Annotated in this window: 211 protein-coding genes, 3 tRNA genes, 3 rRNA genes, 1 pseudogene and 3 riboswitches (2 of these 221 only partly in view); of the genes and pseudogenes, 91 read left to right on the forward strand and 127 right to left on the reverse strand. The window is 31.0% G+C overall.

Features of this window, described 5'->3' with window-relative positions:
• The 4 genes from AC2I98_RS04570 to AC2I98_RS04585 form a co-directional block, all read left to right on the forward strand.
• A protein-coding gene (locus tag AC2I98_RS04570; protein ID WP_486413449.1) for a hypothetical protein crosses the window boundary here: on the forward strand, nucleotides 1-100 show its end. Its footprint begins 221 nt before the window's first position; 100 of the gene's 321 nt are visible here — the last part of the coding sequence; the start codon falls outside the window, past its left edge; its stop codon occupies nucleotides 98-100.
• Between the two features lie 48 nt (nucleotides 101-148).
• Nucleotides 149-598 carry a DUF4625 domain-containing protein gene (locus tag AC2I98_RS04575; RefSeq protein ID WP_486413450.1) on the forward strand — a complete coding sequence of 150 codons (450 nt, stop codon included), beginning with the start codon at nucleotides 149-151 and terminating at the stop codon, nucleotides 596-598.
• Between the two features lie 102 nt (nucleotides 599-700).
• Nucleotides 701-1,558, forward strand: a complete 858-nt coding sequence (locus AC2I98_RS04580; protein ID WP_486413451.1) for a BadF/BadG/BcrA/BcrD ATPase family protein — start codon at nucleotides 701-703, stop codon at nucleotides 1,556-1,558.
• 3 nt (nucleotides 1,559-1,561) lie between these two features.
• On the forward strand, nucleotides 1,562-2,263 hold the full coding sequence (locus AC2I98_RS04585) for a formyltransferase family protein (RefSeq protein ID WP_486413452.1): 702 nt from the start codon (nucleotides 1,562-1,564) through the stop codon (nucleotides 2,261-2,263).
• 70 nt (nucleotides 2,264-2,333) lie between these two features.
• Here AC2I98_RS04585 and AC2I98_RS04590 read toward each other — a convergent pair whose 3' ends face one another.
• The gene (locus tag AC2I98_RS04590; RefSeq protein WP_486413453.1) at nucleotides 2,334-2,939 is read right to left on the reverse strand and encodes a DUF4126 domain-containing protein; all 606 of its coding nucleotides are present in this window, start codon (nucleotides 2,937-2,939) and stop codon (nucleotides 2,334-2,336) included.
• 382 nt (nucleotides 2,940-3,321) lie between these two features.
• Here AC2I98_RS04590 and udk point away from each other — a divergent pair, with 382 nt between their 5' ends.
• The 12 genes from udk to AC2I98_RS04650 all read left to right on the forward strand — a co-directional run bounded on the left by udk (nucleotide 3,322) and on the right by AC2I98_RS04650 (nucleotide 17,767).
• The gene (gene udk / locus AC2I98_RS04595; RefSeq protein WP_486413454.1) at nucleotides 3,322-3,948 is read left to right on the forward strand and encodes a uridine kinase; all 627 of its coding nucleotides are present in this window, start codon (nucleotides 3,322-3,324) and stop codon (nucleotides 3,946-3,948) included.
• A complete protein-coding gene (locus AC2I98_RS04600) occupies nucleotides 3,948-4,337 on the forward strand; it encodes an FtsB family cell division protein (protein WP_486413455.1) in 390 nt (129 codons plus the stop codon). Before udk ends, AC2I98_RS04600 begins: the two co-directional genes overlap by 1 nt.
• Nucleotides 4,330-5,604 (forward strand): methylmalonyl-CoA mutase family protein, encoded by a 1,275-nt coding sequence (locus AC2I98_RS04605; RefSeq protein ID WP_486413456.1) that lies wholly within the window; start codon nucleotides 4,330-4,332, stop codon nucleotides 5,602-5,604. Before AC2I98_RS04600 ends, AC2I98_RS04605 begins: the two co-directional genes overlap by 8 nt.
• A 125-nt stretch (nucleotides 5,605-5,729) precedes the next feature.
• On the forward strand, nucleotides 5,730-6,896 hold the full coding sequence (locus AC2I98_RS04610; protein WP_486413457.1) for a hypothetical protein: 1,167 nt from the start codon (nucleotides 5,730-5,732) through the stop codon (nucleotides 6,894-6,896).
• 63 nt (nucleotides 6,897-6,959) lie between these two features.
• Nucleotides 6,960-9,140 (forward strand): FUSC family membrane protein, encoded by a 2,181-nt coding sequence (locus AC2I98_RS04615; protein ID WP_486413458.1) that lies wholly within the window; start codon nucleotides 6,960-6,962, stop codon nucleotides 9,138-9,140.
• Nucleotides 9,141-10,940 carry an ABC transporter ATP-binding protein gene (locus AC2I98_RS04620; RefSeq protein WP_486413459.1) on the forward strand — a complete coding sequence of 600 codons (1,800 nt, stop codon included), beginning with the start codon at nucleotides 9,141-9,143 and terminating at the stop codon, nucleotides 10,938-10,940.
• Nucleotides 10,941-10,999: 59 nt separating this feature from the next.
• Nucleotides 11,000-11,674: a hypothetical protein gene (locus AC2I98_RS04625; protein ID WP_486413460.1), complete on the forward strand. Its 675-nt coding sequence runs from the start codon at nucleotides 11,000-11,002 to the stop codon at nucleotides 11,672-11,674.
• A 147-nt stretch (nucleotides 11,675-11,821) separates the two neighbouring features.
• Nucleotides 11,822-13,201, forward strand: a complete 1,380-nt coding sequence (locus AC2I98_RS04630; RefSeq protein WP_486413461.1) for a TolC family protein — start codon at nucleotides 11,822-11,824, stop codon at nucleotides 13,199-13,201.
• A gap of 5 nt (nucleotides 13,202-13,206) precedes the next feature.
• On the forward strand, nucleotides 13,207-14,199 hold the full coding sequence (locus AC2I98_RS04635) for an HlyD family secretion protein (RefSeq protein ID WP_486413462.1): 993 nt from the start codon (nucleotides 13,207-13,209) through the stop codon (nucleotides 14,197-14,199).
• Nucleotides 14,200-14,205: 6 nt separating this feature from the next.
• The gene (locus tag AC2I98_RS04640) at nucleotides 14,206-15,387 is read left to right on the forward strand and encodes an ABC transporter permease (protein WP_486413463.1); all 1,182 of its coding nucleotides are present in this window, start codon (nucleotides 14,206-14,208) and stop codon (nucleotides 15,385-15,387) included.
• Between the two features lie 34 nt (nucleotides 15,388-15,421).
• The gene (locus AC2I98_RS04645) at nucleotides 15,422-17,311 is read left to right on the forward strand and encodes an ABC-F family ATP-binding cassette domain-containing protein (RefSeq protein ID WP_486413464.1); all 1,890 of its coding nucleotides are present in this window, start codon (nucleotides 15,422-15,424) and stop codon (nucleotides 17,309-17,311) included.
• 68 nt (nucleotides 17,312-17,379) lie between these two features.
• A riboswitch (SAM-I-IV-variant riboswitch) is annotated at nucleotides 17,380-17,479 on the forward strand.
• Between the two features lie 42 nt (nucleotides 17,480-17,521).
• A complete protein-coding gene (locus AC2I98_RS04650; protein ID WP_486413465.1) occupies nucleotides 17,522-17,767 on the forward strand; it encodes a hypothetical protein in 246 nt (81 codons plus the stop codon).
• Nucleotides 17,768-18,009: 242 nt separating this feature from the next.
• Here the strand turns inward: AC2I98_RS04650 and AC2I98_RS04655 are convergent, their stop codons facing one another.
• From AC2I98_RS04655 to AC2I98_RS04665, 3 genes are all read right to left on the reverse strand, one after another.
• A complete protein-coding gene (locus tag AC2I98_RS04655) occupies nucleotides 18,010-18,795 on the reverse strand; it encodes an alpha/beta fold hydrolase (RefSeq protein ID WP_486413466.1) in 786 nt (261 codons plus the stop codon).
• Between the two features lie 77 nt (nucleotides 18,796-18,872).
• The gene (gene def, locus AC2I98_RS04660) at nucleotides 18,873-19,571 is read right to left on the reverse strand and encodes a peptide deformylase (protein WP_486413467.1); all 699 of its coding nucleotides are present in this window, start codon (nucleotides 19,569-19,571) and stop codon (nucleotides 18,873-18,875) included.
• Complete coding sequence (locus tag AC2I98_RS04665; RefSeq protein WP_486413468.1) at nucleotides 19,568-19,981, reverse strand: DoxX family protein; 414 nt, start codon at nucleotides 19,979-19,981, stop codon at nucleotides 19,568-19,570. The genes def (AC2I98_RS04660) and AC2I98_RS04665 overlap by 4 nt, the downstream gene beginning before the upstream one ends.
• 124 nt (nucleotides 19,982-20,105) lie before the next feature.
• Here AC2I98_RS04665 and AC2I98_RS04670 point away from each other — a divergent pair, with 124 nt between their 5' ends.
• The 4 genes from AC2I98_RS04670 (at nucleotide 20,106) to AC2I98_RS04685 (ending at nucleotide 23,548) form a co-directional block, all read left to right on the forward strand.
• Nucleotides 20,106-20,921: a hypothetical protein gene (locus AC2I98_RS04670; RefSeq protein WP_486413469.1), complete on the forward strand. Its 816-nt coding sequence runs from the start codon at nucleotides 20,106-20,108 to the stop codon at nucleotides 20,919-20,921.
• Nucleotides 20,922-21,017: 96 nt separating this feature from the next.
• Nucleotides 21,018-21,446, forward strand: coding sequence for a hypothetical protein (locus AC2I98_RS04675; RefSeq protein WP_486413470.1), 429 nt, complete (start codon nucleotides 21,018-21,020; stop codon nucleotides 21,444-21,446).
• A 75-nt stretch (nucleotides 21,447-21,521) separates the two neighbouring features.
• Nucleotides 21,522-22,787, forward strand: coding sequence for a putative DNA modification/repair radical SAM protein (locus AC2I98_RS04680; protein WP_486413471.1), 1,266 nt, complete (start codon nucleotides 21,522-21,524; stop codon nucleotides 22,785-22,787).
• On the forward strand, nucleotides 22,787-23,548 hold the full coding sequence (locus AC2I98_RS04685; RefSeq protein ID WP_486413472.1) for a TIGR03915 family putative DNA repair protein: 762 nt from the start codon (nucleotides 22,787-22,789) through the stop codon (nucleotides 23,546-23,548). The genes AC2I98_RS04680 and AC2I98_RS04685 overlap by 1 nt, the downstream gene beginning before the upstream one ends.
• A 51-nt stretch (nucleotides 23,549-23,599) precedes the next feature.
• Here AC2I98_RS04685 and yiaA read toward each other — a convergent pair whose 3' ends face one another.
• Nucleotides 23,600-24,064 carry an inner membrane protein YiaA gene (yiaA, locus tag AC2I98_RS04690; protein ID WP_486413473.1) on the reverse strand — a complete coding sequence of 155 codons (465 nt, stop codon included), beginning with the start codon at nucleotides 24,062-24,064 and terminating at the stop codon, nucleotides 23,600-23,602.
• 120 nt (nucleotides 24,065-24,184) lie between these two features.
• On the opposite strand from yiaA, the gene AC2I98_RS04695 reads away from it, so the two are divergent.
• Nucleotides 24,185-25,681, forward strand: coding sequence for a hypothetical protein (locus tag AC2I98_RS04695; protein ID WP_486413474.1), 1,497 nt, complete (start codon nucleotides 24,185-24,187; stop codon nucleotides 25,679-25,681).
• A 31-nt stretch (nucleotides 25,682-25,712) separates the two neighbouring features.
• Here AC2I98_RS04695 and ctlX read toward each other — a convergent pair whose 3' ends face one another.
• The 4 genes from ctlX to AC2I98_RS04715 form a co-directional block, all read right to left on the reverse strand.
• Nucleotides 25,713-26,651: a citrulline utilization hydrolase CtlX gene (gene ctlX, locus AC2I98_RS04700; protein WP_486413475.1), complete on the reverse strand. Its 939-nt coding sequence runs from the start codon at nucleotides 26,649-26,651 to the stop codon at nucleotides 25,713-25,715.
• A 1-nt stretch (nucleotide 26,652) separates the two neighbouring features.
• On the reverse strand, nucleotides 26,653-27,567 hold the full coding sequence (locus tag AC2I98_RS04705) for a dimethylarginine dimethylaminohydrolase family protein (protein WP_486413476.1): 915 nt from the start codon (nucleotides 27,565-27,567) through the stop codon (nucleotides 26,653-26,655).
• Nucleotides 27,568-27,646: 79 nt separating this feature from the next.
• Nucleotides 27,647-28,624: an amidohydrolase family protein gene (locus AC2I98_RS04710; RefSeq protein WP_486413477.1), complete on the reverse strand. Its 978-nt coding sequence runs from the start codon at nucleotides 28,622-28,624 to the stop codon at nucleotides 27,647-27,649.
• A gap of 138 nt (nucleotides 28,625-28,762) precedes the next feature.
• A complete protein-coding gene (locus AC2I98_RS04715) occupies nucleotides 28,763-30,250 on the reverse strand; it encodes a helix-turn-helix domain-containing protein (RefSeq protein ID WP_486413478.1) in 1,488 nt (495 codons plus the stop codon).
• Between the two features lie 192 nt (nucleotides 30,251-30,442).
• On the opposite strand from AC2I98_RS04715, the gene AC2I98_RS04720 reads away from it, so the two are divergent.
• On the forward strand, nucleotides 30,443-30,574 hold the full coding sequence (locus tag AC2I98_RS04720) for a hypothetical protein (protein ID WP_486414060.1): 132 nt from the start codon (nucleotides 30,443-30,445) through the stop codon (nucleotides 30,572-30,574).
• A gap of 101 nt (nucleotides 30,575-30,675) precedes the next feature.
• Here AC2I98_RS04720 and AC2I98_RS04725 read toward each other — a convergent pair whose 3' ends face one another.
• The 8 genes from AC2I98_RS04725 to AC2I98_RS04760 form a co-directional block, all read right to left on the reverse strand.
• Nucleotides 30,676-31,113, reverse strand: coding sequence for a hypothetical protein (locus AC2I98_RS04725; RefSeq protein WP_486413479.1), 438 nt, complete (start codon nucleotides 31,111-31,113; stop codon nucleotides 30,676-30,678).
• Nucleotides 31,114-31,122: 9 nt separating this feature from the next.
• Complete coding sequence (locus AC2I98_RS04730; protein ID WP_486413480.1) at nucleotides 31,123-32,313, reverse strand: MFS transporter; 1,191 nt, start codon at nucleotides 32,311-32,313, stop codon at nucleotides 31,123-31,125.
• A 165-nt stretch (nucleotides 32,314-32,478) separates the two neighbouring features.
• Entirely contained in the window at nucleotides 32,479-33,312 is an 834-nt protein-coding gene (locus tag AC2I98_RS04735) for a hypothetical protein (RefSeq protein WP_486413481.1), read from the reverse strand.
• Between the two features lie 95 nt (nucleotides 33,313-33,407).
• Complete coding sequence (locus AC2I98_RS04740) at nucleotides 33,408-33,821, reverse strand: hypothetical protein (protein WP_486413482.1); 414 nt, start codon at nucleotides 33,819-33,821, stop codon at nucleotides 33,408-33,410.
• A 15-nt stretch (nucleotides 33,822-33,836) separates the two neighbouring features.
• Entirely contained in the window at nucleotides 33,837-34,721 is an 885-nt protein-coding gene (locus AC2I98_RS04745; RefSeq protein ID WP_486413483.1) for an alpha/beta hydrolase, read from the reverse strand.
• Between the two features lie 185 nt (nucleotides 34,722-34,906).
• Complete coding sequence (locus tag AC2I98_RS04750; RefSeq protein WP_486413484.1) at nucleotides 34,907-35,164, reverse strand: helix-turn-helix domain-containing protein; 258 nt, start codon at nucleotides 35,162-35,164, stop codon at nucleotides 34,907-34,909.
• A 357-nt stretch (nucleotides 35,165-35,521) separates the two neighbouring features.
• Nucleotides 35,522-36,163 carry a DUF6266 family protein gene (locus AC2I98_RS04755; RefSeq protein ID WP_486413485.1) on the reverse strand — a complete coding sequence of 214 codons (642 nt, stop codon included), beginning with the start codon at nucleotides 36,161-36,163 and terminating at the stop codon, nucleotides 35,522-35,524.
• A gap of 11 nt (nucleotides 36,164-36,174) precedes the next feature.
• Entirely contained in the window at nucleotides 36,175-36,348 is a 174-nt protein-coding gene (locus tag AC2I98_RS04760) for a hypothetical protein (protein ID WP_486413486.1), read from the reverse strand.
• Between the two features lie 258 nt (nucleotides 36,349-36,606).
• On the opposite strand from AC2I98_RS04760, the gene AC2I98_RS04765 reads away from it, so the two are divergent.
• Together AC2I98_RS04765 and AC2I98_RS04770 are read left to right on the forward strand one after the other, a co-directional pair.
• Entirely contained in the window at nucleotides 36,607-37,431 is an 825-nt protein-coding gene (locus tag AC2I98_RS04765) for a hypothetical protein (protein ID WP_486413487.1), read from the forward strand.
• Between the two features lie 117 nt (nucleotides 37,432-37,548).
• A complete protein-coding gene (locus tag AC2I98_RS04770) occupies nucleotides 37,549-38,199 on the forward strand; it encodes a hypothetical protein (protein ID WP_486413488.1) in 651 nt (216 codons plus the stop codon).
• A 23-nt stretch (nucleotides 38,200-38,222) separates the two neighbouring features.
• Here the strand turns inward: AC2I98_RS04770 and AC2I98_RS04775 are convergent, their stop codons facing one another.
• Complete coding sequence (locus tag AC2I98_RS04775; RefSeq protein ID WP_486412431.1) at nucleotides 38,223-39,425, reverse strand: IS256 family transposase; 1,203 nt, start codon at nucleotides 39,423-39,425, stop codon at nucleotides 38,223-38,225.
• A 155-nt stretch (nucleotides 39,426-39,580) separates the two neighbouring features.
• A complete protein-coding gene (locus AC2I98_RS04780) occupies nucleotides 39,581-40,375 on the reverse strand; it encodes an alpha/beta fold hydrolase (RefSeq protein WP_486413489.1) in 795 nt (264 codons plus the stop codon).
• 293 nt (nucleotides 40,376-40,668) lie between these two features.
• Nucleotides 40,669-40,763, forward strand: a riboswitch (SAM-I-IV-variant riboswitch).
• Nucleotides 40,764-40,811: 48 nt separating this feature from the next.
• Here AC2I98_RS04780 and AC2I98_RS04785 point away from each other — a divergent pair.
• From AC2I98_RS04785 to AC2I98_RS04805, 5 genes are all read left to right on the forward strand, one after another.
• Complete coding sequence (locus tag AC2I98_RS04785) at nucleotides 40,812-41,417, forward strand: hypothetical protein (RefSeq protein ID WP_486413490.1); 606 nt, start codon at nucleotides 40,812-40,814, stop codon at nucleotides 41,415-41,417.
• Between the two features lie 30 nt (nucleotides 41,418-41,447).
• A complete protein-coding gene (locus tag AC2I98_RS04790; RefSeq protein WP_486413491.1) occupies nucleotides 41,448-41,888 on the forward strand; it encodes a PaaI family thioesterase in 441 nt (146 codons plus the stop codon).
• Entirely contained in the window at nucleotides 41,888-42,415 is a 528-nt protein-coding gene (locus tag AC2I98_RS04795; RefSeq protein WP_486413492.1) for a DUF4269 domain-containing protein, read from the forward strand. Before AC2I98_RS04790 ends, AC2I98_RS04795 begins: the two co-directional genes overlap by 1 nt.
• A gap of 88 nt (nucleotides 42,416-42,503) precedes the next feature.
• Complete coding sequence (locus AC2I98_RS04800; RefSeq protein ID WP_486413493.1) at nucleotides 42,504-43,190, forward strand: VOC family protein; 687 nt, start codon at nucleotides 42,504-42,506, stop codon at nucleotides 43,188-43,190.
• Nucleotides 43,191-43,261: 71 nt separating this feature from the next.
• Nucleotides 43,262-44,173, forward strand: a complete 912-nt coding sequence (locus AC2I98_RS04805) for an AEC family transporter (protein ID WP_486413494.1) — start codon at nucleotides 43,262-43,264, stop codon at nucleotides 44,171-44,173.
• Here the strand turns inward: AC2I98_RS04805 and AC2I98_RS04810 are convergent, their stop codons facing one another.
• Entirely contained in the window at nucleotides 44,174-44,920 is a 747-nt protein-coding gene (locus tag AC2I98_RS04810) for a dienelactone hydrolase family protein (protein ID WP_486413495.1), read from the reverse strand.
• 80 nt (nucleotides 44,921-45,000) lie between these two features.
• Here AC2I98_RS04810 and AC2I98_RS04815 point away from each other — a divergent pair, with 80 nt between their 5' ends.
• Nucleotides 45,001-45,417: a putative signal transducing protein gene (locus AC2I98_RS04815; protein ID WP_486413496.1), complete on the forward strand. Its 417-nt coding sequence runs from the start codon at nucleotides 45,001-45,003 to the stop codon at nucleotides 45,415-45,417.
• A 58-nt stretch (nucleotides 45,418-45,475) separates the two neighbouring features.
• Here the strand turns inward: AC2I98_RS04815 and AC2I98_RS04820 are convergent, their stop codons facing one another.
• The 3 genes from AC2I98_RS04820 to AC2I98_RS04830 form a co-directional block, all read right to left on the reverse strand.
• Nucleotides 45,476-46,474 (reverse strand): beta-ketoacyl-ACP synthase III, encoded by a 999-nt coding sequence (locus AC2I98_RS04820; protein ID WP_486413497.1) that lies wholly within the window; start codon nucleotides 46,472-46,474, stop codon nucleotides 45,476-45,478.
• A gap of 176 nt (nucleotides 46,475-46,650) precedes the next feature.
• Entirely contained in the window at nucleotides 46,651-47,544 is an 894-nt protein-coding gene (locus AC2I98_RS04825; protein ID WP_486413498.1) for a helix-turn-helix domain-containing protein, read from the reverse strand.
• A gap of 101 nt (nucleotides 47,545-47,645) precedes the next feature.
• Nucleotides 47,646-48,572 carry a 2-hydroxyacid dehydrogenase gene (locus AC2I98_RS04830; RefSeq protein WP_486413499.1) on the reverse strand — a complete coding sequence of 309 codons (927 nt, stop codon included), beginning with the start codon at nucleotides 48,570-48,572 and terminating at the stop codon, nucleotides 47,646-47,648.
• 141 nt (nucleotides 48,573-48,713) lie between these two features.
• On the opposite strand from AC2I98_RS04830, the gene AC2I98_RS04835 reads away from it, so the two are divergent.
• Nucleotides 48,714-50,741, forward strand: coding sequence for a M3 family metallopeptidase (locus AC2I98_RS04835; RefSeq protein WP_486413500.1), 2,028 nt, complete (start codon nucleotides 48,714-48,716; stop codon nucleotides 50,739-50,741).
• A gap of 54 nt (nucleotides 50,742-50,795) precedes the next feature.
• On the opposite strand, the gene AC2I98_RS04840 is transcribed toward AC2I98_RS04835, so the two are convergent.
• From AC2I98_RS04840 to AC2I98_RS04875, 8 genes are all read right to left on the reverse strand, one after another.
• Nucleotides 50,796-52,064, reverse strand: a complete 1,269-nt coding sequence (locus tag AC2I98_RS04840) for an alkaline phosphatase family protein (protein WP_486413501.1) — start codon at nucleotides 52,062-52,064, stop codon at nucleotides 50,796-50,798.
• Between the two features lie 69 nt (nucleotides 52,065-52,133).
• Nucleotides 52,134-53,231 (reverse strand): serine hydrolase domain-containing protein, encoded by a 1,098-nt coding sequence (locus AC2I98_RS04845; RefSeq protein WP_486413502.1) that lies wholly within the window; start codon nucleotides 53,229-53,231, stop codon nucleotides 52,134-52,136.
• 590 nt (nucleotides 53,232-53,821) lie between these two features.
• A complete protein-coding gene (locus tag AC2I98_RS04850) occupies nucleotides 53,822-59,875 on the reverse strand; it encodes an alpha-2-macroglobulin family protein (protein WP_486413503.1) in 6,054 nt (2,017 codons plus the stop codon).
• A gap of 199 nt (nucleotides 59,876-60,074) precedes the next feature.
• The gene (locus AC2I98_RS04855) at nucleotides 60,075-60,587 is read right to left on the reverse strand and encodes an IS1096 element passenger TnpR family protein (protein ID WP_486413504.1); all 513 of its coding nucleotides are present in this window, start codon (nucleotides 60,585-60,587) and stop codon (nucleotides 60,075-60,077) included.
• Nucleotides 60,588-60,590: 3 nt separating this feature from the next.
• A complete protein-coding gene (locus tag AC2I98_RS04860; protein ID WP_486413505.1) occupies nucleotides 60,591-62,012 on the reverse strand; it encodes a CCA tRNA nucleotidyltransferase in 1,422 nt (473 codons plus the stop codon).
• Nucleotides 62,013-62,043: 31 nt separating this feature from the next.
• Nucleotides 62,044-62,592: an L-threonylcarbamoyladenylate synthase gene (locus tag AC2I98_RS04865; RefSeq protein ID WP_486414061.1), complete on the reverse strand. Its 549-nt coding sequence runs from the start codon at nucleotides 62,590-62,592 to the stop codon at nucleotides 62,044-62,046.
• A gap of 69 nt (nucleotides 62,593-62,661) precedes the next feature.
• Nucleotides 62,662-63,384 carry a glycosyltransferase gene (locus AC2I98_RS04870; RefSeq protein WP_486413506.1) on the reverse strand — a complete coding sequence of 241 codons (723 nt, stop codon included), beginning with the start codon at nucleotides 63,382-63,384 and terminating at the stop codon, nucleotides 62,662-62,664.
• 23 nt (nucleotides 63,385-63,407) lie between these two features.
• Nucleotides 63,408-64,202 (reverse strand): DUF5672 family protein, encoded by a 795-nt coding sequence (locus tag AC2I98_RS04875; protein ID WP_486413507.1) that lies wholly within the window; start codon nucleotides 64,200-64,202, stop codon nucleotides 63,408-63,410.
• 95 nt (nucleotides 64,203-64,297) lie between these two features.
• On the opposite strand from AC2I98_RS04875, the gene AC2I98_RS04880 reads away from it, so the two are divergent.
• Nucleotides 64,298-65,077 (forward strand): lipopolysaccharide kinase InaA family protein, encoded by a 780-nt coding sequence (locus AC2I98_RS04880; protein WP_486413508.1) that lies wholly within the window; start codon nucleotides 64,298-64,300, stop codon nucleotides 65,075-65,077.
• Nucleotides 65,078-65,110: 33 nt separating this feature from the next.
• On the opposite strand, the gene AC2I98_RS04885 is transcribed toward AC2I98_RS04880, so the two are convergent.
• From AC2I98_RS04885 to AC2I98_RS04900, 4 genes are all read right to left on the reverse strand, one after another.
• Nucleotides 65,111-66,019: a GYDIA family GHMP kinase gene (locus AC2I98_RS04885; RefSeq protein ID WP_486413509.1), complete on the reverse strand. Its 909-nt coding sequence runs from the start codon at nucleotides 66,017-66,019 to the stop codon at nucleotides 65,111-65,113.
• A 5-nt stretch (nucleotides 66,020-66,024) separates the two neighbouring features.
• Nucleotides 66,025-66,903: an ACP S-malonyltransferase gene (gene fabD / locus AC2I98_RS04890; RefSeq protein ID WP_486413510.1), complete on the reverse strand. Its 879-nt coding sequence runs from the start codon at nucleotides 66,901-66,903 to the stop codon at nucleotides 66,025-66,027.
• A 65-nt stretch (nucleotides 66,904-66,968) separates the two neighbouring features.
• The gene (locus tag AC2I98_RS04895; protein ID WP_486413511.1) at nucleotides 66,969-68,861 is read right to left on the reverse strand and encodes a glycosyltransferase; all 1,893 of its coding nucleotides are present in this window, start codon (nucleotides 68,859-68,861) and stop codon (nucleotides 66,969-66,971) included.
• 105 nt (nucleotides 68,862-68,966) lie between these two features.
• Nucleotides 68,967-69,782, reverse strand: a complete 816-nt coding sequence (locus AC2I98_RS04900) for a 2,3,4,5-tetrahydropyridine-2,6-dicarboxylate N-succinyltransferase (RefSeq protein WP_486413512.1) — start codon at nucleotides 69,780-69,782, stop codon at nucleotides 68,967-68,969.
• Between the two features lie 91 nt (nucleotides 69,783-69,873).
• Between AC2I98_RS04900 and ruvX the strand changes: the two genes are divergently transcribed.
• The 13 genes from ruvX to AC2I98_RS04965 all read left to right on the forward strand — a co-directional run bounded on the left by ruvX (nucleotide 69,874) and on the right by AC2I98_RS04965 (nucleotide 83,118).
• The gene (gene ruvX / locus AC2I98_RS04905) at nucleotides 69,874-70,287 is read left to right on the forward strand and encodes a Holliday junction resolvase RuvX (protein WP_486413513.1); all 414 of its coding nucleotides are present in this window, start codon (nucleotides 69,874-69,876) and stop codon (nucleotides 70,285-70,287) included.
• 44 nt (nucleotides 70,288-70,331) lie between these two features.
• Entirely contained in the window at nucleotides 70,332-70,907 is a 576-nt protein-coding gene (def, locus tag AC2I98_RS04910) for a peptide deformylase (RefSeq protein WP_486413514.1), read from the forward strand.
• A 20-nt stretch (nucleotides 70,908-70,927) separates the two neighbouring features.
• The gene (locus AC2I98_RS04915) at nucleotides 70,928-71,530 is read left to right on the forward strand and encodes a DUF5606 family protein (RefSeq protein WP_486413515.1); all 603 of its coding nucleotides are present in this window, start codon (nucleotides 70,928-70,930) and stop codon (nucleotides 71,528-71,530) included.
• Nucleotides 71,531-71,537: 7 nt separating this feature from the next.
• Entirely contained in the window at nucleotides 71,538-72,302 is a 765-nt protein-coding gene (gene mazG / locus AC2I98_RS04920) for a nucleoside triphosphate pyrophosphohydrolase (RefSeq protein WP_486413516.1), read from the forward strand.
• A gap of 340 nt (nucleotides 72,303-72,642) precedes the next feature.
• Nucleotides 72,643-74,634, forward strand: a complete 1,992-nt coding sequence (gene uvrB, locus AC2I98_RS04925) for an excinuclease ABC subunit UvrB (RefSeq protein WP_486413517.1) — start codon at nucleotides 72,643-72,645, stop codon at nucleotides 74,632-74,634.
• A gap of 21 nt (nucleotides 74,635-74,655) precedes the next feature.
• On the forward strand, nucleotides 74,656-75,465 hold the full coding sequence (locus AC2I98_RS04930; RefSeq protein WP_486413518.1) for a DUF4846 domain-containing protein: 810 nt from the start codon (nucleotides 74,656-74,658) through the stop codon (nucleotides 75,463-75,465).
• Between the two features lie 89 nt (nucleotides 75,466-75,554).
• Nucleotides 75,555-76,715, forward strand: coding sequence for a cysteine desulfurase family protein (locus AC2I98_RS04935; RefSeq protein ID WP_486413519.1), 1,161 nt, complete (start codon nucleotides 75,555-75,557; stop codon nucleotides 76,713-76,715).
• On the forward strand, nucleotides 76,715-77,236 hold the full coding sequence (locus AC2I98_RS04940; protein WP_486413520.1) for a CvpA family protein: 522 nt from the start codon (nucleotides 76,715-76,717) through the stop codon (nucleotides 77,234-77,236). Before AC2I98_RS04935 ends, AC2I98_RS04940 begins: the two co-directional genes overlap by 1 nt.
• A 185-nt stretch (nucleotides 77,237-77,421) precedes the next feature.
• Nucleotides 77,422-78,798 (forward strand): DNA recombination protein RmuC, encoded by a 1,377-nt coding sequence (locus AC2I98_RS04945; RefSeq protein WP_486413521.1) that lies wholly within the window; start codon nucleotides 77,422-77,424, stop codon nucleotides 78,796-78,798.
• Between the two features lie 31 nt (nucleotides 78,799-78,829).
• Nucleotides 78,830-79,768: a hypothetical protein gene (locus AC2I98_RS04950; RefSeq protein ID WP_486413522.1), complete on the forward strand. Its 939-nt coding sequence runs from the start codon at nucleotides 78,830-78,832 to the stop codon at nucleotides 79,766-79,768.
• A 76-nt stretch (nucleotides 79,769-79,844) separates the two neighbouring features.
• Nucleotides 79,845-80,825, forward strand: a complete 981-nt coding sequence (locus AC2I98_RS04955; RefSeq protein ID WP_486413523.1) for a hypothetical protein — start codon at nucleotides 79,845-79,847, stop codon at nucleotides 80,823-80,825.
• A gap of 107 nt (nucleotides 80,826-80,932) precedes the next feature.
• Nucleotides 80,933-82,636 carry a lysine--tRNA ligase gene (gene lysS / locus AC2I98_RS04960; RefSeq protein ID WP_486413524.1) on the forward strand — a complete coding sequence of 568 codons (1,704 nt, stop codon included), beginning with the start codon at nucleotides 80,933-80,935 and terminating at the stop codon, nucleotides 82,634-82,636.
• Between the two features lie 89 nt (nucleotides 82,637-82,725).
• Nucleotides 82,726-83,118, forward strand: a complete 393-nt coding sequence (locus AC2I98_RS04965; RefSeq protein ID WP_486413525.1) for a hypothetical protein — start codon at nucleotides 82,726-82,728, stop codon at nucleotides 83,116-83,118.
• A 417-nt stretch (nucleotides 83,119-83,535) separates the two neighbouring features.
• Here AC2I98_RS04965 and rrf read toward each other — a convergent pair.
• From rrf to AC2I98_RS04990, 5 genes are all read right to left on the reverse strand, one after another.
• A 5S ribosomal RNA gene (rrf, locus tag AC2I98_RS04970) occupies nucleotides 83,536-83,644 on the reverse strand.
• A 189-nt stretch (nucleotides 83,645-83,833) separates the two neighbouring features.
• A 23S ribosomal RNA gene (locus tag AC2I98_RS04975) occupies nucleotides 83,834-86,620 on the reverse strand.
• Between the two features lie 231 nt (nucleotides 86,621-86,851).
• Nucleotides 86,852-86,925: transfer RNA gene (locus AC2I98_RS04980), tRNA-Ala, on the reverse strand.
• Nucleotides 86,926-86,941: 16 nt separating this feature from the next.
• A tRNA-Ile gene (locus AC2I98_RS04985) sits at nucleotides 86,942-87,015 on the reverse strand.
• A 107-nt stretch (nucleotides 87,016-87,122) separates the two neighbouring features.
• Nucleotides 87,123-88,641 (reverse strand): 16S ribosomal RNA (locus AC2I98_RS04990).
• Together the 16S, 23S and 5S rRNA genes with 2 tRNA genes alongside form the textbook arrangement of a ribosomal RNA operon.
• A gap of 1,061 nt (nucleotides 88,642-89,702) precedes the next feature.
• Here AC2I98_RS04990 and AC2I98_RS04995 point away from each other — a divergent pair.
• The 7 genes from AC2I98_RS04995 to AC2I98_RS05025 all read left to right on the forward strand — a co-directional run bounded on the left by AC2I98_RS04995 (nucleotide 89,703) and on the right by AC2I98_RS05025 (nucleotide 95,691).
• Nucleotides 89,703-90,275 carry a phage tail protein gene (locus AC2I98_RS04995; RefSeq protein WP_486413526.1) on the forward strand — a complete coding sequence of 191 codons (573 nt, stop codon included), beginning with the start codon at nucleotides 89,703-89,705 and terminating at the stop codon, nucleotides 90,273-90,275.
• Nucleotides 90,276-90,278: 3 nt separating this feature from the next.
• Nucleotides 90,279-90,866 (forward strand): phage tail protein, encoded by a 588-nt coding sequence (locus AC2I98_RS05000; RefSeq protein ID WP_486413527.1) that lies wholly within the window; start codon nucleotides 90,279-90,281, stop codon nucleotides 90,864-90,866.
• A 5-nt stretch (nucleotides 90,867-90,871) separates the two neighbouring features.
• Entirely contained in the window at nucleotides 90,872-91,456 is a 585-nt protein-coding gene (locus tag AC2I98_RS05005; RefSeq protein ID WP_486413528.1) for a phage tail protein, read from the forward strand.
• A gap of 13 nt (nucleotides 91,457-91,469) precedes the next feature.
• A complete protein-coding gene (locus tag AC2I98_RS05010; RefSeq protein ID WP_486413529.1) occupies nucleotides 91,470-92,384 on the forward strand; it encodes a bifunctional UDP-sugar hydrolase/5'-nucleotidase in 915 nt (304 codons plus the stop codon).
• 11 nt (nucleotides 92,385-92,395) lie between these two features.
• Nucleotides 92,396-94,579, forward strand: coding sequence for a hypothetical protein (locus AC2I98_RS05015; RefSeq protein ID WP_486413530.1), 2,184 nt, complete (start codon nucleotides 92,396-92,398; stop codon nucleotides 94,577-94,579).
• 6 nt (nucleotides 94,580-94,585) lie between these two features.
• The gene (locus AC2I98_RS05020; RefSeq protein ID WP_486413531.1) at nucleotides 94,586-94,849 is read left to right on the forward strand and encodes a hypothetical protein; all 264 of its coding nucleotides are present in this window, start codon (nucleotides 94,586-94,588) and stop codon (nucleotides 94,847-94,849) included.
• Nucleotides 94,850-95,508: 659 nt separating this feature from the next.
• Entirely contained in the window at nucleotides 95,509-95,691 is a 183-nt protein-coding gene (locus tag AC2I98_RS05025; protein ID WP_486413532.1) for a hypothetical protein, read from the forward strand.
• Nucleotides 95,692-95,766: 75 nt separating this feature from the next.
• Here the strand turns inward: AC2I98_RS05025 and AC2I98_RS05030 are convergent, their stop codons facing one another.
• The 6 genes from AC2I98_RS05030 to AC2I98_RS05055 form a co-directional block, all read right to left on the reverse strand.
• Entirely contained in the window at nucleotides 95,767-96,327 is a 561-nt protein-coding gene (locus AC2I98_RS05030; RefSeq protein ID WP_486413533.1) for a hypothetical protein, read from the reverse strand.
• Nucleotides 96,328-96,331: 4 nt separating this feature from the next.
• Nucleotides 96,332-99,907 carry a DUF6443 domain-containing protein gene (locus tag AC2I98_RS05035; protein WP_486413534.1) on the reverse strand — a complete coding sequence of 1,192 codons (3,576 nt, stop codon included), beginning with the start codon at nucleotides 99,905-99,907 and terminating at the stop codon, nucleotides 96,332-96,334.
• Between the two features lie 12 nt (nucleotides 99,908-99,919).
• Nucleotides 99,920-103,174 carry an RHS repeat domain-containing protein gene (locus AC2I98_RS05040; RefSeq protein WP_486413535.1) on the reverse strand — a complete coding sequence of 1,085 codons (3,255 nt, stop codon included), beginning with the start codon at nucleotides 103,172-103,174 and terminating at the stop codon, nucleotides 99,920-99,922.
• Nucleotides 103,175-103,177: 3 nt separating this feature from the next.
• Nucleotides 103,178-104,101, reverse strand: a complete 924-nt coding sequence (locus tag AC2I98_RS05045; protein ID WP_486413536.1) for a T9SS type A sorting domain-containing protein — start codon at nucleotides 104,099-104,101, stop codon at nucleotides 103,178-103,180.
• Between the two features lie 54 nt (nucleotides 104,102-104,155).
• Nucleotides 104,156-104,689 carry a hypothetical protein gene (locus AC2I98_RS05050; RefSeq protein ID WP_486413537.1) on the reverse strand — a complete coding sequence of 178 codons (534 nt, stop codon included), beginning with the start codon at nucleotides 104,687-104,689 and terminating at the stop codon, nucleotides 104,156-104,158.
• A gap of 513 nt (nucleotides 104,690-105,202) precedes the next feature.
• Nucleotides 105,203-105,700, reverse strand: coding sequence for a helix-turn-helix transcriptional regulator (locus AC2I98_RS05055; protein WP_486413538.1), 498 nt, complete (start codon nucleotides 105,698-105,700; stop codon nucleotides 105,203-105,205).
• 2,253 nt (nucleotides 105,701-107,953) lie between these two features.
• Here AC2I98_RS05055 and AC2I98_RS05060 point away from each other — a divergent pair.
• From AC2I98_RS05060 to AC2I98_RS05070, 3 genes are all read left to right on the forward strand, one after another.
• The gene (locus AC2I98_RS05060) at nucleotides 107,954-108,736 is read left to right on the forward strand and encodes an RNA polymerase sigma factor (protein ID WP_486413539.1); all 783 of its coding nucleotides are present in this window, start codon (nucleotides 107,954-107,956) and stop codon (nucleotides 108,734-108,736) included.
• A gap of 2 nt (nucleotides 108,737-108,738) precedes the next feature.
• Nucleotides 108,739-109,836: a nuclease/transposase family protein gene (locus AC2I98_RS05065; RefSeq protein WP_486413540.1), complete on the forward strand. Its 1,098-nt coding sequence runs from the start codon at nucleotides 108,739-108,741 to the stop codon at nucleotides 109,834-109,836.
• A 490-nt stretch (nucleotides 109,837-110,326) separates the two neighbouring features.
• Nucleotides 110,327-111,631, forward strand: a complete 1,305-nt coding sequence (locus AC2I98_RS05070; protein WP_486413541.1) for a serine hydrolase domain-containing protein — start codon at nucleotides 110,327-110,329, stop codon at nucleotides 111,629-111,631.
• Between the two features lie 29 nt (nucleotides 111,632-111,660).
• On the opposite strand, the gene AC2I98_RS05075 is transcribed toward AC2I98_RS05070, so the two are convergent.
• From AC2I98_RS05075 to AC2I98_RS05100, 6 genes are all read right to left on the reverse strand, one after another.
• On the reverse strand, nucleotides 111,661-111,993 hold the full coding sequence (locus tag AC2I98_RS05075) for a hypothetical protein (RefSeq protein WP_486413542.1): 333 nt from the start codon (nucleotides 111,991-111,993) through the stop codon (nucleotides 111,661-111,663).
• Between the two features lie 59 nt (nucleotides 111,994-112,052).
• A complete protein-coding gene (locus AC2I98_RS05080) occupies nucleotides 112,053-112,877 on the reverse strand; it encodes a hypothetical protein (RefSeq protein WP_486413543.1) in 825 nt (274 codons plus the stop codon).
• A gap of 139 nt (nucleotides 112,878-113,016) precedes the next feature.
• Entirely contained in the window at nucleotides 113,017-116,193 is a 3,177-nt protein-coding gene (locus AC2I98_RS05085; protein ID WP_486413544.1) for an efflux RND transporter permease subunit, read from the reverse strand.
• A 12-nt stretch (nucleotides 116,194-116,205) separates the two neighbouring features.
• Nucleotides 116,206-117,276 (reverse strand): efflux RND transporter periplasmic adaptor subunit, encoded by a 1,071-nt coding sequence (locus tag AC2I98_RS05090; protein ID WP_486413545.1) that lies wholly within the window; start codon nucleotides 117,274-117,276, stop codon nucleotides 116,206-116,208.
• A 12-nt stretch (nucleotides 117,277-117,288) separates the two neighbouring features.
• Nucleotides 117,289-118,602 (reverse strand): TolC family protein, encoded by a 1,314-nt coding sequence (locus tag AC2I98_RS05095; protein WP_486413546.1) that lies wholly within the window; start codon nucleotides 118,600-118,602, stop codon nucleotides 117,289-117,291.
• 4 nt (nucleotides 118,603-118,606) lie between these two features.
• Entirely contained in the window at nucleotides 118,607-119,200 is a 594-nt protein-coding gene (locus tag AC2I98_RS05100; protein ID WP_486413547.1) for a TetR/AcrR family transcriptional regulator, read from the reverse strand.
• 145 nt (nucleotides 119,201-119,345) lie between these two features.
• On the opposite strand from AC2I98_RS05100, the gene AC2I98_RS05105 reads away from it, so the two are divergent.
• From AC2I98_RS05105 to dinB, 4 genes are all read left to right on the forward strand, one after another.
• The gene (locus tag AC2I98_RS05105; protein ID WP_486413548.1) at nucleotides 119,346-120,323 is read left to right on the forward strand and encodes a YpdA family putative bacillithiol disulfide reductase; all 978 of its coding nucleotides are present in this window, start codon (nucleotides 119,346-119,348) and stop codon (nucleotides 120,321-120,323) included.
• A 39-nt stretch (nucleotides 120,324-120,362) separates the two neighbouring features.
• On the forward strand, nucleotides 120,363-121,067 hold the full coding sequence (locus AC2I98_RS05110; protein ID WP_486413549.1) for a class I SAM-dependent methyltransferase: 705 nt from the start codon (nucleotides 120,363-120,365) through the stop codon (nucleotides 121,065-121,067).
• Nucleotides 121,068-121,226: 159 nt separating this feature from the next.
• Nucleotides 121,227-123,494, forward strand: a complete 2,268-nt coding sequence (locus tag AC2I98_RS05115; protein ID WP_486413550.1) for a cation:proton antiporter domain-containing protein — start codon at nucleotides 121,227-121,229, stop codon at nucleotides 123,492-123,494.
• Nucleotides 123,495-123,512: 18 nt separating this feature from the next.
• Nucleotides 123,513-124,592, forward strand: coding sequence for a DNA polymerase IV (gene dinB, locus AC2I98_RS05120; RefSeq protein ID WP_486413551.1), 1,080 nt, complete (start codon nucleotides 123,513-123,515; stop codon nucleotides 124,590-124,592).
• Between the two features lie 370 nt (nucleotides 124,593-124,962).
• Here dinB and AC2I98_RS05125 read toward each other — a convergent pair whose 3' ends face one another.
• The 4 genes from AC2I98_RS05125 to AC2I98_RS05140 all read right to left on the reverse strand — a co-directional run bounded on the left by AC2I98_RS05125 (nucleotide 124,963) and on the right by AC2I98_RS05140 (nucleotide 128,829).
• Nucleotides 124,963-126,024, reverse strand: a complete 1,062-nt coding sequence (locus AC2I98_RS05125; protein ID WP_486413552.1) for an agmatine deiminase family protein — start codon at nucleotides 126,022-126,024, stop codon at nucleotides 124,963-124,965.
• 1 nt (nucleotide 126,025) lies between these two features.
• The gene (gene blaEBR, locus AC2I98_RS05130) at nucleotides 126,026-126,733 is read right to left on the reverse strand and encodes an EBR family subclass B1 metallo-beta-lactamase (protein ID WP_486413553.1); all 708 of its coding nucleotides are present in this window, start codon (nucleotides 126,731-126,733) and stop codon (nucleotides 126,026-126,028) included.
• 9 nt (nucleotides 126,734-126,742) lie between these two features.
• Nucleotides 126,743-127,618: a carbon-nitrogen hydrolase gene (locus tag AC2I98_RS05135; protein WP_486413554.1), complete on the reverse strand. Its 876-nt coding sequence runs from the start codon at nucleotides 127,616-127,618 to the stop codon at nucleotides 126,743-126,745.
• 116 nt (nucleotides 127,619-127,734) lie between these two features.
• Nucleotides 127,735-128,829 (reverse strand): hypothetical protein, encoded by a 1,095-nt coding sequence (locus AC2I98_RS05140; RefSeq protein WP_486413555.1) that lies wholly within the window; start codon nucleotides 128,827-128,829, stop codon nucleotides 127,735-127,737.
• Between the two features lie 257 nt (nucleotides 128,830-129,086).
• On the opposite strand from AC2I98_RS05140, the gene AC2I98_RS05145 reads away from it, so the two are divergent.
• Together AC2I98_RS05145 and AC2I98_RS05150 are read left to right on the forward strand one after the other, a co-directional pair.
• A complete protein-coding gene (locus AC2I98_RS05145; RefSeq protein WP_486413556.1) occupies nucleotides 129,087-129,731 on the forward strand; it encodes a DUF5715 family protein in 645 nt (214 codons plus the stop codon).
• Nucleotides 129,732-129,774: 43 nt separating this feature from the next.
• Nucleotides 129,775-130,356 (forward strand): DUF5715 family protein, encoded by a 582-nt coding sequence (locus AC2I98_RS05150; protein ID WP_486413557.1) that lies wholly within the window; start codon nucleotides 129,775-129,777, stop codon nucleotides 130,354-130,356.
• Here the strand turns inward: AC2I98_RS05150 and AC2I98_RS05155 are convergent.
• Nucleotides 130,337-131,527: an MFS transporter gene (locus AC2I98_RS05155; protein WP_486413558.1), complete on the reverse strand. Its 1,191-nt coding sequence runs from the start codon at nucleotides 131,525-131,527 to the stop codon at nucleotides 130,337-130,339. The genes AC2I98_RS05150 and AC2I98_RS05155 overlap by 20 nt on opposite strands.
• Nucleotides 131,528-131,750: 223 nt before the next feature.
• Between AC2I98_RS05155 and AC2I98_RS05160 the strand changes: the two genes are divergently transcribed.
• From AC2I98_RS05160 to AC2I98_RS05215, 12 genes are all read left to right on the forward strand, one after another.
• A complete protein-coding gene (locus tag AC2I98_RS05160; protein ID WP_486413559.1) occupies nucleotides 131,751-133,304 on the forward strand; it encodes a calcineurin-like phosphoesterase C-terminal domain-containing protein in 1,554 nt (517 codons plus the stop codon).
• A 244-nt stretch (nucleotides 133,305-133,548) separates the two neighbouring features.
• Nucleotides 133,549-136,752 carry a SusC/RagA family TonB-linked outer membrane protein gene (locus tag AC2I98_RS05165; protein ID WP_486413560.1) on the forward strand — a complete coding sequence of 1,068 codons (3,204 nt, stop codon included), beginning with the start codon at nucleotides 133,549-133,551 and terminating at the stop codon, nucleotides 136,750-136,752.
• Between the two features lie 23 nt (nucleotides 136,753-136,775).
• Complete coding sequence (locus tag AC2I98_RS05170) at nucleotides 136,776-138,227, forward strand: SusD/RagB family nutrient-binding outer membrane lipoprotein (RefSeq protein WP_486413561.1); 1,452 nt, start codon at nucleotides 136,776-136,778, stop codon at nucleotides 138,225-138,227.
• Between the two features lie 85 nt (nucleotides 138,228-138,312).
• A complete protein-coding gene (locus AC2I98_RS05175; RefSeq protein ID WP_486413562.1) occupies nucleotides 138,313-138,666 on the forward strand; it encodes an MmcQ/YjbR family DNA-binding protein in 354 nt (117 codons plus the stop codon).
• 186 nt (nucleotides 138,667-138,852) lie between these two features.
• Nucleotides 138,853-139,440, forward strand: a complete 588-nt coding sequence (pnuC, locus tag AC2I98_RS05180; RefSeq protein WP_486413563.1) for a nicotinamide riboside transporter PnuC — start codon at nucleotides 138,853-138,855, stop codon at nucleotides 139,438-139,440.
• Entirely contained in the window at nucleotides 139,433-140,437 is a 1,005-nt protein-coding gene (locus AC2I98_RS05185) for an acyl-CoA dehydrogenase family protein (protein ID WP_486413564.1), read from the forward strand. Before pnuC ends, AC2I98_RS05185 begins: the two co-directional genes overlap by 8 nt.
• Nucleotides 140,438-140,476: 39 nt before the next feature.
• Nucleotides 140,477-140,548, forward strand: a tRNA-Arg gene (locus AC2I98_RS05190).
• Nucleotides 140,549-140,605: 57 nt separating this feature from the next.
• A complete protein-coding gene (locus tag AC2I98_RS05195) occupies nucleotides 140,606-141,922 on the forward strand; it encodes a T9SS type A sorting domain-containing protein (RefSeq protein WP_486413565.1) in 1,317 nt (438 codons plus the stop codon).
• An 82-nt stretch (nucleotides 141,923-142,004) separates the two neighbouring features.
• Nucleotides 142,005-142,772: a sulfite exporter TauE/SafE family protein gene (locus AC2I98_RS05200; RefSeq protein ID WP_486413566.1), complete on the forward strand. Its 768-nt coding sequence runs from the start codon at nucleotides 142,005-142,007 to the stop codon at nucleotides 142,770-142,772.
• Nucleotides 142,773-143,555 (forward strand): hypothetical protein, encoded by a 783-nt coding sequence (locus AC2I98_RS05205; protein ID WP_486413567.1) that lies wholly within the window; start codon nucleotides 142,773-142,775, stop codon nucleotides 143,553-143,555.
• Between the two features lie 197 nt (nucleotides 143,556-143,752).
• Nucleotides 143,753-144,367 carry a deoxynucleoside kinase gene (locus AC2I98_RS05210; RefSeq protein ID WP_486413568.1) on the forward strand — a complete coding sequence of 205 codons (615 nt, stop codon included), beginning with the start codon at nucleotides 143,753-143,755 and terminating at the stop codon, nucleotides 144,365-144,367.
• A gap of 71 nt (nucleotides 144,368-144,438) precedes the next feature.
• Entirely contained in the window at nucleotides 144,439-145,395 is a 957-nt protein-coding gene (locus AC2I98_RS05215; protein ID WP_486413569.1) for a DMT family transporter, read from the forward strand.
• Nucleotides 145,396-145,428: 33 nt separating this feature from the next.
• Here AC2I98_RS05215 and AC2I98_RS05220 read toward each other — a convergent pair whose 3' ends face one another.
• Nucleotides 145,429-146,142, reverse strand: coding sequence for a tetratricopeptide repeat protein (locus tag AC2I98_RS05220; RefSeq protein WP_486413570.1), 714 nt, complete (start codon nucleotides 146,140-146,142; stop codon nucleotides 145,429-145,431).
• Nucleotides 146,143-146,297: 155 nt separating this feature from the next.
• On the opposite strand from AC2I98_RS05220, the gene AC2I98_RS05225 reads away from it, so the two are divergent.
• Nucleotides 146,298-147,944, forward strand: a complete 1,647-nt coding sequence (locus tag AC2I98_RS05225) for a dipeptidyl-peptidase 3 family protein (RefSeq protein WP_486413571.1) — start codon at nucleotides 146,298-146,300, stop codon at nucleotides 147,942-147,944.
• 47 nt (nucleotides 147,945-147,991) lie between these two features.
• Here the strand turns inward: AC2I98_RS05225 and AC2I98_RS05230 are convergent, their stop codons facing one another.
• From AC2I98_RS05230 to AC2I98_RS05245, 4 genes are all read right to left on the reverse strand, one after another.
• Entirely contained in the window at nucleotides 147,992-148,513 is a 522-nt protein-coding gene (locus AC2I98_RS05230; protein ID WP_486413572.1) for a hypothetical protein, read from the reverse strand.
• Between the two features lie 3 nt (nucleotides 148,514-148,516).
• Nucleotides 148,517-149,017 (reverse strand): YqiA/YcfP family alpha/beta fold hydrolase, encoded by a 501-nt coding sequence (locus AC2I98_RS05235; RefSeq protein ID WP_486413573.1) that lies wholly within the window; start codon nucleotides 149,015-149,017, stop codon nucleotides 148,517-148,519.
• Nucleotides 149,018-149,138: 121 nt separating this feature from the next.
• Nucleotides 149,139-152,261: a preprotein translocase subunit SecA gene (gene secA / locus AC2I98_RS05240; protein WP_486413574.1), complete on the reverse strand. Its 3,123-nt coding sequence runs from the start codon at nucleotides 152,259-152,261 to the stop codon at nucleotides 149,139-149,141.
• Between the two features lie 127 nt (nucleotides 152,262-152,388).
• Nucleotides 152,389-152,610 (reverse strand): DUF2795 domain-containing protein, encoded by a 222-nt coding sequence (locus AC2I98_RS05245; protein ID WP_019976296.1) that lies wholly within the window; start codon nucleotides 152,608-152,610, stop codon nucleotides 152,389-152,391.
• A gap of 170 nt (nucleotides 152,611-152,780) precedes the next feature.
• Here AC2I98_RS05245 and AC2I98_RS05250 point away from each other — a divergent pair, with 170 nt between their 5' ends.
• Both AC2I98_RS05250 and AC2I98_RS05255 read left to right on the forward strand, forming a co-directional pair.
• Nucleotides 152,781-153,722 carry an NAD(P)H-dependent flavin oxidoreductase gene (locus AC2I98_RS05250; protein WP_486413575.1) on the forward strand — a complete coding sequence of 314 codons (942 nt, stop codon included), beginning with the start codon at nucleotides 152,781-152,783 and terminating at the stop codon, nucleotides 153,720-153,722.
• 59 nt (nucleotides 153,723-153,781) lie between these two features.
• Nucleotides 153,782-154,552, forward strand: coding sequence for a GH12 family glycosyl hydrolase domain-containing protein (locus AC2I98_RS05255; protein WP_486413576.1), 771 nt, complete (start codon nucleotides 153,782-153,784; stop codon nucleotides 154,550-154,552).
• Nucleotides 154,553-154,589: 37 nt separating this feature from the next.
• On the opposite strand, the gene AC2I98_RS05260 is transcribed toward AC2I98_RS05255, so the two are convergent.
• From AC2I98_RS05260 to AC2I98_RS05270, 3 genes are all read right to left on the reverse strand, one after another.
• Complete coding sequence (locus tag AC2I98_RS05260) at nucleotides 154,590-155,489, reverse strand: MBL fold metallo-hydrolase (protein WP_486413577.1); 900 nt, start codon at nucleotides 155,487-155,489, stop codon at nucleotides 154,590-154,592.
• Between the two features lies 1 nt (nucleotide 155,490).
• Entirely contained in the window at nucleotides 155,491-155,946 is a 456-nt protein-coding gene (locus AC2I98_RS05265; RefSeq protein ID WP_486413578.1) for a hypothetical protein, read from the reverse strand.
• Between the two features lie 72 nt (nucleotides 155,947-156,018).
• Entirely contained in the window at nucleotides 156,019-156,504 is a 486-nt protein-coding gene (locus tag AC2I98_RS05270; RefSeq protein ID WP_486413579.1) for a TlpA family protein disulfide reductase, read from the reverse strand.
• 116 nt (nucleotides 156,505-156,620) lie between these two features.
• Here AC2I98_RS05270 and AC2I98_RS05275 point away from each other — a divergent pair, with 116 nt between their 5' ends.
• Nucleotides 156,621-157,088, forward strand: a complete 468-nt coding sequence (locus AC2I98_RS05275; RefSeq protein WP_486413580.1) for a DUF4268 domain-containing protein — start codon at nucleotides 156,621-156,623, stop codon at nucleotides 157,086-157,088.
• 41 nt (nucleotides 157,089-157,129) lie between these two features.
• Here AC2I98_RS05275 and AC2I98_RS05280 read toward each other — a convergent pair whose 3' ends face one another.
• A complete protein-coding gene (locus tag AC2I98_RS05280; RefSeq protein WP_486413581.1) occupies nucleotides 157,130-157,981 on the reverse strand; it encodes an ATP cone domain-containing protein in 852 nt (283 codons plus the stop codon).
• A 107-nt stretch (nucleotides 157,982-158,088) separates the two neighbouring features.
• On the opposite strand from AC2I98_RS05280, the gene AC2I98_RS05285 reads away from it, so the two are divergent.
• On the forward strand, nucleotides 158,089-158,667 hold the full coding sequence (locus AC2I98_RS05285) for a PhnA domain-containing protein (RefSeq protein WP_486413582.1): 579 nt from the start codon (nucleotides 158,089-158,091) through the stop codon (nucleotides 158,665-158,667).
• A 38-nt stretch (nucleotides 158,668-158,705) separates the two neighbouring features.
• On the opposite strand, the pseudogene AC2I98_RS05290 reads toward AC2I98_RS05285, so the two are convergent.
• A pseudogene (locus tag AC2I98_RS05290) lies at nucleotides 158,706-160,337 on the reverse strand (ABC-F family ATP-binding cassette domain-containing protein).
• A gap of 133 nt (nucleotides 160,338-160,470) precedes the next feature.
• Between AC2I98_RS05290 and AC2I98_RS05295 the strand changes: the two are divergent.
• A complete protein-coding gene (locus AC2I98_RS05295) occupies nucleotides 160,471-161,442 on the forward strand; it encodes a tetratricopeptide repeat protein (protein WP_486413583.1) in 972 nt (323 codons plus the stop codon).
• Between the two features lie 74 nt (nucleotides 161,443-161,516).
• On the opposite strand, the gene AC2I98_RS05300 is transcribed toward AC2I98_RS05295, so the two are convergent.
• Entirely contained in the window at nucleotides 161,517-162,197 is a 681-nt protein-coding gene (locus AC2I98_RS05300) for a metal-dependent hydrolase (RefSeq protein WP_486413584.1), read from the reverse strand.
• Between the two features lie 17 nt (nucleotides 162,198-162,214).
• Complete coding sequence (gene menA / locus AC2I98_RS05305; protein WP_486413585.1) at nucleotides 162,215-163,180, reverse strand: 1,4-dihydroxy-2-naphthoate octaprenyltransferase; 966 nt, start codon at nucleotides 163,178-163,180, stop codon at nucleotides 162,215-162,217.
• A 49-nt stretch (nucleotides 163,181-163,229) separates the two neighbouring features.
• Here menA and AC2I98_RS05310 point away from each other — a divergent pair, with 49 nt between their 5' ends.
• Nucleotides 163,230-164,075, forward strand: coding sequence for a glycoside hydrolase family 25 protein (locus tag AC2I98_RS05310; protein ID WP_486413586.1), 846 nt, complete (start codon nucleotides 163,230-163,232; stop codon nucleotides 164,073-164,075).
• On the opposite strand, the gene AC2I98_RS05315 is transcribed toward AC2I98_RS05310, so the two are convergent.
• The 12 genes from AC2I98_RS05315 to AC2I98_RS05370 form a co-directional block, all read right to left on the reverse strand.
• The gene (locus AC2I98_RS05315) at nucleotides 164,072-164,752 is read right to left on the reverse strand and encodes a hypothetical protein (protein WP_486413587.1); all 681 of its coding nucleotides are present in this window, start codon (nucleotides 164,750-164,752) and stop codon (nucleotides 164,072-164,074) included. The two genes, AC2I98_RS05310 and AC2I98_RS05315, sit on opposite strands and share 4 nt — an antisense overlap.
• Nucleotides 164,753-164,830: 78 nt before the next feature.
• Nucleotides 164,831-165,526, reverse strand: coding sequence for a hypothetical protein (locus tag AC2I98_RS05320; RefSeq protein ID WP_486413588.1), 696 nt, complete (start codon nucleotides 165,524-165,526; stop codon nucleotides 164,831-164,833).
• Nucleotides 165,527-165,599: 73 nt separating this feature from the next.
• On the reverse strand, nucleotides 165,600-166,262 hold the full coding sequence (locus AC2I98_RS05325; RefSeq protein ID WP_486413589.1) for a hypothetical protein: 663 nt from the start codon (nucleotides 166,260-166,262) through the stop codon (nucleotides 165,600-165,602).
• Between the two features lie 57 nt (nucleotides 166,263-166,319).
• The gene (locus tag AC2I98_RS05330; protein WP_486413590.1) at nucleotides 166,320-167,573 is read right to left on the reverse strand and encodes an MFS transporter; all 1,254 of its coding nucleotides are present in this window, start codon (nucleotides 167,571-167,573) and stop codon (nucleotides 166,320-166,322) included.
• Between the two features lie 150 nt (nucleotides 167,574-167,723).
• Complete coding sequence (gene ribB, locus AC2I98_RS05335) at nucleotides 167,724-168,386, reverse strand: 3,4-dihydroxy-2-butanone-4-phosphate synthase (protein ID WP_486413591.1); 663 nt, start codon at nucleotides 168,384-168,386, stop codon at nucleotides 167,724-167,726.
• A gap of 131 nt (nucleotides 168,387-168,517) precedes the next feature.
• Nucleotides 168,518-168,646, reverse strand: a riboswitch (FMN riboswitch).
• Nucleotides 168,647-168,749: 103 nt separating this feature from the next.
• Complete coding sequence (locus AC2I98_RS05340; RefSeq protein ID WP_486413592.1) at nucleotides 168,750-169,370, reverse strand: SGNH/GDSL hydrolase family protein; 621 nt, start codon at nucleotides 169,368-169,370, stop codon at nucleotides 168,750-168,752.
• Between the two features lie 4 nt (nucleotides 169,371-169,374).
• Entirely contained in the window at nucleotides 169,375-169,950 is a 576-nt protein-coding gene (locus AC2I98_RS05345; protein ID WP_486413593.1) for a hypothetical protein, read from the reverse strand.
• Complete coding sequence (locus AC2I98_RS05350) at nucleotides 169,950-171,362, reverse strand: radical SAM protein (protein ID WP_486413594.1); 1,413 nt, start codon at nucleotides 171,360-171,362, stop codon at nucleotides 169,950-169,952. Before AC2I98_RS05350 ends, AC2I98_RS05345 begins: the two co-directional genes overlap by 1 nt.
• A 273-nt stretch (nucleotides 171,363-171,635) precedes the next feature.
• Nucleotides 171,636-171,800: a hypothetical protein gene (locus tag AC2I98_RS05355; RefSeq protein ID WP_486413595.1), complete on the reverse strand. Its 165-nt coding sequence runs from the start codon at nucleotides 171,798-171,800 to the stop codon at nucleotides 171,636-171,638.
• A gap of 66 nt (nucleotides 171,801-171,866) precedes the next feature.
• Entirely contained in the window at nucleotides 171,867-172,067 is a 201-nt protein-coding gene (locus tag AC2I98_RS05360; protein WP_486413596.1) for a hypothetical protein, read from the reverse strand.
• Nucleotides 172,067-172,819, reverse strand: coding sequence for a prolipoprotein diacylglyceryl transferase (locus AC2I98_RS05365; protein ID WP_486413597.1), 753 nt, complete (start codon nucleotides 172,817-172,819; stop codon nucleotides 172,067-172,069). The genes AC2I98_RS05360 and AC2I98_RS05365 overlap by 1 nt, the downstream gene beginning before the upstream one ends.
• Before the next feature lie 98 nt (nucleotides 172,820-172,917).
• Complete coding sequence (locus AC2I98_RS05370; protein WP_486413598.1) at nucleotides 172,918-173,751, reverse strand: 1,4-dihydroxy-2-naphthoyl-CoA synthase; 834 nt, start codon at nucleotides 173,749-173,751, stop codon at nucleotides 172,918-172,920.
• A gap of 98 nt (nucleotides 173,752-173,849) precedes the next feature.
• On the opposite strand from AC2I98_RS05370, the gene AC2I98_RS05375 reads away from it, so the two are divergent.
• Nucleotides 173,850-174,629 carry a M48 family metallopeptidase gene (locus AC2I98_RS05375; RefSeq protein ID WP_486413599.1) on the forward strand — a complete coding sequence of 260 codons (780 nt, stop codon included), beginning with the start codon at nucleotides 173,850-173,852 and terminating at the stop codon, nucleotides 174,627-174,629.
• 672 nt (nucleotides 174,630-175,301) lie between these two features.
• On the opposite strand, the gene AC2I98_RS05380 is transcribed toward AC2I98_RS05375, so the two are convergent.
• The 5 genes from AC2I98_RS05380 to AC2I98_RS05400 all read right to left on the reverse strand — a co-directional run bounded on the left by AC2I98_RS05380 (nucleotide 175,302) and on the right by AC2I98_RS05400 (nucleotide 179,564).
• Nucleotides 175,302-176,324, reverse strand: a complete 1,023-nt coding sequence (locus tag AC2I98_RS05380) for an isochorismate synthase (RefSeq protein ID WP_486413600.1) — start codon at nucleotides 176,322-176,324, stop codon at nucleotides 175,302-175,304.
• A complete protein-coding gene (locus AC2I98_RS05385) occupies nucleotides 176,317-176,739 on the reverse strand; it encodes a PaaI family thioesterase (RefSeq protein WP_486413601.1) in 423 nt (140 codons plus the stop codon). The genes AC2I98_RS05380 and AC2I98_RS05385 overlap by 8 nt, the downstream gene beginning before the upstream one ends.
• A 3-nt stretch (nucleotides 176,740-176,742) precedes the next feature.
• On the reverse strand, nucleotides 176,743-177,303 hold the full coding sequence (locus tag AC2I98_RS05390) for a 1-acyl-sn-glycerol-3-phosphate acyltransferase (RefSeq protein WP_486413602.1): 561 nt from the start codon (nucleotides 177,301-177,303) through the stop codon (nucleotides 176,743-176,745).
• Between the two features lie 148 nt (nucleotides 177,304-177,451).
• Nucleotides 177,452-179,230 (reverse strand): PspC domain-containing protein, encoded by a 1,779-nt coding sequence (locus AC2I98_RS05395; protein ID WP_486413603.1) that lies wholly within the window; start codon nucleotides 179,228-179,230, stop codon nucleotides 177,452-177,454.
• Nucleotides 179,223-179,564: a PadR family transcriptional regulator gene (locus tag AC2I98_RS05400; protein WP_038332243.1), complete on the reverse strand. Its 342-nt coding sequence runs from the start codon at nucleotides 179,562-179,564 to the stop codon at nucleotides 179,223-179,225. The genes AC2I98_RS05395 and AC2I98_RS05400 overlap by 8 nt, the downstream gene beginning before the upstream one ends.
• Before the next feature lie 308 nt (nucleotides 179,565-179,872).
• Between AC2I98_RS05400 and AC2I98_RS05405 the strand changes: the two genes are divergently transcribed.
• The 4 genes from AC2I98_RS05405 (at nucleotide 179,873) to AC2I98_RS05420 (ending at nucleotide 184,265) form a co-directional block, all read left to right on the forward strand.
• The gene (locus AC2I98_RS05405; RefSeq protein ID WP_486413604.1) at nucleotides 179,873-180,664 is read left to right on the forward strand and encodes a S1/P1 nuclease; all 792 of its coding nucleotides are present in this window, start codon (nucleotides 179,873-179,875) and stop codon (nucleotides 180,662-180,664) included.
• A 205-nt stretch (nucleotides 180,665-180,869) separates the two neighbouring features.
• On the forward strand, nucleotides 180,870-181,295 hold the full coding sequence (locus tag AC2I98_RS05410; RefSeq protein ID WP_486413605.1) for an Hsp20/alpha crystallin family protein: 426 nt from the start codon (nucleotides 180,870-180,872) through the stop codon (nucleotides 181,293-181,295).
• Nucleotides 181,296-181,551: 256 nt separating this feature from the next.
• On the forward strand, nucleotides 181,552-182,580 hold the full coding sequence (locus AC2I98_RS05415) for a hypothetical protein (protein WP_486413606.1): 1,029 nt from the start codon (nucleotides 181,552-181,554) through the stop codon (nucleotides 182,578-182,580).
• 128 nt (nucleotides 182,581-182,708) lie between these two features.
• A complete protein-coding gene (locus tag AC2I98_RS05420; protein ID WP_486413607.1) occupies nucleotides 182,709-184,265 on the forward strand; it encodes a M20/M25/M40 family metallo-hydrolase in 1,557 nt (518 codons plus the stop codon).
• Between the two features lie 60 nt (nucleotides 184,266-184,325).
• Here the strand turns inward: AC2I98_RS05420 and AC2I98_RS05425 are convergent, their stop codons facing one another.
• Genes AC2I98_RS05425 through flxA form a run of 30 tightly spaced genes read right to left on the reverse strand, consistent with a single transcriptional unit; the run spans nucleotide 184,326 to nucleotide 213,419 of the window.
• Nucleotides 184,326-185,612, reverse strand: coding sequence for a DUF2268 domain-containing putative Zn-dependent protease (locus AC2I98_RS05425; protein ID WP_486413608.1), 1,287 nt, complete (start codon nucleotides 185,610-185,612; stop codon nucleotides 184,326-184,328).
• Nucleotides 185,613-185,658: 46 nt separating this feature from the next.
• Entirely contained in the window at nucleotides 185,659-186,972 is a 1,314-nt protein-coding gene (gene flxY / locus AC2I98_RS05430) for a flexirubin biosynthesis putative acyl-CoA ligase FlxY (protein ID WP_486413609.1), read from the reverse strand.
• The gene (locus AC2I98_RS05435) at nucleotides 186,939-188,606 is read right to left on the reverse strand and encodes a C45 family autoproteolytic acyltransferase/hydrolase (protein WP_486413610.1); all 1,668 of its coding nucleotides are present in this window, start codon (nucleotides 188,604-188,606) and stop codon (nucleotides 186,939-186,941) included. Before AC2I98_RS05435 ends, flxY begins: the two co-directional genes overlap by 34 nt.
• Nucleotides 188,599-190,170, reverse strand: coding sequence for a phytoene desaturase family protein (locus AC2I98_RS05440; RefSeq protein WP_486413611.1), 1,572 nt, complete (start codon nucleotides 190,168-190,170; stop codon nucleotides 188,599-188,601). Before AC2I98_RS05440 ends, AC2I98_RS05435 begins: the two co-directional genes overlap by 8 nt.
• On the reverse strand, nucleotides 190,145-193,804 hold the full coding sequence (locus AC2I98_RS05445) for an MMPL family transporter (RefSeq protein WP_486413612.1): 3,660 nt from the start codon (nucleotides 193,802-193,804) through the stop codon (nucleotides 190,145-190,147). The genes AC2I98_RS05440 and AC2I98_RS05445 overlap by 26 nt, the downstream gene beginning before the upstream one ends.
• Nucleotides 193,797-194,981 carry a DUF2062 domain-containing protein gene (locus AC2I98_RS05450; RefSeq protein ID WP_486413613.1) on the reverse strand — a complete coding sequence of 395 codons (1,185 nt, stop codon included), beginning with the start codon at nucleotides 194,979-194,981 and terminating at the stop codon, nucleotides 193,797-193,799. Before AC2I98_RS05450 ends, AC2I98_RS05445 begins: the two co-directional genes overlap by 8 nt.
• Nucleotides 194,981-195,463, reverse strand: coding sequence for a hypothetical protein (locus AC2I98_RS05455; protein ID WP_486413614.1), 483 nt, complete (start codon nucleotides 195,461-195,463; stop codon nucleotides 194,981-194,983). Before AC2I98_RS05455 ends, AC2I98_RS05450 begins: the two co-directional genes overlap by 1 nt.
• A complete protein-coding gene (locus AC2I98_RS05460; RefSeq protein ID WP_486413615.1) occupies nucleotides 195,463-195,834 on the reverse strand; it encodes an ApeI family dehydratase in 372 nt (123 codons plus the stop codon). Before AC2I98_RS05460 ends, AC2I98_RS05455 begins: the two co-directional genes overlap by 1 nt.
• Nucleotides 195,835-195,891: 57 nt before the next feature.
• Nucleotides 195,892-196,515 (reverse strand): flexirubin biosynthesis protein LolB2, encoded by a 624-nt coding sequence (gene lolB2, locus AC2I98_RS05465; protein ID WP_486413616.1) that lies wholly within the window; start codon nucleotides 196,513-196,515, stop codon nucleotides 195,892-195,894.
• A complete protein-coding gene (gene lolA2 / locus AC2I98_RS05470; RefSeq protein ID WP_486413617.1) occupies nucleotides 196,493-197,119 on the reverse strand; it encodes a flexirubin biosynthesis/transport protein LolA2 in 627 nt (208 codons plus the stop codon). Before lolA2 ends, lolB2 begins: the two co-directional genes overlap by 23 nt.
• The gene (locus AC2I98_RS05475; RefSeq protein WP_486413618.1) at nucleotides 197,109-197,879 is read right to left on the reverse strand and encodes a polysaccharide deacetylase family protein; all 771 of its coding nucleotides are present in this window, start codon (nucleotides 197,877-197,879) and stop codon (nucleotides 197,109-197,111) included. The genes lolA2 and AC2I98_RS05475 overlap by 11 nt, the downstream gene beginning before the upstream one ends.
• A complete protein-coding gene (locus AC2I98_RS05480; protein WP_486413619.1) occupies nucleotides 197,876-198,865 on the reverse strand; it encodes a beta-ketoacyl synthase chain length factor in 990 nt (329 codons plus the stop codon). Before AC2I98_RS05480 ends, AC2I98_RS05475 begins: the two co-directional genes overlap by 4 nt.
• On the reverse strand, nucleotides 198,862-200,058 hold the full coding sequence (locus AC2I98_RS05485; protein WP_486413620.1) for a beta-ketoacyl-[acyl-carrier-protein] synthase family protein: 1,197 nt from the start codon (nucleotides 200,056-200,058) through the stop codon (nucleotides 198,862-198,864). The genes AC2I98_RS05480 and AC2I98_RS05485 overlap by 4 nt, the downstream gene beginning before the upstream one ends.
• Nucleotides 200,058-200,315 carry a phosphopantetheine-binding protein gene (locus tag AC2I98_RS05490; RefSeq protein WP_019975316.1) on the reverse strand — a complete coding sequence of 86 codons (258 nt, stop codon included), beginning with the start codon at nucleotides 200,313-200,315 and terminating at the stop codon, nucleotides 200,058-200,060. The genes AC2I98_RS05485 and AC2I98_RS05490 overlap by 1 nt, the downstream gene beginning before the upstream one ends.
• Before the next feature lie 30 nt (nucleotides 200,316-200,345).
• Entirely contained in the window at nucleotides 200,346-200,885 is a 540-nt protein-coding gene (locus AC2I98_RS05495; RefSeq protein WP_486413621.1) for a 3-oxoacyl-ACP synthase, read from the reverse strand.
• Nucleotides 200,878-201,999, reverse strand: a complete 1,122-nt coding sequence (locus AC2I98_RS05500; protein ID WP_486413622.1) for a beta-ketoacyl synthase N-terminal-like domain-containing protein — start codon at nucleotides 201,997-201,999, stop codon at nucleotides 200,878-200,880. Before AC2I98_RS05500 ends, AC2I98_RS05495 begins: the two co-directional genes overlap by 8 nt.
• Entirely contained in the window at nucleotides 201,999-202,436 is a 438-nt protein-coding gene (locus AC2I98_RS05505; RefSeq protein ID WP_486413623.1) for an acyl-CoA thioesterase, read from the reverse strand. Before AC2I98_RS05505 ends, AC2I98_RS05500 begins: the two co-directional genes overlap by 1 nt.
• Nucleotides 202,411-203,688, reverse strand: a complete 1,278-nt coding sequence (locus AC2I98_RS05510) for an ABC transporter permease (protein WP_486413624.1) — start codon at nucleotides 203,686-203,688, stop codon at nucleotides 202,411-202,413. Before AC2I98_RS05510 ends, AC2I98_RS05505 begins: the two co-directional genes overlap by 26 nt.
• Nucleotide 203,689: 1 nt before the next feature.
• On the reverse strand, nucleotides 203,690-204,415 hold the full coding sequence (locus AC2I98_RS05515) for an ABC transporter ATP-binding protein (RefSeq protein WP_486413625.1): 726 nt from the start codon (nucleotides 204,413-204,415) through the stop codon (nucleotides 203,690-203,692).
• Nucleotides 204,416-204,417: 2 nt separating this feature from the next.
• On the reverse strand, nucleotides 204,418-205,419 hold the full coding sequence (darH, locus tag AC2I98_RS05520; protein WP_486413626.1) for a BtrH-related acyltransferase DarH: 1,002 nt from the start codon (nucleotides 205,417-205,419) through the stop codon (nucleotides 204,418-204,420).
• Nucleotides 205,403-205,807 carry a flexirubin biosynthesis protein DarG gene (DarG, locus tag AC2I98_RS05525; RefSeq protein WP_486413627.1) on the reverse strand — a complete coding sequence of 135 codons (405 nt, stop codon included), beginning with the start codon at nucleotides 205,805-205,807 and terminating at the stop codon, nucleotides 205,403-205,405. Before DarG ends, darH begins: the two co-directional genes overlap by 17 nt.
• A complete protein-coding gene (locus AC2I98_RS05530) occupies nucleotides 205,804-206,259 on the reverse strand; it encodes a hotdog family protein (protein WP_486413628.1) in 456 nt (151 codons plus the stop codon). Before AC2I98_RS05530 ends, DarG begins: the two co-directional genes overlap by 4 nt.
• Nucleotides 206,260-206,263: 4 nt before the next feature.
• Nucleotides 206,264-206,704 (reverse strand): hotdog family protein, encoded by a 441-nt coding sequence (locus tag AC2I98_RS05535; protein WP_486413629.1) that lies wholly within the window; start codon nucleotides 206,702-206,704, stop codon nucleotides 206,264-206,266.
• A gap of 5 nt (nucleotides 206,705-206,709) precedes the next feature.
• Complete coding sequence (gene darB / locus AC2I98_RS05540; protein WP_486413630.1) at nucleotides 206,710-207,849, reverse strand: dialkylresorcinol biosynthesis protein DarB; 1,140 nt, start codon at nucleotides 207,847-207,849, stop codon at nucleotides 206,710-206,712.
• A gap of 1 nt (nucleotide 207,850) precedes the next feature.
• Nucleotides 207,851-208,762: a dialkylresorcinol condensing enzyme DarA gene (locus tag AC2I98_RS05545; RefSeq protein ID WP_486413631.1), complete on the reverse strand. Its 912-nt coding sequence runs from the start codon at nucleotides 208,760-208,762 to the stop codon at nucleotides 207,851-207,853.
• A 50-nt stretch (nucleotides 208,763-208,812) separates the two neighbouring features.
• On the reverse strand, nucleotides 208,813-209,682 hold the full coding sequence (locus AC2I98_RS05550) for a lysophospholipid acyltransferase family protein (protein WP_486413632.1): 870 nt from the start codon (nucleotides 209,680-209,682) through the stop codon (nucleotides 208,813-208,815).
• A 5-nt stretch (nucleotides 209,683-209,687) separates the two neighbouring features.
• Entirely contained in the window at nucleotides 209,688-209,936 is a 249-nt protein-coding gene (locus AC2I98_RS05555; protein ID WP_486413633.1) for an acyl carrier protein, read from the reverse strand.
• Between the two features lies 1 nt (nucleotide 209,937).
• Entirely contained in the window at nucleotides 209,938-211,164 is a 1,227-nt protein-coding gene (locus AC2I98_RS05560; protein ID WP_486413634.1) for a beta-ketoacyl-[acyl-carrier-protein] synthase family protein, read from the reverse strand.
• Nucleotides 211,165-211,169: 5 nt separating this feature from the next.
• A complete protein-coding gene (flxB, locus tag AC2I98_RS05565) occupies nucleotides 211,170-211,901 on the reverse strand; it encodes a flexirubin biosynthesis SDR family reductase FlxB (RefSeq protein WP_486413635.1) in 732 nt (243 codons plus the stop codon).
• Between the two features lie 3 nt (nucleotides 211,902-211,904).
• Complete coding sequence (gene flxA, locus AC2I98_RS05570; RefSeq protein ID WP_486413636.1) at nucleotides 211,905-213,419, reverse strand: flexirubin biosynthesis tyrosine ammonia-lyase FlxA; 1,515 nt, start codon at nucleotides 213,417-213,419, stop codon at nucleotides 211,905-211,907.
• Nucleotides 213,420-213,508: 89 nt separating this feature from the next.
• On the opposite strand from flxA, the gene AC2I98_RS05575 reads away from it, so the two are divergent.
• Complete coding sequence (locus AC2I98_RS05575; RefSeq protein ID WP_486413637.1) at nucleotides 213,509-214,747, forward strand: NAD(P)/FAD-dependent oxidoreductase; 1,239 nt, start codon at nucleotides 213,509-213,511, stop codon at nucleotides 214,745-214,747.
• Between the two features lie 87 nt (nucleotides 214,748-214,834).
• Nucleotides 214,835-215,695 (forward strand): cupin-like domain-containing protein, encoded by an 861-nt coding sequence (locus tag AC2I98_RS05580; RefSeq protein ID WP_486413638.1) that lies wholly within the window; start codon nucleotides 214,835-214,837, stop codon nucleotides 215,693-215,695.
• Nucleotides 215,696-215,749: 54 nt separating this feature from the next.
• Here AC2I98_RS05580 and AC2I98_RS05585 read toward each other — a convergent pair whose 3' ends face one another.
• The 6 genes from AC2I98_RS05585 to ppk2 (AC2I98_RS05610) all read right to left on the reverse strand — a co-directional run bounded on the left by AC2I98_RS05585 (nucleotide 215,750) and on the right by ppk2 (AC2I98_RS05610) (nucleotide 223,595).
• Nucleotides 215,750-217,390, reverse strand: coding sequence for a RagB/SusD family nutrient uptake outer membrane protein (locus AC2I98_RS05585; RefSeq protein ID WP_486413639.1), 1,641 nt, complete (start codon nucleotides 217,388-217,390; stop codon nucleotides 215,750-215,752).
• Nucleotides 217,391-217,399: 9 nt separating this feature from the next.
• Nucleotides 217,400-220,351: a SusC/RagA family TonB-linked outer membrane protein gene (locus AC2I98_RS05590; RefSeq protein WP_486413640.1), complete on the reverse strand. Its 2,952-nt coding sequence runs from the start codon at nucleotides 220,349-220,351 to the stop codon at nucleotides 217,400-217,402.
• 272 nt (nucleotides 220,352-220,623) lie between these two features.
• Nucleotides 220,624-220,974 (reverse strand): 50S ribosomal protein L19, encoded by a 351-nt coding sequence (gene rplS / locus AC2I98_RS05595; protein WP_486413641.1) that lies wholly within the window; start codon nucleotides 220,972-220,974, stop codon nucleotides 220,624-220,626.
• A gap of 115 nt (nucleotides 220,975-221,089) precedes the next feature.
• The gene (locus AC2I98_RS05600; RefSeq protein WP_486413642.1) at nucleotides 221,090-221,767 is read right to left on the reverse strand and encodes a polyphosphate kinase 2 family protein; all 678 of its coding nucleotides are present in this window, start codon (nucleotides 221,765-221,767) and stop codon (nucleotides 221,090-221,092) included.
• A gap of 143 nt (nucleotides 221,768-221,910) precedes the next feature.
• Complete coding sequence (gene ppk2 / locus AC2I98_RS05605; protein WP_486413643.1) at nucleotides 221,911-222,726, reverse strand: polyphosphate kinase 2; 816 nt, start codon at nucleotides 222,724-222,726, stop codon at nucleotides 221,911-221,913.
• A gap of 17 nt (nucleotides 222,727-222,743) precedes the next feature.
• Nucleotides 222,744-223,595 carry a polyphosphate kinase 2 gene (gene ppk2, locus AC2I98_RS05610; protein WP_486413644.1) on the reverse strand — a complete coding sequence of 284 codons (852 nt, stop codon included), beginning with the start codon at nucleotides 223,593-223,595 and terminating at the stop codon, nucleotides 222,744-222,746.
• A 179-nt stretch (nucleotides 223,596-223,774) separates the two neighbouring features.
• Here ppk2 (AC2I98_RS05610) and AC2I98_RS05615 point away from each other — a divergent pair, with 179 nt between their 5' ends.
• The 3 genes from AC2I98_RS05615 to AC2I98_RS05625 are packed head-to-tail and all read left to right on the forward strand — an operon-like array spanning nucleotide 223,775 to nucleotide 225,113.
• A complete protein-coding gene (locus AC2I98_RS05615; protein ID WP_486413645.1) occupies nucleotides 223,775-224,110 on the forward strand; it encodes a hypothetical protein in 336 nt (111 codons plus the stop codon).
• A 57-nt stretch (nucleotides 224,111-224,167) separates the two neighbouring features.
• The gene (locus tag AC2I98_RS05620) at nucleotides 224,168-224,464 is read left to right on the forward strand and encodes a YHS domain-containing protein (protein ID WP_486413646.1); all 297 of its coding nucleotides are present in this window, start codon (nucleotides 224,168-224,170) and stop codon (nucleotides 224,462-224,464) included.
• Nucleotides 224,457-225,113 carry an SCO family protein gene (locus AC2I98_RS05625; protein ID WP_486413647.1) on the forward strand — a complete coding sequence of 219 codons (657 nt, stop codon included), beginning with the start codon at nucleotides 224,457-224,459 and terminating at the stop codon, nucleotides 225,111-225,113. Before AC2I98_RS05620 ends, AC2I98_RS05625 begins: the two co-directional genes overlap by 8 nt.
• A 39-nt stretch (nucleotides 225,114-225,152) precedes the next feature.
• On the opposite strand, the gene AC2I98_RS05630 is transcribed toward AC2I98_RS05625, so the two are convergent.
• The 3 genes from AC2I98_RS05630 to AC2I98_RS05640 form a co-directional block, all read right to left on the reverse strand.
• A complete protein-coding gene (locus AC2I98_RS05630; RefSeq protein ID WP_486413648.1) occupies nucleotides 225,153-225,818 on the reverse strand; it encodes a response regulator in 666 nt (221 codons plus the stop codon).
• Between the two features lie 14 nt (nucleotides 225,819-225,832).
• Complete coding sequence (locus AC2I98_RS05635) at nucleotides 225,833-227,536, reverse strand: tetratricopeptide repeat-containing sensor histidine kinase (RefSeq protein WP_486413649.1); 1,704 nt, start codon at nucleotides 227,534-227,536, stop codon at nucleotides 225,833-225,835.
• Nucleotides 227,537-227,599: 63 nt separating this feature from the next.
• Nucleotides 227,600-227,755: a hypothetical protein gene (locus AC2I98_RS05640; protein ID WP_486413650.1), complete on the reverse strand. Its 156-nt coding sequence runs from the start codon at nucleotides 227,753-227,755 to the stop codon at nucleotides 227,600-227,602.
• A gap of 355 nt (nucleotides 227,756-228,110) precedes the next feature.
• Here AC2I98_RS05640 and AC2I98_RS05645 point away from each other — a divergent pair, with 355 nt between their 5' ends.
• Nucleotides 228,111-228,887, forward strand: a complete 777-nt coding sequence (locus tag AC2I98_RS05645) for a hypothetical protein (protein ID WP_486413651.1) — start codon at nucleotides 228,111-228,113, stop codon at nucleotides 228,885-228,887.
• A gap of 58 nt (nucleotides 228,888-228,945) precedes the next feature.
• Here the strand turns inward: AC2I98_RS05645 and AC2I98_RS05650 are convergent, their stop codons facing one another.
• The gene (locus AC2I98_RS05650; RefSeq protein WP_486413652.1) at nucleotides 228,946-230,388 is read right to left on the reverse strand and encodes a TSUP family transporter; all 1,443 of its coding nucleotides are present in this window, start codon (nucleotides 230,386-230,388) and stop codon (nucleotides 228,946-228,948) included.
• Nucleotides 230,389-230,409: 21 nt separating this feature from the next.
• Nucleotides 230,410-230,686: the final stretch of an NADPH-dependent assimilatory sulfite reductase hemoprotein subunit gene (locus AC2I98_RS05655; RefSeq protein ID WP_486413653.1), read on the reverse strand. It continues 1,376 nt past the right edge of the window; the window shows 277 of its 1,653 coding nt (coding positions 1,377-1,653); its start codon lies beyond the right edge, outside the window — the gene reads right to left on this strand; it ends in the stop codon at nucleotides 230,410-230,412.

A 230,686-nucleotide genomic window follows, 5' to 3' on the forward strand; every position in this document is an offset into this window, starting at 1 on the left:
TTACAAAGAAATAAGTTTTGAACCTGTAGAAAAATTATACTTTTCTACGATTGAATATCGTTTTACTCGTGGACCACCACAAGATTTTGAACATAATTAATTCAACCAAAATCTTAAAATCAATATTCAATTCAAAAAAATTAAAACAATGAAAAATTCAATTTTAAACTATACATTTATTTCAATCGTTGCATTATTCACAGTTTCTTGCGCAGAAGATTCGATGGAATTAGATACGACAAAACCAGAAATCAATTTAATATCTCCAAAAGATGACGCTCATATTCATTTAGGAGATGTTATCAATATTGAAGCTATTTTGAAAGACAATATTGAACTTGGTTCTGTAAAAGTAGATATTCATTATGCTGGAGATGGACATGAGCACAAATCGGCTGCTGTAAATTGGGAATATAGTAAAGAAGAAAGTATACCATCTGGGAAAAAAGAGTATGCTTTTTCGCATAAAGTACAGATTCCTGCAGAAGGAATAACAGCTGGACATTATCATCTTGGATTATATTTGATAGACAAAGCTGGAAATCAATCTCAAACATTTATCGAAATCGATGTAGTAGATCATGACCACGATCATTAATCGTTAAAATAAGAAAAAACGTCTGAAATTTCAGGCGTTTTTTTATGTTCATTGTTAAAAGAATGTTATTTTAGCACTCTTCAAATATATCAAAACAAAAAAATGATTGCAATAGCTGATAGCGGTTCTACTAAAACAGATTGGGTGATTTTAGATAGTGACCTAAATGAAGTTTTTAGAACAAATACAATTGGATTTAATCCATATTTTGTAACGGCAGAAGATATTACTGCTGAATTACAAAAAAACGAAGATTTTGCGCCAGTAGCATCAGAGTTTACAAAAATCTTTTTTTATGGTGCAGGAACATCAAGTGAAGCCATGCACGAGGTTATAAAAAATGGTTTAAATAAATTCTTTACAAATGCAGAACTTGTCGTAGACCATGATTTATTGGCAGCATGTTATGCAACATATATGGGAAAACCAGCAATGGTTTGTATCTTGGGAACAGGATCTAATTCTTGTTATTTTGACGGAACAACAATGCGTGAAGAAACAAAATCTTTGGCTTACATTTTAGGAGATGAGGGTTCTGGAAATGACTTAGGAAAACGTGTTTTACGTGCATTCTACACAAAAAAGATGCCTCCACATTTAGCAAAAGCTTTTGATGATTATTACAAATTATCTGTAGATGAGTTAAATAAAAATGTGTACCAAAATAAATTTGCAAACACGTATTTAGCTTCATTTAATAAGTTTGTCGTTGAGCATAAAAATGATCCATTTATTCAGAAAATTATTTATGACGCAATGTCTTCTTTTATCGAATATCAAATTATGCCTTACGAAGAAGCTCGTCATTCTGAATTAAATTTCATTGGTTCTATTGCTCACATTTACGAAGATGTAATTCGTTCTGTTGCTGCTGAATATCACTTAACAGTTGGACATATTATTAGAAAACCAATTGATAATGTAGTTGATTACCATAAAAAATATTTAATTAATAAATAGAAAATGAATCAACCAAAAATTGCAGTAATCTCTTATAACACACCTCATCGTAAAACACAAGATGTTTTGAATGGATTTAAAGCGAAAGGTTACAAAAATATAAAAGTATTTGCATTGCCTTTTGTACAAAGAGAAAATCCTTTCAAACCTATTTATCAACATCGTCCAAGTAAAGCAATTCAAGTTGAATTGAATGATTTTTGTCAAAACTTTAATTACGATTTTGAGTTAACAACTGCTGATACATTGAATAATCAATTAAATGATTTTAAAGCAGATTATGTGATTATTGCAGGTGCAGGATTATTACCTGATGAATTGGTTGAAAATCATAAAATCATTAATACTCACCCAGGTTTTTTACCTTTAACAAGAGGATTAGATTCTCTAAAATGGGCAATTACAAAAGGAGTAGAAATTGGTGTAACAACTCATTTTGTAGATATGGAAGCTGACGCTGGTTTTTTGATTGAACAGCAATATATTCCAATTTTTGCAAATGATACGTTTCATGCAGTCGCTTATCGTCAATATGAAACAGAAATTGAAATGTTGGTAAATTCGATTGAATTAATTCCAACACTTTCAGAATTCAAATCACTTTCATCAAACGAATTCGATGCTACACGCAGAATGCCAAAAGCCATTGAAGAAAACTTGATGCAAGCATTTGAAGCTTATAAAGAAAAATATAAAAGGGAATAAATATTTTTAAAAGCACAAAATAAATAAATTAGGCTAACCAATTGGTTAGCCTGTTTTTTATTTATATTATTTACAATTCTTTCGCTAATAACTCGTCACCTTTTTTTCGGACACTTTTATAAGCTCTATAGCAGACATATAAAATAATCAATACAAAAATAAACGCTAATGGAGCTAAAACAATTGCTGTAATACTCAAAACTATCGAACTAAATGTTTCACCAGTATTGACTAAAAAATTACCTGCTCCAGCTGTTGTCGTAGTTGAAACGGCTCGTGCGGCGGCAGTAGTTCCACTAATTGCAGCAGCTGTTCCTCCACCTGCTATTATTGCTAATGCCCAAGTTGCAACTTCATTCATTTCTGGCATAGTAATTCCAACTGCTATAGTTCCTGCAATCCCTGCTAATGGTACTGCAATCGTGTCCAAAAGATTATCAATAACTGGAATATAATAAGCGCCTATTTCTACTAACATTGCTACACCAAGTGTGATTAAAGCTGGAGTACTTCCAACCCACATCCAACTTTCGTCTAGATTGATAAAGCTTCCACCAAATTTTACGGCTAAACTTAATACGAATAATGGTAAAAAAATTCTGAATCCTGCGGCAGCTGCTAATCCAATTCCGAGAAATAGAGAGAAAATGGTTGACATTGATAATAAATCGTTCATAGTTTTAGTATTTTATATTATTTCTGATTATATAAATATAATGATAAAAAATATAAAGTTTTTATTATTTTTTCTTTCCTTTGCATCCGATTAAGAGAAACCAAGTACTGCAAAGTACTTTTTTTGTGTAAATAAACCTAAATGTTTGAACTACATCTAAATAATCGAGTAATAACTCAATCTACTTTAAAATGGATTGACTGTTATTTCTTTTCTCAAAATCGATCAACCAAAACTTCTTCACGACAACATTTAATATTTTGCAAGAATCAATTTCTTTTTATTTTAATTTCTGAAAGGAAAATTTTATCTTTAAGGAAATTTTACGAGAACTCTTGCAATGGAAACATCAAACGAAATTAAAAAAAATAATAAAACAAAAATGCTGGTAATAGGAATTGCAGGAGGTACAGGTTCAGGTAAAACAACCGTTGTAAATAATATTTTGAGAGATCTTAACGCAGAAAGTGTTATCGTTATTTCTCAAGATAATTATTATAAAGATCATCCCGAATTATCATTTGACGAACGTTCTAAAATAAACTTTGATCACCCAAGATCAATTGATTTTGAGTTATTGAAAGAACATGTTGCTTTACTAAAAAGTGGAGTATCAATCGAGCAACCTGTATATTCGTTTATTACACATAGTCGCAAAGAGGAAACAATTTTGACACATCCTCAATCTGTTATTATCGTAGAAGGTATTTTAGTCCTTACAGATGCAGATTTACGTGATTTATTTGATGTAAAAATCTTTGTTCATGCAGATTCTGACGAGCGTTTAATTCGTCGTGTACGCCGTGATATACAAGAACGCGGACGTGATTTGGATGAAGTTTTAACACGTTATCAAAAAACGTTAAAACCAATGCATCAACAATTTATAGAACCCTCTAAAAATTATGCTGACATTATTATTCCAAATATGAAAAAGAAGAATTCTGTCGCAATTAAAGTTTTATCAACTGTAATTAAAGAAAAACTCAACTCTAAAACTACTGTATAATGAAAGAAAAATCGGAAGAAATCTTTGACGAAGAACTTACACCGGAAGTACCGAAAAGAAAAATTAAAGATACATTTGTCTTCAAATTTATTTGGAATCGTTACTTTATTTTAACGGTTGCGTTTGCTGTTTGGATGATTTTTTTCGACCAAAATTCTTTTTTTGTACACCGTGAATTAGATAAACAAGTTAGATTATTAGAAGTTGACGAACAATATTACCAAGACCATTTGGATAAGGAAACTGAAAAATTAAATCAACTAAATAGTAATCCTGCTGAAATAGAACGCATCGCAAGAGAAAAACATTTCTTGAAAAAAGATGACGAGGATATTTTTATCATTCAGCAAGAAAAAGTTGCGAAGCCACAAAACCAAGAAAATGAGTAAATTATTTGAAGATTTCGACACGATTTCTGAAAAAGAATGGAAAAACAAAGTTCAGGTTGAACTAAAAGGATTAGAATATAACGAAACGTTGGTTTGGGGAACAAATGACCAAATTAATGTAAAACCATTATATACAAAAGATGATGTTGATTATTCTAACATTCAGCCTTTACCAAAATCATCAAAAGATTGGAAAATTATTTCGAAATATACAGGAAATAAAAACCAAGATTACAGCTTTTTATATGGTTATTTAATTAATCAAAATGAAGCTAATTCATCTTTAGAACTTCCAGATTATTTAGATTTATTCATCAAATACGATGGAACTTCTGATTTGAAATCCCTTGAAACCCTTCCAAATCTTAAATATTTAGATTTAGATATTTTTGGTTATTTAGCTCAAAACGGATTATGGCAAAATGACACAGAAAAAGCCTCAAAAGAATTGATTAAAGAAGCTTTGAATTTGAAAAATTTTGAAAAAGTTATTTCTATTCAAGCAGATGTTTATCAAAATGCTGGTGCTAATCATGTACAACAAATTGCAATAACACTTGCGCATGCAGTAGAATATTTAGAGAATTTTGGTGCAGATATCGCAGACAAAATGTACTTTAAATTCGCTGTAGGAAGTAATTATTTCTTCGAAATTGCTAAACTAAGAGCTTTCCGTTTTTTATGGAAAATGATTTTAGAGCAATATAACAAAGAAAGTGAAGCATTTATTTTTACATCAACTTCTGATCGAAACAAATCTAAATTAGACATTTACAATAACGTTATTCGTTCTACAGTAGAAGCTTCTTCGGCTATTTTTGGTTCGAGTGATGCTGTTTTTGTAGGCTCGTATGATGAAATAAATAATGAATCAGATTTTGGATTAGAATTAGCTGCAAAACAGCAATTATTGTTACAAAAAGAGTCCTATCTAAATCAATTTGCAGATCCTGCTGCTGGTTCTTTTTACATCGAAAGCTTAACAAATCAAATGGCTGAAAATGCATTAGAATTATTCAAAACTATTCAAAATGCGGGTGGTTTTGTAAATGCTTTACAAAACGAAACTATTCAGGATTTTATTTACACAAGTGCTAAAAAAGAGCAAAAAGAGTTTGATGAGCAAATCATTAAATTAATTGGTGTAAATAAATTTAGAAATCCAGCTGATGTAATCGAAAAACCACGCAAGGAAAAGATTGTAAAACAAGCACTTTTTATTCCTATTGTTCCGACAAGATTAGCTGAAAAAGAAGAGAAAAAATAAGTACTTCTAATGAATTTGGACATCAATTTCATTAAATAACTCAATAATATAACTGAAACTTCAGTATCCACATCGGTTACTGAAGTTTTATTTTTAGTAAATTAAATATTTCAACATATAATATTTTGAATCCAACTATTTTAACAAAAGAATTTCAAGATTATCTAAAAACAATCGAACACGAAGATTTTAAATCCATTGGTTTGAAAAAGTCGTTATTTGATGAAATATCTTCTGCCGAAATTGCGCAACAATTAAAAGGAATACAAGTTTCTAAACATAAATTTCCAACATTATATTCGACCGAAAATATTTACTTTCCTCCTTCTATAAATTTAGAACAAGCAAGTTCTGAGGCTACTGCAACATACAAATCTACGTTAGTTAAGGGGAAATCTTTGATTGATTTAACAGCTGGTTTTGGGATTGACATCATGGTTTTTGCGAAGAGTTTTGAAAAAGTATATCACATCGAACAAAATTCTGAATTAAGTGAAATTGTAGAACATAATGCACAAATTTTAGCTCCTAATTTAGAAACATACACAGGAACTTTTCAGGCTTTTTTTGAAGAAAATCCAAATCTAAAATTTGATGTAATTTATTTAGATCCTGCAAGAAGAAATTCGAGTGGAAGAAAATTTATTTTAGAAGATTTAGAACCTAATATATTAGAATGGATTCCAACTTTTTTCGAAAAGTCAGAAAAAGTAATGATTAAACTTTCTCCTTTATTAGACATCACTTCTACTCTACAGCAAATTGATTCTATTTCGGAAATACATATTATCGCACTAAAAAATGAAGTAAAAGATTTTCTAATCATTTTAGACAAAGATTCTTCTACTAAAAATCCATTGATTAAAGCTATTAATTTAGAAAGCAATCAATCAGCATTTTCGTTTAATTTTGAAGACGAGCATTATGCAAATGCAAGTTTTGGTTCTGTTCAAAGTTATATTTACGAACCAAATACTGCTATTCTTAAAACAGGTGCATTCAAATTATTAAGCGAAAAATTAAATCTTCACAAACTACATCAAAATACACATTTATATTCGTCAGACGAACTTTTAGAAGATTTTCCAGGAAAGATTTATTTCGTTGAACAACATATTAACAATCCTAAAAAAGAAATCCTTAAAAGCAAAGCAAATCTGTTGGTCAAAAATTACAATCAATCTATTGACATCATAAAAAAGAAATTCAAAATTACAGATGGTGGCGAAACAACACTTATTTTTACCCAAAGTATAAATGGATTTCATATTCTAAAAACTTCTCGTGTTTAGTTGGGTTTCGAGAAAAGTTGTGCTAATTTTATACAACAATTTTTCAACCCTAAAATTTCTCACTTGGAACTCAAAAATAAAATCGAAAACTTTATCTATGGCGAAGCTCTTGCAGATGGTTTAAAAACCTCTTTGGCAATTGTTATTCCCCCTATTGTAGCTAGTTTTTTTGGTGAATTATATGTAGGTGTTACGATTAGCCTTGGAGCGGTTTTAGCGCATATGACAGATACACCTGGGCCATTTAAAGAGCGTCGAAATTTGATGTGGCTATCAGTTATTTTAATTTTTCTTGTCACTTTTTTTACAAAATCAATTAATAGTTTTCCGATATTTTTAGGATTTTGCTTAACCATTACTGTTTTCTTTTCTAACATGTTAACCGTTTGGGGACAACGTATGAGTGCACTTGGAATGGTGATTATGATGTCGATGGTTATGAACATGAATGATTTGCGACAGGATTTATCTCCACTTCATATTGCGCTATATATTACGGCCGGTGCAACATGGTATACCATTTTTAGTTTAGCAATTAGTACATTTCGTCCTTATCGAATGGCACAACAAAATCTTGCTGATGCTATGATTCACATTTCAGAATATATACGAATAAAAGCTTCGATGTTTGATAAAGACTCTAATTACGATGATATTATCAAAAAATTGATTGATGAACATGTGGTAATTAATGAAAAGCAAAATTTAGTTCGTGAATTAGTTTTTACAAACAAAAAATTGGTAAAAGACCAGACGCCAATTGGTCGCTCTATTGTATTTATTTTTTCTGATTTAATCGATATTTTCGAACATATTACTGCAACACAATACGATTACCAAAAAATTAGAGAGCAATATGGTGATACAAAAGCTATGCGCAAAATTTATAATATGATGAATAAATTAGCGCATGAGTTAAAAATGATTGCTTATCATATCAATTCTAATAAACGTCCCAAAAAACCTTCTTTTGATTTTGATGCCGAATTAAAAAAAATTGATGATGCGATTAAAGAATTATACGCAGAAGGCAAAAAACCAATTGTTTTAACTAAAATTTACATCAATTTAAAACAAGTTGTTTACAAAATTGAATTTATTCATAAATTTTTTTATGACGATTCATTCACAGAAAAAAAGAAAAATCCATTAGACCACGTAGAGCATTTTCAACCCACTGTTGATTATTCATTCGAAAAATTAAAAGAGCATTTAAACCTAAAATCATCCATTTTTAGACATGCCATTCGTTCGTCTATTGTTATTCTGTTGGCTTATGGTGTAACTTTTATTATCCCTATGACCTATCACAGTTATTGGATTTTAATGACCGTTCTTGTAATCTTAAAACCTGGTTTTAGTGTTACAAAGAAGAGAAATTTTCAAAGATTAAAAGGAACAATAGCAGGTGGTTTAGTTGGTGTTTTGGTTCTTCTTATCGTGCCACAAGAAGCAATTCGTTTCGTTTTAATGCTATTTTTTATGTTAATGGCCTATACTTTTATTCGTCATAAATATGCAGTTGGAACATTTTATTTAACCGCATATATTTTAATTTCCTTTAGCTTTTATTCACATAAAGATTCGTTGTACATTATTCAAGAACGAACAATAGATACATTAGTTGGAGGATTTATGGCCTTTATTTCCTGTTATTTAATTTTGCCTACATGGGAAAAAAATAGCATGAACGAATATATTCAGAAAGCCTTGATTGCGAATTATGAGTTTATATTTTTAATTTTTAAAAAATTAGCTGATAACGAAGTTTCAACGACAGATTATAAATTGGCACGGAAAGATGTTTTTATTGCAATGGCAAATATCAATTCGGTTTTTCAACGTGTTATTTCAGAACCCAAAGGAAAACAAGAAAACGCAGATCAATTGAACAAGTTTACTATTTTCAATCAATCATTTGTTTCCTATTCAGTTGGTCTAGTAAAAATTATCAAAAAGAATAATTCAGTAATTCTGACTTCTGAACATATTAGATTAATGAAGAAAATTTTACAATTATTGCTTCAAAATATTCGACTTTATGGTGAGTATGAAACAGAAAATTTACCAAAAACAATTGAGTTTAAAGAGAAAACAATAGCGTACACTGATATTGAAACTGAAGCTTTACAGAATGATTCTGAATTGATTGAAGATCTTTTAGAGTATTTATATGAAATTGCGTATGATTTTACAAAAGTTGGACATGTTTTTGTGAAAGAACAACCTATAAAAGAAGAATAAATGACCATAATCCAACTATTTAAAAATCTACGCCCGTTTGTAAAACCCTATCGATCATTAGTTGTTGCAACACTATTATTAACATTGGTTGGTTCGTTTACTTCTCAAGTAAATGCCTTGATTTTACAATATACAGTAGATTCTATAAACGGATTGGTTGAAGCGGGAAAAGGACTCAAAGAAGGCCTAAAAATCATTTCATTCATCACAATTGTTTTGATGACGAAAGAAATTTTAAATGCTTTTATAACATTTGGACAAAAATATTATGGTGAAAAACTTCGAATTTTAGTTTCTCAAGATTTGGCACAAGCTATAATTGAAAAAATTCTAACTTATAGAATGGCTTTTTATACCAATCAAGATAATCAAGCAGGAAAACTTCAAACTCGTATAGATAGAGGGATTGAAAGTTTAACGCGTTTGGTTCAAAACTTTTTCATCGATATTTTACCTCTTTTTGCTAACTCAATTGTTGCATTGATTCTAATGTTTAACGCCAATTTTTATGTCGGTCTAGTTGGACTTTGCATTGTTCCTATTTATTTTATTATCACACAACAACAAGCTAAGAAATTAAGTGGTTGGCGTCGTAATTTAAGAGGTTACCGCGAACAAAAATCACAAGGAATTATCAGTATAATTGATTCTATTACAGTGATAAAATCATTTAACCGAGAAGATATAGAAGGAAAAAAACAACTTGCGCTTCAAAAAGAATTGACGAATAATCAGATGCAAACCCGAAAAACAAGTTTCTTTTTTGATGGATTGAAATCGTTTATCGAACAATTTGGTGTAGTGATTATCATTATTTTAACCGCTTATTTAGTACTTGATGGACAAATGACAATTGGAGCAATTATGTTTCATATTTTATTGTTCAATAACGTTTCGGCACCAATTCGTCAATTGCATCGAATTTATGATGAAATGAATGATGCCATGATTTATTCTGAAAGTTTCTTTGGGATTTTGAAAGCAGATAACGAAAAAGAATCTTCAGGAAATTATATCCCAAAAACTTTGAAAGGAAAATTTGAAATCCAAAACGTTGATTTCTCCTATCCAAATGGCTACAAAGCTTTAAAAAACATCAATATGATCATCCAACCCAATAAAATTACAGCTTTGGTTGGCTTATCTGGAGCAGGAAAAAGTACTGTAATTAATTTATTAGACAAATTTTATCAACCAGATTCGGGAAAAATTCTATTAGATGGAATCGATTTAGAAGAATATGACACACAATATTTACGCAATAATATTGGTTTGGTGCTGCAAAAAAATCACATTTTTAATGGAACTATTGAGGAAAATATTCGATACGGAAATGTAAATGCAACTTTTGAAGAAATAGAAGATGCTGCAAAGCGAGCTTATATTCATGAACAAATTATGGATTTGCCCGAAGGTTATCAATCAAAAGCGTTATTACTTTCAGGTGGTCAACAACAACGTATAGCAATAGCGCGTATGTTTCTTAAAAATCCGCCGATTATTTTCTTAGACGAACCAACTGCAAGTTTAGATGCAATTGCAACAGAACAAATCAAAAATAGTTTAGATGCGATTAAAAAAGACCGAACTGTGATCATTATTTCGCATAGTATTTCTCAAATTATCGATGCAGATTATACCTATGTCATGAAACAAGGTGAAGTTGTAGAAAATGGTATTCACGAAGATGTTTATAAAATGAATGGTACGTATAAAGAAATTTTTGATGCAATGGCAAAGAGTTTAAACATCGAAAAAATAGCAAAAACATTTGATGATGACGAGGAAGAAAATTATTAAAAAAAAGTATTATAAAACATTATTAATCACTACCTTTAAAACAATTAATAGGTTGGCACATGAAAAATTTAATTTATTTAATAATAGGATTGTTGTTCGTCGCACAATCTTGTGAGCAAAAAAAGGAAGCTCCAAAAGATTTAGCCATCAATACATTAACTTACGAAAGTGCTTTAGATATTCCTGTGAGTAAAGTTGGTGTAGTAATTAATATTGATTCAATTGGTTTTTTTGATCATAATTCTCAAGAATTAGATAATAATATAGATTCAAAATCAATTGAGAATCAACTAAAACAATTAAACTCAAAATTTGATCTTGTAAAAATAATTCATGATAAATCTGTCAAAATTTTAAATGACAATCATTATGATTATCAAATGATTGAAAAATTTGATAAAAAAAATATTCCAAACGAATTAATTACAAAAGAAAATGTAAATCAAGTAAATTTTAATGATCTTAAAAACATAATCAAATTAGATGATTTAGTTGTGATTAATGTAAAATCTGGCTTAGATTTTGACCCAGCAAATAAGCTGAAATATATTGCAAAAACATATGTTTATATCAATATTTTAGATCTTAAAAACAATTCATTAAAATATAGTGAAACTATTGGAGGAACAAAGTATATTAATGAACCAATCACAAAATCTTCAACAGATTATTTAGAAAAAATGATGAAAGAATCTGTAAATGAAACGCTAGACATTATTGATAAAAAATATTAAATACATTGAACTATGCGCCATCTTATTGGCAATTTTTGGAAGTCCTGAACCCTTAAACAGTTTCAGGATTTTTAATTTTAATTCTTTTCTAATATTGCATTTCTATTCATGGTATATTTTTTGTTAAATTTATGATAAAACAAAGCCATGCTAAGCGTCCGTTATTTTTCTTTAATCTCTTTCCTCTCTTACTTTTCTTTTGGTCAACAATTAATAGATCCTCAATTGAAATTACCTATCGAAAAAGCTATAGAATCTAGTTATGAATTGAAAAATAAACAACTTGAAATCGAAAAAAACAATTATCAATACGATGAAGTAAAAGGTAAAAGACAACCAAACTTATCTGCAATCGCCTTGGGAGGTTATCTTAACTCAAATGGAATAATAGACATTCCTACCAAATCAATTGATTTATTATCTACTGAATTGTTTGCTGGAAATCAAAAATTTAATACTTCAGCAGGTTTGTTTACGATTGGTATAAATGCTACGCAAGTTATTTTTTCGGGATTACAAATTCCAAATGCATTAAATGCTATTCAAGAAAAAAGCACAGCGTTAGACTATTTAAAAGAAGCAGAAAAAGAAACGATAACAAAAGATATTCTTCAAACCTATGATCAATTAATGTTATTAGGTAAAGTTGAAGAATTAATTACAAACTCAGCAAAACGTTTAGATAAAGAACATTTAAAAGTTCAAAATGCAATTCAAAATGGTTTAGCAATTCCTTATGATCGTGAAAAAATAAAATTAGCGATGCTAGAATTAGAAGCCAGAAAAGTTGAGCTAAATGGAAATCGACAGTTACTCTTCAAAAAATTGGAGACGCTTACACATATGTCTACTGAAGATTTACAGCAAATACAATATGAACTTGTTCCAATTGATATTCTTTCGTCAAGCTATAGCTTAGAAAATAAAAAAGAATTAAAAGCGCTCGAACATTCGGTAAAAGCATACGAATTTTTATATCAAAAAGAAAAAGGTTCACATTTACCCCAAGTTTTTGCTTTTGCAAATACCAATTATACTTCGATTTTTGCAAGTAGATTCAAACTTAAAGATGTTGATTTATTAGGTGATGTGAACTTAAAAATGAATCAATTTTCTTTATTCCCTAATATTCTAATTGGAGTTGGTGCAAAATGGGAATTATTAGATGGTGGTCAACATAAAAATAAATTAGCGCAAGCTAAAACTGATATCATGATTAATGAAAATAAATTGAAAGATTCTCAAGAAAAACTCAATTTATTATTAAGTAAAAACAAAATTGATTACGAAACATCTTCTGAAAAACTGAAAGTAAATCTTCAACAAAATATCATTGCAACAAATAATTTAGAAATTGCTTCTAAACGTTTTCAGGAAGGATTGATTGATGTAACCGAACGTTTAGCTGCAGAAAATGATTTTTACAAAGTTAATTTAGGTTATTATTCACAAATCTTAGATCAACGTTCCAAAACTTACGAATTACTCCAAACTTCTGGAGAATTGTTTAATCAATTAACAAATTAAAAACCATGAAAAATACACTATACTATATTTTTGCTCTAACCGGAATATTACTTTACACCAATTGTAAGTCATCTGAAAAAGAAAATAAAAAAGACGAACAAACTATTTTTCAAGGAAAAATTGAGCGTGATCAAATTAGTGTTGTTACCAAAATACCTGGAAAAATAGATCAGATTTTGGTTCACGAAGGTGATGAAGTAAAAAAAGGTGAAACACTTTTTGTTTTACAATTACCTGAAGTTGATGCAAAGAAAAGTCAAGCAGAAGGTGCTGTAAATTCAGCAGAAGCACAATATAAAATGGCTAAAAAAGGGGCTACAGAAAATCAATTGAAACAATTGCGCGCTAAAGTTTCAGGTTTAAAAGAACAATTAGATTTTGCAGAAAAATCTAATCGACGTTTAAAAAACATGTTACGAGATAGTCTTGTTCCGCAACAAAGTTATGATGAAGTTTATGCAAAATATCAAGGCGCTAAAAATCAGTATTTGGCTGCAACAGCTGAACTTGCTGACGCCGAAAATGGGGCACGCATAGAACAGCAAGAAATGGCGTTGGGGCAAAAAGAGCGTGCTTTAGGTGCGTTACAAGAAGTAGATGTTGCTGAAGCTGAAAGATACATCAAGGCGCCTCAGAATATGACAGTAGAAACAATCAATCTCAAAGTTGGTGAATTAGCTTTGGCTGGATATTCTATTGCAAACGGAATTCTAGAAGAATCTACTTTTTTTCGATTTACAATTCCAGAAAATAAAATCGGTCAATTGCAAAAGAATCAAGAAGTAATACTAAAAGTTCCTTATAAAAATAATATGACATTGAAGGGAAAAATTGTTTCGATAAAAGCACTCAATTCTTATGCTAATATCTCAACAGCTTATCCAGATATTGATCAACAACAATCACAATACGAAGTAAAAATTGTTCCTGTTAATTCTAAACAAGCTTCTCAACTACTTACAAAAGCCAATATAATTTTGGATCTTAACGCTAAATAAATTGTGATGAAAACTATTTTTCATTTAATCATACGAGAATTTAAACTCTTTTTCAAGAATCCAGTTTTACCCATTTTATTCTTGGGAGCACCTATTATGTATGGTATTTTGATCGGAAATGTATATAAAAAAGGGAATGTAACCGATTTGCCAATAATTGTTGTAGACGAAGATCATACTACAACAAGTCAGAAAATTATTCAGATGTTAGATGAAAATGAATCAGTGAAAGTTGCTGAAATTTTACCTTCAACATTTGATTCTAAGAATAAAGCTTTAGCAATCGGAGCTGAAGTTGTAATTATAATTCCTCGAAATTTTCAAGCAGATTTACAACAAAAGAAATTACCCGAAATAGCCTATTTTGTGGACGGATCAAATACGTTAACATCTAATACCGCAGCTATTGCAGTTACTACTGTTTTAACAACAATGAAAGCTGGAATTTCAATCGAAACTGCTCGCAAGCAAGGTGTTCCTGAATATGTTGCTACACAAAGTTACGAACCGTTCAAATCAACAATGATTCGACAAAATATCAGAAGTGGAAATTATCTTTATTTTATGCTTCCAGGTGTTTTATTAACTGTTTTACAACAAGTTTTATTATTAGGTTTAGCGCTTTCATTTGCTTCAGAATTTGAGAATAAAACTTTTAATGAATTGGTTTCAAAATCTTCTAATCCATTTACTATTTTATTTGTCAAAACATTTCCTTACTTATTCATGTCAATTTTTATTTTTCTACTTTATTATTGGTTTGGCATGTTTTACAACATGAAATTAGAAACAGAATTTTGGCCATTTTTCACTTCTTCACTTGCATTTATTTTAGCTGTTTGTTTTTTAGGATTTTTGGTTAGTATTATACTACCAAGTCAACTAAAAGCTACAGAAGTTTTAATGGTTGTTGCAACACCAAGTTTTATATTAAGTGGTTTCACTTGGCCATTAAGTCAAATGCCAAAATGGATTCAAGTGATTGCAGATTGTATTCCATTAACACATTATCTGAAAATATTTCGAATTCTTTTTATCGAAAAAGGTGATCCAGCACTAATTCAACCACATTTAAATAATCTAATTGTAATAGGAAGTATTTGCTTTGTCTTATCTTTGGCTCTTTTAATCGTTAAAATAAGAAAAGCTAAACAATCGATCAAGCAAATCGAAACAGAAAAGATTTAATTTCTTTTTTAACTTACAAAACAGATAATAAGCCATGAATTTTCTTACAGTTGAAAATCTAACCAAATCATACGGAATCCGAACTTTATTTGAAGATGTCAATTTTCATGTAAATGAAGGTGATCAAATCGCTTTCGTAGCAAAAAATGGAAGTGGAAAATCTACTTTACTTAAAATTTTAGCAGGATTAGAAACTGCCGACTCAGGTGTTGTTCGTCCAAATAAAGGTGTTAAAATCCTAATGTTAGATCAAAGTGATGATTTTGACGAAAATTTAAAGGGTGAAGAATATATTTTCAATCATTCGAACGAAGTTCTAGATGTTGTTCGTCAATACGACAATATGATTGAGAATGATCCGACAAACCCTGAATTAGTTGAGTTAATGGGGCAAATGGACGTTTTGGATGCTTGGAAAGTTGAGCCTACAATCAAAGAAATTTTATCGAAACTAAAGATTGATTTCTTAGATCAAAAAATTGGAAAACTTTCTGGTGGTCAACGTAAGCGTATTTCATTAGCGAAGTTTTTAATCGATTTGAGTTTCGAAACTGGATATGTTCTTCTAATTTTAGATGAGCCTACCAATCATTTGGATATCGAAATGGTAGAATGGCTTGAATATTTCTTAAATAAAGAAAATAAAACCTTGATTCTAGTAACGCACGATCGTTATTTCTTAGATGCAATTTGTACCAAAATTTTAGAAATGGAGGACAAAACATTGTATGTGCATTCAGGAAATTACGAAACGTATATTACGAATAAAGCGTTACGAATCGAAAATCAAAATGCAACAATTGATAAAGCAAAAAATCTTTACCGTAAAGAAATAGAATGGATGCGTCGTCAACCACAGGCACGTACAACAAAATCTAAATCTCGTATCGATGCATTTTATGATACAGAAAAAGTTGCTAAGCATAAAATTGTAGATCAACAAGTGAAATTAGAGATGGTGATGACACGTTTGGGTCAGAAAATTATCGAGATGGAGCATGTATCGAAAGCATTTGGACAAAAGAAAATTTTAGACGATTTCTCTTACATTTTTGCACGCGGAGGAAAGATTGGTTTAGTAGGAAAAAATGGCGTAGGTAAAACAACTTTCTTAAAAATGCTTGAAGGAATTGAACCTGCTGATAGTGGAGTTATTGAACGTGGAGATACATTAAATATTGGACATTTTAAACAAGATGGAATCGAGTTTAAAGAAGATGAACGTGTTATAGAATTTGTAAAAGATATAGCAGATTTTTTTCCTCTTGCAAGTGGAAAAGAAATGCGTGCAGAGCAGTTCTTAGAAATGTTTTTGTTTACACCAGAACAGCAACATACTTTTATTTCTAAATTAAGTGGTGGTGAGAAAAAACGACTTCAATTATTAGCCATTTTATATAAAAATCCAAACTTTTTGATTCTTGATGAGCCTACAAACGATTTGGACTTGCCTACTTTAACAGTTTTAGAAAGTTTCTTAGAAGAATATCAAGGTTGTTTATTAGTTGTTTCTCACGATCGTTATTTTATGGATAAAGTGGTAGATGAATTGATGATATTTGAGGGAGAAGGTAAAGTTTCTCGTTATATGGGAACGTACACAGAATATCATATCGAGGATAAAAATAAACCAGAAGCTGACGATAAAAAGATTGAAAAGGAAATTGTAGTTCAAGAAAAAGTAGAATCTAAAGAAAAAATAAAGGAAGCAAAACCAAGAAAATTATCGTTCAAAGAGCAACGAGAATTAGACGAAATAAATCAATCTTTACCAATTCTTGAAGCTAAAAAAGAAGAATTAACAAATTTACTTTCCGACCCAAATTTAGGTTATGACAAAATCGCAACTATTGGAGATGAACTACAAAAAATTGTAGACGAATTAGAAGAAAAAGAATTTCGTTGGTTAGAATTAAGCGAATAAAAATATTGAAAAGGAACTTTTTTTGAGTTCCTTTTTTTGTTTTAAAAAATTATTTCTATATTTACTCTATCAATCATCAGGAGTTTCTGAAAAATCAGAACACCAACCGAGCCAAAACCGCGCTACGGTGGTATAGAATGAGGGCAAACGCCAAAATAAAAGGTTATTCTCCACTCTATCCTGTTGTTTTTATCATTAAAAATTGAAACAATGGAAAATCTAAAAAATGAATTTGTCGTATTATTCCGTGAATTAACGGACAATGAATTAATCGAACGCTTTAATCAAACAGTTGGTAACAGCTCGTGGAATTCTGCAAGAAGATGTTACGTAAAAACATTGTTCTGCGAATTGCAATCACGAAATTTTGATTGCACAATTTTAATAAGAGGAAATACCTTTTCGTTACAACACCATGTAAGGTTAAATAAAAATAAATTAGAATATTTAGAATAAATTTCTAAATGACTAATCCAAAAGAATACACCAGAACTACATTTTTCAAGAAGACGCCCTAATTTGTATAAGGATTTTAACGTAAATATAATTAGTTACAGATCCATAAAGTAGTAAAATAATAGAATATTGTATAAGTTAAATCACAATGTAGAGAATAATTCTTTGTTGAATAAAAACTCTAGATTTTTATGAATAAACTCTGTACAACAAAAAAGCTTCAGAACATCTGAAGCTTTTTGTTAATTTATTGTATTGATATAAGCTATTACTTTATCATTAAAAACTTGTGGTTGATCAACATTGACAACATGTCCGCAATCATCTATCACAATTAATTCCGAATTATTTTTATGATTCTTTATTAATTCTTGTATAGAAGGCAAAAACATATGGTCTTCTGCTCCCATTACATAAAGTGTTGGAATATTTAACTCAACTTTTCTAAACCATTTTAATAATGGATTGACATCTGCAGTTAGTTTGAACCATTTCAAAAATTCTTTTTGATACAATTTTTTTGCTTCATTAATGAATAATATTCTCGATTCTTTATGTGTATTTCTTGGCATTATGGCAAAAGCAAATATTCTGTATAGAATAAGATAGGGCAACATATGCTTAAACGTATTTCCAACATTTATCAAAAATTGACATTGAAAATTGATTTTCATAATTGCACCACCCATTACCATAGATCTAAATCTATCTGAATAATCTTCTGCTAATTGTCGAATAACAATAGTACCCAAAGACATACCAACAAAATGAGTTTGCTTGATTTTTAAATGATCTAAAACTTCAATCACATCTTTTGCAACAGATTTGAATGTATAACGTTTTTCGAAAAGTGATTTCAAATTATTTTTAGATCGTCCATGCCCTCTTAAATCCAATAAAAGAATATTAAAATGTTTACGAAATTCACGAATTTGTTTGAACCAAATTGTAGAACTTCCACCGGCTCCATGAACAAAAGTTACCCATTCTGTACTTGTTGGATGAATGTATGTTGTATGTGCTAACAATTTATAGATAATTAGATGTACAAAAATAGACTAAAAACTATGCCAAGCATAATACTTTTGATAATTTTAAGATATATTTAATCTTCATCATCATCGTCAAAGTCAATTGATGTTTTCTTTAAATAAAAAACATCATTCATAACTTCTGCTTTCACATAATTTAATTTTTCTTGTTCTTTTATTCGATCTGTAAATAATGTTCCGATCAAATGATCATATTCATGCTGAAAAATAACAGCTGTAAATCCTTCAACAGTTTCATCATGAAAATTTCCATTTAAATCATAATACTCTAATCGAAGAACTAAACTTCTATACACTTTTCCAAAAATATCTGGAATAGACAAGCAACCTTCTCTTCCGTGACGAACAATGTCTGAATACCACGAAATTCTAGGATTTATGATAAACTCAAAAGGCTCACCTTCTTTATCAAAACGCTGTACCCAAACAGCATTTCTATTGATACCAATTTGCGGAGCAGCAATCCCAACTCCTTTACTTGCTTCATCTTGTACGGTCGCATACATACGATCTGCCAATAATTTTATATTAGGATCTTTTGGATCTATATCAATAGATTGTGCTTTCAAAATTTTAAGGTCAGCCTCCGAAGTAGTCAATAAAACACGAAATGTGTCGTACGATTTTTTTTCTTTTACTAAACTTATTTCAGCTTTAGATAAAGGTTTATAGGTTTTGTTATTCATATTTTTAGATTGAGCAAACAATGCGGTTGAACAAATCAATACTCCGAATGTTATTCTTTTTATCATTTTTTTAAGATTAATCGATCCAGAGAATATTTTCCTGCACCTGATAAAAATAGAACGAAATAATTAATTAAATAGAATAATCCTAATTCTTTTTTACCAAAATCATCTCCAGCATGTACAATAAAAACGGCTACAAACATGGTAATAATTAAAGGAATAGTTGCTAAACGAGTAAAAATTCCAACTAAAACTAAAAATGCACACAAAATCTCAGCAAAAACTGTTAACCCTAATGAAATTTCTGGACCAACTCCAATTGGATCTCCAAATTCGAAATTTCCATTCACTAATTTTTGCAATTTCCCAAAACCATGTGTAAACATGAATCCACCAGCAGCTAAACGAATTAATAACAATGACAGATCTACAAATGCAGGTTGACTTCCTAATAGTTTAAATTTTGTGCTCATTTTTTTAAAATTTTGTCAAATATAAGTTCTTGTTTTTACGTTGACATTTAAATAAGTTAAGAAATCAATATTTTTCAATTAATTTTGATTAATATTTCAATAAACGAATTAAAAAACACAACATATGTTAAAAAACATTGCTTTAATTACCTTATTTATTTCTGGTTTAGCATTTGCACAAAAATCAGAATTAGATCAAAATGATATTCTTGGACACCCAAATTATATAGAAGAATCGATGCAAAAAGCGCGTATTCGAGTGATGCAAATTGAAGGTTATGATTTAGAATATTATACTAAATCAACTTATAATAAAGATGGAAATCCGATAAAAAGAGAATATTTTGATGAAGCTGGAAATAAAACTTTTTCAGAATCATTTAATTATAACGAATCAAACAAATTAATTTCTCGTGAATTGAAGAGTAATGATGAGAGTTTAATCTTTAATTTCGATTATGAATATAATTCAGAAGGTTATATCGTAACTAAAAGTGAAAATGATGTAAATGTTTTAAAAACGGAATATAAATTAAATCAAAATCAACAAATTACATACGAAAGAGAAACAAATTTACTGGAAGATGCAGATGTTTTTATTGAAAAAAATTATCAATTTCAAAATGGTTTTTTAGTTAAAACACAAGTAAAATACAACCAAGGATCATATACTTTAAATTATAAAAATGATACAAACGGTAATCCAGTCGAGGAAATTTATATAGGAAAAGACAATAAACAAGTCAATAAATATCTAAGAAAATTTGATGCTAATAATAATATTATAGAAGAAACTACACTTGATGAAACTGGAAAAGTGAAGAATATCTCAACGATTAAATATCAATACGATGATCATAAAAATTGGATCAAAAGAACACAATATGTGAAAAATTTTGACCAACCAATTTCAAATACAACAAGAACAATTCGTTACTAATCTATAGAAGAGCCATATAATTTGGCTCTTTTTTATTTGATTATTTAACTAAATGTTATTAAATTTAGTCAAATCAATCATTTATCTAAATCGATTATGATAAAAAATGTACAAGAATTTAACCGACTTTTTCAATTATATCAAAAAGATAATCGTTTCAATTTGTACATAAACGATTATCCAAAAAATGAATTTGCCCTTCAGTTTTGTACAGATGAAATTGAAGAATTGAATCTCGAATATGTAGATTCTTCTACTAATTCAATCAAAAAAATTCATGATTATCGTACTAAATTAAGTGAATACTTTCCAGCAGAAGAATTATCTACATTAGAAATTAAGTCTATTTCAGGTTATTTTAGTCGTTATGATTTTTATTTTTTAACAAAGGAAAATACATTTATTTTTAATTTTATACAACGCGATTTTTTATCTCAATTGATTGATATTCTTTTAGCAGAACTAGATTGTAATTTTATTAGCCGTCTTAAAACTGAACTATTGATCAATTTGGAATACGATTGATAAATTTCTGTTAATTTATTTTAAACGTCATCTTATGGCAGTTTATTTTTTTTGCTTTGTAAAAAGCAATGATAGATGAATTTTGATAGAATTAACGAAAAACTAAGCATTTTAGCTGATGCAGCAAAGTATGATGTTTCTTGTTCTTCGAGTGGAAGTAAACGAAAAAACACAAATAACGGGCTAGGAAATGCATCGCAATCTGGAATTTGCCATTCATTTACAGAAGATGGTCGCTGTGTTTCATTACTAAAAATTCTTTTAACCAATCATTGTATTTACGATTGTGCTTTTTGTGTTTCCAGAAAAAGCAACGATGTAAAACGTGCCGCATTTACGGTACAAGAAGTAGTTGATTTGACCATTAATTTTTATCGACGAAATTACATAGAAGGATTATTCTTGAGTTCTGGAATCTTTAAAAATGCTGATTTTACAATGGAACGTTTGCTTTTGATTGCGAAAAAGTTACGTTTAGAAGAGAATTTCAATGGCTATATTCATCTTAAAACTATTCCTGGAGCAAGTCCAGAATTATTAAGAGAAGCAGGTTTATATGCTGATCGTATGTCGATTAATATGGAGATGCCAACTGAACAAGGATTAAAATTAGTTGCCCCAGAAAAATCGCACGAAGATGTAAAAAAACCATTAGGTTTTATTCAACAACAAATGACTGAATTTAATTCCGAGAGAAAATTAATAAAGTCTACTCCTACTTTTGTTCCTGCAGGACAATCTACACAAATGGTGATTGGTGCAACGCCCGAAAATGACATGGAAATTATGTATACAGCAAATCAATATTACAATGATTTTAAGTTGAAACGTGTATATTATTCAGGGTTTATTCCAATTAATCATAATGATAAAATGTTACCTTCTATAGGTTCACAACCACCTTTGTTAAGAGAAAATAGATTGTATCAAACAGATTGGTTATTGCGCTTTTATCAATTTGATGTCAAAGAAATTTTGAATCAACAGAATCCACATTTGGATACTGATATTGATCCAAAATTAAGTTATGCTTTAAGAAATTTACATCTTTATCCGATTGATATTAATACTGCAGATTATCATTTAATTCTTCGAATTCCAGGAATTGGTGTGCAATCGGCGAAGAAAATTATTACAGCTCGAAAGTTTGGAAAAATTTATTCTTATCAACTGAAACGATTGGGAATTGCATATAATCGAGCAAAATTTTTTATGACTTGTGCTGATGATCAATACCAACAAAAAGATTTGCTTGGATCGCAGATTAAACATCGTATTTTGAGTACGAGCAAAAGTAAATATTTAAAAAATCAGCCCAATCAATTAAATCTTTTCGACTAATGGAAATCTATGTTTTTGATAATACTTTCGAAGGATTTTTGACCTTAATTTTTGATTATTACGTCAGAAAACCTAAACAAATACAAGTAGTTTCGGAAAGAGATTTTTTACCTTCAATGTTTGATGAAATTTATACTGTAATTACTGATGAGCAAAAGGCTAAAAGAGTTTATAAAAGCTTAAAAAGTAAATTAAATTCAACAAGTTATAAAGCCGTTCAAGCTGTTTTCTTGTCCGAAGAAAAAGAAGCGTACGAAAAGCTCTTTTATTATTGTTGTTTAATTATTAATGAATCATCTGCGATACAATTAAATTATGGGAACGAGTTTGTTTTATATGTGATGAAAATGTATCGTTCTGTTCATCGTGAAAAACATCATCACGAAGCGTTTATCCGTTTTGAAAAGATTAATCAAGATCTATTTTTTGCTAAGACAGAACCTAAATACAATGTTTTGCCTTTAATTATCAATCATTTTAGAAGAAGATATGCGGATCAAAATTGGATTATTTTCGATAACATTCGAAAATATGGAATTTATTATGAAAAGAACTCAAGACAAGTTCAGCAAATACAATTAAATTTTACTCCTAAAACATCTACTACTCCAGCTGAATATATTGATGTAAACGAAAATTTGTACCAAGAATTATGGAAATCTTATTTTAATTCAACAACAATTGAAGCAAGAAAAAATTCGAGATTGCAAATTCAATTGATGCCAAAACGATTTTGGAAAAATTTGACTGAATACAAATAAAAAAAGGTTACTTATCGTAACCTTTTAAAAGAAAAAGTAAATGTTTTTGTATTATTGTCTTGTATCAGCTAATTTAGAATCTCGTGTATTTTTTTGTACAGCAATCGCAGAAAAAACGCTTAATGCAAAGGACATTCCATAGAAACCTTTCTCACTTAGAAGTAAATCAGCGTTCCATAATCCGATTACCAATAATACAATAGCAGCTATAGTGGCAAACCAGCTCAATCCATAATACAGTTCGGTTACAGCTAATCCTTCTGCTTTGTCTCTTACGCTTTTTTGGACAGAAATTACTGCAAACAAACCAAATAAGAGAATCACAAAATAATATCCTTTTTCGTTTAGCTCCATTGTTGCATTCCACAAACCAACACAATATCCTATAGTTCCAGCTAATAATGCAGTCCAAGAAGCACCTATAAATGCAGCCGTCGGTTTGTATGGATTAGTTATTGATTTTGTTCTTTTCGAAGATTTTTCATTTACTTGATTGTTGTTTTCAATTGTTTCCATTTCTATTAGGTTTTTATTAATTATGAAACAAAATTCTAAGAAAATAGATTCAAAAACAATTCAATATTATGCAAATACTGACGAAATATTTCTATATTTAAAAATATAAATCAAATAGAAATGGATAATTTAAGTGAATTAATTTCTTTGCTAAATAATGAAGATATCAATGAATTTATTAAACATTTAAAGCAAAACAATAAACGAAATGACACCAAAAACCTACAACTACTTAAACTAATAAAAACTGACGATATAAATAGTATCAAAAAAATTTATAAGGATAAAAAGAATAATGACGCTTACCACGCATTGAGAAAAAGACTGCAAGACAGCTTACTACTATTTTTATCAAATAAAACATTTAGGAATAATGCAAACGAAACTAATGAAGCGCTAAAGTTATTGGTTGTTGGAAAATTTTTATACGAAAATAATCTTGAAAAAATTGCTTATAAATGTTTGATAAAAGCTGAAACCAAAGCTATAAAACTTGAACAATTTAGCTTATTGAACGAAATTTATTCTACACGATTACTTTATAATCATCTTCATCCAAAAGAGAATTTTGAAGAATTATCAGCTAAATTTATTTTCAATCAAGAACAATTAAACAATGAAGCAAAACTTACAATTGCTTATGCACAACTCAGAAAAGAATTAGAAAAAATCATTTACAAAGGAGAAATTATTGACTTAAAAACTTTGCTTCAATCTACTATGAATCAATATAATATTTCACATGATTCTATTGTAACATACAAATCTTTGGTGCAAATTTTAGACATTGCAAATGAATATGCAGCTATTCATCAAAACTATAAATTAGTAGAATCTTACATTGAGTCAACGTATAATTTTTTAGAAAATCAATCACAAAATTCTGAGCATCATTTGTATTATCACATTCAAATACTTTATTATTTAGCTAATTTTAGTTTTAGGAATTTAAATTTTGAGCAAAGTTTTTCATACTTAAATGATATGCACAATTTAATGGAAAAGCAAAATAAACTATATTATTCGGCTTTCTATCAGAAACATCAATTAATTCTTGCTTTGAATTTTCATTTTACAAATCATTCTGAAAAAGCTTTAGAGATAATTGAAAACGCAATTAAAACATCTTCAAAAAAAGTTGATTTATCTATTATAAATGATTTGCAAGCCGCTTGTGCAATGTTTTTGGGTCAAAAAAAAGATAAAAATGCATTAAAAATTATAAGCAAATTATTACATACAGATGGCTGGTACGAGAAAAGGATCGGGATGCTTTGGACAATCAGAAAAAATGTAATGGAAATTCTCATTCATGCACAATTTGAGAATGTTGATTTCGCTTTAACAAGAATAAAAAGTTTTAAAAGAAGATACAAGACTTATTTAGAAAATGTTAATGAAAAAAAAGTAATAGACTATGTTGTTTTGGTCGAAAAATATTTATTGAAACCTTCAATTTTGATAAATAAATCTTTTGAAGAAATACTAGATAAATTAGAAAAAGAAAGCAATCGAGATGTATTTGTATTAAGTTATATTAGTTGGTTAAAATCTTTGAATTCATCAAAATCACCTTACGAAATAACATTAGAAATGATAAAAAATAAATCCGAGTAAAAACTCGGATTTATAATTGTATTCGACCTATTTATTTTTTTGGTAAGAAAACTTCTGCCATCATGCAGCGAGCGCTTCCTCCTCCTAATTTTTCTATCAAATCTATCTTAACAGGTAAAATTGGATTATAATTTTCAATTTTAGAAATTTGATCTTCTGTTAAAGAATTGTAAGCTGTTTGAGACATTACCAAATATGATTGTCCTAAACCACCAACTTGCAACATATTACCAGCAAATTGATGCATTTGCGCTTCTGTAATTGCAATAATCTCTTTACCAGCTTCTAAAATATACTCGCAAACTGCTTTCTTTTCTTTTTTATCATCAATAGAATCCAAACAAATAATCGCATACTTATCTGCAATACACATTATTACATTGGTATGATAAATAGGTTTACGCTCTCCATTTACTGTTTGATTTGCATGAAAAATAACTGGTGTATATTCTAATTCTTCACAAAATTCGATCAATAAATCTTCGTCAGTTCGTTGAGAAATACAAGCATAAGCCAATTCATTTTCACGATCAAGAATAATACTTCCAGTTCCTTCTAAGAAAACCTCATCTTCTTCTGCAGAAGTAAAATCAATCACATCTTCTATATGAAATCCTTTTTCTTCTAATAAGCTTAATACATCTTCTTCACGACGTTCTTCTCTTCTATTTTTTGCAAACATTGGAAATAACACAACATTTCCATTATCATGAAAAGAAATCCAATTATTTGGGAAAATTGAATCTGGTGTATGCGGTGAAACTGTATCTTTTATTGTGATAACATTTACTCCTTTCGAACGCAAAGCCGAAACCATTCCTTGAAATTCTGCCAAAGCTTCTTTCTGAATATCTTCTTTAGATTCTGTTGTTTCGGTTTGAAAATAATTGTTAACAGCTGTTTCTGGATTGTAGTAAAACGCTGCTGGCTCAACCATTAAAATAGTTGATGTATATTGTTTCTGTTTCATCTTATTTTCTAATTAAAGGCATTGTAGAACATCTTAATAAGCCTCCCATTTTAGAGACTTCTCTATAATTAATTCTTTCAACTTTTATATTCCAAACATTTTCTAAATGATCATTTAAACGAGTGAAATTTTTCTCTGAAACGACAACTTCAGGAGAAATAGAAAATACATTCGGATTCATCCAATACATTTCTTCTTTTGTAACTTCGAATAAATTTTCTTTCCCAAAAATATCTACGATTTGCTGATATTCATGTTCAAACAAAAATCCATCTTTATATATAATTGCTTTGTCTCTCCCTACTGGATTAAATGTACAATCTAAATGTAAAATTCCTTCGTAAGGATCTTGATCATTCTTTTTCAATTCAAAATCTAATACTTTCTTATTTGGAAATTTAGCTTTGATATACTCTACAAATTCAACATTTGTACGACCTGTTTTGAATTGTTTAAAATCTGGTTGTTTGTATGTTCCTACAAAAATATAATCATTGTACAAAATCACATCACCACCTTCAACATAAACTTCTTCTGGTAATGCATTGATTTTATTTCCTTTAAACATACGCTTTATTTCACGATATGCTTGCAATTCTTCTAAACGATCAGGAATAATATTCGCGATAAAAAACTCATCATCAATAACAAATCCAACATCACGAGAAAAAACTTGATTACAATCTTGTAATAAAGTTGGTCGTAAGACTTCTACATTATATTTCTTAAGAACTTGTTCAAATTCTGACATCTCAGCAATTAAATCTTCCTCTTTTGGGTAATCATTATTTTTTACAGATTCATAAGATTTTGCATCGTAAGTCTGATCAAGTGTAGGATTTGCTCCATTAGATTCTGCTCTTCCCAAGACTACTGTTTGTAATTGAGCGGTTTCGTTCTGTACATTTAATCGCATAAATTATTGTGGTTTTTAATTTTGTGTTCAAAAAAAATCCCGCAATTGCGAGATTTTAATTACTGTATAAATATACATTTTATTTTTGAATTCCTAAAGCTTTCAAACCATTTACTGTTGCAATATTCGAAAGTTGTTCCACATCATAAAAGTGACAAGATTCTAACATTACACGTAATTCTGTTAAGAGATGTCCGTCTGAAAAAGGTTTATAAATATCATTAATATTATCTGTACCAAAGGCTACATTAATTCCTCTTGGAATCATTTCATCAACTGGTGTAATTGAATTATGAGAAGGTGCTAAACGCTCTGTACGATTGTGATCTATCCATGCTGTTGGACAAGAAACAATGTGCATATCTGCTTTTTTAATTAAATCATACAATTCATAACGATATTTACGAGGATGAGCAGCAACTGAAATTGAGTGTACCGCAGAAACTTTCCCTTGCATTCCATGCTCAATCGTTTTAAGCGCTAATTGCTCTGTTTCAACCTCTTCATCAGTATTAAACTGATCAACATGAACATGAACTAATTTGTTTTTTGCTTTTGCTGTAGATAATAAAATATCTAAATGCTCTTCTTCTCTACCGAAATCTTTTGCAGGTAAGCCACCGATAATGTCAACAAAATCAGATGACATATCAAACCATTCGCGTGCTTTTGGATCAATAACTCCTTTTAAGACTTGATTTGCAAAACGCATTTCAATATCTTTTCCATAATTATCTTTTAAGCGTTGAGCTGCTTGTATACTACGATCTTCAATCACCTCATCTGCATCAATAAACGACCCGATTGCTTGACAACCTTGCTCTAACATAAAGTTAATTGCTTTTTCCATACGGAAATAAATGTCGTCAACTGAAGAATTACGTTTCATATCATCTACTAAATGCCATTTTTCTTTAAGATAAGAATTTGATAATGAGAAAGTATCCGAAGTCAATGAATAAGCTCTATCTAAGTGTGAATGTGTGTTAACCCAACCTCCTTTTTCTTTGATTTTTTCAAGTACTTCTTCGATTGGATTGTAGTTTTGTTTGTTCATCGTGAGTTTGTTTTCGGGATGTAAAATTAACAAGATTATTCAACAGAAATGAAGCGATATTATCAAAAAGATTTCTGTAACTTTGTACCTTTGTTAGTAACCTCAACAAAAAAATCCAGCTAAATAAGCTGGATTTTTTTATTTACTTTGTGCTCTTATAAAATCATTAATTGTTACATTCAAACGTTTATTTCGAATATCTTTTTCGAAACGAATTGGTTCTGCAGCTCTTTCCAAACAATCTTTCATTCCACAATTTTCACATGTTACAGCAACTTCTCTTACAGGAATCGAAGGATCATTCATAAATTTCACTTTACGTTGAGCCGATTTATATAAAACGCCTATCGTAACACTTCTCAAATAATTTGGATTGAATGGATCTTTTGTCGCAGACGAAATCACATAATACTTTTGATTATTATTAAATGGATACAACGAAATTTGCGCAGAAATTTCATGATGATCTTCTTGGTGATTTTCTAATTCTTTCAGAACATTCAACGAAACCCAACGACGACAATAATGCTCATCTGTTTCATTTGCCTGTGGAGATTGTTGCTGATTGAGATGCAATTCTTTTGTGAGTTTGAATGAGTTTGAACCTACTTTTGTAGATAATCGCAAGAAAAATAAATCGCGAATATTAAAATGTTTTGGTAACAAATTCGTCATACGCTGATATACTGTTTCTGGCGATTCTGTGTATTTTCCTAAAATCTCTTGAAATTTAGACAAGTCATGATGCTCTAACGAGAACAGATCTTGCATATCTTTCAATAATTTTTCTTCTGGTAATAACAATGCTCCCGCAAAATAGGACGCATAAAAATTATTTAATAATTGATCAAAATTATCAAAACTCGCCCAAGAAAATGTATACAAACGTTCTTTTAAATCAAGGTAATTGTACCCTAATTCTTTTGCTAAAATAAATCGTTTTTGATCATTATCTGAAGAAGTATTAATATAAAGTAATTTTTTCTCTTTGATAAAAATAGAACGTAATTTAACTAAATCTTTTGGTCCAAAAACACTGAAATCTTCATATATAATAGTGTAATTATATTCTTCTTTCAGAATTTCTTCCATTGCTTCATTCGAAACTAAACCTTCAGAATGTACTAAGTATTCTTTCAAGAAATTTTTTGCAGATGTCTCTATTTCTGGAAAATAATTATCATTCGCTTCTTGAAAAGAACGTAAAGATGCCAAATAAAAGCTTTCGCGCGTTAAATTGTAGTTATTTCCAATCTCAATCAAGGTAGAAATAAATGCATTTACCTTCATTGGTGCATTCGAAATAATCTCGATTAGATCTCTTTCTTCAATCCCGAAAAGTTCTAAAGGAATTTCTTGTAATAAATTAGATTGTAAAATTTCAGCCACTGGTGCCAAATTTTTATCCAATTTTAGTGAAACAATTTCATCATAAGGAATCTCAAGTGCTTCAGCAAGTGCAACAATTTTATCAGTTTTTGGATATTTTTTACCTTTTTCTATTTCATTTAAATATGATTTCGAAAGGCCAGTTAATTTAGATAACTTAAACAATGATAAATCTTTAGCCGTTCTAACTTGTTTTAGTTTTAATCCAAAAATTAATTTAATGTATTCTTCTTGCATAATTTTTTCAAAAATATTAGGTAAATGTAAACGAATTTTTATAATTTAGCGAACGTTCGCTGGAAGTAAAATTCCGCTTGAAATACCGATACCAAAATTACAACAAAACGCAAAGGATAGCAACTATAGAATATGAATTAATATTTTCATTATAGAAACTATATTTTGTGATGAAGTAAAAAGATTATCGTAATAGATACAGAAGAAATATCAGGCTCACTATTTGACTTTGGTTTATATTTTTTCCATAATGCACACACGTTACTTTCCAAGCAAAGTGGGCCTTATTTCTATTTTCTATTACAACACAAATACATGCGTTAATAAGGATATATATTATTGTTATCGCACAATTCTAATACATACTTTTCAATACAAAAAAGGACGTACCGCAACTACGTCCTTTTTTATTTTATTTTTTGGATCTATTCCACTACATTCACTTTAAACAACTTTCCATTCATCTCGAATGTTTCATTTTCTGTCTTTCCCATTAGTATTTTTGCCAATGGCGTTTGAGTAGATAACACAAAAATCTTCTTGTTACCGAATATTATTTCTCCAAAACTACACGCTATACAAAAGTTACCCATTGTCGTTTCAACATAAGTTCCTAATCCAATCGTATTATTCTCAACAATTTTAATTTTAGAAAATACTTCTTGCTGTACCAAAACTTCGTTTAGTTGATTTTGAATTCGTGTGATTTCTTGTTGCATCATTTCACGTGATGTTTCGTACTTATCGCCCATACTACTTTTGGTATCATTGTTCGAAGCACGTAAATCATCAATTAAACCGTTCAAATACTTAATTTTTTCTTCAATCTGTTGTGCTATAAATTCGTGTAAATCTGCTTTCATTGTACTACATTAAATTGTTTGTGGCTTATTTTTAAATTTAAGCATATAAATGGTACCTAAAAGACAAATCGCTGCCGAAACATAAATCACCATCGGAATGCGGTCTAAATAATCCTGAAAATACCAACCTGCGCACAAAGCACCAAGTCCTATTCCGGCTTCCATTGCAATATACATAGTCGCCATTGCTTTTCCACGTTCTTCGGGTTTACTAAAATCTATTGTCCATGCATTTAAAGCTGGCGAAAGAATTCCCGTCGATATTCCATACATCAATCCACCTAAAACTAAACCTATTTTTGCATCTATCGAAGCTAAAATAACCAATGCAGCAATCAGTAAAACTAAACCTAATTTTATGACCAAAACACGTCCTTTTTGATCTGATATCTTTCCTGCAAAGAAACGTACCTTCATAGATGATATGGTAAAAACAATAAAGAAAACACCTTTGTTCTGAAAGCCTAAATGTTCGGTCCAATCTGGAATTAAGGTTAAAATAGAACCATAAGCAATATAAGATAAAAACGTAATTAATGCTGCTGGTAGTGCCTCTTTTGCAAAGATATCTTGTTTTGAAATCTTTAATAATCCGAAAGAAAACTTTTGTCTATTTTTCAATGTTTCTTTCATATTAAATAATATCACAATCGATAAAAGTGCAAAAAAAGAAGAGGTGAAAAACATCACATTTATCGATGAATATAAGGTAATGGTACTTCCCAATGCTGGTCCAATTGCCATTCCAATACTAAAACAAATACCATGTAAGCCCAGTGCTTCGCCCCAACGTTCTCTGGGTATAATGTCGGCAATGTAAGCTGCTGTTGCCGTTGGTTTGAAACCTGTCGAAAAACCATGTATCAATCTCAAAAATAGAAAACCAGAAACGGTAGTCAAAATAGGATATAAAATTCCGCACACAAAACAAACGATAGATCCGACTGCCATAATAGGAACACGTCCCACTTTATCTGTTAACTTTCCACTAAAAGGTCTCGAAATTCCCGCTGTTAAAGTAAACAATGCAATAATAAATCCTTTGTATTCTGCTCCTCCCATACTGCTTAAATAGGCTGGCAATTCTGGAATCATCATGTTAAAACTCGCTGAAAATAACAACGAACTGAGACACATTAAGATAAAATGAAGATTATAAACAGGATCTGAATGGAGTTTTTTCTTGATGGCAGAAAACATAATATCGGATTTTGTTGCAAAGGTAATTTATCTCAACGGAAACCTCCTATTCTATTGTAAAAGTAAATGAAGAAAAATATTATAAGAACTAACTCACAAAAGAAACTCTTAATCAAGAGCTTTTCGTGATATTACCATTTATAATTTGTAAAATTATCACGAATGTTATCGGTTCAATATTGTTTTCTTACTTCGACCACGATATAAAATCAGTAATTTGTTCAAACTTCTTATATCCGTATCATAATCGTCAATTTGCAAATGTTCAGAACCTTCTGGGTGATTATAATTTAAATAATAACGAATATGTTTACCAGATCCCTCACTAACAACCTCCTCATTCCTAATATCATCCCAAGTATAAAAATCTGTTGATATTGTTTTTATTCCTCTTTCATTAATTATGATTTGAGGCTCTGTATTAGTCGCCTCTTTATACTCTTTATAACCAAAAAACACACCGATAATAGAAAGAGCTGAACCAATGATATAATTATCTGTTTTTAGAAGCAAATAAATACCAACACCTAAACAGCCAAGCATAATTGCCAATTCAATAAAATTTTTCACTTTAGAATAATAAATAACCGTTTCATTTGCAACAGTTATGTCATCCAGAAAAACATCTTCTTGATTGAATTTATTGGACAGCTTATTCAATTTTTCTACGTCTTTTGTCGTACGAATTTCGGTCTTTTCAAAAATACTACTGTCTGCCCATATTAATTTTTCTTGAATTGCTCGTTTCTGTAGTTCATGTACATTTCTAACATTCTCAAAAGCCCAAAGCCTCCATCTCGTAATCATAAAACTCCACCATAACCAAGCAAAAACAAATGCAACAAGAAAACCTGCGATAAAACCCCAAACCGGAATAAGCTTTTGACTACCTAAATAAAATGTAACTCCAAAAACCCCAACGATAATTAATAGCACAGGATAAGTAACCATTCTATGTCCTTTAGCAATTGCATCGTCAACGCTTATAGTTTCTTTCATAATTTTATCTATGTTTTATCTTCAAAACTAATATACAACAAACCAATACACAAAAAAACTAATGCACAAAAAAAGCTACATGCTAATTATACACATTACACAATACCTATTCTAGCTACCTGTAAATCAACACTAATATGATCATGATGATTTACAAACACAGCATCAACCTTTAATCCCTGTTCTTCTTTTTCATAATGATAAGATAATTTGCCATGCAAAAATCCTTCTATACGATATACCTGTTGAAAGAAAATAAACTCATCATCATCATTTCTTATACACCAAACTCCAGTTGGTTCATTTTTCAAATTCTTCTCTAAATCAGTTCCAATACTTTTTAAAATGCGAAAAATCTCTAAATCTATTTTCAATACTACATCAACAAAATAAGCACAATCATCACAAGGGCAATCCTCTTTTATACTTATTTCATTCACATAAGCTTCAGTAGTTTTTTGCTTATCGTATTCAATATTTATATCATTAAGTTTTGCAGATACAGTCATCTATAAAGTATTTTACTAATCCTCATTTATATGATCGATTAGTTGATTAAGAGCAACCTTAGCCTCTTTCATTACCGGTAATAAAGGCCAAATATGCGGCATCTCTTTTCCAATTATCATTTCATGATCTATTTTTTCTTTGTTTAGTTCTGATGAAAAAATAAGTTGATCGGGATAAGTAATATCATTTTCAGCTATATATAAATATGTTTTTGGGAAAAGTCTAAAAGCTCCATTTATTGGCGAAATTCTAACGTCATTCAAATTATCCGAACACATACTTTTAGCACTCAAAACTCCTGCTTTAGATAACATGATATCTTTTTTATCTACCTCATTTATTTTTTTATTTTTTAGCGTAGCATCCAAAACAGGTGAAATAAGTATCAATTTAGAAGGAAGGTGTCTATTATTTGCAATCAATCTTTGTGTAAGTGAAATAGCTAGAGTACCACCTGCCGAATCTCCCATCAATATAATGTTACTACTTTTATAATTAATTAATGCTTTTTGATATATTTCATCAATATTTATTGATATTTTATCTATTTTATATTCAGGTGCTTTCGGATATACACACATCCAAATAGTATAATCTGTTTTTTTTGATATAGTTTCTATCGTATCCCAATGGTGTTGCATAGGCCCTGATACAAATGCACCGCCATGAAGATAAATCAACAACTTATCCGTTTTATTACTTTTTTCTATTTGAGTAATTTTTGTATCTAATACCGAAAAGTTCAAAATCTTATCCCTCTTATAAAATCTACCATTAGGAGAATAAACATCATCTTTTCTCAATCTCAAATAATCAATAGGAGATGTTGAAAAGGCACTCTTAATCCCTTTTAATTTAATAACAAATGTTGTTAAATAGTAAGTAAAGCTTTTATTCATAACCTAATTTTTAAAATACTTAAAACAAATTATCTATAATACTAATTATCAAATGGATAAACCAGTATGGCTAATATAACAAAAAAGCCTATACCACGTAATTTTTCATTAAATATCAAAAAACATAGAAGTAAAAACCATTAATAAAACATTTGAACACGAACCCTACCGCACAAAAAAAGCCCTTAATTAAGAGCTTGTTTATTAAAAAATTCTTTCGGATAATAATATTTATTACCCAACTTAAAAAAAGGAATCTTATTCATTTTCCTCAACCTATACAACGTTCTGTCACTCACGTTAAGCAAACTTCTTAAATCTGCATTGTCATAGAATTTCTGATTTTCTACAATAAACAGTTGCGTTTTTTGCAGTTCCAATAACAGGAGTCTCATTTCCTTCAATGTCTCTCCATCTTTGCGTAAAAATGAATCATCATTCATTGAACTTTTAAATTAATATGACTCACTAATCTACAATACAATAACCTAAATACCAAATATTTACAACAAAAACCTACATATCATAAAAAGAAATCTTTTCTCTATATGAATTAAAATTCGTCAATTCGAGTTATTTTCGATTCTATAACAAAAGAAAATTGCATCGAGAATAAAACTTTATCATCAAAAACTTTATTCTCGATACAATATTTTTGGTGAATTTACTCATGCATCATTTCAAAAATCACTCGAATTAGCGGCTACTAACATTATTCTGAACTCGTTTCAGAATCACACACAATAATTTATTAACTGAATGAGAAGCTGAAATAAATTCAGCTTAACAAAAAACACCACCTATACCACCGTATGCTCGCCAAGATAAATACTCGTACTCGCCATTGCACCGCCCTCTTTATTTAAGAATGCCCAAAAGTCAACCTTTTTACCCGTGTAAATATTCGACAACAAAATATCCACAATCATCGCGCCGCGTGTTTCTATATTTTGATACACCTCAAACGAATTCAATTCCTCGCAATAACAAATAACATTTACAACATCTGCAGCATTCGCATTCCCTTGACCAGAATTATCTGCCCAATTTATACTAAAAATATTTGTACCAGAAGATTCTATCGATGGCTGTAAAAAACCAACCAAATCGCCCTTAGATACCAACACGCGCTCCATTACAAGTACAGGTAAATCGTCTACCACATCCAATGCATTGTTTATCGTGTACGACATCGCCACATTATAGCGCGATAACAAGCCAGTTTTGTTCCCAAAATACAGATTAAGAATAGGACGAATAGGTTGCAAAAAGCTAATCACCTTCTTAAATTTGAATCGTTGTAAAAGCTGCCGATCACTCGGCACTCTTTTAGCTACCTTTGGTAAACTGCGTATAATGTCCTTTCCACGCCAGTTTACGCCCACTACTGTCCCTACTTTACCTGAGAATCCGCCAAGGATTCCTTTTTTAATTTGTGCCATAATTACTTGTTTTAAATATTAATAATCATAAAGTTAGCACGTAAAAGCATAGGTTTTACAAAATCACCTTTTTGTATCCGAAATTGTCCACGTTTGTCCACATTTGTCCACGTTTGTCCAGTTGCTTTTTGAACAATACTACTTTTGAGTAAAAACAAAAACCTCGCTAACTCCCTATTCATCATAGTTAAAAAGAAAACACATTTTTAGTCGATTTTGGTCTTGTTCGACCATCGTTCGAGGATGCTTCGAGGATTGTTCGACAAAGTATGGGAAAACAGCAACTTTTCTCGAACAATTGTCGAACAAAACACGAAGATGAGTCGAAGGAAATTTGGAAGATTGTAGTTTTACAATAAAGGGTTTGATAAGAAATTTTTGATATCTTTGGGAAAGAAATAAACTCAATATTCATTTTGAATAAACTGAACTAAAATAACACGATGAAAAAATTCCTTTACTTATTACCACTTATTTTATTATGGTCGTGCAATAATGAAGATGATGTCATAATACCTGTTGAAAATAGTGCTTTTACTGCCTATCCGAAAGGTTATTTTATAGCTACTATTGATGGATATGATACAATAAAATTTGAATATCAAAACAATAAAGTAACCAAACGAATTGGTGAGTGGATACAAACTGGCATAGCGACTGGTTATAGAACCTTCTTCTCTAAATCATTTGAAACTAATGTAAGTTATACTAATAAAACTGCAAGCCTAACTAAGTTTTCTAAATTAGATTGGTATCAATATCCGAATGATACACACGTTTATAAGTTGAAAGGTCAACAAATTTCTGAGGCTACTTTAACTTACAAGGCAAGACCAAACTATACAGAAAAATATGTCTATGTTTATGAAAACAACCAGATAAAATACATCGATTTTCTGGTGACCGATCATTATTTTACAAATGATTTGAGAAGTCGTAGAGATTTTTACTTTAATGCAAAAGGAAATTTAGATAGTTTGGTTTACAGAGATGCTGACTATGATTTTTATGATGAAAGTGTCCCTCCTTACATTGATTACAAGAAGAAAGAGCGCAAAGTAACCACTTTCTCTAATTATGATCAATCGCAAAACCCATTTCAAAACTTAGGTGTTTTTACAGACTTGTATTATAAATCTTTGTCTAAAAATAACTTTCGTAAAATACAAACAAGTGAATATGACCAAGATGGGAAACCTACTCTTAGTCTTTCAGAATCTAGTTGGGATTATGAATATGTAGATGGAGAGGTAAAAGTGCTGAAATAGTACAACCGAAAGTGGGAGGATTGTAGTTTTTCAATAAAGGGTTTTGTAAAGAGATTTTGGTATCTTTGGGGGATATATAAAACATCAACTAACATTACCATTATAAAAATTATTAATATGAATAATAAAATCACAATAAAAACTGAAAGTGAAGAACATAACTTTTCAAAAGGGTTTCTTACCATTCCGTATGAAGGTCCTGAATTTACTGAATTCATCAAAAGTTTATTGGGCAAGCCTCAATCGTTAAGTAAAAAAATTTACGGAAATTTTGAGTTACACATATCTGATTTACAAAATTTTCATAATTTAATTACACAACGAATCACCCAACAAAATAATGGAAGATTAATTCAATTTTTAGCTAACATTTATTATGATGACAACTCTGAAGTTACTTTAAATTCAATAACAGAACTAGAAACTTATAATGAAATAAAACCCGTAATCTCCGAAGCTGTGAAGCTTAATTGGACATACCTAATTAAATTCCAAGATAAAGATCATTGGGAAAAGCAAGAAATAGAATTAGTAATAATATCTAATATTGAAACTATAAAAGATATTAATGTAGATATACCTTCATTTTTATTACCTAATCAAGGTCGTATAAGATTTACAATTAATCACACAGCAAGAACTTTTGCTTACGATATAGAAAATATATTATCCGCGCAAATTAATTCGCAATTAAAAAAGGATAACTATTATAAAAATGTAATTAGAAAAAATAGTGGAAAAATAGACACTATCCCATCAAGTGTGTAAGTAGAAAAGTTAGGGCTTAGATTTTATAATCTGAGCCTATTTTCAAAAATAAGCATAAATTGGTTTAAAACAATTCCCCAATTATGGATTGGCATAGTCCATTTTTTAGTGGACTCTTTGAGTGCCAGATAAACAGACTTTAAGACAGCATCATCGGTAGGAAATGACATTTTATTTTTAGTGTATTTTCTAATTTTTCCGTTTAGATTTTCAATTAAATTAGTGGTGTAAATGATTTTACGGATTTCTAGCGGAAATTCAAAAAATACGGTTAATTCATCCCAATTATTTCTCCAGGATTGAATGGCGTACAAATATTTACTTTCCCATTTTGTTGCAAAATCGTCCAAAGCAGCTTTTGCGGCGTCTTTGTTGGGTGCTGTATAAATGTGTTTCATATCGGCAGAAAACTCTTTTCTGTCTTTCCAAACCACATATTTGCAAGCGTTTCTAATCTGATGAACTACACAAATTTGAGTTTGCGATTCTGGAAAAACAGAGCGAATAGTCTGGGTAAATCCGTTCAAATTATCGGTTGCTGTAATGAGAATATCTTCAACACCACGAGCTTTTAAATCGGTCAAAACACTCATCCAAAAACTGGAACTCTCATTCTTTCCAAGCCACATGCCTAACACTTCTTTTCTTCCCTCTCGGTTTAAACCAACGGCTAAATAAATGGTTTTATTGATGACTTTTGAATTTTCTCGAACTTTAAAAACAATTCCATCCATCCAAACAATCAAGTATAAATCGTCTAACGGTCGGTTTTGCCAAGCAACAACTTCACTAGCAACAGCGTTAGTAATTCGTGATATTGTTGATGTTGAAATATCAAAATCGTACATCTCGCGAATCTGTTCTTCGATGTCCGAAACACTCATTCCTTTGGCATAAAATGAAATAATAATATTTTCTAAACCATCGATAATATTGTGTCTTTTAGGAACTAAAGCAGGTTCAAAACTGCCTTTTCTATCACGAGGAACCTTAATTTCTGATTCACCAAAAGCGGATTTTATTTTCTTGGAGTCATGTCCGTTTCGATAATTTCCATCTTTGCTTCTGGCATGTTTTTCATTGTCTAGATGACTATCTAGTTCAGCATCCAACATATGTTCAACTGCTTTCTTGTGCAGCTCCTTGAAGAAAGATGTTAAATCCTCTCCATTCTTAAAGGACTTGTAAAAATCCTTACTGTTTAATAAATCTTCTTTGTCGATCATAACTATGTAACGTTTAAAAATAATAAAAAGTTATCTCCGAAAAATTATTTGAGCTGTAAGGCTCATAATTTTTCAGAATAACTTTTCTTCTTACACAGTTTGTGTGATACTACCTAAAAATATCAAAAAAAGCTCCTTCATAGGAGCTTTAGTTTTTATGCGACATTATTAATAAACTCTTTTTCGAGGATACCGTCTACTATTTTTTCAACCTTATCGATGTTTGCTTTTAGTAATTCGTTGTCTTCTATTTGTTCTATTTCATGAAACTGCACATGTTTGTTAAACTCTTGCAGTTTGGCGTAATAACGTTTCAATTCGGCTTTATTGAACAAATTTCCGTTCTTCACATAAATCACATGTATTTTTGATTTGATGTATTGCGAAACTTCTAAAATATCGCCTCTGTTACGTGAAATATCTATTGAATAGAAAATAGATTTTAGGTACTCACTTTTTGCAGTAGGCTCTTTTACCAACCAATCTGTTGTCTTAGGACTTGCTGCTATCGGAATAATATTGAGCACCTTATTTGGGAACAAACATGCCATTTCCCACGCTAATCCTCCACCTAAATCTGCACCAATAATGGCAAAAATTTCTTGTACTTCCAACTCAAATAACGTTAACCAAAACAACACCGCCACATCGCGTGCTGTGATATGATCGCGTGGAATATAATCGTACTTGATGGTTTCTGAAACACCATTTCCAGGAATATCTATACTAATTACCGTATACTCATTCAAATCAATCGCTTTGTTTTTTCCCATGACACCATCCCAATGAAAGGTACAATCTGAATCTCCGTGTAAGGAATGATTAATCAAAATAACTGGTGCTGTTCCTAATGGAAGCCCAAATAGTTGAAATGTTACCGAAACATTGTTTAAAATTGTATTGTCCTCTAAGGGCCAAACTGGGATTGTTACTTGTTGTAAACTTTGCATTGTTTTTAATTTTATATGGGTAATTGTTGTTTTCTTTTAGTCAAAAAAAATTCCCCATCGACACTCGACAGGGAATTATAAAATATATTAAAAAATAAAATCTCTTTTTAGTATACATGACATTCCCACGTCTGGATATTCCAAACCTGTTTGCGAATCGACATATATAAGCACGTAAACTTCATTTTTTAATTACTTTGTTATTCAAATGTATAAAATAATTTTCGGCAAACAATTAAAATTTTCTTAATTATTTGTAAAATTTTCTATTTCTCGATTTTTTGTGTACTTTTACCTTGTATTTCGAATCGTAGAAAACGATACCAACCGAGAGAAGTCTCCACGGTGGTAAAATAATACGGGAGTTCATCCAAAAACAACGAAAAATCCCCTATTCTCGAAATACAATAATTGTTTTATTTTAACTATTTATTGTATGTCTCAAAACATTTCTGAGCTTAATTTAGCTCCTATTTCTGACGAAAAATTGGTTGAGTTTATTAACCAACAATTACCTATTAACAATGCTGATTTAAAAGCGCATATTGTAGAAGAGTTTAAGAAAAGAGGATTAGATTATCGTCATCTTTATAATGCGAAAACAGATGAATTAACGATAAAATTACCACTTAGCTTAATTGATGGTTGTTTGTTTGAGCGTAATATTCCGAAACCGCCTTTGGTTGGTAATTTTTATGCGATTGTGCATCGTTTGCGTAACTTCTTACAACATAGCAAAGAGCTGAACGGAAAGCGTCTTAAAACATTTCATTATATCTATGATCAGCTTTATTTGCCTTATGACGTGGTAGAAATTATTTCGGAAGATGAGATTAAAAATTTAACAGAGCAAGATGTTTTTATCACGTTTAAAAATAGCAAACAGCATTTTCCGAATGAAAAAATTATTCAACAAATTCCGCAAAACAATTTAGTGATTACAGTAGACAAAGGTAACTTTTATCGTGGTTTAGATAAAGTTATTCTGTCTCATCAAAATAAAATTATCAGAGAAGAAAACTTGAATAACGTAACTGCTTAACCTAATTTTACTTTCAACAAATCTTTATATTTGTTGAAAGTATTTTTTATGACGTCTGAAAAAAGACAACTTATCGAAGCAAGTTTTAATCGTTCAGAAACTTTAAAGTTTTATAACGCATCGCTTATCGAATGTGAAACGGATTTTGTATCAATCAAAATTCCAAAACAAGACATGATGACGCGCAAACATGGTATGTTTAACGGTGCGATGATTGCTTCTTTGGTTGATGTTTCGTCTGGTTATGCGGCAGTTTCTCATTATGAGGATGATTGTTATGTGGTAACCGTTGAGCTAAAGGTTAACTATTTGAGACCAGCTTTGGGCGATTATTTGTTATCGAAAGCGTATGTGATAAAAGGTGGTAAAAAAATTAGTACCATACGAACTGAGATTTATGTAATAAACGAAGAAACAGGTAAAGAAACACACGCTGCTACTTCTTTGGTCACGATGATGAGGATAAAATAATGCACAATTTTCTCGACATCACCTATTTAAAAAACGGAAATGAGCTGCAACAAAACGTTTATCATCTACTTAAAACGCATCGTGTTTTAGAGATACTGAATGAATATCAACCGATTGTTGTAGGAACAATTCCAATTGAAATAAATATCGAAAATAGTGATATTGATATTGTTGGTGAAGCAATAGATTTTGACAAGGCTGAAAGTTATTTAATTGAGCAGTTTTCTACCTATACTGATTTTAAAATCAATCAACAAATTAGTAATAATAAAGCGTGTTTGACGTGTAATTTCTTTATTGAATCATTCGAAATTGAGATCTATTTAGAGCATAAAAAACCTACTGAACAAAATGCTTATCGTCATATGTTGATCGAAGCGCAGGTATTAGAAAAGTTCGGAAAGGAGTTCAAAAATAACATCATACAACTCAAGAAAAATGGATACAAAACAGAACCTGCTTTTGCTAAACTTCTCCATTTACAAGGAGATCCATATGCTGCTTTGTTGGAATATAAAATAAATTAGCTATTTTATTTATCATACAATTGATTCTATCAATCTTACTTTATATTTTCTTTCGTTAAGTTAAATTATTTTTATCTAAAATCAACTCATGAAAATAAGAGAATTACAACTGTTTATAACTGATTTAGAATCTACAAAATCATTTTATACCAACACCTTATATTTTCGTTTGATTGAAGAAAATAAAACTCAATTTAGTCTACAAATCGGTTGGACGAAACTAACTTTTATTCAATCAGATCAATCTTATACTTATCATTTTAGTTTTCTTGTAGATAAAAATCAATTTGAATATACATACGAACAAATGAAAAATAAAGTGGAGATTTTAGAAATAGAGTCGAATAATCAATTTGCTTTCTTCGAAAATTGGAATGCCAAATCATTCTATTTTTATGACGGGAATGGTAATCTTGCTGAGATTATTACACATCTTGATTTAGAGTTTAATCACCGCGAAAGTCGCAGCAACTTACCTGTTTTAGGTATTTCTGAAATTGGTTTACCAACAACAGATATCAAAGAAGTTAATCAAATTTTAGAAGAAAAAACAACTTCGAAATTTTGGAAAGGAGATTTCGAACGATTTGGAACAAATGGTTCTGATGAAGGAAAAATATTGTTGCCTAACTATTTAATAAAAGAAACATGGTTTCCTACGAATATTAAAATCGTTCCTGCTCCATTTATAGCTATTTTGGAAAATAATTATCATTATGCTAAAGTTATTTTTGATAATAATAAATTAAATATATCTAATCTTGCCACTGTATAAAAAATAAACATCGTTTTAAAAAACGATCTTATCAATCCAATTGTAAATTTGCATCTTAATTCTTCACCAAAATGGTCAATTTTATCTTAATCGCAGTGTGCATAATTGCTGGAATGGTTTTTAAAGCCACAAAATCTATAAATCCCGATGCACATAAAGGTATTAATACATGGATTTTGTATTTGGCTTTACCTGCAGTTTCATTTAAGTATTTACCAAAAGTAGAATGGTCGCAAGAAATGCTTTTTCCTATACTTTCCACAGTCATTATAGCAGTTGGAAGTTTGTTTTACATGAAATTCTACAGCAAAGCAAAAGGATATTCGGAACGTTCGCGACGCTCATTAGAATTAGCAAGTGGATACAGCAACACCTCTTTTATTGGCTTTCCTTTGATTGCGGCATTTTATGGTGAACAATATTTGAGCATTGCAATTATTTGTGATCAAACCATGTTCTTGTGCTTATCTACTATCGGAATCGTATCGGCATTAAAAGGCGGAAGCAATGGTTCTGGAGCAATAGACAGCAAATTTATATTGAAACGTCTATTTACCTTCCCTCCATTTTTGGGTTGTATAAGCGCATTGATTTTATCTCAGTTTATCGATTTATCTCCAGCCGAACCTTTCTTTGATAAATTAGCCGCAACTGTTGGTCCCTTGGCTTTGTTCTCGGTTGGATTACAATTAAAATTTAATGGTTGGAGAAAACTATGGTCTCAAATTTCAATGTCTATGGTGTATAAATTGATGATTGCCCCAGCTGTTGTTATGCTTTTAGCACTTGTAATTGGCATAAAAGGTGATGTGGCTAAAATCTCTATTTTCGAGGCTGCAATGCCAACTCTTGTCACATCAAGTATTATTGCAGAACAATTTAAACTAAACACCAAGTTGACCAATTTGATTATCGGAATTAGTATTATTGTTGGCTTTTTTACTTCTGCTTTTTGGTATGAGATGATTGAATTGTTTATATAATTATTTCAAAATCTCTTTTAAGAACAGCAAAGTATGTTGCCAAGCTCTATCTGCCATTACTTTATTGTAATCTGGTGATTCTGGATTTGTAAATGTATGTTTAGAATTAGCATAGGTTATCATTTGCCAATCTGTTTTTCCTTCGTTCATTTCAAGCACCAAATTTGTAATATCTTCTGGTTTTACAGATTCGTCATCAGCTGGATGTTCTACTAAAACTTTCGTTTTAAGAGAAATATTTTTACGAGCCGGATCTTTTGCTAATCCACCATGAATAGATACAACACCAACAACCGGCAACTGACCACGAGCAGCTTCTAAAGCTCCTGTCCCACCAAAACAATAACCAATTACAGCAATTTTACTTGGATCTGCACCTGCTTTTATCAATTCTTTCAACGCCAAATCTATTCGTTTTTGATACGCGATATAATCTGTTTTGTATTTTCCAGCTATCATAGCCGCTTCTGCATTATCTTTAGGATTATTTCCTTCGCCATAAATATCTGCAATAAATGCAATATATCCTTCTTTAGATAAATCTATAGCTGCTTGTTTAGCTTCGTTATCTGCCCCTTTCCACGCAGGTAAAATCAGAACTCCAGGTAATTTTTTTGTTGTATTATCTGTTACTAAACCATTCAATTTTTGTGAACCATCTTTATAAGCAACTTGTTTCAGATTCTGTGCATTTGTATTTGACATCATTAAGAGTATTAAAACGAAACATCGAACTATATTTTTCATCTTCAAGAAAATTTAAAACATTAAGATAAAAAGAACTAATTTTATAACTGATATACATCTCAACATTTAACACTATTGTTATGGAACTAATTACATTAAAAACATTTGAAAGCCCTATCGAAGCACATATTCTACGTTCTAAATTAGAAAGTGAAAATATAGATGCATTTGTTTTTGACGAGCATTCTGTTGGTATGAATCAGTTTTTATCTAATGCAATTGGTGGTGTTAAAGTAAAAATTAATAAAGAGGATTCTGACAAAGCGATGAAAGTTTTAAAGGAAATTGATGCTTCAAATTACACAAACGATTTGGACGAAGTAATTGTTTGCCCAACATGTGGAAGTAATGAGTATTACAGCAATTACAAGTCGATGAAAGGTGGAAAAGGCTTACTTTCGTTATTATCTTCTATCATATTTTGGGTTTATCCTATTTATTACAAAAATGTGTTCAAATGCAAGAAATGTGGTGAAGAATTTAATGGCTTAGAATAAAAAAAGAACGACAATTTCTTGCCGTTCTTTATGAACAAAAATATATGATTTTTATTGATTAAATTGTCCAACGCAATAAACTTGCTCCCCAAGAGAAACCAGCTCCAAATGCTGTCAACATCAATAAATCTCCTTTCTTTAATTTTGATGTATTTTCCCAAATACATAACGGAATAGTAGCTGCAATTGTATTTCCGTAATTCTCGATATTGATTAATGTTTTACCTTCCTCAATATTAATTTCGTTTCCTACGGCGTCAATGATTCGTTTATTTGCTTGATGTGGTACCAACCAATTTACATCTGAAACTGTAAAATCGTTGCGTTTCAAAACATTTAAACATGTATCACTCATGGATTGAATGGCATTTTTGAAAACAATTTTACCATCTTGTTTGATATATCGCTTCTCATCAACCAATAATTGAGAACTTGCTGGATACAAAGATCCTCCACCTTCAATATTTAAGAACTCTTTACCAGTTCCATTGCTTAACAACAATGCATCTAAAATTCCCTCTTCGTTTGTAGGCTCTAACCAAACCACTCCAGCTCCATCACCAAATAAGATATTTGTTGAACGATCTTTAATATCAACATACGCACTGATTTTATCAGCACCAATTACCAATACATTTTTGTAACGATTACTTTCTATTAAAGAAGCTCCCATATCCAAAGCATACAAGAAACCTGAACAAGCAGCATTCATATCAAATGCCCAAACATTCTCTATTCCTAACTTTTCACATACAATATTTGCCGTAGCAGGCATCAACATATCTGGTGTAGAAGTAGCAACAATCAATGCATCAACATCTTTGATGTCTTTATTGTAGGTATCAAGTAAATTGTGAATCGCACGAACAGCCATATCAGAAGTTGCTAAACCTTCCTCTAAAATACGACGTTCTTTAATTCCAGTTCTTTTTACTATCCATTCATCAGAAGTATCTGTAATTTTTTCTAAATCAGAATTAGTTCGTTTATTCTCTGGCACATAACCACCAATTGCAGAAATATGTGCAAATATTTTTTTTGTAAAGTCTACCTCCATAAAATTCTTTTCAACCAAATTTTACGAATTAACAGTCTACCAAAAGACGCATCAACTAAAATTTGAGCAACAAAGGTCTGTCCATTTTAACAAATTTGTTAGCGAAATAAACGTAATAATTTGTCAAAAAGACGTTTTTAGAAAAGTTTCACATTTACATTGATTTAGGTTAATTTTTATGTTGAAGCCACGAAAGTTGTAGGCGAAACACCTGCATAGTTTTTGAAAAATTTACTAAAAACTGAGGTATCTATAAAATTTAATTCCGTTACAACATCCGAAACACTATATTTAGGGTTTTTAAGCAATACTTTTGCTTCTAATACGATGGCTTCAGCAATAATTTGTTTAGGTGATTTATTAAAGACTTCAACAATAATTTTAGTTAAATGCTTGCGACTAATAAACATTTCATCTGCATAAAACTGAACATTACGTTGACGACGAAAATGTGTTGAAACTAAATACAAGAACTGCTTCGCTAACTCTTCTTTTCTCACTTCTTTCGTTGTACTTTTAGCCATTACAGCTTGGTTGTAGTAATTTCCCATTTCGTACATCAACACCGAAAAATGATGTAACACCAAATCTTTTGCAAAGATATTATCGTTTTTAATGGTGTATTTACTGATTTTATTCAAATTGTAACGCATGTCTCGTACAATCTTTTTATCTAATGAAATAATTTTAGGATACTTGGACGACAAAAACTCAACTAAATTATTCGATTTTACATGAAAACCAGCTTCAATAATCAAATCCGAATCAATAAAAATAGCTTGCACAGCAAAATCGACTGAATGCTCTATAATTTCAAACAATTGCCCTGGTAGAACAACGATAATATCATCACGCTTAATCAGAGTTGGTTCTAAATTTACCGTGATTTCACAAGTACCTGCTGTAATTAAAATCAATCCAAGCGACGTAAACTTATATGGTTTTCTTTTGACAAAATAATAATTATTTTCAGGACCAACATCAAAGATTGCTAATCGACGATCTGCTGCCTCTTCTTTGTAAGTTCTTAGAATATTATCAATTGAATATAGTTGAATATAATCACTCATTTTTAGCTGTTATTATTTCGTATACAATGTTAAAAGATTTTTTTGACAAGTAAAAAATAAAATGCGTCTTTTTAACAAAATATTACGTCATTTTGATAAAATCAATATCCTTTATCCAACGAAACTTCATTTAATAAAGTTTCTTTATTTTTCATTCTTTTATAGTTATCTGCCACTTGTTGTAACGCTGTAGTCGCATTGGTAACACTCGCAATATGAGGAGTTATATAAATATTTTCATTCTTCCAAAATGGATGGTTTTCAGGTAATGGCTCTTCTCTAAAAACATCTAAATATGCTTCTTTTATAAACTTTTCATCAATTGCACTCAATAAATCCTTTTCGACCAAATGACCTCCACGACCTACATTGATTAAGACAGTTTGTTTAGAACATTGATTAAAAAAAACTTTGTTCAAAATTCCTTCTGTTTCATTTGTAAGCGGTAGAATATTTACAATAAAATCTGTTTCAGAAATAGCAGAATTCAAACCTTTTTTTCCAGCAAAAGCCTCTACTCCATTTATATTTTTTGCAGAATTTGACCAACCTTTCACTTTAAAACCTAATGCTACAAATCTTTCTGCGACCAATTTTCCTATTTCTCCTAATCCTAAAATTGTAATCGTTGTTTCTCCAATACTTTTATAATTTTTAGGTTTCCACTCATTTTTAAGTTGATCTTTATAATACGTCAACAAATTTTTCATTGAAGTCATAACACAAACCAAAACATGTTCAAACATTTCTTGTTTCAAAGCAGGATCAACAATACGTGACACCTTTATTGAATCTGGAATTTTGGTATGCAATAAATGATCTATTCCTGCACCAACCGATTGTACAACTTTTAAATTAGGAAATTCAGCAACATAATTTTCATGTGGTTTCCAAGTTGCAATAAATTCTACATCTTCAGGATTTGAAATAGTTGGGTAAACTTCAACTTTTGTATCTGGCAATAATTTCTGCAAATTTCTTTGCCATTCTTCTGTCGGCTTTTGATTAAATATTAATGCTACGCTCATAATTGATTACTTTTAAAACAAATTTACTCTTCTCGGAATTAATCACACATTTAATTTGACGATTTGTCAGATTCTTTACGTTTGGATTAGATTTTGAAAGAGCTAAAACAATTATATTTTAACTAAAAAAATACACTATAAATGGCAAATCCTTTATTAGAAAAATTTGAAACACCTTTTGAAAGTGCTCCATTTTCTAAAATCAAAAATGATGATTACAAACCAGCATTTATCCAAGCAATTGAAGAAGCAAAAGCAGAAATAGATTCGATAACAAATAATCCTGAAGCACCTAATTTTGCAAATACAATAGAAGCAATGGAACTTTCGGGAGAAAAATTAGGACGTATTTCGTCTATTTTCTTCAATATAAATTCAGCTGAAACAAATGATGAAATTCAACAAATTGCACAAGAAATTTCACCGTTATTATCAGAATTTGGAAATGATGTTCGCTTAAATCAAGATTTATTTAAACGTGTTAAAGTCGTTTATAATCAAAAAGATTCATTGAATTTAACCGAAGAGCAAGCTTATTTATTAGAAAAAAAATACAAAGGTTTTTCGAGAAACGGAGCTAATTTAAACAAAGAAGATAAAAATAAATTACGCGAAATTGATAAGCAATTGGCAATGCTTTCTTTACAATTTGGACAAAATGTATTGGCTGAAACGAATGCATATGAATTGATTATTACAGATGAAAATCACTTGAAAGGTTTACCTCAATATGCTATCGATCAAGCAAAAGCAGACGCAGATCAAAAAAATAACGAAGGTTGGTTAATTACACTACAAGCGCCAAGTTATATTCCGTTTATGCAATATGCTGAAAACCGTGAATTGAGAGAAAAATTATTTAGAGCGAATGGTGTAAAAGCCTATCAAAATAACGAATATAACAACGAAGAAAATGTCAAAAACATTGTAAAACTTCGTCACGAACGTGCTAAAATATTAGGTTATAAAACACATGCAGATTATGTTTTAGAAGAACGAATGGCGAAAGAACCTAAAACTGTTTTAGACTTTTTAAATCATTTATTGACAAAAGCTAAACCTTTTGCTGATAAAGAAATTAAAGAATTAGCCGATTTTGCGAAAGAAATTGATGGAATTGAAACTTTGCAACGTTGGGATCATGCCTACTATGCTGAAAAATTAAAACAAAAAAAATTCAGTCTTTCTGATGAAGAATTAAAACCATATTTTCAGTTAGAAAATGTAATTCAAGGAGCTTTTGATGTTGCAACAAAATTATACGGAATAACATTTAAGGAGATTCACAACATTGATAAATACAATGAAGAAATAACAACTTACGAGGTTTTAGATAAAAATGGTGAATTCTTAAGTTTATTGTACGCCGACTTTTTCCCACGTGCAGGAAAACGTCCTGGAGCTTGGATGACGAGTTACAGAGAAGCTTCGAACGTAAATGGACATAACAAACGTCCACATATTTCTATTGTATGTAATTTTACAAAACCTTCGAAAGATACCCCATCATTATTGACTTTTCAGGAAGTAACAACGTTGTTCCACGAATTCGGTCACGCTTTACATGGAATGTTGCCAAATACAACTTACGAAAGTCTTTCTGGAACAAATGTGTATTGGGATTTTGTTGAATTACCGTCTCAATTTTATGAAAACTTTTGTTACGAACCAGAAGCTTTAAAATTATTTGCAAAGCATTACAAAACTAGAGAAATTATTCCACAAGAGTTGATTGAAAAAGTACGCGAATCTTCAAGTTTTATGGAAGGATATCAAACTGTTCGTCAATTGAGTTTTGGACTATTGGATATGGCCTATCACGCAAATGATTTAGCAGAAATCAATGATCTACAAAAATTTGAAAAAGAAACCTTTAAACAAACAGAATTATACCCTGAAGTTGATAAAAATATGATGAGTACTTCATTCTCTCACATTTTCCAAGGAGGTTATTCATCTGGTTATTATTCATATAAATGGGCAGAAGTTTTGGATGCAGATGCATTCGATTTTTTCAAAGAAACTGGTATTTTCAATCCAGATACTGCAAAAAAATTCTATAAATTATTATCATCTGGAGGAACTGTAGAACCGATGAAATTATATGAAGAATTCAGAGGTCACAAACCAACAGCCGATGCTTTACTGAAGCGAGCTGGATTAGTATAAAATAGAAAAGCCGACTACAATTAGTCGGCTTTTTGTTATTTCTGAAATTTGATCTTACTTCACCAAAATTTTATTCGCTAATTGATTTGTTCCATCAATTTTTTCTTCAATTGGTAATCCTAATAATTTTGCAATCATTGGGTAAACTTGTGTATTAGGAAAAACTTTAATCTCTTTTCCATTCTTAATATTTGGTCCCCAAGCCATAAAAGTTGCTTTCATTTCTAGCGTTTCTTTTACATAAAAACCATGCGAACCTTTAGACGAAATTTTATTCGAAAAATAATTCGGTGCGTGCGCAATCAAAATAATGTCTCCAATTCTATTGTGAACATCATTTTTCTTATCAAAATGATATTTAGAAGGTACATTTGTTGTCTTATAAACTTCGAATTTTTCGTTTTGTTTAGCTTTTATTTCTTTATAAATTGACTCGATATCATTTTTGTCTTTTACAAATAAACTCACATAAGAACCATTAACAGCCGCTTGCATTTTTGATTCGTCTATTGTAATTGGTAATTTTAAAGGATTTTCGTTATCAATTTTTGTCATTCCATGATCCGAAACAAATACAAAATTCACTTTAAGACCTGTTTTTGCCACCTCATCATTTAATTTCTTAATTGATTGATCAACAAAATGTACAGCTTCTTTAGTTTCTGGAGCATCTGGACCAAAAGTATGTCCCGCATGATCTACTTCTGGAAAATAAAACGTAATCAAATGAGGACGTTTTTCTTCTGGTAATTCTAACCAATTTACAACTTGCTGAATACGGTAATCAATTGGTGATTTTTCTGAATATTTGTACGAATAAGTTGGAAACATTCCATTTATATGAGCTTCAGAACCTGGCCAATAATAACAAGCTGCTAACATTTTATTTTGCTCTGCAAGATTCCAAATTGGAGTTCCGCCATACCATTTCGGGTTAATAACCGCGTTTCTATTTCCCAAAGAATAACGATCGCCAACCTCTCTATCTAACATATTATTCCCTACCAAACCATGATGAATAGGTGTTAAACCTGTTACAATTGTGTAATGATTAGGAAATGTAACTGAAGGAAAAGACGGATACATTGCATCTGCTTTTACTCCATTTTTTGCTAATTCTAATAAATTTTTTGCCCCATGTTTTTGAGCATAATCATAACGAAAACCATCTGCCGAAATTAAGATAACATAAGGTTTGTCTTGTTGCTTCAGATCATTAACACGATTTTCAATTACAATTTGTTCTTCGATTTCTTGCGCATTTGCTGTAACTGAAAAAGTTAAAACAATTGCAGAAAATATACTAAGTATTGATTTTTTCATGCTTCAAATTTAGAAAGTTTTATTCTTAGAATGAATTAAAAAATTGTGAAATCTTATGAGCTAACTCGTCTAATTCTTAAGCAACAACTTCTGAAATTCTTTTCCGATAAATGGATTGATAAGATGTTGAAATCCTTTTTGCAATGTAAAAACTGTAATTGTTGCGTCTGTTTCTGGTGAATATAATACATCCGTTCCCCACCAACCACCATGATAATAAGCGTTAAAGCCCATATCAAAATGATAAATTCCTAAACAATATTTAGATTGATCTGCAGGTAAAACATACGTATGCATCTCCTCTAAAATCTTTTTATCGTGAATGATTTTGCCATCAAATAAATACTGAAAAAACAAAGCAGATTCCTTTGCTGTAGACGCTATTCCACCACCTCCATACAAATCCCAAGACGGATTAATATTATAAGAATCCCATTTATATTTATCCGCATATTGATGCGCTAAAGCCAATGTTTCAGTAGGATATTTCTCAAAATCTATGAACCATGTTTTTGTTAATCCTAATTCTTTGTATTTTAACAAATCTCGCATTGCTTTATAAAATGGTTGATATGTTTTTTGTTCAATAATTTCGGTTAGAAGCAAATAATTAATATCACCATAACTAAACTTTTCTCCTACTTTTTTCGGGCTTCCAATTTCGATTGCTCTTTTGATTTGTTCTTCTTTTTTCCATTTATATTGCGGACGATGATTCACTAATTCAAAATATGCATCATCAACATAATCCTGAATTCCAGAAGTATGAGAAAGCAAATGTTTTACTGTAATCGCATTCAAATCATACCCATCTTTGTCTAATAATTGACGTGTTTTCTTCGATAATAAATTCTTAATTGGCTGATTAATTGTAAGCTTTCCTTTTTCCACTAAACGTAAAATCGCTGCAGCAACATAGGGTTTCGTATTACTTGCAATTAAAACGGGTTGTTGATGATTTAAAACTTCATTGGTTTTGATATCCGAAACTCCTTTTGCATAACTCCAAGAAATGTTTTGTTTAGATGCTTCTACATGAACAATAATTCCAATTGCTTCTTTATTTTTCTCATAAATCGAATCAATTTTAGATTGAAAAATAGTTTGCAATTGTGCAAAACCATATAAAGGAAATAATGCAAGAGTCAATAAAAGGAATTTCTTCATTTCGTGTTATTTGATTTTAAAGATAAATAAAATCAATATAAACTATTTGAAAACCCCTTGTGTATTTTGAATAAAAATTCGTCAATTCGAGTGGTTTTTAGAAATGAAATGAATAAAAATTATATCGAGAATAGAATTTTATCTTCTAAAACCTTATTCTCGATACAAAATTCTAAGAATTTCACTCGAATTGACGGTTTTCATTGATAAAATTAACAAAATGCACAACGGGTGTTTGAAAATATAAAGAGAATTTCATTACAAACAGATTGTTTGAATTCTCCTATTAAAAAATTTTATTTAAAACAGATTGTTTCAACTCTCCTATTATAAAAATTCATTTAAAACAGATTGTTTGAATTCTCCTATTAAAAAATTTTATTTAAAACAGATTGTTTGGACTCTCCTACTAAAAAATTTCAATTCAAACAGATTGTTTGAACTATCCTATTAAAAAATTTCATTGCAAACAGATTGTTTCAACTCTCCTATTAAAAAATTTCATTGCAAACAGATTGTTTTGACTTTCTGACGAAAACAAAAAGAGCTGAGGAAAACCTCAGCTCTTTTAAAATTATTGATTGAATTGATTATTTAATCTCTACACGAATTCCTTCGCTTTGTGCACTCAATTCTGGTGCATACATATTTTGCATTGATGTAATTCCATTTGAGAAATTACCCGCATTATTTGCTTTCAAATCATACTCAAAAATATAGGTTCCTTTGCGCATATAATCCGAAAAGAAGTTGGTTGCAGCATCACGCGTACTTTCGTAATACCCAAATTCTCCTTTCCACTTGTAACCAGAAAGTACATTCACCGGCTCGAAACCACTTGCACGCATATCTTTGATATGAACAAATTGCATTGCACGATCAACCGAAATTTCTAAACGAACTGTTACGATATCACCTACTTTTATTGATGTTGACGTTGTAATTTCTTTTAAAACTGGACCATTAGCTGAATTTTGTTTGATGAATAATTTCTTGTTGAACTTGATTCCAGTTTCAGCCGATTTTATTTTATCTAAATCTTCAAAATATTGCCAATACATCGCTCCCCAAGCTACACCTGGAGATGTTTTAACAACTTCAACTTTACCCATTTCAGGTTTGATCTCTTCTTTGTTCCAAGAAGTTTTCACATAACCAGAACCAGCTTGCGCATTTTTATCTAAATCAAAATTTTGATTCCCAATTTTTACAGCAATTCCTTTGTCAGCATCTATCCACGATTTTCCGAAATTCATTAACGCATAAACCGCTTTTGTAGTCGCTTTTGTTGAATTCCACTGATTTGTTTGACGATTTTTCAATAACCAAACTTTCATTTCTTCGACAGATTTTTCATCTTGCGAAACTTCATCAAAAGCTTCAATCAAAAATGCTTGCGTTTCTACAGGCGCTTGATACCAAAACCAACCCGGTTGATTTTCTTTCCAATACATACCCATTTCATCTGATTCTACCGCTTTTCCTTTGATTGAATTGACCACAATTTTAGCCGCAGATTGCATTTCAAAACGATTCATCACAATTGCAGCCATTGCTTTTTGTTGCAACGATAAATCCAATTTTGTATCGTTCAAATTCTTTAACATTGCTGTTTTCATTTCATTCAATTCTTTCGACATCGGATAATCTTCTAAGAAAAACGAACGCGCATATAAATAATGCAAACCGTCTGAATATACCACATCCTTGAATGATTTTTGATCTTTCTTGAATTCTTTGAAACGATTTAAATTCTCGTTATCAATATACTGAATTGCTTTTTTGATTAACGGATTTACATCAATTTCAAATGCTTTGAAGTTTACCTCCATTTTCTTCATATTTCCAAAACCAGAAACGATATGCGTTGTAATATATTCGTTTGGGTGACCACCATCAAACCAAGCAAAACCTCCATTTGATTGTTGTTTATCTGATAATTTTTGGAAAGCTGATTTCATTTCAGTTTGCATTTGATTCAATTGGAATAAAACTGCAATTTGTTTCATTTGCTCTTCTTCGCTTTCCGCATTTTTTACCCAAGGTGTTTCTTCTAAAATGATATTTTTCAATTCTTGGTTCAACTGTAATTTCGATTTCAATTCACCTTTTTTGTTCCAATCATCAAAAACAGCTTTAATTTTTGGGTTCGAATTAATCACTTTTTCCGAAATCATATTTCCATATAAACGCGAGAATACTTGTTCTGCACATTCATATGGATACTCGCGTAAATAAGGCAACGAGAAAACTGCATACCAAATTGGATTGGTTGTCATCTCGAACGTTAATTTGAAATTATCCAAAGAAGTTGATTTATTATTGATCATGTTATCGAATTGGAACGATTTCTTTTGACCTTCTTTTACATAAATTGGCAACGTTTCTGTGACCATCATACGATTTGTCAAGATTGGTAAAGCCGATTCTTCTCCATCAGAAAAATCTCCAGCCGAAGCCACCACACGATAAACAACCGCTTGTACATTTTTCGGAACATCAATTGTCCACGTCACTTGATCTGAACTTCCTTTTGCTACAGAGAAATTCTGAACTGCATTTGTTAACTTAAATAGCGCATCAATTGGTTGATTGGTAAACGCATCAAATAACATCAATTTCGCAGAACCGTTTAATACCTTATCTGATAAGTTGTTGATTTTTGACGAAACCGAAATTTGATCTCCTTCTCGTAAAAAACGAGGCATATTTGGCACCACCATCAAGTCTTTTTGCGTACGAACATTCTGTTCTAAATAACCTGTTTTAAGGTCTGGCGTATGTGCAATTGCCATAAACTTCCATTCTGTTAAACTTTCTGGCGTTGTAAATTCTACAATTATATTTCCTTTTGCATCCGTTTTTAAGTTTGGATAAAAGAAAGCTGTTTCATTAAGATTTGTACGTGCTTTTACATTTTCTAAAGCTGTATTTGTTCCTTTTTTTGTTGTAATCACCACTACTCCATTAGCACCTCTTGCGCCATATAACGCTGTCGCTTGTTCACCTTTCAACACATTTACGGATTGAATATCATCAGGATTAAGCTCTGGAGCTTTATCATAAACAACTCCATCTACAACATAAAGAGCGTTAGAGTTTGCGTCTACAGAACCAACACCGCGGATTGCAATATTTTCTGTAGCATATCCCAAAGATTTTTTATCTCTTGTAATTCCTAAAGCGGTTACAACAGAACCTTCTAAACTTACATCAGCAGCAGCACCCATTTGTACCTCAACTTGAATTTCATTTTCTGATACTTCTTTCATTCTAACACCTGGCGCAACAGATTTCATCATCATTCGATTCATTCGATATTGGTTGAATCCGAAATCGAATAAATTAAAATCTAAACCTGCATATCCTCTCGCATAAAAATCATAATTCGTACGGTAATAAATTGGTCGAGATTGATTTGTTATATAAAATTGATATAGATTAAATGGATTATTTTTTCTTGAATTTGTAAAATCATACACATTAAAATCTAACGAATTTGACGCAAACTGATCCAAAGAAGCATCATACATACTTGCTAAAACCTCAGCCGAAACTTTATCTTTGTTTGGACCTTCAATTTTTAACTGCCATTTTTCTTTTGCTCCTGGTGTTAATTTATCACGTAAAACTTCAGCCGTAACTTTTAATTGTTTATTGGTAAATGGAACAGCTAAATTAAGACTTCCTGTTTGCACATCATTGAATTTCGTCATCGCATAATTCAGATAAATTCCACCACGATATTCTTCTTTGATTGGAATTTCGACAACTGATTTTTTACTCAAATCCAAGAAACCTTTCTCAATAATTGTTTGATTTGCCTCCACTTCATAATACACATACGTATCTTTTGAACCAGATTTAAATTCAATTTTAGCAACATCTTTTGGTCCGAAAGTCGATTTATTAGGCGAAACAGCTAAAAGTGTTTTAATTGCATTTGCTTTCTTTTCATTCGAAACATAAATCAATTTATCTACCTCAACTTTTTGCGTTCCATCCATCACAAAACCTTTTACAACATAATAACCTTCTTCTAAATTTGATGCTTGATTAAATTTAATATCATCTGAAATTTTTGTATCAAAATCACTTTCGAAAACTTTTTGGTTCGTTGTCCAAGTTTTTGGATTCATTTCATCACCGTAAGGTTCATTCGGAAAGATTTTTTTGAATTCTTCTTTCGAATAAAAATTGTAATCTGTTGTAAATTTTTGACGACGAACTATTTCTTTTGGTGCGTTTAATGAATAAATTTCGATATGTCCTTTACCGTCTAATTTTTCATCATTCAGATTCTTCACTTCAACTTTGAACGATTTTAAATCTTCTACTTTCGTTTTCTCTGAAATAGCAATATTTAACGACATTCTTGTATCTCCAACTTTAACAGAAGAAGATTCTGATTGCGTTTCTCCATTGATATCCGTCGCATTAACTTCGATAAAATAATTGTAGGTTCTTACCTCATCTTTCTTTTTCTCCGAAGCTGGCTTTGCTACAAACTCAAAGTTAAATTTCCCTTCCGCATCTGTTGTTGTTTCTCCAAACGTAATTTCTTCGCGTTGTCCACGACCTACTGGAATTGAACGATACCAAGGCCAAAACGTAAAAATTTCTTGACGATAAACGCGGTACGAAACTTTTGCATTATCGATAGTTGCTCCCGAAAAAGCAATCGCTTTTCCTTCTACTTTTACCTTATCATTTAAACTATAAACGCCTTTATTTTTCTCAATTTCAACCTTAAATTTTGGACGTTTATATTCTTCAACCTTGAATGAATGAGAACCAAGTTCATCTACATCATCATTTTCTACATAAATTCTGAAATCTCCTGTTAATCCATTATTTGGTAAAACAAAATTTCCATTTACAGAACCAAATTCGTTAGTTGTTAATTCAATTTCTTTAATCTCTTTTCCATTAACGTCTTCTAAGAAAAATGTTACTTTTCTCTTTGGTAAAACTTGACGCTCTTTTCCTTTATTTGTAAAGTAAATTCCTTTGAAATAAACTGTTTGTCCAGGACGATATATCGCACGATCTGTAAAAATTTTAACCGAAGAATCTTCATCATCCTCATCATAACTATCGTAATCGTAATAATAAGTCGAATAGATAGTATGTTCATCTTTTATGCGATACTGAAAATTTCTCCATCCCGAAGGTGTTTGAATGATTCCATCTTTAGCAGAAGTCAGAATTTTAGTTTCCTTTTTATTGTAATTTGTCAAATTAGAAAACTCTACAGAAATATTACTTTCTGGTTTTCCAGTTTCGCGATTGACAACTGATAATTTATCATTCAACGAATTAATCGCAAATTTAGAAACCATGATATCTAAATAGTCGATGTCATCTTTTGTATTAATTTTGAAATCAGTAGTATTCGAAAACAACACAATATAACGACCAACTTTTAACGGATTTAATTTTACAATTGTTGAATGATTTTGATAATCATCAAACGATTTAACATCTATTGCATATTGATCGACAACGTTTAAGCTATTCAGAAAATTTTGAGCTTCTGTAATTCGATTTTCATTGTAAACATTTAAAACTTGCATTTTTTCATTTCCGTCAAAACCTTCGTTATAAGCAAAGACTTTTACATAAACCTTATTCAAATTTTTATGCATTAATTGAATTGGTGTATTTTGATTTTCGTTGATATATTTCTCTGCTTGAACATTTAATTCTTGCGATTTTATCTTCGAAACCAAATTGTCTACCACTCTTTTTTCATCAGAATTTGGATATTGTTTTGTAAGTTTTTCTTGAATATCAAAAATCTTATTAATGTTTGCTAACTTTTCTTCTTCCAAACCATAATAATCTGTCGCTAAAGTTGCGTACACATAAGATGAATACCACGCTTTTGGATATTTTATTGCTAAAGTTTCTTTTTGTTTAATAAAATCTTGAATTGAAATTGAATTTCGTTTACTCTCTAATAAAATCAATTCATTATACAAAACTGCATTTTCATTATTCTTTTGTTTATTGATTTCAACTAAATCAGAAAGCAATTGATTTGCTTTATCTCTTTCATCATTCTGATTCAGATAATTGATATAATTTCTTGCTAAAATATCATACAATGTTGGTGTTAAATCAAGCTGTTCTTGCGCATTTTTCTTATCAGAAGCAAGATTCAAAATCATTTTATAATCTTGCGATTTTGCATTGATTAATTCATTTTTTGGTTGAATTGATTTTGAAAAATAATCATTTATCGTTTTCTTGAATGTTTCCTCTGTCCAAAATCTCATATCAGTTGTTGATTGATTTTCGACATTTGTACGACTATTGATTTTCCAACGATTTTCGTCGTAATACAACTGGTACAATTGTGCCAAATATGAATTGGTAATGGCATTATTTACATTCGATTTTTGATCTAATTCTTTCTTAAATAAATCAAATACAAAATTAACATCATCTTTTTCATCAGAAGTTGCCACTTTTATTTTTGATTCGTAAAACAAAGCCTTCAGATAACTTTGTTGATTATTTTCCTTTTTTGATAACGCTTTAAGTTCATCAATTTTTGGTTGGATTGATTTGAATTGACCATTTTGCATTTGTTGATCAATTTCTTTCCACTTTTGATCAATCGTTGGTGATTGAGCCATAAGCATAGAATTGGTTAAAATTAGTATAAAAAACAGGAGCTGTTTCATAGAGTTTATCTTTTATGAGTAGATGCAAGTTACGCAAAAATGGTTGGTTGAGGAAGTAAAATAATCATCAATTGATTGATATATAGCACAAAAAAAAATCTGAATGTTGCCATTCAGATTTTTTGATATATAAGTTGATTAGTTGTAGTTTTTATAAATCGTCTACGTCTAAATCTTCGTCGATTTGTAAATCATTCAATTCAGCATCTTCTGCAAAATCAATATCATCTTCATCTTCTAAATCAACAAGCATGTCCTTTTTAGGTGCTTTAAGAGGCATTGATCCGAAACGATAAACAGTTAATGGGTAATTAAGAACTGCTGGTTTATCTTCTACAGAAATTAATTCTGCAACAAACGTCCACATTTCCATAAAATCATATACAAAAGCCATACGATCACCTTGGTTAACAAAAGCTTCTTTAATGTAGAAATCTGCCATTGTTTCGTCAGTTCCGTCATCAGACATATCCTCTAAAGGAATCTCTTTTGTTTGGTTTCCATCTTCATCTACTTCATAGAATGATGCCAACTCCTCACCTTGTAAACTAAAAGCACTAATGATACCTTTGTACAATGTGAATAATGTTTGCTTCTCTTTAATTTCTATGTCTCTAAAAACATCCTCTTTTGCATCAAGGAATACACGAATTTTATATATCACTTTCTAAATATTTTTCGGTTCCAAATTTAAATCTTTTCCCATATTAATTACAAATTCTAATGCAGAATTATAATTATTTTCTACTTCTCCTTCTAAAATTGCCTCTTTTATGGCATTTTTAAGAATTCCGATTTCTTTTCCAGGTTGAATATCAAATATTTCCATTATTTGTTCCCCTGTAATTGGTGGTTGAAAATTACGCACTTTATCACGTTCTTCAACATCTTTTATTTTTTGTTCTACAACTTCAAAATTTTGTTTGAAACGTTTTTGTTTACGTTCGTTTTTTGTTGTAATATCTGCTTTACAAAGCGTAATTAAATCTTCAAAATCTTCTCCAGCATCAAACAATAATCTGCGCAATGCCGAATCTGTAGCGTCATCTGTTACAACAGCAATTGGTCGAGAACTCATCATGACCAATTTTTGGACATATTTCACTTGAGGTCCTAATGGTAATTTTAATCGTCTAAACAATTTTAATACCATTTTTGATCCTACAAATTCATGTGAATGAAATGTCCAACCTACATTTTTGTCAAAGCGTTTTGTAACAGCTTTTCCAATATCATGCAACAACGCTGCCCAACGCAACCAAACATTATCAGTATTGACAGAAATATTGTCAACCACTTCTAAGGTATGATAAAAATTATCTTTATGTTTCTGACCTTCAACCTCTTCTATACCTTTTAACGCAACTAATTCTGGTAAAATATGTTGTAATAATCCTGATTGTTCCAATAACAATAATCCGACCGAAGGTTTTTCCGTCATCATAATTTTTTGAAACTCATCCATTACACGTTCAAAAGATACGATATTAATACGTTCAGCATTATCAATTATTGCCTGAAAAGATTTTTTTTCTATTTCGAATCCTAACTGCGCAGCAAAACGAATAGCACGCATCATACGCAACGGATCATCAGAATAGGTAACATTAGGTTCTAAAGGAGTTTTGATGATTTTATTGTTCAAATCTTCAACACCATTAAAAGGATCAATTAACTCTCCAAAGTTTTCTTTATTCATTGAAATCGCCAACGTATTAATCGTAAAATCACGACGCTTTTGATCGTCTTCTAACGTTCCGTCTTCCACATGAGGTTTTCGACTATCTTCGGAATAACTTTCTTTACGTGCACCTACAAATTCCAGATCTGTGTCTTTGTATTTGAACATTGCAGTTCCAAAACGTTTAAAAACTGAAACCTGTGAAGTATGTCCTAATTTTGAAGCTAACTCTTTGGCTAATAAAATTCCGTTTCCTACTGTCACAAAATCGATGTCTTTCTTTTGACCACGATTTAATAAATAATCGCGAACAAATCCACCAACAACATAAGTTTCTTGATTAATTTCATCAGCAACTTCTGTTACATTTTTAAAAATTGGATTTGATACGGCTTCTAAGATTTTCATTTTGCAAAAGTATAAGTTTTGAAATAAAAAACTACTCTCTAATAACTTTTACTTCGTTATCTAGACCTAATTTAATTATTGTTGACGCAGTAAATTGAGGTACAAAGGTTTTCGTTTCTTCTGGACAAAAGTCTACTCGTTCTAAAATAGTAGGATTAACTTCCGAAAAGACTTTTGGAGATGGTTCCCCTGATAAATTGGCAGATGTAGATACAATTGGCCCACCTAATTTGCCTATAATTTTCTTACAAAACAAATCATCAGTCATACGAATTGCAATCGTATTATCTTCTGCAACTAATGACGCTGGTAAACCTTTTGGATTGTCATAAATGATGGTAATAGGTTTTTCGTTTAAATCAATTAAATCCCACGCTAATTCTGGAACCTCTACAATATCTTGCAACATTTTTGGTGAATCAACCAAAATTATCAACGATTTTGATGAAGGACGATTTTTTATCTGATAAATTTTTTCAATTGCAGTTTCATTCTTTGCATCACAACCTAGTCCAAGAATAGTATCTGTTGGATAAAGCATTGTTTCTCCTTGTTTTAGTTTCGCTACAATTTCGTTTATATCTGACATTTTAATTTGAATTTAATATATTGAGTTGCAAAGGTATTATACGAAAATTAAATATTAAACTTAATCTGATATTTTTGACCAATGTGTTGGTTTTTCTACAGATTGAAGATAATATTTCTCTTCTTCTGTCAAATTAGCGCATTCGTTGTACCAAGGTAAATGTTTACATTGATATGGAAAGCCTATTCTTAACATTTCGTCTTCTCCATTTCGTTTTCCTCTTTTAGAAAATGGTCTATAAATAGCAAAAGTAGTATCAATTGGGGCTATAAAAATATTTGGTTCTTTTTCAATCTCATAAAACCTTTTTTCCCAGTCAATAACCTCCTGTTTTCTAGAATAATAATCTGGTAAATCATTAATACTTAAAGAAAAACCAACTTTAAAAACTTCTGGATATTTAATTAAAAGTTGATAAAATTTTTCAAGAAAATCGTCGCAACACTCATCTATAATTTCCAAATCAGAATCTGTATAACAAAAATATGAGAACATAAAACTTCTCCATTTTCCACTTTTCCATAATGCTTTATAGCCATAATTTTTGTTTAAATAGTGGACTTTTATTCTAGGAGATATTTCTTTATAGTAATCTAACAATGGGGGATAACAAGACTTATTATCAAGAATATGAATATTTTCGTAGCCTCTTTTTTCTAAACTTTGAATTAATCTTTTTAGTGTAGTTAATCTGTTGTAATTATTAATAATAATTGGTATTTTTTTGATATCATATTTATTTAATTCAAAAAAATAATTTAGTAGTTTGTTTTTTAGGTTCATTCATTCAATAGGTTTTGATTATATCATTCAATATAGTTTTTCCAAAACTTATACGGCTTTGGCTGATTAAATCGATGACAAGCCATAGGCAATTTATTTCCATTTAATTTCATTGCTTTTTCCGGCTTTCTATCCATACAAAAATGCAATGCTTCTTTCCAATTTGGAATATTATAATTGTTATGTTTTTTTGGAACATATAAAGACCAAAAAACATCTTCTATATGGTATTCTGATGTAGGTTTTTCTTTTAAAAATAAATTAATTTGATTTGTTTCTTGTTTTGCAATTTTCACAAACTTTTCTACTCTTCTCAATGAAAAACCTCCATTTCCAACTTTAAATAGTCGTTCTGTATTTTTTGGCTTTTTACCTTTTATTTTACGAAAAATGTGATTGATTTTATCTAAAGTAAGGTTAATCAAGTTACGATCACTTCCAATCCATGGCGCTCCCACGTAATCAAAATCACTTTCTAACCAAGTTTCCAAATCATTTTTGAACACAAAGACATCTAATTGACAAATCAATATAAATTCGAATCTGTTAAATTCCTCGTAAAATTTATCATCTAACAATAATTGATTATAGGCATCAATTGATTTAAAACAATCTTCACTGAAATTTATTATCTGAAAATGATTTATATTTTCAAAAAAAGAAGAATAACTTGAAGTTGATAATCCTTGAGGCGCTACAAAAATAATCTCATAATTATTAAAATGACGAACAATACTTTCTAAAGATTTTTTCTCCAATTCATCTAAAAAATCTCTATAAATTGGTACAACAATCGCGACTTTATTCAAATTATTCATAATATAGTGAACACTTTTCAGCAAAAATAAACATATCTTTGACAGATTAAAATGAAATATAGATTTTTTCTATATGAATTATAAGTTTTCGTAAAATGACGCAAAAAATTGTCGTAAATAAACATTATCAAACCACACAAAACGAAATCGAATTAATAATTAATAATTTTAATTCTATTACAGATTATATAGCTAAGGGAACAAGAAACTCCATCAAAAAAACGACTTTAAAATCGGGTAAAATTGTTACAATCAAGTCTTTCAAAATTCCGAATATTGTTAATAAATTTGTTTATCGTTTTTTTCGTCAATCTAAAGCTGAACGCTCATATGAATACGCAAAAAAGTTAATCGAATTAGGTTTTTTAACACCATACCCTATTGCTTTTGTCGAAAATAAATCGGCAGTTAGTTTTAAAGAAAGTTACTATTTCTGTGAATTAGTAGAAGCTAATTTAACCTATCGTGAATTAGTAGAAGTTCCTACATGGGAGAACAGAGAAGAAATTATAAAACAATTTACAAAATTTACGTTTGATTTACACGAAGCTGGAATTGAATTTTTAGATCATTCGCCAGGAAATACATTAATTAAGCAAATTGGAGATAATCAATACGAATTTTACTTAGTTGATTTGAATCGAATGAATTTTCATCATTCAATGAATTTCGAAACTAGAATGAAAAACTTTTCTCGTCTAACTCCTCAAAAGGAAATGATTGAAATTATGGGAAGAGAATATGCAAAACTTATCCATAAACCTGAACAAGTTGTAATTGAAGCTATGTGGGATAAAACACAAGAATTTCAAACAAAATTTCAGACAAAACAAGAAAGAAAAAAGAAGTTGAAAGCCTTTATTGGTAAAAAATAACAAAAAAGGATATCTACAATCAGATATCCTTTTCTATTTAATCATTTCAGAAAATGGAATAATAATATCATAACCTTTTTCCTTAAAATACTCTTGCATTCCATCTCTATAGGTAACTAAAACAAAATCTCCACCCCAAGCGCCAAGACTTTTTACAATTCCCTTATAATCTGGAAAATATAAATCTTTGGTTTGCGGAATTTGCATGAAATTACCTAATCGAGTTTGATATTCATTTAAAATTGATTCTAAATCAGGTAAATGATTAACTTTTGTTGCTTTTATAACTAGCTCAGAAAGTTCATTAACCATCTGCCAATCTTTTGGTTTATTTTTATAATGATTTCCAACAACAGCCTGCGTATCTTGCTTCTGATTGAGATAAATAAAATAAAGTTGATCTTTAAAATCCCAATTTAAATCTAGTTCATCTACTTTTATTTCAGGTTTATTCTGAAATAAAATTGGTTTATCATGATGTGCGCACGCAATATCATATCCACTTGTATTAAATGTCAATATATTCAATTCAAACGGATTTATTCCAACCCATTGGCTAATCAAATCAATCAAAGTAGAACTACTTCCCAACCCCCATTCTTGCGGATATTCTAACTTCGTTAAACATTGATAACTTATATTAGAATTAAAAAAATTAGGATTAAGAGTTTTAGCTTTTATTAAAATCGTTTGTAAAGATTGGCTTAATTTATTATTTGTTGAAGAAATAATTTCTAAATCATCTAAACTAAGTTCAACTTCAAACCATATTGAATCATCATATTTGGTGGCTTTCCAACGAATACGATTTGATTCTTTTGACGAATCTTCCACAAACAAACATTGCCCATATTTAGTGGGCAATGCAAATGCTTTCGCTCCATCAATTACAATATATTCCCCGATAAGGAATAATTTTCCATTGGAACGGTATGTTTTCATCTAAATTAGATTTGCGCAGACGAAGTTGTAACTTCTCTATTAATTTTTTTCACCAAACCTTGTAATGTGTTTCCTGGTCCAACTTCAATAAATTCAGTTGCACCATCAGCAATCATATTTTGAACAGATTGCGTCCATTTTACAGGAGCAGTTAACTGAGCTATTAAATTTTTCTTGATTTCTGCAGGATCTGTAACAGCTGTAGTTGTTACATTTTGATAAACTGGACAAATAGGTGTATTAAAAATAGTTTCTTCAATTGCTTTTGCTAATTCTTCTTCAGCTGGTTTCATCAAAGGTGAATGAAAAGCTCCACCTACAGGAAGAACCAATGCACGTTTTGCTCCTAACTCTTTTAATTTTTCGCATGCTAAATTTACAGCTTCAATTTCTCCAGAAATTACTAATTGACCTGGACAATTATAATTAGCCGCAACTACAACACCTTCAATTTCAGCACAAGCATCTTCAACAATTTTGTCTTCTAATCCTAAAATAGCTGCCATTGTAGATGGATTAGCTTCACAAGCTGCTTGCATTGCTAAAGCGCGTTTGTATACTAATTTTAATCCAGATTCGAAATCTAATGTTTCATTCGCTACTAAAGCTGAAATTTCACCCAAAGAATGACCTGCAACCATTTCTGGTTTAAAATCAGTTAAAGTTTTCGCTAAAATAACAGAATGTAAAAAAACTGCAGGCTGCGTAACTTTTGTTTGTTTAAGATCTTCTGCAGACCCTTCAAACATGATTGATTTTATATCAAAACCTAATATTTCGTTTGCTTTGTCAAATAACTCTTTTGCTACTTCAGAATTTTCGTACAAGTCTTTACCCATTCCCGAGAATTGAGCACCTTGTCCTGGAAAAACATATGCTTTCATTGTATTGTTTTATAATCTATGACAAATGTATAATAAAATCTTCAACTTCTTTATTCAACCTTTATTTATAGCTTTTCATTTCTATAAATCTCATCTAAATATTTGTATCGATTCGCAACTGATATTGCATGTAGTTTTGCAATTTTATATCCTGAAATCCCATCTAAAAAACCTAATCTCATTACGAAATAGTTAAAAAAACGATAAGCAGGTTTTATTTTGTAGTGAAATAAATTAGGCTCCAAACCTTTTAATTTCAATTCTTTTGCTCGTAAAACAGAATAACTATTTAATTTTTCTAAATATTCTTGTTCGTTATCATATGTATAATGATCTAATTTATTTTTCAAATAACCAACCTGCCCTTTACAATCTACAATTTCATGAACCATACGATCTGATCGATATTGCGATTTTGATTTTCTAAAAATTCGAATAGCTCTATCATTTTGCATCCCAGAATACTTGATCAGTTTATTCTTGAAGAAAAATTTTCTGTACACATAAAAAGCATCAAATTTGGGTTGATTATGAATTGCTGTAACAATTTCTTTTTTCAATTCTGATGAAATTCCTTCATCTGCGTCAAAAAAAGTAATCCATTCATTACTAGCTAATGAAATTGAATAATTGCGTTGGTTAGTAAAATTATCAAACTCCCGCTTTACAAATTTTACTTTTGGATTCTGTAAAGCTATTTCTTCCGTTTTATCTGTACTATAAGAATCTACAATAATTATTTCATCAGCAAAACTAACATCATTCAGATAACGCAGGATGTTTTTTTCTTCGTTGTAAGTAATCAGTAAAGCTGTAATACTAGTAGACATTGTTTCTATAGAATAATCTTTTTGGATTTCTATTTTAACGCTTTTATTAAAATTAAATTGTCGTTGAAGCTGATTCTTATCAAGGAATTCTGATAATTTATCTTTAAATAATTCAAAATCAAAGAATGAATAAAACTCATCAACTCGTTTTTTTATTTGACGATTATTTAAACTATTAAATTTTTCAGGAAAATAGTCTTTTAAATGTACACTGGTATGACTGATTCCATCCTCAAAAGTTGCCCAAACATTTTTATCTATCCAAGGCGAAAAAATAATAAATGATTTTTTTCCGACTGCTTTTGTCATATTTATCGCTCCTCCATCGTTTCCAATAATCAAATCACATTCATTTGTAATGGCAATAAATTCGCGCAAATCATCACCTAATAACTCAAAATAAACTTTTGATTGTGTTTCTTCAGATAACTGATTATAGACTTCTTGGGCTTGTTTTATTTGTTTTGGAAAATAGTTAAACAAAATATTTATATTATAATTTTGTCCAATAAAATCAACCATTTTTGCCATTTTATCCAACGGATAAGTTTTGGAAGGATCTGACCCTAATAAACTAATCATAACTGTTTTTCGAGTAGAATCTACGTTATGTTCTTTGAACATTTTTTTTGCAGTATCGACTTCTTCTTCTTTCAAATATAGTTTTGGTTCAGTTACTAAAGGCTTTTCAATCCCAAGTGGTTTTAACAAAGCTAAACGATGTTCAATAGCCAAACCTAAATACGAATTTGGTTCGTTATGCTTTGTTATATTATCAGTATACAAAAAAGTTCTTCCTATTTTTTTATAAGAAATCTTTTTAGGAGCCTTGTTAATAAAGACATCTACCCAACTTTGCAATTTAGAATAAGCATCAATTACAACATCATATTTATTCTGATTAACTTGTTTAGAGAACTTAATCAAATTTGATAAACCTCTATTATCTTTCTCATCAAAAACAATTATATGATCGATGTAAGGGTTGTTTTCTAAAACTGGTAGCGTATTACTATTAACTAAATAATCAACAACTGCATTAGGATAAGCTTTTTTGATATTTTCGCACAACAATGAAGTGATTAATACATCGCCAATCATTTTGTGTTGGATAATCAAAATTTTCATAAAATCTGTAGTTACATAGCAAAGCTACTAAATTATCTTCGATTCAAAATAAAAAAATCCCCATCAAAACTGATGAGGATTGTATTATATAAAATCATCTACAAATTACACCGCTACATTGTGCTCACGTAAAGCATCATTTAATGAAGTCTTTTTGTCTGTAGACTCTTTACGAGTTCCGATGATTAATGCACAAGGAACTTGGTATTCACCTGCAGCAAATTTTTTCGTGTAAGAACCTGGAATTACAACAGAACGAGCAGGAACATAACCTTTAATCTCTATTGGTTCGTCACCTGTTACATCAATAATTTTAGTAGAGGCTGTTAACACAACATTTGCCCCTAAAACTGCTTCTTTCCCTACACGAACTCCTTCTACAACAATACAACGAGAACCGATAAACGCATTATCTTCGATAATAACTGGAGCAGCTTGTAATGGCTCTAAAACTCCACCAATACCAACACCACCAGATAAGTGAACGTTTTTACCAATTTGAGCACAAGATCCAACTGTTGCCCAAGTATCCACCATTGTTCCTTCGTCTACATATGCACCAATATTTACATAAGAAGGCATTAAAATAACTCCCGAAGAAATATACGCACCATAACGAGCAACAGCATTTGGCACAACACGAATACCTTTTTCAGCGTAGTTACGTTTCAATTCCATTTTATCATGGTATTCAAAAATTCCAGCTTCTAAAGTTTCCATTTTCTGAATTGGGAAATACATTACAACTGCTTTTTTCACCCATTCGTTAACTTGCCAATCATCACCAACTGGTTCTGCGCAACGTAATTGTCCATTATCAATTAATTCAATTACTTCACGAATTGCAGCTTGTGTTGCATCTTCTTGTAACAATTCTCTATTGTCCCAAGCTTTTTCTATGATTTGTTTTAAATTCTCCATCTTTATTAATAATAGCCACAAATATAAAAATTATAATCAAGGGATTTCATAGAGATTATTTATTATTCAATCGTTTTTTTAAATTTGCCAAATGTCAAGAATATTAGCATTAGATTACGGAGGGAAAAGAACAGGCGTTGCCGTAACAGATGAATTACAAATTATAGCTTCGCCATTGGATACAATTGAAACCTCAAAATTGATGGATTTCTTGAAACAATATATAGAAAAAGAAAACGTTTCTGATCTTGTCGTTGGATTATCTGTTCGTTTTTCAGGTGAATTAAATGAGATCGAAAATCAAATTCAACCTTTTTTGAAAAAATTTTCTGAAGAATTTCCGTTGATTAAAATTCATCGTGAAAATGAGATGTTTACCTCTAAGATGGCTTCACAAGCAATGTTTGCAGGTGGAATGAAAAAGAAAAAACGTCAAGAAAAAGGAATGGTAGATAAAGTGAGCGCTGTAATAATTTTACAATCATTTTTATCACATAAACTATAACAAATTGTATCTTTGCCGTTAAATTAATAAAAAAAGATCAGAAAATGGTATTACCAGTTGTAGCTTACGGAGATCCTGTCTTGCGTAAAGTTTCACACGAAATAGATCAAGATTATAAAAATTTGAATGAGCTGATCGAGAATATGTTCGATACCATGTACGACTCTAACGGAGTTGGTATTGCAGCGCCACAGATCGGAAAAGATATACGTTTATTTATTGTTGATTGCTCGCCTTTCGAAGAAGATGAAGATTATGAAGATGTAAAAGACGAATTGAAAGATTTCAAACGTGTTTTTATCAATCCAAAAAAAATCAGTAGTTCCGAAGGTGACGAATGGGCTTTTACAGAAGGATGTTTGAGTATTCCTCACATTCACGAAGATGTAACACGTCCAGAATCGGTAACTTTAGAATATTTTGATGAAAATTGGGTGAAACATACCGAAACTTTTTCGGATATTCGCGCTCGAGTTATTCAACACGAATACGATCATTTGGAAGGAAAGCTTTTTATTGACTATATTTCGAGCTTTAAAAAGAAACTAATAAGTAATAAATTAAAAAATATAACAAAAGGGAAAGTAAACACGAGTTACAAAATGAAATTCCCTTCATAGACCCTTAAACATAATAGAATATGGATTTATCAAGAGTTATCGCAATTTCAGGAAAACCAGGATTATACCGTTTAATTTCTCAAACAAGAGGAGGATTCGTTGTTGAAGATTTAGAAAAAGGTAAAAAAATCTCTATCGCATCTAACTACAATGTTAGTTTATTAGATAATGTAGCGATTTACGGTGTATCACAAGAGTATCCTTTAGCTGAAGTTTTCTTCAGAATTTACAAAAAAGAAAACGGAGGAGAAACGATCGATCACAAATCTTCTGGAGCAGAATTGCGTAAATATATGGAAGAAGTTTTACCAGAATATGACGATTCAAGAGTGTACGATTCTGATTTGAAAAAATTATTCCAATGGTATAATATCTTACACAAAAACGGATTATTAAACATCGACTTAGCTGCTGTAGAAGCTGCAATGGCTGCTCAACAAGCACAAGAAGCTCCTGTTGCTGAAGTAGTAGAAGAAGCTAAAGAAGAAGTTGCTGTTGAAGAAAAACCAAAAAAGAAAGCACCTGCTAAAAAGGCTGCTGACAAAAAAGACGCTGAAGAAAAACCAGCTAAGAAAACTGCTGCTAAAAAAACAACAGCAAAAAAAGATAAAGACGCTGAATAATTAAGAGATGAATACACGTAAAGATCAATTACAAGCTTTCGAAAGATTGTTAGATATAATGGATGAATTACGTGAAAAATGTCCGTGGGATCGTAAACAAACAATGGAAACGTTGCGTACGTTATCTATCGAAGAAATTTATGAACTTTCGGATGCCATCATCGAAAAAGATTCGGATGAAATAAAAAAAGAACTAGGTGATGTTTTTCTTCACCTAGTTTTTTATTCTAAAATTGCATCAGAACAAAACAACTTCGATGTTGCTGATGTTTTAAATAGTATTTGTGATAAATTAATTCATCGTCATCCACATATTTATGGAAATGTAGAAGCAAATACAGAAGAAAAAGTTCTACAAAATTGGGAACAAATCAAACTGAAAGAAGGCAACAAATCTGTTCTTTCTGGTGTTCCTACTTCTCTCCCTGCAATGGTAAAAGCATACCGAATTCAAGATAAAGTAAAAGGTGTTGGATTTGAATTTGAAAATTCTGATCAAGTTTTTGATAAAATCATAGAAGAAATTAATGAATTTAAAACAGAACAAAATCCTATCGATAAAGAAATGGAATTTGGTGATATTTTATTTTCTTTGATTAATTATGGTCGATTTAATGGTATCAATTCTGAAGATGCTTTAGAACGATCTAACAAAAAATTTATTTCACGATTTCAAAAACTAGAAGAAATCACCAAAGAAAATGGTCAAAACATAGCTGATTTAACCCTTTCCGAATTAGATAAATTATGGAATTTAGCGAAAATTCGCTAGTGTAAAACTGACACTATTAGTTGTAATCATTTTTACGAAAACGTTGTAATCAGACGTTTTAACACTATTATAAATATCTTTTATCGACACCAATAAAACAAAGTATTACAAAATATTGTGCACGCACAGAAAACAGACCTATATTTGCAATGGTTATAGCGGGCAATAGCTTGTAATAATGGAAGGAAGTTTGTTTACTAAGTAAACAGTTTTCTCATTTTTTTGTGGTTTTGATGAAAAGGTGACTAATAGTCGCCTTTTTATTTTTTTTTCAATATCTTCTTTTAAAACCATATTTCCCAACAATCATTTTTATCTGAATAATTTGTAAATTTGTAGAATGCAGTTTCAATTAAATTCTGAATTCAAACCAACTGGTGATCAACCAAAAGCTATCGAAGAATTATCAAAAGGTATTCTAAACGATGATCGTTATCAAACACTTTTAGGTGTTACGGGTTCTGGTAAAACATTTACAATTGCGAATGTTGTGCAAGATATACAGCGTCCTACGCTGGTATTGGCACATAACAAAACGTTAGCTGCGCAATTATATATGGAATTCAAAGAATTTTTTCCAAACAATGCAGTCGAATATTTTGTTTCTTACTACGATTATTATCAACCCGAGGCATATATTCCTTCATCTGGAACATATATCGAGAAAGATTTATCAATCAATGAAGAAATCGAAAAGTTACGATTAAGTACTACTTCTTCCCTACTTTCTGGACGTCGTGATATTTTGGTTGTGGCTTCTGTTTCGTGTTTATACGGAATTGGAAATCCATCAGAATTTCATAAAAATGTGATTCAGATTGAAACAGGGCAAATCATTTCGAGAACTGCTTTTTTACATAAATTAGTTCAAGCATTATATTCGAGAACAGAAGGTTTTTTTCAACGTGGAAATTTCAGAATAAAAGGTGATACTTTAGATATTTTCCCTGCTTATGCAGATGATGGAATCAGAATTAATTTCTTTGGAGATGAAATCGAAGAAATCTCCGTTTTTAATGTTGAAACAGGTAAAACTTCTTCCAAATTAGATAAAATAAACATTTATCCTGCTAATCTTTTTGTGACTTCAAAAGATACCTTAAATGGTGCAATTGCTGATATTCAGATCGATTTAGGAAAACAAGTTGAATATTATCACGAAATCGGAAAACATCTTGAAGCAAAACGTTTGCAAGAACGTACCGAGTTTGATTTGGAAATGATTAAAGAATTAGGTTACTGTTCTGGAATCGAAAATTATTCGAGATATTTAGATGGTCGAGATCCAGGCACTCGCCCGTTCTGTTTATTAGATTATTTCCCAGAAGATTATTTGATGGTGATTGACGAATCGCACGTTACGGTTTCTCAAGTTCATGCCATGTATGGTGGCGACCGCTCACGTAAAGAAAATTTAGTGGAATATGGTTTCCGACTTCCTGCTGCAATGGACAATCGTCCATTAAAATTTGAAGAATTTGAAGCCTTACAAAATCAAGTGATTTATGTTTCGGCTACTCCTGCGAATTATGAATTAGAAAAATCGGAAGGAATTGTTGTAGAGCAAGTCATTCGTCCAACAGGTTTATTAGATCCAATTATCGAAATTCGTCCAACTCAAAATCAAGTGGATGATTTGATGGAAGAAATTAATAAACGTGTTGAGTTAGATGAACGTGTTTTGGTTACAACTTTAACAAAACGAATGGCAGAAGAATTAACAAAATACCTCACAAAATATGGTGTTCGTTGTCGTTACATTCATTCAGATGTTGATACCTTAGAACGTGTACAAATTATGGCTGATTTGCGTGCTGGTTTATTCGATGTTTTGGTTGGGGTCAATCTTTTGAGAGAAGGTTTAGATTTACCAGAAGTATCATTGGTTGCTATTTTAGATGCTGATAAAGAAGGTTTCTTAAGAAGTCATCGTTCGTTAACGCAAACTGTTGGGCGCGCAGCAAGAAATATAAATGGTCTTGCAATTATGTATGCAGATCGAATTACAGATAGTATGCAACTAACAATTGATGAAACCAATCGTCGTCGTGAAATACAAATGCAATACAACAAAGATCACAATAAAGTTCCACAAGCTTTAAACAAAAAAATCACAAAACTAAGTCTTGCTGCGGCTGATTTTGAAGAAAATCCATATGAACAAAAACATTTGGTACAACAAGCTGCAGAAATAAACGAAAATTATTCAACCGAGGATAAAGAAAAATTGGTACAAAAATTGCAGAAAGAAATGGAAAAAGCTGCAAAAAATTTAGATTTTATAAAAGCAGCTGAGTTGAGAGATCAAATTCAACTCTTAACCAAAGAATAGCACGTTTTTTTTTTAATTTTAATGAAATTTTTAAGTTTTACATTTTTAATATTATTTACTCTTTTATCTTCTTGTAATACTCATATTCTAAAATCTTCTTCTAATAATGAATTGATAGAAAATGAGGAATATAGTCTTATTCATTCCCGTGAATTAAAGATTTTTAAAAAATTTGATACTCCGCCAAATTATAAACGTAATCAAAATTATAGTGATTTTGGAAAATGGTTAAATAATATTTCGCTTAAAAATCACAATACACCTGTTTATACATTTGATGGTCAAAGAAAACCAAATCCTAATATTTATGTTGGTGTCTTAGACTTAGAACAACCCAAAAAAAATGTTCAGTTTAATGCAAATGCGATTATGAGTTTGCGTTTAGAGTACTTTTATCGTTCTAAAAAATACAATGAAATGGATAAATTGGCTAAAATTTCAACCAATCCAATTCCGTATACAAAATATGTGAAAGGAGATAATTCGTATTCAAAATACATCGATTATTTACAATATTATCTTGAAAACACAAATTCTATCACAATTTCAGAACTTTTAAAACCTATTCAATTCAAAGACTTACAAATTGGAGATGTTTTTTTTCAAAAGGGAAGTATAAAAAATCACGCAGTTATTGTAATGGATCTTGCACAAGATGAGATGGGGAATAAAATCTACATTTTAGCACAAGGATATTATCCAAGTCAAGATATCCAAATCTTAACAAATCCGAGCAACGATTTAATTTCTCCTTGGTATATTGCCAAAGAAGGTGTTATCTTAACTCCTGAGTGGCGATTTGTATCTTCAGATTTAATGCGTTTTAAATAACGATTTACTTTTTTAAATCGTTTCATTTTACTTAAATTTGTTGTTCAAAACCCTAATAAGTAAACAACAATACAGTAAAATAATCGATAATGCAAAGAGTATATTTAGACAATGCAGCTACAACAGCAATTCGTCCAGAAGTAGTTGACGAAATGGCTAATGTGATGAAAAATGTTTTTGGTAATCCATCTTCTACACACGTATTTGGTAGAGAAGCCAAGGCGTTGATTGAGATGTCGAGAAAAAATATTGCTCAACGATTAAACGTTTCACCTGCCGAAATTTATTTCACTTCTTGTGGAACAGAATCTAACAATACAATTATTCGTTCTTGCGTAAATGATCTTAACGTAACACGTATCATTACAACTGATATGGAACACAAATGCGTACAAGAGAGTGTAAAAGATTTAGAACACAGAGGACAAGTTGAAGTGATTAGATTGAGTATTTTAAAAGATGGTAACATCAATTATTCTCAATTAGAAGAATTATTAAAAGATCAATCTAAAAAAACATTGGTTTCTTTGATGCATGCGAACAACGAAATTGGAAATTTAACTGATGTTAAATACATTTCTCAAATTTGTCAAGAAAATAATGCATTATTTCATACAGATACTGTGCAAACAGTAGGTCATTATGAATTAGATTTTCAAGATTTAGGAATGGATTTTGCTTCTTGTTCAGCTCATAAAATTCACGGTCCAAAAGGTGCAGGTTTTTTATATGCAAAAAAAGCATCACATATCAAACCATTAATTGCTGGTGGTGGACAAGAAAGAGGTTTACGTTCTGGAACTGAAAATGTATACGGAATTGTAGGTCTTTCAAAATCATTAGATTTAGCTTTAGATGAGTTAGAAGCTCACGTAAATCACATCAAAGAAATCAAACAATACACAATTGATCAATTAAAAGAAGCTATTCCAGGTGTTGCATTTAATGGACTTTCAGGAGATTTAGACAAGAGTTTGTATGCCTTATTAAGTATCAAATTACCTTTTCACGATGCCCTTATTGGTTTCGAATTAGAATTAGCTGGTATTGCAGTTTCTCAAGGAAGTGCTTGCAGTTCAGGTGCAGCAAAAGTTTCATTGGTTATGCAAACATTGTATTCTGAACAAGAAATTGATCAAATGACACCTTTACGCGTTTCTTTCTCTTATGAAACTACAAAAGAAGAAATAGATATTTTAATCGGAACGTTGAAAAAAATAGCTGAAAAGCACCAATTACAAAATGCTTAATGACAGATTTTAATCAACTTGATATTCTGATTTTAATTGCATTAGCTTTTGGTTTTATCAATGGTTTTTTTAAAGGTTTTATTTCTCAATTAATCGGTTTAGTCGGATTTTTTGTAGCAATTTGGTTAAGTTTCAAATTCTATCAAATTATAGAAGTTTATGTCGATGCTTACAACATTTTTGCAGATAGTTTAACTTCATTGGTTGCTTTAATTATCACCTTTGCAATTGCTTTTTTTACAATAAAATTAGCATCAAGTTTAACACAAAAAACCGTCGAAGCTGTTGGTTTAGGAATTATTAATCGATTTGGTGGAGCCGCTTTAGGATTGATTATTTCATTACTTTTAACATCGAGTATTTTATATTACATCGACCCAATTTTAGAATTAGGATTTAAAGAAACGAAAGACAAAAGTCAAATTCTACCCATTCTGAATGATAGTTCGCAAATCATCAAAAACTCAATCTTCGAAACGAAAGATAATCTAAGAAACGAATCGCAAGATTCTATAAAATAACATAATTAAAAACAAGAAGCTTCTTATCAGCTAACAAGAAGCTTCTCGATACCCAAAAGGAAGCTTCTCGTTTTGCAACGGGAGGCTTCTTATTTTATAATTAGAAAGTCTTTTTAAGTTAAATAAAATTAAACAACGACATCTTATGTCGTATAAAATCGTTCCTTTGTTTAAATTTCTATAAAATGAACAGCGCAATTATCTTGACAGCCATCCTTTTTTTTATCATCGGAGCTGTTATTAGTTTTTTATATGCTAAATCGAAAGCAAATTCAGCCATAATTGGAAATGAAATAAAACACCAAGAACTTCAGAAACAATATGATTCATTAAAAAATGAATTTTTGGAGATTAAAGATGATGCAAATTTCAATTTGGATCAATGGCAAAAAGAACGCGAAAAAAATACGGAATTGTCCGTTCGTCATCAAGAAGCAATAAAAGCAGTTGAGGAACAAAAATCGTTCATGCTCGAAACAAACGAACGATTAAAAGAACAGTTTGAAGCACTTTCTGCTCAAGTTTTGAGAAGCAATAATGAACAATTTCTTGATTTAGCAAAGACAACATTAGACAAACATTTTTCTGATTCGAAGAATGATTTGGAAAAACGTCAACAAGCGATAGATTCTTTGATCAAACCTTTAAATGAAAGTTTAAACAAATTTGATGGAAAAATTTCTGAAATCGAAAAAGCTCGTGAAGGTGCTTATTCAGAAATCAAAGTTTTCTTAGATGCGATGCGCGGCACAACTGATAAATTACAAAAAGAAACCAATACCTTAGTTTCTGCACTTAAAACTTCGCATACAAGAGGAAAATATGGTGAAATTGGTTTACGTCGTGTGGTTGAGTTTGCCGGAATGTCATCCTTCTGCGATTTTGAAGAACAGACTTCTGTTCAATCCGAAAATGGTTTACTTCGCCCAGATTTAATTGTTAATCTTCCAGGAAATAGAAAAGTAATTGTCGATTCAAAAGTTCCTTTAAACCAATATATGCTGGCTTTCGAAACGGAAGATGAAAATTTGAGAAAACAACATTTACAATTACACGCAAAAGCAGTACGCGAACATTTGAAAAATTTGAGTTCTAAAGCTTATTGGAATCAATACGCAGAAGCACCCGATTATGTGGTAATGTACCTACAAATTGAAAGTTCTTTTGGTGCAGCATTAGAATTGGAGCGAACTTTGATAGAAGATGCATTAAACAATAGAATAATTATTGCAACACCAACTACTTTGATTACAATGCTTCGCACGATTGCGTTTAGCTGGCAACAATTAAATGTTGCTGAAAATATATATCAAATGCGCGATGCTGGAATCGAATTATACAACCGTGTTAATGTTTTAATCCAACATTTGGCTACCGTTGGACATAATCTAAATCAAGCAACGCAGAGTTACAATAAAGCTGTCGGATCTCTTGAAAACCGCTTTATTCCTCAGGTGAAAAAACTGAAAGAAATAGGTGGAACTTTGATGGAAAAAGAAATTTCAGAAACTAAGCCTGTCGATACAATGATTCGTGCAATAAATAACGTGGATATTCAATAATCATTCTATATTTGTACAACTATTGAAGAGAATGAAAACAAGTCTATTTACCTTGATTTTACTATATTCTCCTGCTATTTTTGCGCAGGTAAATTTTGAAGAAAAATCTGTTCAGGTAAAACCAAATTTAGAGTTAAATAAAGTATATAACTATTCATTTACAGATCGTAATTTTTCGATTTCTGTAAATGACACTGTGTCAAAAGTTATCAATCAATCGAGTAAGTCTGTTGAATTGACTGATCAAAACGATTTTGCTAATAAATATTTATTTATAAATGGTAAAAATCAATCAAATGATCCAGATGAATTTTACCGCGATTTTATCAATAATTCTGAAGGAATAGAATATCAATTTACAACAAATCCTTCTGGAGAATTTTTAGAATTACTAAATATACCACAGGTTGAGGCAAAGTTGTTGAAAATAACAGATAAACTTGGTAAACAGCGTAAAAAGTCAGATGATTACAAAGCAAATATTGCACACATTGAAGAAATGGTAAAATCAAAAACATATGTTCCATATGTTTTTGAACAAGAAGTACATGTTTTTAATTATTTCAATGGTCAATATTTTCGTTTAGGAGAAAACTATGAAGGAAAATCTGTTCAAGAGAACATCTTTGGCTTTCCAATATCCTCAACAACAAATACTTATTTAAAAGACATCAACAAAGATAAAGGAACCTATACGATTGTATCTGACCAAAATTTGAGTAAAGATGATTTTGAAAAATTGTGGGAAGAAATGGCGTATTATATGTTGAATGATGCCAAATTGAATTTATCCCAAGAACAAGTAAAAAAAGAAATTAAAAAATATTCGGAAACAGTAGAATTAAAAGTGAAATATGAAAACACATATGACTTAAATTCTATCTTATTGAAATCGGAGTATTTATTCAGTTTAAATATCGGTGCTAAAAAAACTGTTAATCATTTAAGTATTAAATTATTAAATGATTAAACCTTTATTTTTTAGGAATTTAAAGTCTGTTTTAGAATAATTTGGTTTATTTTTGACTTAGATTGATCGCATTTAAATGAAAGTTAAGTTTACATATTATTTCCTTTTTCTATTTTTTTCGATAAAAATCTTCGCTCAGAATCCTGTTCAAGATAGTATTTCGCCAATAAAAAATGATTCGATTTTTGAAAAACCAGTAGAACCTACTATTATTTTTCCGAAAACGTATTGGAATATTGGTGATGAGAAAAGGTATAATGTTACGACAAGCGAGGTAAAATTGGAAGATGATACGATTGCTCATCAAGAACAATATAGTTATAACATTATTGTACAAGTTGAGAATATTTATCAAAATGAAACAATTGTAAAATGGAATTTCAGAAATGTACAATTCAATTCGAAATCATATTTAAACAATCCATTTTCTTTAGTAAATAATGTATCTATTTCCTTTAAAATTGACCAAGACGGACGTTTTTTAGAATATACTAATCTAGATAAAACAATCAAACAATTGGTTTTATCTTCGGAAGATCTAGAGAATAAATACTTAGATAATCCTTCTGCAATAGCAATCATCAAAAAGAATTTACAACAATATTCTACAGAAGAAAATATTATCAAATTATTTGATAAAGATATTCGTCAATTTCATCATTTCTACGGAAAAAGTAACTTTACGTTAGAAAGCGAACCTTTTGTTTATCAATCATATATGGATAATTTGTTTAGTACTTCCCCTACTCCTGCCTCAACAGAATTGAAGTTAAACGAAATCGGAATTTCTCAAACAAATTACATCATGTCGAGCTTTCAAGAAGCGGACAAAGAATGGTTAGCAAATTCTTGGTATACTTATCTAAAAGAATTAGCAACAAAATTAGGGACTGAACAACCATCTGAAAATAGATTGAAAGACGATATCAAATATTATGTAAAAACAACTTCTCGTATCAAAGATAATGGTTGGATTTCTTATAGTATCGAAACCAAAAAAGTAAAATTTCAAGATACAGATTATACATTAGAGCGTCGTTTTGAGCTAGTAGACTAAAACTCGCATCAATACTGATATTTCTTACTATTTTAAATCATAAATACTTCGTTTATCAAGATTATTTTTCATAATTTTGCTTTCATTTTATATAAATTATATTCACTATGCAATTGTCTGAACAAGAAATTATTCGTAGAGAAAAACTACAACAATTAAGAGACTTAGGCGTTGAGCCTTACCCTGCCGAAGAATTCGTGGTAACTTCTAATTCGAAAGAAATAAAGGAAAAGTACGAAGAAGGAAAGGTTGTCAAACTTGCCGGACGATTGATGAGTGTTCGTGTAATGGGAAAAGCTTCTTTCGCAGAATTGCAAGATAGCGAAGGACGTATTCAGGTTTATGTTTCAAGAGATGATATCTCTTCATCAGAAGAAGGAATTGAGTACAATACAATTTTCAAAAAATTGATGGATATCGGAGATTTTATTGGAATTGAAGGATACGAATTCAAAACTAAAGTTGGTGAAATCTCAGTTCACGTAACAAAATTAACATTGTTATCAAAAACTTTACGTCCATTACCAATTGTAAAAACTGACGACGAAGGAAATGTTTTTGATGCTTTTACAGATCCAGAATTACGTTACCGTATGCGTTATGTAGATTTAGTTGTTAATCCTCAAGTCAAAGAAATTTTCTTAAAACGTACACGTTTATTCAACGCAATGCGTAATTTCTTCAATGATCGTGGATACATGGAAGTAGAAACTCCAGTTTTACAATCAATTCCTGGAGGAGCAGCAGCTCGTCCGTTTATTACGCATCATAACGCATTAGATATTCCATTATATTTAAGAATCGCGAACGAATTATACTTAAAAAGATTAATCGTTGGTGGTTTCGACGGAGTTTACGAGTTTTCTAAAAACTTCCGTAACGAAGGAATGGACCGTACGCACAATCCAGAATTTACAGCAATGGAAATTTACGTTGCTTATAAAGATTACAACTGGATGATGGATTTCACAGAGCAACTATTAGAGCATTGTGCGATCGCTGTTAACGGAACTTCTGAAGCAACTTTTGGAGAGCATAAAATTGATTTCAAAGCGCCTTACAAACGTGTAACAATGCGTCAAGCAATTATTGATTTCACAGGATTTGATATCGATGGTAAATCTGAAGCTGAATTATTTGATGCAGCGAAAGGAATGGGAATCGAGGTTGATGACACAATGGGTAAAGGAAAATTAATTGATGAAATTTTTGGTGAAAAATGTGAAGGAAATTACATTCAACCAACTTTTATTACTGATTATCCAAAAGAAATGTCTCCATTGACAAAGCAACACCGTGATAATCCAGAATTAACTGAGCGTTTCGAATTAATGGTTTGTGGAAAAGAAATCGCAAACTCGTATTCAGAATTAAATGATCCAATCGATCAACGCGAGCGTTTCGAAGAACAATTAAAATTATCTGCAAAAGGTGATGACGAAGCAGGAGAATTTATTGACGAAGATTTCTTACGTGCATTAGAATTCGGAATGCCTCCAACAGGTGGTTTAGGAATTGGTATGGACCGTTTGATTATGTTCTTAACAAATAATCCATCTATTCAAGAAGTTTTATTCTTCCCTCAAATGCGTCCAGAAAAAGCTGCACCAGCTTACGAATTGACAGAAGAAGAAACACAAATTATTGAAATTTTAAAAGTTAACGAAAACATTGATTTGAATGAATTAAAATCTCAAGCTGCATTAAGCGGTAAAAAATGGGATAAATCAATGAAAAATTTAGCAAAATATAACTTGACTAAAGTTACTGTAGAAGGAAATTCTAAGACAGTTTCATATTTAGGCGAGTAAATTATTACCCTTTCATCTATATTTAAAAGCTCAACTTCTGTTGGGCTTTTTTTGTACATTTTAAATATATTTAGCAACAATTATTTAATATGAATAAATATTTTTTAAAGAATCAATTTTTCTTAATCCTAATTCTTAGTGCTTTTTCTGGATATTTAAATTTAGAATACAACAGAGATAAAGAAATTATTATACAAAACAATGAAAAAGATATTACTATTAATGATAAAAATTGTGGAGCAAATGGAGCTAATTCTTTAGATTTTGTATATCATAAGAAAAAATATAACACCAAAATACTAGGAAAAAAATGTTTTAACCTAAACATTGGCGATAGCTATAAATTATATTATTCAGACAAAAATGATTTATTTTTAGATAAAGCATCTGTTGAGCATAGTAGAAAAGGTGTAATTGTATCACTAATTATTTTTCTTATATCGTTATTTCCATTCAAAATATTTACAAAAAATAATAATTAAATATAAACAATTTAGGCATTACCTCGCTTAGAACATCCTTAAATAATTAGAATAATAGGATACCGCTCGGTCGGGCTATCCGTTACAATCTTTTGTTTTGTTTAGATAACTATTATCAACTACAAAAGGATTTCCACTGCTATCCCTAACGCGAATTAAGCGTTAAGCGTTAAGCGTTAAGCGTTAAGCGTTAAGCGTTAAGCGTTAAGCGTTAAGCGTTAAGCGTTAAGCGTTAAGCGTTAAGCGTTAAGCAAAATTAAAATTTTGAAAGCACTTATACTTTTTCGTCATTTCGAGTGAAAATCTTTGATTTTTGTATCGAGAAATTAGATAAAAAATAGTTTCTACATAATACATTTAAATAATGTATAAACAAAAAAAAATCCTCAAGAAATAAATCTTGAGGATCTTAATAAAAACTGGCGACGACCTACTCTCCCGTAAGTAACAGTACCATCGGCGCAGGCAGGCTTAACTTCTCTGTTCGGAATGGGAAGAGGTGAGCCCTGCAGCTATAGTCACCCTAATATTTTTAAATAGGTATTAGTTCCTAGTATATCTTGACATTATTAGTTGTATACAATCTGGTATTACATGTTTTAATCCAAATAAGATTAACTAACCTTCTCTATGACGATTAAATCAATGTTAGTATTTAATCTTTATTAATATTTTGTTGATTTGAAATCAACTTATCTGATTCGTTCTACTTTTTAAGAAAAAGTCTATGGGTAATTAGTACTACTCGACTATGACATCACTGCCTTTACATCTATAGCCTATCAACGTTGTAGTCTACAACGACCCTTTAAAGAAGTCTAATCTTGCGGCGAGTTTCGCACTTATATGCTTTCAGTGCTTATCTCTTCCAAACGTAGCTACTCAGCGGTGCACCTGGCGGCACAACTGATACACCAGAGGTTTGTTCAACACGGTCCTCTCGTACTAGAGTCAACTCCGCTCAAACTTCTAACGATCACAACAGATAGAGACCGAACTGTCTCACGACGTTCTGAACCCAGCTCGCGTGCCACTTTAATGGGCGAACAGCCCAACCCTTGGGACCTTCTCCAGCCCCAGGATGTGACGAGCCGACATCGAGGTGCCGAACCTCCCCGTCGATGTGAGCTCTTGGGGGAGACTAGCCTGTTATCCCCGGAGTACCTTTTATCCTTTGAGCGATGGCCCTTCCATACGGAACCACCGGATCACTATGTCCTGCTTTCGCACCTGATCGACTTGTAGGTCTCACAGTCAAGCACCCTTATGCCATTACACTCTACGCACGGTTACCAAGCGTGCTGAGGGTACCTTTGAAAGCCTCCGTTACTCTTTTGGAGGCGACCACCCCAGTCAAACTACCCACCATGCACTGTCCTTCCAAATGGAAGTTAGGCTCCAAGTAAATAAAGGGTGGTATTTCAACAATGACTCCACAATACCTAGCGATACTGCTTCATAGTCTCCCACCTATCCTACACATTATTTACCCGAAGTCAATACAAAGCTATAGTAAAGGTTCACAGGGTCTTTTCGTCCCGTTGCGATTAACCGGCATCTTCACCGATACTACAATTTCACCGAGATCATGGTTGAGACAGTGCCCAGATCGTTACACCATTCGTGCAGGTCGGAACTTACCCGACAAGGAATTTCGCTACCTTAGGACCGTTATAGTTACGGCCGCCGTTTACTGGGGCTTCAGTCAAAACCTTCGAGTTACCTCTAAGCTCCTTCCTTAACCTTCCAGCACCGGGCAGGTGTCAGACCCTATACGTCATATTTCTATTTTGCAGAGTCCTGTGTTTTTGATAAACAGTCGCCTGGGCCTTTTTACTGAGGCTGACATTGCTGTCAGCGACCTTTCTCCCGAAGTTACAGGTCTATTTTGCCTAATTCCTTAACCATGAATCGCTCGAGCGCCTTAGGATACTCTCCTCGACCACCTGTGTCGGTTTACGGTACGGGCTGCACATCTCGCTATTTCTTGGAACAATGTTCAGAGGATTATCACTCCAGCCGAAACCTTCGTGTACTATCCCTACTTTACGTAGGTTCAACGTACTATTCCGTCAGTACGCACCTCCTACAATCATTCGTCACTTTTATTGAGTGCAGGTACGGGAATATTAACCCGTTTGCCATCCACTACCCCCAAAGGGTTCGTGTTAGGTCCCGACTAACCCTCAGCTGATTAGCATAGCTGAGGAAACCTTAGTCTTACGGCGAATAAGTTTCTCACTTATTTTATCGTTACTCATGCCTACATTTTCTTTTCTAAAAGCTCCACCACCCATTACCAGGTGACTTCTGCGCCGTTAGAATGCTCCCCTACCAGATGTACATAAGTACAAATCCATAGCTTCGGTAATATGCTTATGCCCGATTATTATCCATGCCGGATCGCTCGACTAGTGAGCTGTTACGCACTCGTTAAATGAATAGCTGCTTCCAAGCTAACATCCTAGCTGTCAATGCAATCCAACCGCGTTTTCTCAACTTAGCATATATTTGGGGACCTTAGCTGATGGTCTGGGTTCTTTCCCTCTCGGACATGGACCTTAGCACCCATGCCCTCACTGCCTAGAAACATATATTAGCATTCGGAGTTTGTCAGGAATTGGTAGGCGGTGAAGCCCCCGCATCCAATCAGTAGCTCTACCTCTAATATACTTAACTAAACGCTGCACCTAAATGCATTTCGGGGAGTACGAGCTATTTCCTAGTTTGATTGGCCTTTCACCCCTACCCACAGGTCATCCGAAGACTTTTCAACGTCAACCGGTTCGGTCCTCCACTTTGTGTTACCAAAGCTTCAACCTGCCCATGGGTAGATCACAAGGTTTCGCGTCTAATACTACTGACTTAAGCGCCCTATTCAGACTCGCTTTCGCTACGGCTCCGGACCTGAAGTCCTTAACCTTGCCAGCAACATTAACTCGTAGGCTCATTATGCAAAAGGCACGCCGTCACACTTACGTGCTCCGACCGCTTGTAGGCGTACGGTTTCAGGTTCTATTTCAACTCTCTATTCGAGATACTTTTCACCTTTCCTTCACAGTACTAGTTCACTATCGGTCTTTGAGGAGTATTTAGCCTTGGAAGATGGTCCTCCCATATTCGGACAGAATTTCTCGTGTTCCGCCTTACTCGTTATCAACTAGATAAAAATTTCATTTACGGGACTATCACCCTCTACGGTTAACCTTTCCAGGTTATTCTATTATCTTTATAAAGTCTTTAGGGCTAATCCGCGTTCGCTCGCCACTACTTACGGAATCTCAATTGATTTCTTTTCCTATTGGTACTTAGATGTTTCAGTTCCCAACGTTCGCTCTCTAATAAATTAGAGTGACATGTCTTCAACATGCCGGGTTGTCCCATTCGGAAATCTTCGGATATAATGTGTATGTGCCACTCCCCGAAGCTTATCGCAGCTTATCACGTCCTTCATCGCCTCTCAAAGCCTAGGCATCCGCCGTACGCCCTTTGTAACTTTTTTCTCGATTTAACCGTCATATTATTGAGCGGTTATGTTAATCTTACTCGTTTTTTGATTAATTGTATACCTTTATAAAACTTTGATCTATTTCTAAATCTGTTTGTTTTTGATTGTATGCGATTATAAATAAATTTATAATCTGTTTCTAATAATGTCAATGAACTCTTCTGTTAATTCGGAAATATGATAATCTGCTAATTAGCTAATTAAATAATTCTCAAATTAAAATCGTGGAGAATATCGGAGTCGAACCGATGACCTCTTGCGTGCAAGGCAAGCGCTCTAGCCAGCTGAGCTAATCCCCCTCTTTATGTTATTTAGTAGTCTCAGGCAGACTCGAACTGCCGACCTCTACATTATCAGTGTAGCGCTCTAACCAGCTGAGCTATGAGACTCTTTAATACTCTTAAAGAGTGGTCTATATTTATATATACAGTACAGAATAAAAAGCCGAATCAAAATCAATCTTCTAACTAATAGAAGAAAATTCGTCGTTCTCTAAATATGAGATGTTCCAGCCGCACCTTCCGGTACGGCTACCTTGTTACGACTTAGCCCTAGTTACCAGTTTTACCCTAGGCAGCTCCTATTACGGTCACCGACTTCAGGTACCCCCAGCTTCCATGGCTTGACGGGCGGTGTGTACAAGGCCCGGGAACGTATTCACCGCATCATGGCTGATATGCGATTACTAGCGATTCCAGCTTCATAGAGTCGAGTTGCAGACTCCAATCCGAACTGAGATAAGTTTTAGAGATTCGCATCTTGTTGCCAAGTAGCTGCCCTCTGTACTTACCATTGTAGCACGTGTGTAGCCCAAGACGTAAGGGCCGTGATGACTTGACGTCGTCCCCACCTTCCTCGCGGTTTGCACCGGCAGTCTCATTAGAGTCCCCGTCTTTAAACGCTGGCAACTAATGATAGGGGTTGCGCTCGTTGCAGGACTTAACCTAACACCTCACGGCACGAGCTGACGACAGCCATGCAGCACCTTGCATTCTGTCCGAAGAAATTACTGTTTCCAATAACGTCATTATGCATTTAAGCCTTGGTAAGGTTCCTCGCGTATCATCGAATTAAACCACATGCTCCACCGCTTGTGCGGGCCCCCGTCAATTCCTTTGAGTTTCATTCTTGCGAACGTACTCCCCAGGTGGGATACTTATAACTTTCGCTTAGCCACTGAATCCGAAAACCCAACAGCAAGTATCCATCGTTTACGGCGTGGACTACCAGGGTATCTAATCCTGTTCGCTCCCCACGCTTTCGTCCATCAGCGTCAGTTAATGTTTAGTCACCTGCCTTCGCAATTGGTGTTCTGCGTAATATCTAAGCATTTCACCGCTACACTACACATTCCAGCAACTTCAACATTACTCAAGACTAACAGTATCAATGGCAGTTCTATCGTTAAGCGATAGGATTTCACCACTGACTGATTAATCCGCCTACGGACCCTTTAAACCCAATAAATCCGGATAACGCTTGCACCCTCCGTATTACCGCGGCTGCTGGCACGGAGTTAGCCGGTGCTTATTCTTCTGGTACCTTCAGCTACTCACACGTGAGTAGGTTTATCCCCAGATAAAAGTAGTTTACAACCCATAAGGCCGTCATCCTACACGCGGGATGGCTGGATCAGGCTTCCACCCATTGTCCAATATTCCTCACTGCTGCCTCCCGTAGGAGTCTGGTCCGTGTCTCAGTACCAGTGTGGGGGTTCACCCTCTCAGGCCCCCTAAAGATCATCGTCTTGGTGAGCCGTTACCTCACCAACTAACTAATCTTACGCATGCCTATCCTACTGCGATAAATCTTTCAAAAAATTATGATGCCATAATCTCTATTATAAAGTATTAATCCTCCTTTCGAAGGGCTATCCTTTTCAGTAGGGCAAGTTGCATACGCGTTACGCACCCGTGCGCCGGTCTCTAGTTCCCGAAAGAACTATACCCCTCGGCTTGCATGTGTTAAGCCTCCCGCTAGCGTTCATCCTGAGCCAGGATCAAACTCTCCATTGTAAATTATTTTTTTTAGTCTAAAAGACTTCTGTTTTTACAACTTCGAATTTCCTATAGCTCCATTATTCAAGGATTGACTTCGTTATTATTCGGCTATTATTTCTTCTGTATATATTATAATTTCAAATGAACTTCTCAGTTTCAAACTTACTTAAACATCGCTGTCGCAGTAAGCGGTTGCAAAGGTAAAACTTATTTCTTAACTACCAAATTTTATTTTAAATAATTTTAAAGTTTTTATTTCAATAAGTCAATTTACTTCTCATCGCAATCACTCTCGTTATTTGCGGTTGCAAAGGTAAAACTTATTTTTAAAACTAACAAAATTTATTTTTAAATATTTTTTGATCGTTTTCGTCTTACTATGTCAACTACAATACTACTCGTCTTTCGTATTTGGATTGCAAATATACAACCCATTTTTCCGAACTTCCAAACCAATTTTACAATTATTTTACATTTTAATCCTAACTGACTGTTATGACGTGAAATATTTTTTGAGAATTTTAGATTTGAAAAGCTAGATATTAGATTTTAGAATCGAAAAGCCCGTTTTTACAGCAAAAAATGATTAGATGTTTTACTTTTCTCCCAAAAAGAAAAGAAAAACGTCTACTTTATAGGTAACTACTCGGGAGAAATTTCGCAAAGCGGAATATATATATAATATAAGGATATCTAAAACTGTATTATTTTTCATCTGCATATAAAAGTATTACTATTCTATATTTAATGAATTAAATCTTCAGCTATTTCTATATTAAATAATATTGCATCTATTAAATAAAGAGCTATTATATAATTCAAGACACTTCACGTCTTATATTTTAAACCAGATTTTACACTGTGCTTTAGAAACATAAATATTTTTTTTCCAATTATTTATATTTTATTATTTCGGAATGTCTTCAAACAAATAATAATAGTAAAATTGTCCCTAATTTGTCCCCCTACTAAAAGTTGAACTTATTCTATAATTGAGTAATTTTATTACATATTTAAAAATTTTTATTCTACTCTTTTCTTCCTACAAAATGTGTTAATTCAAAACTTTTAATTATATGTACGAAGGAACAATTGGTGAAATTCGGATGTTTGCAGGTCAGTTTGCTCCTAAGAATTGGGCTTTCTGCCATGGACAAATTTTGTCTATTAATCAGAATCAGGCTTTATTTAGTGTACTGGGCGTAATGTATGGAGGAAATGGCATGACAACTTTTGCTTTACCGGATTTTAGAGGTCGAATTCCTGTAGGGTTTTCAAATGAAATTACTTTAGGGGAAATGGCAGGAGAAGAAGCACACACCTTAACTTCTACAGAAATACCTGCGCATATACATCTTGTAGAAATAAAAGGTAATCATTTTAAGGTAAGTACAGAGGATGCTACTCAAGCAAGGATTACATCAGGTTCTAGTTTGGCTGCACCTGTGGAATCAAAAGGTCGTATGAAGGTACCTACACAAGGTTTTGTACAGGCAGAACCAAATGTGGGGCTGAATGGCAATTCGGTTGATTTAGGAGATGTTACACTGCAACCGCAAGGAGGATATCAACGACATGAAAACCGTATGCCTTCTTTAGGGATGAATTATGTAATTTGTTTATTTGGAATCTATCCATCAAGAAATTAATTTATGGAACAAACAATAGGAGAAATTAGAATGTTTGCTGGGAATTTTGCCCCTTTGGGATGGATGCTTTGCCAGGGACAATTATTGTCTATAAGTAGAAATGAAGCGTTATACGCTATTATAGGAACGATTTATGGTGGAGATGGTATTTCTACTTTTGCTTTACCAAACCTTGCTAGCCGTGTACCAGTTGGAATGGGACAAGGACAGGGATTAAGTAATATTATATTAGGTAGTAAATTCGGCGAGGAAAATGTAACACTTACGACTACTCAATTACCTGCTCATACTCATGCAGTAGATAAGAATTCAGTACAAGTAACAAATGGAATGGCGAGTAATATGTCATCTACTGCGCACAAACCAACAAAAGGAAAAAGTTTTGGTGTTGCAACAAATAGAGGTGTTTCAACTTTAGGTTATAATCTTGAAGAGCCAACTACAGTTTTACATAGTAGTTCATTAAAAAATGAAGATTTAACGAAAACAACTTTACCAGTTGGAGGAAATCAACCTCATAACAATATGCAACCTTACATGGGGATTAATTTTATTATAGCAATACAAGGAATTTTTCCTTCACAAAATTAGAATTTATGGAAGAAGCTTATATAGGAGAAGTTAGATTATTTGCTGGGAATTTTGAACCAAGAAATTGGGCATTTTGCCATGGTCAATTACTAGCTATTCAACAAAATACCGCCTTATTTTCGATATTAGGAATAATGTATGGAGGAGATGGAACAACTACTTTTGGTCTACCAGATTTTAGGAATCATGTAGGGATAGGTGCTGGACAAGGTCCAGGACTATCGGAAAGAATGTTAGGAAAAAAAGCAGGGGAAAAAAATGTAACACTATTGACACATGAAATGCCATCTCATACACATGAAACTGTGATGACAGGGCAACCAAAATTAAAAGTAAGTTCGTCTCCAGCTACGTTAACTACGCCTACTGCTGGTGCATCAATTGCCCAACCCGGATTTTTAGTAAACGGGGCTTTTGCTCCGACAATGGGTACAAATTTAGAAGAACCTGCTGTAGAAATAAATGCGAATATAGACATGAAATTAAAAACACAGGTTTCAGGTGGATCAATTCCTCATAACAATATGCAACCCTATATTGGGATGAATTATGTGATTTGTTTATTTGGACTCTTTCCTCCTAGATACTAATTAAATAAAAAATATGGAAAGCAATAGACGTTCTTTTCTTAAACATACTGCTTCATTAATGGGAATGACAATTCTAAGTCCTTCATTAAATGGTTTGGCAAATGTTTCTAGAAATATAAATGATTTAATTGATACATCAAATCTAACAATTTATCAAAGTAATGATTTGAATTTATCAATTCATCCATCAATTTACAACAAGATAAGAAGTGAATTGAGTCAACAAACATCTAAAGGTTTGACAGTTGATGCAGGTAATTTATTCAATTTAGATAAGATAAATTTAGAAATGCTTCATTCAATTAATTCGGTTGGTTATCATGCAGTAGCATTAAGTCCAAATTATTTAAAAGCAGATATTCAAACATTTTTAAAATTAGCAAAATCATTCAATTTTCCTTTTGTTAATTGCAATTATTCATCAAATGAGGCTGGTTGGTCAGAATCTATTAAACAATATGTGATATTTAATACAAAGAATTTAAAAATTGGTATTACAAGTGTTGCACAAAATTATGTGAATTCTAAAATAATCGTAGAAAACCCTTACAAAGCTGCAAATAGCATTGCAAAAAAATTAAAATCTGAAAATAAATGCGATCTCGTGATTTGTTTATCACAATTAGGAATGGATAAAACAAAAATGAATAGTAAAGATTTGGCTATAGAGAGTAAAAATATTGATTTTGTTCTAAGTACTTCTGAAGGTCAAAAATTAAACTATCCATTGATTTTGAGAAATAAAAATGATCACGAAGTTATTCTGATGCAAGGCGGGTCTGGAGGTGAATTAATTTGTAAAAGTGTAATAGGTTATGATAATAATAAATATCGAAATCAGTTTCATCAAGAATTTATCATGCCTACAAAAAGTTTTGCCAGTAAAACTGATATTCATAAAACTGTAAAAAATCTTCAAAATGTTTAATATCTAATTTTATGAAAAAAACTTTACAACGATATAAACTAACTTTATTACTAATTCTTGGCTTTGTTTTTTCGTTTGCACAAAATTTACCTTATACTGAGAATTTTGAAAATGCAGACAATGGCAATTACTCTTTTACAAGTAATGGAAAACTATTTAAAATAGAAAGTCTTCCTGTATCAGATTATCCGCAAGGAACATTTCGTGTACAAGGAAATTATCCTGGAACGGGCTGGAATGGAACAATTGCAGATAATAAATACATTGATAATGATGGTGCTGCTACATTTGGAGTAAATCCAAGTTTTAAGCTTAAAAGTCAAGGATTTAATTTTACCTCTCAAAATTTTTATCTTTTTTTAGCTGATTATAATTTACAGCAATTTCCTTTGATTATGCCTGCACCAATTATGATAAATGGAAAAGAGAATGGGACAATTATTTTTACAGCACTTTACATCCCTTTAAATGCTCTAATGACGAATGGGTATATTCAAGTTAATTTGAAAAATATAAATGGAATAGATTATTCAAATTACGTAATCAATGAACTTGAAATTTCTACAAGTAATCCAACAAATTATGTTGGATTAGATGCATTTACATGGACTGAAGTCACACCGTCTTTACCAACAATTTGGGAAAATGGAGTTTGGAGCGATGGTGAACCAACAGCTAGTAAAGATGCTATTCTAAGAGAATCTTATATTTATAATTTGACAGCAAAATCGCTGACATTTGAAGCAAATGTAACTGTTCCTTCAGGAATTACCTATACTGTTACAAATAATGTAAACAACCCTTCGAGTCAAGTTGTTTTTGAACATGGAGCATATTTAATACAACAAAATGAAAATGCTATCAATGTAGGGAATATCAGTTTCAAACGTCAATCGAAACCAATTTATCGATTGGAAACGTTAGATTGGTCTTCTCCAGTTTTTGGACAAAATATATTTGCGCTATCTCCTAAGACGCTTCAAAATCGCTTCTATCGATATAATGAAACAACAAACAATTGGGATGCGACTATTAATACAAATGATATTTTTCAAAAAGGAGAATACATTGCGTTTAGAGCACCAAATAACTATAACAATTACGGAGAAGGTGTTTCAAAAATATTTGAAGGAACTTTTACAGGAATTCCAAATAATGGTTTTGTTTCAGTAATGTTTACAAAAAATAATGTTGGAAATAATGCAGTAGGTAATCCTTATCCATCTCCAATCGATTTGAAAAAAGTTATATCATACAATTCAGCAATGTTAACAATTTCGAAAGTTTTTGTTTGGACACATAAAAACCCTATTATAAATAGTGAATTTACAGGTGATAATTGGATTGTTTATAGTGATGAAATGGGATGGAGCGATCCTACAGTTACCTCAACAACAATAGGTGTTGGACAAGGTTTTATTGTACAAGCAGAAAGTAAAATAGTAACAACTCCACAATTACCAATGCAGTTTAATTTTAATAACAGTATGCGTGTTACGGGTAACGAATTAGTTTCATATAAAGCCATAGAAGATGATAAATTTTGGTTGAGTTTAAAACAACATAATGATATATTAAATTCAACTCTTATTGGATATAAAGAAGGTTCTACAAAACAATACGAAAGTACTTTTGATGCAGAACCTATGCAAGTCTACCCTGGTATTTATTCGATGATAGATCAAAAAGAAATGTCTATCCAAGGTAGAGGAAATCAGTTTGATTTAAACGATAGATTTAATCTTTCATTTAAAATCTTAACCGCTGGAAGTTATACGATATCGTTAACGAAAACAAATGGAATATTTACACAAGATCAATCCATTTATTTAATTGATAAAGAGTTACAAACATCTACTAATTTATCAAAAGGTGATTATAATTTCTTAAGTGACAAAGGTTATTTTAAAGATCGTTTTGAAATTGTATATAAAAATAATTCATTGAACACAAGTGATTTGAATGATACAAATAAACTAAATATCTATACTGAAAATCATACAGTTCATATCAAGTCGACTAAAAAATTGAAATCTATAAAAGTTTATAGTCTAGAAGGTAACTTAGTGAAGAACATATATTCTGTAAATACATTTGAAAAGCATTTTGATTTATCAAATAATACAAAAGTTTATATTGTTTGGGTTGAATATTATGATGGTTCAAATATTTCGAAAAAAATAATTATAAAATAATGCGAAATGAAAAAACAATTAAATAATATTTTAGTTGGAAGTTTATTCTTAATTCTTCCTTTTACTTACCTCCATGCAGATGATGGAAGGTCTGATGTTAGTTTTTTTAGTGAAAATAACGTTACAACTACCAATCCTGGCGGGCATGATTCTGGAGATGATCCTGTGGATGCGGCACCAATAGATTCTTATACTGTTATACTTTTATTAGTAGCTGGATGTGTTGGTTTTTATAAAAGAAATAATTTAGTAAAAATCGTTAAAAGATAATATAAGATCACTTTTTTGATGTACTGTATACTTATAAAAAGTATTTAACAGCAAAGTAATGGAGATGCCCCAAAAAGTTAAACACTTTATGGGGCACTTTTTATTGTCAGAAAAATAAAACATTCATTAAATCTATTATTATGCTGGAATATACATTCGACAAAACACCCTTTTCTCGAATCATTGTCGAAGAACACTCGAACAAACCCCAAAGAAATGCGTTACTTTATCCTTAAAAAAATAGACAATAGAATAAGAAGTATGCCTTAAAACCTCGCTTAAAAAGGCTTAAACGAGGTCCAATATATCGTATTTTTATTTAAAATGGAGTTGTGCAACAGTTACCGATTTTAACTTTAGATTATTTTTTCGATTCTATTTTAGATTTAACACGTTCAATAACTTCGTAAAATGATTCTTTATTTGAGACTTATACCTCAATTAGTTTATATTCGTTTACCTAATATTTTAGTGCTTTAGATTAGTCTTTTTTTATATCCTTCTTTATATTTCCCAAGTGCAAAATATGATTCTATTCCTAGTATAATCTTGAAATTGGAAAAAGCAATTATAATAAGCTGGAGAATGGACATCGTGAATTATCTGTAGAAGAACTTTTGAAGTTATCTAAACTTTTTAACCTTACAACAGACCAAATTTTGAATTATGAAAACATAATTCCTGAAGAAATTACGATTGAAAATAAACCCGATTTTGAAAAATTGCATTTGATAAACCAATTGGATGAAGAGGATAAATCGATGATTTTTAGAATGGTGGATAAAATGTTAACCACTAAAAAATTTAAGGATTTCTTTAATAAAAATGTAGCGACTTTATAAAATAACAAAAGGCAAACCTTGGTTTGCCTTTTACTTTATTGTGAATGTGGGGGTGGAATAATGTCGTTGGAATACTTATTTACCGTAATACCAATGTTGGTCTATTTTTTTACTATTAGATATTTTTTCTTTCCAATATTCATTTTTAATCTTTGAGATGTCATCAATATAAGCAATGTACTCTTCATTTTTAATGAAAAATATTATAGAATTACCAATTTCAATACTACTATAAATTTTATATATATCTAATTTTTGAAATTCATGGATAATTTTTGAAACATCATTTAAAGTAGAATAATAATCTTGATTTTTCTTTTCATTAATAGAAAGATTGTATTTAGAAATATCAAATGTTCTTTTTGCGTTTATTTTTAAGCAGATAGTATCTCCTATATTACAATCGTAATATTCGAAATTAGGTAAATGATATTTTTTTCCGTTAAATTCTTTTATAAAAGAAGAAACTCTTTTATTTCCATCCAATACATTTGACGTTTTAATGTATACACCTTCAAAAATTTTAAAATCAGAATTTTGGATTTGACCAAGTATTCTATTCTCATTATTATGATTGATCTCTTTACAATTGAAAAATGAAAGTAAACTGATTAACAATATTATTGCTTTCTTCATACTATTAATTTTTAATCCATTTAGTAGGGTCAAATACAGGTTTTTGCGCAGAATTCATACTTTTAGGAGGTTGGTTTGGATAGAAATATCCATTTCTGATAGCTCGTTGATCTTCAGGAGAATCATATATTCCAGTTGCTAAACCAGGATTTTGACTTTCACCATTTTTAAAATTATTTAAATGACCGCCAGCTGAAAGAGTTGGGTGACTAAAGCCAAGTCTTTTACCAGCTTGCCCCCATAAAAAATTACCATAATCATAATTATTATAAGCTATCCCATTTACTAAGTGTAAACCCACAGGACTGGTATTCATACCTCCATCTTTAAAATCTAATTGCCCATTACTTTTTCCAGATAGAATAGACTGTTCTCCTCTAGGTATACTTTCTCTTTCTATAAAAGTAATAGAATTTTCTTTTTCACTTCCCATTAAACCAAATTCCATTTCTAATTCAATATCTTCTTTAGTAATAAAAAGAACTTCTGTGATAGTACCATCTTCAATTGCTTTGGTATCATTTACAGGGTCATTAAAGTTATATTTACCTTCTACTTTTCCTGTTTTTGAATTTTCAATAACAAGTTTATCAGGTTGATTATTTCTATCTATTCGAACAAAATTTCCTTTTTCATTAAAGATATAATCATCAGGCGGAGTAGCCATCATTCCATCAGGGTCAATGAAGAAAACAGGATTATTAAGAGCATAAGTATAAGGAGAGAAGCGTCTTGATTTCTCCGCGAGTGGGTCTATGTTGAACCAACGACCAATCGCTGGGTCGTAGTTTCGTGCACCGTAGTCGTATAAGTTTAAGCTTAATTCCTCTTGCAGTTCTTTTCCGTTGTATTTGTACTTATAATTCGCTGAACCAGAATTTGAACCACCTGAAGCGGCTAAACCTATACCAATTTCAATTAAATCACTTTCTCTTACAATTTCCCTTGTAGCACTTCTTGTATACCCTTTATGCTGTAACCCAAATGGATAATAATGATCTTCGTTTACTGTTTTTAATGTATTATTTACTTCATCCCATGCATAACTTACACGTACATTTCCCAAATGATCGGTCATATTATACACATAATTATATGAAATAGTACCATCTACTATTGCATTTACATATCCTTCTGCTGTTGGGAAAAACTGTAATACTCCATCTTTGTACTGAAACCCGTCTAAATATTCGGTTATTGTTGTAGCAATAGTTCCTTCAACAGTACCAGCAGGTTGTGCTTTTACAATTTTCCTTAATTTAACGCCTGTTGCATCATAGTTATATTCTATACTTCCTGTTCCCTTCTTTACTAAGATAGGTAAATTTAAATGATTATACTTAATACTATCTGTAATTCCTTTGTTTAAATCTTTAATTAAATTTCCGCTAAGATCATATGCATAGTCATTTCCTGTTTTGTTAGCATCGTTAAAACCTAACGTTGTAGAAGAATCGGTTACTTTTTGTAATTTATTACTTTTTTCAGAATTTTCGTAGTTATAAACTAAATTATCAATCAATCGTGGAGTTGCCTGTTCGGTTTGTCCATAACGTTGTAAAGTTTTGATATTACCGTTTGTATCATACGTTAATTTCTCGTCGTAGGCTCCCGCAAAGTCTTTCGAAATATTAGAATAACTAGCTCCTGTCAAACGATTTAAACCATCATAATTGTAATCATACGAGTGTAGAAAAGTATTATCTTGGCTCGTCCAAAACGTTTGAGAAATATTTCCGTTGAATAATTCTTGCGTATTGTGACTTGCTTTGGTTTGATCTTTTGTATTATAATTGATTTTATACGCAAATAGATCTGTTCCTAAATTGGTGATATCATTTATTTGTGTTAACCAACCTCTGATGTTGTAGGTATAATCTACAGTTTGATATGGAGAAGATGTTGTGTTTCCTACTTTTTTAGAGGTTAATTGACCAATGTTATTATAATTATTTTGGGTTAATACTTCTACTTTTCCATTGTTTATTTGATGGGTATGTTTCGTTAAACGTTCGAATTTGTCATACGTAAAACCTTCAGTTATTTTGATTGAAGTACTTGTGTCTGAACGTTTGTGTGTCGTGACAACTTGTTTTGCTTGTCCTCTAAAGTTCAATTCGCTTTCTACAATCGTTGAACCACCTAAATAATTAATCTTATGATTTTTAATTGGGCGTAAATAATCACTGTCATAAAAAGTATAGTTATATTCAAAGTTCCACTGGTTATTTTCCCATGTTCCTAAACTACGTGTCATTGTAATGGTTGGTAAACCTTTTAACTGATTACTTGTTGCAATGGTTTGGGTTGGAATTAAAACTGTTCCTGTTGTTGGAACATCTTTTCCCATATTAGGATAATCATCATAGTAATTAACCGTTAAGACATGGTTATTGTATCCAAATCCAAACTGATTGTAATAAATTGTAATTCCATCTTGTTGATACCCTGTTGCATCTCGACTAACATTGTTATCGCCTAAATGATCATCAATCGTTCCTTGTACATCTGCTCTTGTTCGACCTGCTGTCTCCCATGTTTTCCCTGTAATGGCTACACGTCCAAATTTATCGTATTTGGTAAAAATCCAATAGTTTTCTTTGCGCATGTTTTCATCTTGTACACCAACCAATCGATTTTGTTTATCATACACCATATATTCCCAAGCTTTACCAGGAAGCTTCTTTTCAATTAATCTGTTTTTATCGTCATAGCGGTATTGATAAGCCAATTCTGATAATAAATCTGATGTATAAGAGGAAATAACACTACTATTCTGTGTAATCTCTATCAAACGAGGTGGTAAAACACAAGCTAAATTTCCGTAAACATCGTAAACGTAGTATGTATTAAACTCTTTCCCATCAGCTTGAATACGTTTCAAAACAACTCGACCTTCTTTGTCTTTGAATTCGATAATTGGCTGTCCATTCTCATCAGTTGTTATGGTTTTATACAACATTCCATTCTGATACGAATCTATAAGTGTTAACGAAATATTATCTCCAGAATTGGTTAATGCTTGATTAATACCAAACATCAAGACATTATCATTAATATTGGTTTGGTAATCGAATTTTATAGCACGATTGGTGTTTACATCCCAAGTAACTCCAGGAGCGCCTTGTTTCTCAACCCGATTAAGAGGTGAGTTTTCGTATTTTTTTTGACTATACACCTGAGCTTCTGGATAATCGGAATAAGCAATTGAACCAGGAAAATCTATTCCACTTACCGTTCCAGGTAAGTATTCTCGATCTATTCGTCCAAAACCATCGTACGTTACTTGGGTTGCTAGGTCTAATATTTGCTGTGCTCCAGGATTACCAATTGCAAAAGTAGATCTACTTAATTTTTTAGGACTAACAATGCTAACTTTTTCGCGACCTAAACCATCAAAATAAGTGATTTTTTCGATCCTATCCTTCTTTGTAATATTACTTTTAGTTGTATCTGTTGTAGATTCAGTTAGTTCACTGGTTAAAATATAATTTTCAGTCTTTGTCTGCGCTTGTACAATTGAATTTATCCCTAAAACAAAGAATGAACTCAGTATTATTTTTTCATAAAAGTGTTTCATAGTGTATTAGGTTTAAGGTTGCTTGTAATTGTATTCAAACGTTTTTAAAACTTCTCCTTTTTCATTAACGATAGATTGTAAACGACCTGAAGCATCATAATTGTAAGTCTCTGTTTGTCCATTTGGAGCTGTGATACTCGTTACGCCAACTAGAGGTTTATAAACATAAGTTGTAATCATAGCCTCTGAAATAAGAGCTCTTAAAGTATTCTGTTCAGCTGTTGTTAAAGTTCCATTTTGAATTTTTGTTAGATAACCAGATAATTTTGTTTCTGCATTAGTCAATGTAGAACCTTCTATTTTAGCAACAGGATATTGTCCCCCATAACCCCAAATAATTGATACTGGAATTCCGTTCTCTAGCGTATATTGGGTTAGATTGCCTTTATCGTCATAACTGTTATAAGTGATTTTACGGTCGGATGAAACAACATCTGTAGGCATTGCTCCTCTTTTTTGATTAACAAATTCTGGTAAAATTAAAGTACCATTTGTTCCAGGGAAAAACTTATACAACGTTCGTTGTTCAGATAAAACAGTAGAGCCATTTTTAGATTTTGTAATGATAGGATTAGCAATCATATTACGCTCGACCATTTCTTGCATTATCGCACTTTGTTCGTATCCACTTACCAAATCGGGTGGATATTGATATTCTGTCGTTAGGGTTTCGCCTTTGCTGTTGGTTGTATTAGATGATTTTATATAAAATGGTTTTTGTAAATCGCTTGAATAATTATTAAAAGTTATATTTTCTATAAATTTAAAATTATCAAAGTATTTTTTATTTGTAATTTTTACATTTTCTATTGAAGATGAATTAATCCAATACATTTTTCGGTCTATATAAAATTCTTTATCATGACCAGGAGAGGGAGTATACATTACATCTCTAGAAATTATGTTTAAATGAACCCCAAACGAATTTGCTGGTTTAGGAGAAGTCATATTTATATAAAAGTTTGACGAACTATTTCTTATGTCATTAAAATTATATTCATAAATAAATTCTTCTAACAAAGTAGAGTTTTCTGATCTTATTTTTTTATTTTCTAAGAGTCCTGTTTTCCAATCATCGTAATCCCTATTAATAAGAGAAAACATTGTAGATAAATTATACCTATTAGGTGATTTAAATTCATATTCAATACTACCTCCATTAGTATATTCAATAACATAAGGATAAAAAACACCTTTTGAAGAACCATAGCTAGTTATTGATTGATTACTATTATGAATAGTAAGAATATCACTCACTTCATATTTTGGCGTTGTACTTCCATTTTGCGGAACAAATATATGAGACGTGTTTAAGTATGTAATAGGCTTATCTAAATAAGCATAGGGTTTAAAAATATTATTTTCATATTTTCCATATTTGTATTCTTTTTTATTTACTAAATTAGAATTATGATCATAATCAGATATACTCTTAATTCTAAGGCTAGGATAACTAGGAATAGTATTTAGATATATAGGGTATTTATAATTTAAATTTAATGTTATAGAACAACGACATGGGTCTGTGAAGTTATTTATTTTATTTAAATTAGCAGAGTATAAGGAAATTATATTCTCAAAAACATTTCCTTCACTTGGAGGTCCATCAAAATGAATATTGTTTAAATTGCCAAAACACATTGTTTCTTGTATCGTATTTGGCTCTGTATTATTATTACAAGTATTACTAAATGTATATTTTAAATATGGAGAAGCGTCTTTTTCTTCTTTTGAAATATTAAATACATCTTCATCTGTGAAATTAAATACTCCTGAAATAGAGTTATCATTTTCTAAAGCCTTTAATGTATAAGATTTGAAAGTTTTATTTCCATAGACTCCTGAAAATGTTTTTATTTCTTCTCCTATAGGACGGTCATATTCAAAAACTTTATAACCTTTTGTTGGATAAACAATTCTAGTAAGACTTCCTATTTTAGTATATGTAAAGTTAGGGTTTCTATCTCTTTTGTCATTAATTCTATCAAAATCTTCTTGTATATAATCTATACCATAATTTATACTAGAAGGTATATTTGAGTTCCCTATATTGTATAAACTATTTACATATCCCCAGTGATCATCATTAAAAGAATTTCTTCTTGGAAGTTTAAATTCTTCATTGTATTCAAAAGAATAATATGTATCGTCTAAATTATTATAAATATTAATAAGTTTTAAACGATAATCATTTGGTGTTTTTGGGTTATTATCGTTGGAAAAATAACTATAATTTAGAGTATATTCTTTGATGATTTTTGATTGTTTATTTTTAACAATTATTTTTCTTAAAGCAATACTCTGTCCGTTAATATCATTTCTATAAGGTTTATTATTAATAAATAAATCTGTTGATTCATCAGAGTATTTAAAATAAACCTCTTCATTGTCAGTTTCTATTTTAGAAACCAATTGTTCACTATTAGAGTTTTCTTTTTCTTCTCTTTCATAAGGAATAAGAAGTTGTTGTGAATTATTTGATGGTTGTATTTGACGTAAATGAGCTTTTTCATAAATTGAAGTATCTCCATAGCCAAAAAATTTATCATAATAAAATTTTACTTTTTTATTGTTTTGTGTGGTAATTTCATCTATTTTAAACAGGGTTGAATTCACTTCTACAGGAGTAGAAATATTTGTTACAAAATTTTTACTACTCAATAAATACTTATTTCCATACGAATCAGTGATACTAATAGATTTATTGGAGGTAAACTTTATTGAATCATTATTATAAGGGATAGGAATACCTCTATTTTCATCCTTTATAAATGATCCCGAGGATGTAGGTATATTATATGAAAATAAATCTGGCTGTGTATCATATTGCCCATTTTCTATTTCTCCAATTTTTACTCTAAATTCATCATTAGCAATAGTTCCAATAATAAATCCGTTGAGCTGATCATAATCTCTAATATCTTTTGAATAAAGCTGTTCTTTTAAGTCATTCAAACCCTTAATGTCCTGATTAATATATCCAGGTATATTTAATGACCACCCTAATCCAACACTACTAGCAATTTCATTTAATTTTATTCCTGATGTATTATAAGAGAGACTAATAGGTATGCTTACACCATCTATATTTATTATATGAAAAGGTATTGAAATATTAGCTTGTCCTCTAAAATAATCCATTTCTAAATCAGAAACTTTAGATAAAGAATATGCATCAGGAGTTGTCGGTAAAGGGATAATATTGTCCACTTGCCCAAAAGTCTTACTAAAAGCTAATAAAGCAAGTAGCACTATATTTTTCTTCATAAGTTACTTTTTAATAATTTTGATAGATTCAGTTTGGTTGTCGTAGCTGATTTTAAGGATATATATTCCACCAGGATAATTTCCTAAAGAAATTGGAGTTGAGCGATATTTAACTTCTTTAGATTGGAGATGTTGACCTGTTAAATTATAGACATCTACACTTGCTTTTTCGAAATCTTTGTTGATTAAAACATTTACAAAATCAGAAGTTGGATTTGGGTAAGCTTCTATATAGGTACGTTTTTCTGTAGAAGATTTATCACCTAATTTCACCAAATAGAAATCATCTTGCCCTTTTGCTTCGCTAGCATTTGTCGAATTACCTAACAACAAAAACGAACTGTCTCGCATCGGAATTATTTTTTCTAAATAGCTGAAACTATTCGACTTTCCGATTTCTTTTTTCCAATTTTCTTTTAAATTTTGATTGAAATGAAAAGCCAAATATTTACTTTCTAATTCATTTTGATTATTTGTGCTCTTATGTTTATAACCAATTGTATTTGCTGTAATGAGATAATCATTCCCCAATGGAAAAACCGAATTTAACTGAATAGATTTATTAAATTCTTGTTTTTTCTCGTTGCTGAAATTTAATTCTTCATCAAGTTGAATAATTTTCAATTCATTCTTTTGAGGATAACTAAGAGCTAATGTAATATTGTTTTCTTCAGATGTAAGCGCAAGTAGCGTAGATTGAAGATCATTTTCCATTGTTCTTTCACGAATGATTTCACCTTTTTTATTTAGTTCAACCAACCAAACACTACTTAAATAATGACTATCTTGAGATTTTAATTCATTTATTTTTGAATTTGAAGTTCCTCCAATTAAATAACCATTCTTTGTTTCAACTATTGATTTTAAGGATTCTTCTTGTTCTCCACCAATTGTTTTTTCCCAAGAAATAATTCCTTTTTCATCCAATTTAATCAACCAAAAATCATTGGAACCAAAATTATTTTGAGCTTTTATATTTGATTATGGAGAGTCTGAATTTGCACCTATCAAATAACCATTATCAGCCGTTCTGATCACTGTTACCGCTTCATCATTTCCTAAGCCACCAATAGTTTTTTGCCATTGGACAGTTCCTGTTGGATCTAATTTTATAATCCAAAGATCCATCATTCCAATAGATTTTTCGGTTTTATCTCCAGACTTAGAAGAATTTGAAGAGCCTACTAATAGAAAGCCACCATCTGAAGTTGATATTGCTGACTTCAATAAATCATCACCATCACCACCGAATGAATTTTGCCATTCTTGTTTACCATCTTCATTCATTTTCAAAAGAAAATAATCTAAACCACCTTGATTTTGTTTGGTTTTATTTCCAGAAACATCCGAATCAGAGCTGCCTAAAATCAAAAAACCATAATCGGGTGTTGAAATGGCATTGTATAAGTATTCTGCATTTTCTCCTCCAATAGTTTTTTCCCACATAATATCCTGCTGAGCAGAAATAGTAAGCATAGGAAATAAGGAGAAAACTGAAAGTAGAATTTTTCTCATATACATCAGTGTTAATTAATAATTAAATATACTATTTTTAATATAAACAATTGATATATAAATTAAAATAATATATTAATCTCTTTTAATTATACTAAAAAAATAAGAAAGAAAGCAAAGAATAACACCTTAATACAAATACATTTTTTCACTTACTTTCTTCGACAAAGCTTTGAAACTTGTTCAATTGTTATTCGAAAAATATCCTTTTTCTCGAGCCATTGTCGAAGGACACTCGAACAAACCCCGAATAAATAGGTTATTTTGTCCTTCAAAAAAATAGACTACAAAATAAGAGGTACACCTTGTTGTGTAAAATGTTTTTTTTTAGAATATGTAATAATGTAAATTAATGTTTTATAAATAGTAATAGATACTTTTACTTTACAACATTATTATCTATTACATTATTAGTGAGAGTAAAAAGAGATTGATTTACTAAAAATAGTAAATCAGAAATTGCAGAATAATAGAGAGAAGTTGAATAAAAATTCTCCAATTGAAGCATTTTTTTTATTTCTTAAATTTTGTATAAATAGCCTTTCTTCCTGTTGTTTCTTCTGAACTTACTAGATCATCATTTTTTAAATTCCTCATAACACCAGCGATAGCAACAGAGGTAATATCTTTTGGGACTAATTTTAATCGGACCAGCTCTTCTTTTATTTCAGCAACTATTTTACCTTCATTAAGAAAGTTAGTATTCACTATATGCTCCCTAATTTTTGATGTTAATTTTAAAGATTCTATTCTATCTTTAGGTAATTCATTTAAAGGGATAAGGGGAATATTTAGATCTACTAATGTTTCTAGTGGATATTGAACTGCTTTCGCATATTCTACGTAATAATCAATAATTTTTGCTTCACCTTTTTCTATTTTTATTATAGTACTACGTGATATTTCAGTCATATAAACTATATCATCTATTGTATATAGTTTTTCTATTCTCAAACTTTTTAATTTATTTCCAAGATTAATTCTGTAAAGAGACGTCTTATTAACTTCCATAAGTCATTTATTAATGTTTTATAGTTTTATTTATAAAATAAATTTGCATTTAAAAAAATAAAGATTATATTTGTTGTAGCGAATTGATAATTAGTCTATAAAGACAAATTAAAACGATGTAATCTCGACCTAAAACGACCAATTTTACTATCGAGAGTATCGTGGAATCGCTCCATGTCTAAAAAGTTTTGTACTTTCGTATAAGGCATGAGGGTGGTTCTCACGTTAACTTTAGGTAGTAGCTTTATTATCGTTAGATTATAAAGAAGGGTTTGGTCGCCCATGGTCTAAAGTGTGAGACTGCTCCTTGCTTTTTTTGTAAGTATTTCTTCATACACGAGAAACATCGTTCTATAAAACCCAACACAAAATGAGAACGAAACAATTTCCATTCATCCGTAAAAAACCTCCAGACAAAGACTGTTCATTTTTTTCATTCTTTTAAAGAACAAACCTCCGTATTTATAACATTTTTAAAACACGGAACGTAAAGCAAAGGGCTATCCTTTCTTTACACGCTCTCTATCAGAGCCTCGGTAAGGAGACTTTGAAAGTATTCGTTTTATCTTTTTTATTCGCACAATAAATTTAAAACGTTTAATATCATTTTCCAAATTTATTGGGGTTCTGCTACCTTTTTGTTTATTGTATTATGTAAAAAGTACAATGTATTATGTATTTGAGGTTAAGATCAAGAATGAGATTCTTCGACGGGTTCAGAATGACAAAATCCGTTGTTGAAAGTGATAACGAATTTAAATATTGAAAAAGGATTATAAAAACGTCATATGATTTGGAGGCGAGTGTCAAAAAGTTGAAGTAAATGGTTAAAATATTTTACTGTTTGCGTAGCAAATGATTTAAAATATTGAATGACTGAAACTAATTTTGACCGTCGAAAATCAAAGACAAGAGTTTTTTGATTACTTTTTTGCTCTCAAAAAAGTGATAGAAAGATTTCTAGATACCTCGAAATAGCAGAATATTAGAGAAATAATATGTTAAAATGTGTTAAAATCCTGTATCGGTGTATATCGAAAATGACACTTTTCTGTATCGGTTGTGTATCCGCGCTGTATCCATTCTGTATCCATTGTATATGCGTTCCGTATGGTTTGTTCGAGGTTCGTGTATCGGAAGGGATTGTTAGGATGCATTATGTATTAAGTAAAATGTACAGATTAGATGTTAGTATTGAGAATGAGGTTGAGATTAGGGAAGAGACTGAGATTCTGAGACAAGCTCAGAATGACAAAATCCGTTTTTAAAAATGACAACGAATTTGAATATTGAAAAAGGATGAAGAAAATGGCATTAAAACTCACACGTTAAGAAAGTGGTTGAATGTAACGTTAAAAAGGTTTTAGCCCGTAGGGTTTGTGAAATCTTTAGAGAAATGAGAACATTTTTAGTAGAGAGGTTTACGGCCTTGACTTTTTGGTTACTTTTTAGTCAAGTAAAAAGTGACATTAAAGAAATGGAATACCTAAGCCATACTATGGCTTCTCCTTTTAATTTCAAATGTTTTTTTGGATGAGCTTCCCTGAAAGGTATATGAATCCAATATTCGTAAAATAATAAAGAGCATGAATAAAAAATGAAAAGAAGATTTCTCGAAATGACAGAATATTAGAGAAATAATGTGTTAAAAAGTGTTAAATTCCTGTATCGGTGTATATCCAAAATGATACTTTTCTGTATCGGTTGTGTATCCGCGCTGTATCCATTCTGTATCCATTGTATATGCGTTCCGTATGGTTTATTCGAGGTTCGTATATCGATGTTAAGTTGTAAAATGTATAGATTGGATTTGAGGCTCAGAATGACAGAAAAGATTTTTTACCACATAGGTACATAGAACTGGATGGAGAAAATAAAGAGCAATAGAGAAGATAAATCTATTAAACAGAGTAAGGAGATCGCTATGTTTCTGTTTACTGAACTTTACAATCTCTAAAAAAAGTGACAGAAAGATTCTTCGACAGGCTCAGAATGACAAAATCCGTAAAACGTTAAGTGTAAAACTTAATAAAACCTATGTTTCTATTGTGGTTAAAGATAGAATTGATAAAAAACACGTAAAACGTTAAGCGTATAACATAAAACATAACAAAAAAACCCTTTCCCAAAAACAAAGTTGGCGCGATGTACTGGAAAAGGAGTGACTTTTAAAACTAATGTTGAATTAAAAACTATGTAAAAACGTAGAACGTAATACGTATCACGTAAAACATAATTAAAACCACCTTTATTATGCTAGAAAAAGAATTTGAATTATTAAAAAAAGGTAATTCTGCTGCTTTCGAACGTATTTATGTCAGATATAATAAACGAATCTTTTGGTTTGGTAAACAAATAATTAAGGATGAGTTTGTAGTAGAATGCTTGGTACAAGATGCATTTCTGAGATTATGGGAATATCGCGAAAAGATGGAGTCTCCTGATCATATCTTTTTCTTTTTGAGACTTATAATGAAGTACAGTTGCTATTCGCATTATGCTAAACCGAAGAACAAGTTTTTTAGAACTGTAAGTTCAATAGAAAGTTATGAGAATTATCAAAGTTATTTGGCTGGATATGATCCCGCTGATGTAATAGAAAACCTAATCGATCATGATAGACAACAGCACTATTTTGATGAAATTATAAAAGTATTACCCTTATTAAGTACTGAAAGAAAACATTTGATAGAACTCTGTTTAAAACATGGATTTCAGTACAAAGTGATTGCTCATTCAATGGGAAGAGGAATAACTGAAACAAGTAACGAAATTAAGCGTGCTATTGATGATCTTAAGAAGATTTTAAGTCATCATGATAAGTTAATTATTAAAACCAAAACAGTCTCTACAGCAGAGAAGCAATATCAAATATCTGAAACACAATCGTTGATATTAAAACTTCGATGTGAGCATAAGCAAACTTTTGCCAATATCGCTGAAGAATTACAACTATCTCAAAAAGAGGTATACAATGAATTTGTAGTAGCCTATAAATTCACTCAACAAAACAAAGTTCAATCCCTAAACTATTGATGATGGAAAAATCTACCTTAATACTCACTCGAAAAATACAATTAATTATAGATTTACCAACTCAAGAAGAACGTAAAGAGGCATTAGACAAGCTTTATAAATGGCAAAATAGATGTTTTAAAGCCGCTAATTTGATTGTTTCTCATTTGTATGTACAAGAAATGATTAAAGATTTTTTTTACCTCTCTGAAGGAGTTAAATATAAATTAATGTACGAGAAGAAAGATGCAGAGGGTATACTAGAGTGCTCTAGAATGAATACCATTTATCGTGTACTTTCAAAACGTTTTAAAGGCGAAGTTCCAATGAATATTTTATCTTGTTTGAATAATATGTTGTATCAATCTTTCAAAAAAGATTGTGTCAAATATTGGAAAGGTGAAATCTCATTAAAAAATTTTAAACGAGCTATGGCATTTCCTTTTAATAGCAGTAAAATAACTAAATTATGTTATAATGAAGAGAAGAAAAATTTTTGTTTTATCTTATTTAAAATACCATTCAAAACTTATTTAGGAAAAGATTTTACAGGTAATAAAAAACTACTGGAACAAGTGATAAGTGGAGAAATAAAACTTTGCACCTCACAAATAAAGTTAGAAAAAAGTAAAATATTTTGGTTAGCAGCCGTTGAAGTTGAAAAAGAGAACCATCAATTACAATCCGAAATTATTGCAGAAGCTTCCTTGTCGTTGGAATATCCATTGGTTGTAAAAATAGGTAAATCTCGGCTTACTATTGGTACTAAAGAAGAGTTTCTTTACCGAAGGTTAGCGATACAAGCATCCCGTCAACGAATACAAATTGGAGCAACTTATGCCAAATCGGGCAAAGGAAGAACGAGAAAACTAAAAGCCCTAGATAAAATGAGTCAAGTAGAACGTAATTATGTGCATCATCGACTACATGTCTATAGTAAAATGTTAATTGATTTTTGCATCAAATATAAAGCAGGAACACTTATTTTATTGGATCAAGAAGAAAAGATAGAGCTAGCTAAAGAAGAAGAATTTGTACTGAGGAATTGGAGTTATTATGAACTGATGACCAAAATAAAATACAAAGCTGAGAAAGCAGGAATTGAGCTTATAACAGCTTAAAAATATAATTTTTGAGGGTGATTGTACACCCGTAAGGTGAGGTTGATGACAAACACTCACTAAATGTGAACAACATATACTAAGGGTGTCTGAGTGTATACTAGAATAGATAAAGGCAGGATACTCCCAACATCAAGGCAACATAGTGGCAACATAGTGGCAACATAGTGGCAGTAGAATGTATGTAAAAGATTTTTGTAGTTCAGGTGTTGTAATGATTGCCTAGTTGTTTTTTTATACAAAAAGGTCATGGTTAAAATATTTTATACAAACGTTTTGATTTTTACTACAGCAAATGATTAAACGGTGATGGTTTGCTGATTTAAGCAAAACAACAGCGGATACTTTGTGGTTAACAACTCGGGAGGAATTTCGCGAAAGCGGAATTATTAGTATACGTTAAAATTAAAAAAGTTTAAAATGGTTTTCGTAAATTTGAGAAGCAAGCTTCTCCTCTACTTCATTTATCAACCAAATAAATAGTACAACTATGAAAAAAATATTAGTTTGTTTAATTTTAGTGATGACGCAAATGAGTTATGGACAACAATTCTTGACTGCAGAACAATCGGATCCTAAGAATTTTGATTGGATGAAAGGTTTTCCTCCAAAAAAAGAAAATATATTATCCGCTATTGATGGTAGTTTTTTTAATTTTCCGGCGTTGCGTTACAGCGTTTGTCATATGCGCGAGTTTTTTCCAACCGTCAACGTTCCTTCTACTCAGGAAAATCGATATACATGGAAAACTAAATTGGATCAATCTATCGATAATGTAACTTTTACTCCTTTAGAAAGTAAAGAAACTATGACATGGAAAGAATCTTTGCAAAAAAATTATACCGATGGAATTATTGTTTTACACAAAGGTGCTATTGTTTATGAGAACTACTTTGGAGAACTAAACAAAAACGGAACTCATGCCTTGATGTCGGTTAGTAAAACCTTGACAGGTACTTTGGGCGGTATGTTGGTTGCTGAAGGCATTTTAGATGAAAATAGATTGTGTAGTTATTATGTTCCTGAATTGAAAACCTCAGCTTTTGGTGATGCCACTATTCGTCAAGTTTTGGACATGACAACCGCATTACAATATAGCGAAGATTATAGTGATCCTAATGCTGAAGTGTGGGCTTTTTCGGCTGCTGGAAATCCTTTTCCTAAACCTGCAAATTATAATGGACCTACAAATTATTATGATTATCTAAAAACAGTCAAGAAAAATGGTAAACATGGCGAAGCTTTTGGTTATAAAACGGTGAATACTGATGTGATGGGTTGGATTATTACAAAAGTATTGAATAAACCTTTGGCTCAAATTCTATCTGAAAAGTTTTGGGAACCATTGGGAACTAACTTTGATGGATATTACCAGATTGATGGTGCTGGAATTGCTTTTGCAGGAGGTGGATTTAATGCAAACCTAAGAGATTTAGCAATGTTTGGAGAAATGATAAGAAACAATGGTTACTTTAATAATAATCAAATTTTACCTAAAAAGTTGGTTGACGAAATAAAAAAAGGAGGAAATAAACAAGCATTTGAAAAGGCAAATTATAAACTTCTAAAAGGTTGGAGCTACAAAGATATGTGGTGGGTAACGAATAATAAGCATCAAGCGTTTATGGCACGTGGGGTTCATGGTCAAGCGATTTATGTTGATCCAAAAGCGGAAATGGTTATTGTGCGCTTTGCTTCGAATCCAGTTGCTTCTAATAGCGCAAACGATCCGTATTCTTTACCAGCTTATCATGCTGTTGCAAAATATTTACTAAATAAAAAAGAGAACTTTTAGTTCTCTTTTTTATTTTTGATTAGATTGATTTATTTCATCTTCTCTACTTTTATATATTTGTTCCCATCTGCATCGCTCCATGTAGGACCTTCGACCGAAACCTCATCTCCAATATTCAAGGTTTTATATTCTTGATTGTTCTTTTGAAAATTTATGATGCTAATTGTTGCTTTGTAATGCTCTCCTTTTTTGGTTTCGATTGTTGCCATATAGCCATCTTTACCTTTTTCAAGTTCGGTTACTTTACCGTTCACAACAATTTGATGTTCTTCTAAAGTTGAATCCGTATTCGCTTTGTTCGTTGTACAACTATTCATAAAAAGACCAGCTGCAAGAATGATTAAAGCATAAGATTTTTTCATAATTATAATTTAATAACAAAATAAACCAAACTTTATACCATATCTCTTCAATACGATGATTACTCTTCGTCTAAATTTTCTATTTCTGATTCTAGACCTTGTCCAAATTCACTCAAAGCTGAATTTAAAGAAATCTCGTTGCAATAAGCAGATCCTAAATCCAATCCTTTTTGTAAAAACTCTTCCGCTTTATCTTTTTCTCCTGTAAAATAGTAATACGTATAAAATAATCCGTAACCATCAGGATTTCCTAAATCTAATACACGTTGTGCTAATTGCTCTAACTCTTTATTTGGTTTAAGTTTTATTTCGTCCGCCGCATTCAATGTTTCGAAAACACCACCAGATTGTTCAGCAAATTTATAAGCAAAAACTATTTTACAACTTTCATCAAAACCTTCTTTACACAATTGCGCATTGGCAGCTTCGTTTTCTTTTATTTTTTTAGTTAAACTTTCTTCATCAAAATCGAACAAATAACTTGCATTATTTTTAAAATTGATATCATAGTTTTTTGCCATCCAATTTGCACGTTGCGCTAATTTTGAATCTGCTTGTGGTTTATTTTCAAAAGATTTCAAATTTGATTTATATACTTTTTTATCCACCCAATCTGAAATTCCTTTTAATTGATTTTTCTCTTTTTTGAAGATAAAAACCGTTTTTTCGACAAATATTATAACCGAATCATTGCGTTCTGTAAATTCGTAACCAACCTCATCAAATTCACCGATTGTTACTCTTCCTTTACCATCAAATTTTAATGGATTATATAATTCATCTTTTGCTTTTGTTGTAAAAACGCCTTCTAACGTATTTGTTGCTTGCTGTGCAAAAAGTGTTGACACCATAAATAATGTTGTCAATAAAAATAGTTTTTTCATTTTTTAGAAAGTCTCAATTAATATCACGCCAAAAATAAAATTTTTAATTCGTCTAAAACTCACTAATTATAGTTAAAAAATAAAAAAATTCGCTCCTAAAATAGGAGCGAATTTAACTATTAAATATCTAAACGAAAGATTACTCTTCCCATTCTTCTTTTATTTGTCTTGCTTCATAATCTGCAACCATTTCTGCTTCATAATCTACTTTTTCTCCTTTTGAGAAACGACGGATTGCACTGTCAAATAGAGAATAAACCACTGGAACAATAATTAATGTAAGGAATAATGAGGAAACTAATCCACCAATAATTACCCACGCTAATCCGTTATTCATCTCTGCTCCTGCTCCTTCTGCTAATGCAATTGGAATCATACCAAAAACCATGGCGATAGTTGTCATTAAAATTGGACGAAGACGCGCATGATTGGCTTGCACCAAAGCATTGTGTGTTGTTTCTCCAGCTTCTTTTCTATGGTTTGTAAAATCGACCAATAAAATGGCATTTTTACACACCAAACCAATTAACATAATCATTCCGAGAATGGTAAAGATATTCAATGAATTATTCGTTAAAGCTAAAACCACAAAGACACCAATTAATGATAATGGAATCGAAAACAAAACCACGAAAGGATAAATAAACGAGTCATACAAAGCAACCATTACCAAATAAACTAAAATAATTGCTGCCAATAATGCGTAACCTAATGTACCAAAACCTTCGGATTGATTTTCTTCATCTCCACCCCAAACATACGATACACCGGTTGGTTTTTTACTGTCAATTTTTTGTAAACTATTTTTGAAATCAGTCACAATATCACCTGTTGTACGACCAACAGATTGCGCTTGCACCGTAACAGAAGGTGTTTTATCACGACGTTCTAAGAAACTTGGTCCAGAACTTTGTGTAACCGTAGCAAATTGATCCAAACGAATTTGTTGTCCTTTATCATTCACAAATATCAAACTACGAACATCATCAATATTCGAACGATTAAAATCATTGTACTGAATATTAATATCATATTCGTATTCACCCGCTCTAAATTTACCATCTGTATTTCCAGAGAAAGCAGTTTGCATCGTCAAACCAACTGTTTGTAAATTCAATCCTAAAGCAGCCATTTTATCACGATCAACTTGCACATTAATTTCAGGATTTCCGGCTTCTGTTGTTAGTTTCACTTCCGAAGAACCTTTAATTTGTTCTAATTCGTGTTTTGCTAATTCAGCAAATTTCATTGCACTTTCTAAATTTGGACCTGTCACAACCAACGCAATTGGCGCTTGTTCTGCCCCAATTAAACCAACTGGAACTGTTTTTACTTTAACACCAACCAATTCTTTTTCTAATTCGCGTTTTACTTTTGCTGCATAAATAAACGAATTGTCACTACGCTCTGATTTATCATTTAAAATAACGTCAATTTCTGCTTTGTAAGCTGTTGCTTGTGCTGCTCCAAACCCTTCAGAACTTTGTCCGACAGTTGTAATCATATCAACAACTTCTTTTTTACCACGTAAAAACTTTTCTGCTTTTTGCGTCATAAAATTTGATTCCTCGATTGTTGCATCTTTTGGTAATTCTAATTGAACCAAGAATTCTCCTTTATCTGTTTTAGGAAAAAATTCTCCTCCAATGTACTTTCCTCCCATTAAGATAGCAATTGTCCCGAATAAAAAAATGAAAACTCCAATAAAAACACCAATTCTTCTAACAGTTGATTTTAAACACCATTCTAACATATCAGAAATGAAGTGAGTAAATTTTGTTAATTGTTTTTCGAACCAAAGAATAAATTTCTCAAAAATATTTTTTCCTGTTATATGTTCTAATTTCCCGAAACGAGAAGATAACCAAGGAACAATTGTAAATGACGACAACAAGGATAGTAAGGTTGCGATAACAACTGTCACACAAAACTGTGCAATAATATTCGCCACCAAACCTGTACTCATTGCAATTGGTAAGAATACCACAACAATTACCAACGTAATAGCTGTTACTGTAAATCCAATTTCTTTGGCACCATCGTATGAAGCTCTAATTTTAGATTTCCCCATTTCCATGTGACGGTAAATATTCTCTAAAACAACGATGGCATCATCCACTAAAATCCCTACAACAAGCGATAAACCAAGTAATGACATCAAGTTTAAGGTATATCCCATCAAGTACATTCCGATAAATGTTGCGATTAAAGAAGCTGGAATAGAAACCATTACAATAAAGGCATTACGAATACTATGTAAAAACAAAAGCATTACAATTGCAACTAAAACAACCGCTAAAACTAAATCGAAAATAACGTGATCTGCCGCAGCCAATGTAAAATCAGACGTATCATTTACAATCTGAATTTTAAGACCTTCTTTGCTATAATCAGCTTCAACTTTTTTGATGGTTTCTTTCATCAATTCAGAAACAGCCACTGCATTTGCATCAGATTGTTTTACAACTTGAACAATAATCGCTGAACTTTGATTAACACGTGCAATTTTTTCTACTTCTTTCTGAGAATCTTGCACAAAAGCAACTTCCGATAAACGAACTTGAATTCCGTTATTCGAAGAAATCACTAAATTATTTAATTCATCAACTGATTTATATTTTCCAGAAAGACGAATAATTGTAGAGTTTTCGCGCGTTTTTACACTTCCTGTTGGGAAATCTAAATTTGAAGTTAAAATCGCTTGCTGAACTTGAGGCACAGATAAACCATAACCTTTCAATTTCACAGGATCTAAACTTACCTGAATTTCACGTTCTTGTCCACCAATCAAATTTACTTGCGCAACACCTGTTACACGTGATAAAAATGGTTCTATTTTTTTATCTAATAAATCGTACAAATCTTTTTCTGTCAACTTATCAGATGTTACACCAGCTGTAATAATTGGTAAATCACTTAACGAGAATTTCGTCAAAGAAGGTGGATCAACATCATCTGGTAAATCTTTCTCAATGGCATTAATCTTACGTTGTGCATCATTCAACGCTAAATCTGCATTCGCATCAGAATTCAACGTAACCATTACAACTGATAAACTTTCGTAAGATTTTGACTCTACTTTCTTTACGTTTTCTAAGGCTGCAACTGCATCCTCTATCTTTTTGGTAACAGAGTTTTCAACTTCATTTGGAGAAGCTCCAGGATAAATCGTTGAAATCGTTACTACATTCGTTTCAAATTTTGGGATTAATTCGTATCCCATTTGCGTATAACTAAACAATCCTCCTAATGTTAAAATCGTGAATAACACGATAATCATTGTGGGACGTTTAATTGATATTTCTGCTATTTTCATGGAAATCTTATCTTACTTTACAACTTTTACTTTCGTTCCATCTTTCAAATTAATCTGACCACTTGTCACGATTTCAGCTCCATCTTTAATTCCACTAATAATTTCAACTTCAGTTCCAACCGTTTTTCCAATTACTACTTTCGTTAATTTAGCTGCATTATTTTCAACCACGAAAACTTGTCCTGAACTAATTCCATTTACGAAAGCATTTGCTGGAACAACTAATACATTTTTCCCCGCATTTACATCATCTTTCGACGAGAAAACTGCTGTTCCATACATACCAGCTTTTAAACCAGAATTGTTAGAAACTTGAATTTCTACTGGGAAATTTAATGAAGCATCTGCTTTAGGCGCAATAAAAGAAATTCTCCCTGCAAACTCTTGATCAGGAAAAACACTAGCCAATACTTTGATTGTTTGTCCCACTTTCAAATTCACAACTTCTGCTTCTGTTACCGTAACTTGTAATTTTAGTTTTGATACATTTACAATATCAAACATTTGCGACCCTGGTGCAACAACAGAACCTGGCTCGATGTAACGCTTGTTAATCACACCAGAAATCGTTGCTTTTACATTGGTATCACGAACACGTAAATTTTGTGCAGAAACCGCTGCTCTCGCATTTTTTAATTGTAATCGAGAATTATCTAATTGTTGCTTTGTTACTCCTCCAGTTTTGTACGCATTTTCGTAACGTTGATTATCTATAATCGCATTCTGAAGGTTATTTTGTGCTTGTGTTACATCAACCTCAATCGCATCTTTTTTTATCGTTGCTAATGTTTGTCCAACAGATACATAACTACCTTCATCTACCAATACACGAACAATTCGACCAGAAATTTCTGAAGGAAAACTCATTTCTTGAAATGGCGCAAACGTTCCGTTTGACGTATAATCTGTATTTAAGCTTTCGTATTTTGCTTTAATTGTATTTACCACAACCTCATCGTTACTGGCATTTACAATCGCAACTTCCTCTTCTTGTTTTGCTTTGTTATTTTTGATGATGTAAACTGCTCCACCAATCAAGCCAGCAGCAATTAATATATAAAGTAAAGTTTTTACTGATTTCATAAATCGGTTCTATTATTGAATTAATGTTTTTAAGTCTCCTTTTGCTTTGATTAATGCTATTTCTGCAATTTTATATTCTAACAAAGCATTTGAGTAATTATTTCTTGCGTCTGTCAACGCATTTTCAGCATCTAAAATTTCTGTCAAATTAGCTAAACCTTGTTGATAATTATTTTGTGTATTTGCTAAAACTTTTTCTGCCAACGATACATTTTCTTCTTGAATATCGACACTTTTTAACGCATTTTCTATTTGCGCTTTTGCATTATGATATTCTAAACTCAAACCAAGTTTTGTATCATTCATTTGCTCTTCAATGTCCAACAAATCAATTTCAGCTTGATTAATTTTTGCTTTTGTAGCACCTCCAGAAAAAATCGGAACTTTAACACTCAAACCAATCGAAGCTAAATCTGACCATGTATAAGTTTTTGAAGTAATAAATTTTTCACCAAAACCTTGCAATCCATAATTACCAGCTAAACCAACTGTTGGATAAAGATTTGCACGTTCAGCTTCTTTTGCAAAACCTAACAATTCTTTTTGTTTTGACAATACTTTAAATTCTGTTCTATTTTCTACATCAATTTGATCTTCTAACAAAACTAAATTCGGTGTGATTATTTCTTCTGTCAACGTAATTGGCTGTTCTATTGGATAACCCATATAAAATTTCAATGCATTCTTGTTAATTTCTACTGCATTTACCAATTGTTGACGAGATGAAGATATGTTATTTAATTGCACAACTATTCGGTCTAAATCAATAGGCTTTGCCAAACCATTATCCACTAAACTTTTGATAACATTGCGAACTTTATTCGTGTTTTCGTAACTTTTATCAATTGTTTTTAATTTTTCTTCTTGAATAAAAACCTGATAATACGCATTTGCAACACGCTCAATAATTTGTTCATCTGTTAAATCAGCATTCACTTGATAAAATTCGCGTGTTGTTTTCGCCGCTTTCAAACCTGTAAAAACACGTTGATCGAACAATGTTTGATTTAACGTAACGCCTAAACTCGAATTCCATGGTTGTCCCATTTTAATGACAGTTGTTTGCCCTCCCATTGTCAACGCAGTTTCTTGCACAATTGGATTATACTGTAATCCTGCATTTGCATTTACTTGAGGCAAAGCTCCTGCTCTGGCTTCATCAATTTTATATTCTGCTTTTTTGATAGCCAAATCCGCACGTTTAGCATCAGCTTTATTTTCTAATGCAAAATTTACGGCATCTTTTAACGCAATAACTTCTTGGGCGTTTACAGAATTTACCAACGTTATTATTGCTATAGTAAGTAATAATTTAAATCTCTTCATCGATTTAGTTCTTATTAAAAAGTGTATTAAGAATAATTTCTTTTCGATCGGATAGAATTCGTTTAAAATCTTCGTCACTCAATTTCAAATCCAATTGAAGAAGTGGACGAATTGTAAAAGGATAATTAATCAACGAAATCATATTTAATAGAAATTGAATTGGCTCCATTTTTTCAATCGTACCCTTTTCCATTTCTTCTTCTAATCGTTCATAAAAAACAACCACTACTTCATCTAAATGATCTTTCATTAATTTAGAACACATGGTATTATTTTTATTCATTTCGGTAACGATATACGTTTCCAAATAAGGATATTGAATAGATGTTTTAATTGAATCTTCAATAAATTCGCCAATCATCTCTTTTATATCTCTATTCCTATCTAGAATTGCACGAGACTTATCACTACTTACACGTGTAGCTTCTTCGTAAATAATACTAATCAAATTATTACGTGATCTAAAATAATAGTTAATCAACGTTCTGTTCACTTTTGCTTCATCAGCTATTTCTTGCGTTGTTGCATTAAATCTACCTTCGGCAAAAAACATTCGTTTGGCTGTATCTTTAATTAATTCTTCTGTATCATCTTTCATATTTATATGAGTGTTTTATTTTTGACAAATTTGTCAAACAAAATTATTAATATTTTTTGTCAATCCAAACAGTTAAACATTATTTTTATAAAATTTTGATCAAAATTCTAAGGTTTACGAAGTTGATTATCCGTAAATTTGCTCAATGAAAGAACAATATGATTTGATTATTGTAGGTGCTGGACCAATTGGTTTAGCCTGTGCAATAGAAGCGAAAAGAAACAATCTTTCTTATTTAATTATTGAAAAAGGTGCTTTGACAAATAGTTTGTACAACTATCCTTTGTATATGACATTTTTTTCAACTGCCGAACGTTTAGAAATCGGTGAAATTCCGTTTAATTGTATTGCGCCAAAACCTGGTCGACAAGAAGCATTAGAATATTATCGAAACATTCATAAATATTTTAAATTCAATCTAAATTTATACGAAGAAGTTGTTACAATTAATAAAATTGAAACTAACAATTTCGAGATCAAAACTTCTAAGAATAATTATTCTACAAAAAACGTAGTTCTTGCAACAGGTTTTTATGATATTCCTAATTTGATGAATATTGAAGGTGAAAATTTACCAAAAGTTCATCACTATTATAAAGAAGCACATCCTTATTCTTTTCAGAATGTCGTGGTTGTAGGAGCTAATAATTCTTCTGTTGATGCTGCTTTAGAATGCTATAGAAAAGGTGCAAATGTAACAATGGTAATTCGCGGTGAAGGTTTTACACATCGCTTAAAATATTGGGTTCGTCCTGATATCGAAAATAGAATTGCAGAAGGAAGTATTAAAGCATATTTTAATTCGAACATTACATCTATTGATGATAATAACATAAATATTAAAACTCCTGAAGGAAATATTTCAATTGAAAATGATACAGTTTTAGCTTTAACAGGTTATCATCCTAACTTTAAATTTCTCGAAAATTGTGGAATTACATTAAGTGATGATGAATTGAAAACACCTACTTACAATCCAGAAACAATGGAAACAAATGTGGATGGCTTATATTTAGCAGGTGTTGTGTGCGGCGGTATGTTAACGAACATTTGGTTTATCGAAAATTCGCGCGTACATGCACAACAAATTATTGAAGCTATTTTAGCAAAAAATACGAAATAAAAAAATCTGTATTCAACAGAAAATAAAAATATATACGACATGAAAGATCTTTTCGGACAGGCTATTTTAGATTATCAAACCAATAATTCGCCCGAAGATTTATATACAGAGACATCTATTTCGGAGTTGGATGTGATGCCAATCGATTACCTTTTTAGGGATTATGATGATATGCCCACTTTAGAGCAAAAAGCATTAGACTTAACAAAAGGAAAAACACTAGATGTTGGTTGTGGTGCGGGTTCGCATTCTCTTTATTTACAAGAAAAAAACATTGACGTTTTAGCAATTGATATTTCTCCAAAAGCAGTTGAAGCTTGTCTTTTAAGAGGTGTAAAACATGCTAAAGTTCAAAATTTTCTGGAATTAAATGAAACTGAAAAATTTGATACAATTCTTTTTTTAATGAATGGAACTGGAATTTTTCAAAACCTTGTATTAATTAATGTTTTCTTAGATAAGGTTAAGAAATTATTATCAGAAAACGGTCAAGTTTTAATTGATGGAACAGACATCATTTATATGTTTGATGAAGACGAAGATGGTGGAAAATGGATTCCAAGCAACGGAAACTATTATGGAGAATTAGATTTTACTGTTCATTACAAAGGCGAGCAAGAAGAACCAATTCAATGGTTGTATTTGGATTTTGATACGTTAAAAAATGCGTGCGAATATCATCAACTAAAATGTACAAAAATAAAAACCGAAGGAGATTCTTATTTAGCAAAAATCATTTTGTAAAATATCGTTTCAATAAGAAAATACAAACTCATTAATTCATCAGAATTAGTGAGTTTTTTTATTCTAAAACAAAATTGATACTAACATAAACTTAATCAATCATTCGACAAAGTATTATCCACCAAAAAGCATTAAATTAGTAGAGATTAAACGTAATTTATGGGAGAACACCTACCAAAACTCATTACCGATTTAGGATTAATTCTTTGTGTAGGCGCTGTGACGACGCTTATTTTCAAACGTATCAACCAACCACTTGTTTTAGGATATATTATTGCTGGTTTTTTAGTAGGACCACATTTCGAATACATTCCTTCTGTTGCGGAAGAACATAATGTTGAAATTTGGGCAAAAATTGGCGTAATATTTTTACTTTTTAGTCTTGGACTAGAATTTAGTTTCAAAAAATTACTAAATGTTGGTGGATCTGCTTCTATCACTGCAATTGTAGAAATTATATGTATCGTAACTGTTGGTTATTTTGTTGGACGATTGATGAATTGGTCAACTATGGACAGTATTTTCCTCGGCGGTTTATTAGCTAGTTCTTCTACAACGATTATTATTAGAGCATTTGATGAATTAGGATTGAAACGAAAAAAATTCGCAAACGTCGTATTCGGAATTTTAATTGTAGAAGATATAGTAGTCATTCTATTAATGGTAATGCTTTCTACAATGGCAGTTAGTCAGCATTTCAACGGAACTGAGATGATTAATTCATTTGTCAAATTAGGCTTCTTTCTTGCTGCTTGGTTTATTGGAGGTATTTTTATTATTCCCACTTTTTTACGCACAATAAAAAGTTATTTAGATGATGAAACATTATTAATTATTTCGATTGGATTATGTCTTGGAATGGTTTACATCGCAGATAGTGTAGGGTTTTCCATCGAATTAGGTGCATTTGTAATGGGTTCTATCTTAGCAGAAACTGTATATGCAGAAAAAATTGAGCACAACTTTCAATCTGTAAAAAATCTATTCGCAACAATTTTCTTTATTTCAATTGGAATGATGATAGATCCAGTTTCTATGTATCAACATAAATGGGCTATTTTAATTGTGACTCTTTTAACTATTTTCGGAAAACTAATCTTTACTTCATTAGGGGCAATAATTTCAGGTCAACCATTAAAACAATCTATTCAAGTAGGAATGAGTATGGCACAAATTGGTGAGTTTGCATTTATTGTTGCTGGTTTAGGCCTTTCACTTGGAGTTACAAGCGACTTCCTTTTCCCTGTTGCCGTTGGTGTTTCTGCAATTACAACGTTTACTACACCATATTTAATAAAGTCTTCGGATAAAGTTTATAGAATTTTAGAAAAAATAATACCTCAAAAATTCATAGATGGCATAGAAAAATATTCAGCTGATACACAACATATTCAAAATGAAAATAAATGGAATAAAATTATCAAACAAACTGTTACAACTATTTTTATTAATGGAATTATTATTATCGCAATTACCTTAGTTGTAAAAAGTTATATTTTATTATTGATAACAGATTGGTTTACTTATTTTGGTGCAAGTTTAGTTAGCCTAATTTTAACATTTATATTATGCATTCCATTCATTTGGGCAATAATTGGAAATCGCCCAAAAAGAGAAATCATACGTGAATTTTGGGATGAATCTAATTATAACCGCGCTCCTATTATTGCAATTATTTCCATTCGACTAGTATTAGTTATCATTACTGTCATTTTTATATATAATCAATTTTTTTCAAGTACAATTGCTTCTATAATTTTAGCGATTAGTTTATTGATAATGATGTATTTTTTATCTAAATATTTCAATCAATTTTACACTTATATTCAGACAAAATTTATCTATAATTTGAATGAACGAGAAATTCTTAGAAAAAGAATTGAAGAAAAAAAGAAGAAAGAAAAATTTCAATATACATGGGATAATACACATATTTCGGATATGATTGTTCCACAAAATGCGAATTTTATTGGCGTCAGATTAGGAGATTTAGATTGGCGAACGAAATTTCAAATAAACATCGCCTATATTAAAAGAGGTGATAGAATTATTCAAACACCAAATTCAGAATCCGTTTTATATCCATTTGATAAAATTGGAATTATCGGTACGGATGAACACATTCAACGTTTTGAGAAATATCTGCAAATTATTGGTGATACACCTCCTGAAAATAATGATTTACAAAACACAGATAATTTCACATTGGATAAAGTCGTTATTCCAAATGATTTTTGCGTGTTAGAACATAAGTCAATTGGCTGGGTAAAAGATACTGCGAAAGGAATTGTTGTTTCGATAGAGCGTGATGGAAAAATGATTCATAATCCAGATCGAAATATACCCATCGAATTGGGCGATTATTTGACTATTGTTGCTGATAAGAAAAACTTAAAAAACTTTATTCAAACCTATCATTTAAAATAAAGCGAGTAATTTTGTAGAATGCAACGCAAGATTATTCACATCGATATGGACGCTTTTTTTGCTTCTGTAGAACAGCGAGATTTCCCAGAATTAAGAGGGAAATGCATTGCTGTTGGTGGAAATGAAGAACGTGGCGTAATTGCTACTGCAAGCTACGAAGCAAGAAAATATGGTATTGGATCTGCAATGTCTTCGGTTGTCGCAAAACGAAAATGTCCTCAATTAATATTTGTAAGACCTCGATTTGAAGTTTACAAAGAAGTTTCTAATCAAATTCGTGAAATATTTCTTGAATATACAGATTTAGTTGAACCTTTATCTTTGGACGAAGCTTTTTTGGATGTAACAAACAATCATAAAAACATTGAAATAGCGACAGATATCGCCAACGAAATAAAACAAAAAATAAAAGAACGTACAAACTTAACGGCTTCTGCAGGCGTTTCGTTCAACAAATTTTTAGCAAAAATTGCTTCTGATTACAATAAGCCAGATGGTCTATATGTTGTTACACCTAAAATGGCTGAAAACTTTATTGATAAACTGCCAATAAAAAAGTTTCATGGAATTGGCAAAGTAACTGCAGAGCGTATGCAAATGATGGGAATTCATACTGGAAAAGATTTAAGAAATCTTGAATTAGAAAAACTTATGCGAGAATTTGGGAAATCTGGTCAATATTATTACAACATTGTAAGAGGCTTAGATTTTAGAGAAGTTAATCCTACTCGTTTGAGAAAATCTTCGGGTTCTGAAACTACTTTTAGTAAAGATTTAGAAACATTAGAGGAGATTCAAATTGCCTTATTTCCATTAATAGAAGATGTATGGAATTGGTCGGTTAAAACAACTATTTACGGAAGAACAATCACTGTAAAAATAAAATACAATGATTTTACTGTTTCAACGAAAAGTAAATCAGCTTCATTTCCAATTAAAAATAGAGAGTTGTTTGATCATATTTGTTACGACTTATTAAACGAAGGTTACTCTTCAGAAAAACCTGTAAGACTTTTAGGTGTTTCTATTTCGAATCTTGAGAATAATCAAAAAAAAATCGGCTCTCAACTTGAAATTCCTTTTAAAGAAATTGTATAAATTATGTATACAAGATTTTTTATTCCTAAATTCAAAAGAATAACAATTTTATAATCAATAATTTAAAAATGTTTTAAATCAATACATTTTATTTACTTATTTGATGTATTAATTTATTTTTTTTCAAGTTGTAGACATATTGATGATACCTAAAATTTTTCTAAATAGAAAATTATTTAGAAATTTGTCTCAACAAACAATTACAGTTTGATACGCTTTACATTACTAACCAATAACCAAACTAAAAATGAAATTTGATAAATCTAACCAATTTATCAAGAACAAACCTAAACCAAATGTTTACTACCTAAACCAAATTAAAAAAGCTGAGTTAACCACTCAGCTTTTTTGTTGTTTATATTTTACGGAACTATATCTTTGGTTCTTGTTGACTTAAACAATGAAAAGATCCTAATCCCCAAATAATATCCGTAGAATCGATTCCTATAACTTTACGATCTGGAAAACATTTCTGAATAATATCTAACGCTATTGAATCTTTTGCACAACGATAAGTTGGGACGATTACTGATTGATTGGCAATATAAAAATTAGCATAAGAAGCAGGTAAGCGTTCGCCTTCACAATAAACCGCATCCGGCATTGGCAATTCGATAATGTTTAATGGACGTCCATCTTGTAATTTCATTTCTTGCAATTGGCGAAGATTCACTTGCAACAATTCGTAGTTATCATCCGATTCATCTGTTTCAACAACCGTTAAGACTGTGTCTTCATTTACAAAACGAATTGTATCATCGATATGTCCATCTGTATCATCTCCTACAATACCATCTTCTACCCAAAGAATTTGCGAAACACCATAATAATTTCTCAAAAACTCTTCAATTTGTTCTTGCGAATATTCTGGATTACGATTTTCGTTTAATAAACAAGATTTAGAAGTCAATAAGGTATCTTTCCCATTAAATTCTACCGAGCCTCCTTCCATAATAATTCCTGGATAAAAAACTGGAAGATTAAATTCAACACCAATTTTTGTAGGTACAACATCATCATTTTCGAAAGGTGGATATTTTCCTCCCCAGGCATTAAATCCCCAGTCAACAATAATTTTTGGATTTTCAGAATTGTTTTTATTCAACAAAAATGCAGGACCATGATCACGACACCATGCATCATTTGTTTCATTAAAATAGAATTCAACTTGTGTTAAATCTGCATCAGTTTTTTCGATATGAGATAAAGCGAAAGCTTTCATTTCTTCATCCTTAACATTAATACGAACTTTTTCACCTTTCGTTAATTCGGCTACAAACTCGGCATAAGCTGGATAAATTAACTGAATGCGGTCTGGCCAAGATTCTTCTTTATGAGGCCAAGAAAGCCAAGTAGCTTCATGTTCTTCCCATTCAGCAGGAAAACGATAACCTAAATTCTTAGGAAATTTTGATGTATCTATTGTGTTCAATTTATTTATTTTCTAAAAGTTTAAACGTATTTTCAATATGACCATTGGCTTTCCAATTATCATGCCCTGGAATTACTTGTTTAATTTTTGGATGTTTCGTCACTAATTTTTGTACAGTTTTAGGCCATTCAGTAACATTTGCTTCACCAGTATAACCTAAATTAACTGCATCTACACCTTTTATTAAACAACCTCCATTCAGAACTTTGTACTTAGGAAACCAAACAACAAGATTATCTTCTGTATGTCCTGGTCCAAAATATTCGACAACAAACTTTTCTTTACCAAATTTGTATGTTTTTCCTGATTCTATTTCAAATTTAGAAGTCGCCTTTCCTTCTTTTTTTAATTTTTTATTCGTTAAAGCAGAAGCATAAGTTGGAATATTTAATTCATTATAAAAGCTTAAATCTCCTGCTCTATCATCATGAGAATGTGTTGCAAAAACAGCAATTATAGGTAAATTATATTTTTCCAAAAGTAAATCGTTCAAAGTTTGGTATTGCGACTTTTGCCAAGGCACATCAAACAAAACGATTCCCTTTTCTGTCACCAAATACATGCTATTCGCATTATATTCAACTCCATTAAAAGAATTAAACGTTTGATAAACATAAAGATTCGTGTTAACTGAATCGATTTGAATTGGTTTTATTTGACCAAATACAAACGTACCTATCAAAGCGACAAGTGAAAATATTTTTTTCATTGATTTAACTTAATCTTCGTCAATAAAACGTTTTGTGATGGGCTGATAAGAATCAATACGACGATCTCTTAAGAAAGGCCAATGTTTGCGAAAGAAATCAGATTCGTTCAAATCTAATTCAATCACTTCTGTTTCTTCATTTTCATGAGAAGCCAAATACAATAACTTTCCTTGTGCATTCGTTGCAAAAGATCCTCCCCAGAATTTCATTGCTCCATCTTGTTCAAAGCCAACACGATTAACAGAAACCACAGGAACTCCGTTTGCTACAGCATGAGAACGTTGAATAGTTTGCCAAGCGTTGTATTGATCTGTATTTGTTTCTTCATCTTGATCAGTTGCCCAACCAATAGCAGTTGGATAAAATAAGATATCAGCTCCCATAAGAGCTGTAATACGAGAGGCTTCTGGATACCATTGATCCCAGCAAATTAAAACTCCAATTTTACCAAATTTAGTATCAAAAACTTTGTATCCTAAATCACCTGGTGTAAAATAAAATTTCTCATAAAATGCTGGATCATCAGGAATATGCATTTTGCGGTATTTTCCTAAATATTGACCATCAGCATCTAAAATTGCTGTTGTATTGTGGTATAAACCTTGTGCACGTTTTTCGAATAAAGAAGCAATAATTACCACTCCCAATTCTTTTGCAACAACTGATAACGCATCTGTAGATGGACCAGGAATAGCTTCTGCTAAATCAAAATTATCATAATCTTCGACATCACAGAAATATAATGATGTAAACAATTCTTGCAAACATACAATTTGAGCACCTTTTGCAGCTGCTACTTTTACTTGTTCTATTGCTTTGTTTAAATTCTCTTGTTTGTTATTAGTACAAGTCATTTGTACCATTCCAACTTTAACTTTTGCCATTTGATAAATAGGTCTAAAAATAAAAAATGAATAATTAGTACAAAAATAGGGAATTTAGTAGGATAAAAAACGTATATATTTTGTTTTAAGATTTATTTATTAATGAAAGATTTTAATTAATTATTTAATAATACCCATCCAGTAGATTTGCATCCATAAAAATTATCTTCTACAAAAATTATTTTCCCAAGGTTATCTGTATTACAAATATTAGAAGTTAAAACAGTATTTCCTGCTGCTACTTTTATAGCTCCATTTATTTGAACTTTAGCGTCACTTTTAGTTGTTTCGAAATTATTAATTCCTACGCCTAATTTACCATTTCTAAGCAAAGTTAATGCATCAGAAGTTAACGAAGTATTATATCCATTTCCAACTGTAAGTAATCTATCTGTCGTAATATTTATACTTAAACTATTGTTATTATTATCCGTTAAATTATCTACAGCAGTATAATTAGTATTGTATGAACCAAATACAACTTCTAATGGGGCGTTTGCTTGTGTATGATAACCGAAAGCAGTAGATAAATTACCTATCGAGTTTGTCTGTAACCCCCAAGCAGTAGAACCATTTCCAGATGCATTATTTCCACTCATACTTCCACTTGAACCATTCCAAGACATTGAGTTATTCCCTGAAGCAATATTAAAACCACCAAATACAGAAGATCTTGCTCCTACAGATCTATTCATTATGCCGCTTGCAAAACTAAAATTTCCTGAAGCACCATAAATTCCATTTGTACCTGTGTATGCGTAACTAAAATCAACTGCAGCTGATCCTAATGGTGCATAATATTTAGAAACTAAAGGTGATTTAATATGTTTTATAAATCTTAAACCTGTTGTATATTCATCATTTGAAGAAAGAGGATTAGTATTTGTTTGAAAAATAGGTGAATTCAATGACTCCCAACTCCCTTCATTCCAATAATAAAAACCTGGATAATAAACATTTTTCATTTTCAAGTTATTAGGATTGGGCAAAACATCCTTAATGTATACGATCATTGTATTTTGCTCCGATGTTGTAGCCATTGTATTTGCTTGAATATATGTTATACTTGGAATTATCACACCTTTTAAAGGATTTGAATCATTCTCTGATACATGTAATGTTGCTTTGGGTTGGCTTGTCCCAATTCCAACTTGAGCATTAGTAAAAGTTATAAAAGTCAAGAATAATGTAGAAAGTATGTTTTTTTTCATATTAATTTGTTGGTTTTCTGTCTCTTTATCAAAAATTAAACCAAATCTACTAAATGTCAATGTTTTATCAAAATTATTTTTTCGCTTTAATTTTACATCAATTTTAAGTAAAAAAAAGTGACTCAACAATCCTACTGTCCTATTGATTTATAAATGTTTTTAAGAAAATTTTAAATAAAATTTACCTAAACATTATAATTTTTAACAAGTCTTTATTAAATTGTAACTTCTAATTTTGTCGCGTAATAATTTATAACATGAAAAAATTAATTGCCCTTTCTTGTCTTTTTAGCGGAATATTTCTTTCAGCACAAAGTCAAGAAAGTTACATTTTAGCAGAAAACTCTGCTTCTTCATCTACTTCTATCTCTACTAAAAAAGTTACGTATGATGATCATTTAATGGCTGCTGAATCTTTTAACATTCCCATTGTAAAAAGCTTTGATGATATTGATGGTTTGGTCATTATGAAGAAACTAGTTGCTATTCCTGAGGAAGGAAACGGCTACAATATTGAAAAATTAACGCATAGTAAGGCATTTTTAAATAACAGAGCCAAAACTGTGTTAGAAAAAATTGCAGCAAAATTTTTAGAAGAAAATAATGCGACAATTACTGTTACTTCGTTAACGAGATCAGAAGAAAGTCAAGCAAGTCTTAGAAGAGTAAATAGTAATGCTGCAAAAGGAGAAAGCTCTCATAATTATGGTGCTTCGTTTGACTTATCTTACACAAAATTTAATAATAAATATACCTATAATAAAACACATCGTGATAATTTAGAAGCTATTCTAAAACAATTGCAAGATGATGGTAAAATTTACTATATAAAAGAATATAGACAACATTGCTTTCATGTGACTGTGCGCAATCCAGATCAATTTAAATCAACAACCATGTAATTTATAAAACTTCTTTCCTATTTTTGTAAAAGAGGATTGAATCATGAAACAATTTTTAATAATTTTTTTTATTGGCTGTTCTTTTGTTGGTTATGCTCAAAAACGAGTAATAATAGAACCTTCAGAAGAATATGTTCAACATCTAAATGCAGCAAAAGCTCATAAACTGGAACTTATTGATGGTGATAAAAAGTTGAACAAATACATCAACCAAGGTAAATTAGTTAAAATAAAACAACGTGGTTACGGTTGGCGTGTTGGCGATTTAACACATAGTCATTCCTATCTTGTTCCTAAAGGTCGAGATATTTTAAATAGTATTGCAAGAGATTTTGTAAAATCAACGGGACAAAACTTTTTTGTAGTTACTTCAATGACAAGAACATTACATGATCAAAATCGTTTGAGAGGAATTAATAAAAATGCCTCCTCTAACGATAGTTCTCATAATTTTGGTGCAGCCTTTGACATTTCTTACGTAAGATTTAATCATAAAATAAGCTCTAATTCTAAACTTGAAAAAGAGCTTGAACAAATTTTAAAATCCTATGTTAAAATGGGTAAAATATATTTTGTAAAAGAATCTAAAATTAGATGTTTTCATATTATCGTTCGGAATTATTAATTCTGAACGATTTTTGTTTTTTCTTAAGATATAGACTATAAATCAATCCAAAAACTACAAATAAACTACAAAATCCAAATAAATTTGACATTCCAAACAAGCTGATTACACCTCCAAGTAATGGTCCAGTAATTCCTAATGAAATATCAATAAAAAGACCATAAGCTGCTAAAGCTGCTCCTTTACTATTATCAGAAACCAATGCTACAGCTTCAACTCCCATCGCAGGAAAAACTAACGAAAATCCAATCCCTGTTATTCCGGCACCAATTAATGCTATAAATGCATTTGGCGCACTAAATAAAATCAAAAGTCCTATTGTTTCAACGATCATACAAATTATTCCCACTTTCAGTCCGCCTAAAGTATTAATAGAACTATTGAAAAATAGCCTTCCGACGATAAATAGTAAACTAAATACACTTAAACACAAAGCTGCATTTGTCCAACTATAAAAATCATAATAAAGCGTTATAAAATTTGAAATCCCTCCAAAGCCAAGACCAGCCAGTGTTAAACAAATTCCGAAAGGAGCTACTGATTTAAGAACGCTTATAAAAGACTGAGGTACTTTTGAAACTGCAGTTAAAATATTTTCTTTTTTTCTTGCTAAAAAATAACCAATAATTGCACAAAAAACACTAAACAATCCTATAAATCCAAGCCCAAAATAATCACTAAAAATCACTCCCAATGGCGCTCCAATTGCCAAAGCTCCATAACTTGCTACACCATTATAAGAAATTGCTTTTGCTGTATGTTCTTGTCCTATTTTTAAAATTGCCCAATTAATAGGACTACCTCCTACCATACCTTCTGCAGCACCTGTTACCAAACGAGCTATAATAAGAATACCTAATGATAAGAAATGATTGCTTCTAAAAAAATAACATAAATACAATAAAATCCCAGAAACAATAAATAAAGTCATACTTAGAGACACAGCAGGTTTAGGACCTTTTGTATCAACAATTTTCCCAGCGTAACTTCTTAAAATAAACGTTGTAACATATTGCAAACTAATTACAATACCAGCAACAATTTCAGTAAAACCTAATGTTTTTGTAATAAAAATTGGTAAAATAGCTAATGGTAAACCAATCAGTAAATATCCAATAAATGAAAAACTTACATAACCTATAATTTGCATGAAAATTTGTCGTGAACTCATGCTTAATTTCTCTTCCATAACATAATGCAATCGGTTGCAAAGTTAGGATAATAATATGGAATTAAGACCATCACTAAAATGGATAAAAATGACCATACAATTATTCAATTAAAAAAAAGACTATAGAATTTTACTTAAATTTAATCTTTACTTATTGTTGTGTTAATCGCAAACCATCTTAAAATGTAGAATTTTAGCATCTACAAAACAAGAGATTCACACAATGAAAAAAATCGTATTATCGCTGATATTATTTGGAAGTTTTTACACTTCTTTAAACGCTCAACAAATTGCAAAAGGTATTGTTTTTGAAGACAAAAACCTTAATAATAAATTTGATAAATCCGAAAAAAGACTTTCTAATATACAAGTGAGCAACGGAAAACAAGTTGTTTCAACAAATGAGAAAGGAGAATATCAAATAGAAATTGAGAACGAAACTATTTTATTTATCATTAAACCAACAAATTACAAAGTTCCAACAAACGAATTCAATCAGCCACAATTCTACTACATCAACAAACCTAATGGTTCTCCAAAATTAGAATATGCAGGTTCTGCTCCGACTAGAAACACTCCAAAGAGTATTGATTTTCCTTTAATTCCTACAAAGGAAAACGAAAAATTTTCGGCTTTAATTTTCGGTGATCCGCAAGCTTATACAGAAGAAGAAATCGAATACTTTTCGAAAGGAATTATTGATGATATAAAAGGAATCAAAGGAATGGAATTTGGACTTTCTTTAGGTGATTTAGTTGGTGATGATCTTAATTTACACCCTTCCTATATCAAAACTGTCGCTAAAGTTGGTTTGCCTTGGTACAATGTAATGGGAAATCACGATATGAATTATGATGCAAAAGAAGATCAATATTCGGATGAAACTTTTGAGAAAAATTTCGGTCCAAATAATTATTCATATAATATCGGTAAAGCACATTTTATTGTTTTAGATGATATTTTATATCCTGATCCTCGCGATGGAAAAGGATACTGGGGAGGTTTTCGTCCTGATCAATTAGAATTCATTAAAAATGATTTAAAATATATTCCAAAAGATCATTTAATTGTTTTAGCATTTCATATTCCGCTACGTGATACACGTCCGGAAGATAGAAATCAATTATTTGAATTATTAAAAGATTATCCAAATACAGTTTCTATGTCAGCTCATACACATTTTCAAGAGCAGATTTTTTATGCAAATAATGATGGTTGGCAACAACAAAAACCTCATCACGAATATAATGTTGGAACAACTTCTGGTGATTGGTATTCAGGACCGAAAGATGCAAAAGGAGTTCCAGCTTCTACAATGCGCGATGGAACACCTAAAGGATATGCTTTTTTACATGTAGACGGTAATCAATACAAATTTGATTATAAAGTAGCGAATAATAAAATAGAACGTCAAATTGATTTGTATCACACCAAAAAAGTAAAAGAAGGAAAACGAAACAGAGCGTTTTTATACGCGAATTTCTTTATGGGACACGAATCTAATAAAGTTGAATATCGCGTAAATAACGGTGAGTGGAAAGAGATGAATTGGGATCCAACAGTTGATTACAATTATATGGAAACTATCATGAAAATTGATAATGCAGAAATTACAAATATTGGAAACAGACCTTCTGCACCAGAAATTTCAAAACATATTTGGTCTGTTCGCTTACCAAATAAATTAAAAACAGGTATCTATCAAATCGAAGTTCGTGCGACAGATTTATATGGAAATATATTTACCGAAAAATCTTCTTTTGAAGTGATCAAATAATAGCTTTTTAAACACCTCAAAAAGCCACTTCAAAAGAAGTGGCTTTTTTAAATAAATAATTAAATAATTTATTTATGTTAAATAAAAATCAATAAACCTTTACTTAAATGTAAAAACATTTTCAAAACCTTTATATTAGTAATGTTTACTTAAAAATCTCTTAATCCTTAGTTAAACAACTTCAGAAATAGAACGTTTAGTTTTGTTAAAATTTTTAACACATAAACATTTTATTTTCACAGTCATGAAGCAATTAAAATTACCACTTCTCCTACTTAGTGGATTTTTAAGTTTACACGCCAATGCTAAAACTTATCTTAACTCAGCTAACAACTATTCCATATCCACAAAGCAAAATCCTATAAAGGGACAAATCGTTGATCAAAATGGATTTGGTATTGCAGATGTTGAAGTTATTATAAAAGGAACTAATTATAAAACATTTACAGATGCAGATGGATTTTTCGAATTTGTTTCAATATCTATTAGTCATCCTACTTTGATAATTAATTCATCTAACCACAAATTATTAGAATACACTCCGAAAGATATTTCGCAAGTAAAAGTAACATTACAAGAAGAATCTAATCAACTAAATGAAGTAATTGTAACTGCTTTAGGAATAAAACGTGAACAGAAAAAACTTGGTTTTGCGCAACAAAATATAGGATCGGAAGAACTTGCAACTGCAGAAGCAAACAACTGGTCTTCGGGATTGAAAGGAAAAGTTTCTGGTCTTAATATTATTTCAGGAGGAAATGGGCCAATCAATTCGCAACAGATTATTTTACGCGGAGCAAATTCAATCGACCAATCAAAAAACTATGCGTTAATTGTCATTGATGGTGTTCCAATGAGTACAGAAATGACTTCTTCTGGAAACAACACAGCCTATATGGGCGATGATTCTCCTATTGATTTTGGTAATGGAATATCAGATATCAATCAATCTGATATCGAAAGTGTAACTGTTTTAAAAGGTCCTGCAGCGGCGGCATTATATGGAAATAAAGCGGCAAATGGAGCTTTAATCATCACTACAAAATCAGGTAAAAAAGGTAAAAAACTTGGACTAGAATACAAATCTACTGTTGCAGTTGATGTCGTAAATAATTGGCCAGATTTCCAATACGAATATGGTCAAGGAACAGGAAAAAGTTTTGACAAAAACGGAAATCCATATTATTCATATCAAACCTCTGTTGATGGACCAAATACAGGAAGTACATCTTCTGCTTTCGGACCAAAATTTGACGGACAATACTTTTTTCAATATGATCCAACTTTAGAAAAACAAGGAGCTGAAAGAACGTTATGGCGTGCCTATAAAGATAATAGAAAAGATTTTTGGCAAACTGGTTTTACTTTTAGTAATTCGGTAACGCTTTCTGGCGGTGATGACAAAGGAAGTATTAGAGCTTCTCTTGGTCATCAAAAAAATAGCTGGATTATGCCAAATACTGGCTACGAAAACTATACTGCTGCAATAAATGGTAATTATCAAGTGAGTGATCGTATCAAAGTTTCGACTGCCTTAAATTATACTCGAAAAACAAGTGATAATTTACCAGGAACAGGTTACAACAATGGATCTATTGCATATTTTTTGATTTTTCAGAATCCAAACGTTGATTTAGCTTGGTATAAACCTATTTGGCAAAAAAATTATGATGGTATAAAAATGATTCGTCCTTATAGTTCTTATATGGACAATCCTTATGCAATTGCTTATGAAGCGGTAAATCCGATGAGTAGCAATCAGCTTGTTGGGAATATTAGAGCCGATTTTAAATTAAGCAATAAATTAAGCTTAATGTTACGTCCTGCAATTAATACATATACTCAATTGCGCGAACAAAAACGTCCATTTGATATGAATCGTACACCGAATGGATATTACAAAAGACAAGATATATCTAAAACTGAAACAAATATCGATTTCTTATTGACTTATACAGATAAATGGGGCGATTTTGGTTTCAATGCAAATGTTGGAGGTAATAGAAAAAATTATGAATACAGAAATTTAACGGCCTGGGTAAATGGTTTAGCTTCGCCTGGAGTTTATAAACTTTCGAATGGATTAACTTCTCCTTTTGCAAGAACGTATGATTCTAATTTAAAAGAAAATTCATTATACGGAATGGCTTCTTTCGGTTGGAAAGATATGATTTTCGTTGATTTTACAGGTCGGAACGACTGGAATTCTTCTGTTGCAGTAAAATATAGTTCATTCTTTTATCCTTCTGTTTCTTCTAGTTTTATTCTGTCAGATTTATTCAAAATAAAAGGACCTGTCAATTACTTAAAATACCGATTATCTTTTGCAAAAGTTGGTAACGGAGGAACAACAGGTTGGACAAACAGATACTATGACCAAAGCGATTTTACAGCCTCTGCAGTAGTACCTGGAAGATTATTCAATCCTGATATCAAACCTGAATCTACAACGTCATGGGAAACTGGTTTCGAAGCATTATTATTCAAGAAAAGATTAAGTTTAGATTTCACTGTTTATCAACAAAGTACAAAAAATCAAATTTTCGAATTACCGAATGATATCACAACTGGATATTCAAGAAGAGTTGTAAATGGAGGTGAAATAGAAAATAGAGGAATCGAATTATCAGCTTCTTATACACCTATAAAAACCAATGATTTCAGTTGGAAAATGTCTGGAACTTGGACAAAAAACGAAAACAAGGTAAAATCTTTGGTTGAAGGAATAGAAGGTGATCAAATGATTTTAGGACAATCTGGAACGGTTTATCAAATTGCAAAAGTTGGCGGCTCTTCTACAGCTTTGTATGGTGAAAAATTTGTAAGAAACGAATCTGGACAAATTATTTATGATGCAAAAACTGGTGTTCCGATCAAAAATGGATTAATAGAATATGTTGGTGATGCAACGCCTAAATGGCGAGCAGGATTTACAAACGAAATCAAATACAAAACATTCCGATTCAGTTTTACTTTAGACGGACAATATGGTGGAATCGTCTATTCACAAACTTACCATAAAATGATGGAGCAAGGAAAATTAGCAGATTCTTTACCTGGACGCGAAGATGGATTTATAATAGGAAACGGTGTTATACTCAATTCAGATGGAACGTATTCTCCAAACACAACAAAAGCTGATGTGGCAACTTATTATGCTGAATACAATCGTCGTGCAAATGTAGAATCTAACTCATTTGATGCTTCGTATCTAAAATTGAGAGACGTCAGTTTAACATTTGATTTTCCAAAAAGATTGTTATCAAAAACAGCTTTAGAAGCATTATCGTTAACTGTATACGGACGCGATTTATTCACTATCAGCGATTTTCCATTATACGATCCAGAAACAGCTTCTTTAAACGGAAGTACTTACGTGCCTGGTGTAGAAATGGGACAAATGCCATCTACTGCAACGTATGGAGTAACCTTAAAAGCTTCATTATAATTTACAACATTCAATTTATTAAAATGAAAAAGATTTCAATTCAACTATTTTTTGCCTTCACTATACTATCAACTGTTTTTTCTTGCACAAACGATTTTGAGAAAGCAAATGAGGATCCTAACTTAATTACAGAAATCAATTCGGGTTCTGTTTTAAATCCTGTTCTTTATGATTTAGCTGAAAATAATGTTTTAAAAAACTATGATATTACAGCGCAATTGATGCAAGTTCATATTCCTTATCCAAGCAATGCAATGGGGCTTCATCGTTATGATGTTACAACTGGAACAGGAAATTCTACATGGAATAATGCCTACACAAATCTTGTGAATTTGGAGGAAATGCTAAAAGTTTCGCAAAAAGCTGGAGATGTCAATTATCAAGCAATTGCATTAACACTTCGTTCATTGGTTATTTCAAATTTAACAGATATGTTTGGTGATGTTCCTTTTACAGAAGCTGCAAAAGCTGAAGAGGGAATTACAAAACCAACATTTGATAAGCAAGAAGATATTTACAAGCAATTAATAAATGATTTAGAAAAAGCAAATCAATTGTATGTAACGAATTTAGGATTGAAATACGGAACCGATATTTTATTTCCGAGCAGCGAAAAAAATATCAATATTACACGTTGGAAAAAATTTACAAATTCTCTAAAAATGAGATTATTATTAAGAATCTCTAATCGTGATGCAACTGCTTTAACTGAAATTAAAAAAATCATTGATAATCCTACAACTTATCCAATTTTCGAAAGTGAATCAGAATCTGCAATTCTACAAATTTCTGGTTTAGCCCCAAGTTTATCGCCTTGGCCAAGAGAGCAAGATTATAGAGATAGTAGAACATTCACAACATTCTTCATTGATAAAATGAACGAAACAAACGATCCTCGTTTACCAATTCTAGTAAATAAAGCATCTAATCTTGATGGTTCTTCTCTAAATTATAAAGGTATTCCAGCAGCTTATGAAGGAAATAGCTCTGATTTTAAATTCAATCCTTCTTCTCCTAACAATGCGATTGTGGTTGCTCCGATGAAAATTCCATTAATGACTTACGCAGAAGTTGAATTTATAAAAGCTGAAATTGCTCAAAAAGGTTTAGGTGGAGATGCAAAAACTCATTATGACAAAGCGGTAAAAGCTGCTGTACAATTATGGACGAATATCGAGCCTTCTGCTGAATTTATGGAGCATGAAAAAATAAAATACAACAATACATTAGAACGTATTATCGATCAAAAATATTTTGCGTTATTCTTTACAGATTATCAACAATGGTTTGAATATAAACGAACTGGTTTTCCAACTTTACCTACTACTTCGACTATGTTGAATGATAAAAAAATGCCTAGACGTATGCTTTATCCAACAAGTGTAAGAAATTATAATCCAGAAGGCTATCAACAAGCTATTCAACAAATGGGACCAGATAACATCAACACGCGTGTTTGGTGGGATGTAAATTAATTGCTTTTACATTTCATATTTAATAGAAAACGACCTTATGATAAGGTCGTTTTCGTTTTATTTGTACCTTCACAAAAAGTTAATTATGCATATCGAAGAATTAACAGATTTTTGTTTAAGTCTTCCTTTAGTTGAAGAAAAATTTCCTTTTGATCAGACTACTTTGGTATTTTATATAGCTGGAAAAATGTTTTGTTTGGCTGATATAGAAGAATTCGAATCCGTTAACATCAAATGTGATCCAGAAAAAGCAATTGAATTGCGCGCTACTTACGAAGCTGTACTTCCTGGTTATCATATGAATAAAAAACATTGGAATACCGTTAAAATAAATCAAGATTTAAAAGATTCTCAAATCAAAGAATGGATTAAAGATTCTTATAATTTAGTGATCCTAACACTTCCAAAATCCAAACGACCAGAATTGTTAAAAGAATAACTTAATATTTTTTTACTCTTTATTTAGGAAATTTCTCTAGATATTTCCATCTTTGCGTTTCAATGGGGTGCTAAAAATTGGCTGAGAATATACCCAAGAACATAATGTTCTACACCGGATCCAGGTAATGCTGGCGAGGGATTGATGTTAGCAATAACTTCTATCTCCTCATCAAGAAAACAAATTATGATGAAGGAAATTATTTTACAAACAACTTGGCTTGAATGGCTGGGTGTTACATTTTCTATTTTTCAAGTTGTATTAGCACGATACAACAATCCAAAAAACTATTTATTTGGAATTGCAGGTATTACACTATCTCTTTTCGTCATGTTTAATTCTAAGCTATATGCAGAATTTTCTCTTAATATTTATTATTTAATAATGAGTATTTATGGATGGCTATATTGGAAATATGGAAAACAAACACACGAAATTGAAATTACAAAAACCAATGTAAAAGAATGGAAAATAGTTTCAGGAATTGTTTTAGGAAGCTTTGGAATTTTCTATTTAGTACTGACACATTTTACCGATTCTGATGTCCCAATTTGGGATTCTTTAGTAAGTTCTTTTGCTTGGGCTGGAATGTGGTTAATGGCAAAAAGAAAACTCGAAAACTGGATTCTGCTTAACATTAGCAATATTATTTCTATTCCACTAATGATTCACAAAGATTTATATCTCTACGCTATCTTATCATTGGTTTTATTCTGCGTGGCTATCTCTGGATTCTTAAATTGGAAAAAAATCATTGTAGAAAAAAATGCTTAATATCAACTCTATCCGTCAACAATTGCTAAATGTTGATTCATTTAGTCAATCTATTTTAGATCTAATACATCATGAAAAATGGTTAAACATCTGGGTTCCTAAACAATATAATGGACTTGGTTTATCTCTATCAGAAGGTTTAAAAATTCTTCAATCTGTATCCAAAATTGATGGAAGTTTAGGTTGGTTTGTAACTTTGTGTAGTGGTGCAAATTATTTTTCTAGGAATTTAAAACCTGAAACTGCTTTCAAATTATTTTCTTCACAAAAAACGTGTTTTGGTGGAAGCGGAATGCTTGGTGGAACAGCAGAAAAAACTGGAGAAAATTATATCATCAACGGTTTATGGGATTACGCAACTGGTGCTCCTTATTTGACACATTTTACTCTAAATGCTAAAATTATAGAGTATGGAAAAGAAATTTTAGACGAAAATAACCAACCATTATTTTTATCATTCATCTTAGATAAATCTCAAGTTCAATTAATTTCTACATGGAAATCGATGGGAATGGTTGCAACATCCTCTCACAGTTTCGAAGTTAAAAAACAAATCGTTCATCAAGATTATAGCTTTATTTACAATCATTTTTATTCTGATGACTTAGTTGAAAAAATTCCGTTCAGAATATTTGCTGACTTAACTTTATTAGCAAATTATCTTGGTATAGCAGAACATTTTTTAGAAAAAAGTCTTGAAATTACTACTGAATTACAATCTTCTTTTGAAAATTTTCTAAAAAAATCTACTTTAGAATATATTGATTACGCAAAAAAAGTAGAAGTTCTATTAAAAGAAAACTCAACGATTAGTGAACTTTTAGAAACTGAAATTCATTCTTTTGGCACTGAAATAGTTTCTGTAATTACAAAACATATAATAGATATTTATCCTCATTTGGGTATAAAAGCCTCTAAAATAAATGAAGAAATTAATCAAATTTTCAGAGATTATTTCACGGCCACACAACATCGAAATTTTCGCCAAATAATTTAAATAAATCTCTCTATTTATCTATATTTGCTATTACATTTTGGCTGCGTAATTTAATGGATAAAATATCAGATTCCGGTTCTGACAATATGAGTTCGAGTCTCATCGTGGTTACTATTTAATTTTTTTTTCATAATTTAGCATAACACTAATTATTAATTAACACATATTATGAGAAAAAAATTACTATCTCTTTTATCGATAGCAACAATGGCTATTACATTTGGTCAAAGTTATACAACACAAAATAGTGGAATTCCAAAACAATCATTTGGAGCAAGAGAATATTCAATTGTAGATCAAAATACAGCTTGGATTACATATTTTGATGGTTCGGGGAGCCAGACATATCCTAAGTATGTAGGTGTTACTACAAATGGTGGAACAAATTGGAAAGCAAATTTAGTTTCTAACTTACCATCAAACGCCTTAATTTCAGACGTCGGAGCTATTGATGGGACGACAGCTTTTATTGTTACCGCTCCTGCTTCTGGTTCAGGTGCAGCTAACGGATTATGGAAAACTACTAATGGTGGAACATCTTGGGCTAAAATAACAGGAGTGTTTGGTACTAGTTCTTTTGGAAACATTATACATTTTTTTGATGCAAATAATGGACTTGTTATCGGTGATCCCGTTAATGGAAAATACGAAATGTATAAAACAACAGATGGTGGAAATACATGGAGTACACTAGCTACAGCCCCTTCACCTTTGAGTGGTGAAGAATATGGTTATGTTGCTGGAAGAGTTTTCTTAGGAGAGGATTTATGGTTAACGTCAAATACAGGTCGTATTTTGCATACTAAAGACAGAGGAGCTACATGGGATTCATATTTTTCACCAGTAGACGATTTTGCTGGAGAAATCTCTAGTGCTAATATGTCTTTTTCATCTTCTAAATATGGTTTATTGGTAGACAATACTTCTGCTTTATGGGTTACAGAAGATGGTGGAGCTAATTGGGATATATTAAGCTCTAATGAATATTTTGACGGAGATATATCTTACGTACCTGGTTCAAACGGAATTTTTGTATCAACTGGATTTGACCCTGATTCTGGTGCTGGAGTAGGTTCAGCTTATACAAATGATAACGGAAAAACATGGAAAAAAATTGATGATGGATTACAAAGACTATTCATCGGTGCTCACGACTGTAATTCTGTTTGGGTAGGTCATTATACAACAAATACTTCTGGAACAGGAGGTATTTTAAAATTAAACGATATTCCTGGTTGTACTTTGGGAACTACGGAACAATCTGCTTCAAAAGTTGAGTTAAAAGCTGTTGTTAATGCAGGCACTTTAAATGTTGTTTCTAATAAAGAAATTAAAAGTGTTTTAGTTGGAGATTTAACAGGAAGAAGATTAACAGAAGTTAATTCTAAAAATGTAAATATCTCAGCTTTAAAATCAGGTGTATATTACGCTCGTGTAGCTTATGCAGACGGTTCTTTTGGAACAGTAAAATTCATTGTAAAATAATTTACAAAATATAACAACTTAGAAAGGGCAAAACCAAGGTTTTGTCCTTTTCTATTTCTACATTTGCCAAAATTTTTCAGTTTTGGAAATCGATATTCTAATCTATTTATGTACAGCTGCATTTTTTGCAGGTTTTATTGACTCCATTGTTGGCGGAGGAGGTTTAATACAAACACCATTATCACTAGCTTTTTTACCTAATTTACCCATTTCTACAGTTATCGGAACATTAAAAATCCCTGCATTTAGTGGAACTGCGATTGCTACAACTCAATACTTAAAAAAGGTAAAAATAGATTGGAAATTATTTGCCATTATGGCTATATGTGCATTTATTTCAGCATTTTTAGGTTCGCAATTATTAACAGTCATCAATAATGATTTCATGAAACCTGTTTTGTTGATTATTTTAATTGTATTAGCAATTTATACAATTTTCAAAAAAGATTTTGGACAAGCAACTGAACGAAAAATCCCTTACCATATTGCCATTATCAATGGTTGTATTGTTAGTATTGCTGTTGGTTTTTATGACGGCTTTATTGGACCTGCAACAGGAACTTTTTTTATTTTAGGATTTGTTACATTACTTGGAATGGATTTTCTAAAAGCCAATACAAATGCAAAACTAATTAATTTAGCTACTAATTTTGGTTCAATTTGTTTGTTCTTGATCAAAGGACAAATTATCTGGAAAATAGCATTACCTATGGCTGCTTGCAATGCATTAGGTGGTTTTATTGGCGCAAAATTAGCAATTAACAAAGGAAATAAATTTATTCGTTACATATTTATTTTGGTAATCCTACTCTCAATTTGTAGATTTGGTTACGAAGTAATTTTCAACTAAATGAAATCTATTTTTTCAATCATCTTTTTATCTGTATTTTGCAATGTTTTTGCACAAAAATTTGTGTTGAAAGATTCAATTTTAATTGAAAATAAAACAATCAAAACTATTGATACTGATCTGAACAATTCTATTTACTTGATTTCAGATACAAAAATTGAAAAAAGATTTCAATCTAGAAAAAGTAAAATTATTGATCTCAAAAATGTAATTACTTCAGTTGATACTGGAAATCCTTTGAGAACTTACATCTATTCCAATTTTAATCAATTAACAATTTTAGACGAAGATCTCAATCCTATTCAAGACATTGTTCAATTAAAATCGACTGATTTTATACCAACTGCGCTAAAGGTAGTCGACAATCAGTTTTGTTGGTTTTATGATATAATCGGAAATAAAATGATCTATTTTAATTATCAATTGCAAAAACCAATTCTAAATTCGAAACAGATTTATTTTAAAAACAATGATCAATCCATCGAAAAGATTCATGTCTACAAAAATTTGATTTATCTCAAAGGTCAAAAAACAATTTATATCTACGATGATTATGGAAATTTTAAATCAAATTTTGAATTAGACACAGCAAATTCGCCTTATTATTTTTATAAAGATGCTATTTTTTATATTAAAGACAATAAACTAATATCAAAAAACATGACAGATAAAAGTTGGACGAATTTTATAACGCTTCAAAATATTAAAAGTATCGCTCTTAATGAAACTAACTTTTACACTTTTGATGGTTTTAATTTAAAAATTTACGATATTCTAAAATAAAAATTATTCATTTACAATAATTTAATAAAAATAGTAAAGAAGAGTAATTACTTTTGTTTAATTTCAAATTGAATAAAAACACATAAATCAATCGGAATAATTTTTTTCTAAAAAAAGATTTTTCTATGAGTTCCTCGCTTAGATTTTGTTTTGAAAATTAAGCTTTAGTATATTTGCAAACGTTAAAATAATTGAAAATGCATATCGCGATCGCAGGAAATATTGGAGCAGGAAAAACTACTCTAACAAATCTTTTAGCAAAACAATACAACTGGACAGCTCAATTTGAAGATGTAGAAATGAATCCTTATTTGGATGATTTTTACAATGATATGGAAAAATGGGCTTTCAATTTGCAGATTTACTTCTTAGGAAGCCGTTTTAATCAAGTAAAGGAAATTAGAGAAAGTGGTAAAGATATTATCCAAGATCGTACAATTTATGAAGATGCGCATATTTTTGCGAGCAACTTAAATGATATGGGACTTTTATCTACACGAGACTACAACAACTATTTGCGTGTTTTTAACTTAATGACAAGTTTTGTTGAAGCGCCAGATTTATTGATTTATCTAAAAGCGTCTATCCCTACTTTGGTTTCTCAAATTCAGAAACGTGGTCGTGATTATGAAAACTCGATCAGTATTGATTATTTGAGCCGTTTAAATGAAAAATACGACAAATGGATTTCGAATTATAAAGAAGGAAAAGTCTTAGTTATTGACGTTGATAATTTAGATTTTGTTGAAAATAAAGAAGATTTAGGTTTCATCTTCAACAAGATAGAAGGAGAAATAAATGGACTTTTTTAGTTCATAAAAAATATAGTAACTTGCACGGCTTGATTGATAAAAAAATCAAGCCTTTTTTGTGAAAAAAAATTATGGAAAATAAAAATTTATTGAAGGGTGTTTTGTTCGTCGCAATGGGCGCAAGCTTTTACGGTATGCTTGCAACTTTTGTAAAAGTAGCTTATGATCAGGGTTACACGACAGCAGAAGTTACTGCTTCTCAATTTGTTTTAGGAATTATTACATTATTGATTATTAATTTAATCATGTCTAAAAAAGACAAAAATATTCCAGCAATAAAACTTAAAGATAAAAAACAACTAATGTTAGCCGGAACATCTTTAGGCTTTACAAGTTTATTTTATTATTTGGCTGTACAATATATCAATGTATCAATTGCAATTGTACTTTTGATGCAAACTGTTTGGTTGAGTATTTTAGTAGAAAGTGTATTGAGTAAAAAATTTCCTTCTGCAAAAAAATTAATCGCAATGATATTGGTATTGATTGGAACTGTAATGGCTACAAATTTAATTAACCAAGAAGTTGAATTAAATCCAAAAGGTTTGTTTTGGGGATTTTTAGCTGCTTGTTCGTTTACGACAACCATGTTTACATCAAATAGTATGGCAAATTATTTACCGCCTTATAAAAAGAGTTTATGGATGCTTTATGGAGGAGGAATAATTGTTGCCTTATTTGTATTTTTCAGTCAATTAGGACCATATTATTCAGAAGGATTAATGAGTTTATACAGAAATTTCTCAGATGATACAACTGGAATTCATCCGCTTAACTTAGATATTTTCTATACATGGGGATTATTTCTTTCTTTATTTGGAACTGTCTTACCTCCTATCTTATTGAACAAAGGTTTTCCAAACACAGGTTTAGGCTTAGGAAGTATCGTTTCTTCATTAGAATTACCCGTTTCTGTAACAATGGCATTCATTGTTTTAAAAGAACAAGTTTTAGCTATACAATGGGCAGGAATTGCTGTTATTATCTTTGCAATTATAATATCAAATCTAAATTTCAAGAAAAAATAAATTCAAAATCCTCAACATTTGTTGAGGATTTTTTTATTTACAATGTCCTATTAAGTCATCTGAAATCTGTAAACCATAAACTTCAGCTTTTTTATAACTTTCACAAGATTCTTTTAATTTATTCAATTTAGCTTCATAATTACCTTTATGAAAATATGCTATAGCATTTTTATCATTAATTTTTAATGATAAATTTATATTTTGAATAGCCTCATCGTAACGACCTAAATTTCCTAATGCAATAGATTTATTAAAATATGCAATAGCATTTCTTTTTTCAAAATTAATAAACATATCAAAATTAGAAATTGCTTTTTCATTTTCACCTTTTTGAGCATAAATATTTGCCAACATAAAATAAATTGGAGTGAAATTTGGTTTTAATTCTATTACTTTTTCTAAATCATTTATTGAATTATCTAATTTCCCTATTTTAAAATATTCTCCAGCTCTATTTGCATAAGCTAAAGCAAAATCTCGATCAAGATTAATACTTTTAGTATAATAATTAATCGACTCATCTGAATTCCCCTCAATTGAATATACATAAGCAATTCCATAAAAAGCATTTGCATTATTTGGATCAATTTTTATAGACTTTTCAAACTCTTTTTTTGCATTTTCAAAGTCAGAATTTAAGATATAATTGTTTCCTTTAATAAACGAATCGTCACAAGGTTGCTCTGTTTTTTTACTACAACTTATTAAAACAATCAACAATAATATAATTCCATAAAAATTTTTCATACCTCATTTAGATTAGAAAACAAAAATAGAAAAAGAATTCTAAAAATTTACCTGATCAAAATCTTGTTGAAAATTGATTTAATAAAAAACATTCTAATCTTGTTGTAAAATAACAATCAATCTCTTTTATCCTTAATTTTACCAAAACAATCAAAATGAAAAAATCATCACTATACTTGGGATTAATAGTCTTTGCAGGAGTTTTAAGTTCATGTTCAACTCAAAAATCTACAAAAGAATTATCTCAAACTTCACAAGAAATGACAAAAGAATATCCTTATCAAACTTATGCAAGTTTTCCATTAACAACAGATATTTCACATTTATCAAAGAACGAAAAAGAGATTTTACGTTTAATGTTTAAAACAGCAGATATTATGGACGATTTATTTTGGCAACAAGCTTATGGCGCTAAAATAGATTTGATGGATGAAACGAAAGGAGTAGCGAAAGAGTACGCAAAAATAAATTATGGTCCTTGGGATAGATTGAATAATGAAACTCCTTTTATAAAAGGTGTTGGAGTTAAACCAGCTGGTGCAACTTTTTATCCAACGGATATGATGAAAGAAGAATTTAACATTGCAAATTTAAAAGATGGTAAATCTCCTTACACGATTATTCGTCGTAACCGTGAGGGAAATTTATATTCGATTCCATATCATGAGAATTTTAAAAATCAATTAACTAAAGCGGCAGAATATTTAAATCAAGCATCAGATTTAGCTGAAGATGCAGGTCTTAAAAAGTATTTAAAATTACGTGCTGCTGCTTTGATATCTGATGATTTTTATGCAAGTGATTTGGCTTGGATGGATATGAAAAATGCGAACATTGATATGGTAGTTGGTCCGATAGAGAACTACGAAGATCAATTGTTTGGATATAAAACATCTTATTCAGCTTATATTTTGGTTAAGGATATCGAATGGTCGAAGAAATTGGCAAAATTTGTTCAATATTTACCCGAATTGCAAAAGAATTTGCCAGTTTCTGCAAATTATAAGAAAGAAGTTCCAGGAACCGATTCTGATCTTAATGCCTATGATGTAGTATATTATGCAGGAGATTGTAATTCTGCAGGAAAAACAATTGCGATTAATTTGCCTAATGATGAACGTGTTCAGTTAGAAAAAGGAACACGTCGTTTACAACTGAAAAATGCAATGAAAGCAAAGTTCGATAAAATTTTAGTCCCAATATCAACTGCTTTAATCGACGAAAGTCAACAAAAAAATATAAAATTTGATGCGTTTTTCTCTAATGTCATGTTTCACGAAGTGGCTCATGGTTTGGGAATTAAAAATACAGTAAATGGAAAAGGAACTGTTCGCGATGCGTTAAAAGAAGCCAATTCTGCACTAGAGGAAGGTAAAGCAGATATTCTTGGTTTATATATGGTCAATCAACTTTTAAAGAAAAGAGAATTAACAGGAACTCAAGAAGATTATTTTGTGACTTTTTTGGCAGGAATTTTACGTTCTGTTCGTTTTGGAGCGAGCTCTGCGCATGGACAAGCGAATATGATTGCGTTTAATTATTTTGCAGAAAATGGAGCTTTTGAGAAAACAGCAAATGGTCGTTACAAAGTAAATGTTGCAAAAATGGAACAAGCGATGAATGGCTTATCAGAATTAATTTTGACTTTACAAGGAAATGGTGACTACAATGGTGTCAAAAAATTATATGCTGATAAAGGAACAATTCATTCTGATTTACAAAAAGATTTAGATGTTTTGAAAACGAAAAACATTCCAGTTGATGTTGTTTTCGAACAAGGTCCAAAAATGTTGGGATTGTAAGATAAATATTAATATAAATTAGAAAAGCCACTCCAAGAGTGGCTTTTCTAATTTATTTTTTCAAAATAGATCGTTTCATTACTATCAGGATCACCAATCATAAATTCAATTTCGAAATTAGTAAAATTTCGTTTTATTCCTTGTACACTAATTCTATTTCCGCAATAAAAAGATAGTGCGTTTTCATCTTCGATTTCGGGAGAAAACTCGAATTTTCCTTTATGACAAATATTAACTTTTGGAATTCTATCATTCAAATAGAAATTTCCTTTAGAATCAATCGTTAATCTTATCTTTTCTAAATCACTCGAATTAATTGTAGAAGATTTAGAAACTTTGTAAGTACCTACAATATTTCCGTCTGTAACTTCGTAAAGCAAAGAAGGTTTAATGGAAAAATAAATAAAAATCAACAATGGAAAAATAAATAAAGAAAATCCTTTTAATAATTGCTTTTTATTCATTGGATTTTTCCAAAACCCAACAATTATCATCATTATTCCAGTTAAAAAAGATAATCCTAAAACAATGATTATAAAAAGTTGAAATAGTAAAGGAAATATTGTCATGAATTATTTCTTCGATTCTAAAAATGCCTCAAAAGCTTTTTTAAATTCTTTTAATGTGATTAAATGTGTCATTTCTTCGTCAAAAATCTGTTCGACATTTCCGTTTTGTTTTTGTAGATTTTCGACAAATTCTATTTGAAATTTTGGTTCGATGACATCATCTTTTAAACCTGTAAAAATTAGATTTCGTTGAATTGGAATTCCATTCAATAATTCTTCTGGAAGAAATGGTTTTAATCGTTCTACGGCAATTACAGCGGGATTAAACATCAGAACAGGAACATTTAACATCAATCCTAAATAATAACTTATCATTCCGCCAAGACTTGTTCCGGCGATAAATTCGATAGGTTCTTTTGTGAATTGTTCTACCAAATCTTGAATCAAAGTTGGTGCATTATCGTAATCAATTGTTGGTGCGTAACATTGCCCCAAAGAATCTAAATATTCTCTTTTTTCGTCTGTTACAAAACCTTGGTAGCCGTGTAAGTATGCAAATTTCATTTGTTTTATTTATTTAAATAATAATTGACTGAAAGAAATTCGGTCTGATTATAAAAGTAAAAATACTAAAAAACCCTTTCCGAAAATCTCAGAAAGGGTTTTAAATTTATTTTAAAATCTATTAATTAACTGTTTCAGTCTCTTCTACAGATTCTTCTTTTTGTGCATTTGGTAATTCTCCTTTGAACAAGAACGAAATAATTTCTTTGTTCACAGTGTCTAACATTCTTTGGAAGATATGGAAAGACTCTTGTTTATAAACAACCAATGGATCTTTTTGCTCGTAAACTGCATTCTGAGACGTTTTACGTAAATCATCAACATCACGTAAGTGCTCTTTCCAGTTATCATCGATTAAACTTAATACAACCGATTTTTCGAAATCTTTGATTAATGTTTTACCTTGAGATTCGTATGCTTCTTTCAAATCACAAACAACTGTCATTTGACGGATTCCGTCTGTAAATGGCACTTGAATACGAGAAAACATATGACCTTGATTTTCGAAAACATTCGAAATAACTGGGAAAGCAGTTTCTGCCACATACGCCATACGCGCTTTGTAATCTGCGATTGCAGCATCGTATGTGATGTTTGTTAACTCTTTTACAGATTTAGATCTAAATTCGTCTTCAGTAACAGGAGTTCCCATTGTAAAGTATTTAATTAAATCTAATTCGTATTGAGGGAAATCTTCGAAATCTTTGTTAGATTTTACAATAGAAGCTGCAACATCATAAATCATGTTTGCGATATCTACCTCTAAACGATCTCCGAATAATGCATTGTGACGACGTTTGTAAATTACTTCACGTTGTTTGTTCATTACATCATCGTACTCTAATAAACGTTTACGGATACCAAAGTTGTTTTCTTCAACTTTTTTCTGTGCACGTTCGATAGATTTTGTAATCATAGAGTGCTCAATCACATCTCCATCTTTGTGTCCCATACGGTCCATTAATTTTGCAATTCTTTCTGAACCAAATAATCGCATTAATGAATCTTCTAATGAAACGAAGAATTGAGATGATCCTGGATCTCCTTGACGACCAGCACGACCACGTAACTGACGGTCTACACGACGAGAATCATGACGTTCTGTACCAATAATTGCTAAACCTCCAGATTCTTTTACTTCTTTTGTTAACTTAATATCGGTACCACGACCAGCCATATTTGTTGCAATTGTTACAGCTCCTGGTTTACCAGCTTCTGTTACAATATCAGCTTCGCTTTTGTGTAATTTTGCATTTAAAACGTTGTGGTTAATTCCACGTAATTTTAAAGCTTTTGATAATAACTCAGAAATCTCAACGTTTGTTGTACCAACTAAAACTGGACGTTGATCCTCTTGAGATAAACGAACAATTTCTTCGATTACCGCTTTATATTTTTCACGATTTGTTTTGAAAACAATATCATTTTTATCATGACGTAAAATAGGACGATTTGTAGGAATAGAAACAACATCTAATTTGTAAATTTCCCAGAACTCACCCGCTTCTGTTTCTGCTGTACCAGTCATACCTCCTAACTTGTTGTACATACGGAAATAGTTTTGTAACGTAATTGTAGCAAACGTTTGTGTAGCTGCCTCAATTTTTACATTTTCTTTCGCTTCAATTGCTTGGTGTAATCCATCAGAGTAACGACGACCATCCATAATACGACCTGTCGATTCATCAACGATTTTTACTTCACCTTCAACTACTACATATTCGATGTCTTTTTCAAATAATGTATAAGCTTTTAACAATTGACTTAACGTGTGAATACGCTCAGATTTAATAGAGAAGTTACGGAAGAATTCTTCTTTCATTTTAAGAATTTCTTCTTTATCCTTTCCTGAGTTTTCAATTGCTCCAATATTTGTAGAAACGTCTGGTAAAATGAAAAATTGATCATCTTCCATACCTTTAGACAAATACTCGATACCTTTATCTGTTAAATCTGATTGATTTTGTTTTTCATCAATTACAAAATATAAATGCTCGTCTACTTTAGGCATTTCTCGGTTATTATCCTGAATGAAATGAGCTTCTGTTTTTTGTAATTGAGCACGAATACCGTCTTGTGATAAGAATTTAATTAAAGGTTTGTATTTTGGTAAACCACGATATACTTGGTACAATTTGAAACCACCTTCTTTTAAATCACCTTGTTTGAATAATGTTTTTGCTTCGTTTAATGTTTTTCCTAACATCTCACGTTGCATATTATATAAACGATCTATTTTTGGTCTTAATTCATCAAACTCGTGACGATCTCCTTGAGGAACAGGTCCAGAAATAATCAATGGTGTACGAGCATCATCAATTAATACAGAATCGACCTCATCGACAATAGCAAAGTTTAATTCACGTTGAACTAAAGCGTCTGGAGTATTTGCCATATTGTCACGTAAATAATCGAAACCAAATTCGTTATTTGTTCCATAAACAATATCAGATGCATAAGCATCACGACGTCCCGGAGAGTTTGGTTGATGATTGTCAATACAATCTACTGATAAACCATGGAAAGAGAAAATTGGACGCATCCACGCCATATCTCGTTTTGCCAAGTAATCATTCACCGTTACTAAGTGTACTCCACGACCTGTCAAAGCATTTAAGTAAATTGGTAAAGTTGCTACCAAAGTTTTACCCTCACCCGTTTGCATCTCAGCAATACGCCCTAAGTGTAAAGCAGAACCACCAATAAACTGAACATCGTAGTGTGACATATCCCAAGTAACTTGACGACCAGCTGCATCCCATGAATTTCTCCATACTGCAGTATTGTCATCTTTTAATGAGACGAAATCATGACCACGATTAACCAATGTTTTATCAAAATCAGAAGCAGTTACTTCTAATGTTTCATTTTCTGTAAAACGCTTACCAGTCTCACGCATAACAGCGAAAGCTTCAGGTAAAATTTCTAATAAAATCTTTTCTTCAATCTCGTAAGCTTGCTTGTTGATTTTATCAATTTGAGCATACAAATCTTCTTTTTCGCCAAAGTCTTCAGTTTCTTCTACTTTTTTCTTTAGTTCATCAATCTGAGCTTTAAGCTCTTTTGTAGCTTCTACTAACTGATTTTTAAATCCAGTTGTTTTTTCTCTTAATTCATCAATTGTTAATGAACCAAAAGATTGACCTGCTTGATTAGCAAGGTCAACATATTTTTGTAATTCTTTTACATCTTTGGCATTCTTATCACCTAAGAAACCTTGTAAAATTTTGTTTAAAATATTCATATTTTTCTGCGTTCTTCGTCAAAATTAGCCACAATATATTTGAGACTAATTAAGATGCAAATATACGTTAACTATGTTAGTTATAGATTATAGAATCGAAAAAAGCCCCAATTTGGGCTTTTTTATTTTAATATTCGTCCTCGTTCCAAAGGAAATCATCGTCCGTTGGATAATCAGCCCAAATTTCTTCAATGCTTTCGTAAGAATCTCCTTCGTCTTCAATAGATTGTAGGTTTTCTACCACCTCTAAAGGTGCACCAGTACGAATTGCGTAATCGATTAATTCATCTTTTGTTGCTGGCCAAGGTGCATCACTCAAATAAGATGCTAATTCTAAAGTCCAATACATAGCTTATATTTTTTATTATTAGTAGAGACAATTAAACTCTAATTTATTTTCTAAAATTTGATTTTTTGCAAATCAAATAATTTGCCAAAGTCAAACTGTCAGTCTTTATGTAAAAATTAAATTTTTTCGTTGTCTATATTTATTTAATTTTATGCCTAAATATAACGAAAATGGACACGAATATAACAAAATTATTTGCAATAAAATACCCAATTATTCAAGGAGGTATGATTTGGAACAGTGGATGGCGATTAGCATCTGCTGTTAGTAATGCTGGAGGGCTTGGTTTAATAGGTGCTGGAAGTATGTATCCTGATGTTTTACGTGATCATATCCAAAAGTGTAAAGCTGCTACAAATCAGCCTTTTGGTGTCAATGTCCCAATGCTATATCCTAATATTGAAGAAATTATGCGAATAATTGTGGAAGAAGGTATAAAAGTAGTTTTTACTTCTGCAGGTAATCCAAAAACGTGGACAGAAACTTTAAAAAAAGAAGGAATTACTGTTGCTCATGTTGTCAGTAGTGCCAAATTTGCGTTAAAATCTCAAGATGCAGGAGTAGATGCTGTCGTGGCAGAAGGTTTTGAAGCAGGTGGACATAATGGCAGAGAAGAAACGACAACATTATGTCTTATTCCAAATGTAAAACGTCAAATAGAAATTCCATTGATTGCAGCTGGAGGAATTGGAACAGGAGCTCAAATATTAGCTGCAATGGCTTTAGGAGCAGATGGTGTACAAATTGGTTCTCGTTTTGCTGCAACTCAAGAATCTTCTGCTAATCAGGCTTTCAAAGATGTAATTGTAAATGCACAAGAAGGTGATACACAATTAACACTGAAAGAATTGGCTCCTGTACGTTTAATTAAAAACGAGTTTTATACTCAAGTCCAAGAAAAATATCAACAAGGAACAACCGCAGAAGAACTGAAAGAGCTTTTAGGTAGAGGTCGTTCTAAAAAAGGAATGTTTGAAGGTGATTTGGTAAATGGTGAATTAGAGATTGGACAAGTTTCTGCACTTATTGATTCAATTCCGACTGTTCAACAAGTCTTTGATGAACTTTTAGCTGATTATCAACAAACAAAAGAAAATTTATTACGATTATAATCATAACTATTTTATATTTTTACAAGGATGCTTTTGCATCCTTTTTTTAATTCATCATTATGCTAAAATCATTTTTAATTAGTTTAATATTTATTTTTTCGTCATTAAGTTTTGGTCAAGAACAAAGACAAGAAAAGTCTGGAAATGGAGAAACATTGAAATGGAAAGATTTTGAAATCAATAATAATAAATGGGGAACTTATAAAGTAAAGAAAGGAACTTATGAGCAATCTATTTTTTTAGAAAATAATATTCCAGGTTGGAAATGGCAAACTCCAGGAAAATCATATGGCGTATTAGGTTATCCAGAAATTTGGATGGGAGTAAGCGCTTGGATGAATTTAACTGATATCAAAACTGATAATTATTTTAAAAATATAAATGAAGTTAAAACATTTGAAGTTGAGTATAAAGCCAAATTAGAAGTCAATGATAAAAAATATAATTTAGCTTTTGATTTTTGGTTACATAATTCACCAAAAGTAGCTTTACAAACTATAGGAATTGAAGTTATGATTTGGGAAGATTACAACAAATTCAAGCCGTTTGGAAAAAAAGTAGGAAATATATTTACTTCTTTTGGTCAATATAATATTTACAGAGGTCATATTTTTAAAAAGGATTTAAATAGAGGTTGGGACTACATTGCTTTTGTACGAAAAGATAAACGAACTTCGGGAAATGTAAATGTATTAGAATTGATTAATGAAATGAACAAACGAAACTATATTGGACAAAACATCTATTTGTCTTCGTTTGAATTTGGTACAGAAATTTTAAATTCTACGGGAAATATTTTGGTTGAACAATATGAATTAAAAATAGAATAAAACAAGAAAGCTGTCAGTTCTGACAGCTTTCTTGTTTTTATAATCTTCCTTGTTCTTTTAATTTCCAATAGCGTAAAAGTCCATTAACAGACATCCAGCAAGGGTTAGCATATTCATACACTTGTATTTGATCTTCTGATAAACCATGATCTTTATATGATTTTGTCACAAAATCAACAAAAACTGGAACAATCTCATCAGTAGAAAGTTGATCGTCATACATTGGTTTTATATAAGCAGACCATTCATCTAAAGCTTTTTCTAATTGATTAAAATGATGATCTACATCTTCGTGATAACCATAATGTGTAGGATAAATTCCTTTCGCATTCACTTTTCTCAATTTTGCTATAGATTCTTTCCATAACTCAATATTAATATCAGGCGGAGGACAAGGAGGCGAAACAGGTCCGTTTTCTATTTTTACACCTGCAACATCACCTGTAAAAATAACATCATTCATTACATAAGCATTATGATGTATAGCGTGCCCTGGAGTGTAAATTGTTTGAAAAACGGCATCGCCAAATTCTACACTTTGACCATCAGACAAACCAACCAAATATTCTTCTTCAATCGGTTTCATTTCTCCCCACAAGCGATCCATATCATCACCATAAATCATTTTTGCAGATTCCCACAGTTTTTCTGGATTTTTAAGATGAGGCAATCCAATTGGATTTAAGAAAATAGTTGCGCCATGTTCTGTAAATTTCCATGCTGCACCAGCGTGATCAAAATGAATATGAGTTATCAATATATTTTCGATATCAATCACTCGCCAACCCAAAGCTTCAATTCCAGCTTTTAGATTCTCGAAAGTAGAATACGGTCCCGGATCAACAAGAATTGGCCCTTGTTCTGTTTCGATTAAATAAGTCGCAATAGCTTCTTGTTCGTTTTGAAAATTCAGATCTATTGTATGTACTTTTGGCATGTTATAATATTTCTTCTATCGTATAATCAATTCCGTTAAATTCTAATTTATCGCCAGCACGTTTTCCAACTAAAGCATCAAAAATTGGCGCTTGCGTGCTAATTCCTACAAACTTTTTATTTTCCCATTCGAAATCTTTGAACGATAAACCAATTACAAAATTCAATTTGTCTGTCAAAACAACATTTCCTTCAGTAATTTCGTCTACTAATTCAGGACGTAAAGCTTTAAAGTTTTCTAAATCTTCTGTTGCTTGATTAATGCGTATTTGTAAATTTCTGGCAGCATCTGTCGATTGGCTTTGTTGTGCAAAATCATCTAATTCTAAACTTGATTCTTCGTCTAGATCCGCTCCTTCAGCATAAATTCGTTCTGATTCTTTTAATGCATTTATTTCATCTTGTTTTAGTTGAATTAGATGTTGAATAACATCTTTTCTGATATGTTTTTTACTCATTTTTGTAGTTTTATGTTGATATAAACTTACAAAAAATAAAAAACTCCTAAAAGGATTTAGGAGTTTTATTATTTAATTTAGATATTCATTTATGTGATCTTCTAATTCAAATTTTGTCATGGCTTGATCGTGAAAAACCACTTTTTCGCCTTTGTTGTAAATAATTGTGACTGGAATATTTCCTGCCCATTTCGGATCGAAAGAAGGAATCCATTCATTCATACGTTTGGTATCGTCTAACAAAACAACTTCAGCTTTAATATTATTATCAACCATAAATTTTTTCACTTTGTCTATAATTTTTGGTCGATCTAAAGAAACCAATAGCATTTTGAATTTTGGATTGTCTTTGTATTTTTCATTGATTTCCATAAAAGCAGGAATTTCTTCTACACATGGCGCGCACCAAGTTGCCCAAAAATTAACGACAACAACCTGATCTTTATAATTTGCTATTTTTTCGTGCAAAGCTTCATATTTAACCGTTTCTACCGATTGTGCATTTACTGTAGAAAAAGCTAAAATCCCCATTAAACCTAGAAAAGAAAATAATTTCATCTGTACTTATTAAAATATTTATTCAAATTTAATAGAACAAGAATCAATCCAAGCTATTTTTCGGGAAATTTTGTTGAATAGAATATTAAACCGATTTTTGTAAAAAATTATTCATTTTGTTTTCAAAAGAAGAAGCTTATCGCATAAAAAAGGATTTTTGGATTTCGTATGGAACGTATATGAAATTGCAAATGAATGCCGAGGGTTTACCTATTAATTGGGTAAATTACAAAACAACTATCAAAGGAATTAGTTTTAGAACTGATGTAGAACGCAAGTATGCAGAGGTTTCGATAGAGATTTCTCATCCAGATCCTTCTGTTCAATTGATGATTTATGAGCAGTTTGAGGAATATGAAAATGTTTTGGAAAGTTACCTTGGTGAAAAATGGGTTTGGACAAAAGAAGATGTAGACCAAGATGGAAAAATGATTTCGACCATAAAAACACGTTTAGAGAATATTAGTATCTTTAGAGAAACAGATTGGCCGCAGATTATTCCTTTTTTAAAAGATCGAATGATTAATTTGGACGAATTTTGGTGTGATCATAAAGATAGTTTTGAAATTTTTAAAGAATTATAATTAAAAAAGAAGCTTTATAAAGCTTCTTTTTTAATAGGTTTTTATTCAATCACACAAGTGAAATTTTCTATTTCTAACAATTCATTTGTTTCCTCTAAAACTTCGTTTCGTTGTTCTTGAGATAAATTTAACGAATCCAAAAATTTGTTATTTTGTTGTAAATCTTTTACCAAAATACATTCTTTTGATAAAAGTATTTTTTCTTGATCTGGCGTTAAAGTTGTCAAACATGTAATTGGATACAAAGCTGCATTATCCACCAAAAATTTGATACTATTTGTTTCTGGATAATCCCAAGAAATTAATCCAATTCCGTAATAATTTGCAAAATCGATGCTATCTGTTGTTAAATAAGCATTTGTTACCAAGAAACCTTTTGTAGGTTTAAGATCTCTTCCAAAAAAATGATACGTATGGTCTTGCACATCTTTCATACGAGACAAAAAATACATGGGTGTTGTAACAGATATTTTAGCGTCTTCGTCGTTTCTAAATTTACATTCGCAAAAAAGCAATTGATCACCTTTAAGAGCAACAACATCTATTTCGTGTGTCACCGCATTTCCTTGTACAATTTCTGAATGTAACGACTGATAACCTGCAGCTTGAAGCACTTTTCCGATCCATTTTTCGAAATAATAACCTTCTGGACCTAAATCTCTCAAAGCTCTTTTTAAACTATAGCGTGCTGCATACGAACTTCTATAATTTTTGAGATGCGAAAATGCGATACGATATAATTCTTTTGTAGGTATTCCATCGTAAAGATCTTTTGAAATTAATTCAAAAACTTCTTCAACTTCTTCTTTTTTTGCACCTGATTTTGTTAATGAACGTTTTAAGGCTTTTGGATTATATGGAATTAATTCACCCGAATTTTTCTTTACTAACATATAGATTGATTTTATTCTAAACGAATTTAAATAAAAGTTTATTCAAATACTATAAAAGTTTAAATTCTAAATAAAAGTTATCTTTGCAAAAGTTTTAAAGTCAACACATGAAATTAGAAACATTTTTACAAGAAAGAAGTGGTAACCAATGCGAATTGACAGGAGTTACAGAAAATTTAGCTATTTACGAAGTGAATCCTGATGCAAGTAGTAACCCTGATCGAAATGTATACATTACTCAAAAATGTATCAACCAGATAGAGAAGAAAGAAGAACTAGATGCTTCTTTTTGGGAATCATTTTTACTTTCGTCTATGTGGAGTGAAGTTCCTGCTGTACAAGTACTTTCTTGGCGAATGTTAAATCGTTTTAGAAACGAATCTTGGGCTGCGGATGCGTTGGATATGATGTATTTGGATGATGAAAATTTGGAATGGGCAAAAGCTTCTGGAGATCACGAAGGAGACGGAAATGTAGATTTACACAAGGATAGTAACGGCAATATTTTGGTAAATGGAGATACTGTAACTTTAATCAAAGATTTGGATGTGAAAGGTTCTTCTATCAATGCTAAAATAGGAACTGCTGTAAGAAATATCCGTTTGGTACATGATAATACAGATCAAATTGAAGGAAAAGTAGATGGTCAATTGATTGTTATTTTGACGAAGTTTGTAAAGAAATAAGATTAAAAAAAGCTCAACATTAGGTTGAGCTTTTTTATTTATTTTTCTATCTCTTTCAAGGTTTCCATTTTCTTAGTTGCTAAGAAACCTTTGATATCTTCAAAATGTTCTTTGACGCGTTTATTTCCAAATTCGAATACTTTTTCTGCTAATCCATCTAAGAAATCACGGTCATGGGAAACTAAAATCACGGTTCCTTCAAACTCTTTCAACGCATCTTTGATGATATCTTTTGTTTTCATATCCAAATGGTTTGTCGGCTCATCTAAAATCAAGACATTATAAGGCTCTAACAATAATTTCACCATTGCCAAACGTGTTTTTTCTCCTCCAGAAAGCACTTTTACTTTCTTGTCGATATCATCACCTTTGAACATGAATGCTCCCAAAATACTTTTGATTTGTGTTCTGACATCGCCTTCTGCAATTCGGTCTACAGTTTCGAAAATGGTTAAATCTTCATCTAACAAAGCAGCTTGATTTTGAGCAAAATATCCGATTTGTGCATTATGACCAATTTCTAATTTTCCTTCGAAATCAATTTCATTCATAATCGCTTTAATCATCGTCGATTTTCCTTCTCCATTTTTTCCAACCAACGCTACTTTTTGTCCTCGTTCAATTACCATATTTGCATCTTTAAACACAATATGATCGCCATACGATTTATCTAAATTTTCGACTACAACAGGATATTGTCCAGAACGTGCTGCTGCAGGGAATTTCAATTTCAAAGCTGAAGTATCAACCTCATCAACTTCTATAATATCTAACTTTTCTAACATACGAACGCGCGATTGCACTTGTTCTGTTTTAGAGAAAGTTCCACGAAAACGTTCGATAAATAATTTATTTTCAGCAATGAATTTTTGTTGTTCATCATAAGCTTTTTGCTGATGAATTCTACGATCTTGACGCAACACTAAATAGTCAGAATATTTTGCTTTGTAATCATAAATTCGTCCCATTGTCACTTCAATTGTACGGTTTGTAATATTATCAACAAACGTGCGATCATGCGAAATCACCATAACAGCTTTGGCTTGATTTTTCAAGAAATCCTCTAACCATTGAATAGATTCGATATCCAAGTGGTTTGTTGGCTCATCTAATAAAATTAAATCTGGTTTACGTAAAAGAATTTTTGCTAATTCGATTCGCATACGCCAACCTCACGAAAACTCAGAAGTTGAACGATCAAGATCTTCTTGAGCAAATCCCATTCCTTTCAAAACTTTCTCAACTTCAGCTTCGTAATTGACTTCTTCTATCGAATAAAATTTTTCACTAACTTCTGAAACACGCTCGATTAGCTTCATGTAATCATCACTTTCATAATCAGTTCGTACAGTTAATTGCTCATTTATTTCGTCTATTTCTTGCTTCATCGAAAGATATTCTGCAAAAGCTTTTGATGCTTCTTCACGTACAGTACAATTATCTTCTACTAATAAATGTTGAGGTAAATAAGCGATAACAGCATCTTTTGGAGCTGAAATATTACCTAAAGAAGGTTTATTGATGCCTGCAACTATTTTTAATAAAGTTGATTTTCCTGCACCATTTTTACCCATTAAAGCAATTTTGTCGTTCTCATTTATTACAAAACTAACTCCACTAAACAACGTTGAAGAACCGAATTGAACGGCAATATCATTAACTGTAATCATAAATTTTATCGAATAATTGCGGCAAAGATAATTGAATGAAAAGGATTAATTATTATCAATAAAATTTTACATTGAGATATTTTATTCATGATATAATAAAGTTGTATATTTATTTAAGACAACACTACTAATTATGAATAAATTTTACATTTTAACGATAAGCTTAATAGCAAGTAGCTGTATAAGTGCTCAGGAAGTAAATACAAACTTTGATAAGTTTAAAGCAAATGCAGTCAAAAACAGTTGCGAATGTTTTCATAAAATAGAACAATCTAAATTATATAATAGAAAGGAACTTTATGATAAAATTAAATCTTGTATTGATGAAGAAGTATTGGTTTTTCAAATGAGTGATAAACTAAGTACTATTCCAATTGACACAACTAATAAAAAAAAGAAAGATAAAAAAGAAATCAAAATAAATATTGATACAAACGAAAAAAGCGCAGAATATCTAAAATATTACAGAGCAATAGAAACTGATTTGTTTGACAATTGCGAAAATTTTAGAGATATAATTGCGTCAAGCGAAATAGGAATGGAGAATGAAATACCATCCGATAACAAAAAAGCATTAGAATATTATAGTGAAGGTTTGAAAGCTGTAAAAGCAAATAATTGGAAATTAGCTGCCGAATCGTTTGAGAAAGCTGTAAAAGAAGATCCTAAATTTTATTATGCATGGGATAATCTTGGCGTTAATTTGAGAAGACTTGAGCGATATGATGAAGCAATAGAAGCTTATCAAAATTCTTTGCAAATAAATCCTTATGGACCTATGCCTTTGCAAAATATTGCGATAGCTTACATTCATCAAAAAAAGTTTGAGAAGGCTATAGAAGCTTATCAGAAATTTTCTGAAATATATCCTGATAATCCCGAGACTTTTTATGGTTTAGGTCATTTGTATATCGTTGATCTTAAAGAATATGAAAAAGGTTTAGATTACATGTGCAAAGCATATAATAAGTATATTGAGAATAATTCGCCTTATAGATCTGATGCGGAAACGGTTATTTCGGTAGCTTATCAAGAGATGAAAAAGAATAATCAAGAAGAAAAATTTATGGAAATTTTGAAACAAAATGATATAAATTTTAAGTAATATAACTTAAATAGGTAAAACATAAAAAGCTCATCAAATGATGAGCTTTACTTTTATAATATATTATGGAGTTCTTAAATATTTATATCTTCTCCAATTTCTAATAAAATCAACTGAATATGTCTTGCAAAGAATATTGATTTTGCTTCGGCTTTATCAATTTTAATTGCAGGAAATGTATCAAAATGATAACCCAAAACCTTAGTTGCTTGCACATATTCTGCCGCTATAGAAGCACTTTTAGCACCCATTGTATAATTGTCACCGATTGGTAAAATTGCTAAATCTAATTGTCCTATTGTATCTGGAATCAACTTCATTTCATATGTCAATGCAGTATCTCCAGCAATGTAAATACGTTTTCCTTCGCTTTCGATAATGTAACCATTCGGATCTCCTCCGTACGTTCCATCTGCAAAAGAACTTGAATGAAATGCTATTGTAGATTGAATAGAACCAAAGTCAAAATTGAATTTTCCTCCTGTATTCATTCCATGTGCATTCAAGCCTCTTTCCGAATAATAAGAAGCAATTTCTGCATTCGAAATAATAAGAGCATCCGTTCTTTTTGCTAATTCTTCTACGTCATATACATGATCTTGATGTGCATGCGTAATAACAATATAATCAGCTTTTAAATTTTCGAAATCGATGTTTTTAGCTAATTCATTTGGTGTAATAAAAGGATCTACTACAATATGTTTCCCATTTGCTTCGATTGCCAAAGAAGCATGACCTAAGTATTGAATTTTCATTGTATATTTTTTTGTGATTAACGAGTTAATGTATCTATAAAATCAAATCCGATTAAGCTATAACCTAATAATACAGCAAAAAACAAGGCTAACATGGCAACTTGTTTCAAGAATGGATCATAATCTTTTGGATCTTTTACAGCAAAAATTTGTCGACGAATTGCATTTGCAAAAAAGATTAAAATTAAAAATACTAATCCAGATAATTTTCCTGATTTTGAAGGAATCATTGTTACATAAAGTGCACTCAATACAAATGGAGCAGTCATCAAAGCCATTTGATAATACTTACTTTTTTGAAATCCAAGTTTTGAGGCTACTGTAATTTTATTGTTTTTTACATCATTTTTAACATCGCGCATATTATTCAAATTCAGTACAGCGACGCTCCAACATCCCATAGATGCAGCTGGTAAAAGAATTTCCCATTGAAAAACTTTAGAATACAAAAATTCTCCGCCAACAACAGCTAAAATTCCAAAAAATAAAAATACAAAAATGTCTCCTAAACCAATATATCCATAAGGTTTTTTTCCCATTGTATAAGCCATTGCTGCAAAAATAGAAGCCACACCCAAACCAAGAAAAATATAAATATATTTCATTTCGTTAGGATAAAAAGATACATACAACAATGCAGCAACGCATACCAAAGAAATCGCAACCATAATTCCTATTGCAATTTTCATTTGCTTTTGTGTTATCAATCCAGAAGCAACTGCGCGCTGTTCTCCTACTCTATTTGCGTCGGTTCCTTTTACGGCATCGCCATAATCGTTCGCGAAATTTGATAATATTTGGAAAGCTAATGTTGTTAAAAGTGATAAGAAAAATATATCATTTCGAAAGATTCCTTCTGATTTTGCTATAAATCCAGCTAATAATAATCCACTCAACGAAAGTGGTAAGGTGCGAAGCCTTGCGGCTAATATCCATTTTTTCATACCGAACAAAGATAATGAAGATTTTACTTTTTTTATCATCGAAAATTGAAGTAATATTGCATAGAATTTATCTATTTCAACTACTAAAATGCCTCGTAAAAAGAAAACACAACAATCTATTTTTAATACGTTAAAAAAAGTCAAATTTTCGACTTATTTTATTAGTTTAATAATTTTTTGCGTTGTTTATTTTACCTATCGTTACCGTCATGGCATTCATTATTACATTGCTATTGTAGAAAAATCATTGAAAGGCGAAAAAATTACGGACGAAAAAGTAACCAAATATGATATCCGAAATATTGAGGTGATGGATAAATATTATCTCAAAACTTTTGGTGTTGATGTATCGCATTATCAAGGAAAAATTGATTGGACAAAAATGCATACGATTTATCATTTATATCCTATAAATTTTGCTTTTATCCGTTCTACAATGGGAACCTCATCTATTGATGAAACTTTTGAAGAGAATTGGAAAGGCTCTAAAGAAAATAATATTTTACGCGGCGCTTATCATTTTTACAGACCTGATGAAAATTCGACATTACAAGCTCAAAATTTTATCAATAAAGTAAAACTAGAGAATGGTGATTTGCCCCCAGTTTTGGATATTGAAACCTTACCGAAAACACAATCCATGGATCGTTTGGTGGAAGGAATCAAGAATTGGTGCAAAATTATTGAAGAGCATTACGATATCAAACCGATTATTTATACGTCGGACAAATATTTCGAAGATTATTTACAAGATCATTTTGATGGTTACATTATTTGGATTGCCAATTACAATTTTTGGGTACAAGAAATGAAAGGTCATTGGGATTTCTGGCAATTTACCGAAAAAGCAACTATTGAAGGTGTTGAAAAATACAAAGTAGATGTCAATATCTACAACGGAACTGTTGATGATTTAGAAGGTTTAACGCTTTAATATTTTGGATAAAATTTCTTAAAATCTGCGTGATAAGCACTATCCCAATTAATTTTAGAAAAATCTTCGGAAGTATTTTTGAATTTCGCATCAGCTACCAAACGCTCTCGTGTAGAAAGTGGACGATAAATGTAACGTAATTTAGTATTTATCAAATACTTTCTTAATTTTTGAAACTCTTTACTTTTAATTGAATCTTTATTTATTCCTATAATAATAGATTTTGGAATTCTTTTATCTTTTTCGGTTTTCTGTTCTATTCTTTTAATAAAATCAATTATTGTATCCGATTTTATTAGAATTAGATCTTTCTTTCTAACTTTAAATTCCTCATAAATTTCTTTATTCCTTTCAGCTTGAAAAGAGGGAGTTCCGCAAAAATCATCATAAGGAAACTCATAATTATAATAGTAGATTAAAGTATCATTATAAAATATAAATTGATCTTCTGCAAAATCAAAAGAAGGTTCTGGTATTAAAGAATCATTTCTATAATAATCATTTAAAGCTTTATTATACTTTCTATAAGAAAACGAAGAATCCGCATTCATTCCCATTGCTAAAACTTCTTGATGAATAGAATCTTGATGCAATTTATCACGTTCTTCTTGCGACAATTCTCTTTTACAACTCAATAAACTAAATCCTAAAAATAAAAAGTAAATACTATATTTCATTAATATCTAATTTCCTTAAAGATAACAAAAAAGCGAATCAAATGATTCGCTTTCCTTTATTTTATAAGAATTAAACTTTTAGTTCTCCGGATAAAATTTCTTGTAATCTTCGTGATAAGCACTATCCCAATTTATTTTAGAAAAATCTTCGGAAGTATTTTTGAATTTCGCATCAGCTACCAAACGCTCTCGTGTAGAAAGTGGACGATAAATGTAACGTAAATCACTTCTAGACAAATATTTTCTCAACGAATTTAAACTCTTATTTTTAATAGGATCTTTGTTTATCGCAATATCAATTGAAAAAGGTTTATTATTTCTACTTACAATTATTTTCTCTAAAAATTGATTTATTGTATCTTGTTTAATTTGAATTAAATCATTTTTTTTCATTTTAAACATTTCTGTAAATCTTTTATTATTATAATTTTGTAAAGCTTCCGTTCCACATAACATTCGAGGATATTGTGTTGTATCTTGATAAAAATAAATTACATCATCATTGTAATATATAATTTGATAAGCAGCTAAACCCATAGGTATAATTTCAATAGGAATTAAACTTGTATCTTTTTTTGCTTCAGTCTCTTTAAAATTATTGTATTCATACATAAATTTTTGAATAGAAAACGAAGAATCCTCATTCATTCCCATTGACAGATTTTTTTGATTGATAGAGTCTTGATGCAATTTATCACGTTCTTCTTGTGACAATTCTCTTTTACAACTCAATAAACTAAATCCTAAAATTAAAAAGTAAACCCTATATTTCATTGATATCTAATTTACTTAAAGATATTAAAAAAGCGAATCATTTGATTCGCTTTTTTAATTTATGAACTATAAATTAATCTTTTTTAGATAAATCAATTAGGTAGCGTACTCCTGCTCCAAATCCTAATCCTTGATTACCATAACTACCAGAACTTTGATTCATTTTAGATATTCCCGCATCTCCATGAAAATCTACAAAAACTAGAAGCTTATCTTGTATAACAACTCTTTCAAGACCAATTTGATATAAAAAATTAACTTCATTAGATTTTGGTTCTAAATCAGTATATAATTTATCAAAAGCAGAAGTTTGCGTATGTTCTCCTTTATAATAATTTTTAGTATCCATAGAATTTGTACCTAATCCAATATTCATCGTCAATATCCATTTAGGAGAAAATTCTCTTGCCACACCAAACATTAAACCAAAACCATTTGTATCGATTTCATATCTATCAGATGATTTTTTTTCACTTATCGATCCTCTTTTTTGATTTTGATAAAAAGCAGTTAAACGATAATTCATTTGATTTCCTGGTTTTCTAAAATTATAAATTGCTTGAAAACCATATTCTGCTTTCCATAAAGCATCTCCAATAACTGCTCTTTTAGTTTCAGACTTTCTATCAACAATATTATTAAAACGGTAACCTATTGTTGGACCAAATTCTAATTGTTGAGCCTTTACAGTAGTTAACATTACTAAACTGATTGAAGCAAGTAAAATTCTCTTCATATGATTATTGTATTTTAAAACTTCAAAAGTAATACAATATTTTCATTCACAACAATCCTAATTCAAAGTAACTTTTCTGATCGGTTTAATAAATAAAGTAATTAGAATCACTGTTAAAATAGTCATTGATCCTCCAAAAATAATTCCAGGAACTAATCCCAAAAATGTTGCGGCAATTCCACTTTCTAAAGCACCTAATTCATTAGAAGAACTGACAAATATTGAATTAACAGAAGAAACACGACCTTTTAAATTTTCGGGTGTTTTTATTTGTAAAATACTCTGACGAATAACCATCGAAATAGCGTCAAAAGCACCACCAAACATTAAAATTGCAAAACATATATATAAATTTTGACTAAATCCAAAACCAATGATACAAACGCCAAACATGGCAACAGCTCCCAATAATTTTGGTCCAACATTTCCTTTCAATAAACTTGGAATCATGGATAAGAAAAACATCATAATAATTGAGCCTATTCCGTGTGCAGAGCGTAATAATCCAAAGGCTTCTGAACCTTGATTTAATACTTTTTCGACAAAAGCTGGTAGCAACGATTCTGCTCCTCCAAAGAAAACAGCGAACATATCTAAGCTCAACACAGCTAAAATAATTGGAGTTCCCCAAATAAATCTTAACCCTTCTTTGATGCGTGTCATTGGTGATTCTGTCGATTCAGATTCTGAAATCTCTGCTGGTTTTTTAGAAATCATTAAAATCATCATCATCGAAATACACATTATCGTAAAAGCTGTTATTAGAGCAGCTTCAATTCCAAATTTGGCTAAAATAACTCCTCCTGCCAAAGGTCCTAAAACCGATCCAATCATAAAAGCTGAAGACGATAATGTAATTGCTTTTGTATAATTTTCTTTGCGCACAACTAAAGCTAAAAGTGCAAAAAGAGCTGGTCCGCTAAAAGATCTTGTCAATCCCAAAATAAAAAAGGCAAAATAACAAACACCTAAATAAACTGGAATTCCGATTGCTTCTCTAACTGATGGAAAATTAACAATCATCAGAACAAAAGATGCAGTCATAAAACAACCAATGCTTCGTACCAAAATCATCCGTTTATCCAATTTATCAACCAATTGTCCTGCATAAAAAGCTGTCAATAAAATTGGTAAAAACTCGGCTAAACCTATTAATCCTAGAAAAATTTCTTTCTGAGTAACTTTAAAAATTTCGTAGGCTACAGATGTACTCTGAATGAATAGAGCAAAGATTAAGGAAAACCTTAGAAAGATGAATGGAATAAATTCTTTATTTTTCCAAACGGACGGAACTTTCTCTTCTGGTGTCATTTTATGATTTCAATTTTAAGTTTTTAAATGTACATTGATTTTATTCAAAATCTCTTGATTTTCGGTAATAAATTAGTCGGGTTAAAAAAATCTTCAAGCATTTCTACTCGAAGATTTATGAAAGTTTATAACGTTATTTATTGTTTTAATTTATGCGAATTCTAATTGTTTTTTATCCTCTAACTGCAAACGATATTCGTAAATATCTTCTATCGTTAAAACAGTCATTTCGTGCTTTTCTGCAAATTCTATGATTTGAGGCACTTTAGCCATTGTACCATCAACATTTGTTAATTCGCACAAAACTGCTTCGTTACCCAAACCTGCCAATTTTACAATATCAATACTGCCTTCTGTATGTCCGCGACGCTCCATTACTCCTTTTGGACGAGCAATTAATGGAAAAACATGTCCAGGACGATTAAGATCATTGGGTTTTGCACTTGGATTAATAGCAGTTTTGATAGTCTGAACTCGATCGGCAGCAGAAACACCAGTTGTTACACCTTCTTTTGCTTCTATTGTAACCGTAAATGCGGTATGAAAACGTGAGTTATTATTTTCGACCATAGGATTTAGCTCCAATTTATTTGCTTTTTCTTGTGTAAAACACAGACAAACAATTCCGCTACATTCGCGAATCAGCAAAGCCATATCGGGAGCTGTAATTGTGGAAGCAGGAAAAATGATATCACCTTCGTTTTCGCGGTTTTCATCATCAATTAATAAAATTCCTTTTCCGTTTTGTAGATCTTTAATTGCATTTGCAATTCTTTCGTTGGCATCAGTGCCAAATTGTGTGATTGTTTTCATTTGATTTTTGTTTTATCATGAAACATCACTTCAGGGCGGAACACATTGTTAAGTAATAAGTTCAAAGTTGTGAGTCATGAGTTTTTCACTCAGAACTTAATACTTATCACTCATGACTTTCAGTTGTGTTCAATTTTCTTCTCTCATCCAGACTATACTGTCGGTTTTGGAGTTTCACCAAATCAGTCCAATAACAGTTGTTAAAGGAGTCGCGGACTATAACCGCCGGTAAGGAATTTCACCTTGCCCCGAAGAAAATTTCGATTAATTAATACTAATTTTTTCTTTGAAATAAATTACTATAAACTTTCAGGGACAAAGTTACAAAACCAAAATGAGTTATTTATAATGAGTAAAGATAAATTATAAATATTGCGCTAGTATAGGTTTTAATTTTTCTGCAATAAAATCATATCCCTTCTCATTCGGATGAATACCATCTTTTGAAAGAAATTCTTCTTTATTAGAATTAAAACTTACATAAATATCGATAAAATGTATTTGATTTAGAGTAGCTAATTCTTGCAGTTTTTGGTTATAAATTTCTATTTTTTCTGATGTACGAAATTTACGTTCAGGAATTTTTATTCCATCAGTCATTTTAGAAATTGGTAAAATACTTATCATATAAATCTCGTTTACAAATTGTTTTGCTTTAGAAATTACCTGAGATAGATTTGCTTCAAAATCAGAAAGATTCACAAGTTCTATATTATCTTTCTCTGCTAAATCATTTGCTCCGTAACAAAGAAACAGGAGATTTTCGTCAGGCGAAAGACGAGCTTTCGTTTCAATCTCAAAACGTTTTATTAACCCTTCTGTCGTTTCACCACCAATTCCGAGGTTAAAACAATTTACTTCTTTTGCATTATTCTTATAAAATTCTGCATGACAATAACGTTTCAAAATTTCTACATAGCCTCCCAAAACTCCATCGTATCCACCATATGTGATACTATCTCCAAAAAATAAGCAATTTGTCATTTTATTATTTAATCCAGTTTAACTTTTCCATTTGGTCAATAATTAATTGAAACAACGTTAGATTAAGAGTCATATCATTATAATTCATCGAACTATAGTTTGCAGCTAGATCGTGTTCGCCTTCTAAATATGGTCTTTCCCAAATACCAAATTGATAAGTTATAAATATATTAACCTTTTTCATTTGCTTTAGTTGAACTATAATTTCAGGAGTTAATAATTTTTGAAATTCTTTATTGTTATTAGAAGAAAAAATAAGCCTTTCACTTAATTCAAAATCATTAACATCTAACTTTTTTCTACGCTGTACGAAGTTAACGAATGAATCTAAAAAACCTCTATTTTTAATTTCGAAATGAATAGGTATTCTTAAGTCAATCTGAGTGAAAATTCTCGCCTCACTTGAAGATAAAGATAAATTTCCTGATTGTTTATAGCTCGTATAATAATCAAAAACAATTTCTTGATTCTTGAACGGAATAACAGCTCTTGGAGAATACCAGTATTCTCTATCCTTATAATAACCTTTATTATTAGTACTGAATAATCTTAATTCTTCTTCAACTTCAATATCTTCCATTAAAACAATACCTTATCATCTTTTCTCAATTCTTCTAAATATTCGGCTTTGTTGTCACGATAAAATAAATTCATTGTTTCGAACGGAATCAATTTCAAATCTTTATTAACGATATGCACGCACGATTTTTTCACTGCTCGAACATCAAAATCATGTGCATCCATAAAATTCATTATGATAATTCGGAACAAATTATCGTAATCTAAATTAAGTTCTGGTGCGCAAACCACTTCTGGCAAACAACAAAGTAATTGATTTACTTTTGGTTGAACTTTATCTACCGAAATTCCGGTACTAAAAATATCCAATAATTGCACATGTAATTGCTCGTCTCGCTCGTAAACAATTGTATTTTTAGATTCGTTATTTAACAAATCTGCTGGATTAATATAACGTGTTAACGGAAGAACCTCATCGTTCAATTTCAACATATATCCCATCGCTAAAGCATCTGGATTACATGGAACTGGAATAATATCGTCTGAATTTAAAAGTGGATATTGATTTAAAATTTCTTGTCGAACTTCGGTTAACGTAATTTTTTCGTGAGAAGAATCTTCTCTATTCCTTCCTGCAATTTCTACAGGTTGAAATGTAACTCCGCGAACACATTTTTGTTTTAAAGCAAATTCTATAATCTTACCAATTTCATCGATATTTTTATCTTTTTGAAGCACAACAACCAATGTTGTAGAAAGATTTAGTTCATTCAATTTTTCTAAAGCTTTCATTCGAACGTCGGTTAAATCTTTACCTCTAAAATCTTCTAAAACTTCTTTTTTAAAGGAATCAAACTGCAAATAAATTTCAAATTCGGGCGCATAAGTTGCTAATTTTTCTGCAAAACCTGGATCGTTAGCAATTCTGATTCCGTTTGTATTCAACATCAAATGTTTAATCGGTTTTGTTTTCGCAATATCCATAATTTCGAAAAACTGCGGATGAATTGTTGGCTCTCCACCACTAATTTGAACCACATCTGGTTCGCCTTCATTTTTAACAATGGTATCAAACATCGCTTCTATTTGTTCTAAACTACGATGAGAACCATAATGCGGCGATGACATGGCATAACAAGTTGGACATGTTAAATTGCATCTATCTGTCACCTCAACAATCGATAAACACGAATGTTGCTCGTGATCGACACACAAACCACAATCGTAAGGACAACCATACTCAACATCTGTCCCAAAATGCAAAGGCATTTCTGATGCTTTATTGTAATTTCTTATGTTTTTATAATAATCTACATCCGTTGCAATTTTCGTCTTAAAAAAACCATGATCTGGACAACGTTTTGTCATAAAAACATTTTCGTCTTCGATAATTATTTTTGCCCCAACACGTTTTAAACATTCTGGACAAAGTGAAATTGTATAATCGTAATAGGTATAATTTCTAACTGGCATAGTATAAGTTTAAGTATTTAAAATCCTCCAAAAATGAGAAAGATTAAAGCTATTGATATCAAAATGATTAAACTAAAAAAAGATATAAAAAATAATAATATCAATCGTTTTTGAGTGACGTTTTTCCGAATTAATTTATAAATAAAAGTAATAATGCCTGCTCCAATTAAAGCAACTAAAAATAGCGTTAATACTAAAAGAAAAATAATAAAATTTATATCTTCTTGATGTATAAAATTTTGTAATAAAATAAATGCTAACATAAACTACGTTTTACATTCCTCCGCAAATCATTCCCGAAATAATAAGTGTAACCAATGCACACATTCCAAAAACCATTAAATAGTACTTTGAAGATTTCTTTTTACCAGAAAAAGAATTTATAATTAGCAAAATTACTGTACCTACAGCGCCTCCAATAAATGCTATTCCTGCCAAAATTGCAATAATAAAATAAAATCGTCTCCAAGTCCTCCTTCTGCAAATATTACTGAATAGATCATATTAGTTTCCAATTAAAATTAAGCCACAAATTGAACCAGAAGCAAGTATAATTCCTATTCCCCAAACCATTAGTTTTAGAGACATTTCTACACTTTCTATCTCATTTTTATTCTTTGTAAATAAGTACAAAATAAAACCTGCTACAGAAAGGATAGAACCAATAAGAAGTAAAATAAAAACAATTGAAAATAAAGATTCCATTAGTTAAGTTTAGGTTTAGTTTGTGATAACTTAAAGATATAATAAAAAATAACACCAACACAAGTAATTTGTATTGAACTTAACCCGAATAAAATAGGATGAATTGGTTTGATAAAATCTAATAAAAATCGAAAGCTGAAATAAGCTAACATAAAAAGCTGAAAAATATAGCCTGCTGGAAATCTGTATGTCTTTTGAACTCTTTTCAATAAAATCCAAAGCAGAATAAGGTAAACTATTTCGTACAAAGCAACTGGATGTCGTTGTAAACCATCGCCCAAATCCATTCCAAAAAAAGAAGTTGTTTCTACACCATACGTTTGTTCATACACTCCTGTCAAAAAACAACCAATTCTCCCAATTATCATCGCTAAAATCAAAGGAAAAGTAATCAAATCTCCCGTGCTTTCTTTATGACCAATTATCTTTTTAGCTACCTCTACTCCTATTAAACCAAATGCTAATCCTCCCACAATTGTATTACTTGTCCAAAAAAATAAAAAACGATTTTTTGCATCTACTATAGCTTGTGGATTTTCTAAAGTTCCAACCAACTTAGAACCAATCAATGCGCCAATCAATGCACCAATTATAATACTGAATGATTGTATTGTAGATAAAGTTGATTTATTTTTCTTCCTCAAAAATGCATAAAAGCGCATGGCTATAAAAATACCGACTGACTCAAGGATTGGATGAATTAGAACAGCATGTCCAAAAAGTTCTACTGTTACAGGAAAAGAAATTGCCACAAAATATATGTTAGGTTAAAGTAAATGTAATTTATTTTGGGAAATTAAAAAAGTGATACTTTATCAGTATCACTTTCTTAAATTATAATTAAGTTGTCTTATCTAAATTTAGAAAAATCTCTTGGACGTTTTTCTAAGAAAGCATTTCTACCTTCTACAGCTTCTTCTGTTCCATAAGCGAAACGTGTTGTTTCTCCGGCAAAAATTTGTTGTCCAACTAAACCATCATCCACCAAATTGAACGCATATTTCAACATTTTAATCGCAGTTGGCGATTTCGTTAAAATCTCTTGTGCCCAATCAAAAGCTACTTGTTCTAACTCGTCATGCGGAACAACTAAATTTACCATTCCCATATCGTAAGCTTCTTGAGCAGAATAATTCAATCCTAAGAAAAAGATTTCACGAGCACGTTTCTGTCCTACTTGTTTTGCCAAATAAGCCGAACCATAACCTCCATCAAAAGAAGCAACATCTGCATCCGTTTGTTTGAAAATTGCATGCTCTTTAGACGCTAATGTCATATCACAAACCACGTGCAAAGAATGTCCTCCTCCTACTGCCCAACCATTTACAACGGCTACAACAACTTTTGTCGAAAAACGAATTAAACGCTGAACTTCTAAAATATTCAAACGACCAACACCATCTTGTCCTTCGTATCCTTTCGCTCCACGAACACGTTGATCACCACCTGAACAAAAAGCCCAACCACCGTCTTTTGCAGAAGGTCCTTCTCCTGTCAATAAAATTACACCAACTTCACGATCTTCTTCTGCTAATTGAAAAGCATCTAATAATTCGAAAACAGTTTTCGGACGAAATGCATTACGAACTTCAGGACGATTAAAAGCAATACGCATAACTCCATCACATTTTTTGAACGTAATATCTTCGTATTCTTTTACTGTTTGCCAATCTATTGTTGTCATTATATCTCTTTTTTATTTAACATTTTAACACTTCGAAAGTACTGCTTTTCTAACAAATAATTGTATTTTAGTGAAATCAAAATTAAATCTTACTACCTATGAAAAAAATCTTACTTTGCCTAACGCTTTGTTTAGGTACTACTTATGGATTTTCTCAGATTAATTCTGGAAAAATTGGCGCATTGACTAAAGGTGCAAAAGCCTTAACAGTTTCTGATGACGAATTAAAAACTTACACAAAAGAAGCTGTTGTTTGGATGGACAACAACAATCCGGTTTGTAAACTTGATGATAAAGACAAAACGAAACGTGCTTATGCAGAACGTTTAGAAAAAATCATCAAACCTGCAATTGGATATGACGGACTTGATATCAACTACAAAGTATATTGGGTAAGCGATATCAATGCATTTGCTACTTTTGATGGTAGTGTACGTGTCTTTTCTTCATTAATGGATTTGATGACTGATGACGAAATTTTAGGTGTTATTGGCCACGAAATGGGACATGTGAAATTAGGACATACGAAGAAAGCCTACAAGCAAGCTTTATTAACATCTGCAGCAGCCGATTATGCTGGTTCATCTGGAGGTACATTAGCAAACTTATCTAATTCACAAATGGGCGATTTTGCAACAAAATTATTATCAGCCCAGTTCTCGCAAAGTCAAGAATCGGCAGCAGATGAATATGCATACAAATTTATGGTTTCTGCAGGCAAAGATCCTGCTGCATTAGCTTCTGTATTTCGTAAATTAGCAGAGCTATCTGGTAGCAAAGCTTCTACAGCTCAGAAATTAATGTCAAGTCATCCTGATAGCGAGAAACGTGCTAAACGCGTGGAAGAAAGAATGGCAAAAGACGGAAAAAAGAAATAATTTAATCATTAAAATCAACTAAAAAAGGTAATCCTGTTATGGGATTACCTTTTTTAATGAAAACAGAATTCACATTTTTAATCACTTAGATAAGCTAAAGTTATTTTTAAGGTTAGCTACTACACAATTCACTTAAGCTAAAAAAAACCTACTTCTTATTCTTACCTTAATTGTTCTTTTTACAAATTAGGCTATTAAATTTAATACAAAATTCAATACGAATTACAAAAACATGTTTTTGTGTCCGGTTTTGTCCACTTCTGTCCACATCTGTCCAGTTCTGTCCAGTATGTTTTTACACAATTACACTTATACGTAAAAATAAATTCTCAGCAAACCTACTGTACATCATAGCTATAGTAGAAACACATTTTTGGTCGATTTTGGCTTTGTTCAACCATCGTTCGAGGATCGTTCGAGGATTGTTCGACAAACCTCCCTAAAAATGCACCTTTCGTCGAACAATTGTCGAAGAAAACTCGAAGGAAACACGAACGAAAATAGAAGAAAAGCAGTATTTCTTTACTTTTTGGATAAAAAGTGTAGAATTGTTGTTAAAGGGTATTTTTCTTGAAAATTGAGAAGCTGAAAGTTTTAAAAAGATGGAATGAAAAATTTAAAGCCGAAAGAAAATCTCTTTCGGCTTTAAAATTTTGTTATTAGGTTTAGTTTTTAGTTTGATTTCACTAACAACTCACCTATTGTTTTTGATTTTAATTCTGTTTCTCTCCATTCATTTTCTGGAATAGAATCGGGCATAATTCCTCCTCCTACATATAAATTTACTTTATTCGAATAGATTTTCGCACATCTTAGATTGACAAAATATTCGGATTCTGTTTCATTTTGATAGCCCATAAACCCTGCATAAAAAGTTCGATTATAGCCTTCATTTTTGAGAATAAAATCTCTTGACAAATCTTTTGGCATTCCACCTACTGCAGGCGTTGGATGTAAGGATTTCAACACATTATACAATTGAGATTTATCTTTTAATTGTGCCGAAATAAATGATTTTAAATGTTCAAAAAAACCAGCATTTACAGAAAATGGTCCGTCAACATCTATATAAGATGTATAAGGCGACAATGTTGATGTAATATAATCGGTTACAACTTGTTGTTCGTGGTATTCTTTTTCTGTCCAAACATCTTCTTTTGCTTTCGTTCCTGCCAAAGAAACTGTTTGTATAAGTAGATTATTTTCTTTCAATAAAAGTTCTGGAGAAGCACCAATCCAACAACCTTCATCTGCATCATATCGTAAATATACATAGGCATTTGGATAATGTTGATGTAAGTTTTTGAAGGTTTCGGCTAAATTTATAGTTGTTTCTGAAAGTGATTTAATACGACTAATTACTATTTTTTTTGTAGGCGAATCACTTTTTAATTCTTCAATAGTTCTTTGAATTAAATTGATGTAATTATCGTAAGAAATTGCTTCATTTTTGTTTGATTCTGGTAAAGAAAGATCAAAATTTTGTAATTCATTTATTTCAATATCAAGAACTTCATCATCATTAAACTCGATTAATTCCTTATTATCAAAACTATTGCAAATAAACTTATTGACAGATTCAATCTTTTTATCTTCCCATAACTCAACTTTCGTAGAATTAGGTTTTCTAAAAAGCAGAAAAGCTTGTTGATTTTGAATAAGTCTTTCAAGTTTATCTTGAAATTTTTTAAACATGTTTTTTAGAAATAATGGCGTTTGTTAAATGTGTATAGCAGATTAATTTATCGTTTTCGTCTTTAATTTCAATCTTAATTAAATGCGATGTACGACCTTGTTTTACCACTGTAGCATGTCCAAAGATTGTCCCATCTTTTTTTGGACGAAGATGATTTGCATCGACATGTTGCCCTACCGCAACATAATCATCAGAATGTAAAATAATATTTGACAATGTACTTCCCAATGTTTCTGCCAAAACGATAGAAGCGCCACCATGCAATAACCCAAATGGTTGATGTACCTTTGATGTAACTGGCATTTTTCCTGATAAAAAATCTTCTCCTACTGCTGTAAATTCTATATCTAGCGTTTCAAGTAATGTATTTTTAGACATTTCGTTGAACTTTTTCAAAATATCTTGTTCATTCATTATTTAATGTATTTTCGGGTTATAAAGTGCTGGATGTTTCGCCGTAACATCTTTGTAAAAATCTTGAATTTCATCCATCACTTCTTCTAAAGTTCTGTTTTCTGTTTCAACTATTTTTGAAATCCCTGCTCGTTTTTTCTTAAAATCGCAATAAGCTAAAGCGATAGGAACATCTGCTTTTTGTGCAATATAGAAAAAACCATTTTTCCATTTTTCTGCACGCGAACGTGTTCCTTCTGGTGTATTGATTAAGTATAATTTATCCGATTTTTTTAGAATATCCGATGCAAAATCAACCATATTGTGTCGTTGAGAACGGTCTATTCCTATTCCTCCCATTTTCTTAATAAAATATCCATACCATGGTTTTGTCCATGCATCTTTGATAAACATTTTCATTGGTATGCCCATTTGCCAGAAAGCTAAAATAGTGTAATAAAAATCCCAGTTTGAGGTATGTGGTGCGCAAACCAAAACACATTTATCTACTTTTGATAAATCGAGTTGATTATCTAATTTCCAACCTCCTAACGAGTACAATAATTTACCTAAAAATTTTTTCATAAAAATGGTGCATTAAGCATATGCAAACATACAAAACAAGTAACGGTTTTTTGTAAAACGATCAAAAATAAAAAGAGACATTTCATTTAGAAATGTCTCTTTTTGAATATTGTTAATTATAAATACTTCTTAAGTTTATGCAAAGAAATCAACGATTATTTGAATGATTTCCGTAGTTAATGTTAATAGAATCTGTATCATCTTTATAGTGTATTTTTTGGTTAGATTTATTTGATTTCGAGTCTGGTAAATTTACTCCAACTGAAGCTTCATTACTTTCAACACGAATTCCATTTTTATCGATTTTAACTCTCGCCGAATCGTTTCCGTCATTTATATTTACACCTTCTGTGTCTGTATCATCCTCAGAATCTGCATCTTTTTGACAGTTCAAACATACGAATTTTTTTCCATTATATCCAATATAATTATTGTTTAAATCATTTAAATAATCACGGTCATATTCTGATGTTCTGATATTTACAGCGCTTGCTTGCTTTACAAATACGATTTTATTTTTTGGTACATATAATTTAATGTCAACTGTTTGATTACGAAACTTTCCATCTTTTGGTATTTTAATAAATTTGTCTAATGATAAATAGCTTCCTTTTAATTCGTAATTGTATTTGATTGACTCTAAATTTCGTTTTGCCTCTTCTTTACTTCCTCCTTTAGAAGAGTATTTTACCTCTACATGAAATTGATTATCTAAACTTTCTTCGATGTCAAAACTCTTATAAATTGGAATAATTAAATTACCATCTTGATCTAATAATTCATCTAAATTATTAAAACCACTAAACTTAAAACCTTCATCCTCTGGTTCGTTAAAAACTATATTTAATGTATCTGAAGGAAAATTAAGTACTTTCTCGTTAGTCATTTCTACAGAATTTCTGAATTTACTTGCTGTACTTACTGAAATTCCGATAATGGCAAACAAGGCAACAAACCACAATGCAATTGATCCAAAAATAACGGCTTTACTTACTGTTACTCTATTCCAAAAACATTTTACTCCTAAAATTGTTAATAAAACTCCTGGAATTACGATTAAGATTCCGCCAAAAATCTTCGCAGCCATGCTCATCCATTCTTCCTCTACAATGTAACCAAACAATTCTGTTGGCATTTCTGTCCAAGTTGTAAAGAAGAAAAAGAATCCAGCAATAATAAGTCCGATTCCAGAACAAAGAATTGTAAACCCAATAAACCAAAGTAAAATTTTACCAAAAACGCCAAATACTCCACCTAATTTATTGCTTAATTCTTTGCTTCCACTTACTACTGCTTCTGAAGCTTGTTCTACGTTTTTTTTTAAGGTATCTATGTTTGCTGGTTGTCCATACATTTGTAATTTTTCTGATGTAGTTTTTGCTTTCGGAACAAAAATTAATAAGATAAAATAACAAAAAACAACCAACCAAAACGAAACACCAAGAGTTGCAACTCCTAACACAAGTAAAACCAACCAAATAGCACGTACAAACCAAGGATCTACACCCATATAATGTGCTAAACCTGCTGATAATCCTGTTACAATTGTATCGTCTGGATCTCGATACAAACGTTTCGCACTTGTTTGTTGACCTCCATACGATTGATTATTTGACGAATAATTGTAAGAAGAGTTTGTTGACGAAGTCGTTTCGCCTTCTTCATCCTCTACTTTATATTGATCTGGATGCCCCATAGTTGCAATCACAAAATTGATATCGTCTTCGTTTACAACTTCTCTAAATTTTAATCGCTCACGGAACAATTCAGAAATACGAATTTCTACATCTTCAATAATATCTTCTACACCTTCAGTTCCTCTCAACGAAGTTTTTACATCTTGTAAATAGGTCTTTAATTTATTATAAGCGATCTCGTCTAATACGAAAGAAAATCCTCCTATACTTATTGATACTGTCTTATCCATTTTTGTGCGTTTCTGTAGTTACTTTATTCACGGCTTCAATTAACTGTTCCCATGTTTCAGCTAATTCTTTTAAAAAATTTTCACCTAACTCTGTAAGTGCATAATATTTGCGAGGTGGTCCCGAAGTTGATTCTTCCCAGCGGTACTGTAAAAGGTCATCATTTTTTAATCTTGTCAAAAGCGGATATAATGTTCCTTCTACAACAATCATCTCTGCTTTCTTCAATTCGTCTATGATATCAGATGCATAAGCATCTCCTTTTTTAATAATGCTGAGAATACAATATTCCAGTACACCTTTTCGCATCTGAACTTTTGTTTTCTCTATATTCATAAGAACGGCTTGTTTTATTTTGTTATACAAATATATATAAAAGTTTTAGTATTATGCAAAACAAAGTACTGAAATATTTTTAGTATTATAAATAAAAAACACAACAATAGGTCTGTTTATCCATGTTTGATTGAGAATATTTTTTTTAAAAGTTTTTTGATTTTATTTAAATTGTTTGCAAAATCAATAAATTAAGCATAGAATCTATAAAATCAAAAATAAAATACTCAAACAAATATTACCTTCCAAAAATCACTTATCTAACTTCAGTTAGTTTTATTACCTTTGTCGAAAATCGAGCTCACACAATGAAAAAAATTATAGGAAGTGCAATGCTTTTAGGTGCATTTTTAGCTTCAGAAAGTGCTTTAGCTTGGGGATTAACAGGTCACCGAGTAGTTTCTCAAATTGCAGAACAACACATTAGTAAGAAAACTCGTAAAGAAATTACAAAAATTATTGGTCCTCAAAAGTTAGCATATTGGGCAAACTGGCCAGATTTTATTAAATCTGATGATTCTTGGAAACATGCAGATTCTTACCACTATGTTAACATTCCTGGAGATTTAAGCCGCCAACAATTTGACGTTGCTTTAGCAGAAACTTCAGAAGAGAACATGTACAAAAAAGGATTGTTCTTAATGAATGAGTTAAAAAACAATAAAAACCTTACGATTGAGCAAAAACAACACGATTTATACTTCTTAATTCACATTCTTGGTGATGCACATCAACCACTTCATGTTGGTCGACCAGATGATTTAGGAGGAAATCGTATCAAAGTAGAATGGTTCCGTGATAAAGTAAATATCCACACCGTTTGGGATTCTAAATTGGTAGATTACGAAAACTATTCATATACAGAATATTCTAATTTATTAGATATCGCATCAAAAGAACGTCAAAAAGTAATGAAAGAAGGTACATATGCGGATTGGATTTATGGTTCTTACATTCTTGCAAACAACATTTACGCAGGTGTAAAAATGGACGATAAATTAGGTTACCGTTACCATTTTGACAATAAATTTATCATCGAAGATCAATTATTAAAAGGAGGAATTCGTTTAGCAAAAGTTTTAGATGATATTTTTAAATAAGAAGTAATTTCAAAGTTACTCCAGAATAATTTCAAATCCTGAAAAGTCAATTTTTCAGGATTTTTTATGTATTAAATTTAATATTCAGACTTTTTGGCATATAAAACATTAAAATCAAATCATTTTGTCTTATAAAATCATTTTGCATACAATTTGAAAAGAAGTAAGCATCAACAATGAAATCAAAAATTTAAACATAAAAGACATGAATACAGTTAGAAAAAACAGTGCAAATTATTTCTCTTTTGGATTTGAAAACGCAATGCGTCCAAAATTTGAAACATTTGTTAATTCTCAAAATCAACTTCCTGCAGTAAATATCAAGGAAAACGAAGATAGTTTCGAAATTTTATTAGCTGCACCAGGTTTAAACAAAGAAGACTTCTCAATTGAAATTGATGAAAATATTTTGAAAATTTCATCAGAATTTAAACAAAATGAAGAAGTAAAAGAAGAAAAATTTTCGAGAAGAGAATTTAATTTTTCAAGTTTCAAAAGAGCATTTACATTGCCAGAAACAGTAAACGAAGATAAAATAGAAGCTGCTTATGTAAACGGGATTCTTAAATTATCGTTACCTAAAAAAGAAGAAGCTTTACCAAAAGAAAAACGTAGCATACAAATTTCATAGATAGATTTAATTTTAGTTGGTTAGTAAATCCTCAGTTTTTCGGAATTGAGGATTTTTTTTGTTAGTAGGAATATTGTATTTCCTTTCCAATTTTATCATTTTGTTAAAACATAAGTTTTTCTATTCGATTATTTTAATAAAAAATCAAGAAAATAAATTAAGAATTTCAATCTTAATAATTTTTTAATAAAAGTGTTTTACACTGAAAATATTTTAAAACATAAATACTATTTTTGTTTTTCACTAAAACTAATCAATGTACAAAGACTCATTATCCACAATAACTTATGTTATAAGAACACGTTTTTGCACTAAAACTACTGACACACATAAGACTGAATTTAATTCTAATAATAGTATAGAAAACAGAATAAATGCCTTTAATTTTCTAGAAAATTATCTTGAAATTATCTCAAATGAAGGTTTAATAAAAATCGAAAGTGATTTTATTCATTCGAATGCAATTGAACGAGTAAATACAGAAATTTCTGTGCCTAATGAAAATAATTACAAACGTTTAAAACTCTTTAACCAAGAAGCAATTCTGATCATACCAAACGAAAGTATTTTTCCTTACGGAATTACTTTATCTTTTAAGGTGAATGAAACGATTGGAACAATTCAAAAAGATAAAGAGTATGAGATTTTTTCTTTAAAAAACTTGACTGCATCTAATTATTCAGAACAACTCAACAATTTAATAAATGAGTATCATTTGCTAAAACATTCTAGTTATGCAAAAGAAAATTCAAATGAATTGAATAAGCAATCTTTTAGTAATTTATCTCTTTCAGAAGATGTTTTTCATATTTTAGACACACCTTTTTTGTGGAAAAATGTCACAAGACAATTTTTTGTAAATAATATTTCGATTAAAAATAGTTTATTAAATTGCCTTTACGAAAGACTTTTCCATTACGAAGAATTTGATTATGTAAATTTTTTAGAAAAAAATTGTCCTAAAGAAATCGAAAAAAACATTTACGCAATGTTGCATGGACAAGGAGGTTTATTGTATGTTGGTTATCATCCAGAAAACCTAACAGAAAGCATCATGAGCGATCTTGAACTGGTAAATTATTATCATTTACTTGACACAACATTTTCTAAAGATGAATTTTTGTACAAAAATATTAATTTACAAATATTCAATTTTAATGATTTTCCTGTTTTAGCAATTACGGTTTTTCCATTGAACGAAGAATCTAAAAAAAATCATGCTTACAATCCCGATAAAATATTTGTCTTACAAAATAATCGTTTTGTGAAAATGAAAGATATATAAAAATCAATACTATATTTTCAAAAAAACATAAATACAGAAAAGACATTCACAGATGTCTTTTTTTATTTAACAAAATAGCCTATTTTAGACCTAATTTGTAAAATTTATCACACGAAATTAGTTTAATTATGAAATTGATTAACACATTAACCTACTCTACATTAGTTTTATCATCTATCGCAGTGCATGCACAAGAAAAATTAGATCCAACAGTACAAAGTTTTGTAACTGAAATTCAGAATAATTCTCAGTTGAAAAAAATTTCACATGAATTGTTAGATGGTATTGGACCTCGTTTAGTAGGAACTCCTCAAATGGATCAAGCAGGAGATTGGGCAATTAAAACATTAAAATCTTGGGGAATCGACGCTCGTCGCGAAGATTATGGAACATGGAAAGCTTGGGAGCGTGGTATAACGCATGTTGACATGACGTATCCAAGAGCTAAATCTATTGAAGCAACGCAATTAGCGTGGTCGCCAGCAACTAAAAAAGCTGTAACAGCAGATGTTGTTGCAATGCCAGTTTTTAAAACAAAAGCTGAATTTGATGCTTGGTTACCAAGTGTAAAAGGTAAAGTTGTTTTGATGTCTCAAAACCAATCTTATGGTCGTTCTGATTATCAATACAAAGAATTTGGTTCTGAAGATTTATACAAAAAAGTCACTGAAAATAGAAAAGCTGAAGCTGAAGCTTGGACAAATTCTATCAAAGTAACAGGTTACAACAACAATACACTTCCAGAAGTTTTCGAAAAAAATGGTGCAGCGGCAGTTGCAATTTCATATTGGACAGGAATTATGGGTGCAAATAGAATTTTTGGTGCTAAAACGAAAACAATCCCAATGTTAGATATTTCGAACGAAGATTACGGAATGTTATATCGTTTAGCTGAAAACGGAACTGCTCCGAAATTAACTGTTAATGCACAATCTAAACATAATGGTGTTGCAAAAACATTTAATATTGTTGGAGAAATTAAAGGAAAAGAAAAACCAAACGAATACATTATTCTATCTGCTCACTTTGATTCTTGGGATGGTGCGCAAGGTGCGACAGACAACGGAACAGGAACAATTGCGATGATGGAAACTATTCGTACAATCAAAAAATTATATCCAAATAACAAACGCACAATCTTAATTTGTTTATGGGGAAGTGAGGAACAAGGATTGAATGGTTCTCGTGCTTTTGTAGAAGATCATCCAGAAATTGTAAAAAATACACAAGCTGTTTTCAATTTAGATAACGGGACAGGACGCGTTGTAAATATCAATGGTTCTGGTTTCGAAAAATCGTACGAATACATGACGCGTTGGTTAGCTGCAACACCTTCTTTTGTTCGTAATGAAATTAAAACAGATTTCCCTGGATCTCCAAGCGGAGGTGGATCAGATCATGCTTCATTTGTTGCTGCAGGCATACCAGGATTTATGTTAAGTTCACTTAATTGGGGTTATGGTACATATACTTGGCACACAAATAAAGATACTTACGATAAAATTGTTTTTGAAGAAATTCAAAGTAATGCAATTTTAGCAGCTACGTTAACAATGATGGCTGATAAAGAAAATGAATTAGTAAATCGTGATCGTCGTGTTTTACCAATTGGTAGAGATGGAAAGCAACAAGAATGGCCAGAGGTTAAAAGCCCAGCAAGAAATTCTGACGCTTACATGAAATAAGATTTTCTTAAACATATTAAATCCACTCAAATGAGTGGATTTTTTTTTAGTTTTAATTACTTAATCAGACGTTTTAAATTCAATTTTATATTCTTCCTCAATAAATGGAAACCCATCTAAAGATTTAGTCGAACGATTTGTAATATAGAAATCATAAGTAGTGTTTGCCTGCATAGCTATTGTTTCTAAAATCAAAGTTGTTTTGTCTGCATTAAGACCAACTATTTTATTCAAAGGAAAATGTTCTTTCCCATTTTTAGAAAAGTTAATTGAAACCTTATCATTTAATGGTTTAGAAAAAACAATTTGTATTTGCTTCAACGATTTATCAATATTTTTAGCTCCATTTTCAAACTCTATAATTTTCAGAACTCGAGGTTGATTATTCTTATATTCTAACATTAAATCTTTACTATTCAATTCTTCTGTAAAATAATTAGATTTTTTAAGAACTTCAAAAACAGCATTTTCGTTATCATAATCTAATTCTATTAAATCTTTTATAGCCTGTTTTTTATTATTCAAATTAGAATAGTAATTTTTTGAAATTACATAACCCACAAAATATCCTAAATCTGGATGTTCATTTGTTTCAGCATTATAAAACCAATTATTAAAATTTTGACTCAACATTTGAATTTTAAATTGATCTTTAATCAAATCAAAATTATTAAAACCATAATCCAAATAATGAGCATTATACTTATGTTTAAAAGCTAATTCCGCAATAAAATCAGCAGAACCTTCTTTGATTGACTTTGCTAAAACATTCACTTCACCTCCATGCTGAAAAGTATGAATAAATTCATGAACACTAACAAATTCTAATAAAGCTTGATTTGAAAACTTAAACATATTTTGTAATGACTTATTTTCAAACTCGGAAGTATTCGTTAAATTATCACCCACAACTTTCTCTAAACCAACTATCAAATCCTTTCCATTTGGCATTCCCCCAGATCTTAACGCTCCAATTGTGTAATAAATATTCCCAGTAGATTGATTCAGATACAATTTATTAAATTGTTTAATCGCTTTTTCTGTTTTCTTAATTTGTTGAACAGAAATCAAAGTATTAGGACGTATACTTTTCCAAAAGTTAGGATATTTATTAAAAGATGAAATATAATTATCTTCGTTAAAATTCTTTTTTTGAGCAAAACTTTTTAATCCAATTGTTCCTTTATCCAAATACAAAGTTTTAAAAATGGATTCTTTATTTTCATCTATTTTAGAAACACTATCAAAAGCCATCCAAAAATTATTAATATCTGTTATGATAATTTGTTGAGCGTTTATTTTTATTGATAACATGATCAATAATAGAAATTTTAGAATTTTATTCATTTAGTAAAAAAATTATTAAAATAAAGTGTTTTTTATATCAATCTCCCTAATTACTCTCCCTATAATCAATAAAAGTAATCGGTTTTCGACTTTCTGGTTTAAAAACAACAGCTTGTAACTCATCAAAAATTTCAAATTTAAAAGAAGGAGTTACTCTTAATTTTGCCCTGAAATGATCTTTTATTTTTGCTAAAAAATCTTCAGATTCATCTGTCGAAACTAATCGAATCAAGATTTCATCAGTACCTAATTCATTTGAATAAATTTCTATCAAATGTAATTTCACTTCATCAAAATGCGTCAACACATCATGCAATGCAGGTGGATACAGTGTTGTTCCTTTATATTTTATCATATGTTGCTTACGTCCTTCGACTGGTCCCAAGCGATAAGTATTACTTCCACATTTACATTTTTCTGAATGTTTTCGCAGTAAATCTCCCGTTTTAAAACGTAACAAAGGCATTCCTTCAATTCCTAAAGTGGTAATCGTCAATTCACCTAAATCGCCATCAGCTACTTCATTATTTTGTTCATCCAAAATCTCAGTAATAATCAAATTTGGCTGATGATGCCCTCCTACTCCTTCTTCACATTCTGTAAAAGCAGTGCTCATTTCAGTAGAAGCATAAGTCGAAAAAAGTTGAATATTCCATTTCGAAGTAATTTTTTGAGCCAACAAAGAAGCATGCAAATCTTTGTCTCGCAAGGATTCACCAATACACAAAACAGCTTTTACAGAAGAATTTTGATAATTGATGTTATTTTTCTCAGCATAATCTATCATTTTCAATAAAAAAGATGGAACAGCGACCAAGAACTTCGGTTGATATTTTTGGATAGAATCCCATTGCAATTGAGGAACTCCTGCACCAACACGAATAACGCCAGCACCTAACTTTCTCAATCCAAGAAAATAAGCCAATCCAGCCATAAAACGTCGATCAATTGTTGTCATCAACTGTACAGTATCCCCTTTTCGGACACCAATTCGCTGAAATGAATTCAATTCATTATCCGCCAAACGTTCTAAATCTCTATCTGTTAATCCAAATGTTACAGGATCGCCCAAAGTTCCTGAAGTCGTTGAATAATCAATAATTTCAGTTTGAGGAACACATAAAAAATCAAGATTACGTTGCTGCAAATCATTCTTCGTTGTAACTGGAATCAATTCTAAATCTTCCGTTGATTTGATCGATTTCCAATCAATCTGATGTTCTTCAAATAAATCTTGGTAAAACTTAGAATGCATTGCTAAATACGCAATTTGCTCTTGTAATTTTTGATTTTGAAATGTTTTAATTTCTTCAATCGAAAACTTTTCTATGGACTCTTCTTGGCTATTTTTCGCGTACATTTGGATAGCTTTTTCTCTATTTTATTTTGATCCGGAACCGTAGTTATTTCCTTTGTCAATGCTAATTTATAATAATTACTCGCTTGTTGATAATCTTTTTGTTGAAAATAATAATCACCAACTTGGGCATAAACTTTCCAAAAATTCGGATTATTTTGAATATAATTATTTAAAAAGCTGGTATCAATTTCTTTTTTATCTTTTAAAAGTTGAGTAATTTGATGATTTTGAATACGATATTGCTCATAATTTCGGTATTCTTTTGTCGTTAAAAATTGATCTTTTTCAATCTTTAAACTATCTACATTCAAGGTAAAATTCCTAATCGAATCTTTAAAAATTTTGTTCAAATCGTAAGCTGTAAATTCACCTAACTGATACGGATTTGATGAAACCCAAACTAATCGTTTATCTGGTTGAAAAACAACTGCATGATGTGCTAACAATTGATTTAACGCTTTTTCATTTCCAAAACCAATTTCATTATTTTTAAGACCATTTGTATCACGAAGTAAATCAATCATTTTTTGAGGATTTAATCGATTTTTAGCCATCAATTGTTCATCTATTTTCTCAAATCGATAAACGGAATGACTTTCATTTATCTGCTTATTATTTCGTTTATCATCATTGTATTCTTCGCTTTGAAAATGATTGGTACATGCTAAAAATGGTTGATTCTGTACTTCATAAACTCCAAACTTTTTAGGCGAAATTTCAATCAAAACTGCCCGATGATCTTTGCTACTTCCAATCATCAAACTTTCTGAGACAAATACTTTTTTATTTTTTGCAATCTCAATAGCTTCATCAATCGTAGCAGCATATTGCAATATCTCTAAAGCAACAAGCGAAATCGGAGTTTTTGCTTTCAACGGAATAGAAGATTTTCCTGCATTTATCGTTACTGTCAAGCCTTGTAAATTCATACCCGACGAAACGCCAATCATTCCTCCCCAAGTAACCGACATATATGGAAAACCTGACGTTGGCTTAACAAATGACACAATCTTATTCCTAGCGAAATCATCATTGGCATAAAAATCAAAATTGCGTCCAATTAATAATCCACCATCATCAGATTTATCATCCCAAACCGCTAAAGATGAACAACCTACCAACATCAAATCGTGCATTGCATGCCCAATATCGTGTGCTCCATGTAAAAAAAGATTGCGATTGTACTTATCTATTAATGAGTCGTAGCGACTATTTGCAGACTCAGAAAGCCCCAAAATTTGTGCTTTATATTCATTGTTCACATAATGATGTAAGTCGCGGTTATAATATTTGAGAACTTTGAACAAAAATTTTCTTCGTCTATCTGAAGGAATAAAATCTGTAATCAAATTCATAAAAGATTGCTCCTGAAAAGCGTATAATTCTTTGGTTAAAACACCCGTTTTTTGCCCAATCTCTAATGGATCTCCAGATACAAAAAGTTCCCAATTCTGTGTTTTATTTTTTTTCAAAAAATTATTTCCGATGTAAAAAAGTGAGTCATTCGCTTGTTGACGAATATACTGTTGAGTATGATAAGAAGTAATATCTGGACGATCTGCCAGACTTTTTTGGACACTACATGAAGAAAGAGATAGAAGAATAAAAATAAAAAAGTAAACGTATTTATTCATTAGCTTTTTGGTTTATTTCACGATGAACTTTATTCATTAAATAATCGGCTCCAAGTATTTCACAACAAGTTACAAACGCACCAACTGTGACACCCAAAACTCCGTGTACACGTACATTTTGACCTGTAAAATAAACATTTTTTACTTTAGATTTTGGAGAAATAAATGTTTTCATCGGATGATTGCTATCTTTCAAATAACCATACATATTTCCTTTTTCGGAACCTATAAAATCACGATAAGACAAAGGGGTTGAAGTATGAATTGCTGAAATCTGCTCACGAATATTCGGAAATTTTTTCTCAAGTTTTTTGATTATCAACTCTGTTTTTTGACGCTTAAATTCTTCGTAATCCTCACCTCTATTGCCGTAATTATTGTTAATATCAACATTATACGATTCTTCCCATTGCTGCACATCTTCCATCGTCATATAAGTCATAATCGTCATACTTTCAGCATATTCCTTATTTTTTTGATCCAAACTAAATGTCGCAATATATGTATTTGGCCAGTCATTCGTTTCTTTTTCATAACTATCCCAAACATCATTTATCGAATTGAAATGATAAATATTATGATTGACATATGGAAAAGTTGTCGGTTTAAAAACCAAATAAATGGTAAAAGCCGAAGGTGTAACTTCCAAGCTTTTGACACGTCTCGAAAAAGGCTTTCCAAACTTACGTTCGCCCAACATGTCAATCGTTTTTTTGATATCAATATTCGAAATAAATAAATCACCAAAAAATTGCTTTCCTTCTTTGGTTTCGCACCCAATTACATCTTCATGCTCATCTTGTACAAAAGCTGTTATCTCTTGGTATTTATAAATTTCTCCACCATATTTTTTTAACTCTTTAATCAAAAGTTTTGCGATTTGACTTCCACCATTCACACAACGCCAAGCCGAATGTATATAAGAGTTAACCGAAAGCGCATGAATATACAACGGAGTCTTCTCTGCTTGTCCAACATACAGAAAATTGTTTCCAACTAAAACCGCTTTCAAACGTTCATTTGTAAAAATAGAATCTATGTATTCTTTCGCATTTATAGATAGAAAATTCTCTTCATCAGCAAACGTTCCGATGTTCAAATTATACATAGGAAATGCCGAACAAATTTCTTCTAACTTATTACTGTATTCGATTAAATTTTCGCGTTCATTTGGGAAGAAAACAGCCAATTGTTCTACAAAATTTTGATAGGTCTGTGCAATTGGATATTCATTTTCATCATCGTCAAAAGAAATCATATCAAAACCATTTTTATCCAACTGATGAAGCTTCAGATCGTCGGATATATTCAAATAACTGAAATAGTTATATAAATTTTCTCCTTTGTCCAAACCTCCAATATAGTGAACACCTGTGTCAAAAATAGTTTTGTTTCGAACAAAAGTTTGCAAGTTTCCTCCAAACTGATTGTTCTTTTCCAATACAACTACTTTCCTACCTTCTTTTGCCAAAATAAGTGCAGAAACAAGTCCACCCAAACCGCTACCAATCACGATAACATCGTAATGAGGATTAGATTTATTTTGTGTAGACTGTGTATTCATTTGTATCGGTTTGTTTAATAAAATCAGTAAAAAGTGATTTGTTAATATTTCTGTTTTTTAGGACGACAACTTTCTCAAATTGATTGATTGTTTCTTGATAAAACAAATCTATCTCTGTTGAAATTAAAAGTGTTTGATATTCATCAATAACGTTAAAGTTGGTTTGATATTCTAATGAACGAATCTTTGTGATATAATTAGTTTTCGCAATTTCTCCTTTTTCTTCATCTCTCACAAATGAAATTATTTTGCGATTTGCTTGCTGCATCAACAATAAAAAATCAAGTTGTCCATAATCATCAGCAAAATGAACAATTTTTTCATTCGCTTCGAAAACATTATTTAAGTGATGATAAACGAATTTATTTTGTTTAAAATCTTGTTTAACCGCCCGAATAATTTCCGATTCTTTATATAAAAAACTTAAAAATAGCTTTTGTTTCCAATAATTTTCGTCTTCATATGTTGCACGAATTTCCTGAAAATTAGCTTTAAATTCTTTACTTATACGCTTTGTTCGTTCAGAATAATTTGAACCATAATTCTCCTCATTCCAGGAAATCCTTTTTCCAATGACAGAATAAATATGCCCATCAGAAATTAAGAAATCACCTTTTGGAATAATCTCAGAATTTCCATGAATGTAAATCGGTAAAATATCTAATTTCAATTTCTCTGCAAGATAAAATGCACCTTTATGAAAACGGTTGATATTATTCGTACGAGAACGAGTTCCTTCAGGAAAAATCATCAACGAAAACTCATTTCCAATTCTTTCTTTGATCTCTTCAAGATTATTTTCTACTCCATTCGAAACGGGATAAAATCCAGCCATTTTCACAGCACGTCCAAAAATTGGCGATTTATACACCCAATCGTTCACTAGAAACACAATTTTCGATGTACACATTCCTATCGCTAACGTATCCAAAAAAGAGCTGTGATTTGCGATAATGATCGATTGTTTATTAAAATCTTCTTCGTTAGGATTGATTATTTTCTTACTTACTGTTGGTTTTAACATCAACACAGATTTCATAAATGTTGACATTCCCCATCCAAACAGTTTGTATTTTTTCTCTTTGGAAATTGGTAAAATAAGCATCAAAAATCGAAGAATCAGAGAAGTAATTGTTCCAAATAGTCCAAAATAAATAAAGAAAATACCACTTTGAATTGCTAACCACAATGTCATTGGACTTTTACCACGTTTTGGTCGGTTCGAAATAAAGAAGCGAAATAAAATTGGATAGAAAATAAATGTAATCACCAATGCCGCTACAACTCCGACTAATGAAACTGACGCAATTGATTTCAACGCTGGATGTTTGGCAAAAATTAATGCACCAATGGCTAAAATTGTGGTGATAACAGCTAATAAAATCGATGTGCGATAAGTTGGCATTTCATCTTTACCTGTCGTATATTCTTTTTGTAAAGCACTCGTCATAAAAATACTAAAATCGACACCATGACCAAAAACCAACGTGCAAACGATACTACTAAAAATATTAAATTTGATATCGAAAAGTCCCATCAAACCTGCAGTAACTAATCCCGATAAAGCAATCGGAATCGCGCTGATAATCACCAATTCAATGCGGCGGAAAAAATACCACAAGATCAATAAAACAGCGATAAACGAATAGTTTACCAAATTATTAAAATCAGATACTAAATTCCCTAAAAAATTCTCGTTTAGCTGTTTTCGATCAATAACAATAGTCTCTTTTGTATGATATTGGTTGACAAAATTTTCGCGATTTTCTTCTTTTAATTTCACTAAAGTAGAAATCGTGTAAAAACCATTTTTATCAGAAACAAATTCTTCAAAAAGTGACGGATTAAATGCGCGATAATCTTCTAATTGTAAAGGTTGATAAGATTTATCAAAAATTGAGAAAAATTGATCATAAATACTTTGTTTGAAACCATATTTTTTTCCATCATTGATGAACTCATTCTTCACAAAATTCACTTTTTCAGTTGTCCAGAAATGATTCCAATCATTGATCTTTTCTTGTTGAATCGAAGTTGGTAAAACCAACGATTGTATTGAATTGTAGCTTAAAATTTCATCTTTCTTTTCTGCTTGCTGAAGTTGATTGGTTAATGCAATATTTTGATTCAAAACCTGATCGACATTCGTTCCATAATTCACAACATACAATGATTTTGAAATCGAATTTGATGAAGTTTCTAACTTTTGTTCGGCAATTTTTTGATCTGTTGCAACGTAGTTTAATTTTGACAAATCTTTATCAAAATTCACGTTATTAAACGTAAAACAACTAACTATAATCAAAAGCACACAAATGCCAATTAATATCTTGTTGTTGTGAAAAGAAAAGAACGCTAATTTTTCAATTATTGATGAATTATTTTCGACAGCATCTTGTTTTGGATGATACAAATGTGGGATAATCAACAAAGAAAAAATACCCGAAACAACAACTGTTATACCAGCAAAAATTCCTAAATCTTTCAACACATCTGATTTCACAAAAAGTAAACACAAAAATGCAATCGCTGTCGTTGTACAACTCATGATTAGCGGTTTTGTAATTTCCTTAAACAAAACTTTAGAATCGCTATTGTGCTTATAATGCGTCATGATATGCAACGAATAATCGATTGTTATTCCAAGCAGAACCGCTCCAATACTCAGTGAAATTGAAGAAATGGTTCCTTGAATAAAATACAACATTGCCAAAGCAAAGAAAAAACCAAATACGGACGGAATAAAAATGATAATTGGAATATAAATCTTACGATAAAAAACCATCAAAATAATCATCAGTGTAATCATCGAAATCAAAACTGTTGTAATAATATCTTGCTTAATTTGTTTTGCATTTGCAACTGCAATAAAGCTAGATCCAAAATAACTTAGTGTTGATTTGTCTTTATATTCTGGATTTAAATTCTTCTGAATTTCTTCCAAACGATTCACAAATTCGGTATTGTGTTCTGTCTCGCTTCCAGAAAATTTTGGGTTGATAAAAAGAAATAATTTCGAATGATCTTTTGTTACAATAAATCCATTGTAAACTTCAAAATCGTCTGTCAAATTCTTTTCTTTCAGACGATTTAACGCAACAAAAGTCAATCCAAGCGGATCTTTTAACATAAATTCTTTGGAAACAATTCCAGTCGGCGTAATTAAACTCTTGTAATTACTCTCAACAATCGAAGCAATCGAGTCTTTAGTCAGTTTTTGCTCTAACTTCTTGTAATCTTCCTTCTCTAAAAAAAGTGGTAAATTTTGATGAACAAAATCAAACGTTGAAGCAAAATTATCTAAATCATATTGCCCTTGCACATCATGATAATATTTGTCAAGCGATTGAACACTATCCAAAAAATCTGTTGCTTGAGCCGTCATATCATCCAACGTTCCTGCCTTATCTTTTTCGATAATTACTGCAACTTTATCCGTAAATTTTAATTGAGCAATAACCTTTGTAATCGCATCATTTTTCTCATCTTTTGGGATAATTCGGGTAATATCTTCTTCAAATTTTAATCGATTAGCAAAAAAAGCACAACCAACTAAAAAGACAACAAAAAGTAACATACTAAACCATTTGTTTGCCTTGATTTGTAAAAATATTGTGTAGAAAAACTTATGCATTCTTTACGGTCTTTTGACTGAAATAAGTTAATAAAAAATAACTTACAATTCCACTTAAAATGCTACAAAAAGAGGCTAAAACTAAACTTCCTATCACGTATCGAAGAAGATTTTTTTTGATGATATCAAATGAAACTAAACTCAAATCTAAATGAAAATTGTCTTGCAAAATAAAACCTCCTGTAACCAAAGACAAATAGATAATCAGTGGAATCATGGGTGGAATACTGATATTTGAACAAAAGAAACTAATGACTTTATTAAGACGAAATATCGAAGCTAAGAAAATGGATAAAAAAGTTTGAAATCCCCAAAAAGGAGCAATTCCAAGAAAAACTCCCAACGAAATTGACAACGCTTTTACTTTGTTGCTATCGTTGCTACCTAAGATATCTTCTTTAATGAATGTTCGTATATTTTTTTTTTTGAAACTGAATAGAAAATTTCGCGGTTTGATGTAGAAAACTGTCAAGAACACTAAAAAGGTATTCAAGATACTGATTCGCGTAAAATCTTTGAACGGACGAAAATGCGAAACACGCTCATTTGGATCATACAAAATATCAATCGGAATATTTTTAACTTCGATTCCTTTCCACGCTGTGCGTACAATCACCTCTATTTCGAACTCAAATTTATTTGTCCAGAATCTTTTCGGAATAAATTTCAATGGATACAAACGATAACCAGATTGTGTATCATTCAGCTTAATTCCAGTTTCGAACCAAAACCAAAAATTAGAAAATTTGTTTCCAAAACTACTTTTTTTCGGAATACCATCTTGCTCCATTTGACGACTTCCAATAATCAAAACTGGTTTATTTACTTGCTCCAATTCTGTGATAAAATTTGGAATATCATGTGGAAAATGTTGTCCATCCGAATCAATCGTCAACGCATAATGATAACCTTTTGCCTTAGCTTCTTTGAAACCAACTCGCAACGCATTTCCTTTTCCTTTGTTTTGTTTTACAGTTACAACAGTGAATTGGTTTTGATAGTCTTTTAAAATAGTTGAAGTTTCATCTGTTGATCCGTCATTCACAATAATTATTTGATTTGTATACTCCAAAACTCCATCTATCACACGTTTCAACGTTTTATGATTATTGTAAGTTGGTATAAGTACACAAACTTTTAGTTCGTCTATTTTATGTCGAATAATCGAAAGATCCATTAATTAAGTTTTTTCAGCTGCTGAGCTGTAAAAGTATTGTATTTTTTTGCGTAAGATTTTACTAAAGTTTGAACTTCTTTTGGTGCAGAACTATAATTATCGACAATAAATACTTTGTCTTCTTGTATATTTTGATTGTATTTGATAAACTTCGGAATATTCTCTTGAATGATTAATCGAATCAAACGATTTTCAACATCTTTCGAATCTTTTTTAATCGAATTATTAATTAAACTTGCTCCATCGGTAAAATATTGCTTTTTTGTTTGCTTGTCTTTGATGTATCTTGCTTTCAAAATTTTAGACGCACCTTTATAAGCAACAATTGTTTGATTATCACCTGAATAATCATTTAATTTATTGTATAAAACCGACACATTATTTGCTGATTTTGAAGCATTTTCAAAATCTGTTCTTAATTCAGATAAACTTAATCCAAAATAGAACATAAGCGATAAAAAGATAGATAATAATATTTTCATCAATCTAAAACTTTATAAATTGCACTAAATTTTAACGCATTTGTAGCGTCAAAAAATGAAGAATTTTTCACTTTTACTTCATTATTTTCACAAATAACATTCAAATTTAAGTCCAAAATAGGATTCACAAACGGATTAATTGTCGCCATAAATTTCACATTCGAAACCTTAGACAAAAACAAGTCTTTTGAAACAAAACTTTCTGTTACTTCCTTTATAATCTGCATCATGCAAACACCTGGTGTAATGGGATTATTAGGAAAATGACCTTCAAAAACTTCATGATTTGGGTTCAATTCAATCTGAACTTTAAAGTTTGTCTCATCAAGTTTTTCAGATTTTATTATGGTATATAGATTAGGAATAAGCATTTGTAACTTGTTTTGATGTACAAATATAATCTAAAAAAGGATGTATTTTACGTTACTTTACTCTTCCTCTAATTGTGTATTTACTTTTGAGAGCGTAATACTTAAATTGAAGTGATTATGTTTGATTGATATCTGTTCTGGAAAATCGGTTTGATCAGTCGAAAATTGATTAATAGTTTTGATTTTATTGTTCTTCAAATGTATTAATTCTTGGAAATAACTTGAATCATTTTTATCAAAAACTAAACTTACCTCTTTCGATTTTAAAATCATTTGATTCGACGTTATTATTTGTTCATCAATCTTAAAATCATTTTTAAAAATCGCTTGTAAATCATTCGCAAGTGTTTTCACAACCATTTTTTTATTTAAATCTGGCATTGCATAATTCAATGTATAATCGTGATCTGTAACCGACAAATCGAATAAAGTATTACCAAAATCAGATGTCATTACCACTCGATGCGAATTATAACCCAGTTTTTTAACCACAAAATTACCTTTCATCTCTTTTTTCATGAACGTAATTTTGAAACGATAGCTATATTCTTTGTCAATTTGACTAAAATATGGATTTAGAAACTCCCTTTCGTACCGTTGTTTATCTTGTATATCAGCTATTTTATAAGTCGTTCCACAAGAAGTCAAAATGAACAAACTAAGGATTAAAAACAGACGCATTGATCTTTTTATTTAAAGATTTATTGGTAAATAAAATTTTGGTATAATCGTTCGAAGGTTCTATCAACTTAACCTCTGTAACTGTCGATTGACCTAAATAAAAAGTCAACTGAATTTCTTTGATATACTTTTTTACATCCTTCATTTTCGGTTGTAATTTTGCAATTCTAGACTTATCTGTTTTTGCATAAGTAATCACAAAATCGTTGGTATCAAACAAATTTCCACTTACACTTCCGACTATTAATTGATTCAGTTTTTCGAACTTTTTGTTACCTTGTAAATCAACACTCGATTTTTTTCCTTCGTCGTTAATGTAAATTTTCCCATTATTAAAAATCACATTATAATCTATTGGTTGCGTGTAATTCCAACGCATTGCTTTTGGATTCTGTAAATATAATTTCCCTTTCGACATAATGGGTTTATCCAAAAAACTCATTACTTTATATTGTGTAAAATCAGCCGTCAACGTCTGTATTTTCTTGGAATCAGCAACAATATCTTTTTTGAAATTTTCAATTTCAGCTTGACTCATTTTACTTTCTTGTGCAAAAATTGTCAAGTGAAAAAATGTAAATAAAATGAAGATTTTAGTTTTCATACACATCAATTTTCAAGAGTTCATTTAACGGAACTACTTTATAATTTTCCTTTTGTAAAAATACGAATAATTGTTCTAAAACATTCGCCGTTTTGTCCGAAGTATCATGCATCAAAATAATGGATCCAGGTTTAATTTGACGAGAAATTCGATCAAACAATCTATTTTCAGCGTCAATAATGGTATCCAAAGAACGAATATTCCAACCAATTATATGATGTTTTGTTTTGCTTAAAGCTTTTGCTATATGTGGATTCGTAACACCAAAAGGAGGTCTGAAAAGTTTAGTTTTTATTCCTATCTTTTGCTCAATGATTTTATTCGTAGAACTAATTTCTTCTACAATTTTATCTGCGGAATAAAAACCATTTTTTGAAGAATGATTGTAGGTATGATTTCCTATCAAATGTCCAAATTGATGCGTTTTTTGAAGAGTTTCTGGAAATTGATTAATTTGTTTTCCAATGCAAAAAAAAGCAGCTTTTGCATTATTCTTTTCTAAAATCTCAAGAATTCTTGGCGTGAATACTGTTGGACCATCGTCGAATGTTAAGGCAATAATTTTTTCTTTCGTTTTTCCTTTATTAAAAGCCTTTATAAAATAGTTAAATCGAATTTCAAACGCTCCAAAAATTGTTAATGTCAACCAAATAAAAAATGGAATTAGTAAATAAAAAAAAGATAAACCTTTTGCATAACAACCAATTGACAAGCAAATTAGTGTAATTACAAAAAAGATGGTGACAACTTTAAATTTCATATCGATTGTAGCAATACTAAACTTAAATCTTTGCCTTTATTCCCATTCACTAAAAGTACATTTTTATAACTTTCAGCTTTTACATCATTCATTTTGAATTGGTTTGGTATAGTTTTATTGCGTAATAATTCACAACCTAACACAAATCCGAAAGCTGATGAAGTTCCAAATTCTCCAATAAAATCTTTGTATTCAAATAACTCGATTTCATTTAAGTCATTAATATTCAATAAATTTTCACCAGAAACAATCGCATCAATATCGGATAAGTTCAAATGATTCAATTGAATAAAATTCAAAATTTCGGAATATAAATATTCGTAATAATTTAGAATAGAAACATCTAAAACCTTTGCATACGAATTCTCAATTCTTTCGTTTGACAAAACACAAAAATGTGCACCTTCACTGTATTTATTACCTTGATTTTCTTCGGTTTCGATCTCACCAATTAATTGCAACAATTGATATGTTCGCTCTCCTATTTCGTCAATACCACCAACTAAAACGTTATTCAGTTCTTGATTTTCGACTTGCAAAAATCCATCTAAAAGTGCATTTTCAAAGGAATTAGATCCATTTGTATACGTAAAATTATAGGCATTACAACCAAGATGCAATGCGATTTGAGAACCAACCGTATTGTGCGTTGATTGAATAAAAGCTGTTGGTGTCAAAAACTCTTCTTTGTTTTGAATAATATTCGTCAAAAATTTCTCCGAATCAACCAAACACCCTAAAGCTGTCCCCGTAATTATTGCTTCTGCTTGCTGAATACCAGCATCATTCAAAGCTTTTAAAGAAGAATAGATTCCCATTTTAACTCCCGAAGCCATTCTACGACTCATCGCAGGAGAAATAATATCTTTTAAGGAAGGCGATTTTGCCTTTGTAATTGACGTTTCTAAGGGTAAAAAACCATCTGTTATCTCATCGATAAATTGCGCATTGACAAAGCCTAATCCGTTTACAAATACTTCTTTCATGATTTAGAAAAAATTAAAGTCGAACAATTTCCTCCAAAACCAAACGAATTTGATAACACATATTTAATATCTTTCTTTTCTAATTTTGTAGTCGGAAAGATATTCAACTCTTCAATCGGAGATTGAAAATTAAGATTTGGATAAACCAGATGATGTTGAAGACTCAATAAACTAAAAACCGCTTCAACACTTGCAGCAGCAGCCAATGTATGACCCGTATATGGTTTTGTAGAACTGAAATGAGGAACGTGTTCGCCGAAAATTCTTTTCAAAGCACGACCTTCTGTTATATCATTATTGTTTGTCGCAGTTCCATGTACATTGATATAATCTATTTCATTTGGTTGTACATTTGCAATTTCAAAAGCTTTTTTCATTGCTAAAAATGCTCCTTCCCCATTATCAGACGAAGCTGTTTGGTGAAACGCATCATTCGCATTTCCAGCACCGACTAAATAACCAAGAACTTTTTTATTTGATTTCTGAACAGATTCTTCTGATTCCAAAACTAAATAAGCAGCAGCTTCACCAAGATTTAAACCTTTTCTATTTTCATCAAATGGTTGATTAAATTCATCGCTCAAAATCATCAAACTTTTGAAACCATTAATCGTAAATTTTGACAAAGCGTCCGTTCCACCTACAATTACACGATCTAATTTACCTGAATTAATCAAGCGTGCGCCATACATAATCGCATTCGCAGCCGAAGAACAAGCGGTACTAATCGTCGAAACAAAGCCCTTCAGTCCTATTTCGTTTGCAATCTGATTGGAAGAAGCACCAGCATCGTGACTCGAAATATACTTTTGTTTTTCAGCTAAATTTTCATACTCCAAGAAATAATTTTCCGTCATATCCATTCCTCCTACACTCGTTGAAGAAATTAATCCAGTTCTGACCTCATTTACATGCTCAATTTCTGCATTTTTCAACGCTTCTTTTACAGCAATAAGTCCTAACATCGCCGTTCGAGAAAAATTATTATCCGGAGATAAATTCAAAAAAGTTGCTAATTCATCATTCGATAATTTAATTTCACCTACAAAAATTTCATTTTTATGAATAGAATCAAAATTTTCGAGGCGTGATAAACCATGTTTTTGATGAATTAATGAATCGAAATTCTCTTCAACATTATTACCAATTGCCGAAATGATTCCCATTCCAGTTATCGCAACTTTTTTCGTCATTATTTTGTTCTATTTTTCTCAATATAATCTGCCATTACCTCTACCGATTGAAAGATTGTTTTTCCTTCTTTTGGATCCGTAATTTTGATTCCATATTCTTTATCCAATAAAACAATCAACTCCAAAGCATCGATCGAATCTAATCCCAAACCGTCTCCAAATAAAGGATCATCATTTTTGATATCCTCTACTGATACATCTTCAAGATTTAAAATTTCGATAATTTTTACTTTTAAGTCGTTAATTAAATTTTCCATAGTATTTTTTATTGTAAACTAATATTGTTTTTAATCTATTAAGTACATTTTCGCTTCGTAATCACCCTGTAAATAATCCACCCAAGCCAAAACAACTTTTTTTGCTCTATTCTTTTCAATCAAATAATTCGCATATTTTTTCAATTGCTCTTCATTAAAATTATTTGAAATAAAAAATGTATTTTCAGTCTTTAATCGATGACGAATACTCACTTCTCCCAAACAAATATTTGCTAAAGTATAGACAAAAACTGCTGGACTTGGAAAAATTTCATCCTCAGATTGAATGCTTTGTTGATGTTTTAAATCAGATTCTAAACTCGAGTTTTGATTTGCAAAAATCAATGCAATATCTTGATTTTCGTGCAATGTATTTTCATCTTTCAACAAAATTTCTCCAGCCAAAAAAGCTAATTTACTCTGATGATCCATTTTATAAAATTTTGGATAATCAATTTCTAAAGATTTAAAGAAATTTTTAGAAAATATACCAAAATCAGTTGAAAAATCTTCAAAATATAATTCATCATTCAACCAAACTTGCTCATTTTTAATCTCAACTTTAAGCATTCTGAACCTTTTTTAGAATAATTACTGCATTACTACCTCCAAAACCAGAAGATGTTTTCAAAATTACATTCACTTCTTTTTGTAGATTTTCTTTCAAAATATGTTGAGAAACTGATGTTCCTATTTCATTGAAATTAAGACTTTTTAAAACTACATTTTCTTCTGCTTGTTTCATCGAAATAATCAATTCTAATAATCCAGAAGCGCCCAAGGTATGTCCGTAAAAAGCTTTTAAACTATTTGTCGGAAGCGATTCCATTTGTAAACGATTAAAAGCGATTGCTTCCATCTCATCGTTAAATACTGTCGCCGTTCCATGAGCCGAAATATATTCAATTTCATTGGAAGAAATGTTCGCCTCTTTCATCGCTGATTCTATACTCAAAACCAGACCTTCACCTGTACGAGATGGTCCAGAAATATGATTTGCATCGTTGATTGAAGCTTCACCCAAAATCTGAAAACTATTTTTTTCTTTACTTTTTGAAAGATAAACACATGCTGCTGCCTCGCCTAAATTGACACCTTTTCTATCTTTGTCAAATGGTTTACACAACGCAAAATCCATGGCTTGAAATGAATTAAAACCTGTCAAAACAAAATCTGTCAACTCATCCAAAGCTAATACATAAGCATCATTAAACTCATCCATTTCGATGAAACGCTTTGCAACACTTACCGCTAAAACTCCCGATACACAAGCATTTGAAATAATAATTGGTTCAGTTTCAAAACCAAAATAATCAGCAATTTTCTTTGCAAAATTTGGAATAGATGCTTTTTCTAAAGAGTCAGAAAGTTGATCAATATTACCTTTTGTTGTCGAAACAATAAAAGCAGTTTTTGATGAAATAGTTGATTTGTCAATAATTGATTTTAGAGCTGAAATACCAATTATTTCTAATCGCGTATAACCTTCATTATCTATAACTTGATCTTTTATATTTTGGAAAATATCATCAGCAATTTTACCAGCATAAAAATTCTTGAAATGTCCAAATGAATCAATTTTAGATACAGCCGTATTACCTTTCAACAACTCATTCCAATTTATTTCAATTGAATTTCCGAAAGGCGTTAAAATATTCGCACGATTAATGTAAATTTTCTCCATTACAATAACCCAACTTTTTTCTTCCACTCTTCAAAAAATGGTGGAAATGTCAACATCAATTCTCCTTCGCTATCTAAAAAAACTTGAATTGTTTCTCCGATACAAACTAGCTTTTCATCTTGATTGAAAATCTTAAACTTGTATATCATTTTAGCTGCCAACGTATCTTCGTATGTCGTTTCTATTCTGCATTTATCACCATATTTCAACGGAAATTTATGCTCACAAACGGATTTAATAATTGGCGTTACAAAACCACTTTTCTGAATATCCAAATAACTTATGCCAAAATGTCGTCCAAAAGCTTCTCTTCCATCCTCAAAATACGTAATATAATTCCCATGCCACACGATTCCCAAAGGATCGGTTTCATTAAATCGTACGGCGAAATTAGAATTATGTACTAACGTTTTAATCTTCTCTTCTGAACTTATCATAATAAATAGCGGCAAACAAGGTAATACTATAGAACAAAGTTAACAAAATAATATTCGGAATAATCTGAAGAAAAGATTGATTTCGCAAGATTAAACTATAATATCCATCGAGCGCCCAATTCATCGGTGATACTTTAGCAAAATGTTGCATAAAATCTGACATCGCAAAAACTGGAATCCAAACTCCACCAATAGCAGCTAAAATAACAACCAAAGTTGCTCCAAAAGGCGCAGATTGCTCTTGGGTTTTCGCAATTGTACCGATTAAAAGTCCTAATCCAATAGCTGCCAAAGAAGCGAAAACAGTCAATCCATAAATAGAAAATAAAATTCCGTCTGTTTTGAAACCTGGCAAATCAATCAATGGGAAAACTAATTTGGCTACGCCCAAAATCATTGTAAATTGTAGTAAACTAATGACTAAATACGTAATCGTTTTGCCTATAATTTGAACTGAATAAGGCATTGGACTTGTTAATAATCGAATATGTGTACCTAAACTTTTTTCTTTTACAATATTGATAGAAAGCGGAACAACAATAAAAAATATCGCAAATAATGTCCATGCGGGTACGTTATGTTGCGTGACATTTGGTTTTAGAACTGATTTAGAACCTTCGGGAACAATTTCTTGAAAATGGATAAACTTCTCATTTTGAAAACCTAAATCATTTGATCCCATTTCTTGTTGAAAAGCTTTATAGATACTTTTATTTTCGGTATCCGTGATTAATTTATCTAAAACATTCGAAACATTTTCTTTGAATGCCAATGATGTCGCGGGATCAAAATATAGTTTAATCGTTTTCGGATCAACATGTTCACCGTATTTCACTTGCGTACTATCAAAAGCAAATTCGTTCAAAATTTTCTCTACATTTTGATTGATTTTATAATTTAAATCCTTTGATAATCTCGCTGGTATGACAATTCCAACTTGGTATTTTCCTTTAAAAACTTCTGATTTGAGTTGATCTTCCGTCAGTTTATTTCCATTTAATTCTGTTACAATTTTTAAATTTCCCGAATGAGAAATATGTTTTTTTACAATCGCTGAAATACTATCCTGATCGTGATCAATAAAAAGAACTGGTATACTCGCTTCCGCAAAAGAATCGTAGGTACTTTTCTGAATTTTAGTCACCGTTACAACCAAAATCAAAGGCATAATAAAAAGAATCACCAACCCGCCTATATCACGAATAAGTAATAAAATTTCTTTTTTAATACATGCTAAAAGTTGGCTCCACATATCACGATAATTTTGTTAAATTAACAAATGCTTCTTCCAAATTATACGCATTCACTTGCCTGATTAATTCTTTCGGTTCTGCCGTTATAATCGATTTTCCTTGATTCATAATCGTGACTTGCGTACAAAAATTTTCGGCTTCTGCCATATGGTGCGACGTATAAACAATCGACATTCCTTGCTGATGAAGCTCTTGTAAATAGTCTAATAATGCAATTTTTGATTGGATATCAACACCTACTGTTGGTTCGTCTAAAAAAAGAATTTCAGGTTGATGAAGAATTCCTGCCAATAAATTAATGCGACGTTTCATTCCTCCCGAAAAAGAATCAATTTTTTTATCCAAAAACTTAGACATTCCTATTTTTTCAGTCAAAAGTTGAATTTTTTCGTGTAATTCTTTTGAAGGAACTTTATAAATTTTTCCGAAAAACTCTAAATTTTCCCGCGCTGTCAATGTTGGATACAATGCATATTCTTGAGGTACAATTCCGATAATTTTCTGAATCTTTTTTAAATCCGTTTTTTGATTAAAATTCTGAATCACTACCTTTCCAGAAGTTGGTTTAATCAAGCCTGAAAGTATCGACATCAAAGTTGTTTTCCCTGCTCCATTTGGACCAAGTAAACCATGAATTTCATTCTGTTTTATTGTCAAAGAAAAATCTTCTAACGCAAAAACATCCGAATTTTTGTATTGTTTATATAATTTTTCAATCTCAATCATATCTAAATTGCTTTTCTTAAACGTTTAAAAAAAGACTCCTCCAGATCTGCTAATTCCAACAATTGATCCGAAATTACATCGTAAATATCTTGTGCATTGTTTCGTTTTTTATAGACACGCGAAGCATTCAATGCAAACTCACGCCATTTATCACCAATTGCAGAAATTTCTAACGCAAAATCATTCAGATTTGGTTGATTCAACTTTTGCGACGCCTCTTGTAAAAAAGCTGCATAAATATAGCGAAAACCTCCACCACCAGTTCCAATTTCTTCTTGCATTCGAATCATTTGTGCCAAGAAATAATTGGTTTTTGCGTTCCCAATTTTCGTAGGCATTTTTTTGATTCTTTTAGCTACCATTCTTATTCCTCGAACGCCAACAATTGGTACTGGAGCTAACATTTCGCGACACGTTTTTTTAATTCCTTTCGTAATCGCTTTCCGATAATCTATTTTTTCTGGAATATATTCAGGATAATATAAATGTCCTTTTGGCGCTAAAACTCCTTTCGAAAAACGAACTTTTTCTAACTCACTTTCTGTTAGTTTTGTTGTTTCTTGCATCACAGGATCACTGATCAAATAAGTTTGATCTTGTTTTCCAAAAACAACCAAATTATGTCCGTTGAAATGAAATTTATATTCTTCAGGAAAATAAGTCAAATTATACACGCCAACTTGTAATCCACACGGACGATTGGCTAAAAGTTGCTCATCTAAGAAGGTTTGAGCTGATTTTGTAGAACGAAACTTATGACGTTTAACCTGTATTCCTAGATTTTTTGCTGCACGATTGAAAATCATTCCAGGCATCGGACGATAACTAATTGCAGGAGCATGATTGACTTCTAGAAAAGGTAAAAACACAAAAAAAAGTCCAGAACCTATTCCAAAAATCATCGGTTCAGAAATTTCAATTCCTTTATTTTTCAATAAGTTGGATGCAACTCCATTTTCGCAATGTGCTGATTGGAAATGTTTAAAATCAGTTAAGGTTTCCATTAAAGTTTTTTAATTCATCAACCGAAATTTCAAAAGCTTCGGCATATTTTTTTAGCGTTGATTCTTTTAATTTTGAGAAAACTGTTGGCTTTGCATGTCTTTTGACAAAAATCTTCCAAATTCCGACATAATTTGACAAAATTTCCCAATCCATACGTTTCAATTCCATGAAATATAGAATAGGACTAGCTTTTCCATCCAATACTTTTTGTCTTGCTTCTTCAGTACGTTCATCTAAAAGCTTCAAAGTTTCGGACTGAACAATATTTTTTGCTTCCCAACCTGCACTCAATGTTTGAGAAAATTCTCCCTGTTCATCGATTGCATAATACACTTCGTTAAAATCTTTTAGATGTCCTTTATCTTGTGGCACTTCTGATTGTTTCATTTTTTATGGTTTTGAAGCATCAAATTCATCGTTGCTGTAGCAATTATTTTATCATTACATATTACTTTTGCTTGCATCAAACTAATTGTAAATTCATCATAATCATAAACTTCTAACAACGTTGCTTTCGTCGTAATTGTTTGATTAACCTTTGGCAATTGCATAATTTCGGCTTGTTTTATCGAGCTAATAAAGCCAATTACATCGCCTTTGTGAAGATCAGAAAAATTGATAAAATAGTTTTGTCCAATAATCGTCGAACAAACTTGCGCCATATTTTCCAGTAAACCAACTTCGGTAAAATATCCGTTCTGAATAAATAATTGATTTGGTTTTATCGTAAACAACGCTTCAACATAAGTTTTCTCAATCCAAGAAATCGTGTCTACGAAAAGCATTGGTTCACGATGTGGAAGAAATTGTTGAATATCAATTTGCTGATTTACTTTCATAAAATTATGTTTCTGCAATCACTGTTTTCATCTCTCCTTTTGCAATTATTTCCTCCTCTATTTTAGTTTCGATTGAAACCAAAGTCACTCCCATTACTTCGTGCAAAATAGTTGCTGTTGTATTTAAACTTTCATTCACTTTTGGTAAACGATTAATATCTATTGATTTCATCGAGCCAATATATCCTGTTGGAGCCACTTCGTTTCGAATATAAAATTGATAACCTGTATACAACGCAACTGTTTGCGCCATATGTTCTAAGATTCCAGGTTCTTTCAATTGCTCATTCTCCACAAAAATCGAATCATTTTTGACTGTCAAACCTCCAACAACTTTTCCCTCTTCATACTCAAAAATAGCATCTACCATAATAATTGGTTCACGCTGCGGAATCAATTGTTTGATAAATTCTATCGTATGATTGGGTAATTCTTTATTATTCATTTTTTTTAAACAACTGTTAAATATGCATATGCATACGAAAAACGTCCACTTTCTGGAACACAAAGCATAATACGATCGCCTTTTTTAAGATTGCCGCCTTGAAAAAGTTCATCAAGCATCAAAAAAACAGATGCCGAACCTACATTTCCAACTTTACTTAGATTCATAAACCATTTTTCCAACGGAATATGAATGTTTTTCTTGCAAAATTCGTCATATAAACCTTGAACAAAATAATTAGAAGATACATGTGGCAACAAATAATCAATTTCATTTGATGATAATTGATGTTTATCCATTGCAGCTTTCATGCTTTCCACACCTTTAATTAAAATATTATCATTCAAAATTTTAACATCTTGTTTCAATGAAAAAACCGATTCTTTTAGCCATTCTTCCGAAGAAAAATCGCTCCAAGGTTTCATTTCTCCATTTGGTAATTTATCACCTCCGGCATACATACACGTTTCCAATTCGTGTGCATACGAATAAGATTCCATCCACTCTATTTTAAGCGAAATCGCATTTTCGTTTGGTTGATTTTGCAATAAAAAAGCTGCGGCTCCATCTGATAACATCCAACGTAAAAAATCTTTTTTGAATGCTATAATTGGCTGTTCTTCCAATTCTTTTAAATTCTCGACTTCATGCTCAAATTTTTCTGCTTTCATCCAAGTAGAAACTCGCTCAGAACCCGAACAAATAGCATTTTTAGAATTACCTGATTTTACTGAAAGATAACCAAATTTCAACGCATTCATTCCCGAATTGCAAACGCCCGAAGAAGAATTCAACTCCACCGAAACATTGTTTTGCAACAAGCCATGTACCATCGCGGCATGAGAAGGCAACAACAAATCTGGTGTTGAAGTCCCACAAGACAACACTTCTAACTCATTTTTTGTGAATTGTGCATCAAATAAATTTGTAATTGCATTTTTCGTCAATTCGGCATTCGAATGTGTTATATTTCCTGTTTTATCAAGTGCGTAATAACGCGTTTTGATACCATTATTTCTTAAAACGATTCTTCTTGCTTTTGAAGGAATTTCATTAATTTTTCCTAAAAAATCTTCCATTTCATCGTTTGAAATTGGTTGATTTGGCAAAAACTTCGAAGTTTTCGTTATATATACGTGTTGCATATTAATCTATTCCTTGAAAATATTTCACCTGTTTCTTATATTTAAAATAATTGAACGGATAAAATATAATATATAACAAATTTACTAGTGGAGATATTATCCAAATAGCTAAAATTAAATAATAATAAAAGAATTTCAAGTATTTAACTCGCTGTTTACCTTGTTTAGAATCAATCATTTTTGACCAAACTTTAAACATTCGATTTCCTTTTGTATCCACAGAAACTAAAAAAGGTTTTACCTCAACTGCTCCAGATTGAATTAGGTTTTCTTGTAATTCGGAATAATTATTATTTTGGATTGAATTTAGAATAATTTTACCAAATCTTCTACTTTCTTGAATAGTTTTTTCACTAATTCCTGGCAAAGGCAACAAATTGAACATTCGTTTTTTAACGCCCGAAAACATCCAATCTACAATCGTCATCGCACTTACTAAATTTGGTGTATGATCGACTAATGCGATGTTTCCGACTAATTTTGCTTTGCGTTCTTTCAAGATTGATTTGATCTTTTCTTGTGCCAAAAACCACATATTTCGCGAACCACTAATCGTAATTATTTTAGCATTCTCTAACAATTGTTGTGTTTGCGTATCTCTTAAAAAAGAATTAATCGGTATCGACGGTGATAAAAACCAAACTTGATAATACAGCAAAATCAAATCATATTTTTGATTCAGAATTTCGGTCGGAATTGGTTTAATTTTCTTTTCCTTTTGAAGAAAACTATCTGGAAAAGCATTGAAAAAAGAATAAAAATCCCACGGAAAAGGAAATTCCTCTTCCATTTCTATGTTGTAAGGCGTTAAATTAATATCCTGATTGTGAACTAAATCATACGTTGTTTGATCTACAATCTCCTTTAACTGTCCTGATTGCGAGTAATAAACAACTAATATGTTGGGCTTCATGTGAAAGTTTAAGTTTTATAGTGGTTAGGAAATTCATATTGTTGTGTAATTTACTTCCAAAAATCGAAATAATTAAACCATTGATAAGGATATTTTTTTACAATGGTTTCAAGATTAACACAAAACTCCTTCAATAAAGCGTTTGCGTCACGATGTTTGAAATTTGCTTGTCGCGCATATAGATGATAATGCAGATTTTTTTCCTTCATCACATAAACGAAAGCAACGGGCACTTTCAGTCGTGAAGCGATAGAAAATGGACCAGCTGGGAAATTAGCTTCTTTTCCAAGCAAAATTTCGGACATAGTTTTGTTTCCTTCGAAGTAACGGTCGCCAGTAAAACAAATTAATTCATTTCGACTAAGCGCATTATTAATCTCGAAAATATGGGATAAATCTTCTTGAATCAAGATAAACTTTACCGAAGGTTTCATCGAAATACTTTCCAAATATTCTTTGATGACATTTCGTTCTAAATCTGTTGTAACTAAATTAATTTGACAATCAAAATCGATGTCTGCAAAAAAATGTTCAGCCACTTCGAAATTACCGACATGTGCACTAATTAAAATTCCACCTTGTTTTTGTGCCAATAGATTTTTCAGTAATTCTATTCCATCAAATTCGTAGGAATATTTATTGCGCAATCCTGCATTAATAGCAGTTTTATCAATTAAAGTTTGTCCAAAAGTGTAGTAACTTCTGTAAACGCTTAGAATTGATTTGAAAACTGAGAAATTTAACCGATATCGGAAGTATTTGTAAATCGATTTGTTGCTACTAATAGCTGCTATAAAATAATAAAAAGCTACAAAAATTAAGACTGAGTAAGCAGCCTTAATTCCGAGCTTTTTCATAACGTTGACAAATATTTTGTATCCCAGGACCGTTCCTTTAGAACGACCATCCCATTGTTTCATATCTGCTATTTGTTCTCTAACTTTTGTTCTACAATTGCATAAAAATCTTCAAAAGTTATCATATTTTGAAAATCTTCTTTCACTAATTTCACACCGAAATTAGATTCAATGATTACCACTAAATCGACATAGTCTAAACTATCTAAATCTAATGATTCTTTAATATTTTTCTCTTCTGAAATTACAGAAGGGTCAACCTCAAATTCATCAATAAGGATAGCATTTAATTTTTCAGCGATTTGACTTTTCACCATATTAGGGATTAAATTTTTTAATTACTAAGGCCGAATTCGTTCCACCGAATCCAAAAGAATTCGACAAATATACATCAAATTCTTTATTTAAGGTTTCTTTAACAATGTTTAATTTAGCTGAATCTTCATCTGCTTCTTCGAAATTTATATTTGGCGCAATAAAGTTATTCATCATCATTAAGTTAGAATAAATAATTTCACTTGCTCCAGCCATCCAACATTCATGACCTGTCATCGATTTTGTAGAACTTACATAAGGTTTTGTTTTCCCAAAAACCTGATCGATTGCTTTTGCTTCATTTGCATCACCAACTGGTGTAGAAGTCGCGTGCGCATTGATATATTGAATTTCGTCTGCTGATAATTTTGCTTGTTTCAACGCTCTATTCATTGCAATAGCTGGTCCATCTACATTTGGAGTCGAAATATGTCCTCCATTTGAGGAGAATCCGTAACCCAAAACCTCAGCAATAATAGGTGCACCACGTTCGATTGCCGATTCATAACTTTCTAAAATTAGTGTTGCTCCTCCTCCACTTGGCACTAAACCATCGCGATTTTTGTCAAAAGGGCGACAAGCTTGTTCTGGATGAGCTTCATTCGCAGAAAAAACACCTAAACCATCAAAACTTGCCATGGCATATTTATTGATTTCCTGCGCTCCACCACAAATAATCATGTCTTGCAAGCCATCTTTAATCATCATATACCCCAAACCAACCGAATGCGAACCACTTGCACAAGCTGCACTGATCGTCATATTTATTCCTGTCAATTCGAAAATTGTTGCCAAATTCATTGTTACAGTAGAATTCATCGACTTGAAAATTGCACCAGAACCAATTAATTCTGTGTCTTTTTTCTCGCGAACAATATCTATTGCATCAATAATTGCTTTCGAAACGCTGTCGTTTCCGTAAATAATTCCGACTTCGTTTGTTTTCACATATTCCTCCGTCAAGCCTGCATTTTTCAATGCTTCTAAAGTCGCCATATAAGCAAACTCTGTTTCTTGACCAACTGTAATTCGCTGACGACGATTTAGGAAAGGTTTCAAATCTGCATGAGGAACCATTCCTGTCAAAGCCGATTTGAATCCAAACTCTTTACGTTCTTCATCAAAAATAATCCCTGATTTTCCTTGACGCAAAGATTCTGTAACTTCTTCTATCGATGTTCCCAAGCAAGAATAGATTCCCATTCCTGTAATTACAACTCTTTGACTCATTTTAACTAAGAATATATTCCTCCATTTATATTAATGACTTCTCCCGTGATATAACTCGATTTTTTAGAAACCAAAAAGCTTACCAAATCGGCAACTTCTTCAGCTTTTCCAAAACGATTGGCAGGAATCAATTTCTTTAACTCTTGCTGATCCAATTCATCTGTCATATCCGTTTCGATAAAACCTGGTGCTACAGCATTTACTGTTACATTGCGTTTTGCTATTTCTTGCGCTAAAGCTTTTGTAGCACCAATAACAGCAGCTTTTGCAGCCGAATAATTCGTTTGTCCTGGTGTTCCTTTTAGTCCAGAAACAGAAACTATATTAACAATTCTTCCGAATCTATTTCTTAACAATGGATTGATAAAGAAATGCGTCACGTTGTAAAAACCATTCAAACTTGTATTAATCACATTCGACCAATCATCTTGTGAAATCCACATAAATAAATTGTCTTTCGTGATTCCTGCATTGTTTACAATGACTTCAACAATTGCTTCTGGATTTTTTTCAGACCAATCTGTCAAAGCTTGTTGTGTTTGATTAGCATCAGCCACATCAAATTTCAAAATTTCTCCTGTTCCACCTAACGCTTCCACTTCTTTCAAAGTTTCTAAAGCAGCAGTTTCATTCGAATTATAATTTATTAAAAGATGATAATTGTGCTCTTCTGCAATTTTTAGACAAATTGCTTTTCCTATTCCACGAGAACCACCAGTTACAATTGCACATTTCATGCTTTATTTTACTTTATTATTTAGTAAATAATTTTTCACTTCCTTAAGATAAGGATAAATCACCTCATCATCTTTAAATACAGGAACAATTTTACGAATCGAATCATAAAATGATTTTCCTTTCGAAGATAATTTATCTTGTATTTGTAGATATTCTATTGCTTGTGTTACAGCTAAACTCTGCACAGTCAATACTTCAAACGTATTGTCAATCACTTTTGCACAAATCGTCGCCGCATTTGTTCCCATACTCACAATATCCTGATTATCGTTGTTATTTGGAATACTATGCACATACATCGACGTAGAAAGTGTTTGATTTTCTGCTGTTGTAGACGTAGCTGTAAACTGCGCTGCTTGTAAACCAAAATTAAAACCAAGAGTTCCCAAATTAACAAAAGGCGGTAAAATATTGTTGATTTTTGGATTGACTAAATAATTCAATTGACGTTCACTTAGCATCGAAAGACGCGTAACAGCCAATTTCAGTTTATCTAATTCCAACGAAACATAATCACCATGAAAGTTTCCACCGTGATGGACAGTTTGATTTTCTACATCGATAATCGGATTATCACTTGCCGAATTGATTTCGTTTTCCAAGACTTCTTTTGCCGAAAACCATGTATCGTAAATAGGACCTAAAATCTGAGGAACACAACGCAACGAGTAATATTCTTGTACTTTTTCTTCGAAAATCTTCTCTGTACGTTCTTGGTATAGCTCATCTGCACGCTTTTTGACTAATTTACTATCATTCAAAAACTCGGCCATTTTATTCGCAACGATTCGCTGTCCTTTATGTTGTTTTGCTTCGTTTAATGGTTTTGAATAATGATCGTCAAAAGATTGAACAATCTCATTCATCATCGAACTTAATGTAATCGAAAGATTGATTAATTGATCAACTTTAATCAAATTAACCATTCCGATTCCCGTCATTACCGAAGTTCCATTCATAATTGATAAACCTTCGCGAATATGAACTTCTATTGGTTGAAGATTTTCAAGCTCAAAAACTTCTTTCGTTGATTTAATTTCATCTTTATAAAAAACCTCTCCTTCTCCAATCAATGTCAACGCTAAATGCGCCAATTGAACCAAATCACCACTCGCTCCAACACTACCATGCTGATAAATTACGGGTAAAATATCACGATTAATCAACTCTTGCATCAATAATAAAACTGAAGGATGAATCCCTGAATAACCAAGTGACAATGTATTTAGTCGTGCGATAATTGCAGCTTTTGTTTGATTTAATGTCAAAGGCTCTCCAATTCCAGTACAATGACTTCGGATTAGATTATATTGAAGTTGAATCGTATTTTCATCTTCAATACGATATTGTGCCATTGGACCAAAACCGGTGTTTACGCCGTAAATAATTTTATTCTTCGAAAATTCTTTTAGAAAATTAAAACTATTTTCAACACGATCTAAGGTTGATTTGTCGAGTAATAATTTTTTATTCGCAAAAAGTATGTTTTCTATAGTGTCAATTGTTAATTTTGTCATGCTATTGATTGGGTAAAAGATTTAATGATTTTAGATTACTAAATTCCTCTATCAATTGCAAAAATAATTAAAAAACAATACAAAAAATCATGATTCAAAATACAGATGTTTTAATCATTGGTGCGGGACCATCAGGATCAGTTGCAGCAGCCTATTTGAGAGAGCATAATGTAAATGTAATTGTCTTGGAAAAAACGCAATTTCCTCGAATTGTTGTTGGCGAAAGTCTTATTCCTCGCTCAATGGATCATTTCGAAGAAGCTGGTTTATTACCTTATTTGAACAGACAAAATTTTGAAGTAAAAGCTGGCGCACGATTTATTCGAGATGAACAAATTTGTATTTTTGATTTCAGTAAAAAATTTGGCAAAGGTCAAGATTGGACTTGGCAGGTTCCGCGCGCTGATTTTGACATGACTTTAGCTGATGCAATTATAAACAAAGGCGCAGATTTACGTTTTAATGAAGAAGTAATTGATGTACAATTTGAAGAAAAAAAATCGATTACAACTGTAAAAAAACAAAATGGTGAAACCTATCAAATTAATGCTAAGTTTTTAATCGATGCAAGTGGATATGGACGTGTATTACCTCGCTTATTGAATATTGATAGTCCGTCAAAATTAAATCCGCATTCAGCTATTTTTACACATATTGATGATGTTCGTCGCCCTGAAGGACGAGAAGGAACGCAAATTTCCTTTGATATCATCGAAACCAAAGTTTGGTTGTGGGTAATTCCTTTTTCAAACGGAAAAACAAGTGTCGGAATTGTTGGTCCAACGGATTATATTAATGAATTGTCAACCAATCAAGATACTGCTGAAGCTTTGCAAAATGCCATCAAAAAATCTGATTTTTATGTGAATCGTTTTGGTGATTTACCATTTGAATTTAATCCAATTTGGTTGAAAAATTATTCTGCAGCCGTTTCAAAAATGTTTGGTGATGGTTATGTTTTGACAGGAAATAGTACCGAATTCTTAGATCCTGTTTTCTCTTCAGGCGTTTGTTTCGCTACAGAAAGTGGTTTGAAAGCGGCTAAACTTGCGATAAAAGAAATTAACAACGAAGAAGTTGATTGGCAAAAAGATTACGAAGATTACATGAAAGAAGGAATTAATGTTTTTACGACCTATGTACAAGAATGGTATACCGGAAATTTGCAAGAATTATTTTTTCATCAACCTGAAAATCCTGATGTCAAAGAAAAAATTTGTGCTGTATTAGCAGGATATGTTTGGAATAAAGAAAATCCATTCGTCAGAAAACACAATAGCGTCATTCGAAATATGGCGTATTTGATTCGCATGGTAAACGAAAAATAATAAAGAAAAAGTCAACAATATGTTGACTTTTTTAGTTCAAATTCAATTAGTTTCTCTATTTTTGAGTAATCCAATACTATAAAACACATGCAGTTTCAGGCTATTGATACGGTTGAATCGATTTCGAAAGAAGATTTTATTAAAAATTATCTCAAAAAAAGAAAGCCTTTATTATTGAAAGGTTATGCAAAAAATTGGAAAGATTTTGACAAATGGAATCTCGATTATATCAAAGAAAAAGCTGGTGAGCAAATCGTGCCATTATATGATAGCAAACCTGCTGATGCAACAAAAAGTTCGGATACGCCTGCGACACATATGAAATTTAACGAATATGTGGATTTGATCAAAAAAGAACCTTCTGATTTGAGAATTTTCTTTTTTATTATCAAAGATAAAATTCCTGAATTGCTTAAAAATTTCACCTATCCTGATCTGGGTTTGAAATATTTCAAGCGATTGCCAACCCTATTTTTTGGAGGAAGTGAAGCGAAAGTTTTGATGCATTACGATGTGGATATGACGGATTTTGTTCATTTTCAATTTCAAGGCGATAAACGAATTTTGTTATTTGATCCAAATCAATCACCTGCATTATACAAAGTTCCACTTTCTGTTCATACGATTTACGAAATCGATTATGATCAGCCTGATTATGAAAAATTCCCGGCTTTGAAACATGCCAAAGGCTTTGATTTTGTGATGAACCACGGCGATGCGCTATTTATTCCAAGAGGTTATTGGCATTACAATCGTTATTTAGAAGCTGGATTTTCCATGTCTTTACGCGCCTTCCCAAATGAGTTTTTTCAGGTAATGAATACTGTTTACCATGTATTTATTATGCGCTACACCGACAAACTGATGCGTAAAATTTTTCAGCTTAAATGGATTCATTTTAAAGAAAAATGGGCGATAAAGAAGAGTCATCGCTTTTATAAAATATAAAAAAAACCGTTCGAAAATTCGAACGGTTTTTAGTTTTATAAATGTTTTTAAATCTTATGGATTTTGTACTAAAACTCCTTTTGATATAATAATTTGTTGCTCTGGTATATACTCTACAATATCGTTTGATGTAGCTGGAATTGTATACAAAGGTGCGTTTCCTGATAAATGTGTACCTGGGTATCTTCTGTCCATTGTAATTCCATTTCTATAAACATCAAATTTACGATGTCCTTCCCATGCTAATTCTAATTGACGTTCTTGCATTACGACATCTAGTGCAGATAAAGAACCTAAATTACTTGAAGTCCATAAACCTGCAGTAGGAATTCCCGCTCTTGATCTAATAACATTGACATCTGCTAATGCAGCAGTTGTATTTCCTAATTTAGCATTCGCTTCTGCTCGAATTAAGTAAATTTCGCTTAAACGAGAAATTACTGGTGACCATAAATGAGCTTGTCCTTCTTGTCCTGAGCATTTAAGAATATAATATTTTAAATATCCATTACGATCTGCTAATTTTTTGTCTACTAAAACAGTTCTCTCTTTACCTTCTATATTGATAGAATATTGAAAAGAACCTGCTCCATTCGATTTTTTTATCAACGTTTTAGAAACTCCATTGTCTGTATAATTATAATCAGTTCCAGATTTAGTTACAATTACACTACCGTATTTGTAATCATCTTTTACATAATATGCATGTAATTCATTCTCATTAGATACAACTGGTGTAATTAATGAATAACGAACATCTTCTGGATATTTACGAACTAATTCTAAGTATGAACGAGATGCATACATCTCTCCCCATCCACTACCGTTTATATCAGCATACATAGAACCAATTGTATACCAACCTCCATCAGGATAATCTGTGTCTTTCAAGAACTTTATAGAAAAAATATTTTCAGGATTATCTTCTGGCTTACTTGCAGTGAAGTTTTTGTAATTAGCTGTCGTAATCAAAGAAAACTCTCCTCCATCTATAACTTTATCTGCATATTCTTTTGCTTTAGCATTTTCTCCCATATAAAGATAAACACGAGATAATAAAGCATAAGTAGATTGTTTTGAAGCGTAAATTTTATTGCGCCCTTCGTTGTTAAATAACGTTTCTGCTTTTAATAAGTCTTTTACAATCTGATCGTAAACTTCTTTCACTGTATTACGTGGTAAGTTCTCTAAAGGGTCAGATGTTAATTTTAATGGAACAGCTAAATTTGTAGCAGCACCTTGGTTATATGGTCGTCCAAAAACATTTGTTAAATAGAAGTAAATCATACTTCTTAAATATAAGTTTTCGGCAATCATTTGATCATCTGTCTTATTTACTCCTTCTTTTATTTTTGATAAGATGACATTAGTTCCTGCAATAATCTTGTACGAATACGAATAATATGTATTAACACGTCCATTGTTTACTAAACGATTATAATTATAATTATTCATAAAGGCATCCGTTGTCGATCCACTCAAAGCTACATTATCTGATGGATATTCAGTAATACGATGCCAGTTTTCTACCCAAGGTTTTAGCAATGAATAGTTACCAGAAGTAATGTTCTCTGACGAACCTTCTATTTGATTTAGTTTATCATCTGATAAACTTGAATATGGTTCATAATCTAAATCACATGAAGTAAAACTTAATGCTACTAAAGATGCGATTAAATATATTGATTTTTTCATGTTTATTTATTAAAATGTTAAGTTAACACCGAACGTAAAACGCTTTGGATTCGGATAATTATTAGTTCTATCACCTGAAATAACTGCCTCAATATCAGCCCCTGTATATTTCGTTGCTGTCCATAAGTTATCCCCAGAAACGTAAAGACCTAGACCTTTTAGTCCTATTCTTTCAATATCTTTTTGATCAAAATTATACCCTAAACGAACTGATCTCATCCTTAAGAAAGAGGCATCTTCTAAATAGCGACTTGAAATTTTATTAGCGTTTGAAGTATTATTAAAAATTAATTCAGGATGTGTAGCATTCGTTGGATCAGCTGCTGTCCATCGTTTCCATCCATCTTGCATTTTCATTTGATTGTAGTATGGGTACGCTCCATCAGAATCAAACAAACTACGTCCAATATTATATGCTAATCCTCCTTTAGAGTACACAAAATCTGCACTTAATGTAAATCCTTTGTAAGATACAGAAGAAGCAAAACCTCCATTAAAATCTGGCGTTGTGTTTCCTACAAATTGTAAAGTTGCCTGATTGTAATTTGAAACTTTAGTAATTTCTCCTGTCGTTGCATCTACTTTTTCCCACAATGGTTTACCATTTGATGGGTCAACTCCTGCCCACTTACGCATATACCATGTATCAATATCATACCCTTCTGCAACACGTTTTAAACTACCTTCTGCAATTCCATCGGCATTGATTGTTGTATCGTTGTATAAATCTTTAACAACATTTTTGTTTTTCGCTATATTAAAAGATACATTCCATTGTACTTCACTTGATTTTGGTAAAATATCAGCACTAATAGAGAATTCGATTCCTTTGTTATTCACTTTCCCTACATTATCCCAATATCCAGACCAACCTGATGTATTAGGAAATGTTACGAAATGTAATAATCTATCAGTATTCTTATCATAAAGATCTAAAGTCATGTTAATACGATTGAATAACCCAACTTCAAGTCCAAGATTCGCATCCTTTGTTTGTTCCCAAGTAACATTAGGGTTATTATATTGACCTTGTGTAACTGCCGGATTTCCATCATATTGTCCAGATAAACCATATAATGAATATTGTCTATAATAATTTCCGTCGTTTCCTCCTGCATTACCAACAACCCCATAAGAAGCTCTTAATTTAAGATTTGTAATTGCTTTAGAGTCTCTTAAGAAAGCTTCGTTGTTAATGTTCCATCCTGCACTAAATGCATAAAAACTTGCATAACGATTATTTTTCCCAAAACGAGAAGATCCATCTAAACGATAGGAAGCTTGGAAATTGTAACGGTTATCATATCCATAATTCACTTGTGCTAAACCAGCTTGAAAAGCATAATCGTTTTTACCCCCATTTGCTGATATAGTAAGCGCTCCATTACTTAGGATTTCTGATCCTGGTAAAATACCTCTTCTTGTACCATCAATACTTTGATACATATAATCATTATATTCATAAGCTGCATAACCAGAAAGTTTATGTAAACCAAATTCTCTTTGGTATCGTAACATTTGATTAAATGACCTGATTACACGTTTATCCGAACTTTGGTAAATAGATCCTTTAGGATTTGATGCCATCCCTCCAATTGAGTTTGGATCTGTATACGATAAACCAGTTGTTGTATAATATTGTACGTTATTTGTTGATTCAAATGTTAATGAATTTGATATCTTCCAAGAAAAATCCATATTCGCTTGAATATCAAAATTCTCACTCTTACTATAATTTGTTTGTAAATCATAGTAATAATTAGAATAATCTCTTCCATACCATTTATCAATCACTTTGTTTTCCTCGTCAACACGTGGGTTAACAGGTTTTCCGTTTGGTAAAAACGGATTATCCCATGGCATATTCATATACATACTATACAAATCATGCTGTCTACTATCGCGAGTTGTATAAGTCGCATTTAATTTTGGCTTAAATGATAAACGATCAGATAATTTTTGGTCAAGATTAATTCTAGCAGATAATCGTTCATATTCATAACCTTTTACCGTTCCTTCTTCATTATAATATCCTATAGAAGAAAATAATTTTGTTGATTCTGAATTTGAATTGATACTTACATTAGCATCCTGAACAATTCCTGTTTTTGTACCATTCTTAACCCAATCATAATTAGTTGTTTCTAACGACTTTGGTAAAACAGGAGCTCCTTTCATATTTTGAAACAAATTATATAATTCATTTCCATTCATTACTTCGAATTTCCCTGGATTGAAACGATTATAACTTGTAGAATAATCTGCATTTACAACCAATCCATTTCCTCTAGCTCTTTTAGTTGTTACAACTACTACTCCATTCGCTCCACGAGAACCATATTGCGCAGTTGCAGCAGCATCTTTCAATACAGAAACTGTTTCAACATCATTTGGATTAATATTTGGTGTACCATGATAAATCACACCATCAACAACCCATAAAGCATTTGTGTCTGCAGAAATACTTGTTCTACCTCTTAAACGTAATGAAGCAGTAGAACCTGGTTGTCCAGAACTACTCGTAATTCGTAATCCTGCTACTTTTCCTTGTAATAAATTTGTAATGTTAGGTGACTTACTATCTATTAAATCTTTTGCATTTACAACAGAAACTGCAGCAGTTACCTCTTCTCTACGCTGTGTAGAGTACCCTGTAACAACCGCCGTTCCTAAATCTATATTATCTTTTTTTGGATTTAATTGAGTAGATAAATCCCCTAAGTTTCCAGAAGTAACAGTAATTTCCTTGCCTTTGATAATTAAGATATCACCAATTTTGGCATCAATATTAAAATCACCATTCTCATCTGTGTAAGCTGCCTTATCAGTCCCTTTTATTTTCACCTCTACATCTGCTTCTGGAAAACCGTCAGAGTCTTTTACATGACCTGTAGTTTGGGCATAAGCAAATGATCCAAGAACAAATAGTAGACTAAAAATTCTAAATTGTTTTTTTCTCATCTCTTGTGTTAAAATTGTTAACAATAAAAGTATTAAAAAAACTAAATAATCTACCCCTACTAATGCAGAAACAAAAATAAACCTATGTTTTTGTCACAAACAGAATAATATCAACTTATTTTAATAAAATCTTAAATATATACTGATATTATGTTAAAAAACAGAATGTAAATTTAACATTAAATCTTCAAAGTATGATGAATAGTGAGATACAATAAAAAAAATCCGCTCGAATAATCGAACGGATTTTATTTCTTTCAAAAAAGTAATTTTTAGTAAGAAGCGTCTTTAATACGAGCTTTTTTACCACGTAATGCTCTGAAGTAGAAGATACGAGCTCTACGAACTTTACCTTTTTTGTTCACTTCAATTTTTTGTAAAGCTGGCATGTTTACTGGGAAGATACGCTCAACACCTACATCACCAGACATTTTACGGATAGTGAAAGTTTCTGTAGTTCCTTGTCCTCTTCTTTGGATAACAACCCCTTTAAAGAACTGAACACGAGTTTTTCCACCCTCTGTAATTTCTTGATAAACTGTAATAGTATCACCTGCTGCGAAAGCTGGGAACTCTTTTTTAGCTACGTATTTCTCTTGTACGTATTTTACTAAATTTTCCATTTTAATAATTTCAATTTATTTATATTGAGCAACTTAAACGTCTTTCGTCAGAGGTTGAACAATGTGGGTGCAAAATTAATCAAAAATCTCGATTATACAAATGATTCTCTTTCTTTTATGAATGAATTTTTATTAAATCATCTTCAAAAGATTGATTTGTTAATTGTGCTAGGATTAATTTCATAGTCAAAATTCGAGCTGCTTTTTTATCATCCGTCACAATTTCTATCCAAGACGATTTTTTTGTTCCTGTTTCTTGAAACATTTTATTAATATAATTGGTATAAGTATCCCACAGGTCTTGCGCCTTTTGATCCAAGGAACCTAATTTCCATTGTTTCAATTCATCATTTTTTCGTTCTTGTAAACGCTCTGCTTGTTCTTCTTTTGAAATTGAAAGAAAAATTTTAATTAAAATAATACCATCTTCCTGTAAAAGTTGTTCTACTTCTACTACTTGTTTCATAAACTTTGTATGTTGTTCTTCTGTACAAAATCCGAAAACAGGCTCTACAACAGCACGATTATACCAAGAACGATCGAAAAAAACAATTTCACCAGCATTGGGTAATTTCTGAAAATAACGCTGAAAATACCATTGTCCCGTTTCTATTTCAGTTGGTTTAGGTAACGCTTCAACTCTATATTTTTTAGGGTTTAGAAACTCCGTGATTCTCGAAATTGTTCCTCCTTTCCCTGCTGCATCACGACCTTCAAAAATGATTAACACACGTTTATTCTCTTGAATTACTTTCGATTGTATTACTAATAATTTCTCTTGAAGTTCCTTCAACGCTTTCTCTTACGCGAGTTGCTCTTTGAATTTCTTTTCCTTAATAATATCATGTTCAACTAAAAAATCAATAATTTCTTGTTTATTATTAATCTTTTCTAAATCATTTAAATCAAATTCAGCCATAGTTTTAGGTTTGCTAATTAATTTTCTTCTAAGTTTTGATGTTTCAAAATACGTTTATTTTTATCATCATAAGGTATTTTAGACAAAATATATTCCATTGCTTCTACTCGAGCCTTATATTTTTTATTGGCATCTATTATTTTCCAAGGAGCTGTTTTAGTGTCTGTTTTTTCGAACATTTTATTTTTATATTCAGAATAAACCTCAAATAAATCTTGTGCTTTTTGATCAACAGAACTGTATTTCCAACGCTTAATTGGAAAATTTACAATATCATTAAAACGTTTCATTTGTTGTTCTTTTGTAATCGAGAAATAAATCTTAATTAAATAAATTTCCGAATTAATCCACATTTTTTCGACATCATTCACTTCATTCATAAATGTTGCATATTCATCTTGTGTACAAAATCCATTTACAGGTTCTACAACAGCACGATTATACCAGCTTCGATCAAAAAAAACAATTTCACCTTCGCGAGGCAATTGACGCACATAGCGTTGAAAATACCATTGTCCTTTTTCCACTTCATTTGGTTTTGGCAATGCAACAATACGATGTTCGCGCGGATTAAGATGTTCTACAATTCTTCGAATTGCGCCTCCTTTTCCTGCTGCATCACGACCTTCAAAAACAATTACTACTTTTTCTTTGTGATTGGCAATCCAAGTTTGTAGTTTAATTAATTCCTCTTGCAGCTCTTCAATCCTATTTTCATATTTTACAGTTCGTAAAGCTTTTGTAAAATTTAGTTTTCCATGATCAGATTGTAAAAGACCGACAAGCCCTTTTTTTGTTTCGATTAATTTTAAATCTTTTGGTTTTAATTCCATTTTATTTCTACTTAAAATTAATGATTCATTTCTTTTACCATTCTGTAATAACGTTCAATCACATTTGGATCTACCATTAAATCAGCCTCAGATTCTTCTTTTCCCTTGTATGGAAACAAAGAAAGCACATATCGAATAGTCTCCACCCGAGCCAAGTTTTTATCATTCGCATTCACAATAATCCAAGGTGAAAATGAATTGTGTGTTCGAGTAAACATTTGATTGATGTAAGCTGAAAAATCGTTCCATAACTCTTGACCTTTCGCATCAACAGGACTATACTTCCATTTTTTAAGTGGATTATTTAAACGAGAATCAAAGCGTGCTTGTTGTTCTTCTTTTGTAATCGAAAACCATAATTTTATAATATGTGTTCCAGATTCGTATAACATATGCTCAAATTCAGAAACTTGTACCATAAATTGTTCGTATTGTTTCTCTGTACAAAATCCCATAACTGGCTCTACAACTGCTCTATTATACCAACTTCGATCAAAAAAAACAATTTCACCAGCATTAGGTAATTCTTTAATATAACGTGTAAAATACCATTGATTTTGTTCCACTTCAGTTGGTTTATTCAACGCAACAACTCGCATAGAACGTGGATTAAGATGTTCGCGAAAACGACGAATAGTTCCTCCTTTTCCAGATGCATCACGACCTTCGAAAATAATCGCTACTTTTTTCTTTTCTGTTGAAATCCAATTTTGAAGATTTACCAATTCTGATTGCAATTTTAGTAATTCTTTTTCATACTCAAATTTCTTTAAAACATTTTTATATAGAAGATTTTCTTCTTGATTTTCGACCAAAAAATGCATTAATTCTTCGGTTGTTGTAAAATCAGCAATCTGACTATTTTTCATATTATTATGATGATTAAAACAATTCTTAAGATAAAAAATTTGACGCATATAAAAGTGAAGATTATGATAAATCTTTCGTTTAAAATCATAAAATTTATCATGTTCAACCTCAATCAATTTGGTTAAATTTGTAAACAAATAAGTATTTTTTGCGCATATTAATTTTCATATTATTACTATTGTCTATAGCATTTCGTCCATTAATGCCTGTGATAGACTATGTTTTAAATTATAATGAAATTGCAAATGAACTATGCGAAAATCGTGAAGAGCCAGAGTTACTATGCAATGGTTTTTGCTATTTGAAAAATGAAGTTTCGAAAAGTGAAAAGAATCAAACTGAAAATCATTTTGTAAAAAATTCGATTAAACTTCTTGATGCACTTGTTCCTCAAAAACAAAACCTATCACCCAAAATATATTTTATAGAAGTCAACAAATCACAGATTGATTCTTATCAAGATATAAATTCTAATTATATTATTCGTTTAGTTTTTCATCCACCAATTGTTTAATTTTTAATCAACAATCTAAACTAAAGATTTAAAAAATAATTAATTAAACAATTAAAAATGAAAAATTTAAAAAACATATTCACTCTCTCAATTTTAGCTCTAGCATTTACAGCTTGTAACAAAGAACAACCAAAACAAGAAGATTTTGAAGTAAAACATGTTTCTCACGAAGAAATGAAAGCTACAAAAAAATTGGATGTTGCAGTTGTAAATGAAGTTGACCCTATTTGCGGAATGAAAACTGCGGATCATTTAAGTGACACAGCGAATTACGAAGGAAAAACATATGGATTTTGTTCGACAATGTGTAAAGATGAATTTCTAAAAAACCCAGAAAAACATATTCATGAATAAACAATTAATAGTTGTTGCACTTATAATAATTGGCGTTCTTGGAACTATTTTTTGGTTAAAAAATAAACCAAAAAATGAATTATATAATGTAATGAAAGTTCCTTCATTTTCGATGACTGATCAACATAATCAAACCATTACAGACCGTGATATGTTAGGAAAAGTGTATGTTGTGGAGTTTTTCTTTACAAGTTGTCCTACGATTTGTCCAGTAATGAGTAACAATTTACGTTCTATAGAAGATGATATCAACGATCCTAATCTTGGTTTTATTTCAGTAACGATTGATCCAAAACGAGATACACCTGCACGATTGTTAGAATATGCAAAGCAAATTGGTGTAAAATCTCCGAATTGGCATTATTTAACTTCGAATCGAGAAGAAATTGAGCAACTTTCGGATAAATTCAATATTTATGTTGGAAAAGACGAAACAACTGCCGAAGGTCTAAATCATAGTGGAAAACTTGCATTGGTTGATAAACAAGGGAATATCAGAAGTCGATATGATAAAATGGGTGTTCCAATGTTGTTTTATTCGGGACTGAATTATAAAGATTCTGAAGGAAAAGAACCTTCTCTTGGTGGAAAATACCATCCTGAAATTGAGTATTTAAAAGAAGACATTAAAAAGCTTTTAGCTGAATAAACAAAAAAAATCGTCAACTAAGTTGACGATTTTTTTGTTTTATATACTTCCCAAATCTTTGAAAAAAGCGACTAATTGATGATTACTTGTCAATTGCAAAGATTCTTTTAATGATCCCAACCTTTTTTCTACACTACTTTGACTTGCGGGTTTTATATTATTTTGTTTAAGATGAGTTGAAATATCTTTTAATAATATTCCATTTGAAAGCAACGAAACTAGCGTAACATCATAAGAAGTAATTTCGTACGTATTTTTCTGTTTGATACTACGTTTCATTTCTAATTCTAAATGTTTTTCTCCTGCAAAAACAGCCTGAATGGCTTTTTTCAATTCTTTCGAATCTTCTCTTCCTTTTGCAACAAAGCCATTGATTTCGTATTGATCAAAAAGATTATCGACCATGTCAGCTTTTTTCTCTACCGAAAAAACAATTACTTTTAAATGAGGTTGAATTGCTTTTACAGCTTCTATTAATTCCCTTCCTCCTTTCAATTTTTGTTCGCGATGATCTTCTTCAAATGATAAGTCAGAAATCAATAAATCATAAGGTTGTTCATCATGCAGAGCTTTCTTTACTTTCAAAAATGCATCATCACAATAAAAGGCATAATCTGGATTTTCTACTTTCAAATCCTTCAATACTTTTTGAACAGAAATATTAAAACTTTCAAAATCTTCTGCAATCAATACTTTTTTAAACATACTTTTTAATTAGGTTATAGAATAGGAAATTTGATGATAATTTTTAAACCATTTACATTTTCTGTTTCAAAAATAACATCTCCTTTTAAACTAGAAATACGTGAAACCGTATTTTGTAAACCATTTTTAGGTTTTAACTCAGAAATTCCTATTCCGTTATCCGAATAATTAATAATTACTTGCTGATTTTCTTGTTTAAAATTCAAAACCACTCGCGAAGCTTGACTATGTTTTTTCATATTCGTCAACAATTCTTGCATAACTAAGAAAATCTCTGCTTTAGCTTGTGGAGAAATAATTGACCAAAATTTATTTTCATTTCCAATCAAAAATATTTTAACCTCATCCGAATCATATGAACTTACTAATTGAGCTATCTTGCTTGCAAAATTTTCATGTTGTGTTTCATCTATTTTATCATACGAAATATCACGTGAAATTTCATAAACTACTTCTAATTTATCTAAAATTTCATCTTTATTTATTTCTGTTTTATTTTCTATTTCAGATATGACATGATAAATACCATTCGCTACTTTATCGTGTACTTTTTTAGAATATTTTAGCTCTGTTTTTTTAACCTCAACTATTTTTTCTTGTTCCAATAAAGCATTTTCTTGTTGTAATTTTTGTTTTCTTCTTTTGTACCAAAAATAAACGAAACATAAAAGCATCATTAACAATCCAACGACAATATATAAACTCAGAATATTATTCTTTTTCTTTTCATTTTCAGCCTCAGCTTTCAAAAAATCAGCCTTATTTTTTTCAGAATCAAAACGAATTAAAGCAAACTGATTTTTGGCTTTGTTTCGCTCTAATTGAATACTATCATTTAGCTTTTGATATATTTCAAAATATTTTTTAGAATTGGTAGAATTTTCTAATCGAATGAGTTGTTGGTAAACTTCTAATTTATCTTCTACACTATTATTTTTAAACGAAATCGATTTTCGTTTGTAAGCGTACTCTAATGCTTTTTTATGATCTAAATTCGAAAAATAATCTGTTAAATGCGCATAACTTGCATTTTGTCCCCACAAATCATTTTCTTTCAATCTGATATTTAATGCTTTATAAAAATCATTTTCAAGAATTAATTCTTTGTTTTGCAACCATTTGGTGTAAGCCAAATTATCTAAAATTCGCGCATATTCTTTTGGATTTTCAATTGTAGTCTTATCTTTTAATAATGCTTGGTAAATCTTAATCGCTTCATCATACTGTTTATCGTAACGATAACTATTGGCGATATTATTTTGATTAATGATAAAAACATTTCTATCCGTCGAATAATCAATTGATTTTTGATAATAATTGATTGCTTCTTTATAATTTCCTAATTCATGTGTACTTTGTCCTAAACTATTATAAGCACTTGATAGTGTCTCTTTTTCTTCTTTGTTATTCAGATTTAAAAATTTTATTGCCTCTATATTCAACTCCTGACTTCCAAATAAATCACCTTTATTATAGCTGATATAAGCCATATTAATCAAACATTTAGCAGCTTGATGTTTATTATTTTGTTTCAGAAAAATATCTTTCGCTTTATTAAAATAAACATAAGCACTGTCATTTTCTTGATTATCATAAAATTCCCATGCAATATCATAGGCTTTATTCTCCGAACTTGACTCTTGTTCAATTTGCTTTTTTTCAGTCGATTGACACGAAAAAATAAGTAGTAAAAAAATAAAAAATAGACCTTTTCTCAAACCTTTTCAATTACTCAATAAAGCTAAAGAAAAAACGGATAGATTACTCTATCCGTTAGTCGTTTATTTTTTTGGTGGAATTTGACCAGTTTCACCTCCTGTGTCTCCATCCACACTATCTCTAGAAGTTTGTACAATTGGTTGTTGATCTTGTGTTAATGTATGTGCATTTTCATTTGGAAAAAAGAATCCCAATAAAGCGAATAATAATTCTAACATAGTTTTTGTTTTTACTTTTTTGCTAAAAGCATTCTTCCTCGCAAAACAGATTGCAAGTAGTGTATGCCGAAAAAAAAGAAGCGCTCCTTTAATGGGAAGTTTTTTGTAGTATGAAAACAATCAAGGAAAAATGCTTCCCTTCAATTAACCTCAACTATTTTCAACACTACAATTTTAGAAATCAAGTTGTTTTGTTTTTGTATTGATTTCTATGGCAAAGTAAATACAGCAACACAAATAGCTGTTAGACAAACATTAGACAAGTTTTGGACAATTATTAGACATTCTATTTTACGTGAAACCGTAATTTATTTTGTCCAAAATTTGTCTACTTTGTAAAAGAATTAAAAGTGAAATGTCTACGAAAAAAGATCTATTCGAAAAGGTTTTTGAACAAGCAAAAAAAGAGTGTGGAAGTTCAAGTAAAAATGGGATGTCTGTTCATTTAGAAAAAGTAATTTCAGATGATTATAATTATCCTATAACAAGCAAATCTTTCTCTCGACATTTTGATGATTTTGTGAAAGAAAATAATTTAAAGAAGGAAATAAGTCCTGATTTATTAAACATTCTTGCTCATTATATCGGTTATGAAAGTTTTGGAGAGTTTAATCAAAAAAATCAACTGACAAAAAGTAATGAAAAAAAAGTTGATAAAATCGCATCCGTAGAACCAATAATAAATGATAATATTTCTGAAGAAGAATCAATAATTAATCTTTCATCAAAAAAGAATAATTTCTTTGAAAAAATAAAACTTCAACAAAATAAATTAATTGCAGGAAGTGGAATTGCTTCTATTATAGTTGGAAGTGGATTATTTTTAAACTCTTTTAACAATACTTCCTCTTGTATGATTTGGAAAGAAAATCATTATGAAGAAATCGAATGCGAAGAAACTTCGCCTCAAATAAATGCTATTCCATATAATGAAACTGTGTTTCAATTGAAAAAGATTACTCGAATTGATACATTAAATTTAGATAATTCGATAGATAAGGTTTGGTATTTAAAGAAAAATGGTGAAGTAGAATTTTATACGAATTATGGTTTGCATCCCGAAAATGGCAAAACGTTGAAACCTGTTACGAAATATATTTTGACTAAATATGTCTTAAATAATGAACAATAAAAAACACTCAACATGCGAGATGAAGAGTGTTTTGATTGTTAGAAATGATATAGAAAATTTAGAAAATTTTAAAAAGAATACGAATACTAAATGTAATTACTAAAAATGCTACAGCTAAAATGGCTATTTTTTGAGGAATTTTCCCTGCTAGTTTTGCTGCTATTGGAGCAGCAATTGCTCCACCAAGAATTAAACCTGCAATAATAAAACCATGACTAACACCAAGCGCAGCGAAAAAAGTTAAGGATGCTGATAAGGTTACAAAAAATTCTGCCAAACTAACTGTCCCAACAACATAATTCGATTTTTTTCCTTTTGCTAATAAAGTAGAAGTTACAACTGGTCCCCAGCCACCGCCGCCAAAAGCATCTAAAAATCCTCCTGCAAATCCAAGAAAACCAACTCGTTTAACTTTTTTTCGTTCTATTTTTTTTCTGAAAGCTAGAATAATTAATCTAATTCCGATAATTAATGTATAAGTTGCTAAAATAGCGTAAGTAATGATCTCGTATTTATTTCCCAAATAGACCAATAACAACGAACCCGAAACAGCGCCAATAACACCAGGAATTGCCAAGGCTAACAATAATTTTTTGTTTACATTTCCAAATTTATAATGTGAAAAACCACTGATTCCACTCGAAAACATTTCTGCTGTATGTATACTTCCACTAATTGATGGTAAATTAACCCCAAATAACATCATACTTGTAGAACACGTAACGCCATATCCCAAACCAACTGCCCCATCGACCATTTGAGCAAAAAAACCAACTGCTAACATGATATAAAAAACATTTGGAATATGAACCACAAAATCTTTTGCCTCTGAAAAACTTACTATAGATGATAACGCATAACCAACGAATAAAGCGAAGAAAACAAGTGTAATTTCAGTTACCAATCGTTTGTATTTTTTTGTCGATTTTTTACCTTCAAATGAAGAAGTTAATTGATTCAAATCGTTTAATTTTTGACTAAAATCTCCTTTGTGATTATTTCGGATTGAATTTAAATCCTCGATATTTTCATCAATAGAATCTGGAATAATATCAGTAAAATATTCGCGCAAACGTCTTGCCATTACAGGAGATTGTCCATTTGTAGAAATAGCTATTTTAAGATGTCCTTTATTTACAATAGAACCTAAATAAAAATCGCAATATTCTGGTTGATCAGCCGCATTAACTAAAATTCCCTTTGCATTTGCTTTTTGTTTTACTTCTTGCGTTGTCAGTTTATTGTCTGTTGCAACAATAACCAAATCAACATCATCTAAATCATCAGATTGAAATGCATGTTTTTCATATTCAATATGCGGATACTGAACAAAAAGGTCATTTAATTCTTGTTTAAATTCTTTTGCAATAACTTTTAAATTGACCAAAGGATTTTGTTTAATAAGCGTCGAAACCTTTTCTAACCCTACACTTCCACCACCTACAACAAGAAATCGCAAATGTTCTGTTTTTAAAAATATCGGAAATAAATTATTTTTCATGAATTTTTTTAAAATGTTGTCCTAATTAACTGAGAAATACTTTCGAAAAGCAAAATCGCCAAATGTTTCGTTCTCTAATTTGTCTTGTTTATAACTTCCAAAAACGATATCCAATTCTTTCAAAATCTCTGATTCATCTAATTTTTCTTTATACAATTGATTTAATCGAACACCATATCGATCGCCACCTAACATCAAATTGTAATGACCAAGTGAAGTTCCGACAAAACCAACTTCCGAAACATACGAACGTCCACAACCATTGGGACAACCCGTCATACGAATCGTAATGTCATCA

It is taken from the genome of Empedobacter sp. EJD.6dd, assembly GCF_057369435.1.

Excerpts from the sequence above, each read along its gene's own strand:
- AC2I98_RS05210 (WP_486413568.1), top strand. The coding sequence starts at position 143,753 with ATGCATATCGCGATCGCAGGAAATATTGGAGCAGGAAAAACTACTCTA.
- AC2I98_RS04870 (WP_486413506.1), bottom strand. The coding sequence starts at position 63,384 with ATGAACCTAAAAAACAAACTACTAAATTATTTTTTTGAATTAAATAAA.
- pnuC (WP_486413563.1), top strand. The coding sequence starts at position 138,853 with ATGATGAAGGAAATTATTTTACAAACAACTTGGCTTGAATGGCTGGGT.
- AC2I98_RS05645 (WP_486413651.1), top strand. The coding sequence starts at position 228,111 with ATGTCTACGAAAAAAGATCTATTCGAAAAGGTTTTTGAACAAGCAAAA.
- AC2I98_RS05485 (WP_486413620.1), bottom strand. The coding sequence starts at position 200,058 with ATGACGAAAAAAGTTGCGATAACTGGAATGGGAATCATTTCGGCAATT.
- AC2I98_RS05395 (WP_486413603.1), bottom strand. The coding sequence starts at position 179,230 with ATGGATAAGACAGTATCAATAAGTATAGGAGGATTTTCTTTCGTATTA.
- AC2I98_RS05630 (WP_486413648.1), bottom strand. The coding sequence starts at position 225,818 with ATGTTTAAAAAAGTATTGATTGCAGAAGATTTTGAAAGTTTTAATATT.
- AC2I98_RS05235 (WP_486413573.1), bottom strand. The coding sequence starts at position 149,017 with ATGAAATTTGCATACTTACACGGCTACCAAGGTTTTGTAACAGACGAA.
- AC2I98_RS04940 (WP_486413520.1), top strand. The coding sequence starts at position 76,715 with ATGACAGATTTTAATCAACTTGATATTCTGATTTTAATTGCATTAGCT.
- AC2I98_RS05245 (WP_019976296.1), bottom strand. The coding sequence starts at position 152,610 with ATGTATTGGACTTTAGAATTAGCATCTTATTTGAGTGATGCACCTTGG.
- AC2I98_RS05255 (WP_486413576.1), top strand. The coding sequence starts at position 153,782 with ATGCTAAAATCATTTTTAATTAGTTTAATATTTATTTTTTCGTCATTA.
- AC2I98_RS04620 (WP_486413459.1), top strand. The coding sequence starts at position 9,141 with ATGACCATAATCCAACTATTTAAAAATCTACGCCCGTTTGTAAAACCC.
- DarG (WP_486413627.1), bottom strand. The coding sequence starts at position 205,807 with ATGAAACAATCAGAAGTGCCACAAGATAAAGGACATCTAAAAGATTTT.
- AC2I98_RS05650 (WP_486413652.1), bottom strand. The coding sequence starts at position 230,388 with ATGAAAAATAATTTATTTCCGATATTTTTAAAAACAGAACATTTGCGA.
- lolB2 (WP_486413616.1), bottom strand. The coding sequence starts at position 196,515 with ATGCGTCTGTTTTTAATCCTTAGTTTGTTCATTTTGACTTCTTGTGGA.
- AC2I98_RS04645 (WP_486413464.1), top strand. The coding sequence starts at position 15,422 with ATGAATTTTCTTACAGTTGAAAATCTAACCAAATCATACGGAATCCGA.
- AC2I98_RS04585 (WP_486413452.1), top strand. The coding sequence starts at position 1,562 with ATGAATCAACCAAAAATTGCAGTAATCTCTTATAACACACCTCATCGT.
- AC2I98_RS05325 (WP_486413589.1), bottom strand. The coding sequence starts at position 166,262 with ATGAAGAGAATTTTACTTGCTTCAATCAGTTTAGTAATGTTAACTACT.
- AC2I98_RS05385 (WP_486413601.1), bottom strand. The coding sequence starts at position 176,739 with ATGAATGAACAAGATATTTTGAAAAAGTTCAACGAAATGTCTAAAAAT.
- AC2I98_RS05080 (WP_486413543.1), bottom strand. The coding sequence starts at position 112,877 with ATGAAAAAACTATTTTTATTGACAACATTATTTATGGTGTCAACACTT.
- AC2I98_RS05075 (WP_486413542.1), bottom strand. The coding sequence starts at position 111,993 with ATGAAAAAATCTTATGCTTTAATCATTCTTGCAGCTGGTCTTTTTATG.
- AC2I98_RS05225 (WP_486413571.1), top strand. The coding sequence starts at position 146,298 with ATGAAAAAATCATCACTATACTTGGGATTAATAGTCTTTGCAGGAGTT.
- AC2I98_RS05150 (WP_486413557.1), top strand. The coding sequence starts at position 129,775 with ATGAAACAATTTTTAATAATTTTTTTTATTGGCTGTTCTTTTGTTGGT.
- AC2I98_RS05640 (WP_486413650.1), bottom strand. The coding sequence starts at position 227,755 with ATGTTAGAATTATTATTCGCTTTATTGGGATTCTTTTTTCCAAATGAA.
- AC2I98_RS04885 (WP_486413509.1), bottom strand. The coding sequence starts at position 66,019 with ATGAAAACATACCGTTCCAATGGAAAATTATTCCTTATCGGGGAATAT.
- AC2I98_RS04780 (WP_486413489.1), bottom strand. The coding sequence starts at position 40,375 with ATGCAAAGTTTACAACAAGTAACAATCCCAGTTTGGCCCTTAGAGGAC.
- AC2I98_RS04590 (WP_486413453.1), bottom strand. The coding sequence starts at position 2,939 with ATGAACGATTTATTATCAATGTCAACCATTTTCTCTCTATTTCTCGGA.
- AC2I98_RS04705 (WP_486413476.1), bottom strand. The coding sequence starts at position 27,567 with ATGCGATTAAATGTACAGAACGAAACCGCTCAATTACAAACAGTAGTC.
- AC2I98_RS05070 (WP_486413541.1), top strand. The coding sequence starts at position 110,327 with ATGAAAAAAATATTAGTTTGTTTAATTTTAGTGATGACGCAAATGAGT.
- AC2I98_RS05350 (WP_486413594.1), bottom strand. The coding sequence starts at position 171,362 with ATGCCAGTTAGAAATTATACCTATTACGATTATACAATTTCACTTTGT.
- AC2I98_RS05590 (WP_486413640.1), bottom strand. The coding sequence starts at position 220,351 with ATGAGAAAAAAACAATTTAGAATTTTTAGTCTACTATTTGTTCTTGGA.
- AC2I98_RS04625 (WP_486413460.1), top strand. The coding sequence starts at position 11,000 with ATGAAAAATTTAATTTATTTAATAATAGGATTGTTGTTCGTCGCACAA.
- AC2I98_RS05320 (WP_486413588.1), bottom strand. The coding sequence starts at position 165,526 with ATGAAATATAGGGTTTACTTTTTAATTTTAGGATTTAGTTTATTGAGT.
- AC2I98_RS05010 (WP_486413529.1), top strand. The coding sequence starts at position 91,470 with ATGGAAAGCAATAGACGTTCTTTTCTTAAACATACTGCTTCATTAATG.
- AC2I98_RS04580 (WP_486413451.1), top strand. The coding sequence starts at position 701 with ATGATTGCAATAGCTGATAGCGGTTCTACTAAAACAGATTGGGTGATT.
- AC2I98_RS05515 (WP_486413625.1), bottom strand. The coding sequence starts at position 204,415 with ATGATTGAGATTGAAAAATTATATAAACAATACAAAAATTCGGATGTT.
- AC2I98_RS04880 (WP_486413508.1), top strand. The coding sequence starts at position 64,298 with ATGACGCAAAAAATTGTCGTAAATAAACATTATCAAACCACACAAAAC.
- AC2I98_RS05440 (WP_486413611.1), bottom strand. The coding sequence starts at position 190,170 with ATGAATACACAGTCTACACAAAATAAATCTAATCCTCATTACGATGTT.
- AC2I98_RS05165 (WP_486413560.1), top strand. The coding sequence starts at position 133,549 with ATGAAGCAATTAAAATTACCACTTCTCCTACTTAGTGGATTTTTAAGT.
- AC2I98_RS05405 (WP_486413604.1), top strand. The coding sequence starts at position 179,873 with ATGAAAAAAATTATAGGAAGTGCAATGCTTTTAGGTGCATTTTTAGCT.
- AC2I98_RS05450 (WP_486413613.1), bottom strand. The coding sequence starts at position 194,981 with ATGGATCTTTCGATTATTCGACATAAAATAGACGAACTAAAAGTTTGT.
- AC2I98_RS04635 (WP_486413462.1), top strand. The coding sequence starts at position 13,207 with ATGAAAAATACACTATACTATATTTTTGCTCTAACCGGAATATTACTT.
- AC2I98_RS04820 (WP_486413497.1), bottom strand. The coding sequence starts at position 46,474 with ATGGAGGTAGACTTTACAAAAAAAATATTTGCACATATTTCTGCAATT.
- udk (WP_486413454.1), top strand. The coding sequence starts at position 3,322 with ATGCTGGTAATAGGAATTGCAGGAGGTACAGGTTCAGGTAAAACAACC.
- AC2I98_RS04955 (WP_486413523.1), top strand. The coding sequence starts at position 79,845 with ATGAAAGTTAAGTTTACATATTATTTCCTTTTTCTATTTTTTTCGATA.
- AC2I98_RS05575 (WP_486413637.1), top strand. The coding sequence starts at position 213,509 with ATGATTCAAAATACAGATGTTTTAATCATTGGTGCGGGACCATCAGGA.
- AC2I98_RS04605 (WP_486413456.1), top strand. The coding sequence starts at position 4,330 with ATGAGTAAATTATTTGAAGATTTCGACACGATTTCTGAAAAAGAATGG.
- AC2I98_RS05625 (WP_486413647.1), top strand. The coding sequence starts at position 224,457 with ATGAATAAACAATTAATAGTTGTTGCACTTATAATAATTGGCGTTCTT.
- lysS (WP_486413524.1), top strand. The coding sequence starts at position 80,933 with ATGCAATTGTCTGAACAAGAAATTATTCGTAGAGAAAAACTACAACAA.
- AC2I98_RS04675 (WP_486413470.1), top strand. The coding sequence starts at position 21,018 with ATGATAAAAAATGTACAAGAATTTAACCGACTTTTTCAATTATATCAA.
- secA (WP_486413574.1), bottom strand. The coding sequence starts at position 152,261 with ATGAATATTTTAAACAAAATTTTACAAGGTTTCTTAGGTGATAAGAAT.
- AC2I98_RS05550 (WP_486413632.1), bottom strand. The coding sequence starts at position 209,682 with ATGAAACAATGGGATGGTCGTTCTAAAGGAACGGTCCTGGGATACAAA.
- AC2I98_RS05455 (WP_486413614.1), bottom strand. The coding sequence starts at position 195,463 with ATGAAAATATTATTATCTATCTTTTTATCGCTTATGTTCTATTTTGGA.
- AC2I98_RS04965 (WP_486413525.1), top strand. The coding sequence starts at position 82,726 with ATGAATAAATATTTTTTAAAGAATCAATTTTTCTTAATCCTAATTCTT.
- flxB (WP_486413635.1), bottom strand. The coding sequence starts at position 211,901 with ATGAAATGTGCAATTGTAACTGGTGGTTCTCGTGGAATAGGAAAAGCA.
- AC2I98_RS04785 (WP_486413490.1), top strand. The coding sequence starts at position 40,812 with ATGTCTCAAAACATTTCTGAGCTTAATTTAGCTCCTATTTCTGACGAA.
- AC2I98_RS04765 (WP_486413487.1), top strand. The coding sequence starts at position 36,607 with ATGAAAAAATTCCTTTACTTATTACCACTTATTTTATTATGGTCGTGC.
- AC2I98_RS04640 (WP_486413463.1), top strand. The coding sequence starts at position 14,206 with ATGAAAACTATTTTTCATTTAATCATACGAGAATTTAAACTCTTTTTC.
- AC2I98_RS05160 (WP_486413559.1), top strand. The coding sequence starts at position 131,751 with ATGAAAAAAATCGTATTATCGCTGATATTATTTGGAAGTTTTTACACT.
- AC2I98_RS05005 (WP_486413528.1), top strand. The coding sequence starts at position 90,872 with ATGGAAGAAGCTTATATAGGAGAAGTTAGATTATTTGCTGGGAATTTT.
- AC2I98_RS05145 (WP_486413556.1), top strand. The coding sequence starts at position 129,087 with ATGAAAAAATTAATTGCCCTTTCTTGTCTTTTTAGCGGAATATTTCTT.
- AC2I98_RS04650 (WP_486413465.1), top strand. The coding sequence starts at position 17,522 with ATGGAAAATCTAAAAAATGAATTTGTCGTATTATTCCGTGAATTAACG.
- AC2I98_RS05380 (WP_486413600.1), bottom strand. The coding sequence starts at position 176,324 with ATGTTTAAAAAATTTCAAGATAAACTTGAAAGACTTATTCAAAATCAA.
- AC2I98_RS05250 (WP_486413575.1), top strand. The coding sequence starts at position 152,781 with ATGGACACGAATATAACAAAATTATTTGCAATAAAATACCCAATTATT.
- AC2I98_RS04810 (WP_486413495.1), bottom strand. The coding sequence starts at position 44,920 with ATGAAAAATATAGTTCGATGTTTCGTTTTAATACTCTTAATGATGTCA.
- AC2I98_RS05370 (WP_486413598.1), bottom strand. The coding sequence starts at position 173,751 with ATGACAACAATAGATTGGCAAACAGTAAAAGAATACGAAGATATTACG.
- AC2I98_RS04755 (WP_486413485.1), bottom strand. The coding sequence starts at position 36,163 with ATGGCACAAATTAAAAAAGGAATCCTTGGCGGATTCTCAGGTAAAGTA.
- AC2I98_RS05375 (WP_486413599.1), top strand. The coding sequence starts at position 173,850 with ATGAAAAAAATCTTACTTTGCCTAACGCTTTGTTTAGGTACTACTTAT.
- AC2I98_RS04745 (WP_486413483.1), bottom strand. The coding sequence starts at position 34,721 with ATGAATAAAAGCTTTACTTACTATTTAACAACATTTGTTATTAAATTA.
- AC2I98_RS04815 (WP_486413496.1), top strand. The coding sequence starts at position 45,001 with ATGGAACTAATTACATTAAAAACATTTGAAAGCCCTATCGAAGCACAT.
- menA (WP_486413585.1), bottom strand. The coding sequence starts at position 163,180 with ATGATAAAAAAAGTAAAATCTTCATTATCTTTGTTCGGTATGAAAAAA.
- lolA2 (WP_486413617.1), bottom strand. The coding sequence starts at position 197,119 with ATGAAAACTAAAATCTTCATTTTATTTACATTTTTTCACTTGACAATT.
- AC2I98_RS05530 (WP_486413628.1), bottom strand. The coding sequence starts at position 206,259 with ATGAAAGTAAATCAGCAAATTGATATTCAACAATTTCTTCCACATCGT.
- AC2I98_RS05495 (WP_486413621.1), bottom strand. The coding sequence starts at position 200,885 with ATGCTTAAAGTTGAGATTAAAAATGAGCAAGTTTGGTTGAATGATGAA.
- AC2I98_RS04730 (WP_486413480.1), bottom strand. The coding sequence starts at position 32,313 with ATGTTTTCTGCCATCAAGAAAAAACTCCATTCAGATCCTGTTTATAAT.
- AC2I98_RS05205 (WP_486413567.1), top strand. The coding sequence starts at position 142,773 with ATGAAATCTATTTTTTCAATCATCTTTTTATCTGTATTTTGCAATGTT.
- AC2I98_RS05510 (WP_486413624.1), bottom strand. The coding sequence starts at position 203,688 with ATGTGGAGCCAACTTTTAGCATGTATTAAAAAAGAAATTTTATTACTT.
- AC2I98_RS05105 (WP_486413548.1), top strand. The coding sequence starts at position 119,346 with ATGAAAGAACAATATGATTTGATTATTGTAGGTGCTGGACCAATTGGT.
- AC2I98_RS05475 (WP_486413618.1), bottom strand. The coding sequence starts at position 197,879 with ATGAAATTTAAAGTTGTCACCATCTTTTTTGTAATTACACTAATTTGC.
- AC2I98_RS05310 (WP_486413586.1), top strand. The coding sequence starts at position 163,230 with ATGCCTCGTAAAAAGAAAACACAACAATCTATTTTTAATACGTTAAAA.
- AC2I98_RS05390 (WP_486413602.1), bottom strand. The coding sequence starts at position 177,303 with ATGAAAAAATTTTTAGGTAAATTATTGTACTCGTTAGGAGGTTGGAAA.
- AC2I98_RS04915 (WP_486413515.1), top strand. The coding sequence starts at position 70,928 with ATGGATTTATCAAGAGTTATCGCAATTTCAGGAAAACCAGGATTATAC.
- AC2I98_RS05020 (WP_486413531.1), top strand. The coding sequence starts at position 94,586 with ATGAAAAAACAATTAAATAATATTTTAGTTGGAAGTTTATTCTTAATT.
- AC2I98_RS05560 (WP_486413634.1), bottom strand. The coding sequence starts at position 211,164 with ATGAGTCAAAGAGTTGTAATTACAGGAATGGGAATCTATTCTTGCTTG.
- AC2I98_RS04680 (WP_486413471.1), top strand. The coding sequence starts at position 21,522 with ATGAATTTTGATAGAATTAACGAAAAACTAAGCATTTTAGCTGATGCA.
- AC2I98_RS04995 (WP_486413526.1), top strand. The coding sequence starts at position 89,703 with ATGTACGAAGGAACAATTGGTGAAATTCGGATGTTTGCAGGTCAGTTT.
- uvrB (WP_486413517.1), top strand. The coding sequence starts at position 72,643 with ATGCAGTTTCAATTAAATTCTGAATTCAAACCAACTGGTGATCAACCA.
- AC2I98_RS05040 (WP_486413535.1), bottom strand. The coding sequence starts at position 103,174 with ATGAAGAAAAATATAGTGCTACTTGCTTTATTAGCTTTTAGTAAGACT.
- AC2I98_RS04775 (WP_486412431.1), bottom strand. The coding sequence starts at position 39,425 with ATGATCGACAAAGAAGATTTATTAAACAGTAAGGATTTTTACAAGTCC.
- AC2I98_RS05490 (WP_019975316.1), bottom strand. The coding sequence starts at position 200,315 with ATGGAAAATTTAATTAACGACTTAAAAGTAAAAATTATCGAAATTTTA.
- ruvX (WP_486413513.1), top strand. The coding sequence starts at position 69,874 with ATGTCAAGAATATTAGCATTAGATTACGGAGGGAAAAGAACAGGCGTT.
- AC2I98_RS05300 (WP_486413584.1), bottom strand. The coding sequence starts at position 162,197 with ATGAAAATTCAATACTTAGGTCATGCTTCTTTGGCAATCGAAGCAAAT.
- AC2I98_RS05185 (WP_486413564.1), top strand. The coding sequence starts at position 139,433 with ATGCTTAATATCAACTCTATCCGTCAACAATTGCTAAATGTTGATTCA.
- AC2I98_RS04860 (WP_486413505.1), bottom strand. The coding sequence starts at position 62,012 with ATGAAAATCTTAGAAGCCGTATCAAATCCAATTTTTAAAAATGTAACA.
- AC2I98_RS04840 (WP_486413501.1), bottom strand. The coding sequence starts at position 52,064 with ATGAAAAAATCAATACTTAGTATATTTTCTGCAATTGTTTTAACTTTT.
- AC2I98_RS05095 (WP_486413546.1), bottom strand. The coding sequence starts at position 118,602 with ATGAAGAGATTTAAATTATTACTTACTATAGCAATAATAACGTTGGTA.
- AC2I98_RS05135 (WP_486413554.1), bottom strand. The coding sequence starts at position 127,618 with ATGGCAAAAGTTAAAGTTGGAATGGTACAAATGACTTGTACTAATAAC.
- AC2I98_RS04695 (WP_486413474.1), top strand. The coding sequence starts at position 24,185 with ATGGATAATTTAAGTGAATTAATTTCTTTGCTAAATAATGAAGATATC.
- def (WP_486413514.1), top strand. The coding sequence starts at position 70,332 with ATGGTATTACCAGTTGTAGCTTACGGAGATCCTGTCTTGCGTAAAGTT.
- AC2I98_RS04950 (WP_486413522.1), top strand. The coding sequence starts at position 78,830 with ATGAAAACAAGTCTATTTACCTTGATTTTACTATATTCTCCTGCTATT.
- AC2I98_RS05295 (WP_486413583.1), top strand. The coding sequence starts at position 160,471 with ATGAATAAATTTTACATTTTAACGATAAGCTTAATAGCAAGTAGCTGT.
- AC2I98_RS04805 (WP_486413494.1), top strand. The coding sequence starts at position 43,262 with ATGGTCAATTTTATCTTAATCGCAGTGTGCATAATTGCTGGAATGGTT.
- AC2I98_RS05415 (WP_486413606.1), top strand. The coding sequence starts at position 181,552 with ATGTACAAAGACTCATTATCCACAATAACTTATGTTATAAGAACACGT.
- AC2I98_RS05555 (WP_486413633.1), bottom strand. The coding sequence starts at position 209,936 with ATGGTGAAAAGTCAAATCGCTGAAAAATTAAATGCTATCCTTATTGAT.
- AC2I98_RS04575 (WP_486413450.1), top strand. The coding sequence starts at position 149 with ATGAAAAATTCAATTTTAAACTATACATTTATTTCAATCGTTGCATTA.
- AC2I98_RS04685 (WP_486413472.1), top strand. The coding sequence starts at position 22,787 with ATGGAAATCTATGTTTTTGATAATACTTTCGAAGGATTTTTGACCTTA.
- AC2I98_RS04800 (WP_486413493.1), top strand. The coding sequence starts at position 42,504 with ATGAAAATAAGAGAATTACAACTGTTTATAACTGATTTAGAATCTACA.
- AC2I98_RS04845 (WP_486413502.1), bottom strand. The coding sequence starts at position 53,231 with ATGAAGAAATTCCTTTTATTGACTCTTGCATTATTTCCTTTATATGGT.
- AC2I98_RS05425 (WP_486413608.1), bottom strand. The coding sequence starts at position 185,612 with ATGAATAAAATTCTAAAATTTCTATTATTGATCATGTTATCAATAAAA.
- AC2I98_RS05435 (WP_486413610.1), bottom strand. The coding sequence starts at position 188,606 with ATGAATAAATACGTTTACTTTTTTATTTTTATTCTTCTATCTCTTTCT.
- AC2I98_RS04795 (WP_486413492.1), top strand. The coding sequence starts at position 41,888 with ATGCACAATTTTCTCGACATCACCTATTTAAAAAACGGAAATGAGCTG.
- AC2I98_RS05360 (WP_486413596.1), bottom strand. The coding sequence starts at position 172,067 with ATGGAATCTTTATTTTCAATTGTTTTTATTTTACTTCTTATTGGTTCT.
- AC2I98_RS04895 (WP_486413511.1), bottom strand. The coding sequence starts at position 68,861 with ATGAAAATTTTGATTATCCAACACAAAATGATTGGCGATGTATTAATC.
- AC2I98_RS05345 (WP_486413593.1), bottom strand. The coding sequence starts at position 169,950 with ATGGAAGATATTGAAGTTGAAGAAGAATTAAGATTATTCAGTACTAAT.
- AC2I98_RS04830 (WP_486413499.1), bottom strand. The coding sequence starts at position 48,572 with ATGAGCGTAGCATTAATATTTAATCAAAAGCCGACAGAAGAATGGCAA.
- AC2I98_RS05035 (WP_486413534.1), bottom strand. The coding sequence starts at position 99,907 with ATGAAACACTTTTATGAAAAAATAATACTGAGTTCATTCTTTGTTTTA.
- AC2I98_RS05060 (WP_486413539.1), top strand. The coding sequence starts at position 107,954 with ATGCTAGAAAAAGAATTTGAATTATTAAAAAAAGGTAATTCTGCTGCT.
- AC2I98_RS04670 (WP_486413469.1), top strand. The coding sequence starts at position 20,106 with ATGTTAAAAAACATTGCTTTAATTACCTTATTTATTTCTGGTTTAGCA.
- AC2I98_RS05585 (WP_486413639.1), bottom strand. The coding sequence starts at position 217,390 with ATGAAAAAATCAATATATTTAATCGCATCTTTAGTAGCATTAAGTTTT.
- AC2I98_RS04760 (WP_486413486.1), bottom strand. The coding sequence starts at position 36,348 with ATGATGAATAGGGAGTTAGCGAGGTTTTTGTTTTTACTCAAAAGTAGT.
- darH (WP_486413626.1), bottom strand. The coding sequence starts at position 205,419 with ATGGAAACCTTAACTGATTTTAAACATTTCCAATCAGCACATTGCGAA.
- AC2I98_RS04825 (WP_486413498.1), bottom strand. The coding sequence starts at position 47,544 with ATGAGTGATTATATTCAACTATATTCAATTGATAATATTCTAAGAACT.
- AC2I98_RS04850 (WP_486413503.1), bottom strand. The coding sequence starts at position 59,875 with ATGGCTCAATCACCAACGATTGATCAAAAGTGGAAAGAAATTGATCAA.
- AC2I98_RS04710 (WP_486413477.1), bottom strand. The coding sequence starts at position 28,624 with ATGAACAAACAAAACTACAATCCAATCGAAGAAGTACTTGAAAAAATC.
- AC2I98_RS05410 (WP_486413605.1), top strand. The coding sequence starts at position 180,870 with ATGAATACAGTTAGAAAAAACAGTGCAAATTATTTCTCTTTTGGATTT.
- AC2I98_RS05140 (WP_486413555.1), bottom strand. The coding sequence starts at position 128,829 with ATGAAAAAAAACATACTTTCTACATTATTCTTGACTTTTATAACTTTT.
- AC2I98_RS04740 (WP_486413482.1), bottom strand. The coding sequence starts at position 33,821 with ATGACTGTATCTGCAAAACTTAATGATATAAATATTGAATACGATAAG.
- AC2I98_RS05500 (WP_486413622.1), bottom strand. The coding sequence starts at position 201,999 with ATGGAGAAAATTTACATTAATCGTGCGAATATTTTAACGCCTTTCGGA.
- AC2I98_RS04935 (WP_486413519.1), top strand. The coding sequence starts at position 75,555 with ATGCAAAGAGTATATTTAGACAATGCAGCTACAACAGCAATTCGTCCA.
- AC2I98_RS04665 (WP_486413468.1), bottom strand. The coding sequence starts at position 19,981 with ATGAGCACAAAATTTAAACTATTAGGAAGTCAACCTGCATTTGTAGAT.
- flxY (WP_486413609.1), bottom strand. The coding sequence starts at position 186,972 with ATGTACGCGAAAAATAGCCAAGAAGAGTCCATAGAAAAGTTTTCGATT.
- AC2I98_RS05110 (WP_486413549.1), top strand. The coding sequence starts at position 120,363 with ATGAAAGATCTTTTCGGACAGGCTATTTTAGATTATCAAACCAATAAT.
- AC2I98_RS05620 (WP_486413646.1), top strand. The coding sequence starts at position 224,168 with ATGAAAAATTTAAAAAACATATTCACTCTCTCAATTTTAGCTCTAGCA.
- AC2I98_RS05535 (WP_486413629.1), bottom strand. The coding sequence starts at position 206,704 with ATGAATAATAAAGAATTACCCAATCATACGATAGAATTTATCAAACAA.
- AC2I98_RS05400 (WP_038332243.1), bottom strand. The coding sequence starts at position 179,564 with ATGAATATAGAGAAAACAAAAGTTCAGATGCGAAAAGGTGTACTGGAA.
- AC2I98_RS05265 (WP_486413578.1), bottom strand. The coding sequence starts at position 155,946 with ATGAGTAAAAAACATATCAGAAAAGATGTTATTCAACATCTAATTCAA.
- AC2I98_RS04735 (WP_486413481.1), bottom strand. The coding sequence starts at position 33,312 with ATGAAAGAAACTATAAGCGTTGACGATGCAATTGCTAAAGGACATAGA.
- AC2I98_RS05285 (WP_486413582.1), top strand. The coding sequence starts at position 158,089 with ATGAAATTAGAAACATTTTTACAAGAAAGAAGTGGTAACCAATGCGAA.
- AC2I98_RS05420 (WP_486413607.1), top strand. The coding sequence starts at position 182,709 with ATGAAATTGATTAACACATTAACCTACTCTACATTAGTTTTATCATCT.
- darB (WP_486413630.1), bottom strand. The coding sequence starts at position 207,849 with ATGCAACACGTATATATAACGAAAACTTCGAAGTTTTTGCCAAATCAA.
- ctlX (WP_486413475.1), bottom strand. The coding sequence starts at position 26,651 with ATGAAACAGAAACAATATACATCAACTATTTTAATGGTTGAGCCAGCA.
- AC2I98_RS05505 (WP_486413623.1), bottom strand. The coding sequence starts at position 202,436 with ATGATAAGTTCAGAAGAGAAGATTAAAACGTTAGTACATAATTCTAAT.
- AC2I98_RS05315 (WP_486413587.1), bottom strand. The coding sequence starts at position 164,752 with ATGAAATATAGTATTTACTTTTTATTTTTAGGATTTAGTTTATTGAGT.
- AC2I98_RS05280 (WP_486413581.1), bottom strand. The coding sequence starts at position 157,981 with ATGTTAGTAAAGAAAAATTCGGGTGAATTAATTCCATATAATCCAAAA.
- blaEBR (WP_486413553.1), bottom strand. The coding sequence starts at position 126,733 with ATGAAAAAAATATTTTCACTTGTCGCTTTGATAGGTACGTTTGTATTT.
- AC2I98_RS04715 (WP_486413478.1), bottom strand. The coding sequence starts at position 30,250 with ATGCAAGAAGAATACATTAAATTAATTTTTGGATTAAAACTAAAACAA.
- AC2I98_RS04725 (WP_486413479.1), bottom strand. The coding sequence starts at position 31,113 with ATGAAAGCAGATTTACACGAATTTATAGCACAACAGATTGAAGAAAAA.
- AC2I98_RS04875 (WP_486413507.1), bottom strand. The coding sequence starts at position 64,202 with ATGAATAATTTGAATAAAGTCGCGATTGTTGTACCAATTTATAGAGAT.
- AC2I98_RS05175 (WP_486413562.1), top strand. The coding sequence starts at position 138,313 with ATGCATATCGAAGAATTAACAGATTTTTGTTTAAGTCTTCCTTTAGTT.
- AC2I98_RS05340 (WP_486413592.1), bottom strand. The coding sequence starts at position 169,370 with ATGACAAATTGCTTATTTTTTGGAGATAGTATCACATATGGTGGATAC.
- AC2I98_RS04945 (WP_486413521.1), top strand. The coding sequence starts at position 77,422 with ATGAACAGCGCAATTATCTTGACAGCCATCCTTTTTTTTATCATCGGA.
- AC2I98_RS04770 (WP_486413488.1), top strand. The coding sequence starts at position 37,549 with ATGAATAATAAAATCACAATAAAAACTGAAAGTGAAGAACATAACTTT.
- AC2I98_RS05220 (WP_486413570.1), bottom strand. The coding sequence starts at position 146,142 with ATGAAAAATTTTTATGGAATTATATTATTGTTGATTGTTTTAATAAGT.
- AC2I98_RS05055 (WP_486413538.1), bottom strand. The coding sequence starts at position 105,700 with ATGGAAGTTAATAAGACGTCTCTTTACAGAATTAATCTTGGAAATAAA.
- mazG (WP_486413516.1), top strand. The coding sequence starts at position 71,538 with ATGAATACACGTAAAGATCAATTACAAGCTTTCGAAAGATTGTTAGAT.
- ppk2 (WP_486413644.1), bottom strand. The coding sequence starts at position 223,595 with ATGAAAAATAGTCAGATTGCTGATTTTACAACAACCGAAGAATTAATG.
- def (WP_486413467.1), bottom strand. The coding sequence starts at position 19,571 with ATGATAAAAAGAATAACATTCGGAGTATTGATTTGTTCAACCGCATTG.
- AC2I98_RS05100 (WP_486413547.1), bottom strand. The coding sequence starts at position 119,200 with ATGAAAGATGATACAGAAGAATTAATTAAAGATACAGCCAAACGAATG.
- AC2I98_RS05115 (WP_486413550.1), top strand. The coding sequence starts at position 121,227 with ATGGGAGAACACCTACCAAAACTCATTACCGATTTAGGATTAATTCTT.
- yiaA (WP_486413473.1), bottom strand. The coding sequence starts at position 24,064 with ATGGAAACAATTGAAAACAACAATCAAGTAAATGAAAAATCTTCGAAA.
- ribB (WP_486413591.1), bottom strand. The coding sequence starts at position 168,386 with ATGAAAACAATCACACAATTTGGCACTGATGCCAACGAAAGAATTGCA.
- AC2I98_RS04600 (WP_486413455.1), top strand. The coding sequence starts at position 3,948 with ATGAAAGAAAAATCGGAAGAAATCTTTGACGAAGAACTTACACCGGAA.
- fabD (WP_486413510.1), bottom strand. The coding sequence starts at position 66,903 with ATGAAAGCATATGTTTTTCCAGGACAAGGTGCTCAATTCTCGGGAATG.
- AC2I98_RS05090 (WP_486413545.1), bottom strand. The coding sequence starts at position 117,276 with ATGAAATCAGTAAAAACTTTACTTTATATATTAATTGCTGCTGGCTTG.
- AC2I98_RS05195 (WP_486413565.1), top strand. The coding sequence starts at position 140,606 with ATGAGAAAAAAATTACTATCTCTTTTATCGATAGCAACAATGGCTATT.
- flxA (WP_486413636.1), bottom strand. The coding sequence starts at position 213,419 with ATGACAAAATTAACAATTGACACTATAGAAAACATACTTTTTGCGAAT.
- AC2I98_RS05170 (WP_486413561.1), top strand. The coding sequence starts at position 136,776 with ATGAAAAAGATTTCAATTCAACTATTTTTTGCCTTCACTATACTATCA.
- AC2I98_RS05000 (WP_486413527.1), top strand. The coding sequence starts at position 90,279 with ATGGAACAAACAATAGGAGAAATTAGAATGTTTGCTGGGAATTTTGCC.
- AC2I98_RS04630 (WP_486413461.1), top strand. The coding sequence starts at position 11,822 with ATGCTAAGCGTCCGTTATTTTTCTTTAATCTCTTTCCTCTCTTACTTT.
- AC2I98_RS05065 (WP_486413540.1), top strand. The coding sequence starts at position 108,739 with ATGGAAAAATCTACCTTAATACTCACTCGAAAAATACAATTAATTATA.
- AC2I98_RS05480 (WP_486413619.1), bottom strand. The coding sequence starts at position 198,865 with ATGAAAGAAGTATTTGTAAACGGATTAGGCTTTGTCAATGCGCAATTT.
- AC2I98_RS05330 (WP_486413590.1), bottom strand. The coding sequence starts at position 167,573 with ATGACACCAGAAGAGAAAGTTCCGTCCGTTTGGAAAAATAAAGAATTT.
- AC2I98_RS04835 (WP_486413500.1), top strand. The coding sequence starts at position 48,714 with ATGGCAAATCCTTTATTAGAAAAATTTGAAACACCTTTTGAAAGTGCT.
- AC2I98_RS05050 (WP_486413537.1), bottom strand. The coding sequence starts at position 104,689 with ATGAGAAAAATTCTACTTTCAGTTTTCTCCTTATTTCCTATGCTTACT.
- AC2I98_RS05580 (WP_486413638.1), top strand. The coding sequence starts at position 214,835 with ATGCAGTTTCAGGCTATTGATACGGTTGAATCGATTTCGAAAGAAGAT.
- AC2I98_RS05030 (WP_486413533.1), bottom strand. The coding sequence starts at position 96,327 with ATGAAGAAAGCAATAATATTGTTAATCAGTTTACTTTCATTTTTCAAT.
- AC2I98_RS05460 (WP_486413615.1), bottom strand. The coding sequence starts at position 195,834 with ATGCTTATTCCTAATCTATATACCATAATAAAATCTGAAAAACTTGAT.
- AC2I98_RS04930 (WP_486413518.1), top strand. The coding sequence starts at position 74,656 with ATGAAATTTTTAAGTTTTACATTTTTAATATTATTTACTCTTTTATCT.
- AC2I98_RS05260 (WP_486413577.1), bottom strand. The coding sequence starts at position 155,489 with ATGCCAAAAGTACATACAATAGATCTGAATTTTCAAAACGAACAAGAA.
- AC2I98_RS05445 (WP_486413612.1), bottom strand. The coding sequence starts at position 193,804 with ATGCATAAGTTTTTCTACACAATATTTTTACAAATCAAGGCAAACAAA.
- AC2I98_RS05545 (WP_486413631.1), bottom strand. The coding sequence starts at position 208,762 with ATGAAGCCCAACATATTAGTTGTTTATTACTCGCAATCAGGACAGTTA.
- dinB (WP_486413551.1), top strand. The coding sequence starts at position 123,513 with ATGCAACGCAAGATTATTCACATCGATATGGACGCTTTTTTTGCTTCT.
- AC2I98_RS05215 (WP_486413569.1), top strand. The coding sequence starts at position 144,439 with ATGGAAAATAAAAATTTATTGAAGGGTGTTTTGTTCGTCGCAATGGGC.
- AC2I98_RS05085 (WP_486413544.1), bottom strand. The coding sequence starts at position 116,193 with ATGAAAATAGCAGAAATATCAATTAAACGTCCCACAATGATTATCGTG.
- rplS (WP_486413641.1), bottom strand. The coding sequence starts at position 220,974 with ATGGAAAATTTAGTAAAATACGTACAAGAGAAATACGTAGCTAAAAAA.
- AC2I98_RS05015 (WP_486413530.1), top strand. The coding sequence starts at position 92,396 with ATGAAAAAAACTTTACAACGATATAAACTAACTTTATTACTAATTCTT.
- AC2I98_RS05270 (WP_486413579.1), bottom strand. The coding sequence starts at position 156,504 with ATGAAATTATTTTCTTTTCTAGGTTTAATGGGGATTTTAGCTTTTTCT.
- AC2I98_RS05155 (WP_486413558.1), bottom strand. The coding sequence starts at position 131,527 with ATGAGTTCACGACAAATTTTCATGCAAATTATAGGTTATGTAAGTTTT.
- ppk2 (WP_486413643.1), bottom strand. The coding sequence starts at position 222,726 with ATGGAATTAAAACCAAAAGATTTAAAATTAATCGAAACAAAAAAAGGG.
- AC2I98_RS04900 (WP_486413512.1), bottom strand. The coding sequence starts at position 69,782 with ATGGAGAATTTAAAACAAATCATAGAAAAAGCTTGGGACAATAGAGAA.
- AC2I98_RS05230 (WP_486413572.1), bottom strand. The coding sequence starts at position 148,513 with ATGACAATATTTCCTTTACTATTTCAACTTTTTATAATCATTGTTTTA.
- AC2I98_RS04750 (WP_486413484.1), bottom strand. The coding sequence starts at position 35,164 with ATGAATGATGATTCATTTTTACGCAAAGATGGAGAGACATTGAAGGAA.